Annotated in this window: 238 protein-coding genes, 2 pseudogenes and 1 riboswitch (1 of these 241 only partly in view); of the genes and pseudogenes, 153 read left to right on the top strand and 87 right to left on the bottom strand. The window is 41.3% G+C overall.

What is annotated here, in order from left to right; translation table 11 throughout:
- Positions 1 to 17 precede the first annotated feature (17 nt).
- Together ACE1TH_RS15650 and ACE1TH_RS15645 are read right to left on the bottom strand one after the other, a co-directional pair.
- The gene (locus tag ACE1TH_RS15650) at positions 18 to 1628 is read right to left on the bottom strand and encodes a hypothetical protein (protein WP_375079458.1); all 1611 of its coding nucleotides are present in this window, start codon (positions 1626 to 1628) and stop codon (positions 18 to 20) included.
- Positions 1629 to 1853: 225 nt separating this feature from the next.
- Positions 1854 to 2000, bottom strand: a complete 147-nt coding sequence (locus ACE1TH_RS15645; RefSeq protein ID WP_141556810.1) for a lmo0937 family membrane protein — start codon at positions 1998 to 2000, stop codon at positions 1854 to 1856.
- Between the two features lie 455 nt (positions 2001 to 2455).
- Between ACE1TH_RS15645 and ACE1TH_RS15640 the strand changes: the two genes are divergently transcribed.
- Together ACE1TH_RS15640 and ACE1TH_RS15635 are read left to right on the top strand one after the other, a co-directional pair.
- The gene (locus ACE1TH_RS15640; protein WP_375079457.1) at positions 2456 to 4006 is read left to right on the top strand and encodes a BCCT family transporter; all 1551 of its coding nucleotides are present in this window, start codon (positions 2456 to 2458) and stop codon (positions 4004 to 4006) included.
- 476 nt (positions 4007 to 4482) lie between these two features.
- Entirely contained in the window at positions 4483 to 6123 is a 1641-nt protein-coding gene (locus tag ACE1TH_RS15635; protein ID WP_099304112.1) for a BCCT family transporter, read from the top strand.
- Between the two features lie 38 nt (positions 6124 to 6161).
- On the opposite strand, the gene ACE1TH_RS15630 is transcribed toward ACE1TH_RS15635, so the two are convergent.
- Entirely contained in the window at positions 6162 to 6341 is a 180-nt protein-coding gene (locus ACE1TH_RS15630) for a hypothetical protein (RefSeq protein WP_099304110.1), read from the bottom strand.
- Entirely contained in the window at positions 6341 to 6511 is a 171-nt protein-coding gene (locus ACE1TH_RS15625; protein ID WP_375079456.1) for a hypothetical protein, read from the bottom strand. Before ACE1TH_RS15625 ends, ACE1TH_RS15630 begins: the two co-directional genes overlap by 1 nt.
- Positions 6512 to 6757: 246 nt before the next feature.
- On the opposite strand from ACE1TH_RS15625, the gene ACE1TH_RS15620 reads away from it, so the two are divergent.
- On the top strand, positions 6758 to 7738 hold the full coding sequence (locus ACE1TH_RS15620; RefSeq protein ID WP_099304108.1) for a tRNA dihydrouridine synthase: 981 nt from the start codon (positions 6758 to 6760) through the stop codon (positions 7736 to 7738).
- Here ACE1TH_RS15620 and ACE1TH_RS15615 read toward each other — a convergent pair.
- The 4 genes from ACE1TH_RS15615 to ACE1TH_RS15600 all read right to left on the bottom strand — a co-directional run bounded on the left by ACE1TH_RS15615 (position 7735) and on the right by ACE1TH_RS15600 (position 10159).
- Positions 7735 to 8205 carry a DMT family transporter gene (locus ACE1TH_RS15615; protein WP_099304106.1) on the bottom strand — a complete coding sequence of 157 codons (471 nt, stop codon included), beginning with the start codon at positions 8203 to 8205 and terminating at the stop codon, positions 7735 to 7737. The two genes, ACE1TH_RS15620 and ACE1TH_RS15615, sit on opposite strands and share 4 nt — an antisense overlap.
- A 12-nt stretch (positions 8206 to 8217) precedes the next feature.
- A complete protein-coding gene (locus tag ACE1TH_RS15610) occupies positions 8218 to 8649 on the bottom strand; it encodes a DMT family transporter (RefSeq protein ID WP_375079455.1) in 432 nt (143 codons plus the stop codon).
- A gap of 98 nt (positions 8650 to 8747) precedes the next feature.
- A complete protein-coding gene (locus ACE1TH_RS15605) occupies positions 8748 to 9062 on the bottom strand; it encodes an ArsR/SmtB family transcription factor (protein ID WP_099304275.1) in 315 nt (104 codons plus the stop codon).
- 71 nt (positions 9063 to 9133) lie between these two features.
- The gene (locus ACE1TH_RS15600) at positions 9134 to 10159 is read right to left on the bottom strand and encodes a GTPase (protein WP_099304102.1); all 1026 of its coding nucleotides are present in this window, start codon (positions 10157 to 10159) and stop codon (positions 9134 to 9136) included.
- A 622-nt stretch (positions 10160 to 10781) separates the two neighbouring features.
- Between ACE1TH_RS15600 and ACE1TH_RS15595 the strand changes: the two genes are divergently transcribed.
- The 8 genes from ACE1TH_RS15595 (at position 10782) to ACE1TH_RS15560 (ending at position 17374) form a co-directional block, all read left to right on the top strand.
- Positions 10782 to 10937, top strand: a complete 156-nt coding sequence (locus ACE1TH_RS15595) for a hypothetical protein (RefSeq protein ID WP_375079454.1) — start codon at positions 10782 to 10784, stop codon at positions 10935 to 10937.
- Positions 10938 to 11185: 248 nt separating this feature from the next.
- Positions 11186 to 12331: an NADH:flavin oxidoreductase gene (locus tag ACE1TH_RS15590; RefSeq protein ID WP_375079671.1), complete on the top strand. Its 1146-nt coding sequence runs from the start codon at positions 11186 to 11188 to the stop codon at positions 12329 to 12331.
- 384 nt (positions 12332 to 12715) lie between these two features.
- Entirely contained in the window at positions 12716 to 13609 is an 894-nt protein-coding gene (galU, locus tag ACE1TH_RS15585) for a UTP--glucose-1-phosphate uridylyltransferase GalU (protein WP_099304096.1), read from the top strand.
- 271 nt (positions 13610 to 13880) lie between these two features.
- Positions 13881 to 14717 carry a C40 family peptidase gene (locus ACE1TH_RS15580; RefSeq protein WP_255224037.1) on the top strand — a complete coding sequence of 279 codons (837 nt, stop codon included), beginning with the start codon at positions 13881 to 13883 and terminating at the stop codon, positions 14715 to 14717.
- Between the two features lie 201 nt (positions 14718 to 14918).
- Positions 14919 to 15575 (top strand): class D sortase, encoded by a 657-nt coding sequence (locus ACE1TH_RS15575; protein WP_099304092.1) that lies wholly within the window; start codon positions 14919 to 14921, stop codon positions 15573 to 15575.
- A gap of 174 nt (positions 15576 to 15749) precedes the next feature.
- A complete protein-coding gene (locus ACE1TH_RS15570) occupies positions 15750 to 16655 on the top strand; it encodes a DUF6612 family protein (RefSeq protein WP_099304090.1) in 906 nt (301 codons plus the stop codon).
- 159 nt (positions 16656 to 16814) lie between these two features.
- A complete protein-coding gene (locus ACE1TH_RS15565; RefSeq protein ID WP_375079453.1) occupies positions 16815 to 17090 on the top strand; it encodes a GNAT family N-acetyltransferase in 276 nt (91 codons plus the stop codon).
- 50 nt (positions 17091 to 17140) lie between these two features.
- Entirely contained in the window at positions 17141 to 17374 is a 234-nt protein-coding gene (locus ACE1TH_RS15560) for a (4Fe-4S)-binding protein (RefSeq protein WP_099304080.1), read from the top strand.
- Positions 17375 to 17430: 56 nt separating this feature from the next.
- Here the strand turns inward: ACE1TH_RS15560 and ACE1TH_RS15555 are convergent, their stop codons facing one another.
- The 7 genes from ACE1TH_RS15555 to ACE1TH_RS15525 all read right to left on the bottom strand — a co-directional run bounded on the left by ACE1TH_RS15555 (position 17431) and on the right by ACE1TH_RS15525 (position 23260).
- Positions 17431 to 17730, bottom strand: a complete 300-nt coding sequence (locus ACE1TH_RS15555) for a hypothetical protein (RefSeq protein ID WP_255224033.1) — start codon at positions 17728 to 17730, stop codon at positions 17431 to 17433.
- 72 nt (positions 17731 to 17802) lie between these two features.
- Entirely contained in the window at positions 17803 to 18666 is an 864-nt protein-coding gene (locus ACE1TH_RS15550; RefSeq protein ID WP_375079452.1) for a hypothetical protein, read from the bottom strand.
- Positions 18667 to 18848: 182 nt separating this feature from the next.
- Positions 18849 to 20438 (bottom strand): solute:sodium symporter family transporter, encoded by a 1590-nt coding sequence (locus ACE1TH_RS15545; protein WP_375079451.1) that lies wholly within the window; start codon positions 20436 to 20438, stop codon positions 18849 to 18851.
- Between the two features lie 177 nt (positions 20439 to 20615).
- Positions 20616 to 20864 carry a GlsB/YeaQ/YmgE family stress response membrane protein gene (locus ACE1TH_RS15540; protein ID WP_099304273.1) on the bottom strand — a complete coding sequence of 83 codons (249 nt, stop codon included), beginning with the start codon at positions 20862 to 20864 and terminating at the stop codon, positions 20616 to 20618.
- Positions 20865 to 20914: 50 nt separating this feature from the next.
- Positions 20915 to 21154, bottom strand: a complete 240-nt coding sequence (locus ACE1TH_RS15535) for a hypothetical protein (protein ID WP_099304072.1) — start codon at positions 21152 to 21154, stop codon at positions 20915 to 20917.
- Between the two features lie 102 nt (positions 21155 to 21256).
- A complete protein-coding gene (locus ACE1TH_RS15530; protein WP_375079450.1) occupies positions 21257 to 22309 on the bottom strand; it encodes a 2,3-butanediol dehydrogenase in 1053 nt (350 codons plus the stop codon).
- Positions 22310 to 22378: 69 nt separating this feature from the next.
- Positions 22379 to 23260: a LysR family transcriptional regulator gene (locus tag ACE1TH_RS15525; protein ID WP_375079449.1), complete on the bottom strand. Its 882-nt coding sequence runs from the start codon at positions 23258 to 23260 to the stop codon at positions 22379 to 22381.
- 89 nt (positions 23261 to 23349) lie between these two features.
- Here ACE1TH_RS15525 and aroA point away from each other — a divergent pair, with 89 nt between their 5' ends.
- Both aroA and ACE1TH_RS15515 read left to right on the top strand, forming a co-directional pair.
- Positions 23350 to 24696: a 3-phosphoshikimate 1-carboxyvinyltransferase gene (gene aroA / locus ACE1TH_RS15520; protein ID WP_375079448.1), complete on the top strand. Its 1347-nt coding sequence runs from the start codon at positions 23350 to 23352 to the stop codon at positions 24694 to 24696.
- 64 nt (positions 24697 to 24760) lie between these two features.
- Entirely contained in the window at positions 24761 to 24997 is a 237-nt protein-coding gene (locus ACE1TH_RS15515) for a hypothetical protein (RefSeq protein ID WP_375079447.1), read from the top strand.
- Positions 24998 to 25001: 4 nt separating this feature from the next.
- On the opposite strand, the gene ACE1TH_RS15510 is transcribed toward ACE1TH_RS15515, so the two are convergent.
- The 3 genes from ACE1TH_RS15510 to ACE1TH_RS15500 are packed head-to-tail and all read right to left on the bottom strand — an operon-like array spanning position 25002 to position 26781.
- Positions 25002 to 25397 carry a GNAT family N-acetyltransferase gene (locus ACE1TH_RS15510; RefSeq protein WP_375079446.1) on the bottom strand — a complete coding sequence of 132 codons (396 nt, stop codon included), beginning with the start codon at positions 25395 to 25397 and terminating at the stop codon, positions 25002 to 25004.
- A gap of 13 nt (positions 25398 to 25410) precedes the next feature.
- A complete protein-coding gene (locus tag ACE1TH_RS15505; protein WP_375079445.1) occupies positions 25411 to 25920 on the bottom strand; it encodes a GNAT family N-acetyltransferase in 510 nt (169 codons plus the stop codon).
- Positions 25921 to 26781 carry a LysR family transcriptional regulator gene (locus ACE1TH_RS15500; RefSeq protein ID WP_255224025.1) on the bottom strand — a complete coding sequence of 287 codons (861 nt, stop codon included), beginning with the start codon at positions 26779 to 26781 and terminating at the stop codon, positions 25921 to 25923.
- 148 nt (positions 26782 to 26929) lie between these two features.
- Here ACE1TH_RS15500 and ACE1TH_RS15495 point away from each other — a divergent pair, with 148 nt between their 5' ends.
- The 5 genes from ACE1TH_RS15495 (at position 26930) to ACE1TH_RS15475 (ending at position 30550) form a co-directional block, all read left to right on the top strand.
- On the top strand, positions 26930 to 28093 hold the full coding sequence (locus ACE1TH_RS15495; RefSeq protein WP_375079444.1) for a YbfB/YjiJ family MFS transporter: 1164 nt from the start codon (positions 26930 to 26932) through the stop codon (positions 28091 to 28093).
- On the top strand, positions 28074 to 28283 hold the full coding sequence (locus tag ACE1TH_RS15490) for a tautomerase family protein (protein ID WP_099304056.1): 210 nt from the start codon (positions 28074 to 28076) through the stop codon (positions 28281 to 28283). The genes ACE1TH_RS15495 and ACE1TH_RS15490 overlap by 20 nt, the downstream gene beginning before the upstream one ends.
- A gap of 155 nt (positions 28284 to 28438) precedes the next feature.
- Complete coding sequence (locus tag ACE1TH_RS15485) at positions 28439 to 28768, top strand: hypothetical protein (protein WP_099304054.1); 330 nt, start codon at positions 28439 to 28441, stop codon at positions 28766 to 28768.
- A gap of 10 nt (positions 28769 to 28778) precedes the next feature.
- Positions 28779 to 29609, top strand: coding sequence for an STAS domain-containing protein (locus ACE1TH_RS15480; RefSeq protein ID WP_255224023.1), 831 nt, complete (start codon positions 28779 to 28781; stop codon positions 29607 to 29609).
- A gap of 140 nt (positions 29610 to 29749) precedes the next feature.
- A complete protein-coding gene (locus ACE1TH_RS15475; protein WP_375079443.1) occupies positions 29750 to 30550 on the top strand; it encodes a methyltransferase domain-containing protein in 801 nt (266 codons plus the stop codon).
- Positions 30551 to 30677: 127 nt separating this feature from the next.
- Here the strand turns inward: ACE1TH_RS15475 and ACE1TH_RS15470 are convergent, their stop codons facing one another.
- Positions 30678 to 31763: a response regulator aspartate phosphatase gene (locus ACE1TH_RS15470; RefSeq protein WP_099304048.1), complete on the bottom strand. Its 1086-nt coding sequence runs from the start codon at positions 31761 to 31763 to the stop codon at positions 30678 to 30680.
- 205 nt (positions 31764 to 31968) lie between these two features.
- Here ACE1TH_RS15470 and ACE1TH_RS15465 point away from each other — a divergent pair, with 205 nt between their 5' ends.
- Positions 31969 to 32853 (top strand): hypothetical protein, encoded by an 885-nt coding sequence (locus tag ACE1TH_RS15465; RefSeq protein WP_375079442.1) that lies wholly within the window; start codon positions 31969 to 31971, stop codon positions 32851 to 32853.
- On the opposite strand, the gene ACE1TH_RS15460 is transcribed toward ACE1TH_RS15465, so the two are convergent.
- Entirely contained in the window at positions 32850 to 33074 is a 225-nt protein-coding gene (locus ACE1TH_RS15460) for a hypothetical protein (protein ID WP_255224019.1), read from the bottom strand. The genes ACE1TH_RS15465 and ACE1TH_RS15460 overlap by 4 nt on opposite strands.
- A gap of 174 nt (positions 33075 to 33248) precedes the next feature.
- Here ACE1TH_RS15460 and ACE1TH_RS15455 point away from each other — a divergent pair, with 174 nt between their 5' ends.
- From ACE1TH_RS15455 to ACE1TH_RS15435, 5 genes are all read left to right on the top strand, one after another.
- Positions 33249 to 34106, top strand: a complete 858-nt coding sequence (locus ACE1TH_RS15455; RefSeq protein WP_375079441.1) for an ABC transporter ATP-binding protein — start codon at positions 33249 to 33251, stop codon at positions 34104 to 34106.
- Entirely contained in the window at positions 34103 to 34762 is a 660-nt protein-coding gene (locus ACE1TH_RS15450; RefSeq protein ID WP_375079440.1) for an ABC-2 transporter permease, read from the top strand. Before ACE1TH_RS15455 ends, ACE1TH_RS15450 begins: the two co-directional genes overlap by 4 nt.
- 111 nt (positions 34763 to 34873) lie before the next feature.
- Positions 34874 to 35635, top strand: coding sequence for a GTP pyrophosphokinase (locus ACE1TH_RS15445; RefSeq protein WP_375079439.1), 762 nt, complete (start codon positions 34874 to 34876; stop codon positions 35633 to 35635).
- Between the two features lie 111 nt (positions 35636 to 35746).
- Complete coding sequence (locus ACE1TH_RS15440; protein WP_099304037.1) at positions 35747 to 36052, top strand: hypothetical protein; 306 nt, start codon at positions 35747 to 35749, stop codon at positions 36050 to 36052.
- 196 nt (positions 36053 to 36248) lie between these two features.
- Positions 36249 to 36989 (top strand): DUF5694 domain-containing protein, encoded by a 741-nt coding sequence (locus ACE1TH_RS15435; protein ID WP_375079438.1) that lies wholly within the window; start codon positions 36249 to 36251, stop codon positions 36987 to 36989.
- Here the strand turns inward: ACE1TH_RS15435 and ACE1TH_RS15430 are convergent.
- Complete coding sequence (locus tag ACE1TH_RS15430) at positions 36986 to 38179, bottom strand: multidrug effflux MFS transporter (RefSeq protein WP_375079437.1); 1194 nt, start codon at positions 38177 to 38179, stop codon at positions 36986 to 36988. The two genes, ACE1TH_RS15435 and ACE1TH_RS15430, sit on opposite strands and share 4 nt — an antisense overlap.
- A gap of 198 nt (positions 38180 to 38377) precedes the next feature.
- Between ACE1TH_RS15430 and ACE1TH_RS15425 the strand changes: the two genes are divergently transcribed.
- Together ACE1TH_RS15425 and ACE1TH_RS15420 are read left to right on the top strand one after the other, a co-directional pair.
- Complete coding sequence (locus ACE1TH_RS15425; RefSeq protein ID WP_218014795.1) at positions 38378 to 39640, top strand: MFS transporter; 1263 nt, start codon at positions 38378 to 38380, stop codon at positions 39638 to 39640.
- On the top strand, positions 39637 to 41079 hold the full coding sequence (locus ACE1TH_RS15420) for a glycoside hydrolase family 32 protein (RefSeq protein WP_255224012.1): 1443 nt from the start codon (positions 39637 to 39639) through the stop codon (positions 41077 to 41079). Before ACE1TH_RS15425 ends, ACE1TH_RS15420 begins: the two co-directional genes overlap by 4 nt.
- Before the next feature lie 42 nt (positions 41080 to 41121).
- On the opposite strand, the gene ACE1TH_RS15415 is transcribed toward ACE1TH_RS15420, so the two are convergent.
- Positions 41122 to 42117 (bottom strand): LacI family DNA-binding transcriptional regulator, encoded by a 996-nt coding sequence (locus tag ACE1TH_RS15415; RefSeq protein WP_176554418.1) that lies wholly within the window; start codon positions 42115 to 42117, stop codon positions 41122 to 41124.
- Between the two features lie 141 nt (positions 42118 to 42258).
- Between ACE1TH_RS15415 and ACE1TH_RS15410 the strand changes: the two genes are divergently transcribed.
- Positions 42259 to 42438 (top strand): DUF4177 domain-containing protein, encoded by a 180-nt coding sequence (locus ACE1TH_RS15410; RefSeq protein ID WP_099304027.1) that lies wholly within the window; start codon positions 42259 to 42261, stop codon positions 42436 to 42438.
- Here ACE1TH_RS15410 and ACE1TH_RS15405 read toward each other — a convergent pair.
- Complete coding sequence (locus tag ACE1TH_RS15405) at positions 42435 to 42848, bottom strand: NUDIX hydrolase (RefSeq protein ID WP_099304025.1); 414 nt, start codon at positions 42846 to 42848, stop codon at positions 42435 to 42437. The genes ACE1TH_RS15410 and ACE1TH_RS15405 overlap by 4 nt on opposite strands.
- A gap of 41 nt (positions 42849 to 42889) precedes the next feature.
- Between ACE1TH_RS15405 and ACE1TH_RS15400 the strand changes: the two genes are divergently transcribed.
- A complete protein-coding gene (locus tag ACE1TH_RS15400) occupies positions 42890 to 43135 on the top strand; it encodes a hypothetical protein (protein ID WP_375079436.1) in 246 nt (81 codons plus the stop codon).
- Between the two features lie 11 nt (positions 43136 to 43146).
- Here the strand turns inward: ACE1TH_RS15400 and ACE1TH_RS15395 are convergent, their stop codons facing one another.
- Positions 43147 to 44358: an MFS transporter gene (locus ACE1TH_RS15395; RefSeq protein ID WP_375079435.1), complete on the bottom strand. Its 1212-nt coding sequence runs from the start codon at positions 44356 to 44358 to the stop codon at positions 43147 to 43149.
- 198 nt (positions 44359 to 44556) lie between these two features.
- Between ACE1TH_RS15395 and ACE1TH_RS15390 the strand changes: the two genes are divergently transcribed.
- Positions 44557 to 44862: a hypothetical protein gene (locus tag ACE1TH_RS15390; protein ID WP_099304019.1), complete on the top strand. Its 306-nt coding sequence runs from the start codon at positions 44557 to 44559 to the stop codon at positions 44860 to 44862.
- Between the two features lie 109 nt (positions 44863 to 44971).
- Positions 44972 to 45199, top strand: a complete 228-nt coding sequence (locus tag ACE1TH_RS15385; protein WP_375079434.1) for a hypothetical protein — start codon at positions 44972 to 44974, stop codon at positions 45197 to 45199.
- Between the two features lie 38 nt (positions 45200 to 45237).
- Here ACE1TH_RS15385 and ACE1TH_RS15380 read toward each other — a convergent pair whose 3' ends face one another.
- Positions 45238 to 45678 carry a MarR family winged helix-turn-helix transcriptional regulator gene (locus tag ACE1TH_RS15380; protein ID WP_099304015.1) on the bottom strand — a complete coding sequence of 147 codons (441 nt, stop codon included), beginning with the start codon at positions 45676 to 45678 and terminating at the stop codon, positions 45238 to 45240.
- Positions 45675 to 46289, bottom strand: a complete 615-nt coding sequence (locus tag ACE1TH_RS15375) for an alpha/beta hydrolase (protein WP_375079433.1) — start codon at positions 46287 to 46289, stop codon at positions 45675 to 45677. The genes ACE1TH_RS15380 and ACE1TH_RS15375 overlap by 4 nt, the downstream gene beginning before the upstream one ends.
- An 84-nt stretch (positions 46290 to 46373) precedes the next feature.
- On the opposite strand from ACE1TH_RS15375, the gene ACE1TH_RS15370 reads away from it, so the two are divergent.
- Positions 46374 to 47321: a ring-cleaving dioxygenase gene (locus ACE1TH_RS15370; RefSeq protein WP_099304011.1), complete on the top strand. Its 948-nt coding sequence runs from the start codon at positions 46374 to 46376 to the stop codon at positions 47319 to 47321.
- 56 nt (positions 47322 to 47377) lie between these two features.
- On the opposite strand, the gene ACE1TH_RS15365 is transcribed toward ACE1TH_RS15370, so the two are convergent.
- A complete protein-coding gene (locus ACE1TH_RS15365) occupies positions 47378 to 48079 on the bottom strand; it encodes a Type 1 glutamine amidotransferase-like domain-containing protein (protein WP_255224007.1) in 702 nt (233 codons plus the stop codon).
- A 419-nt stretch (positions 48080 to 48498) separates the two neighbouring features.
- Between ACE1TH_RS15365 and ACE1TH_RS15360 the strand changes: the two genes are divergently transcribed.
- The gene (locus ACE1TH_RS15360) at positions 48499 to 49689 is read left to right on the top strand and encodes an RtcB family protein (RefSeq protein ID WP_099304007.1); all 1191 of its coding nucleotides are present in this window, start codon (positions 48499 to 48501) and stop codon (positions 49687 to 49689) included.
- Positions 49690 to 49727: 38 nt separating this feature from the next.
- Here ACE1TH_RS15360 and ACE1TH_RS15355 read toward each other — a convergent pair whose 3' ends face one another.
- Complete coding sequence (locus tag ACE1TH_RS15355) at positions 49728 to 50357, bottom strand: LysE family translocator (protein WP_375079432.1); 630 nt, start codon at positions 50355 to 50357, stop codon at positions 49728 to 49730.
- A 122-nt stretch (positions 50358 to 50479) separates the two neighbouring features.
- On the opposite strand from ACE1TH_RS15355, the gene ACE1TH_RS15350 reads away from it, so the two are divergent.
- Positions 50480 to 51196, top strand: coding sequence for a 3-ketoacyl-ACP reductase (locus tag ACE1TH_RS15350; protein WP_375079431.1), 717 nt, complete (start codon positions 50480 to 50482; stop codon positions 51194 to 51196).
- A 61-nt stretch (positions 51197 to 51257) separates the two neighbouring features.
- Here the strand turns inward: ACE1TH_RS15350 and ACE1TH_RS15345 are convergent, their stop codons facing one another.
- Positions 51258 to 51791: a GNAT family N-acetyltransferase gene (locus ACE1TH_RS15345; RefSeq protein WP_375079430.1), complete on the bottom strand. Its 534-nt coding sequence runs from the start codon at positions 51789 to 51791 to the stop codon at positions 51258 to 51260.
- A gap of 168 nt (positions 51792 to 51959) precedes the next feature.
- On the opposite strand from ACE1TH_RS15345, the gene ACE1TH_RS15340 reads away from it, so the two are divergent.
- From ACE1TH_RS15340 to ACE1TH_RS15325, 4 genes are all read left to right on the top strand, one after another.
- Positions 51960 to 52328, top strand: coding sequence for a hypothetical protein (locus ACE1TH_RS15340; protein WP_375079429.1), 369 nt, complete (start codon positions 51960 to 51962; stop codon positions 52326 to 52328).
- 130 nt (positions 52329 to 52458) lie between these two features.
- Positions 52459 to 52884, top strand: a complete 426-nt coding sequence (locus ACE1TH_RS15335; protein WP_375079428.1) for a nucleoside 2-deoxyribosyltransferase — start codon at positions 52459 to 52461, stop codon at positions 52882 to 52884.
- 287 nt (positions 52885 to 53171) lie between these two features.
- Positions 53172 to 53630 carry an SMI1/KNR4 family protein gene (locus ACE1TH_RS15330; protein ID WP_099303995.1) on the top strand — a complete coding sequence of 153 codons (459 nt, stop codon included), beginning with the start codon at positions 53172 to 53174 and terminating at the stop codon, positions 53628 to 53630.
- A 49-nt stretch (positions 53631 to 53679) separates the two neighbouring features.
- Complete coding sequence (locus tag ACE1TH_RS15325; RefSeq protein WP_099303993.1) at positions 53680 to 53931, top strand: hypothetical protein; 252 nt, start codon at positions 53680 to 53682, stop codon at positions 53929 to 53931.
- Between the two features lie 38 nt (positions 53932 to 53969).
- On the opposite strand, the gene ACE1TH_RS15320 is transcribed toward ACE1TH_RS15325, so the two are convergent.
- Genes ACE1TH_RS15320 through ACE1TH_RS15305 form a run of 4 tightly spaced genes read right to left on the bottom strand, consistent with a single transcriptional unit; the run spans position 53970 to position 59840 of the window.
- Positions 53970 to 55160 carry a UDPGP type 1 family protein gene (locus tag ACE1TH_RS15320; RefSeq protein WP_375079427.1) on the bottom strand — a complete coding sequence of 397 codons (1191 nt, stop codon included), beginning with the start codon at positions 55158 to 55160 and terminating at the stop codon, positions 53970 to 53972.
- A gap of 59 nt (positions 55161 to 55219) precedes the next feature.
- The gene (locus tag ACE1TH_RS15315; protein WP_255223999.1) at positions 55220 to 56065 is read right to left on the bottom strand and encodes an aminoglycoside phosphotransferase family protein; all 846 of its coding nucleotides are present in this window, start codon (positions 56063 to 56065) and stop codon (positions 55220 to 55222) included.
- Positions 56066 to 56112: 47 nt separating this feature from the next.
- Complete coding sequence (locus ACE1TH_RS15310) at positions 56113 to 58101, bottom strand: ABC transporter ATP-binding protein (protein WP_375079426.1); 1989 nt, start codon at positions 58099 to 58101, stop codon at positions 56113 to 56115.
- Positions 58098 to 59840, bottom strand: a complete 1743-nt coding sequence (locus ACE1TH_RS15305; RefSeq protein WP_255223997.1) for an ABC transporter ATP-binding protein — start codon at positions 59838 to 59840, stop codon at positions 58098 to 58100. Before ACE1TH_RS15305 ends, ACE1TH_RS15310 begins: the two co-directional genes overlap by 4 nt.
- A gap of 388 nt (positions 59841 to 60228) precedes the next feature.
- Between ACE1TH_RS15305 and ACE1TH_RS15300 the strand changes: the two genes are divergently transcribed.
- The 8 genes and pseudogenes from ACE1TH_RS15300 to ACE1TH_RS15265 all read left to right on the top strand — a co-directional run bounded on the left by ACE1TH_RS15300 (position 60229) and on the right by ACE1TH_RS15265 (position 65151).
- Entirely contained in the window at positions 60229 to 61002 is a 774-nt protein-coding gene (locus ACE1TH_RS15300; protein WP_255223996.1) for an NUDIX domain-containing protein, read from the top strand.
- A gap of 88 nt (positions 61003 to 61090) precedes the next feature.
- On the top strand, positions 61091 to 61669 hold the full coding sequence (locus ACE1TH_RS15295; RefSeq protein ID WP_375079425.1) for a hypothetical protein: 579 nt from the start codon (positions 61091 to 61093) through the stop codon (positions 61667 to 61669).
- Between the two features lie 85 nt (positions 61670 to 61754).
- The gene (locus tag ACE1TH_RS15290; RefSeq protein ID WP_099303981.1) at positions 61755 to 62045 is read left to right on the top strand and encodes a hypothetical protein; all 291 of its coding nucleotides are present in this window, start codon (positions 61755 to 61757) and stop codon (positions 62043 to 62045) included.
- Positions 62046 to 62075: 30 nt separating this feature from the next.
- Positions 62076 to 63131: a transglutaminase-like domain-containing protein gene (locus tag ACE1TH_RS15285; RefSeq protein ID WP_375079424.1), complete on the top strand. Its 1056-nt coding sequence runs from the start codon at positions 62076 to 62078 to the stop codon at positions 63129 to 63131.
- 53 nt (positions 63132 to 63184) lie between these two features.
- Positions 63185 to 63684 (top strand): annotated as a pseudogene (locus ACE1TH_RS15280) (DNA topology modulation protein).
- Positions 63685 to 63699: 15 nt separating this feature from the next.
- Positions 63700 to 64170 (top strand): GNAT family N-acetyltransferase, encoded by a 471-nt coding sequence (locus ACE1TH_RS15275; RefSeq protein ID WP_375079423.1) that lies wholly within the window; start codon positions 63700 to 63702, stop codon positions 64168 to 64170.
- Entirely contained in the window at positions 64163 to 64759 is a 597-nt protein-coding gene (locus ACE1TH_RS15270; RefSeq protein WP_375079422.1) for a putative glycolipid-binding domain-containing protein, read from the top strand. The genes ACE1TH_RS15275 and ACE1TH_RS15270 overlap by 8 nt, the downstream gene beginning before the upstream one ends.
- Entirely contained in the window at positions 64756 to 65151 is a 396-nt protein-coding gene (locus tag ACE1TH_RS15265; RefSeq protein ID WP_375079421.1) for a GNAT family N-acetyltransferase, read from the top strand. The genes ACE1TH_RS15270 and ACE1TH_RS15265 overlap by 4 nt, the downstream gene beginning before the upstream one ends.
- On the opposite strand, the gene ACE1TH_RS15260 is transcribed toward ACE1TH_RS15265, so the two are convergent.
- The gene (locus tag ACE1TH_RS15260) at positions 65148 to 65669 is read right to left on the bottom strand and encodes a TetR/AcrR family transcriptional regulator (RefSeq protein WP_375079420.1); all 522 of its coding nucleotides are present in this window, start codon (positions 65667 to 65669) and stop codon (positions 65148 to 65150) included. The genes ACE1TH_RS15265 and ACE1TH_RS15260 overlap by 4 nt on opposite strands.
- Positions 65670 to 65818: 149 nt before the next feature.
- Between ACE1TH_RS15260 and ACE1TH_RS15255 the strand changes: the two genes are divergently transcribed.
- Positions 65819 to 66697 carry an oxidoreductase gene (locus tag ACE1TH_RS15255; protein WP_375079419.1) on the top strand — a complete coding sequence of 293 codons (879 nt, stop codon included), beginning with the start codon at positions 65819 to 65821 and terminating at the stop codon, positions 66695 to 66697.
- Positions 66698 to 66721: 24 nt separating this feature from the next.
- Here the strand turns inward: ACE1TH_RS15255 and ACE1TH_RS15250 are convergent, their stop codons facing one another.
- Positions 66722 to 67918, bottom strand: coding sequence for an MFS transporter (locus ACE1TH_RS15250; RefSeq protein ID WP_375079418.1), 1197 nt, complete (start codon positions 67916 to 67918; stop codon positions 66722 to 66724).
- A gap of 307 nt (positions 67919 to 68225) precedes the next feature.
- Between ACE1TH_RS15250 and ACE1TH_RS15245 the strand changes: the two genes are divergently transcribed.
- The 8 genes from ACE1TH_RS15245 (at position 68226) to ACE1TH_RS15210 (ending at position 74719) form a co-directional block, all read left to right on the top strand.
- Positions 68226 to 69122: a PhnD/SsuA/transferrin family substrate-binding protein gene (locus ACE1TH_RS15245; RefSeq protein ID WP_375079417.1), complete on the top strand. Its 897-nt coding sequence runs from the start codon at positions 68226 to 68228 to the stop codon at positions 69120 to 69122.
- Entirely contained in the window at positions 69122 to 69892 is a 771-nt protein-coding gene (gene phnC, locus ACE1TH_RS15240) for a phosphonate ABC transporter ATP-binding protein (protein ID WP_375079416.1), read from the top strand. The genes ACE1TH_RS15245 and phnC overlap by 1 nt, the downstream gene beginning before the upstream one ends.
- The gene (gene phnE, locus ACE1TH_RS15235) at positions 69889 to 70686 is read left to right on the top strand and encodes a phosphonate ABC transporter, permease protein PhnE (protein WP_375079415.1); all 798 of its coding nucleotides are present in this window, start codon (positions 69889 to 69891) and stop codon (positions 70684 to 70686) included. The genes phnC and phnE overlap by 4 nt, the downstream gene beginning before the upstream one ends.
- Before the next feature lie 17 nt (positions 70687 to 70703).
- Positions 70704 to 71603 carry a Ppx/GppA phosphatase family protein gene (locus ACE1TH_RS15230; RefSeq protein ID WP_375079414.1) on the top strand — a complete coding sequence of 300 codons (900 nt, stop codon included), beginning with the start codon at positions 70704 to 70706 and terminating at the stop codon, positions 71601 to 71603.
- A gap of 49 nt (positions 71604 to 71652) precedes the next feature.
- The gene (locus ACE1TH_RS15225; protein WP_375079413.1) at positions 71653 to 72462 is read left to right on the top strand and encodes a GNAT family N-acetyltransferase; all 810 of its coding nucleotides are present in this window, start codon (positions 71653 to 71655) and stop codon (positions 72460 to 72462) included.
- A gap of 202 nt (positions 72463 to 72664) precedes the next feature.
- Positions 72665 to 73414 carry a class I SAM-dependent methyltransferase gene (locus ACE1TH_RS15220; RefSeq protein WP_375079412.1) on the top strand — a complete coding sequence of 250 codons (750 nt, stop codon included), beginning with the start codon at positions 72665 to 72667 and terminating at the stop codon, positions 73412 to 73414.
- A gap of 57 nt (positions 73415 to 73471) precedes the next feature.
- The gene (locus ACE1TH_RS15215) at positions 73472 to 73879 is read left to right on the top strand and encodes a GNAT family N-acetyltransferase (protein ID WP_375079411.1); all 408 of its coding nucleotides are present in this window, start codon (positions 73472 to 73474) and stop codon (positions 73877 to 73879) included.
- A gap of 90 nt (positions 73880 to 73969) precedes the next feature.
- Entirely contained in the window at positions 73970 to 74719 is a 750-nt protein-coding gene (locus ACE1TH_RS15210) for a tubby C-terminal domain-like protein (RefSeq protein ID WP_255223981.1), read from the top strand.
- A 241-nt stretch (positions 74720 to 74960) separates the two neighbouring features.
- On the opposite strand, the gene ACE1TH_RS15205 is transcribed toward ACE1TH_RS15210, so the two are convergent.
- Positions 74961 to 76001: a choloylglycine hydrolase family protein gene (locus ACE1TH_RS15205; RefSeq protein WP_255223980.1), complete on the bottom strand. Its 1041-nt coding sequence runs from the start codon at positions 75999 to 76001 to the stop codon at positions 74961 to 74963.
- Between the two features lie 145 nt (positions 76002 to 76146).
- Here ACE1TH_RS15205 and solA point away from each other — a divergent pair, with 145 nt between their 5' ends.
- The 3 genes from solA (at position 76147) to ACE1TH_RS15190 (ending at position 78865) form a co-directional block, all read left to right on the top strand.
- On the top strand, positions 76147 to 77289 hold the full coding sequence (gene solA, locus ACE1TH_RS15200) for an N-methyl-L-tryptophan oxidase (RefSeq protein WP_375079410.1): 1143 nt from the start codon (positions 76147 to 76149) through the stop codon (positions 77287 to 77289).
- Positions 77290 to 77345: 56 nt separating this feature from the next.
- Positions 77346 to 78329: an aldo/keto reductase gene (locus ACE1TH_RS15195; RefSeq protein WP_099303948.1), complete on the top strand. Its 984-nt coding sequence runs from the start codon at positions 77346 to 77348 to the stop codon at positions 78327 to 78329.
- Between the two features lie 113 nt (positions 78330 to 78442).
- Positions 78443 to 78865, top strand: coding sequence for a YhjD family protein (locus ACE1TH_RS15190; protein WP_099303946.1), 423 nt, complete (start codon positions 78443 to 78445; stop codon positions 78863 to 78865).
- A gap of 51 nt (positions 78866 to 78916) precedes the next feature.
- Here ACE1TH_RS15190 and ACE1TH_RS15185 read toward each other — a convergent pair whose 3' ends face one another.
- Positions 78917 to 79147, bottom strand: coding sequence for a hypothetical protein (locus tag ACE1TH_RS15185; RefSeq protein ID WP_255223978.1), 231 nt, complete (start codon positions 79145 to 79147; stop codon positions 78917 to 78919).
- 207 nt (positions 79148 to 79354) lie between these two features.
- On the opposite strand from ACE1TH_RS15185, the gene amaP reads away from it, so the two are divergent.
- From amaP to ACE1TH_RS15155, 6 genes are all read left to right on the top strand, one after another.
- Positions 79355 to 79900, top strand: a complete 546-nt coding sequence (gene amaP / locus ACE1TH_RS15180; RefSeq protein ID WP_099303942.1) for an alkaline shock response membrane anchor protein AmaP — start codon at positions 79355 to 79357, stop codon at positions 79898 to 79900.
- Positions 79901 to 79911: 11 nt separating this feature from the next.
- Complete coding sequence (locus tag ACE1TH_RS15175; RefSeq protein ID WP_099303940.1) at positions 79912 to 80121, top strand: DUF2273 domain-containing protein; 210 nt, start codon at positions 79912 to 79914, stop codon at positions 80119 to 80121.
- A 26-nt stretch (positions 80122 to 80147) separates the two neighbouring features.
- Positions 80148 to 80615 carry an Asp23/Gls24 family envelope stress response protein gene (locus ACE1TH_RS15170; RefSeq protein ID WP_255223976.1) on the top strand — a complete coding sequence of 156 codons (468 nt, stop codon included), beginning with the start codon at positions 80148 to 80150 and terminating at the stop codon, positions 80613 to 80615.
- 120 nt (positions 80616 to 80735) lie between these two features.
- Entirely contained in the window at positions 80736 to 81338 is a 603-nt protein-coding gene (locus ACE1TH_RS15165) for a TetR/AcrR family transcriptional regulator (RefSeq protein ID WP_255223975.1), read from the top strand.
- A 61-nt stretch (positions 81339 to 81399) separates the two neighbouring features.
- The gene (locus ACE1TH_RS15160) at positions 81400 to 82656 is read left to right on the top strand and encodes an MFS transporter (RefSeq protein WP_375079409.1); all 1257 of its coding nucleotides are present in this window, start codon (positions 81400 to 81402) and stop codon (positions 82654 to 82656) included.
- Between the two features lie 40 nt (positions 82657 to 82696).
- On the top strand, positions 82697 to 82891 hold the full coding sequence (locus ACE1TH_RS15155; RefSeq protein ID WP_375079408.1) for a hypothetical protein: 195 nt from the start codon (positions 82697 to 82699) through the stop codon (positions 82889 to 82891).
- Positions 82892 to 82916: 25 nt separating this feature from the next.
- On the opposite strand, the gene ACE1TH_RS15150 is transcribed toward ACE1TH_RS15155, so the two are convergent.
- The gene (locus ACE1TH_RS15150) at positions 82917 to 83420 is read right to left on the bottom strand and encodes a GNAT family N-acetyltransferase (protein ID WP_375079407.1); all 504 of its coding nucleotides are present in this window, start codon (positions 83418 to 83420) and stop codon (positions 82917 to 82919) included.
- 213 nt (positions 83421 to 83633) lie between these two features.
- Between ACE1TH_RS15150 and ACE1TH_RS15145 the strand changes: the two genes are divergently transcribed.
- The 6 genes from ACE1TH_RS15145 (at position 83634) to ACE1TH_RS15120 (ending at position 88976) form a co-directional block, all read left to right on the top strand.
- Positions 83634 to 84746 carry a CAP domain-containing protein gene (locus ACE1TH_RS15145; protein ID WP_375079406.1) on the top strand — a complete coding sequence of 371 codons (1113 nt, stop codon included), beginning with the start codon at positions 83634 to 83636 and terminating at the stop codon, positions 84744 to 84746.
- Positions 84747 to 84932: 186 nt separating this feature from the next.
- The gene (locus ACE1TH_RS15140) at positions 84933 to 85907 is read left to right on the top strand and encodes an HD-GYP domain-containing protein (RefSeq protein WP_375079405.1); all 975 of its coding nucleotides are present in this window, start codon (positions 84933 to 84935) and stop codon (positions 85905 to 85907) included.
- Between the two features lie 451 nt (positions 85908 to 86358).
- The gene (locus ACE1TH_RS15135; RefSeq protein WP_099303930.1) at positions 86359 to 86733 is read left to right on the top strand and encodes a GntR family transcriptional regulator; all 375 of its coding nucleotides are present in this window, start codon (positions 86359 to 86361) and stop codon (positions 86731 to 86733) included.
- Positions 86730 to 87599 (top strand): ATP-binding cassette domain-containing protein, encoded by an 870-nt coding sequence (locus ACE1TH_RS15130; RefSeq protein ID WP_375079404.1) that lies wholly within the window; start codon positions 86730 to 86732, stop codon positions 87597 to 87599. Before ACE1TH_RS15135 ends, ACE1TH_RS15130 begins: the two co-directional genes overlap by 4 nt.
- Entirely contained in the window at positions 87596 to 88276 is a 681-nt protein-coding gene (locus tag ACE1TH_RS15125; RefSeq protein WP_375079403.1) for a hypothetical protein, read from the top strand. The genes ACE1TH_RS15130 and ACE1TH_RS15125 overlap by 4 nt, the downstream gene beginning before the upstream one ends.
- Before the next feature lie 22 nt (positions 88277 to 88298).
- On the top strand, positions 88299 to 88976 hold the full coding sequence (locus ACE1TH_RS15120; protein ID WP_375079402.1) for a hypothetical protein: 678 nt from the start codon (positions 88299 to 88301) through the stop codon (positions 88974 to 88976).
- A 45-nt stretch (positions 88977 to 89021) separates the two neighbouring features.
- On the opposite strand, the gene ACE1TH_RS15115 is transcribed toward ACE1TH_RS15120, so the two are convergent.
- Positions 89022 to 89543, bottom strand: a complete 522-nt coding sequence (locus ACE1TH_RS15115; RefSeq protein ID WP_255223965.1) for a type 1 glutamine amidotransferase domain-containing protein — start codon at positions 89541 to 89543, stop codon at positions 89022 to 89024.
- An 87-nt stretch (positions 89544 to 89630) separates the two neighbouring features.
- On the opposite strand from ACE1TH_RS15115, the gene ACE1TH_RS15110 reads away from it, so the two are divergent.
- The 3 genes from ACE1TH_RS15110 (at position 89631) to ACE1TH_RS15100 (ending at position 92070) form a co-directional block, all read left to right on the top strand.
- Positions 89631 to 90440: an SDR family NAD(P)-dependent oxidoreductase gene (locus ACE1TH_RS15110; RefSeq protein ID WP_375079401.1), complete on the top strand. Its 810-nt coding sequence runs from the start codon at positions 89631 to 89633 to the stop codon at positions 90438 to 90440.
- 154 nt (positions 90441 to 90594) lie between these two features.
- Complete coding sequence (locus ACE1TH_RS15105; protein ID WP_099303920.1) at positions 90595 to 91491, top strand: sulfurtransferase; 897 nt, start codon at positions 90595 to 90597, stop codon at positions 91489 to 91491.
- A 144-nt stretch (positions 91492 to 91635) separates the two neighbouring features.
- Positions 91636 to 92070 (top strand): hypothetical protein, encoded by a 435-nt coding sequence (locus ACE1TH_RS15100; protein WP_375079400.1) that lies wholly within the window; start codon positions 91636 to 91638, stop codon positions 92068 to 92070.
- A 458-nt stretch (positions 92071 to 92528) separates the two neighbouring features.
- Here ACE1TH_RS15100 and ACE1TH_RS15095 read toward each other — a convergent pair whose 3' ends face one another.
- A complete protein-coding gene (locus ACE1TH_RS15095; protein WP_375079399.1) occupies positions 92529 to 92816 on the bottom strand; it encodes a hypothetical protein in 288 nt (95 codons plus the stop codon).
- A 91-nt stretch (positions 92817 to 92907) separates the two neighbouring features.
- Here ACE1TH_RS15095 and ACE1TH_RS15090 point away from each other — a divergent pair, with 91 nt between their 5' ends.
- The 3 genes from ACE1TH_RS15090 to ACE1TH_RS15080 all read left to right on the top strand — a co-directional run bounded on the left by ACE1TH_RS15090 (position 92908) and on the right by ACE1TH_RS15080 (position 95192).
- Positions 92908 to 93405: a GNAT family N-acetyltransferase gene (locus ACE1TH_RS15090; protein ID WP_375079398.1), complete on the top strand. Its 498-nt coding sequence runs from the start codon at positions 92908 to 92910 to the stop codon at positions 93403 to 93405.
- Positions 93406 to 93418: 13 nt separating this feature from the next.
- Entirely contained in the window at positions 93419 to 93625 is a 207-nt protein-coding gene (locus ACE1TH_RS15085; protein ID WP_375079397.1) for a hypothetical protein, read from the top strand.
- Positions 93626 to 93977: 352 nt separating this feature from the next.
- Complete coding sequence (locus ACE1TH_RS15080) at positions 93978 to 95192, top strand: MFS transporter (protein ID WP_375079396.1); 1215 nt, start codon at positions 93978 to 93980, stop codon at positions 95190 to 95192.
- A gap of 36 nt (positions 95193 to 95228) precedes the next feature.
- Here ACE1TH_RS15080 and ACE1TH_RS15075 read toward each other — a convergent pair whose 3' ends face one another.
- Positions 95229 to 96098 carry a LysR family transcriptional regulator gene (locus ACE1TH_RS15075; RefSeq protein ID WP_375079395.1) on the bottom strand — a complete coding sequence of 290 codons (870 nt, stop codon included), beginning with the start codon at positions 96096 to 96098 and terminating at the stop codon, positions 95229 to 95231.
- Positions 96099 to 96214: 116 nt separating this feature from the next.
- On the opposite strand from ACE1TH_RS15075, the gene ACE1TH_RS15070 reads away from it, so the two are divergent.
- A complete protein-coding gene (locus ACE1TH_RS15070) occupies positions 96215 to 97297 on the top strand; it encodes a citrate/2-methylcitrate synthase (protein WP_375079394.1) in 1083 nt (360 codons plus the stop codon).
- A 48-nt stretch (positions 97298 to 97345) separates the two neighbouring features.
- On the opposite strand, the gene ACE1TH_RS15065 is transcribed toward ACE1TH_RS15070, so the two are convergent.
- Positions 97346 to 98683 carry a hypothetical protein gene (locus tag ACE1TH_RS15065; RefSeq protein ID WP_375079670.1) on the bottom strand — a complete coding sequence of 446 codons (1338 nt, stop codon included), beginning with the start codon at positions 98681 to 98683 and terminating at the stop codon, positions 97346 to 97348.
- Positions 98684 to 98939: 256 nt separating this feature from the next.
- Here ACE1TH_RS15065 and ACE1TH_RS15060 point away from each other — a divergent pair, with 256 nt between their 5' ends.
- Positions 98940 to 99341: a DUF2500 domain-containing protein gene (locus ACE1TH_RS15060; RefSeq protein ID WP_375079393.1), complete on the top strand. Its 402-nt coding sequence runs from the start codon at positions 98940 to 98942 to the stop codon at positions 99339 to 99341.
- Between the two features lie 82 nt (positions 99342 to 99423).
- Here the strand turns inward: ACE1TH_RS15060 and ACE1TH_RS15055 are convergent, their stop codons facing one another.
- On the bottom strand, positions 99424 to 101589 hold the full coding sequence (locus ACE1TH_RS15055) for an anthranilate synthase component I (protein ID WP_375079392.1): 2166 nt from the start codon (positions 101587 to 101589) through the stop codon (positions 99424 to 99426).
- Between the two features lie 369 nt (positions 101590 to 101958).
- Between ACE1TH_RS15055 and ACE1TH_RS15050 the strand changes: the two genes are divergently transcribed.
- Positions 101959 to 102732, top strand: a complete 774-nt coding sequence (locus ACE1TH_RS15050) for an SDR family NAD(P)-dependent oxidoreductase (RefSeq protein WP_375079391.1) — start codon at positions 101959 to 101961, stop codon at positions 102730 to 102732.
- A 66-nt stretch (positions 102733 to 102798) separates the two neighbouring features.
- Here ACE1TH_RS15050 and ACE1TH_RS15045 read toward each other — a convergent pair whose 3' ends face one another.
- The gene (locus ACE1TH_RS15045) at positions 102799 to 103680 is read right to left on the bottom strand and encodes a cation diffusion facilitator family transporter (protein ID WP_375079390.1); all 882 of its coding nucleotides are present in this window, start codon (positions 103678 to 103680) and stop codon (positions 102799 to 102801) included.
- A gap of 328 nt (positions 103681 to 104008) precedes the next feature.
- Here ACE1TH_RS15045 and ACE1TH_RS15040 point away from each other — a divergent pair, with 328 nt between their 5' ends.
- Entirely contained in the window at positions 104009 to 104491 is a 483-nt protein-coding gene (locus tag ACE1TH_RS15040; RefSeq protein ID WP_375079389.1) for a FixH family protein, read from the top strand.
- A 46-nt stretch (positions 104492 to 104537) separates the two neighbouring features.
- Here the strand turns inward: ACE1TH_RS15040 and ACE1TH_RS15035 are convergent, their stop codons facing one another.
- The 5 genes from ACE1TH_RS15035 to ACE1TH_RS15015 form a co-directional block, all read right to left on the bottom strand.
- Positions 104538 to 106001 carry a glycoside hydrolase family 32 protein gene (locus ACE1TH_RS15035; protein WP_375079388.1) on the bottom strand — a complete coding sequence of 488 codons (1464 nt, stop codon included), beginning with the start codon at positions 105999 to 106001 and terminating at the stop codon, positions 104538 to 104540.
- A gap of 18 nt (positions 106002 to 106019) precedes the next feature.
- A complete protein-coding gene (locus tag ACE1TH_RS15030; RefSeq protein ID WP_375079387.1) occupies positions 106020 to 107426 on the bottom strand; it encodes a sucrose-specific PTS transporter subunit IIBC in 1407 nt (468 codons plus the stop codon).
- A 30-nt stretch (positions 107427 to 107456) separates the two neighbouring features.
- Complete coding sequence (locus ACE1TH_RS15025; protein ID WP_375079386.1) at positions 107457 to 108452, bottom strand: LacI family DNA-binding transcriptional regulator; 996 nt, start codon at positions 108450 to 108452, stop codon at positions 107457 to 107459.
- 414 nt (positions 108453 to 108866) lie between these two features.
- Complete coding sequence (locus ACE1TH_RS15020; RefSeq protein WP_375079385.1) at positions 108867 to 109964, bottom strand: ethanolamine utilization protein EutH; 1098 nt, start codon at positions 109962 to 109964, stop codon at positions 108867 to 108869.
- A gap of 70 nt (positions 109965 to 110034) precedes the next feature.
- On the bottom strand, positions 110035 to 110577 hold the full coding sequence (locus ACE1TH_RS15015; protein WP_375079384.1) for a hypothetical protein: 543 nt from the start codon (positions 110575 to 110577) through the stop codon (positions 110035 to 110037).
- A gap of 453 nt (positions 110578 to 111030) precedes the next feature.
- Between ACE1TH_RS15015 and ACE1TH_RS15010 the strand changes: the two genes are divergently transcribed.
- Both ACE1TH_RS15010 and ACE1TH_RS15005 read left to right on the top strand, forming a co-directional pair.
- The gene (locus ACE1TH_RS15010) at positions 111031 to 111366 is read left to right on the top strand and encodes a DUF1904 family protein (protein ID WP_099303884.1); all 336 of its coding nucleotides are present in this window, start codon (positions 111031 to 111033) and stop codon (positions 111364 to 111366) included.
- Between the two features lie 149 nt (positions 111367 to 111515).
- Complete coding sequence (locus ACE1TH_RS15005) at positions 111516 to 112406, top strand: YitT family protein (RefSeq protein WP_375079383.1); 891 nt, start codon at positions 111516 to 111518, stop codon at positions 112404 to 112406.
- A gap of 162 nt (positions 112407 to 112568) precedes the next feature.
- On the opposite strand, the gene ACE1TH_RS15000 is transcribed toward ACE1TH_RS15005, so the two are convergent.
- Complete coding sequence (locus tag ACE1TH_RS15000; protein WP_375079382.1) at positions 112569 to 113033, bottom strand: hypothetical protein; 465 nt, start codon at positions 113031 to 113033, stop codon at positions 112569 to 112571.
- A gap of 188 nt (positions 113034 to 113221) precedes the next feature.
- Between ACE1TH_RS15000 and ACE1TH_RS14995 the strand changes: the two genes are divergently transcribed.
- Together ACE1TH_RS14995 and ACE1TH_RS14990 are read left to right on the top strand one after the other, a co-directional pair.
- Positions 113222 to 115414, top strand: a complete 2193-nt coding sequence (locus ACE1TH_RS14995; RefSeq protein WP_375079381.1) for a type IA DNA topoisomerase — start codon at positions 113222 to 113224, stop codon at positions 115412 to 115414.
- Between the two features lie 19 nt (positions 115415 to 115433).
- Positions 115434 to 115772 carry a cupin domain-containing protein gene (locus ACE1TH_RS14990; RefSeq protein WP_375079380.1) on the top strand — a complete coding sequence of 113 codons (339 nt, stop codon included), beginning with the start codon at positions 115434 to 115436 and terminating at the stop codon, positions 115770 to 115772.
- 9 nt (positions 115773 to 115781) lie between these two features.
- Here ACE1TH_RS14990 and ACE1TH_RS14985 read toward each other — a convergent pair whose 3' ends face one another.
- Positions 115782 to 116921, bottom strand: a complete 1140-nt coding sequence (locus ACE1TH_RS14985) for a hypothetical protein (protein WP_099303876.1) — start codon at positions 116919 to 116921, stop codon at positions 115782 to 115784.
- A 66-nt stretch (positions 116922 to 116987) separates the two neighbouring features.
- Positions 116988 to 117494, bottom strand: a complete 507-nt coding sequence (locus tag ACE1TH_RS14980) for a flavodoxin (RefSeq protein ID WP_375079669.1) — start codon at positions 117492 to 117494, stop codon at positions 116988 to 116990.
- A 286-nt stretch (positions 117495 to 117780) separates the two neighbouring features.
- Here ACE1TH_RS14980 and ACE1TH_RS14975 point away from each other — a divergent pair, with 286 nt between their 5' ends.
- From ACE1TH_RS14975 to ACE1TH_RS14930, 10 genes are all read left to right on the top strand, one after another.
- Complete coding sequence (locus ACE1TH_RS14975) at positions 117781 to 118713, top strand: ABC transporter substrate-binding protein (protein ID WP_375079379.1); 933 nt, start codon at positions 117781 to 117783, stop codon at positions 118711 to 118713.
- The gene (locus ACE1TH_RS14970) at positions 118706 to 119710 is read left to right on the top strand and encodes a FecCD family ABC transporter permease (protein ID WP_375079378.1); all 1005 of its coding nucleotides are present in this window, start codon (positions 118706 to 118708) and stop codon (positions 119708 to 119710) included. The genes ACE1TH_RS14975 and ACE1TH_RS14970 overlap by 8 nt, the downstream gene beginning before the upstream one ends.
- Before the next feature lie 68 nt (positions 119711 to 119778).
- Positions 119779 to 120108 (top strand): heme oxygenase, encoded by a 330-nt coding sequence (isdG, locus tag ACE1TH_RS14965; protein ID WP_375079377.1) that lies wholly within the window; start codon positions 119779 to 119781, stop codon positions 120106 to 120108.
- A gap of 34 nt (positions 120109 to 120142) precedes the next feature.
- Positions 120143 to 120829 (top strand): heme uptake protein IsdC, encoded by a 687-nt coding sequence (gene isdC, locus ACE1TH_RS14960; RefSeq protein WP_375079376.1) that lies wholly within the window; start codon positions 120143 to 120145, stop codon positions 120827 to 120829.
- A 19-nt stretch (positions 120830 to 120848) separates the two neighbouring features.
- Positions 120849 to 123185 carry an NEAT domain-containing protein gene (locus ACE1TH_RS14955; RefSeq protein WP_375079375.1) on the top strand — a complete coding sequence of 779 codons (2337 nt, stop codon included), beginning with the start codon at positions 120849 to 120851 and terminating at the stop codon, positions 123183 to 123185.
- 17 nt (positions 123186 to 123202) lie between these two features.
- Positions 123203 to 124105, top strand: a complete 903-nt coding sequence (gene isdE / locus ACE1TH_RS14950) for a heme ABC transporter substrate-binding protein IsdE (protein WP_375079667.1) — start codon at positions 123203 to 123205, stop codon at positions 124103 to 124105.
- Positions 124102 to 125085, top strand: a complete 984-nt coding sequence (locus ACE1TH_RS14945) for a FecCD family ABC transporter permease (RefSeq protein WP_375079374.1) — start codon at positions 124102 to 124104, stop codon at positions 125083 to 125085. The genes isdE and ACE1TH_RS14945 overlap by 4 nt, the downstream gene beginning before the upstream one ends.
- Positions 125072 to 125848 carry an ABC transporter ATP-binding protein gene (locus ACE1TH_RS14940; RefSeq protein ID WP_375079373.1) on the top strand — a complete coding sequence of 259 codons (777 nt, stop codon included), beginning with the start codon at positions 125072 to 125074 and terminating at the stop codon, positions 125846 to 125848. Before ACE1TH_RS14945 ends, ACE1TH_RS14940 begins: the two co-directional genes overlap by 14 nt.
- A gap of 20 nt (positions 125849 to 125868) precedes the next feature.
- The gene (gene srtB, locus ACE1TH_RS14935; RefSeq protein ID WP_375079372.1) at positions 125869 to 126612 is read left to right on the top strand and encodes a class B sortase; all 744 of its coding nucleotides are present in this window, start codon (positions 125869 to 125871) and stop codon (positions 126610 to 126612) included.
- Between the two features lie 130 nt (positions 126613 to 126742).
- Positions 126743 to 127849, top strand: a complete 1107-nt coding sequence (locus ACE1TH_RS14930) for a D-alanyl-D-alanine carboxypeptidase family protein (protein ID WP_375079371.1) — start codon at positions 126743 to 126745, stop codon at positions 127847 to 127849.
- Positions 127850 to 127886: 37 nt separating this feature from the next.
- On the opposite strand, the gene ACE1TH_RS14925 is transcribed toward ACE1TH_RS14930, so the two are convergent.
- Together ACE1TH_RS14925 and ACE1TH_RS14920 are read right to left on the bottom strand one after the other, a co-directional pair.
- On the bottom strand, positions 127887 to 128618 hold the full coding sequence (locus ACE1TH_RS14925; protein ID WP_375079370.1) for a polysaccharide deacetylase family protein: 732 nt from the start codon (positions 128616 to 128618) through the stop codon (positions 127887 to 127889).
- Between the two features lie 109 nt (positions 128619 to 128727).
- Positions 128728 to 129687, bottom strand: a complete 960-nt coding sequence (locus tag ACE1TH_RS14920) for a bile acid:sodium symporter family protein (protein ID WP_099303868.1) — start codon at positions 129685 to 129687, stop codon at positions 128728 to 128730.
- 249 nt (positions 129688 to 129936) lie between these two features.
- Between ACE1TH_RS14920 and ACE1TH_RS14915 the strand changes: the two genes are divergently transcribed.
- The 6 genes from ACE1TH_RS14915 (at position 129937) to ACE1TH_RS14890 (ending at position 135494) form a co-directional block, all read left to right on the top strand.
- Positions 129937 to 131259: an ABC transporter substrate-binding protein gene (locus ACE1TH_RS14915; RefSeq protein WP_375079369.1), complete on the top strand. Its 1323-nt coding sequence runs from the start codon at positions 129937 to 129939 to the stop codon at positions 131257 to 131259.
- Between the two features lie 61 nt (positions 131260 to 131320).
- Positions 131321 to 132226, top strand: coding sequence for a carbohydrate ABC transporter permease (locus ACE1TH_RS14910; protein ID WP_099303866.1), 906 nt, complete (start codon positions 131321 to 131323; stop codon positions 132224 to 132226).
- Between the two features lie 154 nt (positions 132227 to 132380).
- Entirely contained in the window at positions 132381 to 133124 is a 744-nt protein-coding gene (locus ACE1TH_RS14905) for a carbohydrate ABC transporter permease (RefSeq protein WP_255225408.1), read from the top strand.
- A gap of 8 nt (positions 133125 to 133132) precedes the next feature.
- Positions 133133 to 134221 carry an ABC transporter ATP-binding protein gene (locus ACE1TH_RS14900; RefSeq protein ID WP_375079368.1) on the top strand — a complete coding sequence of 363 codons (1089 nt, stop codon included), beginning with the start codon at positions 133133 to 133135 and terminating at the stop codon, positions 134219 to 134221.
- 4 nt (positions 134222 to 134225) lie between these two features.
- Positions 134226 to 134903, top strand: a complete 678-nt coding sequence (locus tag ACE1TH_RS14895; protein WP_099303862.1) for a hypothetical protein — start codon at positions 134226 to 134228, stop codon at positions 134901 to 134903.
- A gap of 135 nt (positions 134904 to 135038) precedes the next feature.
- A complete protein-coding gene (locus tag ACE1TH_RS14890) occupies positions 135039 to 135494 on the top strand; it encodes a GNAT family N-acetyltransferase (RefSeq protein ID WP_375079367.1) in 456 nt (151 codons plus the stop codon).
- Positions 135495 to 135508: 14 nt separating this feature from the next.
- On the opposite strand, the gene ACE1TH_RS14885 is transcribed toward ACE1TH_RS14890, so the two are convergent.
- Together ACE1TH_RS14885 and ACE1TH_RS14880 are read right to left on the bottom strand one after the other, a co-directional pair.
- Positions 135509 to 136408, bottom strand: a complete 900-nt coding sequence (locus tag ACE1TH_RS14885) for an EamA family transporter (protein ID WP_375079366.1) — start codon at positions 136406 to 136408, stop codon at positions 135509 to 135511.
- Positions 136409 to 136658: 250 nt separating this feature from the next.
- Entirely contained in the window at positions 136659 to 136883 is a 225-nt protein-coding gene (locus ACE1TH_RS14880) for a hypothetical protein (protein WP_099303856.1), read from the bottom strand.
- A gap of 387 nt (positions 136884 to 137270) precedes the next feature.
- Here ACE1TH_RS14880 and ACE1TH_RS14875 point away from each other — a divergent pair, with 387 nt between their 5' ends.
- The 6 genes from ACE1TH_RS14875 (at position 137271) to ACE1TH_RS14850 (ending at position 142078) form a co-directional block, all read left to right on the top strand.
- Positions 137271 to 138167: a DUF2268 domain-containing putative Zn-dependent protease gene (locus tag ACE1TH_RS14875; protein ID WP_375079365.1), complete on the top strand. Its 897-nt coding sequence runs from the start codon at positions 137271 to 137273 to the stop codon at positions 138165 to 138167.
- A gap of 73 nt (positions 138168 to 138240) precedes the next feature.
- Positions 138241 to 138813 (top strand): DUF2087 domain-containing protein, encoded by a 573-nt coding sequence (locus ACE1TH_RS14870; RefSeq protein WP_099303852.1) that lies wholly within the window; start codon positions 138241 to 138243, stop codon positions 138811 to 138813.
- Positions 138814 to 138874: 61 nt separating this feature from the next.
- The gene (locus ACE1TH_RS14865) at positions 138875 to 140101 is read left to right on the top strand and encodes an MFS transporter (RefSeq protein ID WP_099303850.1); all 1227 of its coding nucleotides are present in this window, start codon (positions 138875 to 138877) and stop codon (positions 140099 to 140101) included.
- Positions 140102 to 140179: 78 nt separating this feature from the next.
- Entirely contained in the window at positions 140180 to 141166 is a 987-nt protein-coding gene (locus ACE1TH_RS14860) for a phosphotransferase family protein (RefSeq protein WP_375079364.1), read from the top strand.
- Positions 141167 to 141577 carry an NUDIX hydrolase gene (locus ACE1TH_RS14855; RefSeq protein WP_375079363.1) on the top strand — a complete coding sequence of 137 codons (411 nt, stop codon included), beginning with the start codon at positions 141167 to 141169 and terminating at the stop codon, positions 141575 to 141577.
- Positions 141578 to 141595: 18 nt separating this feature from the next.
- Positions 141596 to 142078 carry a GNAT family N-acetyltransferase gene (locus tag ACE1TH_RS14850; RefSeq protein ID WP_099303844.1) on the top strand — a complete coding sequence of 161 codons (483 nt, stop codon included), beginning with the start codon at positions 141596 to 141598 and terminating at the stop codon, positions 142076 to 142078.
- A 66-nt stretch (positions 142079 to 142144) separates the two neighbouring features.
- On the opposite strand, the gene ACE1TH_RS14845 is transcribed toward ACE1TH_RS14850, so the two are convergent.
- From ACE1TH_RS14845 to ACE1TH_RS14830, 4 genes are all read right to left on the bottom strand, one after another.
- Entirely contained in the window at positions 142145 to 142906 is a 762-nt protein-coding gene (locus ACE1TH_RS14845) for an SDR family oxidoreductase (protein WP_255223948.1), read from the bottom strand.
- A gap of 137 nt (positions 142907 to 143043) precedes the next feature.
- Positions 143044 to 143619: a TetR/AcrR family transcriptional regulator gene (locus ACE1TH_RS14840; protein WP_375079362.1), complete on the bottom strand. Its 576-nt coding sequence runs from the start codon at positions 143617 to 143619 to the stop codon at positions 143044 to 143046.
- 68 nt (positions 143620 to 143687) lie between these two features.
- Complete coding sequence (locus ACE1TH_RS14835) at positions 143688 to 144071, bottom strand: hypothetical protein (protein WP_099303838.1); 384 nt, start codon at positions 144069 to 144071, stop codon at positions 143688 to 143690.
- 158 nt (positions 144072 to 144229) lie between these two features.
- Positions 144230 to 145030 (bottom strand): lytic polysaccharide monooxygenase, encoded by an 801-nt coding sequence (locus ACE1TH_RS14830; protein ID WP_255223947.1) that lies wholly within the window; start codon positions 145028 to 145030, stop codon positions 144230 to 144232.
- Positions 145031 to 146120: 1090 nt separating this feature from the next.
- Here ACE1TH_RS14830 and ACE1TH_RS14825 point away from each other — a divergent pair.
- From ACE1TH_RS14825 to ACE1TH_RS14785, 9 genes and pseudogenes are all read left to right on the top strand, one after another.
- Entirely contained in the window at positions 146121 to 148877 is a 2757-nt protein-coding gene (locus ACE1TH_RS14825; RefSeq protein WP_099303836.1) for a 5'-nucleotidase C-terminal domain-containing protein, read from the top strand.
- 117 nt (positions 148878 to 148994) lie between these two features.
- Positions 148995 to 149216 carry a hypothetical protein gene (locus ACE1TH_RS14820; protein WP_099303834.1) on the top strand — a complete coding sequence of 74 codons (222 nt, stop codon included), beginning with the start codon at positions 148995 to 148997 and terminating at the stop codon, positions 149214 to 149216.
- A gap of 111 nt (positions 149217 to 149327) precedes the next feature.
- Positions 149328 to 150680 (top strand): amino acid permease, encoded by a 1353-nt coding sequence (locus ACE1TH_RS14815; protein WP_099303832.1) that lies wholly within the window; start codon positions 149328 to 149330, stop codon positions 150678 to 150680.
- Between the two features lie 91 nt (positions 150681 to 150771).
- The gene (locus tag ACE1TH_RS14810; RefSeq protein ID WP_099303830.1) at positions 150772 to 152793 is read left to right on the top strand and encodes a copper-translocating P-type ATPase; all 2022 of its coding nucleotides are present in this window, start codon (positions 150772 to 150774) and stop codon (positions 152791 to 152793) included.
- Positions 152794 to 152855: 62 nt separating this feature from the next.
- Positions 152856 to 153410, top strand: a complete 555-nt coding sequence (locus tag ACE1TH_RS14805; protein ID WP_099303828.1) for a tetratricopeptide repeat protein — start codon at positions 152856 to 152858, stop codon at positions 153408 to 153410.
- Positions 153411 to 153681: 271 nt separating this feature from the next.
- A pseudogene (locus ACE1TH_RS14800) lies at positions 153682 to 154102 on the top strand (peptidoglycan recognition protein family protein); the annotation flags it as partial.
- Between the two features lie 1038 nt (positions 154103 to 155140).
- Positions 155141 to 155767: a pentapeptide repeat-containing protein gene (locus tag ACE1TH_RS14795; protein WP_375079361.1), complete on the top strand. Its 627-nt coding sequence runs from the start codon at positions 155141 to 155143 to the stop codon at positions 155765 to 155767.
- 9 nt (positions 155768 to 155776) lie between these two features.
- The gene (locus ACE1TH_RS14790) at positions 155777 to 155914 is read left to right on the top strand and encodes a hypothetical protein (protein ID WP_375079360.1); all 138 of its coding nucleotides are present in this window, start codon (positions 155777 to 155779) and stop codon (positions 155912 to 155914) included.
- A gap of 19 nt (positions 155915 to 155933) precedes the next feature.
- Positions 155934 to 156701: a nucleotidyltransferase domain-containing protein gene (locus tag ACE1TH_RS14785; RefSeq protein ID WP_099303824.1), complete on the top strand. Its 768-nt coding sequence runs from the start codon at positions 155934 to 155936 to the stop codon at positions 156699 to 156701.
- A 44-nt stretch (positions 156702 to 156745) separates the two neighbouring features.
- Here ACE1TH_RS14785 and ACE1TH_RS14780 read toward each other — a convergent pair whose 3' ends face one another.
- On the bottom strand, positions 156746 to 156949 hold the full coding sequence (locus ACE1TH_RS14780) for a cold-shock protein (protein ID WP_035395033.1): 204 nt from the start codon (positions 156947 to 156949) through the stop codon (positions 156746 to 156748).
- A 302-nt stretch (positions 156950 to 157251) separates the two neighbouring features.
- On the opposite strand from ACE1TH_RS14780, the gene ACE1TH_RS14775 reads away from it, so the two are divergent.
- A complete protein-coding gene (locus ACE1TH_RS14775) occupies positions 157252 to 157863 on the top strand; it encodes a hypothetical protein (protein ID WP_099303822.1) in 612 nt (203 codons plus the stop codon).
- A 37-nt stretch (positions 157864 to 157900) separates the two neighbouring features.
- Here ACE1TH_RS14775 and ACE1TH_RS14770 read toward each other — a convergent pair whose 3' ends face one another.
- On the bottom strand, positions 157901 to 158047 hold the full coding sequence (locus ACE1TH_RS14770; protein WP_375079359.1) for a hypothetical protein: 147 nt from the start codon (positions 158045 to 158047) through the stop codon (positions 157901 to 157903).
- Between the two features lie 408 nt (positions 158048 to 158455).
- Here ACE1TH_RS14770 and ACE1TH_RS14765 point away from each other — a divergent pair, with 408 nt between their 5' ends.
- The gene (locus ACE1TH_RS14765; protein WP_255223944.1) at positions 158456 to 159388 is read left to right on the top strand and encodes an acetamidase/formamidase family protein; all 933 of its coding nucleotides are present in this window, start codon (positions 158456 to 158458) and stop codon (positions 159386 to 159388) included.
- A gap of 56 nt (positions 159389 to 159444) precedes the next feature.
- Complete coding sequence (locus ACE1TH_RS14760; protein WP_099303816.1) at positions 159445 to 159717, top strand: hypothetical protein; 273 nt, start codon at positions 159445 to 159447, stop codon at positions 159715 to 159717.
- 39 nt (positions 159718 to 159756) lie between these two features.
- Here the strand turns inward: ACE1TH_RS14760 and ACE1TH_RS14755 are convergent, their stop codons facing one another.
- From ACE1TH_RS14755 to ACE1TH_RS14745, 3 genes are all read right to left on the bottom strand, one after another.
- Positions 159757 to 160401, bottom strand: coding sequence for an SGNH/GDSL hydrolase family protein (locus ACE1TH_RS14755; protein WP_099303814.1), 645 nt, complete (start codon positions 160399 to 160401; stop codon positions 159757 to 159759).
- A gap of 80 nt (positions 160402 to 160481) precedes the next feature.
- A complete protein-coding gene (locus tag ACE1TH_RS14750) occupies positions 160482 to 160979 on the bottom strand; it encodes a L,D-transpeptidase family protein (RefSeq protein WP_099303812.1) in 498 nt (165 codons plus the stop codon).
- Between the two features lie 79 nt (positions 160980 to 161058).
- Positions 161059 to 161871: an MBL fold metallo-hydrolase gene (locus tag ACE1TH_RS14745; RefSeq protein WP_255223943.1), complete on the bottom strand. Its 813-nt coding sequence runs from the start codon at positions 161869 to 161871 to the stop codon at positions 161059 to 161061.
- 131 nt (positions 161872 to 162002) lie between these two features.
- Between ACE1TH_RS14745 and ACE1TH_RS14740 the strand changes: the two genes are divergently transcribed.
- The gene (locus ACE1TH_RS14740) at positions 162003 to 162719 is read left to right on the top strand and encodes a hypothetical protein (RefSeq protein WP_255223942.1); all 717 of its coding nucleotides are present in this window, start codon (positions 162003 to 162005) and stop codon (positions 162717 to 162719) included.
- Between the two features lie 324 nt (positions 162720 to 163043).
- On the opposite strand, the gene ACE1TH_RS14735 is transcribed toward ACE1TH_RS14740, so the two are convergent.
- The gene (locus tag ACE1TH_RS14735) at positions 163044 to 163448 is read right to left on the bottom strand and encodes a hypothetical protein (protein WP_375079358.1); all 405 of its coding nucleotides are present in this window, start codon (positions 163446 to 163448) and stop codon (positions 163044 to 163046) included.
- A gap of 120 nt (positions 163449 to 163568) precedes the next feature.
- Entirely contained in the window at positions 163569 to 164195 is a 627-nt protein-coding gene (safA, locus tag ACE1TH_RS14730; protein WP_099303804.1) for a SafA/ExsA family spore coat assembly protein, read from the bottom strand.
- A gap of 289 nt (positions 164196 to 164484) precedes the next feature.
- Here safA and ACE1TH_RS14725 point away from each other — a divergent pair, with 289 nt between their 5' ends.
- Positions 164485 to 164784 carry a hypothetical protein gene (locus ACE1TH_RS14725; protein WP_255223941.1) on the top strand — a complete coding sequence of 100 codons (300 nt, stop codon included), beginning with the start codon at positions 164485 to 164487 and terminating at the stop codon, positions 164782 to 164784.
- Positions 164785 to 164836: 52 nt separating this feature from the next.
- Here the strand turns inward: ACE1TH_RS14725 and ACE1TH_RS14720 are convergent, their stop codons facing one another.
- Positions 164837 to 165532, bottom strand: a complete 696-nt coding sequence (locus ACE1TH_RS14720) for a metallophosphoesterase family protein (RefSeq protein ID WP_176554409.1) — start codon at positions 165530 to 165532, stop codon at positions 164837 to 164839.
- 71 nt (positions 165533 to 165603) lie between these two features.
- Positions 165604 to 166050 carry a VanZ family protein gene (locus ACE1TH_RS14715; RefSeq protein ID WP_099303798.1) on the bottom strand — a complete coding sequence of 149 codons (447 nt, stop codon included), beginning with the start codon at positions 166048 to 166050 and terminating at the stop codon, positions 165604 to 165606.
- A 300-nt stretch (positions 166051 to 166350) separates the two neighbouring features.
- Here ACE1TH_RS14715 and ACE1TH_RS14710 point away from each other — a divergent pair, with 300 nt between their 5' ends.
- On the top strand, positions 166351 to 166740 hold the full coding sequence (locus ACE1TH_RS14710; RefSeq protein ID WP_375079357.1) for a DoxX family protein: 390 nt from the start codon (positions 166351 to 166353) through the stop codon (positions 166738 to 166740).
- Between the two features lie 6 nt (positions 166741 to 166746).
- Here the strand turns inward: ACE1TH_RS14710 and ACE1TH_RS14705 are convergent, their stop codons facing one another.
- The gene (locus ACE1TH_RS14705; protein ID WP_375079356.1) at positions 166747 to 167487 is read right to left on the bottom strand and encodes a DUF2087 domain-containing protein; all 741 of its coding nucleotides are present in this window, start codon (positions 167485 to 167487) and stop codon (positions 166747 to 166749) included.
- 215 nt (positions 167488 to 167702) lie between these two features.
- Positions 167703 to 169175, bottom strand: coding sequence for an MDR family MFS transporter (locus ACE1TH_RS14700; protein WP_375079355.1), 1473 nt, complete (start codon positions 169173 to 169175; stop codon positions 167703 to 167705).
- A gap of 167 nt (positions 169176 to 169342) precedes the next feature.
- Between ACE1TH_RS14700 and ACE1TH_RS14695 the strand changes: the two genes are divergently transcribed.
- Positions 169343 to 169966 carry a TetR/AcrR family transcriptional regulator gene (locus ACE1TH_RS14695; RefSeq protein WP_176554408.1) on the top strand — a complete coding sequence of 208 codons (624 nt, stop codon included), beginning with the start codon at positions 169343 to 169345 and terminating at the stop codon, positions 169964 to 169966.
- A gap of 144 nt (positions 169967 to 170110) precedes the next feature.
- The gene (locus ACE1TH_RS14690; protein WP_375079354.1) at positions 170111 to 173089 is read left to right on the top strand and encodes a beta strand repeat-containing protein; all 2979 of its coding nucleotides are present in this window, start codon (positions 170111 to 170113) and stop codon (positions 173087 to 173089) included.
- Between the two features lie 74 nt (positions 173090 to 173163).
- Here the strand turns inward: ACE1TH_RS14690 and ACE1TH_RS14685 are convergent, their stop codons facing one another.
- Positions 173164 to 173619: a GNAT family N-acetyltransferase gene (locus tag ACE1TH_RS14685; RefSeq protein ID WP_099303786.1), complete on the bottom strand. Its 456-nt coding sequence runs from the start codon at positions 173617 to 173619 to the stop codon at positions 173164 to 173166.
- A 106-nt stretch (positions 173620 to 173725) separates the two neighbouring features.
- On the opposite strand from ACE1TH_RS14685, the gene ACE1TH_RS14680 reads away from it, so the two are divergent.
- From ACE1TH_RS14680 to ACE1TH_RS14660, 5 genes are all read left to right on the top strand, one after another.
- The gene (locus ACE1TH_RS14680) at positions 173726 to 174772 is read left to right on the top strand and encodes a serine hydrolase domain-containing protein (RefSeq protein WP_375079353.1); all 1047 of its coding nucleotides are present in this window, start codon (positions 173726 to 173728) and stop codon (positions 174770 to 174772) included.
- A gap of 159 nt (positions 174773 to 174931) precedes the next feature.
- Positions 174932 to 175615, top strand: coding sequence for a response regulator transcription factor (locus ACE1TH_RS14675; RefSeq protein WP_255223934.1), 684 nt, complete (start codon positions 174932 to 174934; stop codon positions 175613 to 175615).
- Entirely contained in the window at positions 175615 to 176613 is a 999-nt protein-coding gene (locus tag ACE1TH_RS14670; protein WP_255223933.1) for a sensor histidine kinase, read from the top strand. The genes ACE1TH_RS14675 and ACE1TH_RS14670 overlap by 1 nt, the downstream gene beginning before the upstream one ends.
- An 82-nt stretch (positions 176614 to 176695) precedes the next feature.
- The gene (locus ACE1TH_RS14665; RefSeq protein ID WP_255223932.1) at positions 176696 to 177379 is read left to right on the top strand and encodes an ABC transporter ATP-binding protein; all 684 of its coding nucleotides are present in this window, start codon (positions 176696 to 176698) and stop codon (positions 177377 to 177379) included.
- Entirely contained in the window at positions 177376 to 179976 is a 2601-nt protein-coding gene (locus ACE1TH_RS14660; RefSeq protein ID WP_375079352.1) for an ABC transporter permease, read from the top strand. The genes ACE1TH_RS14665 and ACE1TH_RS14660 overlap by 4 nt, the downstream gene beginning before the upstream one ends.
- Before the next feature lie 44 nt (positions 179977 to 180020).
- Here ACE1TH_RS14660 and ACE1TH_RS14655 read toward each other — a convergent pair whose 3' ends face one another.
- The 6 genes from ACE1TH_RS14655 to ACE1TH_RS14630 all read right to left on the bottom strand — a co-directional run bounded on the left by ACE1TH_RS14655 (position 180021) and on the right by ACE1TH_RS14630 (position 186292).
- Positions 180021 to 181181: a GerAB/ArcD/ProY family transporter gene (locus ACE1TH_RS14655; RefSeq protein ID WP_375079351.1), complete on the bottom strand. Its 1161-nt coding sequence runs from the start codon at positions 181179 to 181181 to the stop codon at positions 180021 to 180023.
- A gap of 13 nt (positions 181182 to 181194) precedes the next feature.
- On the bottom strand, positions 181195 to 182325 hold the full coding sequence (locus ACE1TH_RS14650) for a GerAB/ArcD/ProY family transporter (protein ID WP_255223929.1): 1131 nt from the start codon (positions 182323 to 182325) through the stop codon (positions 181195 to 181197).
- A complete protein-coding gene (locus ACE1TH_RS14645; protein WP_255223928.1) occupies positions 182322 to 182543 on the bottom strand; it encodes a hypothetical protein in 222 nt (73 codons plus the stop codon). Before ACE1TH_RS14645 ends, ACE1TH_RS14650 begins: the two co-directional genes overlap by 4 nt.
- Positions 182543 to 183742: a Ger(x)C family spore germination protein gene (locus tag ACE1TH_RS14640; RefSeq protein WP_255223927.1), complete on the bottom strand. Its 1200-nt coding sequence runs from the start codon at positions 183740 to 183742 to the stop codon at positions 182543 to 182545. The genes ACE1TH_RS14645 and ACE1TH_RS14640 overlap by 1 nt, the downstream gene beginning before the upstream one ends.
- Positions 183743 to 183763: 21 nt before the next feature.
- Complete coding sequence (locus ACE1TH_RS14635) at positions 183764 to 185335, bottom strand: spore germination protein (protein ID WP_099303766.1); 1572 nt, start codon at positions 185333 to 185335, stop codon at positions 183764 to 183766.
- 123 nt (positions 185336 to 185458) lie between these two features.
- The gene (locus ACE1TH_RS14630) at positions 185459 to 186292 is read right to left on the bottom strand and encodes a class II fructose-bisphosphate aldolase (RefSeq protein ID WP_375079350.1); all 834 of its coding nucleotides are present in this window, start codon (positions 186290 to 186292) and stop codon (positions 185459 to 185461) included.
- A gap of 160 nt (positions 186293 to 186452) precedes the next feature.
- On the opposite strand from ACE1TH_RS14630, the gene ACE1TH_RS14625 reads away from it, so the two are divergent.
- The 4 genes from ACE1TH_RS14625 to ACE1TH_RS14610 all read left to right on the top strand — a co-directional run bounded on the left by ACE1TH_RS14625 (position 186453) and on the right by ACE1TH_RS14610 (position 191136).
- A complete protein-coding gene (locus tag ACE1TH_RS14625) occupies positions 186453 to 187298 on the top strand; it encodes a MurR/RpiR family transcriptional regulator (protein ID WP_099303762.1) in 846 nt (281 codons plus the stop codon).
- A 49-nt stretch (positions 187299 to 187347) separates the two neighbouring features.
- Positions 187348 to 188712, top strand: a complete 1365-nt coding sequence (locus ACE1TH_RS14620) for a GntP family permease (protein WP_375079349.1) — start codon at positions 187348 to 187350, stop codon at positions 188710 to 188712.
- Positions 188713 to 188785: 73 nt separating this feature from the next.
- Positions 188786 to 189706, top strand: coding sequence for a 2-hydroxy-3-oxopropionate reductase (gene garR / locus ACE1TH_RS14615; protein WP_375079666.1), 921 nt, complete (start codon positions 188786 to 188788; stop codon positions 189704 to 189706).
- Positions 189706 to 191136: a four-carbon acid sugar kinase family protein gene (locus ACE1TH_RS14610; RefSeq protein WP_375079348.1), complete on the top strand. Its 1431-nt coding sequence runs from the start codon at positions 189706 to 189708 to the stop codon at positions 191134 to 191136. Before garR ends, ACE1TH_RS14610 begins: the two co-directional genes overlap by 1 nt.
- 43 nt (positions 191137 to 191179) lie before the next feature.
- Here ACE1TH_RS14610 and ACE1TH_RS14605 read toward each other — a convergent pair whose 3' ends face one another.
- From ACE1TH_RS14605 to ACE1TH_RS14590, 4 genes are read right to left on the bottom strand one after another with little or no spacing between them, the layout of a single operon-like run.
- The gene (locus tag ACE1TH_RS14605; RefSeq protein WP_375079347.1) at positions 191180 to 192106 is read right to left on the bottom strand and encodes a ketopantoate reductase family protein; all 927 of its coding nucleotides are present in this window, start codon (positions 192104 to 192106) and stop codon (positions 191180 to 191182) included.
- Positions 192107 to 192150: 44 nt separating this feature from the next.
- The gene (locus tag ACE1TH_RS14600; RefSeq protein WP_375079346.1) at positions 192151 to 193476 is read right to left on the bottom strand and encodes an MFS transporter; all 1326 of its coding nucleotides are present in this window, start codon (positions 193474 to 193476) and stop codon (positions 192151 to 192153) included.
- Positions 193477 to 193489: 13 nt separating this feature from the next.
- Positions 193490 to 194668: a hypothetical protein gene (locus ACE1TH_RS14595; RefSeq protein ID WP_375079345.1), complete on the bottom strand. Its 1179-nt coding sequence runs from the start codon at positions 194666 to 194668 to the stop codon at positions 193490 to 193492.
- A 2-nt stretch (positions 194669 to 194670) separates the two neighbouring features.
- Positions 194671 to 195129 carry an RNA polymerase sigma factor gene (locus ACE1TH_RS14590; RefSeq protein WP_375079344.1) on the bottom strand — a complete coding sequence of 153 codons (459 nt, stop codon included), beginning with the start codon at positions 195127 to 195129 and terminating at the stop codon, positions 194671 to 194673.
- Positions 195130 to 195284: 155 nt separating this feature from the next.
- Here ACE1TH_RS14590 and ACE1TH_RS14585 point away from each other — a divergent pair, with 155 nt between their 5' ends.
- From ACE1TH_RS14585 to ACE1TH_RS14565, 5 genes are all read left to right on the top strand, one after another.
- On the top strand, positions 195285 to 196946 hold the full coding sequence (locus ACE1TH_RS14585) for an FAD-binding dehydrogenase (protein WP_255223917.1): 1662 nt from the start codon (positions 195285 to 195287) through the stop codon (positions 196944 to 196946).
- 16 nt (positions 196947 to 196962) lie between these two features.
- On the top strand, positions 196963 to 197619 hold the full coding sequence (locus tag ACE1TH_RS14580; protein WP_255223916.1) for an MOSC domain-containing protein: 657 nt from the start codon (positions 196963 to 196965) through the stop codon (positions 197617 to 197619).
- A gap of 16 nt (positions 197620 to 197635) precedes the next feature.
- Positions 197636 to 198577 carry an NAD(P)-dependent oxidoreductase gene (locus tag ACE1TH_RS14575; RefSeq protein WP_255223915.1) on the top strand — a complete coding sequence of 314 codons (942 nt, stop codon included), beginning with the start codon at positions 197636 to 197638 and terminating at the stop codon, positions 198575 to 198577.
- A gap of 184 nt (positions 198578 to 198761) precedes the next feature.
- Positions 198762 to 199826: a dual-specificity RNA methyltransferase RlmN gene (gene rlmN, locus ACE1TH_RS14570; RefSeq protein WP_099303738.1), complete on the top strand. Its 1065-nt coding sequence runs from the start codon at positions 198762 to 198764 to the stop codon at positions 199824 to 199826.
- Positions 199827 to 200041: 215 nt separating this feature from the next.
- Entirely contained in the window at positions 200042 to 201694 is a 1653-nt protein-coding gene (locus tag ACE1TH_RS14565) for a BCCT family transporter (RefSeq protein WP_375079343.1), read from the top strand.
- Between the two features lie 58 nt (positions 201695 to 201752).
- On the opposite strand, the gene ACE1TH_RS14560 is transcribed toward ACE1TH_RS14565, so the two are convergent.
- The 4 genes from ACE1TH_RS14560 to ACE1TH_RS14545 form a co-directional block, all read right to left on the bottom strand.
- Positions 201753 to 201923: a hypothetical protein gene (locus ACE1TH_RS14560; RefSeq protein WP_255223913.1), complete on the bottom strand. Its 171-nt coding sequence runs from the start codon at positions 201921 to 201923 to the stop codon at positions 201753 to 201755.
- Positions 201920 to 203011: a response regulator aspartate phosphatase gene (locus tag ACE1TH_RS14555; protein WP_255223912.1), complete on the bottom strand. Its 1092-nt coding sequence runs from the start codon at positions 203009 to 203011 to the stop codon at positions 201920 to 201922. Before ACE1TH_RS14555 ends, ACE1TH_RS14560 begins: the two co-directional genes overlap by 4 nt.
- A 126-nt stretch (positions 203012 to 203137) precedes the next feature.
- A complete protein-coding gene (locus ACE1TH_RS14550; protein ID WP_099303729.1) occupies positions 203138 to 203950 on the bottom strand; it encodes a sugar phosphate isomerase/epimerase family protein in 813 nt (270 codons plus the stop codon).
- A 17-nt stretch (positions 203951 to 203967) separates the two neighbouring features.
- Positions 203968 to 205722, bottom strand: coding sequence for a thiamine pyrophosphate-binding protein (locus tag ACE1TH_RS14545; protein WP_375079342.1), 1755 nt, complete (start codon positions 205720 to 205722; stop codon positions 203968 to 203970).
- 223 nt (positions 205723 to 205945) lie between these two features.
- On the opposite strand from ACE1TH_RS14545, the gene ACE1TH_RS14540 reads away from it, so the two are divergent.
- The 17 genes from ACE1TH_RS14540 (at position 205946) to tenA (ending at position 226036) form a co-directional block, all read left to right on the top strand.
- A complete protein-coding gene (locus ACE1TH_RS14540) occupies positions 205946 to 207850 on the top strand; it encodes a sigma-54-dependent Fis family transcriptional regulator (protein ID WP_255223910.1) in 1905 nt (634 codons plus the stop codon).
- Positions 207851 to 207987: 137 nt separating this feature from the next.
- Positions 207988 to 208764: an enoyl-CoA hydratase/isomerase family protein gene (locus ACE1TH_RS14535; RefSeq protein WP_255223909.1), complete on the top strand. Its 777-nt coding sequence runs from the start codon at positions 207988 to 207990 to the stop codon at positions 208762 to 208764.
- A 9-nt stretch (positions 208765 to 208773) separates the two neighbouring features.
- Positions 208774 to 210204 (top strand): aldehyde dehydrogenase family protein, encoded by a 1431-nt coding sequence (locus tag ACE1TH_RS14530; protein WP_255223908.1) that lies wholly within the window; start codon positions 208774 to 208776, stop codon positions 210202 to 210204.
- A 4-nt stretch (positions 210205 to 210208) separates the two neighbouring features.
- A complete protein-coding gene (locus ACE1TH_RS14525; RefSeq protein WP_375079341.1) occupies positions 210209 to 210598 on the top strand; it encodes a PaaI family thioesterase in 390 nt (129 codons plus the stop codon).
- Between the two features lie 150 nt (positions 210599 to 210748).
- Positions 210749 to 211843, top strand: coding sequence for an LLM class flavin-dependent oxidoreductase (locus ACE1TH_RS14520; RefSeq protein WP_375079340.1), 1095 nt, complete (start codon positions 210749 to 210751; stop codon positions 211841 to 211843).
- Positions 211844 to 211869: 26 nt separating this feature from the next.
- On the top strand, positions 211870 to 212433 hold the full coding sequence (locus ACE1TH_RS14515; protein WP_099303719.1) for an NADPH-dependent FMN reductase: 564 nt from the start codon (positions 211870 to 211872) through the stop codon (positions 212431 to 212433).
- A gap of 93 nt (positions 212434 to 212526) precedes the next feature.
- On the top strand, positions 212527 to 213846 hold the full coding sequence (locus ACE1TH_RS14510; RefSeq protein WP_255223905.1) for an MFS transporter: 1320 nt from the start codon (positions 212527 to 212529) through the stop codon (positions 213844 to 213846).
- Between the two features lie 15 nt (positions 213847 to 213861).
- Complete coding sequence (locus ACE1TH_RS14505; RefSeq protein WP_375079339.1) at positions 213862 to 215184, top strand: MmgE/PrpD family protein; 1323 nt, start codon at positions 213862 to 213864, stop codon at positions 215182 to 215184.
- The gene (locus tag ACE1TH_RS14500; protein WP_375079338.1) at positions 215181 to 216203 is read left to right on the top strand and encodes a zinc-dependent alcohol dehydrogenase; all 1023 of its coding nucleotides are present in this window, start codon (positions 215181 to 215183) and stop codon (positions 216201 to 216203) included. The genes ACE1TH_RS14505 and ACE1TH_RS14500 overlap by 4 nt, the downstream gene beginning before the upstream one ends.
- A 17-nt stretch (positions 216204 to 216220) precedes the next feature.
- Positions 216221 to 217666, top strand: a complete 1446-nt coding sequence (locus tag ACE1TH_RS14495) for an NAD-dependent succinate-semialdehyde dehydrogenase (protein ID WP_375079337.1) — start codon at positions 216221 to 216223, stop codon at positions 217664 to 217666.
- On the top strand, positions 217663 to 218715 hold the full coding sequence (locus ACE1TH_RS14490) for a Gfo/Idh/MocA family protein (RefSeq protein ID WP_375079336.1): 1053 nt from the start codon (positions 217663 to 217665) through the stop codon (positions 218713 to 218715). Before ACE1TH_RS14495 ends, ACE1TH_RS14490 begins: the two co-directional genes overlap by 4 nt.
- Before the next feature lie 178 nt (positions 218716 to 218893).
- Positions 218894 to 220072, top strand: coding sequence for an acyl-CoA dehydrogenase family protein (locus tag ACE1TH_RS14485; protein WP_375079335.1), 1179 nt, complete (start codon positions 218894 to 218896; stop codon positions 220070 to 220072).
- A complete protein-coding gene (locus ACE1TH_RS14480; RefSeq protein ID WP_099303707.1) occupies positions 220062 to 222179 on the top strand; it encodes an acetate--CoA ligase family protein in 2118 nt (705 codons plus the stop codon). The genes ACE1TH_RS14485 and ACE1TH_RS14480 overlap by 11 nt, the downstream gene beginning before the upstream one ends.
- Complete coding sequence (locus tag ACE1TH_RS14475; RefSeq protein ID WP_375079334.1) at positions 222176 to 223027, top strand: 3-hydroxyacyl-CoA dehydrogenase family protein; 852 nt, start codon at positions 222176 to 222178, stop codon at positions 223025 to 223027. The genes ACE1TH_RS14480 and ACE1TH_RS14475 overlap by 4 nt, the downstream gene beginning before the upstream one ends.
- Positions 223014 to 224219, top strand: coding sequence for a thiolase family protein (locus ACE1TH_RS14470; RefSeq protein ID WP_099303703.1), 1206 nt, complete (start codon positions 223014 to 223016; stop codon positions 224217 to 224219). The genes ACE1TH_RS14475 and ACE1TH_RS14470 overlap by 14 nt, the downstream gene beginning before the upstream one ends.
- A gap of 108 nt (positions 224220 to 224327) precedes the next feature.
- Entirely contained in the window at positions 224328 to 225107 is a 780-nt protein-coding gene (locus ACE1TH_RS14465; RefSeq protein WP_099303701.1) for an SDR family NAD(P)-dependent oxidoreductase, read from the top strand.
- An 81-nt stretch (positions 225108 to 225188) separates the two neighbouring features.
- Positions 225189 to 225291: riboswitch (TPP riboswitch) on the top strand.
- A gap of 73 nt (positions 225292 to 225364) precedes the next feature.
- Positions 225365 to 226036: a thiaminase II gene (gene tenA / locus ACE1TH_RS14460; protein ID WP_099303699.1), complete on the top strand. Its 672-nt coding sequence runs from the start codon at positions 225365 to 225367 to the stop codon at positions 226034 to 226036.
- A gap of 30 nt (positions 226037 to 226066) precedes the next feature.
- Here the strand turns inward: tenA and ACE1TH_RS14455 are convergent, their stop codons facing one another.
- Positions 226067 to 226551, bottom strand: partial view of an acyltransferase family protein gene (locus ACE1TH_RS14455; RefSeq protein WP_255223898.1) — the end only. 571 nt of this gene lie beyond the right edge of the window; only the last 485 of its 1056 coding nucleotides appear in the window; the start codon falls outside the window, past its right edge; the stop codon is at positions 226067 to 226069.

Raw genomic sequence — 226551 nt, 5'->3', positions numbered from 1 at the left:
CATTAGAAAAGAGTCGTTTATTGATATTTAGAGCGAAGGCGTGTTGATAAGCGGAGCACGAAGCCAAGTGTAGCTAACGCCATTCCACCGAATAAGTAGGGAATGTAATTCGTCGCTGTATTTGGGAGTCTTCCACCTTCTTCAACGTCTTTAGTGTCGTCTTTCTTCATATTATCTTTATCATTTTTAGGTGTAGGCGTACCTGATTTGTCATCCTGATCTTCATTATCTTTTTTGTCTTCTTTATCTTCTTTATCTTCTTTATCTTCTTGATCCTCTTTATCACCGCTTTCGCCAGAATCAGGTTTTGGCTCTTCGGTATGGTCTTCATCATCGTTTCCATCGTCAGGAGAACCGTCATCAGTAGGCTTGCCAGAATCAAAATCGATGAGAAGCTCATTTGGTTGATTGTCTAATTGTGCAAGATCAATCATTCCATCTGTATAAGCGGTTTTTATCACATGTGTTCCCGTTACGCTATCATGAGGATAGTTAAATTGAATTGAATGAGTATGGAGATACGCTTCATCAGAGAACTGATAACCGAGGAGGTCCACCCATTCTTGTAAATGAACATGTATACTATTTGTCACATGATCTAAATAGACAAATTCATTTGATATTGGAGGATCTTCCATCTCATAAAAGATTAAATCGGAGTCTTCACCAACAAGTGGCACATCAAATAAACCAAATAAACCATGTACCCTGAACTCCTCAGATTTCAAGAGATGCCCTAGCTCGTCAGGCAGTTGTAATGTGTACGTAAGGTTATCGATCTGACTCGTATTAATTGTAACGGGCTCCGAAATTGAGCTATTAAGTGAAAGGCTACCTAAATTCCCTGTATAAAAGACTTCATATTGGGTCTGCCAGTCCAACAAACTTCTGTTTTGAAGAGATGGTGGATCAATATCGTCTTCATCAGGTGCCGATTGATCGTCGTTAGGATCTGGTGTATCGTCTTCATTCCCAACAAGGGTTAACGTATGCGAACCTGTACTGTATACATGATCTAAATTTTTCGGATAGCCAAGGGATAGAGCGGATTGAATAAAGTGTTCCCCTTCATTGCCTTCAACCGGGACTGGAAACCTTGTCGTGATATCGACACGATGGCTTGTCCCTTCTAATTGTAGGTCATGAGATTCTAAATACTGTGTAAGATTAAAAGAGAATGAATGGTTCGTTTCATTGTATGTAAGGTCTGAAGCAGATACTGCTGGGTAACTGCTAACTAACTCTCCGTCTTCATTAAGTAAGGTAAGGTTTGGCGTTAGTTGGAAATTTTCATTAAACACATCTGTTCCAAATAAATGAGTCATGTCACTAGGTAACTGGACAGTGAAAATCAACTCATCAGTCATGTTGTCAGGTGGAACAGTGAGATTTCCGGCTAAACGTATTTCAACATCCATGATGCTGTTGTCATTGCTGTAAGGATATAAGATAACTGGATGAACTTCAGGTTCAACAATACTTCCTGTTGCTGTTTCCGCTTTCGCAACTTGTGTGAATCCGCTATCATGATTCGAGATAGAATAAAGAGGTACGGCCATAATTACTGCTGCCGCTGTTAATACACTTGCGCGTTTCATTTTAAATTTGCCTAACTGCATTTGCTTCATAGGTCACCTTCTCTTTACTAATTTTTACATAATTCAAGTTAAGTTTACCATATTGGAAAACATTTACCAAGCGTGTTCTTTCTTTATTCACTAAATTAAGAATTTTATTTTTAATTTGGTGAAAAGAGGTTTTGTTTCAATTGATTAAGGGAAACAATAAGCGTTCTAGAAAACAAAAATTTGATAAACAAGAAAAAAGCAAGGCACAATGCCTTGCTCGTTAAGCTACGGTCTTCGGCGACCAGAAATAAGTTGGAATATGAGAACAACGAGTGCGATAACTAATAAAATATGTACAAGGTTCCCGCCGATTTCCCCAATGAAACCAAGCAACCATAAGACTAATAAGACGACTAAGACTGTCCAAAGCATGTTGCATTCCTCCCTTCCTAACAGAGTTACGTATCTTTTCCCTTTGTGGAAAAGATGAAACTGAGAAGAACCTCCTCATTTAATCCCTTTTAAATGTAAAAGATCTAGTCAGCACAGCTTGTGTAGCGGTTAGCTGCATTGTTATATAGGTATTCTTCTGGACGAAGATTAGAACAACGGATCTGTCAGCCTAACGGCATTATTGGATGCAGAAGGCAACGTTATGATTGATAAAGCAGCGGCTGATGCTTAAATGAGGAAACAGTCTCCAATGGGGGCTGTTTTGTTTGTCGCTTTCAAACTTGTAACGTAAATGTAATAATCCTTGTTTTTCAGCGTCTAGATAAGGATTTTTATTTGCTTTTGGCAAATTTGATTCTAACCTCTGTCCAAACTGTCTCTGTTTTTTGCTAAAGTAAGGTCTTATTGTTTTGGGAACACGAGAGGGGAAGAAAATGGATAAAGGTCCGCATCATGCGTTAAAGACCGTAAATTGGCCAGTATTTTTAATCAGCGGAGGGTTTTTGCTGCTGTTTGTTGTGATGGCTTTTACAAATATGGAGATGACGTCATCTCTTGTTGATAAAGGATTTTCATTTGCGATTACGTACTTCGGTGGGTACTGGCAAGTGCTTTTACTTGCGACTTTTTTGGTGGGAGCTGTTTTAGCTGTATCAAAATTAGGCGCTGTTCGTTTAGGGAAATTAGAGAAACCGGAAATGGGGTTCTTTAAGTATGTAGCGATTGTCGTGACGACTGGTCTTGGTGCTGGAGGCGTCTTTTGGGCAGCGGCTGAGCCGATGTATTATTTTATGGATGTTCCACCTACCTATAGTGGACTAGTGGAAACGACAAGTGACGCTGTGCGAGTTGCATTAGCCCAAAGTTTCGTATCATGGGGATTTGGTGCATGGGCAGTTTACGGTGCAATCTGTTCCATTGTCATGATTTATGCACACAATCATAAAGGAATGCCGTTGAAACCCCGGACGATTCTCTATCCGCTTTTAGGAGATCGTATCAAGGATAGTAAATGGGGCGTAGCGGTTGATGTGTTTTGTATTATTGGAGCAGCTGCAGGTACAATCGGACCGATTGGCTTTCTTGGGTTACAAGTAAGTTATGGCGTGAATGCGCTTTTTGGTTGGCCAGATACGTATGTGACGCAAGTTCTAATCATTCTTTTTCTCACATCAATTGTGATTATTTCCACGCTGACAGGACTTGAAAAAGGGATTCAATGGTTAAGTAAATTAAATGTGAATACAGCTTTATTTATTGGGGCATTCCTCGTTTTATTTGGTCCAGGGATCTTTTTAATTGATGCTCATATTGCATCAACAGGGACGTATGTATCAAACTTTATAGAAATGAGTACATTTCGAGGCGATAACGATTGGTCTGGAGCATGGATGCTGTTCTTCTTTGGCTGGTTTATCGGTTTTGGACCGATGGTGGCGTTGTTAGTTGCGCGAATTTCTCGAGGGCGTACAATCCGAGAGCTGTTTCTCGTTGTGGCAATTATTACCCCACTCATCACGAATCTGTGGTTCACGATCTTAGGTGGATCCGGTATCTTTTATGAAATCAATACGCCGGGGTCCGTGAGCGAACCACTGACAGAAAATGGACTACCTGCTGCAATTATTGCGATTGCGAGTCAGATGCCACTTGGTTCGATCATGCCGTTTGTTTTCTTATTACTCACTGTATTATTTGTGGTAACGACGGTGGATACGATGTCTTATTCGCTTGCGATGAGCGTGACAGGAGAAGGGAATCCACCAAAAGCGGTACGGTTTTTCTGGGCAATCATTATGGCACTCATTGCAGTGATCCTTATTAATTTTGGAAATGGAGGCGTCAATGCGCTTCAATCCTTTGTTGTGATTGCGGCGGTGCCGGTTTCGCTTGTGCTTTTGCCGTTATTATGGGGAGCACCAAAAATTGCAATGACGTTAGCAAGAGAGCAAGGAATCTTACCAAATAAGCAAAAAGAAAAATAAAAAATTCATGGCGCTGTTCGTGTTCATGGATCGTGTTAAAAAGAGAATCTTTATGAGTGAAGTAGCATTCGTAAAGGTTCTTTTTTATGATTCCTGTTTACTTTTGCTTTACGTAAAAAAGGGCATCAGACAAGGGTTATATACTCGGTAACGAAGTAGTTTAGGAGAAACTTTTACGTTTACCATTTTCTTCAATGATTTAAATGGATAAAGAAAGGGTAAGGATAAAGGTTTTGCGAGAATTTATGTGAAAGGGGTTCCACAAAATACAACAATGTTTGACAAGATTCACATTTCAATTTAGAATCAACAATTGTTTTAGATGGATGTGTGTTGGAAGAGAACGGATTCTTATTCAAAACGATGCATGTCTACATAAATTCCTAGGGATACTAATGTGAATAAGAGTCGACAGCACGAAATTTTTAAAAATGAGGGGTGTGAGCTCTTAGGTTACGTGTAACTGAGGAGACATTATGAAAAAAAGTAATTTATCAATCGTTTTTTGGGCTTCGTTAGCCATCGCAAGTTTATTTATTCTTTGGGGTGTATTCTTCCCGGCGAATGTAGAATCAGTTTTAGGGACTATTGATAGCTTCTTAGCCAATTATTTTGGTTGGGTCTATATTATTGCGACAACATTGTTTGTTGTATTAGCTATATTTTTGATCTTTGGTCCATTTGGTCGGATTCGATTAGGGAAGCCTGATGAAAGACCAGAGTATAGTTATTTTACGTGGTTTGCGTTTTTATTTACAGCTGGTATGGGTGTAGGGCTCGTGTTCTTCGGTGTTGCTGAACCGCTTACCCACTATTATAATCCACCATCAGCCGAGCCTTTAACGACCGCGGCTGCTGAAGAGTCAGCACTTTATACATTATTTCACTGGGGTTTCCACCCATGGGCAACGTATGCCATTGTCGCTTTAACGTTGGCGTATTTTAAATTTAGACACCAAGCACCAGCTTTACTTAGTTCTGCGTTAACGCCGATTTTCGGTCATAAACATACGAATGGTGTGTTAGGAAATAGTATCGATGTTCTTGCTGTTTTTGTAACGATCTTCGGGATCGCCACTTCACTTGGACTAGGTGCATCTCAGGTGACAGCTGGTTTAAATTATACGTTAGGCATTTCGGACGGAATTGTGACAACATTAATCGTCATTGCCGTGTTTACCGTTATTTTCTTGGCATCAGCTGTCAGCGGAATTGATAAAGGGATTCGTTACTTAAGCTGGTCCAATATTATTATTGCCGTTGTGCTTATGCTCTTTATCTTTGTCTTAAGTTCACCGGTGCGTATTTTTGAAAGTTTCACGACAACGCTCGGGAACTATATTCAAAACTTACCAAGCATGACGCTGGGTATGAATGCTTTTACAGGTGAAAGAGAATTCTTGAACGACTGGACGTTGTTCTACTGGTCTTGGTGGATCGGTTGGTCTACATTCGTTGGTACATTCATTGCGCGTGTGTCTAGAGGGCGTACGATCCGTGAATTTGTCCTTGGCGTAATGGCTGTTCCGGTTGTGTTCAGTGCACTATGGTTCTCTGTTTTCGGTATTGCCGGGATTGAACTGGACCAAGCATCAATGGGTGCGCTTTGGGAGCTAATTTCTGAACAAGGAAATGAAGTAGCGTTATTTGCTTTCTTAGAACAATTCCCGTTTGCACCAGTGATTCTTGGAATCGCGATTATCTTAATTTCCTCGTTCTTTATTACGTCTGCCGATGCGGCCACTGTCGTGTTAGGGATGTTATCAACAGGGGGACGATTAAATCCATCTACGAATGTAAAAGTCATTTGGGGCTTAATCCTATCTGGTACAGCTTCAGTCCTACTTATTTCAGGTGGACTACAAGCACTTGAGATGGCCATGCTGATCGCTGCATTTCCATTTACAATTGTCGTCATTCTGATGATGGTTTCACTCTTGAAAGCTCTAAGCAGCGAATATGACATTCTGCGACTTGAACATAAGCAAAAAGAATGGAAAAAATCGTATCAAGAGGAATCTAAAGAAGAGCTAAAAGAAATGAAAGAAGAATTCGAGCAAAGTATGCCAGATGAAGTGTACGATGAAGAACTCGAAGAAGGAAATAAACAAGATTAATACACAGCAGCCGTCCAAATGAAAGGGCGGCTGTTTGTTTATTTGCGGGCGTCCATGAAACGTATGATGCCACCCATCATCAGTCCTAGCAAAAAGTACAAAATCGCCCAGGTGATGGAAAATGTATCCTGGTAATCAAATACATAAACAAGCAACGTATAGGCGACGACCATCATTAGTCCTGCGAAAAGGAGAAAAGGAACAGGTTTTTCAAGCATTAGGCGTTCTCGTTTGAACGATGTCGAATGGTAAGAACAAGGGCTGTTAGTAAGAACACTGCGGCAATTCCGAAAGAAATGTAGATAAATGTGAAAGGACCGTCTAGCCATTGAAGGATGCCGAGGATGGAAAAGCTGAGCACGCCAGCATAAGCGGTTTTTGTTTTCATTCGATCACCTCTATGTATCGTTTTAATTAGTATAGCGATTTATTAGAGGGAGAGAAAGTCATTTTTGATGGCATCCATGGTACTGGTTTTATAGCTGTGACCATATTTCCAATGAAAATATACTTGCTACTGTGGCCCAACTTTCGGTAAAATCGAATGCAGGGTCTTTTTTTGTATGATGATATGGAAACGAATCATGAACGCATAGATTAAGGAAGTAATGGAAGAAAGGAACGAAACATCATTATGACAGCTAATTTTTGGCGTGACTTGCCACGGCCATTTTTTATACTTGCACCAATGGAAGACGTGACGGATGTGGTATTTCGCCATGTGGTGAGCCACGCGGCACGACCGGACGTCTTTTTTACGGAGTTTACAAATTCAGAGAGCTATTGTCATCCAGACGGAAAGCAGAGTGTGCGTGGTCGCTTGACGTTTACAGAAGATGAACAGCCGATGGTTGCTCATATTTGGGGGGACAAGCCTGAGTTGTTTAGGCAAATGAGTATCGGGATGGCGGAAGAAGGGTTTAAAGGGATTGACTTGAATATGGGCTGTCCCGTGCAAAATGTTGCGGGGAACGGAAAGGGCAGTGGCTTGATCCGCCGTCCAGAGGTTGCAGCGGAACTGATTCAAGCTGCCAAAGCAGGCGGCTTGCCGGTAAGTGTCAAAACCCGTCTTGGCTATACGTATGTAGAAGAGTGGTTTGAGTGGTTGAAGCACGTGTTGCAACAAGATATTGCGAACTTGTCAATTCATTTACGCACGAAGAAAGAAATGAGTAAAGTGGATGCCCACTGGGAGCTGATCCCTGAGATTAAAAAGCTTCGTGATGAGATTGCACCTGATACGCTTTTAACGATTAACGGGGATATTCCAAATCGGCAAGTTGGGTTAGAACTTGTTGAGAAATATGGGGTAGACGGTGTGATGATTGGTCGCGGAATCTTTACCAATCCATTTGCGTTTGAAGAAGAGCCACGTGAACATACGAGTGAAGAACTGCTTGGTCTCTTGCGCTTACAGCTTGATCTTCATGATCAATACCATGAAATGGAATCTCGAGCATTCAAGCCGCTTCATCGTTTCTTCAAAATTTATGTGCGTGATTTCCGTGGTGCCAGTGAACTGCGAAATCAACTAATGAATTCGAAATCAACAGATGAAGTGCGCGCGCTCCTTGACGCGTTTCAAGCAGAACAAGAAGAAACAGCTTCCCATTAAGAAGGGGAGCTGTTTTTTGCAGGTGTTTTCTTTGGTCCTTTGAAGATGAAGTATACCGCGGTGATGAGTAATGCGACACCAATCATTCGCTGCAGATCAAATGGAATCTGTACGGTACCAAATAAACCGAAGTGATCAATGGTTACACTAGCAAGAAGTTGACCGATTATGACCATGATCATCGCGTTCGTTACGCCAATTCGTGGTGCAACAAAGGGCATGATCGATAGAAATAGGACGCCAAATACCGCAGCGAGAAGCTCAGAAAAAGGCGCATGGACGACTTCAAGAATATTCCCTTGTCCGAAGAAAATGACGACGATCGTTAATAAAATGGCTCCAGTGAAAAAGGTAAGAAATGCACTTTCTAGTGAACCGATTTTTCCGCCGAGAGTACCGTTTACGGCTGATTGAATACTCAGACCCATTCCGGCTATTAGGGGAAAGAGTAAGTAGATGAGATCCATTGTTGTGCCCTCCTAAAAAATAAAAAATAGAGCGAGTACGAGTAACCCGACTGCAAATAGTCTATTTTTATCGATTTTAATTTGTTTTGATCCAAGCCAACCGAAGTGATCAATAATGACACTCGCAACAAGCTGGCCAATAATAACGACCGTAATTGAAAGGCCTACTCCCACAAGTGATACGCTTATGATGAGGAGTGATAGGTACGTGGCGCCAAGTATGCCGCCGGTTAAGTTCCATTTAGGGACGTCGAACATTGCACCAAGATTTCCTTTTCCGAAGAATAAAACCCCAATAAATAAACTTAGCGCACCGACGATAAAGATGTAATAGGTGCTTTCAAGCTTGCCGATGTTCTGTCCTAAGGCGCCACCAAGTGCAGCTTCAATGCTTAAAGATATGCCTGCGATTAGTCCAAGTACATAAAGCGATAAAACGCGCATGTTGCTCACTCCTTTATATTTATATATTTAGAATTACCGATATACAAATATACAGCAAAGAAAAAACGTGGTCAATAGAAGATATTGAACCACATTTTTTATAAGTCGATTTTAATGTACTCGGCTAAAGCAGCAATGGTTGTCTCATTCCTTCTATAATACGTCCATTGTTCATAGCGCTCAGACTCTAATAAACCAGCTTTCTGCAACGTCGCCAAGTATTGAGAAACCGTAGACTGAGATAAGTTCACCTTTGCGTGAATATCGCCAACGCAAACGCCTCCTTTAATATTAACCTCCTTCGGTAAATGCGCTTGCTGCACCGGGAAATTTTTCTCAGGTTCTTTCAACCATCTTACTATATTGATTCTTGTTTCATTTGAGAGTGCTTTAAAAACGGTAATAGGTTCCATACTGTTATCGTATATTGGAATATCGCGATAAGTCAAGGCTTTGCGATTTTCATAAACAAAGAAAAACGCCATCATGAGGATGGCGTTTTTGTGGATTCTTTTTTAGCAGCATCACGCTCTGCTTTATATTTTTTCGTGTAGTGCACGAGGGTTTCAACGTTTAAATCCAAGCCTTTTTCGTAAATCTTTTTAATGGCTTTTCCGAGCGACCACGTCAATGACCCGGCAACACCAGCGCTAATGGCTGAGCCCCAGCCTGGAACAAATTTAGATAGCTGGCGGAAAGCCGTTCGGCCAATGTTGCTCACGAGATTGGTGACAATGAGTTCTTTAGCTCGATCCTTCGTAATTGTCTTATCGTACAGTTTCGCTAGTTTGATCATCAATCCAACTTGCACCGCGGTAATCGGTACAATATCTGAGCCTGGAACAGGGATGGCACCAGCAGACGCGGCCGCAAGAGAGGAGCGGTTGATCCATTTGTTCGCAATCCGTGATTTGTCACTTAAGGCTTTCGCAAACTGTAATTCTTTATTTTTTTTTTGAAGAATGTCCGCTATGTTGTCTTCCAATTCCCCGATATTAAAGCCTGTTTTTGAAGAGAGGGGAATAACGTTAAAGCGAAAGTTCGTTTTTTCCTGAATATAATGAAGTAAGCTTGGGACATCGTCGGCAATGTCGACTTTATTTAACACAATCAGAATATCTTTATTGATTTTGGCTAATTTCTCAAGCTCTTTTGCTTCTGTATCAGATAGAACGGTCCCGGCCGCATTTAAAAAGAAAAGCACAACATCCGCTTCTTTATAGAAATCCGTCGTTTCGTTGGAATGTGCTTGAACAATATCATTTAAGCCTGGTGTATCAACAAACTTAATATGTTTTTTATAGGAATATTTCTTAATTTGAACTGTTTTTCCTGGTAATCCAGATGTAGGAGCAACGTCCGCGCCAAATAAAGCGTTAATCGTCGTTGATTTCCCTGTATTAATATCGCCAATTAAGGCAAACAGCACATCTTGTTCTAACGATTGATTCATTTTCTCCATTTGTTCATCAAACGTCTGACTAAATGCTGCATCGAATTCCGAAGCCATCTACATAACCTCCGTCTTCATCCTAATATGTGTCTCTTCTCATTATACTACGAGTCGCTTCATTCGTCACAGAATGAAGCACGAGATGAAGAGGAGGAGCATCCGTTTATCCGTAAATCAAGATGTGCCACATTTCGGGCCGGCTTTAACTCTGGTGAAATTACCGATCTAATAAGAATGCTATAACAAAGAGTAACGCAAGCACGCCGAAATAGGAGGGAATGGCGATAATGTTAACGTGCGAAGTGATCATTCGTGGAAAGTTATTGCTATTTTAGAATAGTATTTTTCGGATTCTTTTTTTAACCGATTGCTCTTGATTTTACTCGAATTTATTAAAAAAAGTCTGATTTCGGGATTTTTAATAGGTTTATAGACCTAAAAAAGATAATAAATTTAATGACGGTACATTAAGTCTTTATAACCATTTGTTATTTAGGTTATTTCTTCCAATATAGCTTAAATGATTCGTTTATAGCTTTGTTAGAGCAAATGTCGAATAAAGTTCTATTATGCTGAAAAATAAATATATTTGTGATATCAGAAATATATATTGATATTCCCTCGTAATTAGTAAATAATTAGGATGTAAGTCCTTATTATATTTTATGGGGGAAATATCATGGGGTATTCACATATGGAGAAAAACTGGAAGCGTACAATTCGCCCGTTATCTATTATTGGAGCAAAGTATTATTATGATGAAGAAAACAATCTGTATCGACGAACGGGACATCGATTAGTCTTGGTGAGGCGAGCTAGGAAATGGCAACATTAAACATACTAGGAATTGTAATGGCTTACAATGATATAAGGAAGCTATCGTATAGATCGAAATTGACTGTAGAGTTCCGATGATAACAGGAGGCTTGCGTCTTTTAACAAATTGCTTTTTTCTTAAGGAGTTGCCTGTTAGGCGCTCCTTTTTTGCGGTATCTGGTCGTGAGCTTGTTATTTCCCAACTAGCGATCAAGTCGTATCTTTTTCCTTCGTGACACAAAAGATTTAAAATGGCTTATGAAATCAATGGTTGGAAATGGAAAAGGAGAGACGATACAGATGGAAAAATCATTAGCACCGACATTATTTGAAAACACCCCTTTTGGTAAAGGTGAGCTTCAAAGCAAAATTGTCATGGCACCAATGACGAGAGTTTTTTCTCCTGACGGTGTACCGACAAAAGAGGTTGCGGCTTATTATAAAAGAAGAGCAGCGCATGGTGTAGGGTTGATTGTGACAGAAGGAACGGCAATTAATCATCCTGCAGCCGTTATGCATAAGGATATTCCTCGTTTTTATGGGGAAGAAGCTTTGGCTGGTTGGAAGCAAGTAGTCGATGAGGTGCATGAAGCTGGTGGAAAAATTATTCCGCAACTTTGGCACATTGGTTCTGCAAGGAAGCAAGGAAATGGGCCGAACGAAGAGGCGCCGCCAGTCAGTCCATCAGGTTTAGCTGTAGATGGAAGTGAAAACGGGGTTGCTCTATCGAAAGAAGAAATCCATCAAATGATTCAAGCTTTCGCACAAGCGGCAGCGGATGCGGAACAACTTGGCTTTGATGGGATTGAGATCCATGGTGCCCATGGCTACTTGATTGATCAGTTTCTATGGGAGAGAACGAACCAGCGTCACGATGAATATGGCGGTGATTTAGAAGGTCGAACCCGTTTTGCTGTTGAGGTGGTAAAGGCATGTCGTGAAAACGTTAGCGCTGATTTTCCAATTGTCTTTCGATTTTCGCAATGGAAGGGCGGCGTATATGATGCCAAGCTTGCGCGCACACCAGCTGAATTAAAACAACTTCTGTTGCCGCTTGCTGAAGCTGGGGTAGATGTTTTTCATTGCTCCACTCGTCGAATTTGGGAAGCTGAATTTGAAGGGGAAGAACCATTAAATTTAGCTGCTTGGACGAAACAATTGACTGGAAAGCCTGTCATTTCTGTTGGTTCCCTCGGAGTCGATTATGCCTTCTTAAGCAAAAAAGGAAATGATGAGCAGTCCATTGATGAGAACCTGCGTCTTGTTGATGAGAAAGTACGTGCTGAAGAGTTTGATTATGTAGCGGTTGGCAGAGCGCTGCTGGCTGATCCAGAATGGGCGGAAAAAGTTCGGGAAGGAAAGCAAGACGAAGCGATTTTGTATACAAAAGAAGCGGAAAAAACGCTTTATTAATGCGTTCAACCCCCCTCCATGCTTAGAAGCTGGAGGGGGTTATTTTTCATGTTGGCGAATTGTTTAATTCTAATGGAAACTTGCTATTTTCGTGTAAAGTTATGTATTGCTATTCTCAAATTCGCCTCTATCGCTATAATAAAATGAATTAGGAAAGCATTTCGGGAGCGTAGCAAAAGAGACTAATCTGCACTAGGTCTTTTTACTTAGTAGACTTCAAGGAAATTCAAACAAGGGATGCAAATTTACATGAATTAAGCTATACTAATAACACCTTTTAAAAACTAATTTGTTCTTAAGGTTTTAATTTAAGATGAGTCGGGTATTATTAAGAGCATTATTCCATACTATTCACATTCAGACTAATGAATAAGGAGTTTTTATATGTCTAAAGTAAAAAAAGCCATTATACCAGCAGCTGGTATGGGAACAAGATTTTTACCAGCTACTAAAGCAATGCCAAAAGAAATGTTGCCAATTGTAGACAAGCCTACGATTCAATATATCGTAGAAGAAGCGGTTGAAGCAGGGATTGAAGATATCATTATTGTGACAGGAAAAGGGAAGCGTGCAATTGAAGATCATTTTGACCATTCATTTGAACTAGAGCAAAACCTTTTCAACAAAGGAAAGCTAGAAATGCTTGAAAAAGTTCAAGCATCAGCAAAAGTAGAAATTCACTATATCCGTCAAAAAGAACCTAAAGGTCTTGGACACGCTGTTCATTGTGCGCGCAAATTCATTGGCAATGAGCCATTTGCAGTTCTTTTAGGTGATGATATTGTACAAGCAGAAACACCTTGCTTGAAACAGCTAATGAATCAGTATGATGAAACCGAGCGTTCTGTGATCGGCGTACAAACGGTTCCAAGTGATGAGACACATCGCTACGGAATTATTGACCCAGAATCAAATAATGATCGTTTGTATCGCGTGTCTCAGTTTGTAGAGAAGCCAGAGCAAGGGACGGCACCTTCAAACTTAGCGATCATGGGTCGTTATATTCTCACACCAGAAATCTTTGATTTTCTAGAGAAACAAGATACTGGCGCAGGTGGCGAAATTCAATTAACGGATGCGATCCAGGCATTAAATGAATTCCAGAGTGTCTATGCATATGACTTTGAAGGAAGACGTTATGATGTTGGTGAGAAATTAGGATTTGTATTAACGCAAATTGAATTTGCCTTGCAGAATAATGAAATTCGCGATGATCTTCTTAAGAAAATGAAGTTTTATCTTGAAGAACTTGAAGTTGGTCAAGGGTCAAGAAATTAATAGAAATCGAAAAAGTGCTACCTCCGCGTAGTGCTTTTTTTTCGGTTTGTGCTCTTATTTCGCAAAAATCTATTAAATTTGATAGAATGAGATAAATCAATTGTAAAAGAGTGTGGGACGAAAAAAGTCGTATATTGTAGGACTTACAAGAAAATAATGGGGAATGTTTGGCAACAATTTGTAATTTTGTCAACGGATTGTAACCTAATTGAAATGGAAATTCTGCGAAACAGATGTTACATTAATGGTCGACTATTACTAGGAGGTCATTATGAAAACTTTAAAATCAACAGGTAGCAAATTAGTTCTATCAACTTCGTTTGTCGTAGGTCTTCTTTTCGTATCAAATAATAACGAGGCGTCAGCATTCGCGGACCCTTCTGAATATAGCCCACAACCAGATCAATCTGAAACAACAACAATTCAAGCGGATGTACTTCGTGTGGATGACCGAGGACAAGACGTAAGGAACTTACAGCAAGATTTAATTTATGCAGGATATACAGTATCCGATGACGGTATTTATGGTTCTGAAACAGAAAATGCAGTAACATCATTCCAACAAGACCATGGTCTTCAAGTTGACGGAATCGCTGGACCTGCAACTCAAGGTGCATTAGGAAATGTTGATGCATCAACGCCAAGACAAGAGTCTGACATTGAAGTAACAGAGACAAGCTCTGAGTCTTCTGAGCCAACTGTGACGACTACAGACAATAGCACGTCTTCTAACCTAAGCCAATCAATTGCTGACACAGCAACAAGTGTATTAGGGACACCATATGCATGGGGCGGTTCGTCTACTGCAGGTATGGATAGCAGTGGTTTCGTAAACTATGTATTCCAAAACAATGGTATTTCCGTTGAACGTACACATGCTGGCATGTGGGCAAACACGGGTGTTCATGTAAGTCTAAGCGATCTTCAAATTGGCGATGTTCTTTTCTATGAAGGCACATACAATACACAAGGTGCTTCTCATAGCGGTGTTTATGTAGGTAATGGCCAAATGATCCACTCTGGTGGTGGAAGCGAAGGCGTTTCTTACGCAGACATCAATAATTCTTACTGGCAACAACACTTTATTGGTGTAAAACGATTCTATTAATCTATAACCCATTTTAAGAGATTTAAAACGTAAATTCACTAGGCTTCTTCTAACCAATATGGTAGGGAAGCCTTTTGATTGTTTTTTTATTTTGTCATGTCTGTTATCATGATTACAAGAAACGATGGATAGGTAAATAAATGTAAGTAATCATACGGGTGAAGAAGTAAGAATAATGATTTTTTTCGGAAAGGAGATTCCATGAACAAGCTTTTTAATTCTTTTATTGTAGTTGGATTGGCGATAGCGGCTTTCTTTTTTTACCAATGGTGGAATGGGACTCAATCTACTGAACATATTCCGTCTGAGGATATGGTTGCTGCAGAAGAAGTGGACACGCCTTCAGTTGAGGAAGAAACAAGTGCTGTTGCCGATATAAGTGAATCCATTCAATCCCATGTTAAGAAATCGGAACCTGTTACCAATGACCAGCTTGATCTTTTTGATGCTGGCGATTCCGTTGGGCGCCTTTACATACCGAGATTGGAAACGGCTTATGAAACTTACTGGGGCACAGATGATCAGACATTAAATCAAGGTGTTGGCATGTACGTGAGTCAATGGACCACAACACCAGATGAAGGTGGGCACACTGTATTAAGCGGACATCGGGATACGGTGTTTTCAGAACTAGGTGAGCTAGAAGATGGCGATCGGATGTTTGTTGACTATCGTGGGATGAAATACGAGTATGAAATTAATAAGATTTGGATTACCGATGCGGATGATTTGACGGTCATTGTTAAAAAAGATGAACCAACATTAACATTAACAACCTGTTACCCGTTTCAATATCTAGGAGATGCGCCAGACCGCTATATTATTGAAACTACGCTCGTCCATAGTGAAGCGATTTAACCATGAGAGACTCCCATCTTCATGGTTTTTTTGAAGTTTTTTCAAGAAAAGCGGTTTCATTTGATTTGGACAGGGTAACTACTTCTACATATAGGAAATGCAGGAGACGAACATGAGTATCAAGCAGCCTAGACAATGCTGTTCTTCCTAAAACTTAAATTTAGGAGTGTACATATGAAAAAATTAACATCAGTTACGGTAGCAAGTTTTTTTGTTGTAGCGGTTACAGGAAATGCTTTAGCAAATGAAGAGAGTGCCGCTGACATTATTCACCAGTCAAATGAAGCGATGCTCGAACTTGATAGTTATTCTAGCGAAACGATGATGGACATGACGATGCCAGATCCTATGTCTGGTGAAGAGGTAACCCTGTCGGTACATACGATGGAAGATGTCATTATGGATCCATTTGCGATGCACCAAGTATCAACGATTAGCACACCGGATGGGGACATGGAATCCACGCTTTATTGGACAGAAGATGGCATGTACGAGCAGGGGCCGGACGGGGAATGGTACGTTTTTGAGGGAATGAGCAGTGATGAGATGATGGAACTGCTTCAAGCGACGTCAACACGTGAACAAGCGGACATGCTTGGTGAAGATATGAGCGTTAGCGATGAGGGAGATGCGTACGTTCTCACTTACGAAGGGAACGGCGAAGACTTAAATGACATGATTAATGACCTTCTTGGTGAATTAATGATGGAAGAAGAGATGCAAGGCGGAGAAGCGTTGCTGGAGACTTTTGAAATTAGTGACTTGAACTACGAGATGACAATTGAAAAAGATACGTACTATATGACCGATATGATGATGGATATGACAATGATGATTGACGATGGCGAAGAAAGTATGGAGATGCATATTGCCATGGAGCAAACCGTCAGTAACTTTAATGGTGTTGATTCGATTGTTGTTCCTGACGAAGTGAAGGAAAACGCTGAGCCAATTGATGCTGGTGGTGCAATGCCAGACACGGCAAGCAATCATCTTCTTTATGCAATGGGTGGCTTGACTCTTGCGGCAGGTGGATTCGGTTTATCTGCGTTGTATCGTCGAAGAGTTCGTACGACTTAATTAAGAAGAGAAGGAAGGATCGTCACCGTATACGTGAGACGATCCTTTTTTGGCTATTTAGATGATGGTGATGGGTTTCTTAATGGCTTCAATGCTTGACAAGAATCGCGCTATTGCAAATGGTGACACAAAATAAATCGTATGGATTGGAGAAAGCTGATGATTGTAGAAGAAGAAAAAAGACATGTGTATAAAGGGGAAAGCGGGAATGTATTAGGTGAAATTACATTTGTTCCAGTTGGGAAAACCAAGATTATTATTGATCACACTCATGTATTGGAAGAAGAAAAAGGAAAGGGAATTGCGAAAGAACTTGTTTATTCGGTCGTAAAACGTATGGAGCAAGAGAATAAGCTTATTTTACCGCTTTGTCCATTTGCTAAGTTAGAATTTGAGAAAAATCCAGACTATCAAAAGCTATTGGCACAAAAATAATTGTGTAACAGATAAACGTTTTTCATCAAAAAAGAAAGAGGTGATTTGCAATGAAACAAGAGTTAGAGGAGCAAGGGTACAGACGTTATTACGGGGAAGCAATTGATGTATATTTTAATAAGGATGTTTGTATTCACGCGGCGAAATGTGTGCAGAACTTAAATGAAGTGTTTGATACCGAGAAAAGGCCATGGATTCAACCAGATCAAGCAAAAGCTTCAGATGTGGAGGCCACTGTTAAGCTATGCCCGAGTGGCGCATTACAGTATAAACGAGATGAGTAAACGGTTCATTTGTTTAATCAATTCAGTAGCGTTTCGTTTGACCGAGCGCAAAAGCATTACGAGCCCCTTTTGCGTACGATCCCTACAATGATGCCGATGAAAATCATGACAAAGGCTGCGGGGATCGCAACCATCCCCGAATAAACCGCACCAAACATAGGACCGGCACCTTCATTGTGCTCAAACAGTCTTAGGGAAATTCCGGTTATCACATAAACGAGAATCCCAGAACTAAACAGGATGGCTCCACAAATGTAAAAGGCGATGGTTTTACGGTTGATAATCAAAAAAATGGTCAATCCAATCGTTAATAAAATTGGAATTCCTGTGAAGAACTCATAAAATCCTGTAGTCATAAGACTGTCACCCTTTTTGAAAGAATAAAAAGAGCTCCGCTAGCTATGAGAGAAGCTCTTTCATTGAAACCATTAGCCGATCGTGTCGCTTATCTCGCCATCTGTTACGTCCATGTCATCAGGCGCTTGAAAAAGCGACTCGTCAAATTCTGGATTTAATTCATAGTCGATGACGTCATCTTCTGCTTGGAAACCGCCATCGAGGGTTGTATCCATGTCGTCGTCTCCACCTATAATTTCATCCCGAACCGAAAAATACGTGTCTTGGTCGAAATAGAACGCCATCGTTTCGCCATCCATTTCTGCTTCAACGTGATACGTTTGATAGCCATTTACTTCTTCTTCTCCTACAAGCGTCAGTTCATCTGCATTGTCTAGTAAGTCTTCATAGCGCTGTGCCATGTGTGAGAAGTCAAAGTCAAGATCACGTTCAATGCGGATGGCTTCATCGTCGCCTTCATCGTACATAATCGCATAAGCAGGATCATCGTAGTCTGTAAAGCTATATGAAACCGTTTCTTCAGTGTTTGCATCACTGTCTGTTTCTACATCCATGATCATTTCTTGTTCGGAACGATCGTAGAAGTCATCCCCATCAACGAACGTCCATTGGCGGATGTTCATTTCTAAACCAAGCTCAGCTGAATTCGCTTCTTCATCAATTTCATCTTCTATGTCTTCTTCGTCTATACTAAAGTCGATGTCTCCTTCACCAACCGTCTCCATGTATAGACCTTCTAACCCATCGTAAAGTGCAATCGCTTCTTGGAGAATGTCTTCAGCCGTTAACTCATCGTCTTCTGCAGCTTGATCGGTTGTCTCTTCTGTCTCGCCATTGCCGTTAGCGTTCTCTTCTGTGTTTTCGTCTTCTCCATCCGTACAAGCAGCTAAAAGGACGGTTGTGCTGCATAACGCAACTAGCCATGTCTTTTTCATCGACTCACCCTATCTTAAAGAATTTTCTATCTACTGCTTCTTTTACCTTAAAAAGGAAGTTCGAAACGTCAAATCAACATAAATAAGGATTACGTTAAAAAAAAGAACCTGTACGAATGATGGAATCTCATTCATACAAGTTCCTTATGAAAATATGCACGTAAAGGGGAGTGCGTCATGAATTAATTGGCAATGCCCATTGGCGAGAAGAACCAGTACATAGCTACAACCATAATAAGGATCATGGCACTCACCCATTTTCTGTGCTTCCATGGCGTTAAATCAACTTTTGCTTCTGTTTTTGGAAATTCAAATGGTTTTGCATTTGGTCCAAAACGACTGATCGCCCAAATTAAGAAGATGTCGACGAATAAAATAACGCTAAAGACATAAAGGTAGTGGATGTCCGTAAAGAGTTGGGACGAACCATACACAATAATATGGAAAACAAACGTAACTTTTGCTGCAAAAGGTGTCGCATATTTTGAATAAAAGCCTAAAAGAATTAAAGCAAGAAGTGGCATACTGTATAGACCGTTAAACTGTTGAACGACATGGAATAATCCCGCAGGCGCGAATGATATAAATGGCGCTATTAGTGCAGAAATTAATCCGATTGTAACAGTGAAAATTTTGCCCATTCGACTTACTTGCTTATCCGTTACATTTTTCTTTAACGGTTTATAAAAATCGAGTGTTAGTAACGTTGTTGTCGCATTTAATGCTCCGACAAAGGAACTTAGAATCGCTCCGAAAATGACGGCTGCAAAAATACCGAATGCCCATTCAGGTAAGACTGCTGTTACAAGCATTGGATAGGCATTGTCTGCTGGTTCAATTGAATCGCCTAACATATTGTAGGCGATAATTCCTGGAAATACTAAAAACAAAGCGCCGAAAATCTTGAAGATTCCTACATATAAAGCGCCTTTTTGACCTTCTTTCAAGTCTCGACCGGCTAAGGCTTTTTGTACGATCATTTGGTTGGTACACCAAAAGAATAAGTTGTTGAAAAGTAACCCCAAAAACAATGTTGGCCATGGAACCATGTCTGAATCGACAGCACCAAACGAGTTTAGCTTTTCTGGTGTATTCGTACGAATCGTTTCAAATCCACCTAATATTCCGCCATCGCCTAATAAGTATAGCCCGAGAATGGGGATGGAAAGACCGGCAACAAGCAAACCGATTCCATATACGGTATCGCTAAACGCGCTTAAACGTAATCCGCCTAATAATAAGTACAGCAAGCCGATAATTCCTGCGATTCCGGATATAAGCGCAATCGCTACAAGCGGATCGACGCCAAGCATTTCATCAATGGAAAAGATTTGATTAAACACAAGTGAACCTGAATATAAAACAACGGGTAAGAAAGAAACAACGTATGTAAAAATAAAAAGGATCGATGTGATTCGTTTTGTCGTTGTGTCAAAACGAATTTCAATAAAATCGGTCACGGTATCCACACCGTACTTTAAGTATTTTGGTAAGAAAATGAGTGCAAGGGCGACGATGGCGACGGCAGCCGTTACTTCCCAACCCATCACTTCCATTCCAGATGCGTAACTTTGGCCGTTTTGCCCAACAATTTGCTCAGTAGAAAGATTCGTCATGACGATGGAACCGGCAATGGTGATGCCTGTTAAACTTCGTCCTCCTAAAAATAGCCCTTCAGAGCTATCAAGATTAACTTTTCTACTTCTTGCGTATGCATAGATCGCTACTCCAGCGACAATAAAAATAAAGATTGCAATTGACATGAATCCCATATAGACTTCTCTTCTTTCTTCGTTAAGTTCGATCGTAAAATAAAAACATTTTCTATAGTTTCCCGCTCTCAATAGAATAAAACCTGTTTCAGCACGATTTTTTTAGCGGAAATAAAAGAGAGCGCTGTCATTTTTTATAAAAAAAAAGACGCCCGTTTGATAGGCGTCTTGCTTTACTTAAGATTTAAATGCTCGTAGCACAAGGCTGACAATTAAGACTAAAATAATGGCACCAATAAGAGCAGGGAAAATCGCAAATCCACCGATGCTAGGACCCATATCTCCTAGAAGCCATGTTCCGATGTTCGCACCGATAAAACCTGCAATAATATTCCCGATAATGCCGAATGGGACACCTTTACCAGTGATTGCACCTGCAGCCCACCCAATTAAGCCACCAATAATTAAACTCCAAATAAAACTCATCATGATTGTTTTCCTCCTCGTTTGTTCCTCGTTTTATGTGTTAAGGTCGATTAAAAGCTAAACAGTACAAAAACGCCTGTAGCAAGTAAGAGCAACATAAGACCGTTATAGACGATACCGATAATACCCGTAACTTTACCGCCCATCGCCATGCCTGTATTTACGCCTGATGCCATCACAACAGCGACAATGCCAAGGATTAGTCCGATATATGGGATAAGTAAAGATAAAATACCAAAGACAAGGGACCCAGTTCCAGTTGATTGTTTCTTTTGTTGTGTTGATTCCATCGTTTATCGCCTCCTATTGACCCTCTTTACCTTTTTTGGTAAGACGATAAACATAGATTGTGAAAAAAACTAGGTGACGTGCACCCAGTTCGCTTGAAGATTTTACGATTCGCCACTTAATTTCACGAGAATTTTCGCTTGTGATTTGTCTTCTGATAAACGTTCAAAGCCGTCTGTGACAATGGCTTCAAGTTCAATGTGATCGGTGATAACGCCTTTGACGTCAAGGGCACCAGCAGCAATCGAGTCAATCGTACGCTGAAAGACCTCTGGCTCGTAAGCAAGAGAAGACGTAATTTTCACTCCGGATACAGTCAGGTCCATTGGTTTGATTTCTACACCTTTTGTAAAAATCGAAACGATCACAACGGTTCCGCGAGATTTAGCTGTGTGAATCGCTTGGTTTAGCGTAACGCCAACACCTGCTACTTCAAAACTGGCATCAACACCCTCCGGTTCAATCTTTTTAACCTCTTCAACAGGGTCAACATTTCCAGAATTGAATACATGGGTGGCGCCTACTTCGGTTGCTTTTTTTAATCGTTCCTCTGACAAATCAAAGACAATGATTTTGCTTGCTCCAGCAGCTTTTGCAGCAATAATTGTACATAAGCCGATTGGGCCAGCTCCAAAAACTGTGCACGTTTGGCCAAATTTAAAATCTGCTTCTTTTAATGCTTGGACCGTAACCGCCATTGGCTCAACAAGCGCACCTTCTTCAAGGGTCATCCCTTCTGGAACCTTGTGAACCATAGACTCAGGGATGACGCAGTAGTCGGCGAAACCGCCATCGCTTGCCAAACCTGCAAAGGCAAATCCATCGTAAAGGTCGAGGGTAGGTGGCTTTACTCCATGTGTATACAGTGGATTTACAACGACTCTGTCGCCTTTTTTAAAGTCGGAGACGTCGCTGCCAACTTCATCAATAACACCTGCGAACTCATGACCCATTACAATTGGAGCCGTGTCACCAGTTAATGCATCAGGTGCATTCGCTGGAATGACGATAGGCCCGTGTAAGTATTCGTGTAAATCGCTTCCGCAAATACCTGCCCACGCCACTTTAATCTTAACGTCCGTTTTTGTGACTTCTTTTACTTCCCAGTTTTCTTCTACACGTACATCTTTTGCGTTATGCCATACAGCTGCGCGCATGTGAACACTCCTTTTAATTGAAAAATTTCTTTGTTAGGTTGCCCGAAAAGTTGAAGATCATATGTGCTTTTATTGAGATTGGTTAAGTTTTTCTAAAAACCTGTTTGCCGCATGGCTGAGTTGTGCTTGATTACGAGTGACGATTCCGATTTGACGGGGGTTTAGAGGTTCATCTAGCAGAACTTCATGCAAAGCGTGCTCGTCGAGTTCTTGTTGAACAAATTCTTTCGTAACAAACGCCACACCCATTCCAATGCGAGCACATTCAAGTAAGATGTCCATCGCGCCGACTTCAACCTCTGGTGTGACGAGGAGGTCTTGTTTAGCGAAGAGTTCATTTAAATAGTGCCTCGCATGACTCTGTTGCGAAAAGCTCAAAATAGGGTAATGAGCCAAGTCTGCGATGGATTGAGGTTCACGCGCTAATGACTGGTAGCGTTCGCCAACTACAAATGTGCTATGAATCGTAAAGACGCTATGGACGGTATAAGTTTGTTCGTTAATTGGCATGTGGACAAGCGCCAAATCAATGGTCCCTTGATCTAATTTCTCGATTAGTTGTGGAGTTGAGCCATGTTGGAGTTTCAGTTGTATTTCTGGAAACTGTCGTTGGAATGACTGAACGATTGGTAATAAAAGGTGCTTGCACGTTGAATCACTTGCACCGATTGCGACAGACCCTTGCTTTAAATAACGTCTTTCATTTAGATTTGTTTCTGCTTGCTGAATGAGTTGGAAGGCAGGTTCCAGTTGTTGAAACAACAGCTGTCCTTCATTTGTAAGGGATACGCCTTTAGAATGACGTTGAAAAAGCTTGGTTTGAAGTCGATCTTCTAATTGTGCGATGCTTTGACTAATGTTAGGTTGCGTCACAAATAATCGTTTGGCAGCTTTACTGAAATTTTGCTCAATTGCGGTGATATAGAAAAGATAGTAGGCATCCATTTTCATGTTATAAACCTCACTTATGTATGATGGCAATAGAATTTATTTAACTTATAACATAAAGGGAAGTAGAATGGAACAAAGGAGATGATTCCATGAAGAAGGGTCATGTTGATCAACGAGCGAGAAGTCCGTGGACACCTTTAAAAGGGGTTCATAGCGTCACCGTCGCACCCGGAGAGCGTGTGATTGACGGAGAAGTAACGATTCCGGGGAGCAAAAGTTTAACGAATCGAGCATTTATCATGAGTGCGCTGGCAGAAGGGACGTCTACATTAAAAGGATTTTTGCGTAGCGATGATGCGTATTGGTGTATTGATGCACTAAGAAAATTAGGTGTCGCCATTGATGTACATGAAGATGAGGCGAGGGTTCATGGTACAGGCCAAAACTGGAAAAGCGATTCCCTTTATATTGGCGCTGCTGGAACCGTTGCCCGCTTTTTACCGGGAAGTCTGGTAACTGCGGCGCAAGGAGAATGGACGATTGAAGCGAGTGAAAGCATGACGAAGCGTCCGGTTGCGCCTTTAATTGATGCGCTAAGAGCGCTTGGTGGGGAAATTACGCACCTTGAAAAAGAGGGGCACTATCCGCTAAAGATTAAAGGGAAACCGCTTCAAGGCGGAACCGTAGACTTGTCTGGAAAGATTTCAAGTCAATACATTAGTGGCTTGCTGATCGCAGGGCCTTATTTTCAGACGCCGCTACAAATCACGATTACCGACCATATTGTCCAGCATGCGTATGTACGCTTGACCCTCGATTTAATGGAAGCGTTCGGGGCAACGGTTTCGTACGACGATGCTTTACAAACGATGAACGTATCGCCATCTGTGTACAAACCTCAAGCACTCACTCTGGAAGCAGACGCATCTACCGCTTGTTATTTCTTTGGACTAGCGGCATTAAATGAAGGTCGTGTACGCGTAACAAATGTGACTGCTGAAACGAAACAGCCTGATATTGGATTTTTAACGATTTTAGAAAAAATGGGCTGCACCGTTATAAGAGGGGAATCGTACGTTGAAGTGCAGGGGCCGAAGCAGCTAAAAGGTGGCTTCGACGTCTCCATGCGTGAAATGTCCGACCAAACGTTAACCCTTGCTGCGCTTGCGCCGTTTGCGGATGGACCAATTACGATTTCAGAAGTGGAGCACATTCGCTACCACGAATCGAATCGTATAAAAGTCATCGCAGATTCGCTAACAAAATTAGGGATTCAAGTGGAAGAGTACAATGATGGATTAAAAGTATTTCCAGGAACGCCGAAAGCGGCAAAACTGGATACGTACGACGACCATCGTGTGGCCATGTCCCTTGCCTTGATTGGGACAAAAGTTGCGGGCATTGAATTAACCGATCCTGGATGCGTCTCGAAAACTTGCCCGTCATTCTTTGAACTGCTTGCTTCATTTGGTGTTGAAGTCGAAGAAAAAGTATAAAAAGAGGGGAGATCCCCTCTTTTTTTGTTTGTGTTTATTGCCCTCTTTAAAGAAGGAGAACGACATGATACGCTTTATGAAAGAGTTGGGAGGTGCCGGTATGCAAGTGAAGGAAGTACCTAAAAATCGGTTGTTTCATTATGGAATGAACGTATTTAACACAATGTTTGTGGCGAATTTACTTGGACATCTGATCTACGACCACGCAACTGCCGTCGAACGGCTGCCGCATATGGTGTTTGTCTCGACGCTTATTGCCCTTTTTTTTACGTTTGGTGGCGTGAAAGTGAAAGAGGAATAGCTTTTTACAAAGAAGGCTTTGAGACGGTAAAGATCGTGCCTTCTTTTTGGTAACCAAGTGTTTCATAATAGGTATCAACATCCGACATAACGAAAACAACATGCGACGGGTACAGTTTATAAAAACGAGTCATTAGTTTATTACCAACATTATGTCCGCGTGCTTGCTGGTGGACGAGTAAATCACAGATATAGAGATGAAAAGCGCCATCAACAATGGCCCGTGCATAGCCGATAAGCTCGCCCTCTTTATAAGCAACGAGTGTTATTGAGCTTGCTAACGTTTGAATATATTTTTCTTTCCCACCGTTATACAAATACTCGTGCCACTCTTCGCCCTCAGAAGCAATTAAAGCAAAAAGGTCTTGTTCCATCGTTGGTGTGTACGTATGTATATCCATAGTCGATCTCTCCTTATGTAAGAACTCGTCGATAACGACAGCTTTTATACTCATCTTGCTGGTCGTTTCCGTGTGCAGCTTGTTCATATTGGAAGCGAAAGCCTCGCGCTTCATAAAACGGGATGCCTTTATCATTGTTTTTTGCAACAGATACCCACTGTTCAGTCGCACCAAACGAGCGCTGTTGTTCTGTAATCGCTGCTAGAAGTTTTGAGCCAATCCCTTCATTTCGTCGATTCGGTAACAAGTAAAGAACAAATAACTCGGCTTGAACATCATTAAGTAAGCCGCCTCCTGCTGAACCAACGACTTCCTCTCCATCTAACGCAACGACATAGCCACCCCAATGTTTGCTCTGTTCCTGAACTTCTTTCGTAACCCGTGCCTCATTGTAAAATTCTTCGCAAACCCGTTCAATATAGTCATCTGACAAAAGTCCTTGATAGGTGGCCCAGTATCCTTTTTGGCAGACAGAAATAATTCCGTTCACGTGGGTGATGTTAGCTTGTTGGATGGTAATCATTTAATCGTCCTCCTTATGGGAATAGTGTTTGAAAAAAGAAAAGGTTGGATGTTCTTCGTGCTCTCGATAAAGAAAATGCGTATCGATCTGTTGAAAAGAAGCGGGTAACGGGATGCTCGAGACAGAAGGATGATGGCCAACGACAGATTGAGGTAACATGGACACACCCATGTTATTGGCGACACAACCAAGAATGGCGTCGAGGGAACCAAGCTCCATTTTTCTTTGTGGAACAAATTGAAGCGAATCAAAAAAGCGCTCTAGATGCTTTCGATACGCGCATCCGCTGCGGAATGTAATGATATCTTGCGTATCCAGTTGTTGATAGGACGCATCAAGTTGCTTTGCTAAAGCGTTGCTCGTGACGAGCATCATCGTCTCACGAAACAAGGGGACACTGTTTAGCCCACTTCGTTTAATCGGACCAGCAATAAAAGCAGCGTCGATATCATAGCGGAGTACACGATCAATCAACTCATCTGTTGGACCTGTTTTAAGGTGTATCGAGACATGTGGGTAGGTTTCTTTTAATTGAGCAAGCATCGTTGGGAGGTGAACGGCTGCTGTTGTTTCCATCGAACCGATTGTGATTGAACCAGTTGCTTCACCATCTCGTAACCGTGTGTTTGTTTCCTCCCAAAGCCGAAGAATTTGGTTTGTTTGTTCAAGTAATACATGTCCTTTTGTTGTGAGTTGTACCCCTTGGGCTGTTCGATAAAAAAGCGATGTGTCAAAATAAGCTTCTAGTCGTTTGATTTTCATCGTCATATTGGATTGTCCATAATTAAGCTTAGCGGCTGCTTTTGAAATATTTTGTAGGCGCGCCACTTCAGCAAATGCTTGTAAATCATCGAATTTCATTGATTCTCCACCCTTATAAATCTGTTAGTCTGAGTTAACATTCACTCAGGTGTCAAAAAAATAAATAGCTTGCATCAAATAATTGCATTTTTATAAATAGTCCTTTCATAGTACGCTAGAAAGAGAGCGTTTGCAAGGTGGGGATGGGATGGACAATAAGCAGCATCTGCGCTTGATTATTGGTGGGTTCTTAAGTTTGGCTGTTGTGATGGGGATTGGTCGTTTTGCCTACACACCTTTGTTACCGTATATGGAGGAAGCGACAGGTCTTTCTTCGTTCTCATCAGGGCTTCTGGCAACTTGGAATTATATTGGATACTTTTTAGGAGCGCTTTTAGCAGGACGTGGAACGTTCCGCGTAAGATGGTTTTATATTTTCTTATTCGTCAGCGCAATGACTACGTATAGTATGGGCGTGACAGAATCCATGTTGATATGGTCGGCATTGCGTTTGCTTTCAGGCGTTGCTAGCGGTTTTGTGTTTGTTTTTATGTCCGAATGGATCATCCGACGTTTGGCAGAGGATGGCGGCGCAAAAGGTGTCGGTTTGTTATACAGCGGCGTTGGGTTCGGCATTCTTTTTACAGGGATCGTGCTTCCCCTTATATTACCGTTAACTACGTGGCAAATGGGTTGGGTTTTCTTAGGAGTCGTAAGCATTGGTTTAATCGTTGGTATTTATCAATCAACGAAGCACGTAACGCCGACTTCACTTCCGACGCGAACAATAAGCGTTGGAAAAAAACAGCCACTACTATCAATAAACGTATTGCTCATCTCTTATTTCCTTGAAGGGTTTGGCTACATTATTTATGCGACGTTTATCACGAGTGTTCTGGCGACTGTTGCATCTTTTTCGTTTGATGTTGTATGGATTTGGGCAATTGTAGGGATGGGCGCCATGCCATCTTGCTTTTTTTGGGCTTGGTTGGGTCGAGTGCTTAAAAAGGAAACTGCACTAATTCTTGCCTATCTGATTCAAGTTGTGAGTCTCATTCTTCCAACTGGATCGACGAATGCCTTGCTTGTTTTTCTCTCTGCATTCGGATTTGGTGCAACGTTTATGGGAATTACGGTTTTAACAATAGCGCTTGCGAAAGAACAGCAAACTATGAAACCGGTTGTGAGTCAACTGACAGCGGCTTATGCGATTGGTCAACTGTTAGGGCCTGTTGTTGCGGGCATGCTGCTTATGATACATGGCGAAACAGTTGCATTTGTTGTTTCGGCAGGAGCTGTAGCGCTAGCATTGGTGTTCTTGTGTTTATCTTATATGAAAAGGGGTCAGCAACATGCCGTACGTCAATATTAAAGTAACGAAAGAACAGGGTGGTTTAACGAAAGATCAGAAGGCGACGTTAATTAACGGGGTGACAAGATTGCTTCAGGATACGTTGAACAAAAATCCTGCTTCTACCGTTGTCGTAATCGATGAAATTGATATGGATAACTATGGACTCGGTGCAGAACAAATATCTGAACGTCGTAAACGAGGCGAATAACGTAGGAATAAAATCACATGGGGGAAGATACCACGTGATTTTTTTTCGTTCAGAGCGATAGGTGGTGCATTCTTAGTCACCCTCCAGTATTAGGAAAGAATTTTAACAGCGTATGAATAGTCATAAAGTCACAAGTAAGGTAAGATGGATTAAGAATGATTAAAGAAAGAAAGGTGATTATGCTCACATATACACATTTTCAAATGGATTGCCCAACACCCTTCAAACATAAATATACCTTCCAATTTACATTTAATGAGGATCGAACATCGGAAGAAGATATGCATACACAGATGTGTACGCACATACAGCAATACTTGCCCTTAATCATTCAAAACCGCTGTATTTCCGAAGAGTATCGCCAATTTGTATTATTGGATCATGATTTTAATGAAGTTGGTCTATTGAAAGTAAACATCATTAATGACTTTGCAAGCAGAAAAATTGTTTGTCATGTTGATTCTCTTTATGAAAGCATAAAGTAGGAGGTCTAGAATGGAAAAGACGTATTCCGTCTATGCGTTTATGAAATCACGTACATGGGCGTTAACAGAACGTTGGTACGAGAATTTAAATAAAGACCGAGAAGGTGTGTACGGCACAACCGACGAAGATGCTGTGACGCTATTGAAAAACCAAAATCATGATTTTCACCTTTTGTTTTGCGAGTTGTTTAGAGAAGATCAGCCGGACGTAGAAGAGACATTTAAAAGCTGGATTCAAACGATGGCAGAAGATCAAGCGCATTTGAAGACGCCACTGCCAGACATGATTGAAGAGTTTTTAAATGTTAAAGAACAATATATTGAGCTTCTAGAAGAGTATGCGCTCCACCACGCCGAAGCTGTAACGTTAGCGGAATTTAACAGTTGGCACAAACAATTAGCGTTAGCATTAAAACGAATCATGGTGACCTTTACGGAAAATTATTTATCTCATACAGCTGAACAGTTGCGTTCTAGACAAGAGATGATTGCATTGTTAAGTGCGCCGATTATGAAAGTGCGGGAAGGGATTGCTCTTCTGCCATTAGTCGGTGAACTCGATTATGACCGGGCAATGATTATTTTCACTCAGACGTTAGAAAAGTGTTCGGATCTACAAGTGCGAACATTATTAATTGATATATCTGGCGTTTCTGAAATAGACAAGCGTGTCGCAGACCAACTTTACTCGCTTATTAGTGGACTTCGTTTAATAGGCATGCAGGTATTTTTATCTGGCGTGCGGCCAGAGATTGCGCGGACATCCATTAAGTTAGGGGTTCAGTTTAAAGACGTCAAAGTGTATTCTTCCATTGAAAAGGCAATGGTCACGTTAATATAAAGAGAAAGGGATTTCTTGACACGCAAGAAGTCCCTTTTTGTGATCGGAAAAACAAATCGTCAACGATTCAGTTTCCGTATTATCCAGCATGTTGCTGTCGCTTTATAATAAAGGTAAGACAGGAAAGGGAGGAATGGACAATGGCCATTGATTTTCATCATGAACAAAATCGCTTTAGCTATACAAATAGGGAAGTGGATTCGTCATGGCTGGAAGAAATGAACACGATTTTAGAGGCGTATGCACCTCAGCATGTAGTCGATCTTGGTTGTGGCGGTGGCATTTACTCAAGAGTACTCGCTGAAAGGGGTGTTTCGAATGTAACAGGAGTAGACAGTTCAAAAACGATGATTCAAACAGCAGAGGAAGAAGCGAGTTCCAGCAAGGCGGTCACTTATCAAGTGGGATCGGCAACGGAGATGAATTTGAGCAGTAATGCAGCAGATATGGTGTTCGCTCGAGCGCTCATCCATCATTTGAAAGACCTTGCACCTGCTTTTGAAGAAGGGAACCGTGTGCTTAAGCGAGACGGTCTATACCTTATTCAAACGCGTACGCCAGAGGATTGCTTTTTACCCGGAAGCGCTGAGCATCTTCGTGGGTATTTCTTTCATTGTTATCCACACTTAAAAGAAATCGAAACGAGACGGCGTCATCCGGTTAAGGGCATTCACTCAGCGCTTCAAGGGGCAGGGTTTCAAATTGAAAAAACGTGGCATCTTTGGGAGACAAGAGCGGAACATGAAACGAAGCAACAGTTTCTGGACGACATCCGATTGCGCAAAGGGCGAAGCTTGCTTCACGAGCTGTCGGATCAGCAGTTGGAGATACTTGTTGCTTATTTGGATCGGTCCATTCAAGGTGAAAAACGCATTGTCGAAAAAGATCGCTGGACCCTTATTCTCGCAAAAAAACAATATAAATCCCTTACGCAAAGGTAAGGGAAGAGTGGTTAACCGACTATTTCAGTTTTTCCTAGAGGTGAGAAAGTAGGTTCACTATCAGCATTGGCTACGAGGCTTGTTGAGGATACAGCCAAAACAATAATAAATGCAGCAATCAATTTTTTCATACTTGATCAGCTCCTAATCGATTTTGATTTGCTTTTGCTTGATAAGCAATGCGGTAATACTTAAGTGCGGTCGACTCATCGCCTCGTTGATCCGCGAGGTCAACCATTTCTTCAGCAAGTTCACACACTTCAAACAGTAAGCTGTGACTCGTTAATTGCGCTAAAGATTCATCGATTAACGCAACGTCCTTTGCAAGATAAAGTCCGTCTAAAAACAAACAACGGGCTTTATATTCTTTATTGTTGTAGTCCGCTGCTTCTGCTTGTGCTTTCTTAAAAAGGATAAGTGCTTCTTCTTGCTCACCAAGTTTGAATAAAGTATTGGAAAGATCGTACCTTGTTTTCATTCCAATTTGATGGTTCTGGTGTTCTTCATATTCAAGCGCTTGGTAGAAAAAGTGTTTCGCTGCTTCAAAGTCTTTTTGTCTAAATTTACTTAAGCCTAAGGTCCGAAGAATAAGAGCAGATGTCCGTGGAAATGTTGATTCTTTATAAGCTTCTTGTAGAATCGCGTCCCCTGTTTCGAACTCATGCAGCTCGGAACGAATGGCGCCTAACACTTGTCGACAGTTTAAGGCACGTTCGTAATAATTTAAACGGTTAAAAATCGTTGCCGCTTGTTCAAGGTACGAACTGGCAATCAAATATTGGTTAAGACGGTAGTACACAAGGCCAATGTACAAATAAAACTCTGATTCCTCAGCGTCATCATTAACGTGCTCAAGCAACCGCTCTGCTTTTCGGAACAACTTAATCGCTGAACGATAACGCTCCTGTGTGTACTCGTATTGACCGCTAACAAAATAGTACAAGTACTTAAGATAGCGATCAACTTCTGTTTCCACGAAATGAAACGTATCACCTAATTCATGCTTCTTATTAAATTCGTCAACAAACATGTTGTGTCTAAATTCTACAAGTGAATAATAGGCTAAGATCTTATCATTTTTCTCCATATGAACAAGGTACTGACGAGCTTCTTCCTTCAAGAGAACCGCTTGTTCGTACGAAGCCGAAATAATACAGCTGTACCATTCAACGATCTTTGCACCTACTTCTTCAGGCGTTAATGTTTCCTGCACGTTGATTCACCTTCTTGTTCAAGTATATGCTTATTCGTCATTGTAGCAGATATTTCAATGAATTGTATGAAAAATTAATTTTCCCAACTTTTGATGGAGATTTTTTATTTTGGATTGATTGGTGGGGGGGATGAAATCGGGAATTCAGTTTGGACTATAAAGATAGAATACATGGATAAGCAATGCAAATGTTAGGAGGAAGAAAATGCAGCAAACCATTCGTGTTTATACAGAAGAAAAGAAAATAGAGGTCGAGCAACTTCTTTGTGAGTATGGTGAAGAACGTATTTACCTTCGTCGTTTACAGGTGAAGGGAGAGTATCAAACTCAACTTGCGTATGCAGAAGAAGAACTTATCGGTGTCTGTTTTTTGTGGGAGAATGCGTTTCATCCCTATTGCACGTATATGAAAATTGTCATGAAAGTAAATCGTGAAACGTGTTCATTAATAGAGAACTGGATGAAACAAATTCAAGTTCAAGCAAAGGAGAATCCCATCCAAACCATGTTATCGGATAAAGATGAAGCGATGCGAAATCTCTTGAAAAGCCTAGGGTTTCAAGAAATTCGACGGACGTATGTCCCGATCTACTCTGTAAAGGATTTTCAAGCAACAGATGTTTTAGCAAATGATGTTTGTACGCTAAAAGCGATACGGAAAAATTTAGTTGAGGTGAAGCAACTAATAGCTTTTGTGAAAGCCACTTATTCGAGCACGCACCAAGCTAACCCGGTTGCGACATTAAGCGATGAAACGTGGCAATCTCTTATTTATGCTGAAGATTTGGTAATGGAAGCGAGTTATGTGTATCAATCGAAATCTACTCAAGCTATCCTTGCATACTCGTTTTTACATAAAGGAGACGATCCATCTCATTATGAATTCGGCTGGTGTGGAGTGAAGGATGACAGTTGCTTCGAACAGTTGCAACTGCTTATAGATGCGCAAATTAAATGGCTAAACCAACAAGGCGCCAAGCACGTCTCTGGAGAATTTGATACAACAAATAAAGCAGCAATGTCGATATATCACAGGCATACTCCTCCAGCCAACACGCGTTGTTTAGTGACCCTTAGGAAAGAGAGTTAAGGTGAAAATACGTCTTCTATTTTCTCATAAATGAACGTGGTCAGAAGGAAAGAAGCGACGATCAGAAGTGGCAACAGGAGAATATTGACAGAGAACGTGACGCCTCGGCTACTGTTTGCAAATAAATAGTCCATGAGTGGTGAAATCAGCCAAAACATGAGGATAAAGCTACCCACAAATAAAACAAGCTGGATGAACAAACGAGTCACTCTTTTTGTCATTTGAATCAGCCTCTTTCCATACGTTATACCGGTTTCCATACCCATCACACGAATGTAATTAAACGTTTGATTAAATCGACCTTTTCCAATTATGAGGTTTAGCCTAGTTATAAAGTTGGTATATATTGGATAGTTAAACATATTTGAGGATGAAGACGACTGGAGGAGAGTGGAGTGGCGGAAATTCTAGACGTAAAAGATCTATCTAAGCGTTACGATGGAAATGGCTTTGCTTTAAAGCATGTATCTTTTTCAATCCCAGCAGGTTCAATTGTTGGTTTTATTGGCGAAAATGGTGCGGGAAAATCAACGACGATGGGCTCGATTATCGGGACGTTGCAAAAAGATGATGGAGATATCCATATCTTCGGTGATCCCATGGATGCAAAAGATTCGGCGATTAAAGAAGACATTGGTGTTGTGTTCGATGATATGAATTTGCCTTATGACTTAACCATTTATCAACTAGGAAAAGTATTTAAGAAGCTTTATACACGCTGGGAAACCGATACGTTTACTTATTACATTGATCTATTTTCTTTACCTCGTGATAAGAAAGTTGGCACCTTCTCAAGAGGAATGTCGATGAAGATTTCCGTCGCCATCGCGTTATCCCATCAAGCACGCTTACTCATTTTAGATGAAGCTACCGCAGGTCTCGATCCATCAGGACGAGAAGAATTACTGGAAGTGTTGCAAGAGTTCGTGAAGGACGGGCAGCGGGGAATTTTACTATCCAGTCATATTACAAGTGACATCGAGAAGATAGCCGACTCGCTTATTTTTATTAAAAATGGTCAAATTATTTTGAAAGTGGAGAAAGAGGATTTACTGCAGAACTATGCGATTTTTCATTGTACAGATGAGGAATGTGCACAAATTGAAGACGACATGCTCGTCACTTATAAACGACAAAATGAGGGAATGGAAGTACTGGTATCTAATAAAGAAAAAGTTCCAAATCATGTAGAGGAGCAGAAATTTACGATCGATGATATTGCACTACTGCTTATGCGAGGTGAAAAGGGATGAGTGGATTATTGCTAACTAATTATTATATGGTGAGCCGTAGCTTTTGGGGTTATTTAGCATTAAGTGTGTTCCTTTCCGCTTTATTTATTGCATTAGGAAACGATTTTCTTTTATCATTTGCGCTGTTTATCCCCATTATTTTTATGGTCTCACCTGCTTTAGAAGTGCTAAAGCACGAAGCGAAATCAGGCTGGGGCAAATTTGTTTTAACAACGCCTGTTAATCGAGGAAACGTTGTTCAAAGTCATTACCTCCTGTTCTTATTGTTTATGCTTGTTGGAATGGTCGTAGCGACAGTTGTTTTTGTAGTTGGCGATTTTATTAATGGAGGCCTTCTTACCTGGGAAACACTTTATACCTTTCTCGGAGGAATTGCAGTTGCTTTGTTGCTGGCAGTAATTGCGTTTCCACTCACATATTTCCTAGGAACCGAAAAGTCAGATATGGTGCTCATTATGAGTGTCTTTGCTGCATTAGCACTATTTTTCCTTTCGAGCTGGGCATTTGAAGAAGCCTATGCAAGAGGTTGGATGGAGCCGTTTTCTAGCTGGGATTCAGGTCTTGTTTTTAGTGGTGGTATGCTTGCGGTGACGCTTGTCTTATTTGTCATCTCGTTTTTCGTCGCGATGGGTATATATAAGCGCAAAGAATTCTAATATGTGTTTCACACTAACCCACAAGTTTACATGGGAACACCTTTTGACATACTGATAGAGAGGTGCAATGATAGATGTAGACTTTGAGCAGTGAGAAAGGATTTCGCGCATATGAGTAATCAAGGAAACGCCATTACGATGCATCAATTAAAAGAGGCAAAAAAAGAACTCACACGGTTTATGATGAAGTATAAGTTTGCCTTAGACGAAATGACAACAAAAATTGAAATTCTAGAAGAAGAATTTAGTTATGTTCATGACTACAATCCGATTGAAAGCATCTCATCTCGATTAAAAACACCAGAGAGCTTACTGCAGAAGTTGAAACGTAAACAGATCCCGTTGAACATAAACGTCATTGAAAAAAATATAAAAGATATTGCAGGGGTACGAATTAATTGCTCGTTTCAAAAAGATATTTTTGCGATCAAAGAGATGCTAGAGTCACATGATGATTTAAAAGTGATTGATGTAAAAGATTATATTTCAAAACCGAAACCAAACGGCTATCGCAGCATGCACATGATTGTAGAAGTACCTGTCTACTTATCAAATTGTCGCGAGCATATTCCGGTCGAAATTCAAATCCGTACGGTAGCGATGGATTTTTGGGCTAGTTTAGAGCATAAGATCTTTTACAAATTTGAGGCAGCTGTTCCTTCGCAAATGTTAGACGAACTGAAAAAAGTAGCCGATCAATCTGCGGCACTTGATAAGCAAATGGAGGCCCTCCATAATCAATCGTTACGCTTTACAACCAAAAGTGATGAAGGCGATTTGTTTAACGCATTGAGTATTGATCAAGAGCAATTTAAACTACCGAATGAATTGTTGCAATCACTGTCCTCGTTTCAGCAAAACGAGGAGAAGTGATGAGCGCCTCCCTCTTAAACGTGAGGGAGATTTTTTAATTGAAAATATTGTAAAAAAAGGTTTCTTCCTCCTTTAATACGTGTATATATAGAGCAAGAGAGGAGGAAACATATGTCGTTTTTACGAAGTCTTATGTCAGGAGCGTTGACGTTAGGTGTGGTGTTTGTCGTTTTCTTTTTACTTGATCTAGCGGGGTTTAATCCGAATTTACAAGGTAGTGCGGAAAGTGGATCAAACGGATTGTACTTATTTGGCTTATTACCTGAAACGATGTTCACCCAACAATTTGCGCCGTTTGATCATCTTATCTCAAACGCTATCCTTTTTTGGATGATTGTGCTTTTCGTTTTGACGCTAATCATTGAATTGTTTTCGTTTCTTGTACGTCAGGCATCTCCTAGGAGATCAAGAGGGTAAGAGAGGATTTGCGTTAACCTTGTCTACGTTACCTTGTGTTTTTCTATTTTTACTAGCGACGTTCTTTCACTTCTAGCCTTCGCTTTAGGAAAGAACGTTTTTTGGTTTTAGAATGAGAGCGAAGAGAGGTTGAAATGAGTGACGGGCATATCCCTCAGTTTATCCATTTATCAGTTTTATAAGTAGGAGGTAGCGTGTGAAGCCAATCATTTTACTTGTTGGTGTTGATCACTTTGATAAGTCAAATTTGGATGACGTATTGAAAGGAAATGAATTTGACGTTCTTGAAGTAGGTCGACAGCATGAAATCAAGCAATTCGTCAATCAGCTTGCCTCCTTTTCACCAACAAAAATCTGCGTAGAGATTGTAAAAGATAAGCAAGAGCAGCTTACTCGAAACTATCAAGATTATCTTTCTGGAGAGCAAGAATTACGTAAAGGTGAAATCGATCAAATTGGATTTCGGTTGGCAAAACAAATGAATCTTTCAACGATTGAAGCGGTGGACTGGCAAGGTGAGATTCATGCTGATCCTTTCCATTACGGTACAACCTATCAAGTAGATCAATTTCAAGAAATTCTTGATGGTTTTAAAAGATCGGAAGACGAGCTGGGAGCCTATTTATCCAATCTGCCCATTGGCGATTATCTACATAAATTAAATGAGCTTCAGCGGCTAAAAGCGATGCATCGAGGGCACTTACGTCTTACTTCCATCGGTTCAGATGAAGATCCCGTTGGAATCGAGTGGCTTACCCATTATTGGATGTATCGCAACTTACGAATCTATCAACATCTTCTTGATGTGGCTAGAGAAGATGAACGTCTATTAGTTTTATATGGAGCGAGTCATATTTATCCGCTCAAACAGTTATTCGTAGATGGTAACCTCGTGAATGTTCAAATGCTAGAAGATTTAAAAAGGCAGCCAAATTAAGCTGCCTTTTTGACATGTCGCTTTCTCTCTTTAACAATGACGAGTGTTGCGAAAAGACAGGCACTTCCTGCTAGAAAAGTGATGATAGCTAAGGGAAGGGGTGTACCAGATGCAAACAGACTGAGTAGAGAAGATCCAAGCATGCCTCCTCCATATTGGGCAAACCCTAACAGTGCAGAAGCTGAACCTGTACCAGTCTGAACCGCTGCTAGGCCTCCAGAAATGGAGTTGGCAACGATAAAGCCACTTGAAGATACAAACAAAAACAGCAAGAGTGCGAAAGCGAACAGACTGGCATATCCAGTTATTGTGATTATCACTAGTAAACCACCTACGATAGTGGCACAGCTCGCACCTATTAAAAGGAGGCGGTCTCCTCCGTAAGTAGGAATGAGTCTGCGATTAAGCATATTGACCGCCATAATTCCTAATGAATTGACTGCAAATAGAATCCCGTAAACAGTTGGAGATACGTTGTAATAACTAATGTAGGCAAAAGGGGAACCAGCGACAAACGCAAAGATACCAGCATTTAAGGTAGCGCATGCCAACGCATAAGAAAGAAACAGGCGATTTGTGCATAAAAGCCAATAGTGTTTCAGAGTAGATAGAAGGAAGATTTGTTCACGTGAAGATGATGGCAGTGTTTCAGGAATCACTTTTGGCAAAGAGGCCAATGTGGCAAGACCAATGCACGCTAACAAAATAAAAATAATAGGCCACGATGAGATTGATAATAGTTGTGCACCGATAATTGGTCCGAGCATCGGGGCAATAATCATAATTGCAGTGAGTGTAGACAAGACTCGAGCTGCTTCTTCGCGTTGAAAAAGATCCCGTATCATCGCTCGAGCTAGCACAACGCTTGCGCTTGCTCCTAAGGCTTGAACCGTTCGACCAACAATCAAATGCCACACGTCAGTGGAAAAGGCGCATCCTACAGAACCAATGACGAAAAAAACGAGCCCGCCCGCGAGAGGGAGCTTTCGTCCATAGCGATCGCTTAAAGGGCCCCAAAAGAGCTGACCGACTGCAAAACCTAGAAGATAGGTAGAGACGGTAATTTCTAATGCACCTTGCGTCGTGCCAAGAGCAGCACTCATTTCTGGAAGTGCAGGCAAATAAAGATCTGTTGAGATTGAAGCGTACGCTAATAAAAGCGCAAGTGTGTAGAAGAAAGGCTTTGTCATCTGTACTTGATGAGCAGGAGTTGGCTGATTAATGTCGCATCACACCTTTATCATTGGTATGTAAAAGGTATCACCCTTGAGTAACTCCAAGTCAAGAAATAGAATGAATTGAAATAGGATTGACAAATTTCAGTCAAGTGATCATAATAAAGAAAACGTTTACGTAAACGTTTACCTTATAGAAAGAAGGAGTGAAGGTTGAACGTATTTAGAAATCAAAAGTATTGGTTTTCATCAGGTTATATGTTTTTATTTTTTATTACGTGGTCAATTTGGTGGTCATTTTATGCGATATGGTTGAATCATTCGCTTGAATTATCTGGGACTCAGGTAGGGACCATTTATTCGTTTAACTCTGCCGGTGCTTTATTATTTATGCTGTTTTATGGCGTTATTCAAGACAAGCTGGGCGTTAAGAAACATTTGCTTTGGTTTCAGAGCGTGATACTCGTCTTTATTGGGCCGTTTTTAATCTACGTATACGAACCTTTATTAGTCAACCACTTTTACATTGGTGTTGTTCTGGGAGCCGTCTATTTAGGAGCGGGTTTTGTTGCTGGAGCCGGGTTCCTTGAGTCGTATACGGAAAAAATAAGTCGTGCGTTCAATTTTGAGTTTGGTAAAGCGCGAATGTGGGGATCGTTAGGTTATGCTGTGGCGGCGCTTGGCGCAGGAACGCTTATGAGCATAAACCCACACCTAAATTTTTGGTTAGCATCTGCTGCTGGTGTCGCATTTTTTATTTTGAACATGAGGTTTAAGGTCAATGAAGCTGTCGTAAAAGAAGAAAAAGAGGAGAAACAGATTACAAAACATGATTTGCTATCCATTTTTAAAAGTCGAACTTTTCTGTTCTTGTTAGTTTACCTTTTTGGAACAGTTTGTGTGTATACCGTCTATGATCAACAATTATTTCCGGTTTATTTTGTGGAACAATTTAATGATCAATCGGTAGGCAATCAAGTTTATGGATATTTAAATTCCGTTCAAGTTTTTCTGGAAGCGCTATTTTTGTTTCTTGCCCCTTTTATTGTTCATAAAATCGGTGTGAAGCAAGCTTTAATTCTAGCAGGAACAGTCATGGGGTTTCGAATTATTGGTTCTGCAATTGTAACAAGTGGAGTCGGTATTTCTTTCATGAAAATGCTTCATGCTGTGGAGCTACCAATTTTACTCATTGCAGTATTTAAGTACATTTCACTTAACTTTGATGCGAGGCTGTCAGCCACAATCTACTTAATTGGATTTAAAGTGTCGAGTGAGATTGGTGTTATCATTTTTTCAGCCCTTGTGGGTTCGATTTATGATCGGACGAATTACGAAACGACTTTTTATATTCTTGGAAGTATTGTTATGGCGTTCGTTATTTTTGCAGCGTTTACATTGAAGCGTGATACATCTTTACCAATGAAGGGGAATTATTTTAGAGAAGGAAGTAGAAAGGATGAGAGACGAGCATGAGAGACCATCTAAATGAAATTAAGAAGGCGAATGACTACATACAAGAAAAACAAAAAGAGGTGGTAAATCGGGCGTTTGAACCTGTTTATCATTTTACACCACCAGTAGGATGGCTAAACGATCCAAACGGGTTGATTCAACATAACGGAACGTACCATCTTTTTTATCAATTTCATCCGTATTCAAAAGATTGGGGACCAATGCACTGGGGGCATGCGACAAGTGAAAATTTAGTAGATTGGAAGAATGAATCCGTAGCTCTAGCACCTTCTGAGCCTTATGAAGTAGGAGAACGAAAAGAGGGATATGGTTGCTTCTCAGGTAGTGCCGTCGTTTATGAAGACAAGCTTACACTAATTTATACTGGCCATGTTGACTCCAATACGCCGAAAGAAGTACAGTGCATCGCAACATCAAACGATGGCATGATGTTTGTTAAGTCAGAATATAATCCAGTTATCCCAAGTCCTCCTCCATCATTAAGCGCGGATTTCCGTGATCCAAAGGTTTGGTCCTATGAAGATAAGTGGTATATGGTCGTTGGAACTAGTGAAAATGGCCATGGAGGAGCAGCATTGTTTCGTTCTGAGAATCTAACAAACTGGGATTATCTTGGCTTGGCTGCAAAGAGTAATGGTGAGTTTGGCGATATGTGGGAATGTCCTGACTTATTCCCGCTTCATAATAAACATGCGCTCGTTTTCTCTCCTATGAATATGGAAGAGGGAAAAAACCTGATTATGATCGGCGACATGGATTATTCAAGTGGACGATTTACTCATGATCATTTTGAAGAAATGGATGATGGTCTTGACTTTTATGCTGCCCAAACATTTCTGGATGAAAAAGGAAGGCGAATTTTGATTGCATGGATGGATCAGTGGGGTACAGATTTCCCATCAAAACAAGAAGGATGGGCAGGTGCGATGACAATCCCGCGCGTGGTGAGTCTCACAGCGGACAATGCGGTTCGGTTTGAGCCAGTAGAAGAATTACAAGCACTGCGAAGAGAAATGGAACAGGTAAGCGGCTTTACAATGAGTGGTACTTGGAGTCCTGTAACCAAAGGACAAGCGATTGAAATGAACGTGCAGGTTAATGTGAAGAATCAAGAAACCCCTTTTTGTATACATGTGTTGAAATCTGATGATGGAAAAGAATACACAGAAATTATTGTTGATCCAAATAAGAATCAGGTTCGCATGGATATAAATCAATCAGGTGATGTCTCTGGTGTGACAACCACGCAGTTAGCGGAGAGTCATACGTTAACACTTCATCTTTTCATCGATAGGTGCTCGGTTGAATTGTTTATCAACAATGGAGAGAGAGTCATGACAAATCGAGTTTATCCAAAACAAACTAGTGAACGAATAGAGTTCATTTCTACAGAATTGATACAAGTAGATCACTTGAAAATTTGGACATTAGCTAGATAATAAACATGCGCTCCATTCACGTGAATGAGGGCGCATGTTTTGTTAACAAGAATTACGCCAAATAATCGTTGGATTAATGTCAATGTGCATTGCTTTCGAATCAGGGTGTTCAATGCGGTTAAGAAAACACGTTGCTGCTTCAACGCCTAACTGAAAGGCTGGCTGTTCAATTACTGTAATCGTTGGAGAATGGATTCTTGTCCATTCCGTATTATCAAATACAATGAGAGCAAGTTGCTCAGGAATTTGAATTTGGTGGGTGGAGAGGTAGTGAAGCACCCCCGTTGCCAATATGTTGCTTGAAAAAAAGACAGCATCTACATCGCTGTTTAAGAGGTGTTTTGCTAGATTATATCCTTCCTCGTAAGTAGGATCCCGCAAAAAAATGCGATTGGGGGAAAATGGATCATCGAGGGTAGCGCGTTGGAATGCATGCATGCGTTCGCGTGTTGTACTTACAGTATGGGTAGATCCAACAAAACCAATTTTTTTATACCCTCTTTTCTTTAAACCGTTAATAGCTTCTATTGTGACATCGTATGTATTCACTCTGACAAAGTCGTTCGTATATCCTTCTGGTACACGATCAATTAATACGCAAGGATGATCATCTTTTAGATAGGGCTTTAATTGATCAAGGGCTTCACAAGTTGAAGCTAGAATAATGCCATCTGTGACGTGCGTATCAAGTAACTGAAGTTGTTCCACTTCGTTTTTGACGTTTTCTTTTGAGTTGCTCATAATGACATGAAACCCTTTAGGACGTAACGTTTCTTCAATGCCTTCAGCAATTGTCATGAAAAAAGAACGAGATGTGTCTCCTGGATGGACAGGGATAATGAGCCCTACTCGACTCGTCTTTGTGCTACGTAAGCTTCGAGCAGCGTGATTTGGTCGGTATTTTAATTCGTTCATTGCATAAAGAACTTTATTTGTTGTCTTTTCCGATACGTAGCGCGTCTTATTAATTACGTGAGACACAGTAGCGATGGACACCCCTGCAAGAGCTGCTACGTCATGAATATTCTTTGTTGTCATACATTTAACCACCTTTAAATAAAGGTTCTCACTCTTAGTATACATTACGCTACAAGGTTGTTCACGCTTTCTTTTCGTGTGAGCCAACGTTTATGGATCTTTTTTCCAGGGTAAGTGTGAAGAAAAAGGACTGAATCCCTTATGACCTATAAAGCTGTTGAACTTTCGCCTTCCGGGCTGACGAAGAAAAAGAAACAAAGCCAGCTAGAAATGACGCTCAACGAGTACGAAAAAGACGGTTGGAAGCTTGATCAGTTAACGGCCAAGACATTCTTTGGCATGACGAGTTCCTATTTAGCGATCTTCATTCGTACCCATTAAAACGAAATGACGAATGGTTGTTTTGTTGGGTCAAGGCAATATTCAATTCGTTCTCGGAAGTTGGTGTATGTCACCATTTCAAACGCTTTTTCAATAGAGAAGAAGCCAATTTCCAAGCTTTCTGGGGTTGTGGTCATTTCACCACCAACAATGTTCGCTAAATAGAGGGTGTTGCAAATTGATGCACGCGTGTTCTGAAAGATTCCACAAAATTTAGTGATTTCCACGTCTAACCCGGTTTCTTCTTTTGTCTCGCGAATGGCGGCATCGGTTAAAGATTCTCCTTCTTCCACCTGTCCGCCTGGAAATTCCCAGCCTCGTTTAGGCCCTTTAATTAGAAGGATGTCGTTTTTTTCATTTAGGATGATGGTTGCGGCGGAAATAATATGTTTAGGTATGTGATTTGGCATGGTTTGCTCCTTTTATTATAAAAATCGGAGGGATTTTGCTTATGGTTAAAGCACTTGTTGGTTCAGGACTTATGATTGCTGCTGCGATTTTATTTGTTGGGCACTATCTAATCGCGGCGGTGTTAGCAGGTGGCTATGGTAATGAAGTGCCGGCAGCTTACGAATTTGGAACAATTCTTAGCGGAGAGACAGTTTATTCTTCTGCCATTTTCAATACCTCAGTCATTGTAGGTATCGTTGGTATTCTCTTTTCCATCTGGGGCATTATTGAACAAAGGAGAGTATAGCACTCTCCTTTTTAGTTTGAAACAACTTTTTCAAGCGGTTGCAGTTCATGAAGCCGTACACCAGCGTGACGATAGCGGAGTAAGAGAAAGGCTGGAACGATCAACATGAGGCTACCAAATCCTAGAGCGACTAGGGAATTCAATTCCGTTAATAATCCGGATAAAACAGTTGCAAGCATGGAGACAACCCCTCCCATTACATAGGTTGTGCTTCGTACTCGTGCAAGCAATGAATCTGGGGTAATACCTTGATGCACAGCAACTTGAACGACAAATCCCATGGAAAGGGCGCCATCAAACAGAATCATACCAAAGCACATGAGCCAAAGTGAGCTAGTGAGCAGTAGCATAACGCCGAGAGCTGAAAGTACCAACAATACGACTAATAAATAGAGCCAGTTGGTTTGTTTAAATTGGTTCATAATTAATACGCCGATGATATTTCCCAGACCTGCGCTTGATAACAGCAACCCAATAGCTTGTTCGGAAAACTCGAGCGTGTTAGAAGCATGGAAGATTAACGTTAGCGTAATAAAAACGGTTGAAAACCCTAATGTTGTGAGTGCCAATATGGATGCTCGCTGTGCCGAATTTCCGAATAAAAAGATCAAGCCTTCAACAGATTCGGTTGCAAACATGCGAAGACGTGCTTTGACAGGCTCTTTTTTTCTAAATGCAGGTTTCGCATAATCATAGCGTATAGAGATTAAAAATACCGAGGCTGTTAAAAGAATCCCTCCACAGATTGCTAGTGTCGCGCTTGCACCATAGGTCGCTAAAAGATAGCCTCCTAAAGCAGGACCTAGTAACGTAACAATGGCATCGGCCGTTTCAAGTAAGGTGTGTGCACGTAATAATCGCTGCCGACCAACGATTTTAGGAACCATTATATGAAAGGCAGTTGAATGAAACAGGCTGACAATGCCTAATGCACATAATAAAAAGCTGATGACGATCGCATTTGTTTGGTCTAAACTTACAGCATACGCAAGCCCAAACATAAACAAACCTGTTAAGATTGAACCGCAAGAAGAGACAATGACTGGGTTTCGTCGTTCCACCCATGTTCCAATTGGAATGGAAAACAAGATTGTGCCCACTTGTTGAGATAATAAGACTAGTGCTGTCACAAGTGGTGATTGTGTTAAAGCTAGCGTAACAAGGGGAAGGGCCAGTTCTTTAAAGCGATCATGAAAAATGCGCAAGAAAGTATGGATCCACATCTTTGAAAAATCAATATTGATAAAAAAACGACTCACGTTCATTCAGCTCACATTCTCGTTTTGATTTATACCACCTTCCTTTTTTTAATCTAGTTTTCAATTAATCCTCGCTTACGATGAACATCATGCATCATCCTTTCGTCATAGAGTACTTCGCTTTTTTTACGAAATATCCTTTCAACGTAAGGGAGTGAAACCATGCAAAAACCCGTTTGTCCAATGTGTAACGCTGAATTGAGTGGCTTCGCTTGGCTACAAACGAAGGCATTTCGTATCACATGCCCTCATTGTAAGAAACAAATCTCATTAACGAGACGTTCGAAACAACGCTTTGTCAGTGGGGCCATAGGAGCTTTATTGTTTACCTTCTTGCTAGTCGTTATGAGCTCAACGGTTTGGCACTATAGCGTTAGCGCCATTTTTCTTGCTGTGAGCATGATGTTTTATTTTCAATGGGCGCTCGAATTGAGCAGGTTTTGCCGCAATGAAAAAATGATACGATGATTTAAAAAGCTAGTGGAGGTATGCAACGTGGATCGAGCAAGCAGAACCGTCACATAGATTTTTTTCGAAACGACTCTCATCTTGGGTTCGTATAGAGGGGGGGACAATCATGAAACAGTATTTACTATTTATTGCTGTGTTTATCGGACTACTTTATTTATTACAAATTCTTTCCGGATACGTGTTGACCATACTTTATGTGCAAGGCTGGATTACTATTGGTGAAACAGGCACGGCGCATTATCCGATTGCTGGATACATAACTGCTGTTGTAGCTGCAACAATGGCTTACGGTGTATCGTTAGCCGTATTCAAAAAGAAAAAGACTACGGGTTAACGACGGAAAAAAGAGCAGGACAGTTGTCCTGCTCCTATTTACGTTTCTTGTGGTTCGCCTACTTTTTTTAGCAATTCATGGAGTTGTTTTAACTCTTCGCCATCTAATCGATCGAAATAGGCGGCTTGGTGTTGTTCCTGTTGCGGGACAATTTCGTTATATAGGTCTTGTCCTTTTGGCGCTAGCGAAAGGTATTTGGACTTTTTTTCTTTTTCCCGTAAAATCCAGCCGTTTTCTTCCATTTTCGTAAGCAACTTTGTTATGTTTCCTTTCGTGACAAGCAGGGTATTGGCTAAATCAAGTTGTGATAATCGTTTATGCGTGCCAACTTGGACGAGTACGTCGAACTGTGCAACTGTAAGGCCCCACTTTTTTAAAAAAGTGTTTGAACGTTTTAGACTTTGATGGTACGTTCGTGACAACCGAAACCAGACGAGGAGTGCGAGCACTTCTTCTTTTGTTTTATCATTTTGTTTCATGATGAGCTTCCTTGAACGGTTTTCCACCAGTTTGTTGCTTCCTCGATGTCAGCAGTTGTAAGGGCGTGACCATAATCGGTTAAGGCGAGCTTGGTTTGCGCACCATAAGATTGTAGTTGTGCTTCAAGTGCGAAGGCATCTCCAGGTGAAACGAGTGTATCTGTTGCACCAGCGGAAATGAAAATCGTTTTACCATCTAGGTCAATGTCACGTACATCACGAAACAGGTGACTTGGATGGAACAACACGGCGCTTGTATAGGCTTCTGGATACCGTCGCATTAAATTTGTGGCAACATTCGCTCCATTGGAGTATCCAATCAAATGAAGGCGCGCATCCATCGAGCCGTTCTTTTTTAGAAGATCTTTAATGGTATTGTGAATGTCTTCCGTACGAGCGTTGATATCATCATAATCAAACGCTCCGTTCGTTGGACGAGAAAAATAACGAAAGCCTTTTTCATCCTGGACGTCTCCTCGTAAGCCGATGACGGAGAAAGAGACATCTAAATCACCTGCGATTTCAAGTAAATCGGATTCTCTTCCAGCACTTCCGTGAAGCAAAATGAATGTATCTGTTGTCGTTTGACTACGATGATAGAAATAACGCATGAAAAACCCTCCCTTAAAATTGACTCTTATTCAGTTTACCTGTAAACTATAAATAAATCAAGATTAGAAAAAGGAGTGACACCGATGAAACTTAAAGGCCATCACCATGTATCTTCTCTAACGGCAAATGCAGAACGTAATTTAGCTTTCTACAGAAACATTCTCGGTATGCGATTAGTAAAAAAAACAGTGAATCAAGATAACACGTCAAATTATCATTTGTTTTACGCAGATTCGAAAGGTTCTCCAGGCACCGAGGTTACATTTTTTGAAATTCCATTACTCGCTCAAAAGCGGGAGGGAACAAACCGTATTTATGAAATTGGGTTGCTCGTTCCATCTAATGAAGCGCTTCAATTCTGGTCTGAGCGGTTCAATAAGTTTCAAGTTGAGCACGAAGAGATTCACGAGCGAAATGGTGTGCTTGTTTTACCATTCCAAGATCCTGACGGTCATCGAATGAGCCTTGTTGTAGATCAGGACGCATCGCCTGTTCTTGAAAACGGGACAGACGAAGTGTCTGGAGAACATGCGATTATCGGCCTTGGCCCAGCGACTTTACAAGTTCGTTATGCGGAACCAACAATTCAAGTATTGACTGATGTGCTAGGTTTTACTAAAACAGGGCAATATACCAATGGAGATTATACAGTCCATGTTTTTGCACTAGATGAAAACGGACTCTCAAGTGAAATTCATGTAGAAGAAAACAAAGATCTTCCTAAAGCGCGGGAAGGTAGAGGCAGTGTGCATCATATTGCGTTCCGTGTTGAGACGGAAGAAGAGCTTCGTCAGTGGGTCGATCATATTGAAAAAGAAGGCTTTACCACGTCTGGCTTTGTGGATCGGTACTATTTTAAATCACTTTATTTTAGAGAGCCAAATGGTATCTTGTATGAGTTAGCAACAGATGGACCAGGCTTTGATATCGACGAAAAGCTAGAAGATTTAGGCAAGGAGCTGTCGTTGCCGCCATTTCTTGAGCCAAAGCGTAAAGAAATTGAAGCAAAATTAAAGCCATTACGTACGTAATAGAGGTGAAACCAATCTTCATGAGTGATGAATCATCATTCATGAAGATTTTTTGTTTAGACATCACCTAAATAGATACTTTTTAAGCGTGTTTCTTTTACTGCGCCATGAACGACTTCGACGCGATGGGCATGTGCATTCTTGCGAGACTTGATGATTGCGGCTAATGATCCATTTTTATAGTGGAGACCGACGCCATCATCTGCGGCAATGCCGGCTTGAATTCTCGTTTCGCTAATCAATCGCTGAAACGTTGGTCGCCGCTCGTGCTCCCCATCGTAATGAGGCGCGTGACTTCCTGATAAAAGTCCTAATCCGCTAATGGGTTCCAATCCAGCTCCATAAGAATCAGTTATTCCTTCTTCAAACCAACAAATGGAGCCAGCGCTTAATCCAGTAAGGATCGTGCCCTGTTCATAGGCTTCTTCAAGAATCTTGTCCAGTCCCCAATGCTTCCAAAGCAAAAGCATATTCACCGTGTTCCCTCCACCAACGTATACAACATCTTTTTCGAGAATGAATGATCGTAAATCTCGGGTAGGAGGTTTGAATAAGGATAAATGACTGCTCGTGCATGGTTTTGATTCAAAAGCGTTGTAAAAACGTTCAATATAACCAGCTGAATCGCCACTTGCTGTTGGCAGGAAACAGATTTTGGGATTTGGTGTATCTGCTTGCTGCAAGATGTAGTCGTCAAGGAACGGATGTTCAGGTTCCATTGAGAACCCGCCGCCCCCTAATGCGATAATTTGTTTCATTGAGTAAGCCTCCTAAGCGTATTGGGAAACCAAGTCCAAAGTAGTGTTTCATGCAAAAATTAGGATCATAATCAGTTATTATCTCATTAAGGAATACAGGTCATTACATTGTCGTGTGCGATGATGGAAAGGGGTGGGGCGTTGTCTTCCTATGAAGCATTAAATCTTATAATTGCAGTTGGTGCGACTGTCTCCTCGTTTGTGATTTCGCTACTCATGCTCGTCATCTCGATTGTGCTGTTGAAAAAAGGGAAATAAATAAAGCGATTTGACACGACCTCGACCTGTAGCCCTCGTTCTCATAAGAATGAGGGTTTTTGCTTATTTTAAAAGGAATGGTAGATCACCGTCAATGAATTGTAAAAACATTCTCGATTTATTCAATTGTCGCATATAATAAGAGAAAGGAGCTGAATCAAATGATTGAAGCAAAAGGAAGCTATAATACTGCAAAAATCTTCACAAATACCATTGATCCATCTGCAATGGATCAAATCGTGGAGTTATGTAATCAATCGTTTGTTGAAGGTTCAACCATTCGAATCATGCCTGATACCCATGCAGGAGCGGGGTGTACAATTGGCACGACGATGACGATCACAGATAAAATTGTCCCAAACCTTGTCGGTGTGGATATCGGATGTGGGCTAGAAGTTGCGATTCTACATAAACCAGAAAAAGGCGTAAACTTTGATCAGTTGGATGAGGTCATTCGCAAGCATATCCCTCATGGCTTTCAAATTAGGGCACAGAACAAACGCCATCAATATGCAAAAGAAGTGGATTTTGCATCGATTCGCGCGCCCTTTAAGCTAGATCGTGCGTTGAGCAGCATTGGGACCCTTGGTGGAGGCAATCATTTTGTCGAGTTAAATGAGTACGGTGATAAAATCGCCCTTGTCATTCATTCAGGATCAAGAAATTTGGGTAAGCAAATTGCGGAGCACTATCAAAATCGGGCGTATGATGAGCTAATGGCGTATAAACAAGAAAGAGACGCACTGATTGCTGAATTGAAAAAGGAAAACCGAAATCATGAAATTGAAGAAGCCCTTTCTAGCTATAAGCATCCGGGGATAAAAAAAGAATTAGCATTCCTTGAAGGTGAGGGATTTGCTGACTATATGAACGATATGGGGATTGCTCAACATTATGCGTTGCTAAACAGGAAAGCAATGGTAAATGAGATTGTGGAAAAGTTGGGTTGGAAAATCTCAGATTCTTTTACAACGATTCATAATTACATTGATCTACACAATAAGATCTTACGAAAAGGGGCCATTTCAGCGAAAAAAGCAGAGCGTGTCATCATCCCCATTAATATGCGAGATGGTAGCATTCTTGCGACAGGAAAAGGGAACCCGGATTGGAACTACTCTGGTCCTCACGGAGCAGGTCGATTGATGAGTCGAAGAAAAGCAAAAAAACTGTTCAATTTAAATGAGTTTCAAGAAACGATGAGGGGGATATGGACGACGTCTTTATCAGAAGAAACCATTGATGAAGCGCCGATGGTCTACAAACCAATGAAAGAAATTCTTGAGCAAATTGATGCGACAGTTGAAGTGAATCAGATTATGAAGCCACTTTATAATTTTAAAGCAAAATAGAAAAAGACCTTTTGGTTGATCCGAAAGGTCTTTCTGAATTATAAAAACAGTTGAATGCCGTGTATCGCAAAGTATACCCCAAATGCGACAAGGGATAGACCTGACAAAAGCGCAATAAGCTTTAAGGTTGCTGGTGTGAGGAAGCGTCTCCCTCCACTTGTTATTAAAGCAACAAAGAGATCCCAAATGGTTAAACCGATGAAAATCATCAGTGTATAAACGAGCAACTGTTGATTGGTCGCAGTCTCGGCTGTTTTCACCATAATCGATCCATAAATTCCAAGCCAAAACATCATCGACATGGGGTTCGATACTGAGAGTAGAAGGCCGTTAAAAAAACAGTGAATGAGGCTATCTTTATTGCGATTTTCAATAATGGAAAATCGATTTGATCGCATCATCCCTTCAATTCCGGAATAAAGCAACACAAATGCACCAAAGAGCCAGAGGAATGATTGGATAAATGGCGTTTCTATAAAGTGATGAAGTCCTAGATATACGCAAGACATGAAAATGCCATCAGCCATTAGACTTCCGAAGCCGACCATCCATGAATGAGCGAATCCATTTTGAATTCCTTTTTCAATTCTCGCGGCGTTGACTGGACCGATCGGCGCACCTAAACTTAAACCGAGAATTAGAAAGCTAACCATGACACTCACGACCATTTATACTCACCTCCTTGTCCACTATATGAAGCGGGCTGGACAATCATGAGTAAATTATTCAGTTTTGCGTTCCGATTTTAGATAGGCTAGAATAGAACAATCTCATTTATAGGAGTGAAAAAATGGAATCAATTAGTGGAAAAGTCGCGTTAATTACAGGAGCGGGTCGAGGAATTGGACGCGCTACCGCTATCGCGTTTGCGAAAGAAGGCATGCACGTTGGTCTTGTTGGTCGTACCCTTGAAAACTTGCAAAATGTAGCAGAAGAGTTAAAAGCGTACGATGTCAACGTTGCCATTGCCGCAGCAAGCATTGAGGACTTGGAATCTATTACAAGCGCCGTTGAAAGCATTCGCACCGAATTAGGACCGATTGATGTATTAATCAACAATGCGGGTATTTCAAAATTTGGTGGTTTCATGGATTTAACACCAGACGAGTGGACAAACATTATTGATGTCAACGTAAAAGGTGTTTATTATACGACTCGCGCAGTATTGCCAGAAATGGTCGAGCGCCAAACAGGAGACATCATTAACATTGCTTCAACCGCCGGTCAAAAAGGCGCACCAGCTACTAGCGCCTACACGGCTTCAAAAGCTGCTTTGATCGGGATGACTGAATCGCTTATGATGGAAGTGCGCAAGCAGAATGTACGTGTTACGGCTCTTACGCCAAGTACAGTGGCAACCGATATGGCGAAAGACTTAAATCTAACAGACGGAAATCCTGAAAAAGTGATGCAACCAGAAGACATGGCCGATCTCATGGTCGCCCAGTTAAAGCTGCATCCACGTGTTGTTCTTAAACATGCTGGCTTATGGTCAAACAACCCATAATAAAAAAATCACGGCTCAACTAGAGTCGTGACTTTTTTTGCTAAAGACGTTTCTGTAAAATCTACTCCGTAAACGGTTTAGAGTATTGAACAACTCCTGTTACTTGATCGAGCGCATGAGGGGTTAATTCAAGTGCCATAAATGCTTCATCTGGAACATCAAAGGGTGCTTTAATATTAAACGTACTCGCTCTTTTGAATCCGAACTTAGGATAGTAGGCATCGTGGCCAAGGACGATCACAGATTCGTAACCAAGATCTTTGGCTTGTTGTAGGGCAGTGTGAATTAATTGACTGCCTATGCCTTTATTTTGATAAGAAGGTATAACGGACACAGGAGCGAGCGCTAAAGAATCAACGGCACTTTCTCCATTCACAATCGTAATGTGTGAAAGCAGGATGTGCCCAACAATCTCTTCATCCTCATGGACTGCCACCAGTGAAAGTTGAGGAATAAACGCATCCGATTTGCGGATTTTCCCTACTAGTAAGTGCTCCTGATGATCACTCTGTTCTTCGTTTTTAAAAGCCTCTTCAATCACTGTTTCCGTTATAGGGTAGTCTAATTCGGTTTCTTGTCTAATCGTAATCGTCATCCATGATTCTCCTTTTTACTAAACAAATGCTCTGTTTACATCGTACCCTTTATTTTAAGCGTTCATGTCGGAATATCTAGGATAATTTTTCATGAGCGCATTTATGTTTTATGAAAGTATTGAAGTTGGAGATGCTATGTCTAATTAAATGAAAAAGAGGGCATCTAAATGTTGAAACCATTCTTACAGTCCGTTTTTCTTGTTGTCTTTATCCTCTCTGCTCCGGAAATGGTGCATGCAGAGGCGAGTACTCAAAGGGATCAAGAGCAAATCATTGAATCGTTATTATTTGTGTATATCTCAAATGAATTAAAAATGCGATTTAATCAACCTATGGAATTTCGTTGCGTAAGCAGTCATTCGTTTAAACAAACAATTGAAGGAGAACGGTTTCTTGTAGACATAGTGGCCTATAATCAAAAGCATGCTTTCAACGTGAAAATGATGTTTACTAATGAAGGAACGGCTTATGGGGACTGGGAAATAACGAAATTTCAAAAGACAGCATTAGATCGTTCCCATTTTTCTTGTACGTAAACCCACTGTCAACATTGTGCGGTGCGTTTAGTTTCTTTTGTACTTTGAAGAGTTTTATAAATGAACACCTTTATCCGTTCTAGCATATACTCCATAACATCGCACATTTTTAATGGAGGGGTTGTTCGATGTGACAGTACGTGTGTATCTCGCATCTGGTTTCTTCAATGATCAGCAGCTTCAAAAGGTAGAAAAGACGGAAGGAATTCTTCGTGCTAAAGGGTTGCTTGTGTTTAGTCCGCGTGAGCATCAAAATGAATCCTTGCCTTTTGGTTCGCGGGAGTGGAGAGCTGAAACGTTTAGGGACGATCGTGCGGCGATTCTACAATCAGATGTGGTTGTTGCTATTTATGATGAGCAAGATGCAGGTACGATGTGGGAAATAGGGTTTGCGTATGCGAACCAAAAACCAATTGTGATCCTTCATATCAATGAAGAGCCCGTCAATATTATGATTACGGAAAGTTTACATGCTTACGTTGATTCATTTAGGCAATTGGATGAATATTCGTTTTATCGTTTACGAAAGATTCCTTATGAAGGAGACGTGACGTAAGGCGCTATAAAGACGTAAAAGAACCTTTATGAATGAACCAATGTCATTTATAAGGGTTCTTTTTTGTATGAAAGGATAAAGCATTACTTTTTAAAGCCTGCCGCAAACGCAGGATCATATAACGTCATCGTGGTAAGGATTTGCGCCATTTCTTTAGGCGTTTTTATTGCATGAATGTGAAACTACATCAAAGCTAAAGCAATTCTTTAAAATTATTTACCAAAATAGATTGCCTTTCACTATAATAAAAGGAATTAGAACGTTTAAAAAGCTAGGGTGAATGTGTGATGAAATCAATTTGGTCAGAAGACAATGGTGGAACAGTGCTACCTCGTGTTACAGAAAAGATGATTGTGGAGGCTGAGAAACACTTTGGTGTGGCATTACCAAGTGCATATATAGAGCAAGTAAACATTCAAAATGGTGGCTGGATAACAGCAAATGCGGTGCCAAGCCCCTCAAAAGAAATTCAAGAAACGTTCCTTGAAATTGACGAGATCTTTGGAATTGGTGAGGATGGTGGCATTCTGGATTCCGACAAGCTTATCAACGAATGGGAATTACCGAGAGGCATTGTTTTATTTGGTGGAACGGGTCATACATGGTTTGGATTTGATTATCGGCAGACTAAGGTGGAGCCTCCGGTCGTGTATGTTGAAACATACGTGGAAACGGTGGAATATCGGCTTGCTGACAACTTTCAAGCATTCCTTTCCATGTTATACGTTGATGGTGGAGAAGAATAACATAAGGGATAGGCTCCTATAAATTAAACTGAAGAGAGGCGGAGTGTATTTGAAAAAAGAACACTTACTATTCGGCTATGTGTTTTTAGGGTTAGGGGTTTTACTATTTGGATTGATGCATCTTGCTATTGCTGTGTATTCACCTGTATTTGTGAATTGGGAATCTGTTACCCACAGTAAATTTGCCGCAATCTTATCTGAAATTAACGGCTGGTTTCCTTACATTATGAGTATTGTTTTTATGATTATTGGATTCATTGTTACACTCTATTACGTCTTCACACAATGGATAAAAATATAGAAAAGAAGCCAAGAGGAGACGTTCTCTTGGCTATCTTTCTAGTTAAACCGTTCTTTAGCTTCTTCTAAGCTGTCCTTGCCCGTTTTGTTTTTAACTGGTAAGAATTCGTTTGCTCGGTCTACTTGAAAAATGGACATCTTTGAGGCATAAGGGAAGACGTCAAAATAAAATTTTTCGAGTTTATAGCCGTTTGGTTCTGCAGGGTGCACCGCAACTCCTTGTTCATCAATTGTTGCAATCTTTTTATGTGCAAAATGATATGGAAGTACACGGTTCGCTGTTTGTTCGAGAAAGTCTACTTTAAAAAGGTGGATGCCGATATTGGCATCTTGAAGTTCAGGCTGCTGGCGTTGCTCTTCAGTCAGCTCTGAATATTCAATAACAGAAGGCTTACCATTTCGTTGACCCAGAACGCCCACTTTTTCACCTGGCTCTGCTTTTTTCACAGATTTACTTGAAATGTCCGCTCCTTGTTGATCGGCATAGCCAATAAAGAGGGGATCAGCCACTTGAACAAGGGCATTGTCAATGTTATTGAAAAAGATCCATTTGATGTTCGTGCTCTGGAGCTTTGCTAGAATACCAGCTTTTTGCATCGATGCAAAGACGCCGCCGTTGCCATTTGGAGCTTGAAAGACAGTCGCTTTATCTGCGAGCATCACCTTGCCATCAGGTGTAAGAGCGGGGCTAACTTCCTGTTGGAAAAAGGTGACTTGATCACGGTTGAGACCGAAGTACTGATTGTCATGAAAAAAAGCTTTTGTCGCATCATCATTAATGGGACTTGTCATGATGTACCAAGACAGGGTCGTGTTCATTTCATGTTGTAACGCTTGAATGCGCTTAGCTTGCAATGCAAATAAGGAAGTTTCAGGGGATCCGTCCATATTGACAGTTCCTTTTGGACCGTCGTGTCCTAACCGCGTTCCTTGGCCGCCTGCAAGCAGGACGATTGCGACCTTTCCGTCTGCGATTAAGGAACAACCGTGTTCGCGCATTTTTGTTAATTCTTCTGGCGAAAACATCTCAGTCGTATGGCTCGGCAATGCGGTAATGCGCGCATTCTCTTCATCCTTTTGATTCGCTGTTTCTAACTGGTCAAAATCAATTTGTTCAATTTGGTTAAGCAAATCGCGTTGTTCTTCTTCATTTAATTGCTCATAAAAATGGAGTAATTGTTCTTGTTTATTGGTTTCTAGCTTTTGTTTAATGGTTTCATAGGTCGCCATTGTTGGACCTCCTCTTATCAAATCATCCTTTCTTATCCTAGCATATTCATGCGCATCTCTCACCTTCCATACGCTTTCCATTGAAGCCAGCTCGTTTGATAAGCCGAAAAATCTTCAGGGTGATGACGCATAGACGTGGCCATTCGTAGATAGAGACATATGAGAACAAAAGGATCTAAATAGTCATCGACTGCCGACCCGTCTAATGTACGTGCAGCATGGAGAATGGTCGATCGTGATAGATCAAGTGGATACGAGCAAAATGCGTAAAGCAGATCGAATAAAGGTGGACCGTAAACAGGATCTGGGTCAATAACACCTGTTAGATCGTCCTCTCTAGTCATGACGTTATGGATCCCGCAATCTCCATGTAGCAAAAATGGTTTCGTTAACGGCATTCGTTCCGTTACTCTTTGAATGGCTTCCGTCACGAGCAGATGGTCGTCTTTTGCTAAAAAAGGCGCGAGGATTGGTTTGGTTTCCGCCACTTCCTGTTGTAGAAACTGGGACCAAGATTCGACAGGTGCTCCTGCCCAGCCCCAACCGCTCTCTACAGCTTTGTATCTAGAAAAAAGCTCTTCCACAAGAGTAGTGAGGAAACGTGCCTTGCTGATCGTTCTGTTGTTACAACTTCCTTTTAGATAAGGATAGATCGCAAAGTCAAATGAAGGCTCGACATAAATAGGCGTAGGGAGGATGTCTAATCCTTCATACATTTGAAAAAAACGTGCTTCCGCTTTTATTTGGTCAGGGAAATGTTTTTTTAAAACGAATGTTTCTTTTGCGTCAATGTCTAATTGGTAGACTTCACTAACTGTTCCCCCACTTAGTTTTTGAATAGTCATTTCCTCATTAGGGAGAATGCTTAGCTGTTGTAAGGCGTGTACGTAATCTGCGATGTTCATATTTCGACTCCTTTAAAAATCCCTCTGACTTTTGCCAGAGGGGACGTTTAGCTCACTTGGCCTTGCTGGAGTTTATACAGATGTGCATAGTGTCCGTTTTTTCTCAACAGGTCGTTGTGAGTTCCTTGCTCTAGGATGATTCCCTTATCAAGAACGATAATATGGCTCGCGTCTTGAATCGTTGAAAGCCGGTGAGCGATCATAAATGTGGTCCGGTTTTGTTTGAGCGTTTGCAACCCGGTTTGAATGATTCGTTCTGTTTCTGTATCAACGCTCGATGTTGCTTCATCAAGAACGAGAATGGCTGGATTGGCAAGTAGAGCGCGGGCAAATGAAATCAGTTGGCGTTGTCCGCTGGAAAGGGTACTTCCTTTTTCTGTGACGATTTCATCTAGTCCATTTTTGAATAGATGGCTGCCACCAACGAGGCGAATCGCTTCTTCAATTTCTTGTTTTGAGGCGTCAGGTTTGCCATACGCGATATTAGACGCGATCGTCCCTGAGAACAAGTGCGGCTCTTGCAACACAATCCCCATATGAGCGCGCAATGCTTGCGGGCTATAGTTTTTTGTATTCACACCATCAATTGTAATACGGCCATTTGTTGGATCATAAAAGCGGAACAATAGATTCATTATGGAGCTTTTTCCTGATCCAGTGTGTCCAACTAAAGCAATGGTTTCACCTGGTTTGGCTTGAAAGGAAATGTTCTGTAAAACAGGCTCTCCTTCCACATAGGAAAAGGAAACAGTATGAAACACGACCTCACCAGTTGGACGAGGGGTGCTTGTGTCATCAACGTCAGCACCGTCTTCATCTAAAAGTTCAAACACACGAGAACCCGCTGCTCTTGCTTGTTCTAGATTGGCAAGTTGATTCATGACTTGATTAACTGGTTCAAATAGACGATTTACATAGTCAACAAATGCGTATAGCACACCTAAAGTGACAAGGCCTGCGGTTCCACCGCTTATCCACCAAATAAGCGCAACAAAGACGATGTTTTTTAACACAAATGTTAAGTTATGTCCGGTTAAAGAATTGACGTTAAGTAGGTTCGCTTGAGCGCGATAATGTTCATTATTTAGCTGATCAAATGAATTCATTTGCTGTTCCTCTTGATTAAAAGCTTGAATCATCGACATACCTTGGACATTTTCATTAAGAGAAGCGTTAATGTCGGCATTTTTTGCTCGAATGGTTCGGTTTAAACGAGCTGCAAATTTGCGGTAAAGCTTAAACCAAATAAACAAGAGTGGGAGAACAGCGAGCGTCATTACCGCTAGTCGCACATCTAAAAGGAAAAGCGCGAAATAAATGCCGATAATATAGACGAAGCTTGAGAAAAATGTTGCTAGTACGGTCATGTAAAGTTCCCGAACGGCTTCAGTGTCGTTTGTGATGCGGGCGACAATTTTTCCGGCAGGTTGATGATCGAAATAGCGCACTGGTACTTTAGATAAATGATTAAACACATCAACCCGCATGCGCTGAACAATTTTATGGGCAGCTTTTTGTAAGTAGAAATTCTTCCCATAATGAAAACATGCAGCGATGGTGACAAGGCTTAAATAGAGTAGCAACCAGCGAACGATAAAGCCAATTTCCGGTTCGTAAAACGAAAGTACTTCTTGTGCGGTTAGCGTATCTGCGGCAGAAGTATACGTTACGTCTTCTTGTTGAATCGATAAGACGCCGTTTTCAAAGGTTCGCTCGCCTTCAGTAGGTAAAGGTTCTCTTGTGAAATAAAATCCTGTGCCAATTTGTAAAATTTGCACCTCGTCACCGCGCCATGCATGTTCTGGTAAGTAAGCCTCTCGGGTGTAGGCGTTTCCATCAAATTGGACAGAATGCTCATTTGTTTCACTCTCATACCAGGGTTGTTCGATGCCGGAAATATGGCGATCGATAATCGTTTTTGCAATGAAAGGTCCTGTTAACTCAGCGGAAACAGCGATCGAAAGCATGATGAGTGCAAATAAAATGGTGCCTTTACTCGTAAGGGCATAACGAGCGAGTCGTTTTTCCGTGCTCATAACGTCACCTCATTGTTAGGACTCGTCTGGGTACGAACTTGTTCGGCATACCATCCCTTTTGCTGTAAAAGCGCTTGGTGGGTACCGCGCTCGGAGATTTCACCATTGTTCATGACGATAATTTCATCGGCGTGCTCAACTGCAGACATGCGGTGGCTCGTAATAATTGTTGTTTGTTGGGCTCGTTCCTGCTGAATAGCAGCGACGATCCGCGCTTCAGTTTTTGCATCAACGGCTGATAAAGAGTCATCCAATATGAGAAGTTCGGGATGAGTAATGAGGGCGCGAGCTATCGAAATTCGTTGTTTTTGACCACCAGATAACGAAACGCCGTTTTCGCCTACACGTGTCTGAAGCCCGTCAGGTAAGAAAGCGAGATCTTGATCAAATGCTGCAAGATGAATCGCTTGTTGCACCTCTTGCTCACTTGCATCTTTTGCTGCTAGTGTAATGTTCTCTTTCACAGACTTTGATAAGAGAGTATGATCTTGTGGAACGTACCCAATTATCGTGCGCAGCTCTTGCTGACTCAAATCTTTAGCTAAATAGTCCCCGTAAGAAAGTTGACCATCGCCGCATGGGTAATAGTTGATAAGCTGCTTAATGAACGTCGTTTTTCCACTCCCTGTTTTTCCAACGATGCCGAGAGTTGTGCCTTTGTTAATTGTTACGTCTATGTTTTTCAACTGGTTTGTCGTTGTTCCTGGATAGGAGAACATATAGTTACGAAATTGTATAGGAAATGTTGGACTCTTGCTGCTTGATGGATTTTGGACACTTTTTTGAACAGAAAGGGTCTCATTTACTCGCTCGTATGAAGCGCTACCTCTCTGCATAATATTAACGAGCTGACCAATCGCAAACATTGGCCAGATTAACATGCCGAGATAAAGATTAAACGTGACAATTTGTCCGAGGGTTACTTGCTGGTTGAAAACGAGATAAGCGCCATACCCGAGACCGATCACATAGCTTAATCCGACGACGACTGTCACAATGGGATCAAAGAATGATTCAATTCGAGCGACTTGAATATAACGGTTGTAAACGTCGCGGCTTTTATTCTCAAACGCTGCTTCATCCCGGCGTTCGCTGCGAAATGCTCGTATCACACGCATACCAGCAACGGATTCGAGCACACGATCATTCAAGTCCCCAAATGCTGCTTGCGCTTTGGAAAATCTCGAATGAATCATTTTTCCAAGAATGGTGACGCTAATCGCGATAATCGGAAGCGGGGCTACGGCTGCGAGCGTCAGACGCCAATCAATGAGGATCATCATGGCAACGAGTATGATAATTAAAAACACAATCGCATCAATGAACGTTAAAATACCAAACCCAGCCGTCATGGAAATTGCCTTCATATCATTCGTCCCGCGGGCTAACAAATCACCGGTTTTACGTTGTTCATAAAAAGGCGGGTCCATTTGAAATAAATGCTTCATAAATCGAGACCGTAGTTGTTTCTCTAATAAAAGAGCACCACCAAACAATTGCCGCATCCAAATGTAGCTTAATAGATAGCTAATCGCAACGACGGCGATCATCAAAACTATCATAGAAATGGCGTAGCTTGTCGACATTGCCCCACGTTGAAAGGTATCTATAGCTCTACCAATCAAAAAAGCAGGCGTTAACTCAAAAATGCTCACGAGTAAAAGTAAGGAAATTGCGATAATATAGCGCTTTTTCTGTTGTTTAAAAAACCAGCTCAATTGGCTTAATACTCGAAACATAGGGGTTCACTTCTTTCTACAGGTAGTCCGACCAGATCCTAGTCATCATGCCAGCTCTCCAGGATCACATACCAGTACCATAGAAATCTCCTCCTTATTAGAAACTTTTTGGCATAAAAAAACGTACGGTTACGCCGCACGTGTTAATAACTTATGCAATCGGCACTCATGGCGAGTCCGAGAAAAAGGAGCATGATTAATCGTGCAATCTCATTCGACGAGACTCGAAGGCTATGAAGTTATGGTTTTTCCAGACTAGATGTAACAAACGCATCGAACTCATCTCCTTTTTGAACAGTGTAATGGTCTTATCTTACTCGAAAAGTTATTAGATATGCAAGAAAATTTTAAAAACATATGATAATGTAACAGGAGAGGGGGAGATGGTGTGATTTATAGACGAAAAACGTATAAAATGGACCCTGAAAAAGTAGAAGCATTTACTGCTTTCTTTCATACTTATTTATACCCGAACCAAATACGTCATGGGGCAAAACTTATTGGCCGATGGGTTAATGAAACTCAAACTGAAATTACAGCGATTTGGGCGTACCCGAGTAAGGAAGTCTATCAACAAATAGAAGAACAAATACGTACGAGTGCGCTGCACAAAGAGGCTCAACAAAAACGACGTGAGCTTGAGCCGTTATACTTAGAAAAGGAAGAAACTTTTTTAACAAGTACAGTCAAAAATGATCCGCCTAAACACATTCTTTCTGTGAGTGGGTATATTACAAATCAGGATGGAGACGTGTTGCTTGTTCGAAATCATCATCGCTACGACACGTATGAAATGCCTGGTGGTCAAGTTGAAGAGGGAGAAACCCTTGAAGAAGCGATACATCGTGAAGTGAAAGAGGAAACAGGAGTCGAGATTACGTTAGGCGGAATAACAGGAATCTATCAGAACAGAACGCTTGGTGTGACCTGTGTTGTGTTTCGAGGAAAATTAAAGTCTGGTGTTCCGAGACCAGCGCCAGGAGAAACGGCAGAAGTATTTTTTACGGCATTAAATGAAGAGAAAATTCATGCACTTATTACACGTGAAGCCTTTAGGACAAGAGTATTTGATGCGATGAAAGGAAAGTATCTACCCTATGAAACCTATTTTGTGAAGCCATATGAGCTTTTAAGTCGCTTCGATCCTGAAGAAGAGGCGTAACGCATCTCGATTCCAGAGGTGCTTTTTGTTGTGTCTATTGTAGACATAAAATATACTTAATGAGACTCGTAATAAAGTAGGTGATCGTATGAATTCTTTAATGGTTGCAAAAATCATTCGTGTGGCAACGATCGCGCCTTTAATGGCGTTCGTTTCTCTGTTGCTTCTGTTTATCTTTGAGCCAGCGGTGTATGGAGGATGGTTTCAATTTAGCTTTGCCCTTCTTTTTCTAGTTGTGCTACCAGTAGTGGCTTATCCTCTTCAGCCTATTGTGCCAGGTTTTCGGGATAAAGGAAGGGAAGGACAGCGTAATTTCGCCATTCTTATGGGGGTCTTAGGGTATGTTTTTGGTATCCTATTTGCTTATGTGACAAACGCCCCAGAAGGAATCACCATGATTTATTGGATTTATTTCATCTCTGGTATAGGCATTGTCGTTTTTAATAAAGTGCTTCGCATTCGTGCAAGTGGTCATGCATGTGGGGTCGTCGGACCGATCAGTTTCTTAATCTATTTTCTTGGTCCTATTGCTTTCATCGGTTTGCTACTCATTGCCCTTGTCTACTGGGCATCGTTAAAAATGAAGCGACACACGCTTGCAGAGTTAATTTGGGGTAGCGCGATCTCATTCATAGCAGTGATCGGCATCATTTTAGTGTTTCGATAAGAAAAAGGGTGCTACTTAATGTGGCACCCTTTTTTTTATGCTATATTTTAACTAATGACTAAATTAAGAAAGGAGATGGATCGATATGGAAGCGCGCACCTATACATGGCGGTCGTACGGACTAGTGGGGCTCAGCGTCCTCGTCACACTAACAATGATTCTCTTAGACCCGATTGCCTCTGCAACAAGCGAAGCAGCAAGCTTTCCGATGATGCTCTTTATTTTTATTGGAACAGTTGTAACCGTTATCGGAATTCTGCTCGTGTTAATTTCTAAGAACGAACCATCAAGAATTGCGCTCATTGCGCTAGTAATTACCCTCATAAACTGCGGCGTAATTGGGTTCTTCTTTTTTGTTGGGTTAATGCATACATAAAACGATCTTATCAAAAAAGGAGGTGTTTGCTTGAAAAAAATCAACATTCTAGAATCGAACAACCACCTGCCGCTATCAAACCTTACGTATCTTCGAACAAATGAAGAAGAGTTAGATCAGCTGCGAGAATATGTGTATCGACATCTTAACGTCGATTCAACGGACGAATGGGGCGTCTTCCTGACAGTTATGAACTGGGTCCACCAACGCTTTGATCATGATGGGATCAATAGTGGCCAGTATCTCTCATCTCTAGATATTTTAAAAGAAGCGGGGACGGGAAAATCCTTTCGATGTGCAGAATACGCGAAAGTAACGAGCGATATCCTGCTCGGTTTAGGGTACGTCGCTCGTGTTGTTCGCGTGTTTAGTGAAGCAGCAGATTATGGTGGAATTGGCCAGTCCCATGTTGTGGTAGAAGTATGGTCTGTTCATTTAAAAAAATGGCTCTTTTTAGATCCACAATTCAACAGCTATGCCTCAGTGAAAGACATCCCGTTAAATTACGAGGAATTTTCTCGTTCCTTCCAAGATGCATCCATCCATTTCTTATCTATGGATGGTCCATCGGTCAAACAGTATGAAGGTTTTATCAAATCTTATTTTGGCTATGTAAGCACCTCTATTTTGCTGAATCAACAAGTTGTCGACCTATTTTTACATGTAAGAAGTGAGCGTCAGCTTCTAGCATTCCAATTTATGCAGCTGTCACATGCTCTTTTTACAAATGATACAGAACGGTTTTATGCCGATCCCACGCAAACAACTATCCTTTTTAATTATAAAGATCCAGTGATTCCCGAAGACATTATTACAACTTATGGGTTGAAGGAGCATAAAGATTTTGAGAACAACATGCACTTGTTTGCTGTGGAACCTCACTTTACGTTGACGTTCCACACCATTCATCCTGGTCATGAAACATTTGAAGTGCGTTTGAATGAGAGTGAACCTGTTCAAATTTCAGGCAATTCAGTTGATTGGAATGCGTCAGAAGGGTTGAACCAAGTGGAGGTGGTATCCATAAATCAAAAAGGGATTAAAGGATCGGAAACGAAAATACGTATAGGCTATTCGGGTGATTGAAGTCAATTTATTTAGCATAGTAAGAAAATAGTTGGTCATTTTGGGGAGGTCCTATGAAAAAAATCGTGCTTATTGGTTCGGGAGGAGCTGGAAAATCGACACTTGCTAGACAATTGAGTGAGAAATTGAACATTGAAGTCTTTCATCTCGATGCTCTCCACTGGAAGCCGAATTGGGAAATGACTTCTCGAGAAGAGCAGGAAGAGACGCAACATTCACTGGTCGAAAAAGATGAGTGGATTATTGATGGGCACTACGGTGGAACGTTGCCGATTCGATTACAAGCATGCGACACGATTATCTATTTAGATATGCCAAGAAGTGTCTGTGTCTATCGAGCCATCAAAAGATATCGGATGTATCGCAACAAAACCAGGCCGGATATGCATGAAGGGTGCGAAGAAAAATTAGACCCAGCATTTTTAAAATGGATTTGGGATTTCCCGAAAAAGAAGCGACCAGCTATTTTAGAGATGATTAACGCTATTCAGAAGGAAAGCAGGTCTTTATTCTAAAATCGAAGCGAGAAGTCGAGGCATTTATGGCGAAGTGAAGGGGGAAGGTTGCTATGATACGACTTGCTACAGGAGCAGATATTTCTCGTCTTGTAACGATGCGTTGGGATTTTACAATTGAGGATGACCCAGCGAAGGGCGAAGCATCGTTTCTTGAGTTTGAAGAGGAATGTACAACATTTTTAAAAGATGCTTTAACCAATAATCGTTGGTTTATCTGGGTAGCAGAAAAGGAGGGGAGAATTGTCTCCCATATCTATACTGAACTTGTACATAAAGTACCGCGACCAGGAAGAGTGACACATCCTTTCCTTTTTATGACGAATGTGTACACCTCACCTGAAGTTCGAAATGAGGGAATTGGAAGCCAGTTACTTCAATCCATTCATCAGTGGATCAAGGACAATCAGTTTGAATTTGCAATTGTTTGGCCAAGTGATGAAGCCATGCCTTTCTACAAGCGTAATGGCTATCAAAGTTGTGCCGAACCACTTGAATTTCTTTCCGGGAAAGCGAATGAATAATATGAAGACGAAGCGTGTTTGGAAAAACATTGAGTACACCGGTCTAGAAACTGCTCATATTGAAAGGGGAGAAGCGGGGATAAAGGTGTGCAGTACGGTGATGACTCTTGAGAATCATTCGCCAACCTGTATAGAGTATACGCTACGTTTGAACCAGAACTGGGAAGTCGAAAATTTGGAAGTGAGCAAAAAAGGACAAGATGGTGGATTATTCTTATCAGTGGATAAGGCAGGGAACTGGTTTTTAAATGATGGAACAAATATTCCAGATTTAACTGGAGCCGTTGATGTCGATTTGTCATGTACACCACTAACAAATTCACTACCAATTAAACGAATGGATTGGGAACAACAGGTAGAACCAGCGCAAATCGATGTTGTCTATATTGATCATGAGAACTTAACGTATAAAAAAGTAAAGCAATCTTACAAAAGGATTCATAAAAGAGAGGATACACAAACGTTCCATTATAAAAGCGGACAGTTTGAAACCGTGTTTACAGTTGATCATGAAGGTTTTGTATTAGCGTATCCGACTTATTTCAACCAAGTGTATCCACATAAAACAAGAGAGGAAGACCACCAATGATTACATTGAAAACTGGACAGACCATCACACCGGAGCAACTTGCGGAGGTGTTTAAAGCGTCAGCGATTAATCGTCCAACAGAAGATTTACAGAGATTGGAGACGATGCTTCAGCACAGCAATTTGCTGGTGACGGCTTGGGATAAAGATCGATTAGTTGGTGTGGCGAGAAGCTTAACGGATTTTAGTTATTGCTGTTATTTATCTGATTTAGCTGTTGATCGAGACTATCAAGCCCAGGGAATTGGCCGGAAGTTAATTGAAAAAACGAAAGAAGAGATTGGTGAAAGAAGTGCATTAATCTTACGAGCATCAGAAGAAGCGATGGCGTACTATCCGAAACTTGGGTTTGATCATGTGGACAATTGTTTCGTCATTCCAAGATCATTTTAATCTGAAGGAATTGACTTGATGATGTGTCTGGTTAGTTCTTCAGGCGAAAGGTCCATCCCTTCTTGAATCCAGTTAAGCTTTACGGAAAACATGCCGCCGACGAAAAATTGCTGCTCATAAGAAGACATGGTCTTATGCTGGAACATCAGATGCGCCAATGATTTTAAATAATGGCTAATGTCTACAATGGTACGATCACCATGTTTATAAAGGGTTAACACAAGGATGCGGTGGTCTGCCCAAAACTGAAAATACGCTAAGAGGACATCATCTATGCGCATGTCCTTTTTTTCATTAATCGATGTTAGAAATTGCTCGCACAGCTCATCAAAATAGCTTTGGATGACGTCTTCTTTTCCATCAAAATGGCGGTAAAATGATTGTCTCGAAACGGCTGCTTTATCCACAATTTCGCTAACGGTGATCTCTTTAAAGGCGTGTTTGTCCATTAATGTTAAAAGCGCTTGTATGAGGGCGTAGCGTGTTTTTTTGTATGTGCGATTGCGGTTTGAGAGCATCTAAACTCGTCCTTTCTGTTACATCTAAATGGATTTGTCACAGTTCCTTTTCGTTCGTTGACTGCTGGTAGACTAGTTGGTACGATAATTGCACAGTAATGTTACAACTGTCACAACTTTATTTTATCATAAAGGGAGTTCGGATGGATATGAAGACAATTGTTATCACCGGTGCAAACAGCGGCATTGGTTATGAGACAGCGAAGCACTTTCTTGCTGAAGGTTACCGTGTCGTGATGGCAGTGAGAAATTTGGATAAAGGAAAGGCTGCGAAAGAAGCATTCATGCAGCTTTATCCGAACGGACAAATTGAACTTAGGGAGCTAGATTTATCAAAGCTATCGAGTGTGCACGCGTTTAGTGAAGGAATGCTGCGAGACGATGTGGCAATTGATATCCTTGTAAATAACGCAGGGGTGATGATGCCGCCACATGAAATTACGGAAGATGGATTTGAACTACAGTTTGCGAGTAATCATCTTGGTCATTTTGCATTAACGGCACAACTTCTCCCTCTATTAGAAAAAAGCGAGGGCGCACGGGTGGTGTCTTTAAGCTCCATTGCTTATCGATTTGGTGAAATCAACTTTGATAATCTAGATGGAAAGAAAGGGTATAGCGCACAAAAATTTTACGGACAAAGTAAATTGGCGAACTTACTATTTGCGAAGGAACTCGATCGACGTTTAAAAGAAAATAAGTATAAAACGATTAGTACTGTGGCTCACCCGGGTTTTTCCGCAACGAACTTGTTCCAGTTTGGTAAAGGTAAGACACCTTGGTACGTTCGTTCCGCCATGAAATTTTTCACGCAGCCTGCTCAGATGGGGAGTCTCCCTACGATTTATGCGGCGACGGAGGAATCATTGAACGGCGGGGAATTTATTGGTCCCGATGGAAAAGGAGAGCGGAAAGGAAATCCGACCATTGTTACACCTAAGAACGGATACGTTGAAGAAGATGTGATGAAGAGACTTTGGGAGGTTTCGGAACAGTTAACCGGTGTGCGTTATCCTTTTCAAAAATAAAAACACCAACAATTGGCCTTTATCTTAAGCCGGTTGCTGGTGCTTTTTTATGATTGTAACGCGAAAAGCGGAGAGGAAGGACAAGACGGCTAACGCGGCAATCATGGCAACGATGCCCGACCAGCCGACTGCGTAAAAAAGGGTTCCTGACAGCGTACCCACCACACTGCCGCCAAAATAATAGGCGAATAGGTAAATAGAGGTAGCTTGTGTGTTATTCTCGTTTCCATAGTTGCTGACCCAACTACTACAAATGGAATGAGCACCAAAGAATCCAAACGTAAAGATCGCAATGCCAAGGACGATTAACCATAAATTTGGGTGAAGGGTGAGCGCACCGCCGATAAACAAAATACTGATGGAAAGCTTGAGAATTCTTCCTTTTCCGTATTTGTCAGAAAGCATGCCCATCCACGTTGAGCTAAAGGTTCCAACTAGATAGACGACGAAGATAAAGCCGACTAATGTTTGACTTAAATAATAGGGCGGATCCATTAGAACAAAGCCAATATAGTTATATAATGAAACAAACCCGGCGCTCAACAAGAACCCGTTTAGAAAGAGATAAGGTAAGCCAGGCACTTTGAAAGAAGAGAGAAAGGAACGAATCATGCCAGTTTGTTTTTGAGTAGGTACGACTTTCTTTTCAACTTTTGGAAGCAGGTACCAAAATAATGCGGTAGCTAGCAAACTAATAAGGCCGACGCCCATTACAGCTACATTCCAACTAAAGTAATCCGTTAAAAACCCACTAACAATCCTTCCTGTCATGCCTCCTATGGAGCTACCGCTAATGTAAAGCCCCATTGAAAATCCAAGACTCTTGCCTTCAATGGCATTTGCTAAATAAGCCATTGCCACAGCAGGAATACCGGCTAATGTAATACCCTGTAAAATTCGGAAAGCGATTAGCAATCCGAAACTTGATAAAAAGCCAGAGAAAATTACGAGAATCGATGAAACGACAAGAGAAGTCGTCATTAAATGTTTTTGGTCAAATTTATGCGCAAATGCGCCAATGATAAGCAACGTAATGGCAAGTGATAACGTTGTTGAAGATTGAACGAGGCTTGATAAGGCAGGGCTTACGCTAAATTCTTCTGCAATTTCAGGAAGTAATGATTGCATGCCCCAAAGAATGGCGAACGTGCAAAAGCCTCCAATAAAAAGAGCAGCATTGATCTTCTTAAATGCTGTTGTACCACGGTGTATGTCCGTCATTTGATCTGCTCCTGCGTATTAAATTTACTAGTAACTGTGAAAATAAGGTTCTCTTTAATCATACGCTTTCCGTCAACCACGCTCTAATGACTTTTTTGCATAAGATCGATGCAAGAAAGTTATTAATTAAAAACGATCGTTCGTTGCATTCCCTTTTAAAAGCAATGATAAAAATGAATTCAGTAGCTTCATTTACAAACTACATAGTATTTTTACAAATTTTATGATTATTTAATGCCAGCCTCATAGTCGCTTCATATTTTCCCTGTATTGTTAGAGCTAACAACATACATAGGGAGTGAGTGGGATGAAAAAGTATTTCCTTTTGGCGGGTTTGTCGTTTTTGTTAGTCGGGTGTGGAGAAGCTGCAAGTGAGGTAACGGCTGAAGAAAATGAAAACGAAACGGATGAAAAGCAAGATTGGCCGGAGACATTACGATTTGCGGATACGGGTTTGGAAGGTCTTGAAGAATTACAGCGTGAGTTTGGTCCTTTTAAAGATGCGCTTGAAGAGGTGCTTGATCTCGAAATAGAATTTTTTGCGGTGAATGATCGTATCATTGGCGCAACGGCACTAGAGTATGATCAAGTGGATGTCTTGCTTGCAGGTCCGTCGGAATATGCACAAATTAAATCGGTTGTTCCTGATGCAGAGCCAATTGTTGGAATTGAACGAGCTGATTATCACGCGGCGATTATTGTCCATGAGGATAGTGAGTACGAAACGCTAGATGATATAAAAGGTGCTTCGATTGCGATGAAAGATGCAGGTTCAACAAGTGGTCACATCGGGCCTAGTCAAATCTTAATCGAAGCTGGATTTGATCTTGATCAAGATGTGTCGATTCAACTTCTAGATGGTGCACGAATTGAAGCGTTTAAGAATCACGATGTGGATGTTTTAGCAACTGGAATAAAAGATTATCAACAGATGGTAGAAGAGGATGGAGAAGGGAAATATCGCTTACTTGCTGAAGGAGAGCCTCTTCCGAATGATGTGTTTGTTGCTTCCCCGGCGCTAGATGATGCTTTCGTGGAAGAATTAACAGCAGCCATTCTTGAAAATCAAGATGTTATCCTATCAAGCATTCTTGAGACGGGTGAGAATGATAAATACATGGAAGGTCAGTTTGTTGACGCGGAGGACAGCGACTATGATTCTATGCGTGAAGCGTACCGCGTTCTTGGAATGGAGCTTGACTAATGAGTGCGATGATTGAGGTGAGGGGTCTAACAAAAACGTATGATAACGGTGTGACTGCCCTAAAGTCTGTTGATTTTAACGTCCAACAAGGAGAAAAAGTTGTCCTTCTTGGCCATAATGGATCGGGAAAATCGACGTTATTCCGCTGCGTAAGTCAATTTGAAAAACCAACTCAAGGACATGTGTATGTGAACGGTGCAGACTTGCCAACGTTGAGCAAAAAAACGGTACGAGGGTACAGAAAGCAAATGGGAATTGTGTTTCAACATTTTAATCTTGTGTACAACGTCTCGGTCTTACAAAATGTTTTATTTGGTGCGATGGGGCGAACAACAACGTTTATTCACGTTCTAGCTCCGTTTGCCGCAAACTCTTTAAGGGAAGAAGCGATGGATTGCTTAGAACAAGTTGGACTTGCTTCTTTAGCCGGTCGTCGAGCAGATGCTTTATCTGGCGGTCAGAAACAACGAGTTGCAATCGCAAGAATGTTGATGCAGCGACCTTCAATCATACTTGCCGATGAACCGATCGCAAGCCTTGACCCAAAAGCAGGAAAAGAAATCATGGGTCTGCTTACGAAGATTGCCTCAAAAAAAGGAATGACGATGATTTGTATTCTTCACCAGCTTGAGGCTGCTCTAGAGTTTGGTGACCGAATTATTGCGTTGAAAAATGGAAAGAAAGTGTTAGATGCTTCGGTCCAGAAAATGGATCAACGCCAACTCTCATGGCTCTATGACGTTGAGGAGAAGGAGGAAGAGGTATCATGAGCGAGATGACCAACAGCCATATGCCTCCTCGCTTTAAGCGTCCTTCTCTTCTTACTTGGTTGGGGTGGCTGGTATTTTTAACATTATTTATAATGGGCATTCAGCACGGTGGTGTTTCCATTGATCGTTTAAGTACGGGCTTTGTCAACATGGTTCATTTTATCTCAACGGCTTTTCCGCCTGATCCATCACGGTTTTCTTCTATATCTGCGGCGATGTATGAGACGTTTCAAATTGCCTTAGTCGGCACGGTTTTCGGTGTTATCATCAGTTTGCCTGTCGCACTACTAGCATCAAGGAACACAACGATTCACCCGGTTGTTGGTTATGCAACAAAAGGGATTGTATCTGTGTTGCGTACGATACCAGACTTAGTTTGGGCCTTAATCTTTGTGATTTCGATTGGTCTTGGTCCGTTAGCAGGGATATTGACCATTACCGTTGATACAATCGGTTTCTGCGCCCGGTTTTTCTCGGAGCGAATTGAAGAAATTGAAAAGGGTCCTTCTGAAGCGCTCGAATCAACAGGTGGCTCGAAGTTAGGTGTCATGTCAGGTTCGATTCTACCAATTGGGTTTGCTTCTTTTGTTGGCACAAGTCTTTTTAGTGTAGAGAAGGCAGTTCGCTCCGCTGTAATCCTTGGTCTAGTAGGTGCTGGCGGGATTGGTGTAGAGCTGTCGACTTCGATGACGCTCAGACGGTTTGATGAAGCGTTGATGATCATCATCTTGATCCTGGTCGTTGTCATAGTAGTTGAGCAAGTCTCACAACGCATTCGCAAGCGACTAATTTAGTAGAGGAGGAGCATTTTATGCACTATGTATCCATGATTGAGATCGGCTCCAACTCTATGAAATGTACGATTTGCAAACGAGATAAAGGGCTATGGTGTATTGTGACGAAAAAGAAGGCTCAAGTTCATCTCGCCAAGCATTTAACGAAAGATCGAATCTTAAAAGAGCAAGCAGTAAAAAAAATCATATGGGCGCTCCAGCAGTTTAAAAAGGTTGAAGAAGCTTATGTGTGTCGTGGGTCGTTCGTGTTTGCAACTGGTGCTTTACGAATGGCGAGGAATCAAGGGGATGTGCTACATGCAATTAAAAGCCAAATTCATTCGAGTATTCAAATTTTGACTGGACGAGTGGAAGCTTTGCTCGGATACCTTGCCTTAAAGGAGCGGGTTTGTCTCGAAACAGGGATCGTGCTAGATACTGGTGGCGCAAGTACGGAGTTAACAATGGTATCAAAATCGAGCGCAACCTACTTTCAAAGCTACCCTTTTGGAGCGCTGACGTTAAGCAATGATTTTTTCTGTGCAGAAACAGCCGACTGGCGTCAGTTTGTCGGACAGCTAAAAGAACATCTTGCAAAGGATCAAGTTTTCCATACTGCGCCCATGCGTTCCCTTATTACGATTGGTGGCGCTCATCATTTTTTAAAAGAGCACGTGCAAACCGACTCATTTTCGACGGATGTGCTTAAACAGCAGCTCTATGAGCTTCTCGAAAAAGCCGAAGAAGAGTTTGTGCAGCTAAAGTGGATTCCAAAGCATCGCATTGCCTCGTTTAAAGGTGGACTGCTTCCGTTGCTCGCAGTCATTGATGTCTTTCCGGTTTCTGAAATAACGTTTCATCGCTTAACCATTACAGAGGGATTAATCGCGGCATTAAACGCTAGTCACAAAAGATCAACACCCTTGCTACACGTATAGGGTGTTTTTCGTTATAGTAGAACGAAAGGATGAAAAGGTGGGATAAGCAGTGTCCGTTAATCGAAAGCTTAATTTAGATGTAATTGATGATGTGGCAAAAAAGGTTAAAAAAGAGGAGAACTTCTTGTTTTACATGTATGTGACCGTCCGCAAAAAGGAAGCAACATTCTATGGTCAATATGAGGACGAAGAGCTAATAGGGGTACTTGCTTATACAGATCAACTACCTTTTCCTGCGTTTTCTTTCTTACCGATTAATAGAGATGTAGTAGATTTTCGTTCCTTACTAGCGTTTGCAACAGTTGACCTAGATCTTAATCCTGGTGAAATTGGCGGTACCATTCTAACAGGGAAAGATAAGGAGTTGCTTGGGCAACAGCTTGAATTAACGGGTCAGCCAATTGATTTCATCACAATGAGGCACGTAGATAAATCAAAGCTCATTTCGGCGACAGACATTGAGCGAGTTAAAGAAATTGACTATGATGCCTGTGCAACATTTATCAAAAAGAATGGAATGAATTATTTTCTTGCTGCGGAACTAGAAACAAATCCGTTTTGTGCGATCAAGCAAGAGGGGGAGTTTGTCTCTGTTGGTGGGTTTCATTTCTTTGACAAACAACTTGTGGAGCTTGGAAACATTATGACATGTCCATCAAACCGTGGAAAAGGGTACGCAAAAGCTGTGACGAGTGAGTTAGTTCGAATTGGATTACATTGCTCGCCAAACGTGTATTTGTCGGTACTTGCTCATAATAAAGCAGCCGTTCGTCTTTATGAAACACTTGGGTTTGACGTGTTCGTTCAAGCCTATATGATTGAGTTTCCTATAGGGAAAGAACGTTTGAGTTTATCGTGAAAATATTCTTTCTATTAAAACGATTTGTAGTATACTAGTTGTAATCTTTCAAAGGAGTGAGCGTAACATGTTGGTTTATTTTGTTCGATTTATTTCCTGTTCGGGCTAGAAAAAACGCGTACTAGCCACCAAGGAAGAAGTCTGTCTTTTTTTGAACAATGATCCAAGCGCTTACGTTACGTGTTGAAAGGTGGAAACAAAAATGACGAGTGAAAAATTACATCAATTTTACAATCGAATTGGAAAAGAAATAGGCTGGGATTTCAGTCAAGTAAATACAACGTTAACAGGTGTGAAATGGAATTTTTATGAACGAGTAAAGCAACTGTCAAAGCCAACAGACACAATACTAGACTTAGGAACCGGTGGAGGAGAAAACATTTTAAAGCTGGCCCCAGCCGTGGCTCATATTGATGCCGTTGATCAATCGCCAACAATGATACAAACAGCGCGAAGCAATCAACAGCGTTTAGCAGTTGAAAATGTTACGTTTCACGAGATGGCGTCTGAAGAAGTAGAGGTTTTAAAACAATCGTATGAAATGGTCTCCTGCTGTCATGCTCCCTTTTCTGCAAATGTAGTAGAGTGTGTAGTAAGTGAGAACGGGATTTTTCTTACTCAACAAGTTAGTGAAGGCGATAAGGTTAATCTAAAAGAGTGCTTTGGCAGAGGGCAGGCATTTGGTGTCAAAGATGGAACGTTAAAAGAAACGTATATCGACGCATTGAAGGCAGCAGGATTTAAAGAGGTTTTCGCCCAAGACTATAACGCAGTTGAGTACTATAAATCAGATGAAGATTTACGCTTTTTGCTGACACATACACCAATTATCGATCATTTCGGCAAGGAGGAAGATGATGAAAAGCATTTTCAAACCTATCTTGCTCGTTATCAAACAGAAAATGGGATCGAAACAAATTCAAAACGATTTATGATCATAGCCAGAAGGTGAAACGAGAGGGAATCTTCTTTATGGAGATTCCTTTTTAATTGATAAGGGGGGAAAAGAATGATTTATCAAACTACGCTAGACGGTATATCAGCAGAGATGTTAACAGGCTTTTTTCAGGATTGGGGGCACAAACACCCTACACCCGAAAAACATAGGACGCTTCTAGAAAAAAGTAGCTATATCGTTCTAGCGATAGACGAAAAGAAGAATCGTGTAGTTGGGTATACGACAGCGATCAGCGATGGCGTCCTTGCCGCCTACATCCCGTTTTTAGAAGTGCTGCCAGCATATAAGAACAAGGGGATTGGCAAGAGTTTAGTCTCGCAGATGCTGGATCAATTAAGCGATCACTATATGGTCGATTTATGTTGTGATGATGATTTAGTTGGTTATTACGAGCAGTTTGACATGAAAAAGAGTAATGGCATGATTGTAAGGCATTACAGCAATCAATCAGGTATATAAAGGCAAGACCTTCTCTAAATAAAATGTTTACAAAAAAGATTGATGGAAATGGGCAGGTGATAGGACCTATTTAGAGAAGAGGGTGAGTATGTGCTTACAACGATTTTGGTTTCGGTATTTGCAACAGTCTATCTCTTGATCCAAAGTGGTTTATACATGTTTGCGGATCAACCATTCTCAGATCAATCTGTTTGGATCGCTGTACTACTTGCAGTTGCTCTGACGTTTATGATTATACGACTGAGCTATACGTTTACCACTAGGAAGCGCACGAACGAGCGATTTGAGCAAGAAGAGCAAAATGGATCTGTACAAAAGGCAGATGTACAAGACGAGGCGAGTGAATGGCATTATCAAGAACCGATCTATTTACTTAATGATATGCCCATTCGTATTTTTGACGAGAATGAGAATCACCGCGCAACGTTACGCGTCACATTTACAAACCGATTTGAACGGATTTCATCAATAATCGGACTGTTTGATTACAGAAATATTTATATTGAAGATGAGGCAACTGGTGACAGCATCTATTTTAAAAAATATAAAGTGCGAGAGTCGTTTATACGTCCAAAATGGAATGTCTATATGAATGAAGAGAAGGTTGGTTTGTTAGCGTTACCTAAGATAACAAAAGAACAAATAAAAAATCAGGCAGTCTATGAATATACGTCTGATCGTACAAACGAAACGTTTAAAGTCCAGCACCGATACATGGATCTAAGTACTCGAATTTTTAATGAAGGAGGTGAGCAGGAACTCTTTCACGCCAAACGTTCGTTTTTCGGATGGAAAAGCCGGAAAAGATCAATCCCGGGGAATGAAGCATCAAGTGAATGATCAAGACAACAGCAATGAATTAAATTTCCTTGAAAAAGTCGGTGTCTACCAGCAAACGTTAATGCAAAATACCCGATGAAGCTGTGTCGATAAGGAGGAGGGAGAGCATGTGAACACGGTGTTTATCTTCTTCTCGATAACAGGTTTCATGCAAATTCAATCCCTTAATTAAACGTTTGATTAACGGTGATATAAATTAAAATTGTTCGAAAAATAAATGAATAAGCCGGCAATAGCCGACTTATTCATCGTATTCATCTTTATGTTTTTCTTCCTCCCGCTCTCTGGGATTCTGATAATGAATGGATTGTTTGATGTTCACTGGAAATGTTATTTTCTCTTGCCCAGATAAATCTTCATGAAAAAGATTGACGGCGTTTATTCGGTTGTTCGTATAAGTATAATAATAATAGTAACCCGTCTCAGCACACATCGCACTAGTGTATAAGGTGTAAGAAGCATCACCATCCTCAATATCTGCTCCTTTAGCGACACTGCAATAATCGAGAGTTCGAATGCAGTTGAGTAAGCCATCTGCTTCTGTCTCGGCTTCTTCAATATGATTACGGAGGAAGGCAGCTCGAACAAATCGAGAGGGAGACGTGTAATCGCCGGGAATGCCGAAATTACCGCTTAATAATTCAGGTGACTGCACGAGGGGGTAGTCTCCCCAGACAACTTCTTGACTCGGTTGAATGGATGAGAGTGTGGCATATTGGTTTAAATTAATGAGGTGCCAGCGAAAATCAGGGCTGTTGGCGAAAGCACCGACTTTGTTATCGTATACCTTCACACCGTCTTTCGTACTCTCAATGACAATGGTCTTCTTGGCGCTGTCCGTAAAAGTCCAGTGGATTGGAGGAGGACCGTCTGTTAGTTCTAAATCCCGTTCCATTAAATTTAAATCGCCAAGATAACGAACGATTTCATCAGTGGATTGGAATTGTGTAAGTGCAAATAAGATGAAGTCAAGAGCAGCAAGGTTAATCTTATCTCTGCGTCGTTGCGTTTCAAATTGAGCAAATCCTTCTAAGTAATGGGTTACGCCCATCAACCCTTTTTCGTTAAATCCATCAAAAAGGCCGAACTGGTCATCCGCTCGTACCCCCATTCCTACAACCGCATACCGACTTGTAATAGTCCGGTTATCTTGTTTATTAAGCCACCTATACTTTCTCGGTAAGACCGTTACTTCATAAGGTACAGGCAACTCATAGAAATCAAAATTTCTTGCTAAAAAATGATGGTCGTCTTTTGTGTTTATCGTTACCGATGTACACATCCGTCATTTCCCCCCTCTATTTAGAACAAATCCATACAGTATATGGCTGAGGGAGAAGAGTATGCGTTTGACGTGATCCTCTTTCGCTCTTCATCTAATTATCGTATACTAGTACGAAAATTCATGCAATGAAGGTGGAGAGCAGATGCAGTATGATGTTTTGGTTGTTGGTGCCGGCTCAATGGGGATGGCGGCAGGCTATTTTTTGGCGAAGAGTGGCAAACGAGTGTTGTTACTTGATTCGTCTCATCCACCTCATCAAAGGGGAAGTCACCATGGAGAGACACGAATCATTCGTCATGCCTACGCAGAAGGATCGCTCTATGTTCCATTTGTGCTGAGAGCGCAAGAATTGTGGACGTCACTTGAAAGAGAGAGCGGAAAATCGTTGTTTTTAAAAACAGGTGTATTAAGTGTGGGGAAAGAAGAAAGTAAGTTGGTTCAAGGAACGTTGAAAAGTGCCGAGGCGTATCAACTTCCATTAGAAGTTTTAAATGCAAACGATATTCATCATCGGTACCCAGGTGTCAACGTACAGCCAGGCTATGTTGGTTGTTTTGAACCAAACTCGGGTGTGTTGAGGTGCGAGGAGAGTATTGATGCGTACCGTACGTTAGCGGAATCATACGGAGCCACCATAATCGGAGATACGAGCGTTCAAGATGTAGAGATACACAAAGATTCTGTGACTGTTTTTACAAAAACAGATACCTATAATGCCCATTCGCTCGTCGTTACCTCAGGAGCATGGGCGCAGGAAATGTTAGCGAAGCTTGATTTGACGGTTCCTCTGACTCCTCTTCGGAAGACTTTTGCATGGTACGATGCCGATGAACGACACTACGGTTCAGAACAATTTCCAGCTTTTGCGTTTGAAACAGAGAATGGTTTGTACTATGGCTTCCCTAGTATTGACGGCGCTGGTTTAAAAGTCGGACGTCACGATGGAGGCGTGCCCGTAAACCCTAATCATGATTTGCAGCCTTTTGGGGCAAGGAAAGAGGATGAAGAGGATTTACATACATTTTTACGCCATTCCTTGCCTAAAGTAGGGAATCTGACATATGGAAAGACATGCCTTTATACCATGACACCAGATGATCGCTTTATTATTGATCGGCATCCGCGGCATGAACATGTTGCAATCGCGGCGGGCTTTTCTGGTCACGGGTTTAAATTTAGTAGTGCGGTGGGTCAAGCATTAAGTCAGCTAATTATTTCTGGAAACACTGACATCGACTTGTCAGCATTTTCTTGCCGGCGTTTTAATCTAAACGAGTACTATTAATTTGCGTTGGAGTTTAGTCTAGAGGGTAAACTAGGAGGAAAAGGAGGCTTATCGTAATGGACTATGTTAAATTCGGCAACACAGGAATGGACGTTTCGCGACTTTGTTTAGGTGCGATGGGTTTCGGGGACCCGAATAATTGGATTCATAAATGGATCTTAAATGAAGAGAAAAGTCGCCCGGTTATTAAAAAGGCTCTTGATCTTGGCATTAATTTCTTTGACACGGCGAACATTTATTCAATGGGTGAAAGTGAGCGAGTTTTAGGAAAAGCGCTAAATGACTACGCAAACCGAGATGACATTGTTGTGGCAACAAAAGTGTTTATGCCGATGCGACCTGACAGACCGAACAGTGGGGGACTTTCTCGGAAAGAAATTTTAACGGAAATTGACCATAGTTTAGAACGGCTAGGAATGGATTATGTTGACTTATACATTACTCATCGCTGGGACTACGACACGCCTATTGAAGAGACGATGGAAGCCTTGCATGATGTGGTGAAAGCAGGAAAGGCGCGGCATATTGGGGCGAGCGCCATGTTTACATGGCAATTTCAAAAGGCGCAGCACATAGCAAAGGAAAATGGATGGACGCCATTTGTATCGATGCAAAACCACTATAATATGATCTATCGGGAAGAAGAGCGAGAAATGATGCCATATTGCAGTGATCAACAAATTGCGGTCACGCCCTATAGCCCACTAGCAGCAGGTCGTTTAACGCGGGATCCGTCTGAATCCACCCCACGCTCTGAAACTGACCAAACACAAAAATCAAAGTATGACCCCATGCAGGATGTGGATCGAGGAATTATAGAGCGTGTAGGAGAAATTGCCGATCAACATGGGGTTTCACGTGATAAAGTGGCACTGGCTTGGTTGCTGAACAAGGATCCAGTCGTGGCTCCCATCATAGGTGCTCAAAAAGAAAAACATTTGGAAAGCGCAGTAGGGGCGTTGGATGTCAAGCTCACATCTCAAGAAATGCACTATCTAGAAGAACGTTACGTCCCGCATCCAGTTGTAGGTGCAAGATAAACAGGATTATGAAAAAGTCTGGCAATAAATCAATTGTTGTCAGCTTTTCTTTTTACTTGAATACCGAACGTATATTCGTATATAATAAACGAGAAAGAAAGGTGGCGAGCGAAATGAATACACGAGTAGATCAAGAGCTAGACTTTGCTCACTTGCTTACCGTAAAAACAGAGCCTATACTCATTTTCCGTACATATATTTTTATCGCGCTTGCTAAAAAAATTCTGATTTCAGAGCAACAATCGTTTTTAAAACGAAACATCCAAGTGACTTTTCCTGAAGCTTACGTGAAAGTGATTCAGCAAGCACTCATTTTTTTGGAGAGGGATTTGCTTCAGACTCAAGCTGTAATGGCGAAGCGAAACATGCGAGTGAATTTACGTCCAAAGATCAAAGCAGATCGAACGTACACGTATGCGTGCTGGTTAAACGGAAAAATTCTTTATACAGGAGGGGCTTCTAATCGACTTAAGACAGAAGTCATGCGCTACGTCCAATTTTATTTGAATGGCGGGAAAGGGGCAGGTGCACAATAAAAAAGCTTATCGATCAGTTCGATAAGCTGGAAAAGAATAGTCTGTTTCTTTTTAGAAATGTTCCATTGGTCTTTTATGTAATAAGGCTTCTTCAAGCGTATAGTATAGGCAATCACGCTTAATATCTTCAATATATGTATAAATAAATTCACGTTCATAGCCGAATTCGTATAGCACTTCCTCTAAATTAATACCCTCTCGCAAAACCGTTTCCAGCCTCATATTTGTACCATATAACTTTGTCTCACCAGAATTCATTTTTAGCTCATACACATTACGCAAAAAATCACTCCTTGAAAAGTTTGTGTATAGCTCCTTTGTACCCGATTTTTAAGAAGATTAACCTAGTTTCTGAATTTCCTAAAAAAGAAAAGTGACCTAGTTATAAAGTTGCAGAAAAGAGGGTTTAGCTTTTTGCAGTGGGGGTAAAAAAATAGCGAGTCTAATCTTGCAAGATAGATGTCAAGTTTTTTTGAAGGAGGTGAGAGAATGAATGGCGTTCTGCGATTTTTTATGGCACTGTTTGCTTTATTAACACTTGTTGTTTCTGTAGGATTCATTCTGCAAATAACAAATGTGTACAATGTGTTTGACGAGATCCTTGCCCTTGGTGAACCGTACTTTTGGGTCTTGATCGGTGTCTTCGCCTTTCTGATTTTGCTATCCTTGATTTTGTTTTTTGCTAGTTTCAGAAGAAGTGAAAGTGAAATTCATTCCTATCACGTCTCTACTGAGGTAGGGGAAATTGGAATTTCAAAGCAGTCAATTGAATCAACTGCATTAAAAAGCGCACGGTCCCTTGATGGGATGCGTTCGTTAGAAATCCATTCAAGGATCTCTAGAGATTCCAATCAAGTAGCATTGGAAATTACGTATACGCCTTTTGGGCCAAACCCTGTCCAACAAAACGCAAAAAAATTACAGGACCGGGTAAAGCAAGATCTTGAATCATGGTTAGAAGTAGCTGTTTCTGAAGTGAAAGTATTTGTGAAACAGAATCAACCGAATCAAAATAAGCGGCAACGTGTTATTTAAGGAGGGTGCGCATGAATCCAGAAACTGTAAAGCGTTATCGCGGACGGATTGTAGGTCTTCTGATTGCAGCGGTGTTCAGTGTTCTCTTTTTTACGATTGGCTTTTGGTACACCGTTGCCGTTGGACTATTCATTACAATTGGTTTCTTAGTTGGTAAATGGGCTGATGGAGATTTAAATGCCTCTGGCTATCTAGATGCTCTATTTAGTAAAAGACAATAAATTACACGAATTAGGAGATGATGAAAATGAATAACGTAAAATCAACGACAAAAACAGATGAAACGTACATGAAAGAAAAAAGAGAGCAAGAAGAAAAGAATCAAAATCGCGACAAATTAACATATGACACAGAAGTCATAAAAAAAATTACGGCCATTGCGACGATGAAAGCAGAAGGAATTTTAGGAATGAGTGGTTCATTCTTCTCAAGTATTAAAGAAACGTTTGGCGGCGACGAAGATATTACAAAAGGCATTAGTGCCGATGTTGGTGAAAAACAAGCGGCAATTGATTTAGAAGTTTACGTAGAATACGGAAAAGAAATCCCATCCATCTATCAGTCGATTAAAAGAGAAGTAGCAGAAAATATTAAAACAATGACAGGGTTAGAGCTAGTTGAGTTTAATATGAATGTTGCGGATGTCTTCACGAGAGAAGAATTTAACGATGGAAATGGAACAAAAAATCGCACGAACAGTGATCGTGTTGAATAATCGTTTAACAGGCTGCCTTGTTTGGCAGTCTTTTTTTGTTTACATAAAATAAAAAATCCTTTATACTTCTTTTAACAATTGATTAATCAATCATTCATTCATTAAGAAGGAGAGATTAGCATGCCTTTATCAGAAGCGCAGCGAGAGAACATGAAAAAAAAGCGCACCCTGATTCTCGATGTAGCGACAGAATTATTTGCGACACTTGGCTATGAAGGCACAACCATCAAAAAAGTATCTGAGTCTGCTGAAATTAGTTTTGGTAGTGTATTTACTTACTTTAAAGATAAAGAAGCTTTGTTTTATGCCGTCGTTGTTGAACCAATAGAGGCATTCAAAAACGATGTATTGTCATTTAATGCGGAATCAGAAGAACCGCTAAGTGAATTGAAAACAATGATTGATCGGCATTTGACGATTTACGCTAATTTACAAAATTATTTAATGATTGTTGTGCAAATTATTGGGCAGCACAACAAATATCCAGAAGCATTCGCTGAATTGGATGCCTTTCACGATCAATTTCGAGAAAAGGTTAAACGATTAGTAGAAAACGGTCAGAACAAGCAGGTACTGATAGACCAGGATACGATGACTGTAGCGACAATGTATACGAGTTTGCTAACAGGCATACGTATAAACTCAGTCGATTCAAGGTACAGTGCTTTCTGGGAATCTTTTAACAAAACGACAATGCAATTATTTGGACCTATAAACCAATAGGTCCAAAAAAATAATTTAATAATGATTGATTAATCAATCATTAAAAGGAGATCATGATAAGATGTCTTTTCGATCTTTTTCACGTACGATTCAGATTCGTTTAGGGTTGATGTCTCTTTCGAAGCTAACAACTATGATGGTTATACCTTACCTCATTATTTATTTTTCTGCGGAGCTTGGGGTGGTACGGAGTGGTCTGATGTTTATTGGCGTCATGCTTTCTAGCGTTGCTGGATCGGTGATTGGCGGAGGTCGTTCTGATAAAGTTGGGCGAAAGAAGCTCATTCTTCTCTTCGAAGCAGGGACGGTTTTGGCATACATTGGAGCTGCATTTGCCAATGGTCCGTGGGGGGATTCTGCGCTGATTACTTTTTTCTTTTTTATACTTGCTCAATTTTGTATGGGAGCCGTTAACCCAATTTATCAGGCGCTTATTCTGGATTGTAGCCACCCAAAGGAGCGTAAGGATATTTATACATATTCATATTGGTTGGGAAATTTAGGCGTAGCAATTGGGAGTGTAATCGGTGCTTTTTTCTTTTTCGAGTACTTATTTTTCCTGTTGCTCACTGTAGCCTGCGCAAGTTTAGTAACGATTCTTGTCACTTATTTCTTTATAGCAGAAACGTATACGCCTAAACAACAAGTGCTTTTAAGTTTGGCGAAAGAGAGACGTCCAATGATGTTTCTTTTAAGTCAACGGGTGTTTCTCGTATTTAGCTCTGCTAGTTTACTTTTGGTAGCAATGGAAGAACAATTAACTACGTATATAGGTGTTCGATTATCGACGGAGATACAAGCTGGTGAAGCGATTCTTTCTTTCTTCTCTCAAGAAGCAGGAGGCGTTGAAATGCTTGGATTACTGAAAGTTGAAAACACCGTCCTTGTTCTTTTTCTGACGCTTGGCATCGCGACACTGACAAGGAAATGGCCTCCTCGTGTGACGCTTATAGGAGGTGTGTTGCTTTTTTTCAGTGGCTACGTAGTACTTAGTATTAGTACGACACCTATTATTCTTATAGGTGCAATGTTTATCGCATCCGTAGGAGAAGTACTTCACATCCCTGTAAAACAAGCAATGCTTGCAACACTTATTCCAGATGAGAAGCGAAGTACGTATATGGGCTGGTATCATGTGGCGTTGTTACTTGGTGTGAGTAGCGCCGGTATTGTGATGATTGTCAGTCACTGGTTGTCCCCGTTCATAATGACAGTTATATTTAGTGTAATGGGTTTCGTAAGTATAGGGTTGTTTTCGCAAGTCTTTCACGAAAATAAAGAGAGAGAACGTCATGTGGAGTTAAAAGAACAGGTTTAGTTTCTCTCCTAATGGGAATGGTAGTAAAAACTCGAGAGGGATGAAGCAAGTGAAGCATGCATATAAGGTGATTGGAACGCTACTCTTTTGTGTGATCATGGCTTATCTATTTTCTCTATTTGCGGCACGAACAGGTAGTTTGTTGATGTTAATGATCTTATCTCTATCTGGTGTGGCGGTTGGATGCTTCGTATTGTTACAGCTTATAAAGGACCATATTGATACTGAAGCTTAGGGGCATCCGTCAAGGAAGCTCTTTTTTATATCTTTTTTCCGTAGATCACATACGTCGTTGCGCTGTTCTGAGGAATGAAAGAATCACTTATTAACGTCCAACCCTCATGCTCATAAAGCATGCGAGCGGGCATATTTTCCTGTTGTGTCGTTAAGAGGGCTGTTTGATTAGGTGCTTTATTTAGGAGTTGATGGAGTAATGTGGTGGCGATGCCTCTTTGTCTATAAGTAGGGTGAACAAGCAATTCAACGACTTCAAAACAGTTAGACAGCCATTCAAGGTAGGTTGCATGATCCATGTGGTTGGCTAGTAAATCATGATAGTATTGTCCTTTTTGAGAAGTATAGCCATAAATAAAGCCAATCATTTGCTCATTGATCATCATTGCGGACGAGTGAAAATGCGGATAAGTGGCATGTTTTTGAAATCGTGCCAAGCATTCCTCCTGATCTTCTTGCCATACATCGGTATAAAGCGTTGCTGCTTGAGCTAGTTGTTCCTTCGTTAAAGTAGAAAGTCGTTGCATCATTTGCTCCTTTCTTTTTGTCTCAGGTTAGAAGTAGTGTACCATAGCAAACACGATTTCCTCACACATTGTTCTATTATTTTCCTTTTGATTGCGCAAGACCCTCTCTTTTATAATAGAGAGACAAGAGATGTCTGACGTTAGATTTAGTTTGAAGTTGTTCTAGATTGGCTATCTTGATTAATAGAATAGAATGACTGGTATATAAGGGCGTGAATGATGAAACGATTACTTGCAATTCTTGTTGTCGTAATCTTTGCATATAGTACAAGAGAGTTTTGGGTGGAGCCAACGAGAAACGCCGTTGCTTCATCGGTAGAATCTGTTCAGACATGGAGCGAGGAGACAACTTTTGATTTGTCTTTTGAGTTTTTCGATGACTTCTTGCGAGCAGTTTTACCAATGGAAGATATGGAGATAAGTGAGGCAGAAGAAGCTGTTCCTGTTGAAGCGGTGGAACTTGACCAACCTAAAGAACAAATTTTTTCAATCCATAATATTGAGTTAGGTGATCGCCGAGAAGATGTTGAGCAAGAAGCTGGTGAGCCAGAACGAGTGTCTATGAATGAGTATGGACAAGAGTGGCACGCATACCATACAGATTACCAAAATTTTATCATGGTGTTTTTTGATGATGAAGATGTGGTTAGAGGACTCTATACGAATCAAGATTTGATTTCCTCCGACATTGGCATTGGCTATGGAACAGACCAGAGCGAGGTTCGTGATGCGTTTGAGGAGCCGATTGACGTTCTTCGTAAAGGGGCGTTTTCTTATAAATTAAATGAAGAAGAAGCTTATGATATGTTTGAATTAGACGATAGCTATGTGACGGTCTTTTATGATGAGCATCAAGACCTCATGGTGACGGGTATGCAGATCGTTGACCATGGAGTGGAGCAGAGCAAACGCTCGCTTTACACAGAGCCAACGGATGACATGCGTGATGGTTTTGAATACCAGCTATTTGACTTAACGAATGCTGAGCGTGTTGCGCATGACTTGCCTATTCTCGAATGGCATGAAGATGTCCGTTATACAGCGAGAGATCATAGCGCGGATATGGCTGAAAACCAATACTTTAGTCATACGAATTTAGAGGGGCAATCGCCTTATGACCGAATGAGCGAAGATGGGATTCGCTTTAGAAGCGCGGGAGAAAACTTAGCAATGGGTCAGTTTAGTAGTATTTATGCCCATGAAGGGTTAATGAATTCTAAGGGACATCGAGATGTGATTCTTAGGGAAGAGTTTCGCCATTTAGGAGTAGGCGTTGATTTTGGTGAAAATGGAGAACCTTTCTTTACTGAAAAATATGTAAGGCGTTGAAGTAACTAAAAAGCGGCTATGGCAGGATGAACCCTGTTGTAGGCGCTTTTTTTTGTTCTCTTATCAGTTTATTTTTAAAAAGTTGAAAGGATCGGTTCGTTTAGATAGTCAATCGGGAGGTTTTAGTTTATTATGGAAACATAAAGAGGCTTTAATCCTAGTTATTTAGAAGTGGAGGATAGGGATGTGAGAATCACCAATATAAAAAGTGATCATGTAATCCCAGGAATGGTGTTAGGCGATGTGGTGCATTCACAAAATGGGCATTTTCTTCTAAGAAAGGGAACGGTATTAAACCATCGGCTCATTATGCGGTTAAAAAATTTTGGTATCTACCAGCTTCCGATTGATGATAAGCTACAAGAAGAAGAACGAGAAAAAGTAGAGACGATTATGCCTGTCGTTATTCAATCGTTTAATTGGCTTTTAGTGGATCTTGAAAATGAAAAAAAAGCCGTGTTGGCTTCTATTCAGCAACTAGTTGAGTTCACGGCCATCAATTCGTGGCTTCATAAATTAAAGACTGAAGATAATCATTTATTCGAACATTCCATTAAGGTAAGCGTATTATCGGCTTATGTAGGAAAAAAATTAAAATATGATGAGCAGAAGTTAACGACTTTGATTCTAGCTGCGTTGCTACATGGCATAGAGGATGGAAGGCGGGGGCTGGATTGGGCTGATTTTGCCCCATATCGAGAAGCTGAATGGTTACGAGAAGTGCGTTTCATTACGAAAAGCGTCGCGAAGGAACAAGCGTATCGTTTGCCGGAGATCCATTTATCGCAAAGTCATCTTCAAGAAGCGGGCCAGATTATTGCAATTGCTAACCAGTATGATGAGTTATTGCATCAAAGTCGATCACACGTTAAACGACGTCCGATCGAAGCAATTGAGTACATTTTTGGAATTACCATGAAATATGACTGGCATATTATGATTGTCTTCCTGCACTCCATTGCGCTTTATCCAGTTGGTAGTCATGTCCGTTTATCAAATAAGCAGACAGGTGTTGTGACAGCACAAAATATAGGGATTCCTCATCGACCTTTTGTGCGAACGCTTCCAACGCATCAAGTAGGGTACGGGAGTGAGTCAGAAATCATTAATTTAGTTAAGGAGCCAACGTTATTTATTCATGATATTCTCAATTTGCCTTAAAGAATTGCAGGAAAAGTTGAGGCTAAACTTGAAGAGGTTTGAACGACATTTGAGATTTGTCACAACGTTATTGAAAGGCGTGATTGCATCAGCTTCATCGAACCCAGTGCCCGTAAACGACTAAAGCGATACAATAAGATTGTCATTCCGACTCTTATTATAGGATTGCTCATTATTTTTATTACTCCACCACAATGGAACTTTGTGGCTTTGCTATTACTTATGGCAAGTCATGGGTGTGTCTATTATTTAGAAAGAAAAGACCAAAAGCAAGAAGAATCAAAACAAGGCGACTGAAGCCTTGTTTTTTTAAATGAAAACAGACAAAGGTCAATTCAAAAAATACCCTTTTGACTAATTTTAATTTTATTCAGTTTATTTCGTTGACAATCTTGTTTATCCGTTATATGGTTAGTTACATAAGTAATGAACCGTGGAGGTTATGCAATTTATGGTGTTCTCATTTTCCAGTGATCAACCGATTTTCAGACAGATTACGGTTCGGATTGCCAATGACATCGTCAATGGAGAATTAAAAGAAGGCGATCAAGTGCCTTCAACAAATGAATTTGCGAAACTTTTGCAAATTAACCCTGCAACCGCAGCAAAGGGCATTAATTTATTAGTTGATCAAGAAATTTTATATAAAAAACGTGGAATTGGCATGTTCGTTTCGGAGGGAGCAAGGGCGAAACTCATTAAAGAACGTCAAGTTTCGTTTAGAGAAACGTATATTGCCCCCATGTTAAAGGAAGCCAATCAAATCGAATTAAGTGATGAACAAATTAAGCAGTTAATTGATGAGGAGAGGGGTAAACGAAAGTGAATATTACACTAAAACAAGTCTCGAAAGAAATCAAAGGTCAGCCTGTGTTAAATAACATCGATTTAACAATTGATGAGGTAGGTATTTATGCAGTGCTTGGACCGAATGGTGCAGGGAAAACGACGATGATGCACATTCTTGCTGGGTTATCGAATTGGGATCGTGGCATGGTTGAGATTGATGGCAAGAATCCATTTGATCATAGCGAAACGTTAAATAAGATTAGCTTCATTCAAGAAAGTGATAATTTTAAGCCGACGTTAAGAGTAAAAGATGTCCTTCAGCATGTAAAAGCATTTTATCCTCAATTAAACGAAGAGTTATTAACTCGCTTAGTGTCGGAGTATCGCTTACCGTTAAACAAACGTTTGAATGAACTTTCAAAGGGGATGAATTCCGCTTTAAATATGAGTATTGGTCTAGCTAGTAGAGCTCCATTAACGATTTTTGATGAACCATACATTGGCATGGATGCAACAGCGAGAAAGAAACTGTACAAAGAAATTATTGAGGACTATGTTGAGCACCCGCGCGTCATTCTGTTCTCGACTCATTTTATTGAAGAAACGGAAGCGATCTTCGAACATACCATCATTGTGAATGACGGGAAAATCCTGCTGCAAGAACCAGTAGAAGATCTAGCAGAACGAGCGTTACGTATAAGCGGACCGAAAGACGCTCTGGCTAATTTAGATCTGACTGGGCAACACGTGCTAGCAAGAGAATCGCTCTTATCAGAAGCGACAGTAGCTGTTTTATGTAATAAAGGGGACGTGCCAGTCATTCCAAGCGGTTGCAGCGTTCAGCCTTTATCCCTACAAGAGTTTTTTATCGACTATACATCAAAGGAGCCGTTGCCTCAATGAGTAAAGTTTTTGAAATAAAAAGATTAATTTTATCAGATATGTTAAAAGCATTTACGATGTTTTGGCTTACCTTAACTGGCTTTTTGTTCATTGGTTATGTAATCGCATCATTTATGGGGACGTCGATTGTTTTGCTTGTCTGGCCCATTTTTCTTGTGTGGTTGTGCGCGAATAGTTTTCTGATAACGAAAAATAATCTAAACTATGCGCTTAAACTGGGAGCGACACGCACACAATTTTTTGCGGGAAGTGTATTGATTTTACTAATTGCGGTTCTCGTTGGCCAGCTGATCCATCGCGTGTATTTGTTTGTCCTACCAAATGTAGCAGCAGCTTTATCGATTGAGAATGTCACGCTCATTGGATTTCAAGAAGTTTTGCCAGAACTGTCTACATTATATGCCTTTGGTTATGATCTAACATTTGCATTCTTTTTATTAGGAATTTTTTATCTTATTGGTGTGATTCGTTATCAATATGGCATTGTGCCTGTTTACGTTCTCGCTGGTTCTCTCGGCTTACTCTTTCTGCTACCGATGACGAGAGATGGGGTGACAAGTTGGCTACGGATGCTTTATCAGGGCGAGGCGCTTGGGACGTTTTTCTTATTAGCAATCATTGGTGTGGTCGCTTGCCTAGCTAGTCAACCTGTGTTGAGGAAAATGACCTTACGATGATGAAGAGATGGAGGATCAATAAATGAAAATAGGTTCTATTTTTCAATCAATGTTTCCAGAGTTGGCAAAACTGTTTACGATCTTCTGGCTCATTCTTACGGGAATTCTCATGAGTGGCTATGTCATTACAACGTTGACTTCTACGCAAGTGTTCTTATTTGTTTGGCCAATCTTTCTTTTTTGGATAGGGTCAGTTAGTTTTAACATCATCAAACATGACTTTCATTACGCACTAAAATTAGGGGCAACACGAAAACAGTTTATGCTTGCTAGTATGCTGCTTGTGTTGGTTTTTATTGGGATGGGTGCTGTCGTTCATCACAGTTTAATCCAGCTTTTGCCTTGGGTTGCTTCAATCGTTGGTATGGAGCAGGTTCTCTTACTCGGGTTTGCAGAATTCTTGCCAGCCTTGTCATTATCATTTGTACTCGTGTACGAACTGATCGCGGTTCTTTTTGTTGCTATTCTTCTATTCTTTATTGCTAGTGTCCGACAGTGCTTCGGAACAAAAGCCGTTTATTTCTTCTTAGCTGGAGTGGGCGTTCTCTTTCTTATTCCATTTGTTCAAGAAGCAATGATCACTTATGTCACAACCTTGCATCAAGGTGAAGCATTATTCACGATTTATTGGTTTATTCTGCCGATAATGGGCTTACTCGCAGCAAGTCATTCCCTTTTAAAACGAACGAGCCTCAGGTAAAAAAAGACCGCTAAGTCCATTCGACTTGGCGGTCTAGTTTCGTCACTATGCTCTTTCAAGAACGTTTAAACATTCTCGGTTAAAAGCAGGTAAATCATCAGGTGTACGGCTTGTTACTAAGTTGTTTTGACAAACCACGACTTCTTGATCAACAAAACGCGCACCTGCGTTGACGAGATCTGGCACGATAGGTTTCACACCCGTTACAGTTCGTCCAACTAACGCATCCGCATTAATAAGAAGCTGTGGTCCATGGCAGATAGCCATAATAGGCTTGCCTTTATCGGCAAAGTCTTTTGTAAAGGCGACAAATCGATCATCCCCGCGCAGTTTATCTGGAGAGAAGCCTCCTGGTAAAAGCAGGGCATCAAACGACTCAGGCGTTACATCATCAATGCCTTTATCAATGGTTACAGTTGCTTGTTCTTTTTTTCCTGTTACACGATTACCGGCTTTTTTCTCGATGGTAACGAGTGTATGGCCGGCTTCTTCAAGTTTTTCTTTCGGATTTGTGTATTCAATGTCTTCGAATAAATCGGTGATTAAAACGGCAATACGCTTGCCCATGGTGAAACATCCTTTCAAATTAGTGTTCTTACGTAAATTTCCCGATTTTTATATGAGTAAACATATAAGGGGAGGAGCAGGAGATGTGTGAATCAACAAGAATTAAAGAACAGTAAAGGAGGGGTGAAATTGATTGAGCTCAACTATGTAGGGAAGACGGTTGTGATCGTTGGTGGAGGTTCTGGAATTGGAGAGGCGCTGGCTCGAAGGTTTAGTGAGGCAGGCGCGCGCGTCGTCCTTGCGGGGAGGACATTGGAAAAGTTAAAAGGTGTATCGCATTCAATTTCTGAAAAAGGAGGGGAAGCCCATGCTTATCAAGTGGATATACGCTCGAGTCATGCAGTGAAAACCTTTTTTGAAACAATTGTAGCTCAATTTGGCCGGATCGATGTTGCTTGTAACAGCGCTGGAACTGTTGCGGACTTGGTGAAGCTAACAGATGTAACGGAGGAAGATTTTGATCAAGTGGTTGACACCAATTTAAAAGGAACTTGGCTGTGCATGAAATACGAATTACTACATATGAAAAAAGAAGGCTCCGGCGTTATTTTAAATGTCTCCTCGATTAATGGCATTGGAGGAACGCCGCGTATCTCTATTTATGCCGCTTCAAAAGCAGCTATCAATCATTTAACGAAAACCGCCGCGCTTGAACATGCACACGATCAAATTAGGATTAATGCTTTATGCCCCGGTCCTGTTGAGGCGCCACTATTGGAAGAAGTCTTTCGTCAAACCGGCTTAGCAAAGAAAGATTATCAGGCTGTGATTCCACAAGGTAGAATCGCTTCCACTCAAGAGATTGCAAATACAGCTTTATGGATTTGTTCTGACTACAGTTCGTATATGACTGGGCAAATCATTTCTGTAGATGGAGGAATAACTGCACGAAGCTAATTAAGGTTTTGTTCCGGAACTCCAACGTTCAGTAGGGGAATCTTGGAATGAAAGGAAACAATAAAATGAGAACATGCAAATCGTTTTCCTTTTTTATTCCCGTTTAAAATGATAGGATTAATATAGTTTCGAAACATTAAGGAGGATGTCCATCATGACAACGATTTCACCTTTAGTATCCACTGAGTGGCTTGCTGAGCATTTAAACGATAAAGAGATTCGCCTATTAGATGCCACAACGTTTTTAAAATTGCCTGATGGTGATGGTTTATATTCGATTAATAGTGGATTTGACGCCTATAAAGAAGAACATATTCCTGGAGCTGTTCATGCCGATGTCTTGCATGAATTAGCTGATCCTGATGATAAAAAAGCTTTTACTTTACCGAGTAGAGAGCGCTTTGTTGAAAAAATTCAACAGCTAGGCGTAGATGACCAAACCCATGTCGTCATTTATGATCGAATTGCGGAAGTAGGATCTACCAATTCTGCTTCAGATTGGGCATCCCGCGTATGGTGGCAGCTTCGTTATGAAGGATTTGACAACATCTCCATTCTAGAAGGTGGCTTTCGGAAGTGGAAAGCAGAAGGAAGACCGACGAAAAGTGGCGAAGAGTCGTACCCTCAAGGAACGTTTACGAAAACACGTCGACCAGAATTAGTAGCAACAAAAGAAGATGTACTTGCTGCTACAAAAGATACAGACACGATTTTACTGAACTGCTTATCTCCTGAAGTATTTAGTGGGGAAAAGAACACGTATGGTCGTCCAGGTCATATTCCAAGTAGCGAAAATGTTTATTTTGCTACTCTCTCAGATGACGAAACGTTAAAAGTGAAAGATGAAGAAACATTGCGCAGTATATTTGAACCAACTGGTGCGTTTGATTCTTCTAAGCGTGTTGTTGCTTATTGCGGTGGCGGTATTGCAGCAACGTGGAATGCATTTATTCTCTACCTTTTAGGTAGAAAAGACGTTGCCGTGTATGATGGCTCGATGACAGAATGGGTTCAGGATGAACAAGCTCCACTAGCAACGTCAAACGAATAGAGCTTCTAGACAAATTCCTATGGGAACGGGTGAACCTCTGTTCCTATAGGGATTTTTGCTTATCATAAAACATTTTGTATGTTGTTCTTAATTATCTGATAGGTTTTTATAAACAGTATGAAGGTAAAACAGGGAGAAAGAAGAATGTCTAATGAGGTGACGAAGATGATTAATAAAATGGAAGTAGAAGATTTTTTTAAATTATATGAGAAACAGCTAAATGAAGTATTGGCGGGAGAAAAATCGGTAACCCAGTTTGCGGACTTTTATGCTGCTGCGTTCATTGGAACCGATTCAGCTCAAATGAAAGTAGCAAAAAACGATCAGACGTTAGTTGATATGATACATGCAAACTTTGACTATTATCGCTCAATTGGGGCTAAGAAGATGATTGCAACGGCTGTTTCGGTTCAGGAGTTAGACGACTATCATGCCCTAGCTAAAGTGGAGTGGGAAGGTGTATACATGAAAGCAGAGCAAGGAAGCCATGTCTCATTTGCCGTTCAGTATCTTGTGAAACAGCAAGAAGCGAATCTCGTTATCTTTGGCTCGATAACAGGTGATGAAACCTCCACATAAAAGGAACGTGGCATGATGGAGTAAAAAAAGAGAAATATAAATCGGCTAGACAAACCAAAAGGCGCGCTATCGAAACGATGTCAGCCTTTGAACCTTGTCACTCATTCACTGATTTTGCTGGGTTTCCTGGTTGGGAAGCCTTTCATATCGGTGAGGGAGCAAGGAAACATTAAGGATGAAGATGCAAGCATGTAGGGGTCATTACGCTTCTTGCTGTAAAATTAATTGAAGGTCGCTTATATGTGTGATGTGAGCATGTGGTAAAGAGGACAAGACGGGTGATTGTGTTTGGTTTTTAACGTTTCAAGATAATCAATTTCACGCTGGAATAATTGCAGTTCTTCGTTTTCTAGCATAAAAACACTCCTGTAGCACTTTGATGATACTACCTTACCCTTTTTTCATTCTTTTTAAAACGAAAAAACGAAATAGAAAAAGAGAGTCGCATCAGGACCCTCCTAGAGATTAAGGAAATATTCGATGAATGCAGTGGCAACGGGAATAAAGAAAAAAAGAGCGACTAATCCAAGCGTAGATAAAACTAATGCAGCTCCGCTCGGTCGTTTAAGTTGAAACACAGTTGATACGATCGTTAAAATTGAAAAGAAGATTAGTAAAGTCAGCCAAATGCTTTGGGAAGGGACTGCATACATATTGCTAGGGTTGTAAAGTGCCGTTAAGCCAATGACAAGAGCCATTATCAAAACGATACTATGAAGAACAAGTGTGGTAAGACGAAACGCCATGGGTATACCTCCAATAAACTAGTCTATTTATTGTAAGCGAGGAAAGATAATTTTTCAATTTCATATGTTTTGGGAAAGGAGCGGTGCTTGAGTGGAGATTCGACCTATAGAATTAAAAGACGCAGAACACTATTTATTATTGAATAAGAGAATCGATGAATCTGGTTTTATGTTACATGAGCCCGGTGAAAAACAACTAACTGTCACGCAACAGCAAGCGTTTATTGAGCGAGTAATACAAACGAAAAGTACTGCATTGTTTGTGGCAGATGATGGTGAGGATTTGGTTGGTTTTATTTTAGCAATTGGTGGCACAGTAAGGCGAAATCGTCATTCTGCGTACATTGTTGTGGGCATAGATGAAGCATATCGAGGGCAGGGGTTAGCGACGAAGCTTTTTGAAGAGATTTTTGTTTGGGCAAGAGATATGAAAATCAGCCGACTTGAATTAACCGTGATAAAGGAAAACAAGAAAGCATATGACTTATATCGGCAACTTGGGTTTTCGGTAGAAGGTGAAAAAATTCATTCGCTCATGGTGGATGGGCGTCCAATTAATGAATACTACATGTACAAATTTGTAGAGTAGTAGGGGGGCTTGTATGATTCCAATTGTTTATGATCAAGTGAATGGATTTGGAAAAGACGATCAATTTTTCCTCGACTTATTAGAGACTTTATCTGTGCGGACGATTGCAGACTTAGGGTGTGGAACTGGGCGATTAACCGCTCATTTTATTGAAAAAGGCTACCACTATTTTTCATGCTGTAAAATAATCTCTTTACTTTATTTTGAAATTTTTCTATAATGGGAAAACAATAAAAGCGACGAAGAGAAGAGTACGTGCACTTAAGCATAGCAGAGAACTCCTGATGGTGGGAATGGAGGATGTAATTGCGCACGGAAACAAGCCTCTGAGCTGTACAAAGGATCTTTCCAAGGAAAGTGATGGTGTACCGGGTTCTCCCGTTACCGAGATAGGGTATAACTACATCTAAAAAGTTGTGGCGTACTTGAAAAGGTTGTTGTAGCGATACAGCGACAAACTGGGGTGGCACCGCGAAACTTCTAACAATCCGAAGTCTCGCCCCCAAGGTTAAGAACCTTGGGAGGTGAGACTTTTTTTCGTTGTTCAAAAAATCGGTTAGGAGTGGTGCTACATGAATTGGAAAGCCCCTTTGCTTTTACTTGTTGGTGTTGGAATTTCAAATATTGGTGCGTGGGTTTACCTCCTCGCCTTGAATTTAACGGTGTTTTCAATGACAGGATCGCCTTTCGCCGTGTCGGTTTTATATATGCTCATTCCGATATCAACGCTCGTTACCGACGTCTGGGTGGGGTCATTCATTGATCGGTTAAACAAACGAACGCTGATGATAACGTTAGATATCGTGCGAGCGTGCCTGATCTTCTGTTTACCATTTTTGGATTCATTGTTTTTCATTTATGCCCTTGTCTTGTTGATTAATATGGGCAGCTCGATCTTTGAATCAACCTCAATCGTCTATATGACGAAATTGGTACCGAAAGAAAACCGGCAGCGCTTCAACGCATTGCGTAATTTCATTCAGTCCAGTGGGTTTATTCTCGGACCATCAATTGCGGGTGTTCTCTTTATCGTCAGTTCACCAAATATGGCGATTTTCGTAAATGCTTTGGCCTTACTGTTATCGGCATTTGTCATTATGTTGCTGCCAAATCTTGATCTTAAAGACGAAGAAGCTGTTTACGAAAGAGTGACGTTTGCGGTTGTGAAAAAAGATTGGAAACTGGTTGTTACGTTCGGGCGCAAAAATGCCCATGTAACATGGGTGTATCTGTTATTTGGTGGCTTTGTCGTCTTTCTAGCAGGAATTGACTCGATTGAAGCGGCATTTGCAAGAAAAGTGCTGCTTTTCTCAGAAAGCACGTATGGGTTTCTAGTCGGAATTGCTGGCTTTGGAATGGTCGCAAGCTCACTCTTGAACGCTTGGTTTGCGAAAGTGCTAAAAATCAATTTGTTAATCGGTGTTGGCGCAATCATTACGCCGATCGGCTACTTGGTTTTCGCCTTCTCTCAGTCATTTCTAACTGCTTCCATTGGCGTATTCATCATGACATTTGCGATTACGTTTGCCCATGTCGGCTTCCTTACGTTTTATCAAAATCATATTCCTGTTGCGATCATGGGTCGATTTACGAATTTGGTTGGAATGGTTGAAGCAGGACTGACGATCGTCATGGTTGCGTTGATTGGTGTTTTTGCCGATTGGATTGCGATTCGTCCCGTGTATATGTTTAGTTCAGCGGTGTTCCTGCTGCTGGGAATTTATATTTTCAAGGTTGTGATGAACAAGGAGAAAAAAGTTTTTTATCGCGATCCAATGCCTGAATGATGTAAAAAGAGGGACGGCCAGCGTGCTGTTCCTCTATTAAGTGATTTTTTCAATGCAAGACCGAAAGGCACGAGCTTCTTCAGAATGCTTTCTTTCGATAAAGTAAGTTGAGACGACAGGTGGATGTAGTAATTGGCTATCGACCTCCAGCATTCTTCCTTCAGTTAATTCTCTTCTAACGGCGGAACGGGGCAAAATCGAGCAGCCGATTCCTTCTTCAATAAATCGCTTTGTCACATGAATATGTGAAACTTTCATTTCGCGCATGCGAGGTTGAATCGCGCGACAGGCAAGCAAAAGGTTCTTCCAGTAGTCGGGATGATTGTACGTGAGCATTGTATAAGTGCCTAGTGCATTTTCCAGTGAAATAGGTGGACTTGATTCCGCATCTCCACCGTCATGAGGCACCACAAAGCAAAGTGGTTCACTTTGTAGAACTGCTATGTGTTGCGACTGCGACAAAGGTTGTTGTCTTGTAAGTCCAACATCGGCTTCGTGTTGATTAATTTTTTGTTCAATGAACGTAGAATCTACAACATCAACGACGACTTCTATTGATGGGTATTGCTTCACAAATGTCCGTATCCAATAAGGGAGATAGGTCGTTGCAATTAACGGTGAAACGGCCAAACGAAGAAGGCGGTTGTATCCTTGCCTTTTCTTATCCATTTCAATATAGCTTTGCCGCATTCTATTTTGGATGTCGATTGCATGAGGAAGAAACGCTCTTCCATAATCGGTTAAATAAATATTCCGACCTTCACGAGAGAATAGGGGTATACCAAGGCTTTGCTCCAATTGCTTAATATGCACGGTTACCGTTGGTTGTGAGACATAAAGTATTTCAGCTGTTTGATAAAAATTTTCGACTTGCGCAGCAACAATAAACGTGCGAATCCAGTTCATATTCATATTGACACCTCGAATGATTAAGATAAGTAATCAATTTAATAGGAATAATTTAATTATTTTTATAACAAGTATACGGTAAGATGAAGTCAAAGAACAGAGGAGGTAATGAGATGATACAAAAAGGCTTAGCAGGCGTTGTTGTAGCGGAATCAGCTATTAGTCAGGTTGATGGGGAAAGTGGCGAATGTATTTATAGAGGAAAGCGAGTGAGAGAACTTACGGACTTTACGTTTGAAGAAGTCGCATTTTTTCTATTAAATGGGGAATTTCCGTCAGATAAAGAAAAAGCATTTGTGATGAATATCTTTAAACAACAGCGTATTCTTCCAGATGAGATTGATGCAATGATCACCCAACTTCCAGCGGAGCTAGATTTAATGAGCGTTTTACGTACATGTATTTCGGCTATGGAAGAAAAAGAAGCGTCGCAAGAAGAAGCGATGAAACTAACGGCAACCATGCCAACAATCATAGCAAAACGGCTTCGATTCATTCAAGGAAAAGATGCAATTGAGCCTCGATCCGATTTAAGTCATGTGGAGAATTATGTATACATGCTGACAGGCGAAATGCCGACAAATGTAGTGGTTCAAGCTTTAACAACATATATGATCTTAACAATGGAACATGGCATGAACGCATCCACTTTTACCGCACGGGTTATCGCTTCAACGGAAGCAGATTATATTTCTGTTATTACAGGTGCGATTGGTGCCATGAAAGGTCCTCTTCATGGCGGAGCACCAACAGGTGTATTGGAGATGTTGAGAGCGGTCCAAACAGATGAAGAGATTGAACCGTTTATTGAAGAGAAGTTAAAAAACGGTGAAAAGCTTATGGGCTTCGGCCATCGTGTGTACAAAACAAAAGATCCGCGAGCACAAGCGTTAAAAGGGGTTTTGGAAAGGCTTGGACAGTCCAATGATACAATGAATCGTGCCGTACAATTTGAACGATTGGCTACCAAAATGTTAGCAACGTATAAACCAGGTAGAGATCTTTATGTGAATGTGGAATTTTATGCAGCCGCTTTAATGGATGCTTTAGCGCTAGATGAACAACTATTTACACCTACGTTCACAATGAGCAGGATTATTGGCTGGAGTGCGCACATGATGGAACAACGAAATGATAATCGAATTTATCGTCCTTCTCATCGTTATATTGGGGAGATGCCAGCGCAATCTGTTTGAAATTGAGAAACCACGGCAAAACGCCGTGGTTCTTTTTTGTGAATAACGTTAGAAGAACCATAATGCAAAGAGTGTTGATAACAGTAAACCAATCATAACGGGTATAAAACAGACCCGAACAATTTCTTGAGCTGGAACTTTTGAGACACCTGCAACTGCCACAAGTGAAGACCAAGCAATTAGTGTCCCGCCTCCAACCCAAATCGCGCCCATCTGCCCAATCGCAGCTAACGTCACAGGATCAATGCCTGAAACAGGACCGAGGGCACCTGCTAATGCGCCAGTAAGGGGAAGTCCTGAAAAGCCTGAGCCATCAAGGCCTGTGACCATACCAATAAGCAGAATACCGAATGCTGTCCATCCGCCCGATTCAGGAATAAAGTGCTGTCCTGCTGTGACAAGCTCAAACAAAAACGCTGGAGATGTATCTGTTTGCAGGATTGCGGAAGAAAAGTCACTGCTTCCTAAGAAGAAAAAACCAGCAATCGGGATAACTGGACCCATGGCACGAAAAGCAAATAAAAATCCATCAACCAGGTGATCGCTAACCGAATCAAAAACGTTTTTCGGTTGATAAACGAAACTGGTCAGGAGGAGTAATAGCAAGGCGAGCCCACCAACTAAAGCAGCTCCAGCGCCACCTTCCAGTGCTAAGTCTGTAAAAAACGCTGTGTAAAGCATATAGCTAACAACGGCGAAAAAACAGAGGGGAACAAGGATCGCAAAAAGTTTTGATTTCCAAGTGGTGATGACTTCTTTTGCTTCTTGTTGACGTCCTTTCATCCATTTTTCGAGGTGATGATCGTCTTTTGGTTTAATTTGCCGCCGAAAGAATAGATAAGCCAATAAAAGGGCGGTGATACCTGTAATGAGGGATAAAATAAGCGCTTGGTCTGCAACGGCTTGCACATCTACACCTGCAGCAGTTGCGCTAAGCATGGGCGCAATTTGAATCATATAGTCTGAAGACAAGGCCATCCCTTGCCCAGCAAGAACAATTGCAGCTGCACCAGCAAGAGGTGGAAGCCCTGCTCGAATGGCAACTGGTAAGAGGAGGGCGCCGACTAGAGGAACAGCTGGAGTTGGCCAAAAGAATAAAGAGATCATATAGGTAACGAGTGCAATAATAAGATACGAAATCGGGCCGTTAACCATGACTTTTCCAATTGGCTGAATCATTTGTTTGTTCGCTCCAATTGATTCGAGCCCTTGTAGAAGAGCAGACATCACAGCGATAATGAGAAAAATACTAAAAAGCTCTCCAGCAGCAACGAGGCTTGCGGTAAAGACGGTTTGGACACCTGTAGTTAAAGAACCTGTATAAGCAAGACCTAGTAGAAAGGTCATAAGAATGGCTGGTACCACAACATTTTTTCGAATAAGCATCGTGCCAATAATGAGTAACACACCTATGAGATAAAGCCAGTGAGGAAGCGTCAACACCCTTCATCAGAGTCCTTTCTAAAATAAAGTTGATGCTGTAGCGTATGCGCTTGCCCAGGGAAGGGTGCGGAGACAAAAGGGAGAAAGCGTCGGTTCATAAAAGAGAGAGATGGGACTGGATTCAAGAGGCGAGGTTGTGTCTTTTTGAATCTCTTTCCACAATTCATACGTATGCTTATAAAAAAAGCGAGGGATTCGTATGTATGAAGTTTATGAATCTGAAGGAGATTGGTTTTTTACTGTATTTCCTGTCTTATTCTTTATCGTTTTTGCCATCATTTTAATGGTTTTTATCGGTGTAGCCTTCAAAGGGTTACGAGAATGGAATCACAACAATCAATCACCCAATTTACGAGTATTAGCGACACTAACGTCCAAGCGTACAGATGTTAGTCGACACACTTCCCATCATCATGATCATCCTACGAGCCACTCATCAACTACGTACTATGCTACGTTTGAATTTGATAGCGGGGAGCGAATGGAGTTTACGGTTCCAAATAAAACATATGGATTATTAACTGAAGGGGATGTTGGAGAACTGAATTTTCAAGGTTCAAGGTTTTTGGCGTTTGAAAGATATCGTAAAGAGAATGGATAGGGAGCACAGCTTGTCGTTTTTCTACTTGAGCTAGGAAGGAAAAAAGAGGCCTAATCGTATCTAGGATTAGGCCTCTTTTTCCCTATACTCGAAGTCTTGCCATCACATTTTGAATGAGCTGCAAGCCAACTTCTCCTGATTTGCTTAAAATTGATTCTGGGTGGAACTGAACCCCTGATATTGGTAAGTGTTTGTGCTGAACGGCCATTGGAACGTAATCGTCTGTTTCTGCTTCTAAGCGTAAACAGTCAGGCAATTCTTTGGCGTAAATGGAATGATACCGACCAACATTAATGGCTGCAGGGAGGCTTGTAAACATCCCGTCTCTTTGATGAACCGTTACTTCCGACTGCTCCCCATGGCATGGTGTATCAAGCAAGCCAAGCTCACCTTCAAAGTACTCTACGATCCCTTGAAAGCCGAGGCATACCCCGAAAATAGGAATTTGCTTTTCTACACAAGAAGCAATCGTTTCGCTTAGTTTAAAGCGCTCTGGGGTACCAGGGCCTGGTGATAGCACAACGAGATCATAGTGATACTTTTCTAGAAAATCGAGGGCGTGTACGGATCGCGTCGTGGAAACCGTTGCGCCTGTTTGTTTGAAATAGCTTCCTAACGTATGAACGAAGGAATCCTCATGGTCCACAATGAGGACATGTTTCTGACTTCCTGGCTGTTGTGCGACATAAGGAGTTTTTGGTGTTTGGTTTTGTGGCGATACAGCCTCGGCTAACGCTGAAACTTTTACGAGTGTTTCTTCTTCTTCCTCTTCTGGGTCGGATGTGTGAAGAAGGGTTGCACCGACTCGCAGTGTAGCGGTGTTGTGTTTGATCGACGTTGTTCGTAGCGTTAAACCGGTATTTAAATCGCCGTTAAACGCGTACCAACCGACTGCGCCTCCATACCAACCTCGAGGCGTTTCTTCATTTTTTTCAATCCAGCGGAGGGCTTCAATCTTAGGCGCACCTGTAACGGTTACTGCCCACATATGCGTCATGAACGCATCTAAGGCATCGTATTCTTCCCGCATCTCGCCGATAATATGGTCAACAGTGTGGAATAGTCGGGCATATGTCTCCACTTGTCTACGACCAATCACTTGTATTGAACCAGGCAGACAAATCCGCGCTTTATCGTTTCGGTCAACATCTGTGCACATTGTTAATTCGGTTTCATCTTTTTTTGAGTTTAGAAGCGTTTTGATATTTTGTGCATCTTCTAGAGGGTCTTTGCCTCTTCGGATTGTTCCAGAAATAGGGCAAGTTTCGACCTGCTGCCCGTTCACACGCACGAACATTTCTGGTGAAGCACCAACAAGATGCTCGTCTCCAAGGTTAATAATAAAGCCGTATGGACTTGGGTTAATTTCTCGAAGCTGTTTGAAAATGTCTGTCGGTGCTAAGGAAAGTGGTTTTTGCAGCACTTGTGTAGGCACGACTTCAAACAAATCACCTGCATGAAAAGAAGGAATGGCTTTGCGGACTAAATCTGCGTAATATCCTTTCTTATAAGGTGATTCTTTGCCTACTACATTCATATTATAGGGGGTTTCTGCCCCGGTTCGCTCTAGGGATGCTGTGGACGCTTGTTTTGTTTGAAATTCATACGACAATGTGTAGGCAATGGCTAAATGATGGTCAACAACCGTTATTTCGTCTGGTATATATAAAACGATATCCTGTTGATCCTCAGGTCGTTCTTTTGCTTTAGCAAGTTGTTCAAATTGATAAATTAGGTCAAAGCCGAATGCACCATACAAGCCGAGAAATTGATCCTCTTCAGAAGAAAACAATTCTTTTATCGCTCGAATCACTTGAAAGATCGAAGGTTGTTTTGTACGGTCTTCTTCATTTTGAATGGATTCTCCTAGTGGAATGGAGCCTTCTATAGAACGTTCTTGATTCGTAAAATGTTGAATATAAGGAATGTCACTTTTGGAAAAATGTGTACGAATTTCATTTAAAAGAACGGCGCCACGCTCATTGAGTGCGCGGATCGTATAACGGTCATTGGAATACGTTAGTTCCAGTGGTGGGCGTAGAAATGCAATGTCCCATCTCGAATAGCGACCAGTAAATTCAAAGCTACTCGAAAAAATCGCACCCTTTGTGGTGTCCAAGTGGGGTAGGATATCTACTTCTATTTTCGATGGAGACACAGCTTGAATGTGTCTTGTCACACGAAGTTTCCCTTCAGTAAGGTATTGCTTCGATTTCTCTTTTGTTTTAAGTGTGGCAAGAATACTCACAACAAAAAACCTCCTTTGTATACTTGGGTATACAGAGAAAGCATCAGCAAATAAAAGGGACTAGTACCCTTTGTCTTCATTTTTTTGCTCTACTCATCTCTGCTCATCTATCTACACTCTGCTCAACTCAACAACACGAGCTATCCCGTGCTTGTTACACATTTTATTACAGCTTATAAAGAAATACAAGGAATGTTTTCCATACGTAAAAAAGTCCCTTTGCACGAGCAGAGGGATGAATCCTCAAAGAGAGGAAAAAAGGGGATACATCCAATTTAAGGCAGAAGTCATGTGGTCGTCAATTGGGAAAATAAAAATGTACAAAATCGGACAATCTAATCTGTAGGTTAAATGAAAGGGGCAAAACGAATGAGTCATTTTACAGGGAAGACGGTACTGATTACAGGTGGAGCAGGTGGAATTGGCCTGGCTACGGCTAAAGTGTTTAAAGAACATGGCGCCAATATTGCTCTTGTTGATTTAAAAGAAGACGTTTTAAAAAAAGAAGCCGAACAAGCAGGTTTGTCTGACGCATTATTGGTAAGCGCAGATGTCACAAAAGAAGATGAGGTAGAGGCGTTTGTGACGAAAACAGTTGAGGTATATGGCCAGATTGATGTATTTGTTAATAACGCAGGCATTAACGGTGATTTTAAGACGATAGCAGAAGGAACCGTTGAAAACTTGATGAATGTACTAAATGTGAATGTAGCAGGTGTGTTTCTTGGCTTGAAACATGTGATGAAACAGATGATGGAGAAAAAATCTGGTGTCATTGTCAATATTGCTTCAAACGGTGGCTTGCTTGGAGCACCTGGCATGAGCGCTTATGTGGCGTCAAAGCATGCGGTTATTGCTTTGAATAAAACAGCGGCACTTGAAGGAGCACCACATAACATTCGTTCGGTAGCGGTCTGTCCATCTGGTGTTGATACGCAAATGATGAAATCGATTGAAACGAACAGTATGCCTGGCAGTGAGGCTGACGCAAGAAAACAATTTGAAGCATCTGTGCCTCTTAATCGCTATGCGAAACCTACTGAAATTGCAAATTTAATTAAATTTCTTTCGTCTGATGAAGCCTCGTTTATTACAGGGTCTTATTATCGAATTGATGGTGGGCAAGGGGCTACATCTGTATAAATAGGCTAGAGATCTAAAAAACTCTTTCTGGATGAGAAACGATCATTCAGAAAGAGTTTTTCTTATTCAATGATTGGTTTTGCCTTCAGGTTCTACGTGAACATGCACATCTATGGTACGGTGCTTTTCTTTAATTTGATTTTCAACGGTGGTGGAAACATCATGTGCGTCTGTAAAAGAAAGGGAAGGGTCTAATTGAATGACGAGATCTACAATTAAATTACTTCCATAATAGCGGGCTTTTACGTCTTTGACTTGATTCACTTTGGAAACCGATAAAGCAGTTGCTTTTAAATCATCAAGTGCTTGGTCATCGACTCCATCTGTTAGCGATAAAGATGATTTTGAAAAGATGCCCCATGCGGTATGACAAATAATAAATCCGACGACAAGTGCTAGGAGTGGATCGAGCCAAGGCAAACCAAATTGAGATCCGATAATCCCGAGTGTTGCTCCGGCACTGACTAACGCATCTGATAAATTATCTTTTGCCACTGAATCAACGGCGTGACTATTGATTCGTTTTGCAAGTTTTTTATTGTATGAATAGACGCCAAGCATCACAAAAAAACCAAATGCTCCGACCCATGCTGCAATCGTATCAGGAGGCTCGGATGTACCGCTAAAAAACGATGTGAAGGCATCGATGATTACTTGTATCCCAACGACCATGATGATGAAGGATGCGACGAGGGCGGCAACCGTTTCTGCTTTCCAATGGCCGTAAGGGTGATCTTTATCTGGTGGCTTTTGCGATACTCTTAATCCAATAAGTACCGCGATCGATACAACAATATCGGTCACGTTGTTCAACCCATCGGCTCGTAAAGCAACAGAACCTGCATAAATACCGACCGTTAGTTTTAAAATAGCTAAAATCACGTACGCAACTAAACTAACTTTAGCACCACGCTCTCCTTGCTTTAGTTCACTGTATCTTTCCTCCATACTTCGCCTCCTACAAAACAGTAGTATGACTATACCAAGTGGCTTCCATGTGGGTCTACAGAAATCTTTTTTGGCTTTCCTAAAGTTATTGCCTTATCGGAATAAAATTGCCCATGGGCAAGTCGTTGATCTAGCAAGCTTTTTTAATGTTTTTCATTTGATTTTCAGTGGAGAGACAGAACATTTTTGCGAAAAAATATTTTTTTATTTAACTGTTCAAGCATGTCATGATAGATTGAACCACGATCATTTCACGAAAACTTCATGCGAACTACACATTTTTTTAGTAGAATAAAAAGAAGAGATCGAATAAGAGAGGAAGATCAAGGTGAAAGTGAAATCGCTTTTATTGGGATTGGTGCTTGTTCCTTTGTTACTCAGTGCGTGTGGTCAAGACGAGCAAGGGCAATGGGACGTGCCTGATCTTGTGGATGTTGATATACAGGTTGAAGAGCATATACCAGCCCATTCTGAAACGGAATTACGTGCATATGTATCTCAAGGTGAAGAAGATGTAGACAACGCAGAAGAGGTTGTTTTTGAAGTTTGGCGCAATCAGGAAAGAGAGAACGGGGATTTAATCGAGGGAACGTTAGATGCAAATGGGGTCTATACGATTCCTTATACATTTGGCGATGATGGAATTTACATTGTGCAAACCCATGTTACAGCAAGAGACTTGCATGTGATGCCGACCCAAACGGTGATTGTAGGGGATGTACCTGAAGATGAGATTGAAGCGTTTCATAATGCTGGTCATTCAGATACAGACGATGAAGAAAGTCAATTTGAACACGATGAGAATGAATAATAAACGACCCCTCTTTAGCCTTTGGAGCTTAAAAGAGGGGTTCGTTTTAGCTAATTGTCCAATGTGTACCTGTAACGTTTACGGTACCTTGGTTTGCAAACGTTTGAAATCCAGTCGATTCATCTTGAGGAAAAATCCTGCTTGTAAAGACGACTTGGCCATTGTTGGCAAAGATTTCAACCGAAGAAGTATCAACAAAAAGCTGTAAAGAAGTGAGTTTTTCTCCATGTAATGAAACTGATCGAGTTGTGCCATATGCTTGCGCAGGAACCTCTCCGGATTTGCTTCGGTCAAAGGTAAGCATGTTGTCTGTTTGATCAAACGTAAGCGTCGTTTGTTCGGTCTCGCTTGTTCGAAGACGAATGCCATAATTTAGCGATTCAATCGAGCTAAATTCGAGCTTGATCTCATAGGTGGTTCCTGCATCAATCGATGTTTCGCCGGTCGAGTGCTGGAAGGGGGTGCCCTTTCCTCGACGGTTTTCTAATTCTTGAACAGGCTTTTGAATAAGCTTTCCGTCTGCTAGTGTGACTTCACGAGGCAACGTTAAACAGTGGGCCCAGTCGTAACGATCGGATGGGTACTCAATATCAGGCAAGCCCATCCAGCCGATGACAATTCTTCTACCGTCTTTTGCTTCAGTTGATTGTGGTGCATAAAAATCAAAGCCGGCATCGAGTTCATGGAAAGTGCCATGTTGGAATTCACCTGTTTTTAAATCGAGCGGACTACCAATTAAATAGCCGGTTTGATAAATATTTTGATAATGTGTTTCCTCTGCTTCCACGCCTTGAGGGGAGAAGACAAGAATGCCTTTGCCATCTAGCTCGAAATAGTCTGGGCATTCCCACATATAACCGAAATCTGTTAAGGTTGTGCGTATTTCACCAACGAGCTCCCAGTTGAGAACATCACTCGATTTATAGAGCAACGCACATCCTGTAAGCGAGTCTCTTTGAGCGCCAATCACAAAATAAAAAGTATCTCCATCTTTCCATACTTTTGGATCACGGAAATGTTCTGTATATCCTTCAGGTGAGTCAGCAATAAGAGGCAAAGGTCGCTTTTCAATTGACCAATCTGCATTCATAATGGCCAAAGCTTGATTCGGTACGCGCTCCCACTCGTCCGTTCGCTGGTTGCCAGTGTAAAGGAGGTGGAGTTTGTTATCGTGCACAAATCCACTCCCAGAGTAAGCGCCATGACTTTCATGAGGAAGATCAGGTTCAATTGCTAAGCCCTGCTCTGTCCAAGTAGCTAAATCTTTCGAGACGACGTGATACCAATGCTTTAACCCATGAACTGCTCCATATGGAAACCACTGATAAAATAAATGATACATGCCATCGTAATAACTAAAGCCATTCGGATCATTTAACAGACCGATAGGCGGCTGGATATGAAAGGTTTGTCGCCAAGGTGAATGTGCAACGGTTTCCCTTAACGCGGTCTTTTCCTCCTCAGTCATCTTACTATAAGGGCGATAGCGTGCTTCTTTAGTCCATTCCATACAAGATCAGCCTCCCGATTATGCGTTTTCGATTTCCGCTTTCTTTTTGTCACTATAGCCAAAGAACCATGTTAGTCCAAAGGCAACTCCTGCTGCAATTAAGTTGGTAAGAATGTAAAGCAACAGTTGACCATCAAGGTAAAGAAGGGTTCCTGGAATAACGGTAATGGCCATTCCTGTACCTGCCAGCCCGACCAATGATGCGAAAAATCCACCAGCGCCTCCGCCGATTAACCCCATAACAAAAGGTTTTCCATAGCGTAAATTCACACCAAAAATGGCTGGCTCTGTAATGCCTAAAAAGGCAGAGAATGATGAAGGTAACGCAAGGGCCTTAAGTTTTTTATGACGTGTTTTTAAGCCGACGGCAAGTGCTGCGCCTGCTTGTGCAGCAATAGCAGCAGTGATGATCGCGTTGAATGGATTTGCGCCAAGCTGATCCAATAGTTGTACTTCTAAGAAGTTAAAGATATGGTGTACGCCTGTAATAACAATGAGCTGGTGGAAGAAGCCAATCACTAACCCGCTAATTCCAAACGGTACTTCAAGTAAGAAAAGTACACCACTCATGACGATGCTTTCAACAGCACCGAACACAGGACCAATGACAAAGAGTGCAAGAGTAATCATAATTAGTAACGTGAAAAATGGTGTCATTATTAAATCTAGAGCTTCTGGAACCCGTTTACGAATCGCTTTTTCAAGCTTAGCACCAAGGAAACCAGCAATAAACGCTGGTAATACGGAAGCTTGATAGCCCGACACATCAATAAAGCCAAAGAATGTGATCGGATCAGCTGAGCCATCCCCGACCGCCCATGCATTTGGGAGCGCTGGATTGACAAGCATAAGTCCTAACACAATTCCAATATTGGGGCTTCCTCCGAATACCCTAAACGCTGACCATGCAATGAGTGCGGGTAAGAAGGCAAACGCTGTATCTGTTAAAATTTCAGTGAAAAGAAGGAAATTGTCTGGAATCGTTTCAGGTGTTAAGCCAACCAAGCTTAGTATTTGCTCTTGCATGAGTAAACCTCGAAGCCCCATAAATAGACCTGTAGCAACAAGAACAGGGATAATGGGAACGAAGACATCACCAAATGTTCGAATCATTCGTTGAAACCAGTTACCTTGATTTTTGGTTTCTTGTTTTTGATCTTCTTTAGAAGAACCAGTCACACCGATCTTTTCAATTTGCTCGTAGATTTGATTAACGGTTCCTGTTCCAAGGATAATTTGATATTGTCCAGAGTTGAAATAAGCCCCTTTCACTTTATCAATATCTTCCACTTTTTCTTTCTCAATTTTCTCCTCATCATAAACCATGACCCGAAGACGAGTTGCGCAATGTGCAATCGATTTTATATTATCTGATCCCCCAACGGCGGCAATAATTTCTTCTGCAATCTTACGGTTATTCTTCAAAGCAAAACACTCCTTCGTAATAAAAAATCACTATGCATGCGAGGCACGACAAACCAACTCAGTCTCGAACCGAAACGCTTTCTGTCGTGGCTGTCCAGCATGAATTTGTTCTAATAATTCTTGTGCGGCCGTTGTACCAATTTGTTCAACAGGTTGTTTAATAACGGTAAGGGGAGGAGACGTAATTTCTGCCCATTTATAGTCATCAAAACCGATGAAAGCCATATCGTGTGGAATCGAATACTGAAAGGATTTCAAATAAGTCATCGCCCCAATACTCATTAAGTTGTTTGTAACAAAAAGTGCAGTTATGCCGGTGGTTTGAAGCAAGTGTTCACACCCCATATAGCCACTCTCAAATTTTGAATCACCATTAAACACGAGCGCTTCCTTGTAGGGAATTTGATGATGGGCTAAAGCTGCTTTATAGCCTGCTGCCCGTTCCTTTGTTGTACTTAATGTATCAATTCCTGTAATCAAACCGATTTCTCGGTGGCCACCTTTAATTAGTTTTTCTACCGCTTCTTGCACGCCTTTTTCATTATCCACAACAATTGAACTTCTCGGCGTGTCTTGTGGAAGGCGATCAATTAATACAACCGGCATATCTGCTGGAATATCATCTGAAATTTCATTATAGTTTTCCGCACTTGAAGCAATAATCAACCCGGATACTTGTTGAGAGATAAAGGCCTGAATTTTTTTTCGTTCAATGTCAAGGGATTCATCGGTGTTTCCAACTAAAAGCTGATAGGCGTGTTGCCCGAGTACAGCTTCAATTTCTTTCACAACCGAAGTGAAAAAATGATTTCCTATATCAGGGACGATTAATCCAATCGTAGACGTTTTTTGACTACGTAGTGTTTTGGCGGCGAAATTTGGCGTATAGCCCAGATGTTTCATTGCTTCCTGGACGCGTTTTGTTGTAGACTCCGCAACAAAACGTGTACCGTTCAACACATGGGACACGGTTGCAGTGGAAACGTTTGCTTTTTGAGCCACATCTTTAATACTGACACGGGCCATGCTGGTCATCTCCTTTATCTATTTATGACGTAATCGTTTACGTAACCGTTTACGTGTATACTATAACGAAAGTCAACAGCTTGTCAAAGGGTTCATTAAAAATCAGAGTTTACAGACAAATAAATTTCATAATAGGTAGTAGTAATATTTTTTACGAATGATAATAGCTAGATTGTTTGTAACATTCCTTTTATTAAGTGGCGACGACTCCCACGAGAACAGCACGTGTCCGAAGACAATGGAGCGTTTTTGCGGAAATGGCTGAGGCCGTGCCCGGGGAAAGCGTTCGCCATATTACATCTAACTCGAATTATTGAATTGACTCAGACATTATCTGAATAAAAAAACTGCCCCAAGAAATCTGGGACAGCTATTTATTACTGTTTGTACAAACAGTAGAAGAGGTGGCAATCCTCATTCCTTACCAGCTGAGCTGAAGGAGTCATCACGCTCTACAATGAGTGCAATGATCACAGCTAAGATCCCGGCTACAAGCTTCCCAACCATCATTGGAACAACCATGTGTTGCTCAATACTCGCAACAAAGCCAAGGTGACCACCGAGGACGAACGCGCCTGAAACCATGAAAGATGTCGCAACCACCTTGCTTCGAATCGTCATATCTTTAAGTAATAAGAAAGCTGGTATGGCATGGGCGAGGGAGGTCACAATGGCAGTAATCGCATAACCATCGACATTTAACCATCGAGCAATCGTGACAAAAAAGGGCTGCATCCCTTTTTTTAATACTGCCACTAGCGGGAATGCTCCGGCTAACACCACTGCAATGGTGCCGACAATCATTAAGCCGTCTTCAAGCGGTGCTAGTTGAGTAAAAGCGCCAATTTCAGTAATGTGTGTGATGCCTGCTAAAGCTAAGCCGATAACACCAATGATTTGGATTCCTTTCCCAAACAGAAGAAATGTTTTAATCGAACGTTTTGGCTGAAAACGTAGTGCGAGAATGACGATGATTGAAAACAGAGTAGGAATAATAAGATTGCGAACCATCATCTCTGGGTTAAAACCTGCGATAAAGCCACCTAGAAAACAGCCGATCGGAATCGTGCTCAAGCCTATAAGCATTCCTTTCGCTAATGCAGGTTGGTCACCACTTTCAACCATCCGCAAGGCAATCGGAATCGTAAAAACAATTGTTGGTCCAAGCATAGTGCCTAAGAAGACCCAGGAAAACAAACTGGCTTCAGCGTTTATACCCATCTCTTGTGCAAGCGCATAGCCACCCATATCAAGTGCTAAGATCGTATTCGCAAAAGAGGCAGGGTCGGCACCAAGAAATGTATAGAGCGGGGCAATCACAGGCGTAAGCCACTGCGCAGCAAGTGGCGCAAGTGTGATAATGCCGACCATTGCAAGTGCAACTCTTCCCATACTCATAATGCCGTTTTCAAATTCTGCCCCTAGCCCGAATCGATTGCCGATGCACCAATCGAATGCACCAACGGCAAGAAAGAAAGCGAGTAGAATCATTATCCATTCATTTATTGTCATGTGTGTGGTCCAATCTCTTTTTCTCTAAACATACCAATTTAAAAAAGGTTAGACAACTCTGTTTCTAGTGTTATGTCTCGATAATTTCAATGGTGTAATAAAGAACGATTGAACCGACTGTTTCTTCATGTTCATCAAGCCACTCAAGATGAATTTGATGGAGGTATTCTCCCGGTGTTGATGTGTTGTGAAGATCATCTATATTGATATGAGTTGTAGAGAGGGATGTTGCTGCATAATAATTTCCACGATGACGATAGCTAATGGAATGATCGGAGTCAAACTGGTTGAGCAAATCTTGGTCTTCATTTTGAACGGTTATGGTATCACCCGGAGACATCTCAATTGAAGGAAGATCCTCTACCGCTTCTGTTGCACTCATTTCATGAGTCACATCGTCTCTGCATGACGTTCCCCAGCATAGAAGCTCATACTGAAAATCCGACTGTGCTTCCCCGTTTACGAGTAACGAAACTTCTGGCGGCTCGTCAGGTAATCCTTCTACTAGAGGCGATTCGTACGTCTGCTCAAAAACAATATCATCTTCAACGCAGCTTGCTAAGAGAAATGTTAAGGTTATAAAAGAAGAAATGAACAAAATCGTTTTATACATGGCGGAACGTCCTTTCTAAATGAAAACATCTGGCAGGTAATAGAGTGCTAACTTTCCAATTAATATGTTGTGAACCTTATCATGGAGACCCTGCTCATTTTTACTTTTCCGTACCCGATTTAATCAACGATTACACTTTTTTACAATTGGTGCCAGCGTTGCTCAAAAAAGCTGGTGACTTGTTAAGAAACCAATTCAAGATTAAAAAAATTTTTTTGCGAAAAAGGTTTGAACAAGGAGAGAATCGGATATTTAATTTACAACAGATCATAGGCATGCCTAAGATTTGTTTCTCCCCCCTTCCTTGATGAATATACACACTGAACCGCACTTCCCCCTTGAGTGCGGTTTGCTTTATGTCTTGATGTAAGCGTGCATGTTAGACGCACTTTTATTGCAATTTAAAAACGAGACAAGTACACTTATGCAGTAGAAACTAGAAGAAATGAAGTGATGGGGTTGCCATATTTACGCTTTACCGGTTTTTCAACGGAAACATTACAAGCGCTTGCACCAGCAATTATAGATGTGTTTACTGGCATCGTGGATATGTCAAAAGAAAAGGTGAAAATTGAGCGGGTCATGTCTGAACCGATTGCAAACGTTCCTCTCACACTTGAGATTCGGATGTTTCCTAGAGACCAGGATGTTCACGATGACATTGCAGAAACCTTTACAACTTTTTTCCGAGAAGAAGGGTACGATTCTGTACATATCTACTTTCTTCTGTTGTCACCAGAACGCTATTACAAAAATGGAAAGCCGATAAAGCGATCCATTAAACAATAATGACGAAGAAAAAAGTGGTCCTGCACCACTTTTTTTTGTTTCGTTGACTAATATTCTATAAAGCGGGTATGTTGCTAGTACAACGAAAAAGATCGAATAGCTGTATATGTCACAGCGCACACTTTAGACAGAGAGAAGGGAAGTGGCGTATGAAAGACTATGGATTTATGGTGTTAGGTACGTTTTTCTTTGCGCTTTCAGTTGCCATTTTTGCGATGCCGAATGGCTTAGCTGAAGGTGGTATTCCAGGACTTGCGCTTTTGCTTTATTTTGGTCTTGGTTGGTCACCCGCAATTGTTACGCTAGCGGCAAATGGACTTGTTTTGCTACTAGGGTATCGGTATTTACCGCGTCCGATGATTGTAAAATCGATTATTACCATTCCGCTCTTTTCATTGTTTTTATTCTTACTTGAAGACGTAGCGGGGCCGGTCAATGATCCATTACTAGCTGCTTTGTATACAGGAGTGTTTACTGGAATTGGGTTTGGCTTTATTTTTCGCTCAGGAAGCACAACTGGCGGCTCCTCGACGATTGCGCGGATGCTGAATTACAAGTTTGGCTGGGAATTAACAGGTACGAATTTTATTTTAGATGCGGCCATCGTCGTGGCAGGTGTATTTGTCATCGGTCCTGTGCTGACGTTGTATACCGTTGTTGCGCTTTTTATTGGAAAAAAGGTGACGGATTATGTGCTTGAAGGATTTGAGTCTAAAAAAGTCGTGCATATTTTTTCGGATCACTATCAAAACGTTGCAAAAAGCATACGAAAAAATTTAGGCGCCCATACGACTATACTTCAAGGGAAGAATGATGAAAGCGGTATTGATGAGAATTTGATCTACGTTTCCGTTTCCAAGCAACAGCTATTTTATTTGAAAAAACTTGTTCGTGATATTGATGAGGACGCATTTACAGTTGTTCATACGGTTAAAGATGTTAGTGGTGGTTCGTTTTCAAAAGCGCATTATCCAACGCAAAAAACGTTTAGTAGTCCGAAAAAGGAGAAGCAATACTACAAAAACCAAGCAGAGGAGTAATCGATATGGAACGAAAATCAAGAAGAGAACGCTGGAGACAGCATCGTCAGTTAATGAGCAGAGTTAAACGGTTATGTGACTGGAGACTAGAAGAAGAGACTCGTGTAAAGCGATAATAGGTTAGAGCACACCTCAGAATGGAGGTTGTGCTCTCTTTTTTTGTTAATCATAGCCTCCGACTGCATCCGGTAATAGCTGATACGCCTCTGAAGGATTGAGCATGTTCTCATAGACGTTCCCCATAAATTGTTCCCATTGGTCAATGGCGTCAGTCGAGCATTCTGAATCCCATTTCAGTCTATACGCTTCACCTTGAACAACGAAATGTAGGTCGTACTGTCTGTAAGGAATCGTGCAGGGGGCGCGGGCGCTTTCACTCTCGCTAGGAAGTTGAAGTACATGGTTGTCGCGAAACTGATTATAAAAAGTGGCCATTTGCTCGTTGGTCCATTCAAATGATATGGTTTCCGTACCTGCTTGCACCAGATCTTTTGTAAATGTCTGATCAAATGTATTGATTTCGTTTGTAGGCGTTTCGCCGAAACCGTATGTTAGGTGAAATTGAAAATCGTCTGGTTGCTCCTCTGGTAATGAAGGGTGCTGCGAGCAAGCAACTAAAAAGGTCATTATAAGCAAGGTAAACAAGTACTTCCATATTGACTCATATAAATACCTAATAAAAATCCTTCCCTTCATCGTGTTTGATTGTATTGTACACTAGGTGGTAGAACAATAGAATGTTCGTTAAAGCATCTTTTATCAAATATTCTCATAAATAAACCGATCAACCTCAAAAGGTAGACAGGAGGGGAACCATGACAACCGTAATTTTAGCGGAAAAGCCTGATCAGGCAAGAAGTTATGCAACTGTTTTTAAACAAACGACGAAACAAAAAGGGTATATTACGATAAATGATTCCCGCTTTTTTAAAGGGGAAGCGATTATGACTTGGGGCATTGGCCATTTAGTAGAGCTCTGTTTACCCGGTCACTATAAAAAGGAATGGAAACGCTGGAACTTAGCGAATCTCCCTATTTTACCGACAGAGGTCGAATTTCAAGTGCCAGCAAGCAAGCAAGAACAGTTTCGAATTGTGAAAAGTTGGCTGAAGAAAGCGACACTCATTATTATCGCGACCGATCCGGATCGAGAAGGAGAAAATATCGCTCGCTCTATCATTAAGCAGGCCGGCGTTATGAGTCATGTACCAATTAAGCGGTTATGGATTAACTCCCAAGAAAATGATGTCGTACGGGAAGGGTTTCTGCACTTGCAGCCAGGTGAAAAATTTGAGCCTATGTACGAAGAAGCAAAAGCTAGACAAGTAGCGGATTGGCTTGTCGGGATGAATGCAAGTCCCCTTTATTCGCTTTTATTGCGAACGAAAGGCATTCAAGACACGTTTTCAGTTGGACGTGTTCAAACACCAACACTCTATTTAATCTATTTACGGCAAAAAGAAATTGAAGCATTTGTTTCAGAACCCTTTTTTGAATTAAAGGCAAATATTGAAGCGGAAACAGGCTCATTTCAAGCAACGTATAAACACCGTTTGAAAACAAAGGAAGACGTGAGCAGACTTTTGGACAAGCACGGGATAAAAGGGAAGACTGCGAGTACGATAGCGGAATTAAGCAAGAAAAATAAAGAGATCCCATCGCCGTTGCTCCACAGTTTGGCAACATTACAAGCGAGCGCCAACCGAAAATGGAAATACAGCCCGTCAAAAGTATTAAGTGTGGTACAAAAACTTTACGAAAAGAAGTGGTTAACGTACCCACGAACAGAATCGAACCATATTACAAATGCAGAGTTTTCGTATCTTCGTAAGCAAGTTAACCAGTACCAGCAGCTAATTGAACAGCAATTTGAACCGACGTTTCTATTTCCAAGAAAACGCTATGTGGACGATGCAAAAGTGCAGGAACACTATGCGATTATCCCAACAAAAAAAGTTCCTACCTCGCTGCAAGTAGAAAAGTTAAAGCCAGACGAAAAAAATCTGTATCTTGAAGTACTGCGAACAACTTTGGCCATGTTCGCACCAACGTATAAGTACGAAGAAACGAAGGTGACGGTTGATGTTCAAGGCTTGCCGTTTCAAACGACAGGTAAGGTGGAGCAAGACATAGGATGGAAAGTGCTATTTCCTTACGCTCCAGCCAAAAATAAAAAAAGCGATGAGCCACCGGTCCTGCCACCGTTGCAACAAGGTGAAGAAGTCATGGCTACCGTTAAAGCAAAAGAAGGCAAGACGCAGCCACCACCTTTGTATACAGAAGGACAGTTAATTCCATTAATGAAAACCGCAGGAAAGTTTGTAGAAGATGAAGAAGAACAAGCTGTTTTAAACGAAGTGACGGGAATTGGGACAGGCGCTACGAGAGCAAATATTATTGAGACGCTTAAGAACCGCGAGTATATTACGATTAAACAAAACAAAGTTCATGTAACGGAAAAAGGGCGAATTTTATGCCAAGCTGTAGAAGGCAATCTTCTTAGTAAAGCAGACATGACGGCACAATGGGAGCTTTTTTTACGGAAAATTGGACAAGGAGAGAAAGATGGTGCCACGTTTATTGGCAACATTCACGCGTATATTCATCGCTTATTAAAGGATGCGCCTGATCATTTACAAACGATGTCCATCGACGCATCGACAATAACGGAGTCGGATCAGTCAGGTGTTGGACCATGTCCCCTTTGTGGCGGAGCAGTCCTAAGTCGAGGGCCGGTCTATGCATGTTCGAAAGCGAAGGAAAACAGCTGCAAGTTTGTGATCGTCAAAACGCTTGCCAAGAAGAAGCTAACCGACGCTACCGTTAAGCGTTTGCTCACTAAAGGGGAAACCGCACCACTAAGAGGTTTTAAAAGTAAGCAGGGCAAATCATTCTCAGCAGCACTTGCGTTAAAAGAAGGCAAGATTGAATTTGATTTCTCAAAAAAGCCAACCTATCGAAAAACGAACGGAAAACGTCCAGCAAGAAAACGTTCGTCAACAAAATAAAAACGGAGGACAAAAAGCCATGAAGAAGACACACCAGACAGCCCCCCACTACAAATGGGGGGAGGACTGCGATGGATGGCGACTGGTGGATCAGGCAGAACTTAGTGTGATTTCGGAACGGATGCCACCTCTAACAGAAGAAGTTCGTCACTATCATCAATATGCTAGACAGTTCTTCTATGTGTTAAAAGGCACCCTTACGATCGCCATAGAAGGACAAGTCACGAATCTCTTAGAAGGTGAAGGCTATGAAGTCGCGCCGACGATCTTACATCAAGTGCAGAACCGTTCGAATGAGCATGTCCATTTTCTCGTTACATCACAGCCGTCAACAAAAGGAGATCGAGTGGAAGGATGAAAGAGGAAACTAAAACGTTAGGATCGTTAATTGATTATCTTGTTTCATCTGGACAGTTGGAAGTAATGCTGAAAGCGGCGCATTCGTCCTTACTTCTAGCTGCTGTAATTGATGGCTGTCGTAGTATGTAGCTAAAATAGGCTCTCGAAATTCATGTTTTTCCGTACCAAGGGAAGCTGTTAAGAATGTTTGATAAAGCCATTGATTATGATTAATGATGGTATTCATCGGATCGAATGTTAAGACAGAAATATCTCCTTTTAAAACATAGTGTATGCCTGAACGTGAGTGAAAATCGTTGATTGCTCGTTCTTTTTTTTGTAGCGTCCATTGATAGACCTTCTCAGCTATGATTTCTACTTGTTTGGACAGGTGAATGACTGGTTGTTTAGCACTTAAAGCATGTGCTTGTAATTGTTCATAAAGCGTGCTACTGTGCGAAAAATGATTTTCTTTCCACTGCTTAAACACGCGATCAAGAAGGCATGTTAAATAGAACCCTGAGTAATAACAGCTTCTTCGAAAAGAAAGCGTTGAATCAAAAGGATCAATCATTTGTTCAGCCCAGTTTTCTTGTAGCGCCTCTTTTTTAAATGAAGCGTGATATTCAACATAGAGAGCTGGCCCTTCCAGTGTCTCAACTTTTTCCTCGTATTGCACACCAGCAGAATAAGAGTGACGACGCGTTTCTCTCGTTGTAAAAAATGTTTGCAAATGATGCTGAAGGTCGTGGTAATTTGTTGATCGATAAGCGTTTATAAGGGCGACTCGTTCAGTCATCCGTAAAGCGATAAAGTTAGGAGTAAAGTTAACTTTCAAACCTACTAGTTCATCGGGGATACGGCTCTCTGCCTGATAGTATTGATGAAGGTGAAACAATTCATGACAGAGGACGGTATATACATCGTCCTCGTTTTTGAAAAGTGTGCAATCAATGATAACGGTAGGGTGACCTTGATACAAAATAAGCGTACAACCATTAAATTCAGCTGTTCGTGGAAATGTTTTAGAACCAAGGCTTGGATGATAAAAGAGATAAACGTTTTCTTTATCGTAAAGAGCAAAACACCCATGGGTAAACCCAGGCCAACATGTTTGCAGTTTATCATCTACTAGTCGTTTATTAACGCTCGTAGCTAAGGTCAACATTAATGAACTCCTTTCAACAAAGATCGTTTTTAAAATTTACGTAAATCGTTGAAAAAAGTTCCCGCCTTAAACCCTTTGCCTCAACGTAGAGGAAAACTGTTGGGCAAAGCGACGACATGCCTCTTCTTCCTCTTCGTTTTTAGGTTCAAATTCATTTTTTAAACTGTCACAGATTAGTATTGCGCCTGCTTTTTGTAAAGTCTCTTCAAGCAAATTCACCGCTTCACAGTATGCGGGGTAATTACGATCTCCTGAACCGAATACTGCTGACGGCATCGAACCTAAATCGAGTGTAGCAAGTTCTTCTTCAAACTCCTCAGCCTCATAAGGCAAATCCCCGTCTCCCCATGTATAGCTACCGAGAATAACTCCATTAAAGTCGACCAATTGGTCGGCAGAATACCCATCCATTTCTTCTAGTATGACCTCAATTCCTTCTTTCTCAAGCTCTTGTTTTATTAAAACAGCCATATCTTCGGTGTTTCCAGACATGGAAGCAAAGACTAAACAAATTCGCACCGCGTTCACTCCTTTATCGTAATATGTATGATCATAAATGATATTGAGAATCATTTTCAATTAATTTTTTTTTAAAATTTCATTTTTTGAATTGAAAGGCTTAACATGTACATTTATTTTTACGGCTAATTTGACACTAATACGAGGAAGGTTAATGTGGCGATTCGTCTAGCTTATAGCGCTCAATGAACGAAAGAAAAGGCTCAAGACTAATGTGTGAACAAATAGATTCATTGAAAAAAGTTGTAAAAATCTCAAAGAAATAATTGACAATGAGATTCATTCTCAATAATATTAAGCTAAATGAAATTGATTCTCATTATCGTTAGGGGTTTTAAGCGTGAAAAATCAATCGTTCTTATTGGGGTTATGTGGGCTAATGTTGGCTGGCTGTCAAGCAACTGGTGCAGACACTGAGGAGAAAAGCCATGTCGTAACTGATTTTGCAGAGCGAGAGGTTGCTTTCAATGATGAGCCTGAGCGTATTGCAGTATTAGGTAATGGTGAGTTAGATATTGTGTACGCGTTAGGAAAAGACGTTATTGGAAGACCATCTAGTCAGGATGTTCCTGTTGTACCAGAAGCGGTAGAAGCCGAACAAGTTGGTTCCTATCATGAAGTCGATATAGAGCGCTTAACGCTTGCACAACCTGATATTGTCTTCGCAAATGAGCCTATGAATCAAAAAGATCTCTCCGCTATTGAAGGTACAGGAGCAGAGGTTGTGTTAACAAATGCTAATGCGATAGAAGACATTAAAGACCAAATCTCACTAATTGGCGAAGTCGTTCAGGAAGAAGCGTCTGCAAGTCAATTGATTGAAGAAATAGAGTTGGTTGAAATGGATATGAAAGATGAGCCTTTACATAAAGAAACGAAAGCCTTGCTCATATACGGTGCTCCAGGCTCAAATCTAGTTGCTCTACCAAATTCATTGTCGGGTGATATTTTAGAGGCGGCAGGAGGATTAAATATCGCGGCGGACTTTGATCAGCTACAGGATTATCCTCAATATGCCGCGTTATCACCCGAGCGTATTATTCAAGCTGATCCAGACGTTGTTTTCTTTATGGCACATGGTGATCCGTCAGCTGTAGAGGAAAGTTTCGTACAAGAAATGGCGCAACATGCTGGTTGGGCGCAATTACCTGCTGTAAAAAAAGGAAACATGGACGTATTGCCCGCTGATTTATTTGGCACAAATCCAGGGAGTCGTATTACGGATGCTATCTCCTATATGCGTGATCGTTTGGAAGAGGTTCAAAGTGAGTGAATTAACGATCCTTGTACGAAATCGAAGGAGAAAGTTATTAGCAATCATCCTGCCAATTTTTTTAATCGCTTCAATGATTGGGGGTATCTTTTTTGGAGCAGTGCAGTTTACGTTTTCTGACTTAACGAGCGCATTTCAACAAAATGACGAAGCAAATGCGCTAATTTTGTTTAACGTTCGGCTGCCACGACTTCTCGTTGCCGCTATGGCTGGTTCATGCTTAGCTGCGGCAGGAGCGATCTTGCAAGGTGTAATGAAAAATCCACTCGCCGATCCGAGTATTATTGGTGTGACGGCAGGGGCGGGATTAGCTGCCAGTGTGGCGATGGTTGCACTACCTCAATTTGGTTATTTAACACCAGTTTTTGCTTTCATTGGAGCCTTTGTTGCGGTGCTTTGTATTTACGGGCTTTCGTGGGAAAAAGGTGCATCCCCATTGAAAATAATTCTTGCTGGAGTCGCAATTAATGCACTATGTGGCGCACTGCAAAGCGGAATTATGATTCTTTACAGTGATCGCGTTCAAGCGATTTTGCCGTGGCTAGCAGGAGGATTTCAAGGGAGAGGGTGGTATCATGTTGAATTTGTTTGGCCTTATGTTGTAGGAGGGCTTTTCCTAACGTTGTTCGCCATTCGCCCTCTTAATCTACTATTATTAGGCGACAATACGGCGAAACTTCTCGGTGCACCTGTTGAACGCATTCGTTTTCTACTCATTTTGCTTGCAGCGCTCTTAGCTGGAGCAGCTGTAAGTGTAGCGGGACTTCTTGGATTTGTTGGCCTTGTTGTTCCGCACATGATTCGTTTACTTATCGGCAGTGATTCTCGGTATCTCGTTCCATTTTCGATTGTCGGTGGAGCGGCACTGGTTGTCTTCACAGACTCATTAGCAAGAACCGTCTTTGATCCGATTGAACTGCCAGTAGGGATTTTGCTCGCTTGTCTGGGAGCGCCATTTTTTCTCTATCTTTTAAAGAGAAATAGCATTCGATTGTAAGTGTATTAATTAAAGGAGGTGACATTATAAACAAACACGATTTAAAAAAACTTTGAGGAGGAATTTTAATGATTATTGTTGCGAACAAAACACTGATTCGTAAGGGAGAAGGTCATAAGCTTGTTGAACGTTTCGACAAGATTGGCAAGATTGAGTATGCACAAGGATTCTTAGGTCTTGAAGTATTAGTGAACTCAAAAGAAAAAGAACATGACGAAGTTACAATTAGTACGCGTTGGGAAGAGAAAGCCGATTTTCACACATGGACAAAAAGTGCAGCATTTCGTGAAGCCCATTCTGGGAAAAATGCCCGTCCCGATTACATCGTAGGAAATGAAATTGAATTTTATCAAGTTGAAATTGTCCGTATGCCAATGCCAAGAAGTCAAGAAGCATAATAGAAAAACTATATAAAGAGAAGGAAGAGATGCAATGAATGGTAAATGGAAAAAGGTATGTCTTCTTTTAGGAGCTACCTTTTTATTTCTGTATATAGTCTATCCATCAGTCAGTAAAGCAGAATTAGCGGACGGTACGTACACAATTGATTATACCGTCATGCACGGTAGTGACCCATCAGCGTCTATCGCAAATGACTACTGGGAAAAGCCTGCAACGTTAACAGTTGAGAATGGTGAGATGACGACACAACTTACGTTGAACAATAGCTCGTGGATTGTGGAGTATCAATCGCAAGCAAATGGACGTTTCTCGAATGTCACGGTCGTTTTGGAAAATACAGGGGCAGATACACGTGTTGTGAAATTTCCAATTGATGGGATTAGCGAGATGACTGAAGCTCAAATCCATGTCATCGTTCCTGATATTGAATACGATCATGATTATACGGTTCGCCTTGATTTTCATGAGAACACATTAACAGCTCTAGAGACTGCTACAGCTGAAGAAACGGAACAAGTTGATGAAATAAAAGAAGACGAAGAGCCGCTGGGGGCAGCTCAATCGTCTAGTGACAACGACAGCAAAAGTGAACAGGGAAATAAAGCAGAGAGGGAGGACAATCCACAAACAAATGATGGTGCACCCATTGCTTTACTTCTCAGTTTAGTCATTGTCAGTGCTATTGTACTCCTTCGCAGACGAGTAAAACAAGCGTGAATTTAGGAGGAGTACTATAGTGAGAATTCATAACCGGATTGTGAATAGCGTCTTAGCATTTTTGTTAATTTTCAGCCTTGTATCCCCATCAGTTAGCTATGCAGCTACGGCAGGAAATGCATTAGCGAATGGGGTGTACGATGTACCGTTTACAGTATTAAAAGAGGGTTCGTCTGAGCCGTCCGTGATGGATGACTATACGAAAAAGCCAGCAAGAGTCACGGTAAAGAATGGAAGCTACCAAGTAGATTTCACCATTACAAATAGTAACTGGTATAAAGACTTTACTGTTGAAGGAAAGAAACCGGAAGTCATTTCGGATACTCCTGAAACTGGAGAGCGGACGGTACGTTTTACAACAAATGAAGAAACCGTAAAGGCTTGGGTTCATATAGTTGTTACAGGTATCCCTGGCTTTAATTATGATAACAGTTATAACGTAGACATAGCGTTTGACTATGAGGATGCAACAGTTATTGAGCTCGATGAAACCGAGCAGCCAGAAGAAGAACAACCTGAGCAGCCAGAAACCGAGCAGCCAGAAGAAGAACAACCAGAACAACCAGAAACCGAGCAGCCGGAAGAAGAACAGCCTGAGCAACCAGAAACCGAGCAGCCGGAAGAAGAACAGCCTGAGCAACCAGAAACCGAGCAGCCGGAAGAAGAACAACCTGAGCAACCAGAAGAACAGCAACCTTCAAAACCAGATTGGAGTTTACTGGAAACTGGAACGTACAATGTACCGTTTGCAGCGAAACATGCAACGGAGGACCGTGATTCTGCGATGAGCCGTTACCTTGTTAATCCAGCACACGTTGTCATTGATGGAACGGAAAGCACGTTAGCGTTAACCGTAAAAGAAAGCCATCAGATTACGGATCTTGTATTGTCAAGTGGTGAAGTAGTAGAAGCTTCTTCAGTTGAAGACAATGAAGAAGAAAATACGAGAACCTATACATTTAGCCAAAAAGAATTGCACAATCCAACTGCAGCAAAAGTTTCCATGCGTGTAGAAATGCCAAACGGGATGGTGTATGAAAACACACAAGATTTCCGAATGGTGTTTGATTTAAATAAAGCAGAAAAAGTAGCGGAAGTACCTGGGACACCAAATCCTGAAGTGCCAGAAGAACCAGAAGTGCCAAAACCAGAAACGCCAAATCCTGAAGTGCCAACGCCAGAACAGCCGCAGCAGCCTGAGGAACCCGCTTATGATGAGCTTGTAGATGGTCAATATACAATTGATTTCAGCATGCTAAAAGCTGGGTCTACTGATGTCTCTGTGATGGATAGCTATACGGAAAAACCAGCAACCGTTTATGTGAAGGATGGTATGTATACAGTTGATTTAACGTTACTTAATCAGAGTTGGTATCGTGATCTAACAATGAATGGTGACCAGCCAGAGGTTGTTCGTCTAAATGAAGAGGAAGACAAGCGCGTTGTGCGTTTTCATGTCTCAAGTTTAGAAGATATCGCTGATGTATGGGTTCATATTCGTGTAGACAGTATTCCTGGTTTTAATTATGACAATCAGTATGATGCAGATCTTGTATTTGACTATGACTCTCTTACACTCATTGAAAAAGATCAGCTTCCGGGTCCAATTGATGAGGATGGAAAAGAAAATCCTGATGGTGATGGTGGAGAACTGCCTAAGGAAGAAGAAAAACCAAAAGAAGATGACAATGGAAATAAACCAAACGATCCCAAGCCGATTAATGAAGATGAGCTCGTAAATGGCGAATATACAATTGATTTTTCTGTCTTTAAAAAAGGGACTTCTGAGCTTTCGGTTATGGATGGCTATACGAAAAAGCCGGCAAACGTCTTCTTAAAAGATGGTCGTTATACAATTGATCTTACATTAACCAATAGTAACTGGTATGAAGACCTAACCATTAATGGAGCTCGTCCCGAAGTTGTTTACGATGATCTAGAAAAACAAGAAAAAACGGTTCGCTTTGAAACCGACCAACTGTCAGAAGCAGTAGATGCATGGGTTCATATTATCGTGACGGGAATTCCAGGGTTTGAGTACGACAATCAATATGAGGTCGACATCCAGTTTTCTCCAGAGAGTGTAACACTCGTAAAAGCGGAAGAGACGCCGACGGTCACAGATAATGACAGTAATAATGGAGATGGCGCTGCAGGAAACAACGATACGACGAATTTAACCTATGATCGCGTTCAGCATAACGGAGATACTGGAAACAGTACTGCGGTTCAACAGCAAAATCCACAAACATCTGATCATTCACTAGTGAGTATGTATGTGGCTATGCTTCTCCTTTCACTATCGTTCTTTGTATGGAAATGGCAGCGATCGAAGCGAATGACGATAAACCACTAATAGAAAGAGGGATTGTCATGCAGAAGGCACTTTTTGGCGTCATGCTTATATGCGTTTTTCTCATAGGAGCGTGTCAACCAGCTAGTGAGTCAATTGAAGGGGGAAATTCCCCTTCTTCTGCTTCTGATCAAGCAGATCGAATTGTCGCAACAACGGTCTCAGCTACGGAGCTTGCTGATGCGTTAGACTTGGAGCTTGTTGGAATTCCTAGTAGTTATAAGGCTTTACCAGAACGCTATGATGATGTCACGGAATTAGGGAATCCTATGAGTCCTGATGCTGAACAGATTCGACAGCTTCAAGCAGATGTTGTCTGGAGCGTGACGACGCTACAAGGGGATCTAGAAGAGTCGTTTACAACGGCTGGAATTGAAGCAGAATTTTTGAATTTTCAAAGTGTAGAAGAAATGAGTCATGAGATTGAGCGAATTGGTAAACGCTATGATCGTGAAAAAGAGGCGTCAGCATTGGTCGAAACCTTCGATCGTCGATTAAGTGAACTTGAGCAAAAGAACGCGGATCGAAACGAGCCATCGGTACTCATTTTAATGGGTGTTCCTGGGAGCTATTTAGTGGCAACAGAGCACTCATACATTGGTGATTTAGTGGAATTAGCAGGTGGGACGTTAGCTGTTGAAGCAGATGAGAATGTCGAGTACTTGGCATCAAATACAGAATATTTACAGCAAGCGAACCCAGATCTTATTTTACGTGCGGCTCATGGGATGCCAGAAGAGGTGATTGAAATGTTTGATGAGGAATTCAAAAGTAATGATGTGTGGAAACATTTCCAAGCAGTAGAAAAAGGCCGCGTTTATGATTTAGAAGAGTCATTATTCGGCACAACGGGCAACATCGCGGTTCTTGAAGCGTTGGATGCCCTTGAGGAAATGCTCTATCCGGAGGAAGACGAAGGGTGAAAAACACAATCATCTTTACAGTTTTAAGTGTTACCTTTCTGCTTCTTTTGTATGTGTCCGTTATGAGTGGAAGCATCCGCGTTCCTTTTCCTCAGCTAGTGGAGGGTGTGTGGACAAAAACGGACGAAGAAGTGAACGTCATTTATGATTTGCGCTTTCCGCGTATTATTATTGCGAGTTTAGCAGGTGCGGCGCTTGCCATTTCAGGCGCACTTATGCAAGCGGTTATGAGAAATCCAATTGCAGATCCGAGTATTATAGGGATCTCATCAGGTGCAAGTTTTACAGCTTTACTTTTTGTGACGATTTATCCTCAACTCTACTTTTTTATGCCGCTGTTTGCTTTCTTAGGTGGACTCGTTGCATTTATCCTAGTTTACACCTTTGCGTATCGAGGTGGCTTGAATCCATTAAAACTCATCTTAATTGGAATCGCGGTTCACGCCACGTTTACAGGATTGTCCGAAGTGTTCAACTATCGTGGGAGTTACTCGGTTACGAGCATTTCTTCCGCAACAACGTCGACCCTTTCTCTGAAAACGTGGACGGATGCAAATAGTATGATCTTCTTTGGGGGTGTAGCGATCCTGTTATCCTTGTTTCTATATGGTGCATGCAACCGTCTATTGTTGAGCGATAAGACTGCCCTAAGTATTGGCATGAAGGTAACGACAACGCGCATCCTTGTTTCTGTTGTCGCCGTTGTATTAGCTTCGATCGCCACTGCAGTAGCAGGGGTCATCGCCTTTTTAGGGTTGCTCATCCCACATATTGGTCGACAGCTCGTTGGCTCTGATTATCGTTTACTTATCCCATTTTGCGCAGTGGCTGGTGCGTCCATCCTGTTGCTTGCGGATACATTAGGTCGGCTCGTTTTAGCACCGAATGAAATCCCTGCATCAATCTTTATGTCTATTATCGGTGGACCATTTTTAATCTTTTTACTTGTAAGGGGGCGGATGCATCATGAACATACATAATGTGTCTTTTTCCCACGTGAAAAATCAACCATTTATCAACCAATTCAATGCAGCTGTTCAAGTTGGCAACATCACGTCCATTGTAGGACCGAATGGTAGTGGAAAATCAACAGTGCTGTCTCTTTTGGCAAGGCAGTTGAAAGCAAATCAAGGAGAGATTAGCCTGTATGAACAAGCGGTTCACACATTTTCGATCAAAAAATGGGCGCGTCAATTGGCGATCGTGTATCAACAAAATGAAATCCCTCAAAATCTTAGTGTTCGCAGTCTTGTCGCATACGGGCGGTTTCCACATCGGAATCGGTTAACATCATGGTCAAAAAAAGACGAGGAAGCTGTATCTGAAGCGCTTGCGGTGACCGGATTAATGGATATGGCAGATCGACTGTTGGTGCATTTGTCAGGAGGAGAACGGCAAAGAGTCTGGCTGGCGTTGTCCCTTGCTCAACAAACGCCTTTTTTATTATTAGATGAACCAACGACTTATTTGGATTTGTATCATCAGTATGAATTGCTCGATTTAATTCAAACGTTAAAAGAAGAGCAGGGAAAAACAATTGTAATGGTAATTCATGATTTAAACCAAGCTTTACAATATAGCGATGACATTTGGGTCATGAGAGAAGGAGAACTTGTCACTGCAGGGGACGTGCGGACGGTAATGACTCCTTCATTAATTGAAGAGGTGTTTCGCGTAAAAGCGAGAATTGTTGAAGATCAGGAAACACGAAAACCGCTGCTCATTCCAACAGGTAAAGTGTGAAAAAAAGAGGAGTGTGAACGATGAAACCGATTATGAATAGAAGCATTACCGTTTGTTTTGCGCTTATTTTTCTTTACGCCAGTGGGCATTTGCTATGGATTGGCTATGACTCTTATCAAAACAAGCAAACGCTGCTAGATGCGAAAGAGCTGTATAGTCAGCCTCGAGAAGCTAGGCAGAGTGAAGCAGAGGTGGTTGATGAAGATCCTTTTGATTCTCTTCACGCAGTGAACGAGCAGATCGTTGGTTGGTTATCAATTGCTGGTACTGCGATTGAATATCCTGTTATGCAAGCGAATGATAATGACTTCTATTTAAATCGTAATTATAAAAATGAACGAACAAGAGCGGGCAGTATCTTTATGGATTATCGCAATCACGCCACTGAAGAGACTCAGCATACTATTTTGTATGGGCATCATATGCGTGACGGAACGATGTTTCATGATTTAGAACAATTTGCGGACGAGGCTTTTTTTTCACAAACGCAAGACCATTATTTTGACACAGCGGAAACGCAATACAACGTTGAAATTTTTTCAGCTTATTATACTACGACAGACTTCTACTACATTGAAACCGATTTTGCAAATAACGAAGCGTACGGTAGCTTTTTAGACGACATTAAGGGGCGATCGATCCACGAGCCTTCTATCAACGTCACAGATAACGATCGTATCATTACATTTTCTACTTGTGATGACGGTACAGGTCAGGACGGTCGATTTGTCGTCCACGGCAAGCTCGTGGAAGTCAATGGTTAAAAGGGCGTGCAAACGAACTATTTTAAAAAGATGAAACAAAATTGTTATCTTGTTGTCACATTCCTTTGATCTTCTTCTGCTTTAATATAAGTTGGGGAATTTGTAGAATGAAGTCGAAGGGGAAATCGTCATGGGGAACAAACTACTTGGTGCGTGTTGTGGAATGATGGTCACCGTCATGCTTGCTACACCAACAACTTTAGCTCACGCTGAATCAAATGATGAGCCAAATCTACATAGTCAATCAGCTGTATTAATGAGTGCTAAATCAGGGGAAATTCTTTACGACAAACAAGCAAATGAACAAATGTATCCAGCAAGCATTACCAAAATCATAACTGGAATTATGGCGATTGAATACGGCAATCTTGATGATGTCGTGACAGTCAGTGAAGAGGCTGTCGATGTTGTTGGCACGTCAGTTTTTTTACTTGAAGATGAAGAAATGGCGTTAAAACAGCTTGTTCAAGGTTTATTAATTAATTCGGGAAATGATGCTGGTACGGCGATTGCGGAGCATATGGCTGGAAGTGAAGAGGCATTTGCAGAAGACATGAACACATTCGTGAAAGAAAAGATTGGTGTGAACGATTCACATTTTACGAATCCACATGGTCTCTACGATGACGATCATTACACAACAGCGTCTGATATGGCAGAGATTACAAGATATGCGATGCAAAACGAGACGTTTCGAGACATTGTTGCGACAGAAGAGTTAGACTGGGAAGGGGAAGGATGGGAAACCACCCTTTATAATCATCATCAACTTGTTCGAGATCATGAAGAAGTTACAGGTGTGAAAAATGGATTTGTCTCACAGTCTGGTTTTACATTAGTGACGACGTATGAGACGGAGGAAGATGAATTAATTGCTGTTAATCTTAATGCGCCAACGAATGCAGATATTTATAATGATACAAAACGTTTGCTTGAATACGGCGTTAATACGTTTGATACAAAAACGATGGAAGAAGGCAGGCATTTTGAAGATCTAAACGGGAAAGAATATATTCTTGAGCGTGCCACATCCGTAACGTATGAAAAAGATGCAGACTTGCAGTTTGATATCCGCAATGGTGCGCTCATTATTGAAGACGACGATCACATCATTCGTTCGGAGCCGCTAAAAGAAGTTGGAGAAGAGAAAGCGGAGAAGGAAGCTGAACGTCCTGAAGAAAAGGAAGACGAGCTCACATTTGTTGACCGTCTGCTACAATTTTTTCATTTGAAATAAGAAAGCAAGGTCTCCCCTTAGGAGGCCTTGCTTTTTTCTATTCCATCAATGGATTTGGCTGAAGGAGTTCTGATGCTGTAACGAAGTGATAGCCTTGGTGCTTTAAAATCGGAATGACTAACTTAACCGCTCGTAGTGTCTCCTGCCGATCCCCGCCACCATCATGAAGCAAAACGACATCACCTGCTTGCGCATGTTCAATAATATGGCTCACAATTTTTTTAGTCGGCGTGCCTGCCCAATCTCGAGGGTCTTGGTGCCACGACCATAGCAACACATTCTGATCTAAGTCGAGGGCTGCTTCAATGATAGCATCTGTATAGTAGCCACCAACAGGACGAAAATAGGTTGGGCGAATGCCGACAGTCTCTGACAATATTTGATTCGTATGATCAATTTCCTCCATTAAAACATCTTTTGTCACCGCTTCATCGTAGTTATGAGAATAGGTGTGATTTGCGACTTCGTGTCCTTCATCAATCATTCGCTGTACAATCTCGGGGTATTCTTCAGCCCACTTTCCAACGACAAAGAAGGTTGCTTTTACATGATACGCTTTAAGGATATCAAGGAGTTCAGGTGTGTTGGCAGGGTGAGGCCCATCATCGAATGTTAACGCAATGTTGGCTTCTTCAGTATTGGCTTCCCAAAACACTTTGCCTGTCTGCTCATACTCATGGCGTTCTTTTACAGAAGCGATACTGATCGGTGAGCAAGTGAAAATCAATCCAATCACAATCGACATGACTAGTACGATCTTTCGTTTCATTCTCTAGCCCTCCTCATTCATGTATGTAGTATGTGAGGAAAATTCATCCTTATTCATTGTGTTAAAAGAAACATGAAAAAGCGAGCCTATTGATAGGCCCGCTTTATCTTTATGCACTTTTCTTAACAGAGTCATTCTTCTTGTTTAATTGTTTACGTGACCAATACGTTGCCATAATGGTTCCAGTGAAATTATGCCAAGCAGCTCCGATAACGCTTGGAATGGCGGCGAGAGGTGAAAGATGTGCTGTCGCAAGCGTTGCGCCTAGACCAGTGTTCTGCATGCCAATCTCGATTGAAACAGCTCTTCGTTGGCTAGGTGTTAGACGAAAGGCGGCAGCTGCACCATAACCAAGTGCTAGACCAGACGCATTGTGTAGCATGACGGCTATGAATGCCGCAGGTCCTGTTGAAGCGAGAGTCTCATTATTTGCGGCAACAACAGCCGATAAAATGGCAAGAACGGCTAAAACAGAAACAAGAGGCATCGCTTTTTCTGTTTGTCGCGCAACTAGCGGCAAAAATCGTTTAATGGTGACTCCGAGTGCCACAGGTACAATAATGACTTGTACGATCATCGTAAACATGTCCCAAAACTGCACAGGCATCCATTGATTGGCAAGGACATAAAGAATCGCTGGCGTTGCGATTGGCGCGACGAGTGTTGAAATAGAAGTCATGGTAATCGACAAAGGTAAATCGCCTTTTGCGAGATATACCATGACGTTGGAAGACGTTCCTCCTGGTACGGAACCCAGCAAAACGAGGCCTGCTGCCAGCTCTGCCGGAAGGTTTAATAAAAATGCAATCGCAAAAGCGGTTAACGGCATAATCGTAAATTGCGCAATGAGTCCAAGCATAACGGGGAGTGGGTGTTTTGCTACCATTTTAAAGTCAACTGGTTTAATGGTCATGCCCATCCCAAACATAATAATTCCTAAAAGAATCGGGACATAGCTATTTATAGGTAAGAATGGTTCAGGTACGAGGAACGCAAGAATGCTTGCTCCAATAACGAAAAAAACAAAATATTTTCCTGCGAACGAACTAATGGTTTCTACATACTTCATGACTTTCACCCCAAGTAGTTTCTTTTGAGAATACTTTTGTTCTCTCTGTGTGTACAACATTATACAGATAGTTAGGTTGACCGTCATCATTTTTTTAAAATAGTAATCGGTTCATTCAACTCGATAACATTATATTGTTTCCGTTTAAAATGGTATGTACGCAAAGTGTGAGACATACACTTTACTATCTACGTTTAAAAGGAGGGGCAAAATAGCGGGCTTGCTTTAGATGAAAAGGGGGAGAAAAAAGTGAAAAATTTGCTCGGAGGTTCGGTGTTTACTGGGATGATGCTTGTCGCACTAACGGCATGCGGCGGGGATGATGCGGAGAAGCAAGATGTTGTGAAAGTGTGGACGTACCCTGTTCACGGTGAGTATGAAGGAGAGCTAAAAGAGTCAATTGAAGAGTTTGAGAAAGAAAATCCTTCGATTAAAGTCGAATATGAAATCTTATCTTGGGCAGAAGGCTTGCAAAAGTTTGATATTGCGTTAAATTCAGGCAGTCCACCTGATTTATATTTTGGTCGACCACTTGGGAAATACAAGGAGACCGGTCTATTAGTTCCTTTAGATGATAAACTATCGATCGATTTAAACGATTATGATGACATTGCGCTTGACCATATGACGTTAGAAGGCTCGATGTATGGGTTACCGCTTTATCAGTACTTGCATGTATGGGGTGGAAATAAAGCGCTGCTTGAAGAATACGGCGTTGATTATGAGAAAATTCAGTCAGAAGGCTGGACGTGGGATGAGTTTTATGAACTCGCATCGATTGGCGAACAAGAAAACGATCAAGGTGATCCGCAATATGGATTTGTGTTTCAAGGTGTAGATGAAGAATTATTGGATCATCTCGCTCGGAATAATGGCATCCCTTATCGCATGACCGAAAAAGGCGTACAGTGGGATGATGAAAAGATTTTAGAGGCGATGGAGTTCATCGTGAAGTTAAGAGATGACGGCATTATGCCAGCTGAAACGGCTGCGATTGATGCTGCCAAACGACAAGAAATGTATTACAACTACCAAGCTCTTTTTTACGGTCGGGCCATTCCTTATGCAGATGCGATGGTGCAACTACGTAATCAAGAAATTCAAGATGGCGTAACGGAAGGGGAAGAATTAGATTTTGTCTTACTGCCAATTCCTCATCAGGAAGGGCAAGAAGAAGTAGCACAAGGTGGCGCTGAAGGATACTTATTATTTAAGCAAAACAACGCGGATGATGCGCATGTAGAGAATAGTGTGAAGGTGCTTGAACATCTAGCAGGAGAAGATGCGATCGGAAAAACGTCTTCAGCTCTGGCTCTACCGATCATTCATAAAGGTGCTGCGGATAACTATGAACTGCCGTTATCTCCAGAAAATACAGTAGCTGCTGAAAGGCTTGCGAGCAGTGTCTTGCCACCAAACTCAATCTCTAGTGAACTTGCAGCGAAAGACGATATGTTCAAGACACAAGTTGTTGTGCCGACATTCCAAGGGTTGATTAGTGGTGAATTATCACCTGAAGAAGCGTTAGATAAGTTTAAATCAGAAGCAGAATCTGCAAACTATCAACCGTAATCAACAGGAAGAGTAGAGGATGTTCGCACCTCCTCTACTTTTTTATAAAGGAGTGCTTCTTATGGCAGAAACCGTACAGGCACCATCCAAATTAACGTTATTTTTAAGGGATTATGGCTGGTGCTACGTCTTTATTCTCGTTCCAATTCTCGTGTTTTTACTGTTTACGTTTATTCCAGTCATTTACGCATTTATTATGAGTTTCCAACAGTACCACGTAATGGGTTCTACGTTTATTGGCTTAGAAAACTATCAAACCATGGTTCAAGACGATATATTTTGGCGCTCTATGCGCAATACCTTTATTTTTACAGTGGCCACTGTTCCTGTGAGCGTGGGCATTACGCTTGTACTAGCGGTTCTCATTTTCCCTAGAGGAAAAAAGGTGCAGACCTTTTTCAAAGCGTCTTTATATTTGCCAACAGTTGCTTCAGGGGTAACGATGGCGTTGGTTTGGTTTTGGATTTATGACCCTACCAATATGGGGCTTTTAAATATGATTCTGGGCTCTATTGGTCTTGATAATCAGATGTGGCTAGGAAGTTCAAGTACCGCTCTGTTCTCACTTATCCTTATGAGTTGGTTAACCGGCCATGGCGCAGGGATTATCTTGTATTTAGCAGCGCTTGGAGGCATCCCGAAATCATTGTACGAGGCAGCAGATATTGATCATGCCAGTGCGTGGTCACAGTTTCGTAATATTACGATGCCGTTATTAAAACCGACAACCTTGTATCTATTAGTAATGGGGGTAATTGGATCGTTTCAGGTGTTTATGAGTATTTACTTAATGACACAAGGGGGTCCGAACTTTGCGACAACCACAATTGCGTATTTAATTTATGTACATGCATTTGAATACTACCAGTTTGGATTAGCAGCAGCGGAATCTTTTGCTTTAGGAATTGTGATCATCTTAGCGTCGGTTTTTCAGTTTAAATTGATGTCGAGCGACGTAGAATTTTAAAAAAAGGGGGCGTGTCGATAAGATGGATCAGCCTACTTTTCATCAAAAAAACGCAGCGCAAAAGCGAACGGATGTTAAGCGGATAAGTGCACGATTGGTCAGCTATGCGGTTCTTATTTTTTGGATTGTCATCACACTTATTCCGCTTTATTGGATGCTCGTCATGTCGTTTAAAGATACAGCTGTCAGTGCTTCTTTCTCGCCTGAGTGGTTTCCTCGAAGCCCATCGGTTGCTACATACATCCGATTTTTTACTGAAACAGATGCAATGAGATGGCTCGGCAATAGCTTGTTCATTTCATCCGTTCTTACATTTACGAATGTGTTGTTCTGTTCTCTAGCAGGTTATGCGTTTGCAAAACTACGGTTTCCAGGTAGAAATACAATTTTCTGGATGTTGCTTGGTACGATGATGATTCCAGCTCAAGTGACGCTCATACCTGTTTACATTATCGTCGTGAACACCCTGCAATTAGGAAATACGTATACAGCGATTATGCTGCCGATGTTTGCGACGGTAGGAAACATCTTTCTAATGAAACAGTACATGTCAACATTGCCATCAACGCTTATCCAAGCAGCCCGTATCGATGGCTGTAGTGAGTGGCGCATTTTCTATAAAATTATTTTACCAATCTCGAAGCCAGGTCTTGCGGTTCTAGCAATTTTTACATTTGTCGCAACATGGAATGAATTCTTTTGGCCGTTTCTCGTCACACAAACAAGTTCCATGAGAACCATTCAAATTGGGCTAGCAAGCTTTAAATTTGCGGAAGCGACCGATTTTGGCGCGATGATGGCTGGCTCAGTTATTGCAGCACTGCCAATGTTCATCTTGTTCTTCTCCTTACAAAAGTATTTCTTACAAGGCATTACGATTGGTGCAGTGAAAGGGTAGGTGGGAAAATGGCGACAATTGTGTTCGATCATATCACAAAAACGTTTTCTGACTCGAAAAAAGGGGGGTTGTTTACAGCTGTTGATCAAGCCTCATTTGAAATTAAAGATAAAGAGTTCTTAGTGTTTGTTGGTCCTTCAGGTTGTGGGAAAACGACTTCTTTACGCATGATTGCCGGTCTTGAAAAACAAACAGAAGGCAATATCTATATTGATGGGCAAGTTGTGAATCATGTTCATCCAAAAGATCGAGATATTGCCATGGTCTTTCAAGATTATGCGCTTTATCCGCATATGTCGATTGAGCAAAATTTAAGCTTTGGACTTAAAAATATGAAAATCGATAAATCGGTCATTGATGAAAAGGTGGCGTATGCATCAAAAATTCTTGGGCTTGAGCAACTGTTAGAACGAAAGCCTAGAGAGCTGTCTGGTGGGCAACGTCAAAGGGTCGCATTAGGGCGAGCGATTGTGCGAGACCCGAAAGTGTTTCTGTTTGATGAGCCTTTATCCAATTTGGATGCTAAATTACGTGTGCAGATGCGGATTGAACTAGCTGAGCTGCATCAGCGTTTAGGGGCAACGATTGTATATGTCACCCACGATCAAGTCGAAGCAATGACTCTTGGAGAGAGGATTGTTGTCATGAATGAAGGGAAGGTTCAACAGATTGCTTCCCCTCAAGAACTTTATGCACGTCCACAAAATATGTTCGTTGCCGGATTTATCGGCTCGCCTGCAATGAACTTCATTCCAGCCTACGTACGTTCTGAGAGTGAATTAAAGATAGGCGAAGCGATTTTTTCCATTCCAGAGGATCGACGGGACTACGTTCGAGCTTATGTTGATCGTGAAGTGATGTTTGGTATTCGACCGGAACATATGGTGATTGATGAACATAATGATGTTGATGTGACGGTTAACGTATTTGAACATTTAGGCGCTGAAAATTTGCTCTATTTTTCGTTTAACAACTGCTCTGTTATTGCCAAAACATCGGGAGAAAATTTTGTGAAAGCAGGAGAGCGTGTGAAGATGACGCTACAAATGCAGAAAATGCATCTGTTTGATATAGACACGAGACAAAGAATAGGGTGATGAAATGTTTTCAGTAACGTCGATATTACGAATTACGGCTAAAGACATGTACCATCATATTATTTCAATCATCTCCATTAGCCTTCTCGTTTCTCTTTTATGCGTACCGTTTATTTTGTTTTTACCTTGGCAATTCGCGATTGGGTTTATTCTCTTTATCGGTGGACCAGTATGGTTAGCAGCAGCCGCGACTATGGAAGCTGTACTATCAAACAACAATGTGAAGCTCATCCGTACTTTTCTACGAGCATTAAGAAAATCATACTTTAAAGGACTAGGACTCTCGTTTCTATTTGGAGGATTTACCTTCATTCTAGTCGCTTCATGGTGGCATTGGTCCGTGGAACAAACGTATATGGCGTTTGCAATTGCCTGTTTTCAAACTTATTTTGCCGGAATGGTGCTGTTAAGCCAGCTATATACCGTTTCTCTTCTTATCAAATATAACGTCCGCTTAGCGAAAGCAATGGGCATGAGCCTTAAATTATTGTTGAAATATCCATTGTATACAATGGGATGTTTTCTCCAACTTGTGTTGTTTGCAGGTTTACTTGCGTTTACAATTATCGGGAATGCCCTGTTGCTACCAGGTGTGATTGCCGTTTTCTTAAGCCGAATGACGAGCGCGGTGATCAGTAAAACCGATCTCTTTGACAATAACGAGCTGAAAGAGGCAGTGTAAAAGGTAAAACCATTTTAGATAGAACCTTCATGAGTGAACCATTCATGGAGGTTTTTTTGATTGTCCCTTTTCTTGTAAAATCGTAATCCATCAAATAAAGTAGAAAGAAGAATCTTAAAAACAAGGAGCAGTCACATGTACATACGACCGTTTGAAAAGAAAGACACAGAGAAACTCCTGGGCGTGTCAAGTCGTTTCTTGGATTTTGATTTATTGCAGCATCGAGATAAGCTGGCAATGGAGAAGAAACAAAATGAACTATTAGAAGATGCGATTCAACATCGTGCGCACCAGCTATTTGTGGCAGAAGAAGATGACCAATTTTTAGGCTATCTCGAGGTTGATTTACAACAAGATTTTTTTATGAAAGAACAGCAGGTGTATATAGCGGGCATCGCGACAACTTCTGAAGCTCAAGGAAGAGGCGTAGGAAAGGAATTGATGACAAAAGCGGAGCAGTGGGCAAGAGAACAAGGTGTGAAAACAATCGTTTTAGATGTGTTTAAAGCAAATGAGCATGCCGTTCGTTTCTATGAATATGCAGGCTACCAACAGGAAATTGTGAAAATGACAAAGACGATTGAAGACTAAAAAAGTACGCAAGGTTAGTCCCTTGCGTACGCGTAACGCACTTTTTTGCGCTCAATATTGCCATAGAAGATCCCCGCGAAAATAATCGCGACACCGACCCACTGCATCGGTAAAATGGTCTCTCCTAGTAACGCGATTGATAAAATGAGCGCTACAGGTAATTCTGCGGTTGAAAGGATCGCTCCAAGTCCTGAACCAATCTTCGGCATTCCAATCGAGAACATAAGAGGGGGCAACACAATGCCAAATAAGCCAAGTAAAAAGGCAATCCCAATGAAGCCTGATTCAATTCCAGCAAATGAGAGTGTCTCGGCGGTAGGAACTAGAATAAGAGCCGATAAAAGAAACCCACCGATTGAGATGATAAATCCCTTCTGAACAACTGGAACCTCTGTCCCGACAACCCCTGTTACATACATGAATAATGCTGAACAAAACGCACTCAATAATGCCCAGAACGCGCCTACCCAATCAAATTGCACAGCCGTTTGTAAGACGCCAGCTGCCAAAATTGACCCACCAATTAAAATAACAATCGATAGTAATCTTCTTTTTGAAGGAACTTTTTTTGCGAATATAAATTCATAAAAGGAACCGATCCAAACAAACTGAAATAAAAAGATCACGGCGAGTGACGCATCCAATGTTTGCAACGAATGGTAGTAGAAAATACCAGTAAGCCCCGTTGGGATCCCGCAGGCTAGTAACGCCAATACTGTTTTCAGCGGGATTCTTTTACGAGTAGAAAAAGCGAGCAAAACTGCTAAAATAATAAAGCCAAAAAAGAATTGTGTCATGACTACATGGACAAGGTCAGCCCCTTGTGCATAGCCAATTTTTACGAAAGTGGAGAGAATGCCGAAGCAAGCACCACCGATTAATACGGCTAATGAATAAAGCCAAGTTGATTTCATAATTCCCCTCCTTTGATACATAGAAAAAGCCACACCAGGCAAGAAAGCCCAGTGTGGCGGAAAAAGAGCGAATATCGCTCTGAAAAGGTCCACAAAGTTTATAAAAAACTTTTATTCGTTGTATAAGGTTTAACCGTTTTTGATTGTACACGATCTCATTGAAAAAGACAACTGTAAAACAGACGCTCGTAAAAAGCTCATCAACATCGTCGATGAGCGCAAGGTACAATCTTCTATTTTTATTTAAGTATTAGGAGCAATGAGATTGGCTGCTTATTTGAGGGGTCCAGCACGCCATGATTGTTGCTTCCTTATAGTCGCTATCAATCACATGAATGGCTTGAGGATTGTCCGTCACTAAGCGCAAGATATCAGCTGCCATCTTTTGGTCGTCATCAGCTGGTCGAGCGGCCAATTCTTTTAAGGCATGTATAAATTGTTGATTTAGAAGATCATAAACAATGGCTTGTTCCATTCCTATCACCCTTTCGCCTTTCATTCTAGTGTGTACCTGTTTTCACATCATCGCAAACCTTTTGCTTACGCGAAGATTTACCTTATCTTCATCTTAGGCAATTGAACGTCAATTCATGCCTGTTTAAGCAAAAAAGATGGTTTCTTTTGTATTCGCTTTTTTTACGTTTATTTCCTTTAGCGAACCAATAGGGTTTTTGTTGATTTTAATTGTAAGATGATCCGAATCATATAAATTAATTATTTAGATAATTAACCTCGTCATAAGGAGTGTTTTTACTATAGCAAAAGCGTATAAAAAAGTAAAACAAATTTATTCAGACAACCTAATGTGCTTGTTGACCTTGACGTTACGTAAGCCATTATGGTGGAGAAAGGAGGGGAAAGCATGTTTATAAATGTATTAAATACTGTTCAACAATATGAAGAATTGATGCATATAGAGACAGTCGAGCAAAGGCAACATTATTTTCGATATACGATGATGAAGTCATTAAAACCAATGTGGGACTATTTACAGGTTCCAATAAAGGCTAAGCAAGAAAATGGTTATGACGTTGTGTTTGCGGCCAATATGCTGGGCTTCGCATCAGTAGATGATCCCGACATATTAGAAGAAGGATTAAAGCGATTAAAGAAGATGAATGCGCATGTACGTGGAGAAAAGGCTTTAAAGCACATTGTAAACGTCGCCGCAGATCAAAAGTTAGAAGTGAATGCTAAAGCCATTGAATTAGGCATTTATATAGCTGATGCTGAAAAACTAAGTCATCACGATGCCTACACAGGTTTCGGTGGGATACCAGGTTATATAATGGTTCACCTTTTTCCAAACGAGCGAAATACCCGCCGTTTTGAGGGGTTGCTTGCTCATGAGTTCCATCATAATATTCGTTTCTCTTATTTTGACTGGAGTCATGGTGATGTAACGGTGGGCGAGTATCTTGTTATTGAAGGCTTGGCAGACGTTTTTGCTGAAGAACTTTATGGTAGCGATCAACTAGGTCCTTGGGCAATTGGTTTAGAAGAGGAGGATTTAGCTTATTCAATTTCCGTGATGAAAGATGCATTGCATGTAAAAGGATTTGCGGAAGTCAGTAGCTACATGTTTGGTGATCAATATGCGAGAGAAAAAGGATATCAACCAGTAGGTCTGTCATTTGCGGCTGGATATGCGGTTGGCTATGTCGTCGTCAAAGCTTTTTTAAAGCAAACAGGCATGACCATTTTTGAAGCGACAAAACGCTCAAGTGATGAAATTCTTGCAGGTTCAAAAATTTTTTAGAGGAACAAGTTTCACGTTCCTCTTTTCTTTTTTATCTAATTAGATTATTATCTAATTAGATGGAGGTGTAAACATGCAGTTAAGTCGAATGGTTCATTTTCATAAGACCGTCGGGGATAAGACGAGAATTCAAATTATTAGCATGCTAAAAACAGGTCCTCTTCATAACGGCGCTATTGCTGGAAAGCTAGGTTTAACCCCACCAACGATCTCGCACCATTTAACGAAGCTCAAAGAAATTGACGTGATTTATCAGCGAAGAGAGAAAAATACGATTTATTTTCACTTAAATGAAACAAAATTAAAGCAAATGGCTGAAGCAATTATACGTATTGGTGGAGATAATCGGTTTGAATACTTTGACGTTTCCAATGAAGATAAAGCATTTGTACGAAAACATTTCTTTAATCGAGATGGAGCGTTGATGCAATTACCTGCCCAGCGAAAAAAGCGACTTATCATTCTAGAAGTGTTGGCACAACAATTTGATGAGGGAAGACAGTATGAGGAGACAGAGGTGAACGAAATTCTTAAAGGGTTTCACGAGGACTTTGCAACGATAAGACGAGAGCTCATTATGTCCCACTTTATGTACCGTCATGATCAGCTGTATGAATTAAATCCGAAAGAGATGTGGCCTGTTTAAGCAGGCTCTCTTTTTTGTTATCTATTTTGATATTTATCTAATTAGGTGGAGGTAGATACTCATGAATGTGCTAAAGAAAGAAAAGAAGTATTCGTTTTTATTTTGGAGTTTGTTTTTTATTGAGATAGGGCATCGGTTTGCTCAAGTCGCTTCTTTTGCACTTGTCTTTCATTTAACAGGGTCAGGATTTGCGCTAGGCATATTGCTGTCGCTACAAGTGTTGCCAACTATCTTGATCGCACCAATTAGTGGTATGTTGGCAGACCGTTATCATAAAATGAAGCTCTTATATTGGTCATCAATGATCCGATCACCTTTTGCTCTCCTTCCTTTAGTCGCTGTTTATTTCGATGAAGTGATGTGGTTGTATATCAGTACATTACTCATTGCCATTGGAAACGCGATTTATAAACCTGTACGTTATGCAGCCATTCCAGATCTAGTGCGAAGAAAAAACCTCTTGAACGTGAACGGGATGGAACAAAATTTAGTCGGCTATACCCTCGTAATTGGTTCTTTAATTGGCGGCATCCTTGCTTTTTGGCTTGAAACATCAGTTTTGTTTGCAATACATACAGGTTGTTTGCTCGTATCAGCTCTAGTATTAAAACCAATCTTACATACAAAAACGGATCGACAACGGCCTTTGGCAAAAGACGATTTTTCTTTCTTTCATACGATAAGATGGTTTACACGTATTCGTGCGCTGCAAGTCTTTTTTCTGATTATGCTTCTTATGCCGCTAGCGAATGGCATAGATAATGTCATTATGAATATGATTGCTTTGGATGAATTTGAGCAGGGTGAACTTGGCGTTGGCTTGATGTATGCGGCGCTTGGTTTAGGCTTTGTACTCAGTTCGAAGGTGACGAAATGGCTTAGAAGTTATTTATCTATCGGAGTGATGATGATTGCTCTGGAAGGGATCGGTCATCTCTTACTAAGCCAGTCTTCTTTCTTTTTTCAAGCAATTCTTTTAGCAATCAGCATTACATTTGTAGGTGGCATCAGTAACATTTGTTTTGATACGGTCGTCATGAAAATCTTGCCTCCATCAAAAAGAGGTGTACTCTCAGGTACGTTATCGATGGTCCAAACGAGTGCAATTGGGCTTGCGATGGTAGCTGGTGGTTTTCTGTCAGAACACTTTACTGCTTTTCAACTCTCATTTGTGATTGGGCTTGTATACGTCGGATTTTCGCTGTTTTTTTTCGTGCTGGTGTATGGCTTAAATATCAAAACGTCTATGCGTCAGCTAAGAGGGATGGAGCAAAGTCATAAGAGATAATGGCGCGTCATTTTTTCAAAGGAATTTATGTATTTGTGTAGAATACAATCGTCTGGCATGAAAAAGGACGTGATTCAGTTGACTGCAAATCTCTTATTTACATCAATAACGATTGGACTTCCAACAGAAATGAATATCAATCAATTACTCGCCACCCATCATTTAGGAACGCTTCTTCAAGTTAATGAAACAAAAGAAGGTGCGATGAAGCAGACGCTTTCGGTTTCATCCACGAAAGGAAATTGGATCTTCAAAGGAAACCCGGTTTATGAAGGGCAACTGGAGGAAGAAAAGTTTTTCATTGATGCTCTAGCGGAAAAAACAACGGTAAATCTACCAATTCCATATCGAATTCACCCTGATGCGGAACCACTCGGCTTCGCTTGTAGCATCATGCCAACTTTACCTGGAAAGCACCTACATGATCTAGAAAACGAGCTTACCCATCAAGATCGGATGAGCATAGCAGGAAAGTTAGCGACGCTATTAAAAGAACTGCATGCTTGGCAGGGTGAAACGTATGGTCAGTTAGATCCTATTAAACATACCATCGTACCGTTCGAATCTAGCTATAAAGACTGGCTCTTTAACCGAATTGTCTATTGGTTTCATGACGCCAAACAATATTCAACCTTAATGGAAGCAGATGAGAATTGGATGAAGAACGAACTCCACAATGCGGAAGAAACCTTCACAAAAGCAAGGGACCCGCGCTTTATTATGGGCGACTTCAAACCAGGGAATTTTTTACTAGAAGAGAAGAATGGCGATTGGGCAGTTAGTGGCCTCTTTGATTTTACCAATAGCTATTTTGCTGATCCACTAACCGATTTAACGAAGATGATTCTCTACTACGATCGACATGAGCAGGTCGAGATTGGCAAATTTTTTATTTCACAATATGTAACGAACGACCAACTAAATGTTCAAGAACGCTTACGAATTCATCTTTTGCATCAGCTCGTCCTAGATTGGGGGTTCTTTCATGCGATGGGGAACCCCGTAAACGTCTCTTTTGAAAAATGGGTCAAGACGCGATTGGCTCGCTTTGGGTTAGACGAGTAGATGGTCGAAAAAGTGTATGCGTATGTGACGAGGGATCAAGATGGAGTGAAACAGGTTCTTGTGTTCCGTCATTCGAACCCAGAAGCAGGGGTTCAAGTCCCAAAAGGAACAGTGGAGCGTAATGAAAAGTTGGATGATGCGATAAAAAGAGAAGTTACCGAGGAGACAGGATTACGGCATTTTAAATCGGTAAAACGAATCGCGGAAGACGAGTGGGAAAATGAAGACGGGCACGTTCAGCGTCGCATTTTTTATCATGTCCATGTGGATCAACCGTTGAGGGATGAATGGTCCTACGCTCCAACAGGGGGCGGAGCCGAGGACCAAGTTTGCTTTCATTATTACTGGATTGATCCATATGATTCAAATGACTTAATCCGAGGGCATGGGGATTATTTGCATGATCTTTAATTTAAAGGAAGGTATCAGATGAAGGTTCAATTAATAAAAGCAGAGGCAGAACAACAACAAGTTCTCTCAAACTTAGTTCAATTTTATTTGCATGATTTTTCTTCCTATATTGATATTGAAGTGGAGTCGAATGGTCGTTACGCAGATTACCCGTTGCTTGATTACTGGACAAAACCGAAGCATGATCCATATTTTATTGTGGTGGATGATTGTTATGCGGGTTTCGTCCTCGTTAAACAAATTCAGCTAAGGCAACAGCCATATCATTCAATCGCTGAATTTTTTGTAATGAGAAGGTATCGCCGTCAAGGTTTAGGTAGGTTGGTTGCGAGACAGGTTTTCCAAGATTATGAGGGCAGGTGGCATGTCGCTCAATTAAAAGAAAACAAGCCAGCGCAAGCATTTTGGCGGAGCGTCATCAATGAATGGACAGATGGTCAATATAGGGAGCAAGTAAGTTTTAAAAAAGTGACGCAATACTTTACGCAGGAAAACAATTAATGGGCTGGTTCTAACTAAAAAAAGATCTTCATACAGGATGCGCATGAAGATCTTTCGGGGAGTTCTTTAGAAGGCAGATGTCCAGCCTGCATCGGCTGTTACCACAGTTCCGTTTACAAAGCTTGAATCGTCAGAAGCTAGGAATAAAGCTACTTTTGCAATTTCCTGCGCTTGACCAACACGAGGCATAACAGAACGAGGAGCTTGTAAACGTGCGCCGCCAAACTCACTTGCATTGGATAAGGATGACGCAATATTTGTTTGAACGCCTCCAGGTGCGATCGCATTACAGCGAATGCCTTTTTCTGCATACATATAACCGGTGTTTTTCGTTATACCAACTACGGCATGCTTAGACGCCGTATAGGACACACCAGCATGAGCGCCGTTTAGACCACCAGATGAGGCAATATTTACAATCACGCCGGCTTCTTTTTCAAGGAAGTAAGGAAGCGCTTTCCTTGTTGTGCGCATAACACTTTTCGTATTTACATCAAAAACGAAGTCCCATTTTTCATCGGTAATTTCGCCAGCTGGTTCAAATCCGTCCATAATTCCTGCGTTGTTTACAAGGATATCGAGTGAACCAAATGTATCTACTGCCGTTTGAATCATGTTGTCGATCTCGTCTATGTTCGTTACATTTACTTTAACAGCAATTGCTTTTCCACCTTGTTCTTCGATTGACGAAGCTACGGCATTTGCGCCTTCTTCATTTAAGTCAGCGACAACGACGCTTGCACCTTCTTGTGCGTAAAGTTTTGCGATTGCTTCTCCCATACCTGAAGCTGCACCAGTAACGACGGCGACTTTTTTTGCTAGTTTCATGTGTCTTCACCCTTTTTTCTTTAGACTGTTCTGTTTCCCTTTTATCCTAGCTTTTATCAATCGATTAGACAATTGACAATTCGTGCTTATTTGTAAGCAAAACAACAGATTTGTAAAAAGTGTAAATGAACGTTATCTCATGAAGGATTGCTACGAAATGGATTAAGGATGATTAGCTGTTTCGCTAGTACTTCAGGACTATGGGGCATGTTATGTTCAAGCCACATTGAAATGGTACCTAATAGTGCAGAAGAAGCGTACCATCTTGCAATATCTGTTGGGGTTTGTACGGTATAAAAAGTCTCCGCCTCAGCTGGTTGTAAGATGAGCGAATGAAGCAAGTCGTTCAGCTTTTTTGTAAACCCAGGAAGACGTTTGTCTACAAGAAGCATAGAATAGACGTTTTGGTTGCTTGCAATATATTCTAATAGTCGTGTAAGTGATGCTAGCGCTTGTTGATCTTGTGAGGCGTCCGATTTTTCGATCATTAAAGCAGAACGAATATCCGCAAGCTGATCTGAAATGTAATGATCAGCGAGATCATAAATATCGTGATAGTGGGCATAAAACGTTACGCGATTAATCTCAGCGCGGTTTGCTAACGTATTTACAGATATTTTTTCGAGTGAAGTTTCGTAAAGAAGTTGTGTAAAGGCTGATTTAATAGCCCGGCGTGTTCGCATAACCCGTAAATCGGGGTATGAATGGCTCATAACGTGTGCACCTCCATCTAAGAATCAGTATACCTGAGTAGATGAAAGAAAACACGAAGCTTCGCGGATCATTTTCTGGAAAACAACGCCATAAACGTGAACAGTGTGATGATCATAAGGCTTGATAACGTTGTTAGCCACTGTGTAACGGACCAATTTACTACATTTGATTCAGTTAAAATGAGAGCGATGGCGATGTAAATGAGAGTGAGGATGATTGACCAAAAGCTCGCTTTCCCACGAATGGCTTTTAAGTCTGCCTTTTCGTTTGTTGATTGCGACACCACATAGGCGAGGCAAAGAAGCATCCATCCCATAGCCAGAGGAGTCAGGCTGTAGCTACTAAAACCACCTTCTGTAGAAAGTTGAAGTACAATTAAAAAAAGACCTAATACAGTAAAAAGGACACCAGCTAGAATATAGACAGTTTGTAATGTTCGACGATTCTCCATATAGGGCTCTCCTCCTTTCAATCTATTTCCAGTATAAAGGAGAATTTGTTTCGCTGTAAATCCACACATGTCAAAAGAATGATGCAAAAAAAGAAGCAGATCAGTAGGAATTTACTCCTAATGATCTGCTTTCATATAGAGGGGTAAGTAGAAAAAGCTTAGCGGATTGGTTCCCAGACGTCAGCACGACCTGGTGTTTCACCACGCGTCCACCATTTTGCACGGTATACTTGACCGTTGTGTGTGACATAATCGCCACCAACATACGTTGCGGTTGAATTCCAAGCAGGATGCGCAGGTGGTTGTTCTGGGTTACCTGGATCAGGGTTCGTTGGAGGCGTAGGATTACTTCCACCGCTGAACTGAGCATCAATAACTTGATAGAAGGCGTTTGCTGTATCGGCAACATCCCAAACACCTAAAATAACATGATATCCAGAACGTTGAGGGACAGTTAATTCATGACTTACTTTTTGACCTGGGCGTGCGCCACCGTCAAACTTTTCATAGAATGGGACGAGCTCAAGTTGATTTCTTGTAAGTGGTTGATTGGGGTTCCAGTTAGGTTTTGTAATGTAGTAATGCCATTTTGCAGTGGAGTGCATTGCTGTAAGGTGCCATGTGAAGGTTTGTCGACCGCTGTTCATGTTTACTTTTGTCCAACGGTTTGATGTTTGTGCATCTAGCTGTGGGAAGACGCCGCCTGCTGAAGCAATTTGACCATCTGGAATACTCGTTCCAGGAAATCCTTTTGGCGCTTCAAGGCTCTGTGGTTCATAAACGACACCACCACAATCTGTGTTTACTCGTTCTGAACAAAGTAAGGCTCTAGACTTAGGGGATTCAATGTAGCCGTGTGCACTTGCCGATTCTGCGTTGGCAAAAACAAATAGTGCAGAGGCGAGAACAGTGAAACCGATTGACTGAAGAAACGTGTGACTTTTCCTTTTAGCAATCAAACGAACTCCTCCTTTTTGTTCGCAAGTAGAGCTTGCGTACCTACATTGTAACGGGGACTGTAGAAAAATAAATTGGGAAAAAGAAGGCTAGTTTTTAAGAAAATCCGCTTGTTTAGACGTAGATAGCTGCATAATTGATCATTAAAGTGTAGCGTTCGTCAAAGGGGGAAGTAAAGAGAAATACGAACAAAGGATTGAAAAATCTGAATATTTATCAAGAAATGGAATCTAAGGATAGTGATACGTGAAGAGATTAAGTCGTTTCTGATAAAAATAAACGTTCGGATTTAGAGGATATCCTTTAATTTTCTAGAAACGATTCTCGTGTGTAGAAGGGGTTGGGAAAATCGGTTTAAAAACGTGCTGTTTTTGCTGAAATTCGCACTTCATTTATTTTTTCATTGGAAAAATAAATAAAAACAAGACTTTAATGACCGATTTTTATAAAATCACAAAAAAGTAAAGCGTTTACATTTAAGGTTAGAGAGACTTCCCATTTTTTTAACCATGTTTCCCAATACGATTGTTTCGTTTCAAACAGTATTTCGACATGAGGTCGATCTGATTCGACAAAATCACTTTGAAATAGAAGGTGTGTTGAAAAAGTGGTTTAATAGACTAAAGTGAAAAAGCGTTGTAAGTTTATCTATTCGTTAAAATTATCCCAATACGAACTTGAAACAGCTTATGCTATGATAAATCTAACGAAAAACTAATGCGAGATGTTTTTCGAATGAACGGATCATTTGTCATCCCCCCTTATTGAAATGCTCTGGACATACCAGAGTATTTTTTATGTGCCATCCCTCTCTCTTTTTAGGCAATACTAATTCAACCTCCCAAAACAAACCTTGCTTTGCAATAGCTGATGCAACTTTTTCTTTTTGCCATTCTACTGTAGGACTATCAATGGAGTTTTCTCCCGATTTTTACATAGTGGACGACGAAATTTTAGAACTTTTTTACCTTATTACAAGATTTACAAAAATATTAGTGATTTCGACAAAATTAGCTCTCTTTATTTGCTACGCTAGAACTGTCTGATAGACATGCGTAATGAAGAGAATGGGTTGAGGAGGATTCATAAGGGATGGAGAAATGGAAAAAGTGGGTAGGTGCGAGTCTTGTTGCACTTACGCTACCAATTGGTTTTAGTGGAGAAGCACATGCGCAAGAAAAGACGTTGAATATCTTTCATACGAATGATATCCATGCATCTTTTGAAGAGTACGGGAAAGTATCAGCTTACGTAAACCAACAGCGCGAAGCCCTTGATCATGTGTTGTTTCTTGATGCAGGTGATTTTGCAAGTGGAAATCCTGTCGTTGATTTAAATTTTGGGAAACCGATGATTGATGTGTTTAATCTTGCTGGGTTAGATGGATTTGTTATTGGCAATCATGAATTTGATTATGGGCAAACGCATTTACAAGAGAACATTGAAGATTCTTCTTTTCCGTGGCTTGGTGCCAATATGGACAGTGGGGACACAAGTGTAGACAACCCTGATCCATATGTCGTCATTGATGTTGATGGGGTTGATGTTGGAATCCTTGGAATTACTCAAGCCCCACCTGCTACAGCGCCAGCGAATGTCGTTGGGATGACGTTTGATCAAGATTACGCAGCGACAGCGTTGGCTTATCAGGATGAGCTAGAAGAGCAGGCGGATGTCATTGTGGCGTTAACTCATATCGGTCACGACCAGGACAGACGATTAGCAGAAGCAGTTGATTACTTTGATGTCATTATTGGGGGGCATTCACATACAACGTTAAGCCAGCCTGCTGTTGTTAACGGGACACCTATCGTGCAAACAGGTGCAAACTTAGCAAATCTAGGTGAACTTACGCTTGTATATGATGAAGAAACGGATGAAGTCAATCGTGTAACAGGCGGATTAACTGCGGTTTCTTCTCTTACTGACGTTGATGAAGATGTGCAAGCCGTGATCGACGGATATGTAGAAGAAATGGAAGATGTACTAGGAAAAGTGGTTGGCTATAGCGATACAGGCTTAACGCGGGACGGTCGTTATAACGGTGATGCGCCATTAGGGAATTTTTGGACAGATGCGATGCGTGATTTTGCTGAGGCAGATGTTGCGTTAACGAATAATGGCGGCTTGCGCGATAGCATTTCTCCTGGCGATATTACTTTGAATGATCTTTATACAGTTGAACCATTTGCAAATGAAATTATGGTCATTGAGATGACAGGTGCAGCGATTGAAGACGTAATCGAATTCTCTTATACAAGAGGTGACCGAAGTCAAATTGACTTGCAAACATCAGGCTTACATTATGAAATTACAACAGGTACGACAGGGAATTATTTAGGTGTAGACCTGACAATTGATGGTGAACCTGTACAAGAAGAGGAAACGTATGCAGTTGCTGTTGCCGATTATATCGGGACAGGTGGTTCAGGCTATCAGTTCGAAGGAGAAGTCATCCATGAAACGGTCGGATTAATGACGACAGCAATGGAACAGTATGCTTTACAGTTAACAGATGCAGGAGAGCCGATCAATTATTATCAAGAGGGACGGATTTCAGTTAAAGTCGATCCAAGTGGACCAAATCCAGGAGAGATTGTTGGATCAACTGAAACAGGGTTATATTCTGCAAATAAAAATAGGCAAGATGTAGGCTTAGGTAATTTATATACTGATGCTATTAAAGCGAAAACAGGCAGTGAGATTGCGTTATTGAACGGGTCATCGGTAACGGGAGAAATTCCTCCAGGCTCTATTACAGATCGTCAAATTGAAGCACTTGATTCGTTTGGAAATGCAATTGTAGTTGCGGAAACAACAGGGGCGCGTTTAAAAGAAGTGATTGAAGAGCAATCACGCTATCATAATGGTGTTGACTTACAAGCTTCAGGATTAACATATACACTTGTACCAATTGGAAATGGGTACGATTTAGCAAATATCGAAGTTCAAGGTGAAGCCATTGACGATAACGCAGTTTATACTGTGGCTTACAATGACTACATGCACGGAAATAGCTTTTATCAATTAGGTGAAGCTGTTGAGGATCAGATTGGGCCGGTATGGCAAGCAGTCGTAGACTATGTTTCCGAGCAAACAGAGCCGATTAATTACGAAGAGGGTACGCGTATCCAAATTGAAGGGGAAGAAGATCCAGGTGATCCGAGCGGCACACGGTCCGTTGCAGAAGCAATTGCGAACAATAGTGGTGTGTATCCGGTCCAAGGATATATTGTTGGATCCATTGTGAATCAGCAACCAGTGATTGGCGAAGGAACCCATGCACCTTCAAACCTCTTATTAGCGGATTCACCAGATGAAACAGACCGAAACAAAATGTTGCCCGTTCAGCTTGTAAACGGGACAGCCGTTCGAAATGGATTAAATTTGGTGCAACATCCTGATCATTTAGGACAACCTGTAAGGATTACCGGGTCATTAGAAGCCTATTTCTCTACACCTGGGATGCGGGCGCCAAGTGATTACCAGTGGGTAGACATTGGGGAACCGGAAGAACCTGAAGTACCAGCTTGCTCATTTGATGAATGGAAAGCCGATCAAGTATACACAGCAGGAGATCAAGTCGCGTATAACGGCGAGTTTTATGAAGCGAAATGGTGGACACAAGGGGAACATCCAAGTAAGTCTGGACAGTGGGATGTTTGGAAGAAAGTCGCTGATTGTTATGACACCCCAGAAGGCCCACAAGAGTGGAACAGCGAACAAATTTATGTGGCTGGAGATCAAGTCACGGTAGAAGGAAAATTATATGAAGCGAAATGGTGGACGCAAGGCGAAGATCCACGAAATTCGGGTCAATGGGACGTTTGGAAGAAGATTGAAGAATAAAAAACAGCAAGGAGATGTGGGGGACCACATCTCTTTTTATTTTTTGAAAAAACAGGGATTGAAAAGGAGAAAACCGTGGAATACCAATAAAAACACTTTTAAAGGAGGCGGCTTTTAATGCCGAAAAAAGAAGTTGAAGAAAAAATAATTGAAGAGCTAAGGAAAGTAGATACTGTATCAAGCGTAAAGTTTGAAAAAAGCTTAGATGGCTTTAACGGTTACCCCGCTCATTCCATCGGCACGGTTATGTTGGAATTAAAGCAAAAAGGCGTCATTGAAAAAGTAGGAACACTAGGCATTCAAGATGATGAAATTAAGTTAAACGAACAATACAAATAAGTGTCGACTGCAGTTGGGCATCATGTCCAACTGCAGTTTTTTTGTTCCTTGACAGAGGTTCTGGATAAGTAACCGTTCTTTGCCACACAATAACGAAAAAAAGGAGCGGTTATGTCTAAACAAAAGCGTCTAAAAACAAAAGGAGCGTTAGCTTGGTGGCAACTCTCTTTACTTGGGATTGGCTGCACCATTGGCACAGGTTACTTTTTAGGGTCGAGTATTGGGATTTCACTTGCAGGGCCAGCGGTTGTTTTATCGTTTTTAATTGCTGCCATTGGGACCTATCTTGTGTTCATTGCCCTTGCGCAAATGACAGCGAACGACCCGCAAGAGGGATCGTTTAGTGTATATGCAGAGAAGGCGTTCGGAGCAAAACTAGGATTTGCTTCTGGTTGGAATTATTGGATGTCGAATATTTTAATTATCGGAAGTCAACTTACTGCTCTATCCATCCTATCTCAATTTTGGTTTGAAACAACACCTCTTTGGGTGTTTGCGGCGGTCTACTCATGCTTAGCCATTTTTGTTGTTATTCTTGGCACAAAAGGCTTTGACAGAGTGGAAAATATTCTCTCCGTTATTAAAATTGCTGCAATCTTAATGTTCATTGTGCTCGGAATATTGGCGGTATTCCATGTGATTGACCATACAGGGCAAGAACCTGCTTTACCGAGTAGTCTAAGTGAATTTTTTCCACGGGGCATTACGGGGTTTTGGGGCTCGCTTATCTACGCCTTTTATGCCTTCGGTGGCATTGAAGTAATTGGTTTAATGGCCATGCAGTTAAAGAAAAAAGAAGAAGCACCTAAAGCTGGTAAAGTCTTGTTAATTGGTGTCACCATTTTTTATACACTTTCGTTAGGCTTTGCAGTGAGTCTAGTTCCATTTACTGCGTTTAACGATTCCGAAAGTCCTTTCGTTACAGCTCTGTCTGCATATGGACTCTCCTTTTTTCCACATGTTTTTAATGGAGCTATTATTGTTGCTGGCTTTTCTGCTATGACGGCTTCTCTTTTCGGTGTGACTACGCTATTGGCACAGCTTGCTAAGCGAAAACACGCTCCAGCTTTCTTTAAAAAGAAACTATCGTTCCATGACTTGCCCTTGGCGTCACTACTACTTGCAGTATGTGGCTTAATTCTTGCTGTTGTCGCAGCGCTTGTTTTACCTGGACGCTTGTTTGAATACATTACAACCGCAGCTGGGATTTTAATCTTAGTGAACTGGATGGTCATTTTGCTTTCAAACTGGCGACTTATACAAACATCGATATGGAGAAAACTTGGACATGTTATCGGAATATTGCTCATGGTAGCGGCAATCTCGGGCATTGCACTAGAAGATACAGGACGACCAGGTCTTTATGTCAGCTTGATTTTTCTCGGATTGATTACACTTATGGCACTTATTTTTAAAAAGAAACATGTAAAACCAAAAACATGGAACGGCTATCCACGAAAATAAAACGCTCTTGAATTTATCGATATTTAAATTTCAAATAAAAATGTTTTACCATACCCCTGTTGGGTATATAGAGGAGTGAGGAGGGGTTAATATGAACCATGATACACATAGCAATCATACGCACGATCATCACAATAATAATCATCATGACCATCATGGTCATAACGGGCATGAAGGAATGATCGCAGATTTCAAGAAACGATTTTTTGTAACGGTCATCCTTGCGATTCCTATTATTATTTTGTCAGACATGATTCAAATGTTTTTTAATTATACGGTGGCTTTCCCTGGAGCGACAGCAATTGAAGTCATCCTTGCAACAATTGTGTTCTTCTACGGTGGGTGGCCATTTATTATAGGGATGGTCTCTGAATTAAAACAAAAATCTCCAGGAATGATGACGCTAATTGGATTCGCTATTAGTGTTGCGTATTTGTATAGTATGGCAACGGTGTTTTGGGTCAATGAAATGGACTTTTTCTGGGAATTAGCTACGTTAATTGCGATTATGTTGCTCGGGCATTGGATTGAAATGAAATCGATAATGAAAGCTTCAGACTCCCTTGAATCTCTTGTTGATCTAATGCCGCAAGAAGCAAATCTTGTAACTGCTGAAGGCAATGTACAAACCATTTCTGTAAAGGAAGTAGAAGTAGGAAGTTACCTCCTTATTAAACCAGGAGAAAAAATACCCCTAGATGGCATTGTGGAAAAAGGATCATCCTCTGTAAATGAATCAATGCTTACGGGTGAATCGGTACCAGTTGAGAAGAATAGTGGAGATGAAGTAATTGGTGGCGCCATTAACTCATCTGGATCATTAACGATTCGAGTCAATAAATTAAGTGAAGATGGCTATCTTTCACAAGTAGTTGAACTTGTAAAAGAAGCACAACAAAGTAAGTCGAAAACGCAAATGCTCTCAGATCGGGCTGCGAAACTTCTCTTTTACGTAGCCGTTGTGGCAGGATTGCTAACGTTTATTATTTGGATGGCTTTAGGCTATTCAATTGGAACGGCTATGACAAGGATGGTCACGGTACTCGTCATTTCGTGTCCACATGCATTAGGATTAGCGATTCCTTTGGTCGTTGCGCGATCAACTGCTCTCTCTGCGCAAAAGGGGCTTTTTATAAAAGATCGGCTTGCTTTTGAGGAAGCACGTAATTTAGATACCGTTGTCTTTGATAAAACAGGGACTTTAACAGAAGGAACATTTGGCGTAACAGACGTCATTTCTTATTCTGATCTATCGGAAAAACAAATTATCGAACGTGTTGCATCGCTCGAGACGGAATCTGAGCATCCGATTGCAGCTGGTATCGTGGCCCATGCAAAACAAAAAGGCTATGCCATAAATTCAGTCGATGCCTTCGATTCAATTACTGGCTCAGGGATTAAAGGAACAATTGATGGAGAAACGTATTATGTTGTTAGCCCTGGTTACGTGAAAAGAGAGTCGATTCAATTTGATGAAACAGAAATTGAATCACTATCGGCAGTAGGAAAAACAGTTATTCTATTAGTGAAAGACGAAATTGTTCTTGGTGCGATTGCATTAGCGGACCAAGTAAAAGAAACGGCGAAAGATGCGGTCACTCGTTTAAAAGATTTAGGTATTAGCCCACAAATGCTAACAGGAGACAATCGACGAGTAGCAGAAACGGTGAGCAAACAAATCGGGATCGACCATGTGATTGCTGAAGTGCTGCCTCATCAAAAGTCAGAGCAGATTAAACGATTGCAGCAAGAAGGGAAGAAGGTCGGGATGACAGGTGATGGGGTGAACGATGCTCCAGCTCTTGCCAATGCCGACCTTGGTGTTGCGGTTGGTGCAGGAACGGACGTTGCAATGGATACAGCAGATGTTGTTCTCATAAATAGTCATCCAAGTGATGTCGTTTCCATTATTGATCTTTCTCGAATCACGTATCGAAAAATGATTCAAAACCTTTGGTGGGCTGCTGGTTACAATATTGCTGCAATTCCGCTAGCAGCAGGTGTGCTAGCGCCATGGGGAATTATTCTTGACCCAGCTGTTGGCGCGATCTTCATGTCTTTAAGCACCATTATTGTGGCTATCAACGCGCAGTCATTGAAAATGAAATCGTAACGGAAGAAGGCTTTTAGCATTTATGCTAGAAGTCTTTTTTATAAGGATGTGGAGGGATTTAGATGAAGGGTAGGGTCGTGGAAGAAGCAATCGCAACGATCAAATTTGATGAGAGTCATTTTTTACGCGAACGATCCGATGAGCCTGAAAAGCTGATTCAAGCAATCGCGGTATTACATGCGCATAAATCTGATGACCAAGAAGAGGTGTATCGCATTCAATCTATGCTTGGCTACTTGTATAGGGTAATAGGTGATTCAGAAAGTGCACTTACCTGTTATCATACTTGCCATTCGATCGTAGTAAAACAAAAAAAGAAACACGCCATCATTGCCACACTTATTCGCATAGGAGAAACATTAAAATATGCGGAACGACATGATGAGGCATTACGAATGTTCGAACAAGCAAAGGACTATGCCGTTAAACATCAGACCCTACAATATGATGATTTCATTTTGCAACATAAGGGGAAATGCTTATGGGAAATGAATCAATTAAAAGAAGCGAATGCATGTTTTGAAGCAGCTTACCAGTTACGGTTAGAAAAAAATGATAAAGCGCTAATTTCGTCAACAAAACAAGCGCTTACGCTCGTGAAAACAGATTACTGCTGATACATAAGGTTTTTTTATCTGGTGCTTCAAACGTTAAGATAAATTGGTGCTGAAGTCTAACACAGCGAATTCTAAGGTGGCTCAAGCGTTCCTCCACGGAAAAATTGCGCCAATTGTCAGCAACCATTTGAATCAATATTGTCTCAAAGATTGATTGTTATCGAAAAAAAAGATAGTCAATCATACAAAACGTTTGATTTTCAGCGTATGCGGATCTCTTTTTAGATTTAGGTGAATAAAGTATTAAATAACATGAAGAAAGGAGAAAATTATGAACATTATCCAAGACTTTATTCCTGCATCTAATGGGAATCGACCAGGTTACAATTTAAATCCAATATATATTACGATTCATGAAACGGCCAACACAAGTGCTGGCGCTGACGCAGAGATGCATGCTCGGTATGTTAAAAATCCTAGCACGGCGGCAAGTTGGCATTTTACCGTAGACGATGGGCAAACGATTTATCAACACCTACCTTTAAATGAAAATGGCTGGCATGCAGGTGATGGTGGTAGCGGTACAGGCAACCGTCAATCAATCGGTATTGAAATTTGTGTAAACCGTGATGGAGATTTTCAGCAAGCCATGCGTAATGCTGCACAATTAACTCGACAATTAATGGATCAATTTAATATCCCAGTCGATCGTGTCGTTCCACACCAACGTTGGAGTGGCAAACGTTGTCCAGCGAATATCATTAACGCCGGGGGGATTGAAGCATTTCACGCGTTGATTCCAAATGCAACGGACATTCCAATTGAAGAGGAAGAGAATACACCTGCACCAACGCCACCAACTACAGCTCCTACACCACCATCAGGTGGAGGGAATCAAACAACGGGAAGCATTGTGACGTATTTAAATAGTATTGGTGTCGATTCAAGCTTTGAGAATCGGACTAAATTAGCTGTACAAAACGGTATTCGTAATTATACAGGAACAGCTGCTCAAAATACGAGGTTACTTGAGATTCTTCGAAGTGGACAAGAGTCTAATGACAATGTCTCGCCAACACCAGCTCCGCCTTCAAGTGGAGGAAATCAAACAACGGGAAGCATTGTGACGTATTTAAATAGTATTGGAGAAGATTCAAGTTTTCAAAACCGAGCTCGTTTAGCAGTGCAGTATGGAGTCACGAATTACCGTGGGACAGCTGAACAGAACACGCAACTGCTTTCACTACTACGAGATCGTGATCAATCATCAAATCGACCACCTACAGGCGGTGGAAATCAGACGACTGGAAGTATCGTGACGTATTTAAATAGTATTGGAGTTGATTCTAGTTACGACAACCGAGCACGCTTAGCGAGAGAAAATGGCATTCGTAACTACACAGGAACGGCTGCTCAGAATACACAATTGCTGCAACTACTCAGAAGTGGTGGCCCAACTAAACCGAACACGAGACCACGACCACGTCAAGGTGAAGGGATTGTGGATTATTTAAACCGAATTGGTGTGAATTCTTCTTATTCACATCGTTCCCGTTTAGCGGCGCAATATGGCATTCGTAACTACACAGGAACCGCAGCGCAGAATTCGGAATTATTAAATCGCGTTTCAAGATAATTAATGCTGAGGCTTAAGAAGTCATTTGACTTTACTTAAGCCTTTTTTTGATGTAAAGCTTCATTGATTTTAACAGTTAAAAAGATAGCAGTGTTATAATAAGGAAATTAGTTGTTTATATCATATAGAAAGGTTGTGCAAAGTGGAAAGGGAGTTGTCATCTGATTGTAGTCGATGCTTAGGTTTATGTTGTGTAGCCTTGCCTTACGGTGAATCAGCTGATTTTCCAAAGGACAAACCAAGCGGTGTTCCTTGTGAAAATTTATCAATAAACAATGACTGTCAAATTCATGATCAGCTAAGAAATTGCGGCTTTAAAGGTTGCGTAACATATGAGTGCTTTGGGGCAGGACAATATGTTTCGCAAGTCATTTACATTGGTGAAAGCTGGCGTGAGAATAAGGATTTAGCTGATGATATGTTTACAGTTTTTCCAATTGTACAGCAAATACATGAAATGCTTTTTTATTTATCCCAAGCATTGGAAGTGGCAGAGGACAAGCATAAACATTCGCTCTCATTCTTACAGGATGAGTTGCTTGAACAGACAAGGAATTTAACATTAATTCGAACCTTTAACGTATCAGATTATCGTGGTCGTGTGGGAACGCTGCTAGAAGAAGTAAGTCGTACTTATCGAAAAGCGTATATTCAAAAACAGTTGAAATCGAATTATATTGGCGTGCGTATAAGTGGCTCTTTAGCGGGACAGTCGCTCCGTGGGAAGTTACTTATTGGTGCGAACGGGAATCATGCAAACTTTCAGCGAGTTGATTTCTAAGGCGCAGATATGCGAGGGACACAATTAAAAAGAGCTAATCTCTCAGGTGCACTTTTTTTAACACAATCTCAATTAAATGCTGCAATAGGTGATAAAGAAACGATTGTGCCAAGCTATTTGGTCAAACCGAATCACTGGGTAGAGTAAAGGAAGAAGGAGGGGTTATATGGAGAGACAAGAGACGGCTGTAAATACGATTACGGAAAGTCTTAAAGCCGATAAGCGAGTAGAGGCGGTCTTTTTAAAAGGTTCAATGGGAAGAAATGAGCATGATGTACATTCTGATGTTGATTTATATGTCCTTGTTCGAGAAGAAGATCAAACCGCATTTATGGAAGATCGGTTAAACCATTTGTCGGCCTATAGAGAGTTGCTCTTTCATGAAGACCTCTTTATTATCGCTCCACAGATCATAGCGGTTTATGATGATCTCTTGCATGTGGATTTTTACACTGTAACAGAACAATCATTTGTGGCGAAAGATTTTTTTACGGTTGTCTATGATCCGAATGATCTTATTGAAACATTTAAGGATCGCCAAACATTAGTCTTAACGGAACAAGAATTCTATGATGAAGCGTATGATGTTGCTTGGTTCTTGTTTCAATATTATAAAGCGATTCAAAGAGGGAGTCATGCTTGGGCTGCCCACTTGCTCAGCTATGTGCATGCGCGATTAGCAAAAGTGTTGCTTCATCATTATGCGCCAGAACGAGGTCAGCTTGGTATAAAAGCTTTAGAAGGGGATGCACCAGTCACGATCGTAAAACCTTTTATTGAAGCGATGGACTGTTCTACACCAGAAGACCATCAAAAAGCGGTGGTTGTTATTTTGTCGATCATGGAGCAAGAACTGTCTTGGCTACGTAAAGAAATTGGATCGTCCAGTCAAGTTATTCGTTTTTGGGAGCGAATGATTCAGGAATTAGCATAAAAAAACAGACTCGGTAGACCGAGTCTGTTTTTATGAAAAGAAGATTAACCTTCTTTAACTACGTTAGCAGCTTGAGGGCCACGTGCGCCGTCTTCGATTTCGAAAGAAACTCTTTGACCTTCTTCTAACGTCTTGAAGCCTTCGCCAGTGATCGCTGAGAAGTGAACGAATACATCGTCGTTACCTTCGCGCTCGATGAAGCCGAATCCTTTTTCTGCGTTGAACCACTTAACTGTACCTGTTTCCATTGTTGTTGCCTCCTAGTGCGCTATCGCACAATTGTATTCCTATCCTTGCTCAAAGCGAAACTCAAGACGAAAGACTTAAGCTATTACACGAACAAAAATAAGCAATCTTAATCTTACCAGATAGGTCTTAGATTTGCAAGTGCTTTCGGATTTTTCTTAGAAGTTGGAAGGAGTTGCATAAAAAAATGGGTTCATTATGATCACGTTACAGTTCAGTTAAAATTCGATTGTGTTGCTTCTCATTGCGATTTTACCTATGGTAGGATCGTGTGTGTGTAGGACAACCGATGGAGGTAGACGAGATGAATAAAATTGGCTTATATGGAATGCTTGCTGGGTTCTTATTTGTTACAGCTTGTAGCGACACGACAGAGTCGGATCCTCAATCGAACGCTGAGCAAGACACCGAGACAAGTGAAGAGGGATCTTCTGAATCAATGGAAGTAATGGAAGAAACGGAAACGGAAGAAGGGACATTTTCCATTTACGAGCGCTATCAAGATCTCACCTCTTATGAAGAAGGTTCAATGAACATTCGCGTGAACCAAGTTGATTTAGGTTCTGCTGAACTGGTCGGTTTCGTTTCAGCAACGACTGGAGAAGAGCAGATTGATTATGTGGAAGTCGAAATGGAGATTGAAAATACTTCTGGAGACGCTGTCTATTTTCCATATGGCGAGACGAGTGTTGAAACAAACACAGGCGAATCGATTGACACACCGAGTATTGTATTAAGCGATGAAATTGACCCTGATTTTGCTGCTGGTGATGTAAAAACTGTTCAACTTCTCTTTCCTGTTGAGTCGGTACAAAACTTAAATGAAGTTGTCGTAACGATGAATGGCCCTAGTACAGAAGTTGGTGGCGATCAAGTGGGAGAAGATCTTCAATTTACAGTGGAATTAGCAAGTTAGAAGACATGTAGACGGACAGAGTGATGTCCGTCTTTTCTTATGAATCGTGGGAGTTAACAGGCGTTTCAATCATTTCTAAGGTGTTGCCATCTGGATCTTTTAACGTAAAAGATAGTTCTCCTAATTGATTAATGGCTAATTTGCCAATCGATTTTAATTGTTTGAGAGAACAATCTTTTGGCATATGTTCGTGAATATTCGATACAAAAAAGCCGCAATACATAGGTGCGTGGATATGCATTTTATATAACCTTAAGTAAACCTGACCTTTTTGAAGAACAAGAAAGGTTTCTGTTCTCCTTATTACTTTAAAACCAAACTGCTCTTCATAAAATAGAAGGCTGAGTGAAAGGTCAGTTATGGGTAAACTAGGTACAGCTTGTATCAATTCTTTCTCCCTCGCTTATCGTCGCTTTTACAGGCGTGTAAAGTTATTCTATATATCGGAATATGGAGCGTGTTTATGAAGCGAAAAACCAGAAAATAAACCTGAATTTTTATAGAGTGAAACGTAAGAGGGGATCGTTCTAGTTGTTTTGTTCGGAAAATTCTACTAATATAAAAAGAAAGTGAGAGTCGAGGGGATTATTTTATGAAGCTAAACACAAACAATTACCTATATGCTTTTTCAGATGAAGCCCATATAGCGGCATCCATTCATTCAGGAGAAACGATCATAATTGAAACACTCGATGCGTTTTCCAATCAGATTCAAGATCGTGATTCTGTTTTTCAAGAAATTGATATGAATGCTGTGAACCCAGCAACTGGTGCGATTTATGTGCATGAAGCTGAGGCTGGAGATACGCTAAAAGTCGACGTGCTCACAATAGAACTAGCGCAACAAGGCGTTATGGCTGTAGCCCCTAATCTAGGTGTCGTTGGAGATGAGGTCGAGGCATTTGTATCAAAATTAATGAAAGTAACGGAGCAAGGCGTCATCTTTAATGATTCGATTACCTTGCCACTTCGTAAAATGATTGGGGTAATTGGTGTGGCGCCAGAGGGAGAAGCGATCCCTTGTGGGACACCTGGTGCTCATGGTGGAAATATGGATAATACAATGGTGACAGAAGGTGCTACGCTGTATCTGCCTGTTTCTTGTAAAGGAGCTCGATTCGCGTTAGGCGATGTTCATGCAGCGATGGGGGACGGGGAAGTATGTGTAACAGGTGTGGAAATCCCAGCAGAAGTGACGGTCCGACTTTCCGTTGTGAAGAATACGATTAAGTCCCCTTGGTTAGAGAATAGGGAGAGTATCCAAGTCATCGCTTCTGCCAAGACTTTAGAAGCAGCGATTCACGATGCCACGAAAACTTGGGCGGATGACCTCGTTACGAAAACGACGCTGTCTTTTGATGAGAGTATGATGCTCTTAAGTGCTTGTGCCGATGTTCAAATCTGTCAAGTCGTGAATCCGTTAAAAACAGTGAGGGTAGTCATGAGGAAAGAAATCCTTGTACAAGCAGGCTATCTAGAAGTGGACGATGCAAGCTGGACGGTGGACCCCAAGCGAGTTGTTTAGCCAATTCAATCTAAGGGAACATGTAAGAACAAAAGCACGCATAAAGGAGTGTTACCATGAACCATTACAGTGAAGCATTACGAAATAAACTTCATGAGATTATTGGTGCACAGAAAATCCGCGCTCAAGAAGATGTGGTTGATCGTGCCGTTGCAAATGGTTTTGAAGATGAGACCGTCCGTTACGCACTCGCGGATTTGTTTAAAGAAGGCGCTCTTATTGAACGACCAGTTGAATTGGGTGTCGGAAAAGTACACGATTTCGAAGTGGATGAAGATAAACTGGAAAAAATTCTATTCGGTGTAAATGAAGGCATAGAGAAAAGTTGAAGCGGCTTCTCAGAAGCGAGCTTCAACTTTTTTATTTGTTTACCATGAATAGCCTAGGTGAGTTAAGACGGTTCTAGCGATCGCCATATGACCAACAGATGTTGGATGAATGCGATCTTGAGCGATTTCAACATCATCTAAGCCCTGCATCAATAGGTCGAAGGTGTGTGTTTGAATGTCGATAAACGTAGCTCCTGTTGATGCTGCAACTGCTTTTGTAAGGCTGCCGTATTGGTCCATCATTTGCCGCATAGGGTCGTCTACATTACTTTGAACATGAAATGGCGATAACAAGACAGTTTGCTTTGCGTTAGATCGTGCAATAAGATCTTCGTACGTTTCTTTAAATTCGTCAGGATACACATGGAGGGAAGACTTTTCTGAATGGTCAAATTGACGCCATACGTCATTAATTCCAATCATAATGACTAGCATGTCAGGTTTTAAATCAATAACGTCTTCTTGCCAGCGTTCACCGAGATCACGAATGGTATGACCATTGATGCCTTTATTTATGATATGATACGTTTTTTCGGGATAGGTGGCCTGGAGTAAAGCGTGAATATATGAAACATAGCCATTTCCAAGTTTGTCAGGATCATCTTCTCTCTCTAGGCGATTGCGGTTACAATCTGTAATCGAATCACCAATAAAAAGAATACGGTCATAATCAAGTACTGACATACGCTTCCCCTCATTTCGTTTTAACATTATTTTAATCGAACGAATATGAAATCTCAATGGATGGAAGCGAATCTACACGCTTATGGTTCAATGGTCACAGGGGTGCCGATGGGTACAGTCGCTGCAAGTTGCTCGACATCGTGATTGAACATTCTTATACAGCCGTGTGAGACAGAATGACCGATAGAAGACGGATCATTCGTTCCGTGTATACCGTAATGCTGTTTAGACAGAGACATCCACATTGTACCGAAAGGACCTCCAGGGTTAGGTGCTTTATTAATAATGACATAGCTGCCAACTGGTGTTTGCGTCAGCATTTTTCCAACTGCAATGGGGTATTGCTGAATTTGTTGACCATTATGATAGAGGGTTAGTTGATGTCGAGAGAGCGAAATGTGAATAGCGTATGGAATCGTTTGAGGGTCTGGTAAAGTTGGGATTCGTAATGATTGACCGACTATTAACTGGCTCGTAGGATGTAGATAATTGGCTTGAACGAGCTGAGCAAAAGGGATCCGGAAATCGCTGGAGACGCTATAAAGCGTTTCTCCTGGTTGGACAATGTGGGTATACATAACATCACCTTCATATTCTTTTTACCTATAGCTATGTGTGAAAATGAGGAAGCAATACAGAAAAAAGAAGAACCTTCATTTATCGTGAAGGCTCCTTTAAAATAGACGTAATAATATGCTTTGAATTCCACTGTCCGAAAGAAAAAAGGGTAATCGGATATTTACGTGGAAACAAGGTTTTTTGAATATCGCGAACAGGTTTGCCTTGCATATGTAGGGAGTTCACAAGGTCGGTGAGCTCATATAGATAGTCAAGTTTATTCTGAAGCTGCTTTTTTCCTTTAGGAAGATGGCCTGCGTGACAACAAAACACATCGTCAAATTCGTACTGCAGAACATGTTCGAGCGAGCGAATGATTTCCGGGATTGACTCACTTCGCATCATAACTTTCGTTTTGGTTTGGACGTAGAGATCTCCAGAAAAAAGCTGTCCTGTTGTTTCATTAAGAAGGGCAGAATGATCATAAGAATGCCCTGGTGTGTAAATACTTTTCCATGAAGATGTACGGCTCTGAAACTGTGCTGGCATAGGGTGAGGGCGAAATGGTTTGCGATTTCCCCAATATAAGCGACGATAAATCGGGTATGAGCCTGGTTGATGGGCTTCTTTATGTGAACGATTATTTAGAAAAACGGGCACCTTTCGGGTCTGTTGGAACCAGTTCGCGCAGCCTGTATGGTCTTCATGAATATGTGTACAGTAGAGCGCATCTGTTGCGTGTTTTTGCCAAAAAGGTGCAAAAAGGGAATGCAAAGAAGCACTTGCTGCATCGATTATAATGCCATCCGTTGCAAAGCTAATGGTGTTTAATTGAACGTTTCGGAATTTAATTTTTCCATTCGCCATATGGACGTTATGCGTGGAGTGCTCGGTTACTGTTTTTTTAAACATGATTAGACAAGCCTCTCTTTTAGAAAAAATGAATAGTCGTTCATTTTATTAAGTATAGCCCAATAGGTTTAAATTAACAATGTTTGTCTCTTGCGAATGAACATGTATGTAGAGAAGGAAGGACTAAAACGATGTCGTATCAATTTGAGAAAGAAAAGAAAGATTTTAGTGATTTTGCTAGTGGACGAGTGCTATACAACGCTCCAGGTTCTACAGCTTTTCCAGTGCGACTAACGAGTGAAGTTTTTCAACTAAGTCAGTCGTATTTAAATAAAAAGACGGACTTATCGATCTATGACCCTTGCTGTGGAGGCGCGCATATGTTGACCGCAATCGGCTTCCTACATGGGTCAGCCATTCGGGCGATCTATGGATCAGATATTAATACCGATATTGTAAAAATTGGACAAAAGAACCTTGATTTACTCACGTATCGAGGCTTACTAGAGCGGGAAGAAAAGCTCACATCCGATTATTTAGCTTATCACAAAGAAGCACATAGTGACGCGCTCGAAAGCGTACAGCGATTAAAGACTACTTTGCACGAAGTGGGTGAAAAAGATGGTAAGATTTTTCCGTTTGATAGTGCAGGAAGAGAAGCGCCCCCGTTGTCTAACATTAATCTTGTTATAACCGATTTGCCTTATGGAGATTTGGTTCAATGGGTGAGTGAAGAAGAAACACCGGTTAAGCAATTGTTAACGAATGTATATGAAAGGTTAGATCAATCAAATGCGATTGTTGCGATTGTTAGTGAGAAGTCAGTAGTTGTAGACCATCCACAATATCAACGAAAAAAGATGGTCAAACATGGAAAGCGTAAAATTACAATCCTTCAACCAATATAAAAGGAAGCGAAGGCGGTTCGCTTCCTCTTTAGGAGGTCCTTTAACATGAGTTTGCAAGATGGGTAGCATGGACAAAAGATCTTACATAACATAAAAGCGAGAAAGAATCTTTTTCTGTAAAAAGAGGGGAATACATTCAGGCTCTTATGATAAGAAGGTCTTTCATTACGCTGGCAGTTTTGTTCATCCGGGTGAGCCCTAAGTCAAGCTCACATTAGCACTATATGAACGTAAGTGACGTTTTGAACGACCAAACACCTACTATTTCGAAAAATGAGACAAGCGCCTACTGAAAATAGGCGCTTTTTAACAAGTGATGACATGCTAGGGCGTGGATGGCTCATAATGAATCGTATCAAATAAATCATGAGCAGAACGATCAATCGTAAAAAAAACAGATTGACCTTGTTGATTGATTAACATAACCGAACTAGGGTTATCTGCTTCGTAAACAAATACTGCTTGGGTCACAGTAGCATCAAACCAATAATTATGAACATGGTAGGGTTCGGAAAAATGAATTTTCACTAAGAAACCGCTTGGCGGTAACGGATTTATCTTTGTAACTAAGCCATCAATTGATGTCAGTAACTCTTTTGCAACATCTTCTGCCTTTGCTGTAGACGCTGTTTGAAATACAACCTTTTCCTCGTCGAGTGAAAATACCTCAATAGGAGAAGAGGCGAATGCGTCTTGGTGAATGAAGAGTGATGTACATAATAAGAGCATGCAAACAATTATTTTATAATAACGCACAGAACCACCTCTTTATTACGATCTCCTATTGAAGCTAGTCTATACGTGTGCAGGCAAAAAGCGCGAATCACGAATGATCCACGCTTTTCCAAATTATCGACTTATAAACATTTGTGTCCAGTAGTGACCGTACGATCCTCCTTGTGCATAGCCAATGCCAATCTCTGTATAGTTAGATGAGAGAATATTTTGACGATGGCCGGTGCTATTCATCCACGCGTTAAAAACTGCTTGAGCACTCGTTTGACCGGCTGCGATATTTTCACCTGAAGCGCGATAGTTAATGCCGAAATCGCGAATCATTTGATGAGGACTGCCATATGTAGGGGATGTGTGGTTAAAATAGTTGCGATCACGCATCTCATCTGATTTGAATCGTGCCACACGAGAAAGCTCCCAGTTTTCTTTTAATGGTTGAAGACCGTGTTTCGCTCGTTCTGCATTGACGAGTTGAACCACTTCTTGTTCCATAGAAAGATTTTGCGTGTTTTGACCAGGTAATTGAATCGTTTGGCCTGGATAAATCACGTTAGGGTTTGAAAGCTGTGGATTCGCATCAATAATATCGGAAACGCCGACTTGATAACGAACAGCAATTTTCCACATTGTATCACCAGATTGAACGGTGTGCGACGAAGCAGCTTTCGCATCTGATGAAAAGCCATAGACAAAAGTGACGGACAATAAAAGTGTGGTGAAAAAAGTAAGTAATGTTTTCATAGGTTTTACTATAATGCCGAATAAAAGGAAAAAAAAGAGGAGAGAGTTGGGTGAATTTGTAAGAATGCGTAAAAATGGAGAAGAAAGGATGTTTCATTTCAGTTTCTTTACAACAGTGTAACATATGAATTAAATAATTACGATTCTCACACGTAATTTCCGATTAATTCCAGATATGAAGATAAAGGCGCAATTTTTTGATAAATAGGTCCTTGTTAAAGCGATTTGGTCGATGACGTCATAGTCTACTTTGTACAACTTCATATCTTGTGTTGAAAGGAGAGTACGAATGGCTATAATTATTCCGGTACCGGGTCTTGGATCTGTAAATGTGTTAACTGGAAGTGAGGATGTTGTGCGGACCACATGCCGATCAGCTTCTCTGCTTGGTCCAGAGGTTATCGTCGTGCAAGACGGTACGCTTTTAGCCGCAGCATGTGGAACGAGAAGAGTGGCGCTTGTTGCGTATTTAGCTGATTTGAATAACTTAAGTTTAGTGCAGATTATTGCAGCACTTCTTTCATTAAGTTTGGAATCGGTCGAACTTCAAGCCCAAGAGACTATTTTTATTGCCCCATTTCAAGGATAAACGAAACAGCCTGGGAGGACGCTTATTTGCTACGGTCTCTCAGGCTTCTGTATTATTCAGCTAATTTGCTTTGTTCAAACCACGTAAACGAACCTTGCGAATTAATACGTAAGGCGAAAAGTTTTCCACCAAACACAAGACCTCCATCCATGCCAATTTTCGTTTCACATTCAGAATACCAAGGCGTTGCTTGTGGCTCTGAGTGAAGCATTTGCACAGGGGTATGCCCGAAAATAATCGTTTTGTTCGTTGGATTCGTTTGTTGATGAAATTCATCACGAATCCATAAGAAATCGTGAGACGTATTTTCTTTCCAATCGGTACGTTCCGGGTTAATCCCGGCATGAACGAAAAGGTAGTTGCCCCACTCATAATAGATAGGAAGCTGTTTTAAGAAATGAATAATTTGTGGAAACGTTTCTGCAATCGCTCTTCGTTCGTCGATTTCGTCTGACGTTCCTAAAAAAGAATGGATGGTTTCTTTTCCACCATTTCGAATAAAGCGCTCTGTCTGCCATTCGTTTAACCAATTCATAAACATATCTTCATGATTACCCTTCAATGCAATTGCCCCGTGTTCGTGAACAAGACGTTGAACCAACTCCACGACTTTGCGAGAATCTTTTCCTCTATCAATGTAATCTCCAAGAAAAATGAGCTGATCATGATTTTTATCCCAATGCTGTAGCAATTCGATGAGTTCTTCATAGCAACCGTGAATATCGCCTACAACAAATACATTATCCAAATGGAACCCGTCCTTTTTTCTTTTTATTATAGCAAAAAATGTACGATTGGTAACAGATGGAACCGCAATAATTATTGATTCGTTCGCTGAGTAAAGCGGACAGATAGTAGCCAGTAAAAGGCGATACCTGCTGTAGCACCTATGCTATCAATAAGTACATCTGATAGTTGGCCACTTCGCCCAGGAATGTAAAGTTGATGGATTTCATCAGAAATCGCATAAAGTACACAAATAATAAAAGCAATAAACAACTGTCGCTTTCCTGCTAGTGGCGTCGTATGCAAACCAAACATAACGAGTACGCCTAAAATAAAATATGAGCCGATATGAGCCCCTTTTCTAAGCAGTGTGTGAATCCATTCATGTTCCGTGAGGTTGAAAAAAGGAACAAATGAATCAATGAAATCAAGAATTCCGCCACTAAGAGAAGATGAATCTCCTCCTGGTTGATGAGATAAGTAAAAGATGACACCCATCCATAAAAGAACGGAGCCCCAAGCAATAATCGTACGTATCATAGTAAGTCCTTTCACACGCTTAAACGACAAACTCGACAAGCGTTCGTGTCGTTTTGTTTACTAATTTTAAAGAAGGAAAAGGTTCGACGGTATTCCCCAGGAAATAATTGAGAAATTTCTCTCAATGTGAAGAAATCGTCAACGGTTGATGGAAGAGTAACGTTAAATTCGACAATCTTATAATCTACATTAGTAGGCTTTTCGATAAAGCACAAGGATTTTGGTTTTCTTTTTTGTCGAAAATGTTTGATTTTTCAAAAGGTGGGAAAAGGTAGATAGTCGTTTTTTAGGAGGGATGGAATGAAAGGACTTCGAATTATGTTTTCCGTTATGTTGACTGTAATTGGTATTCTTCATTTTACACATGAAAAAGTTTTTAGAAGAATTATTCCGCCTGCGCTACCTTTTAGGAAAGCGGCAGTATTGATCACAGGTGTAGCGGAGCTTCTTTTTGCCGTCTTACTTTGGGTTCAAAAGGGCCAAACAGTCGTTGGGAAATTATTAGCGCTCTTTATGATTCTCGTGTTTCCAGCGAATATTTATTCGACGTACAAAGATAATTTGAGAATTGGCGACAAAAAAGTACCTCAGTGGGCGTTGTGGGCGCGATTGCCAATGCAGGTTCCATTAATTTATGGCGCGATAAAGTTAACGCATTCACATGACGTACATAAAGAAGAAAACCGCTAATGCACATTAGCGGTTTTTCCAGTATTGAGATCCTTCTGTGTCTCTTTTCATAAACCCATACTCGATTAAATAGCGTCTGAGAGTAACGAAGTCATCGTATGTGCGTTGCAAGATTTGATTCACTTCTTTTTCAGAATAGTTGCGGTCAAATTCAAAATCATTCATCAAGTAGCGCAAAATCACAAGCTTCTTTTTTTCTTTCCTAGGAAAGACGGTCATCTTTCCATCGATAATATAGGTTTCTAATACTTGGCTTTCTTCTTTTGCAGTTATGGCATACCGTTCATCCATCATCCTCGCTCCTTCATGGAAATGTATAAATGACTCTTTTTGAGGGTCTCGTGTTAATGCCATTAAAGCTAAAAATACCTTCGCTTGCTTTTCTTTCTCCTTAAGCTTAAATCGATAATTTCGTATGGTTGAGGGACTTCCTCCAACGATTTCTGCGATTTTCTTGTCATCGAGCCCATCATAAAAATACTTAAGAATATCCCGCTGTTGTTCAGATATGCCAGTATACTTTTTATCCATCTGTATAAGCTGGTTAAAAGGCGATTCGTGTTGCGTTCGAATATGGAGTTCAATGGCTTTTTGGGCTTCAAGTAAAAGCTCATGATAGGGATAGATCACCCCTTTAGAGAATGTTTGCTCACAAAAAAGGCATTGGTACTCCTCGTGCTGTTTGTTATAACGGAACCCAACTTGAAGTTCTGCTATAGTTGCATCCCAACGTGCGTTTTTAGTCATTTTATAAACATTTCTCCTTTTTGTTTACTCATTTATAAACATAATATAATAAAGTTTTGAATTAGACAATACCAGATGGAGCTTCTTAATTTGGACCATTTGGGCAATTTCCCACTCTGCGTTAACGATTATCTCTTCACACCGTTCATATAAAAAAATCTACAGGGATCATATGCGATCAATCCTGTAGATTCTTTCGAAGAATGTTGTTCCTTCTATTGTTTTCTCGTCTGAGACGTTCGTTTTACGAGTAAAGCAAGAACGACAGCAGCAAGTGCAATATAAAACCCAGTGGAGAAGCTTTGTTGCGAGCCGTACGTTAAGGCATCCATCATTTGTGAGTCAGTTGCTTCACTTGGTGAGATACCTTGGTCGCTTAAATAACTTTGCTGACCTGTCTCCATTACGGAAATAAACAGTGCTGCGCCAATAGCGCCTGACACTTGCATGAGTGTGTTCATGATAGCAGTACCGTGTGGATAAAGTTTTTCTGGAATCTGATTCAATCCGTTTGTTTGCGCCGGCATCATAATCATTGCCACAGCAACCATGAGTACCGCCTGTTGAACGATGACAATCCAAACAGGTATGCCTGGAACTGTGTACCGATAAGAAAAGACAACAGCGGCAAGAATAATTGTTCCTGGTATTAACAATGGTCGTGGACCAAATTTATCAAACAATCGTCCCATAATAGGTGACATAGCCCCGTTTAATAGACCACCAGGAAGCATCACAAGACCTGCGACGATTGGTGTGAAGAGCAACGCGCCTTGCATATAGATTGGCATGACAAGCATCATCGCAAACATCGTCATCATAACCATCATCGCCATCACAAGTCCGAGAGCAAACATAGGGTAACGGAAAACGCGAATATCTAATAATGGGGAGTCTAGTTTGAGTTGACGGTAGACGAATAAGCCGAGTGAAACGAAACCGACAACGAGAAAAATAAAGACAGACGGATCGGCAAAGCTTGCGTCGCCTTTTCCTGCCGCACTAAATCCGTATACAATCCCCCCAAAACCAAGTGTTGAGAGTAAGAAAGAGAGAATATCTAGCTTTGGCTTTGACACTTCTGCCAAATTGGTTAACACTTTCATTCCAAACAAAAGGGAGCCTAGCGCAATTGGTAAAATGATAAAGAATAACCAGCGCCATGATAAATTTTCTACAATGAGACCGGACACTGTTGGCCCAATTGCAGGAGCGAACATAATTACAAGTCCAACCATTCCCATTGCGGCTCCACGCTTTTCGACAGGGATGACAGCTAAAATAATATTAATTAGTAACGGAATCATAATGGCCGTACCGACTGCTTGGGTTAAACGACCAATAAGTAGGACCGAAAAGACTGGGCTAAACCCTGAGATTAGCGTTCCGATAGAAAATAATGCCATCGCGGTTATAAATAATTGCCTCGTTGTAAAACGCTGCATAAAGTATGCAGAAACAGGAATAAGTGTCCCAATTACAAGCATATAGCCTGTTACGAGCCATTGCGCTGTACTCGATTGAACACCAAAGTCAGCCATAATTGCATTTAAAGCGACGTTAAGAATAGTCTCGCTTAAAATCGCTACAAATGCACCGGAGAGTAGAACGGCAATGACTGGTATTGGATTTAATTCTGGTTTGTTTGTTTCTTTGGCGGCACCACTGCCTTCAGCAACAATTGCCATATATATAAAACCCCCTTATGATCTAAAAAATAACGAAACGCCTTCGTATAGCTAAACTATCTTATCACCATGAATTACGAAACGCAATAGGTTCGTAATTAATTGTCAGCGGAAAAAGGGAGTGCTACACTAATAAAAAAGGTTAAATGTTAGGAGGGAAGGCAGAATTGAGCACTGAACAACATGAACAAGAGGATGTAAAGAGAGGCAGACCTTTAGATTTAAGTCGCAATCAAGTGATTTTAGAATCAACGTTAAATGTTTTAGCTGAAGTTGGTTACGATGGATTAACAATCGAAGCTGTTGCCGCAAGAGCAAAAGTTGGAAAAGCGACGATCTATAGACGCTGGCCGTCTAAAGTTGCGCTTATTATTGATGCTTCTGCCTCGGTTAGTCCGTTTGAGACATTAAGCGAAAAACTTAATACGGAACAAAGTTTGCGTGAGCAACTAGTCGACTTACTCAGTCTTGTGTTTCAAGGAGAGCACGATCACCATCAAAAGGCGCTCACTGCCATAGGTTCAGCTATACCGCACCATAAAGAATTGGAAAAAGGGCTTCACAATGATTTCTACCAGCGCCATAGGCAAACGATTGAATCCATTGTAAAACCCTTTTTAAAAGATGGTCATTTAAAGCATGCGGATTTAGATTTACTAGCGGATATCGGTCCAGCGCTCATAACGTACCGAGTATTTTTGATCGGGAAGCCGTTCGACCGTGCTTATGTTGAACGAATTGTTGATACGTTGCTTATTCCGATGTTAACTCCGTTTATGCGGAGCAAATAGCCTTTTAAACTTGTCGAATGTGATCGGCAAGTTTTTTTGTGCGTTTTGCTTATTTTCCTGTTTATTAGGGTGCATCACCATACCATTTTATTCGTTCTGCATAGGTTAATAGAACGAATATGTAGAATGGAGGTGTGTGTCGACATGGTGTTAGTGGTGAATGAAACAGAATTACGTAATGCAATTGCTGCTCAGCAAACTCCGTTGGAGATAGGGGCAAGTTTCTTCATTTCGAGTCAGCTAACGATCAATTATAATGTCGTTATTATTAGTGCAGGAGCTATACAAACATTAACAAAAATACCTGGGTTCCCTTTGCCAGGGTACATGTTTTCCATTACGAATGGGGCAACAGTCACATTTCAAAATATAACCCTTGATGGCAATCTTAATGGTGGAAATCCAGTTGGTAGCTTAAATAATCGTAGTTTAGTAAGTCCTCAAGGAGGATTTGTTACGCTAGGGAGGGGAACGACGTTACAAAATAATTATTCTTATCAAGAAGGCGGAGGGTTTTATTTACGTGGGCTTGTTGCTTCTCCGAGCGGTTTAGTCATGAATGGAGATGCGCGAATTGTTGGTTGTGCATCGCGCACAAGTGGTGGGGGTGTGATGATTGCACGCCGGAATGCAGGTGATTCGGTTTCGATATCAGACAACGTCTTTATTAGCGGGAATACGGCCAATCAAGGTGGAGGCATATTTTCGAATGTTTATGTCGATGGGATAGGTGGCGATTTACCTATTTCCGGAAATGTACAGATCATCAGCAATGCTGCTGGTGGAAATGGTGGCGGTGTGCACGTAACCAACAGTAGTGGTTCTGCACCAAATCCAGGACCCGTGTCTTTAACGATTTCGGATGCAGTGAACATATCGTTTAATCTTTCATCAAGTGGCGCAGGCGTATATTTTTTAGCAACAAACCCTAACGATGCGTTAACCATTACAGGTGCAACAACATATGCCAGGAACCAAGCTCGATTGAATGGTGGCGGTGTTTATGCGGTTATAGCGAATACAAGCCAAGCGAATGTGTCTGTTACGGGAGCAACGTTTACAAATAATACGGCCGACATTAATGGTGGGCTTGGTGTGTTAACCGCTGGAGGAGCAGTCACAGTCAATGATACAATCTTTACGTCAAATGTAGCGTTGAATGGTGCTGGTGGCGGAATTTTAGTGAATAATACGTCCGTATTAAATGGGCTAACGCTAAATGTCGACAATGTAACTGCTACACAAAACCAAGCTGGAAGTAACGGTGGAGGGATACTGATCTCTGGAAGTGAAGCACCATTGACGGCAAGCATCATCAATTCAGTGTTTACGGAAAATTCAGCTGATGAAAGCGGTGGCGGTGTAACATTTACGAATGTAGCAAGTTCATCTGTAACAATTGCTAATGATACGTTTACCGGAAACCAAGCAGGATCGTTTGGAGGCGGATTCTTTTTTGCTTCAAACTTAGGTGGGAACAATGATCTCAATCTTATCGATTCAGTTTTCAATTTAAATACTTCTGGTAATGAAGGCGGTGGCATGCGGTTAAGCGGAGGTCCTGGTATTTTAGCAGCCTCTATTACAAACAGTATCGTTGATGCGAACCAGTCAGAAGGAAATGGCGGTGGTGTTTGGTATACAGGTGACAATAGTACGCTTCTTGTAAATGGCGCAACTGTTATTCAAAATAATCGTAGCGCCACGGGCAGTGGCGGCGGTATTTACTTTAATACGGCTACTGGAACAGTAACTTTAACCGATAACGTCACAATCACTGGAAATCAAGCTGGGTTTGTTGGCGCAATAATTAGCAGCAACGGCGGTGGTGTCGACGTTACCACTGGTAGCTCCGTCATAAGTGGCAATGTGTTAATCGCAAATAACACCGCTGGTCGAAATGGTGGCGGGGTTTACTATAATGGTGTTGGAACGAATCTGATAAATGGCGGAACGATTGATGAAAATTTAGCTGGAATTAATGGTGGAGGCCTTTATCAATCAGGTGAGACGACCCTTACCGTAACGGGAGGCATTGTTCAAACTAATACAGCGACGGTTAATGGAGGCGGTTTATATGTAACTGAAAATGCAGTGGGTACGTTAAGTGGCGGAACGATCCAAGCAAATACTGCGCAACGAGGTGGAGCAGCCTATATTAGTACTACCGGTACCTTGACTGTTACAGATGCTAGTACGATTACAGGCAATACGGCAATAGTTGCTGGTCCAGGTGTTTATAATGCTGGAACAATTAACCTTTCTGGGGTGAGGGATATTACAAATGGCCTCTATCTTCTCGCTGCGCCAAATGTTGCCCAAATCATTGGCCCCCTTGCTGGTTCGACCATCCAACTTAATAATACGCCTTACGTAACGCCAAATGAGCAAGGGACACCGATCGTCGTTGCCGTAGCGACACCAGCGTACCCGACACTCACACCTGCAGATGCCGCTGCATTTGTTAAACCACCTGTAGGTTTTGATGGCTGGGAAGTACGGCTAGAAGGAACGACACAAGTGGTGATCGCGCCAATTACGTATACGATTACGTATTTAGGTTTGTTCCCTGGCCAAGTTAATCCCAACCCAACCACGTACAATGTGACACAGCTTCCTATCGTGTTGCAAGACCCTTCTCCAATTCCTGGTCAAACCTTTGATGGCTGGTTTAATGATGCGGGGGAGCAAGTTACGGTGATTCCAGAAGGAACAACTGGAAATCTGGTTTTAACGGCAAGGTTTTCACCAGTTGTTAATGTGGGGACGGTCACGTTTTTTGCAAATGATGCAGGAGGTCCACCAGCGACAAATATTCCTGATCCTATTCAGTTCATAATAGGAGATGATGTCACGATTCCATTGCAAATTCCGATTCGCCCTGGTTTCCGCTTTGGTGGTTGGAATACAAGTCCAGATGGAACAGGCATCACGTATCAGCCTGGTCAAACGGTCGGAAATCTTCAAGATGATCTTGATCTATTTGCGATTTGGATACCAGGCCCACCTACACCGCCTCGTCCGAATCCGCCCGCATATATCGTAAAAGCACGTTACTGTCGACTTCTAAAGAAAAAAGGGGTCATTGGTTGTCGAAAAAACAATAAAAAAAGCGAGTGCTAAACTCGCTTTTTTGTCTTGGAAAACGTGTAAAATATGAAAAAGAAGGTATACAAGTGACATGGACGATTTTCTAGCTATCTTTTTAACATCCCTTCATATATACCAGGGCTAGAATCTTGGATGAGTGTCGCACCGACTGTTTTCTCATAAAACGTTGCTGGTCCAACACCACCGATAATGCCATACCCGTAGCCAGACTCTTTCATCCCATGAAGAGCGCGTAGCAACAGTGCTTTCCCTGCGCCAAGTCCTCTTGATGCTTCTTGGACACCTGTAGGGCCAAAGAAATTTTTTAGTGTTGCGTCATAACATGCAAAACCAATTAATTCTTCTTTTTGAATCGCAAGGTAACAAGAAATCGGTTCGCGACTAAAAGCAACATCACATTCATCTGCCCAACCCTTGCCAAAATGCTTACCAATCCAATCCAAGACAATTGATTTTTCAGGAGCAAGCGCACGTCGAATCGAAAAATTTGCTGATGATTCTTCTTTTGGTAATGCATACAAAGCGACAAGCATATCACTCATAAAAATCCCACCTTTCTTTAAGCTATATTCGGTATGAACAGATTGATTCCTTCAATCATGCTGAATAGAGAACACATACATTTTAATCGGAAGAGGAGTGTAACGTATGCAAGAAATCCAAGATTATCTCCAAAAAGAAGTTGCCAACAAGTCAATTCCCGGAGCAGTACTAAGTGTTTCTAAAAAAGGTAAGACTGTTTTTCGTGAGTCGGTTGGATATGCTTCTGTCTACCCAGAAAAAAAACGAATGACGACTGAAACCATTTTTGATTTAGCATCACTGACAAAGGTAGTTGTAACTTTACCGCTGACGTTAATGTTGCTCGATAAACAGTTTCTTTCCCTCGATACAAAGGTAAGTCGATTTGTTCCATCTTTCCAGAAAGAAGGGAAAGAAGCGATCACAATTCGCCATTTATTGACGCACACGTCTGGTTTGAAAGCACACCACCCATTTTATAAAGAAGAACGCACAAGCAACATACCAGATAAGATTGCATCGATGCCTCTGCTGGCGTTCCCTGGAAAGCGTGTCATCTACAGTGATTTAAACTTTATTCTCTTGCATCATATAATCGAAAACGTAACCAAAACAGACTTACCTACTTTTGCGAACGAGCAACTTTTTACGCCTTTAAATATGAAACAAACGTCCTTTTCGCCTACAACAGGATCTTATGCTTCTACAGAATGGGATGAGAGCACGCAACAGTATCTACATGGTATCGTGCATGATGAAAACGCAAGGTACTTTGGTGGCGTAAGTGGTCACGCAGGACTGTTTTCAACAGTGGAAGACTTAGAATCTTTTTCAGAAATGGTCGAGCAAAATGGTTTTTACAAAGGGAAACAACTTATAAGTGAATCAATAATGAAACAGTCGAAACAAAGCGCAACAGAAGGGTTAAATGAACGACGAGGCTTAGGGTGGGTAATAAATAATCCTGGTTATTCCTCATGCGGCGAGCGGTTTACATCTTTTTCCTATGGGCATACCGGCTTTACTGGAACGAGTATGTGGTTGGACCCAATGGACGAGTTGAGGGTCATCTTTCTAACGAACCGCGTTCATTTTGGAAGAGAGAATAAAGAGATTATTCGAATACGTGCGGAGCTGCACGACTTAATTAAGCGAAAAACTGAAAGGATATAGATGGTATTCTTTCAGTTTTTTTGTCGTTCGGAGACGAGGAATAGACGTTTGCTAAATAATCATTGTAGAAATGTGTAAGCTGTAATACGATACAATATGTAAAGAAATGAGAAGTAAGAGTATTTAGAATAAAATTTTTGCAAAAAGGACGCGTTCGTTTTGACACTATTACTAGTAGAAGATGATGAGATTATCGTTTCTGGTTTGGAATATACACTTCAGCAAGAAGGGTATGATGTTCTTGTTGCCAATACTGTTGAAGAGGCGAAAGAAATCATTCACAATCAGCTTCAGCACATAAATGTATGTTTGTTTGATTTGAATCTACCTGACGGCAATGGTTATCAACTTTGTTCTCTTGTGAAACAAAAGCGAGATATCCCTGTTTTGTTTTTAACAGCGATTGATGATGAAGGCAATGTTGTCAAAGGCCTTGATATGGGAGCAGATGATTATATTACGAAGCCGTTTCGCGTCAAAGAGCTGTTAAGTAGAATTCGCATGGTCTTAAGAAGATATGTACGCCAAACAAAGGCGAAGGACACAGTGTACTTTGGTTCTATCTCGATTCATTCACTTGAAGGGAAAGTATTTAAACATCATGAAGAGCTCCATTTAACCGCGTTAGAGTATCGATTATTAATGATCTTTGCTAAACATCGTGGGCAAATATTAACACGAGAACAGTTACTTAATTTGATTTGGGACTCTGCAGGTGATTTTGTTAATGACAATACATTAACGGTTTATATCAAACGATTAAGGGAGAAAATTGAAGATGATCCCCAGTCACCGACATTCATTCAAACGGTTCGAGGTTTAGGATACAGGGTGGGAGAATAATGTTTCGAAATAAAAAACTAAGACATAGCACGGCGTGGATGATCGGCCTAGGCATTGTCTTAATTGTGATTGCAAGCTTCCAATCGTTATGGTTGGTAGGGAGCACAGCATTAGTCGTCATGGCTATGGTATCTGTCCACCTTTATTATTCATATAATCGATACAACGAAATGGAAGATCTCTCTATTTATTTGCGGAGAATAAGTAGTGGGTCGTTTTCACTTGATGTACGTGACAATGATGAAGGGGAAATTAGTATCTTAAAAAATGAAATATATAAAATGACTCAACTTTTATCGGAGCAAAAAAGTCAAGCTGACGATAGCAAAATTAAACTGGCAGAAGCACTCGCAGACATTTCTCATCAGTTGAAAACACCATTAACATCAATGACGGTTATGACGGATTTGCTCGCGCAAGATCAGTTGCCAAAAGAGAAACGAGACGAGTTTCTTGGACATATATCCAGCCAATTAAGCCGCATGGAATGGCTTGTTACGTCTTTGCTTAAATTATCAAAGATTGATGCTGGAACGATTACATTTGCAAAGGAGGAAAGTAGTGTCGAGCGCTTAATCCATGAGACAGTGTCTCCTTTAACGATTCCAATGAAAGATAAGCAGATTCATTTCGAGACAGTTGGGGATTTGGACGCGTTCATTGCTGCTGATTTCCGTTGGACAAAGGAAGCTCTTAGTAATATTCTCAAAAATGCAGTGGAGCACACGAATAGTGGAGGTAAGGTGACAATGACAGTTACCGAAAACGTGCTGTTTACAGAGCTGACGGTTCATAATACAGGCGAGCCGATCACGCCCAAAGACTTACCACACATTTTCAAACGTTTTTACCAAGGCAATCACGCCCACAAGCAAAGTGTAGGAATTGGACTTGCTTTAACGTATCATATTGTGACAAAACAAAATGGTGCCATACATGTTGAATCGACCAAAAGAGATGGGACCAGTTTTAGTGTTCGATTTTACAAAGGAACATGACAAAACTGTCACTTAACAAGTCACGAACCCGTCACTTTAGACAACTATACTAAATGGAACAAAGTCATATGGGGGCGAAACAATGGAAATGTTAAACGTTCAAAACTTGTCTAAAGTGTACGGTAAAGGTGATACCGCGGTGAAAGCGTTAGACAATATATCGTTTTCGGTGAAGAAAGGGCAATTTGTTGCGATTATCGGACCGTCAGGGTCTGGAAAGTCGACATTGCTTCATTTGTTAGGCGGAGTTGACCGGCCAACAAGTGGCCACGTATCGGTTGACCAGACAGATATGTATCAACTCAACGAAACCCAACTGGCGATTTTCAGGAGACGTCAAATTGGGCTCATCTATCAATTTTACAATCTGATTCCGATCTTAACGGTTGAAGAAAATATTACGTTGCCTATGTTGCTTGATGGACATAAAGTCGATGACACAAAACTAACAAATATGCTAGAACGTCTCGGTTTAGAAAAGCGATCACAATATTTACCGAATCAGCTATCCGGTGGGCAGCAGCAACGGGTGTCAATAGGGCGTGCGTTGATAAGTAACCCCGCCATTATGCTTGCTGATGAACCTACAGGGAATTTAGATAGTAAGAACAGTAAAGAAATCATAGATTTATTAAAGTATTTTAACCGTTCATTGAAGCAAACGTTAATTGTGATCACTCATGATGAGCGGATTGCTCTTCAAGCAGATCGAATTATCACAATTGAAGATGGGAAGGTTGCCAGTGATGAGGTGACTGGTCGATGACTATTATCAACAAGTTAACCATTCGCAACTTGCGGGAAAATAAAAAACGTACGATGGTGACATTATTTGGCACCATCGTTTCTGTGGCAATGATCTTTGCTGTTGCGACAATTGGTACATCATTAATGGATTTGCTTCAGCGAAATGCAGCTTCTAATAGTGGCGAATGGCATGTGTCATATAGTGATGTTAGTGGTCCGGAGGTAGAGGAGCTACGTTCGTTCGACAGGACAGGGGATTTAATCCTGCACAATCGCTTAGGTTTTGTAGAAGAGCAAGCTTTTTTAGAAGAGACGGGAAAACCGTTTTTGTTTATTAATGAATTTAATGAAGAAGGTTTTTCGTATTTCCCATTAGAGTTAGAATCAGGTCGTCTACCTGAATCTGAAAAAGAACTGGTGTTATCCACCGCAGTTCGTGGTGTTCTTGATGAATATGAACTTGGTGAAACCGTGGTCCTTGAATATGGCAATCGGGTGCTTGAAGATGGAAGCTATTTAGATGAACATCAGTTCGTCGAATCTGTTTATGATGAAGAAACCAATGAGTACATTGATTCAGAAGAAGTGTTTGAAGTGGTGGGGGAGCGAACATTTACAGTTGTCGGCTTTGTTGAACCCCCTTCATGGGAACCAGCTTGGGGGCCAGTCCATACGGCAATTACGTTTTACGATGAGAAGCAGCTAGTCTCCGAAACGGTTACAGATGCACGGATTGTGGCTGATCGTGTGAATCGATCCCTGTTTGACGACGTCGAGCCATTAAATGAAATGCTAGGACAAGATGCAGTCTTTAACGATGATATTTTGCGTTACCATGGATTAACACCAAACGATACGTTGCAAACAACGCTTTATTCCATTGTTGGTATTATTATGATCATTATTGTGATTGGATCGGTTTCCCTAATTTTTAATGCCTTTGCGATATCGGTATCAGAACGATCAAAACAACTAGGCATGCTTTCAAGTGTAGGCGCAACAAAAAGACAAAAGCGAAACTCTGTTTATTTTGAAGGGCTCATTATCGGTCTTATTAGTATTCCAATTGGACTTGTAGCAGGTTTTGTAGGTTTGGCTATTACCTTTTACTTTATTAATGATGTGTTTCAAACAACAATGGGCATTTCAGAAGAATTATATGTTGTCATTAAGCCAATGGCGGTCTTGATTGCTGTTGCAGTTTCATCATTAACCATCTTTTTCTCCTCTTATATTCCAGCGCGACGAGCCTCGCGTATTTCAGCCATTGATGCCATTCGTCAATCAAATGATGTGAAGTTAACAAAGAAAACGATTAAAACATCGCGATTCACCACGTGGCTTTTCGGCATGGAAGCAGAACTTGCACTTAAGAATCTTAAACGAAATAAGAAGCGATACTACATCACGGTATTTTCCCTTATTATTAGCATTGTTTTATTCTTGTCTGTGACGTTCTTTACATCTACAATGACGCAATCGATTACGCTGACACAACAAGATCCGCAGTACGATTTATCGGTCTATTCGTCGGAAGGAACGAGCGACTATGAGCAGCTGTTAAATGATGAAGACGTCATGGACTCCGTTCGTGATACGCAAATTGCTCGGGAACTATCATTAATTGGTCAACCTAGAGTAGAACAGATTCCAGAACGTATGAATGAACAATTTCAGGAACTAGAGGCAACCGCTGAATCATTTACCTTTAACGTTCGTGCCATTGGATTAGATGAAGCATCTTATACGGACATGATTGAGAACGCGAAACAAACTGGGGAGCAACGTTTGCCTGATCATACTCCAGCAATCGTGGTGGAAACAATACAATATCCTGATGACGAAGCGGGTCAGTATGTAGAAGCAACGGCAATTGATACAGAAATTGGAGACACGCTATCTTTAGAAGTCTATGATTGGGAGAAAGAAGAAGAAGTGAGCATTGATTCTGTTGAGGTAGTGGGCTTAACAGATGAATTGCCTTTAAATGTAGGGAATTTATATCTTGGAGATGTCGTGCTCATTATAGAACAGGAGCGCTTAAATCAATTGTTAACAGGAACGAATGAGTTTGAGCCAGACGATGGAACCTTGTATTTAAAAAGTGAGCACCCTAATGAAACGGAGGCTGCAATTGATAGCATTGGAAACGAACGATTAGGCATTTGGAATCAATATGAACGGGTTGAAAGCGACCTGCAAATGGTGTTCGTCCTAAGTGTATTTACGTATGGTTTCATCGCGTTGATTACACTCATATCCGTCGCAAATATTTTTAATACCATTTCGACTGGAGTTGGATTGCGCAAAAAAGAACTGGCAATGTATCGTTCAATCGGAATGACGCCACGATCGTTTCGAAAAATGATCCGATTTGAAAGCTTGTTTTATGGCATCAATGCATTGGCTATCGGGTTGCCCGTAAGTTTTGGCGTGATGTACTTGATGTATCGGACCATGCTTGGAAGTTTTTATTATCCATTTACGGTTCCATGGGTTGCCCTTGGCTCCGTTATCATCGCCGTGTTTATTATCGTGACCCTTGCCATGACGTATGCGGTTTCAAAAATAAAAAAAGAAAGCATTATTGATGGCTTAAAACAAGAGAATATGTAATTGGTAAACCGGGGACTCCTTTCTAAATCGTCTCCGGTTTTTTATTACGTACTGGATGTGGAAGAAAGGCTGTTGCTTCCTTTTGATTGATGCTTTGGATACAAAGGAAGATGGTTCTTTTTTCGGCGAATGGCGCCAATTAAAACTAAAAGAGCTGGAAAGACAAACCCGACTAGAATGGACTGAGGAATGCTCACAAAGCGATAAAATTCTCGTTCTTGCACAACGCTGTCAAACATCGTCAAGCTAACAAACAAAAGGAGCATCCCAACTGGTAGGAGTAGAGCTTTGCTATCTTTCAGTTTAAACAAGTGTGAAATGCCTTCCATAATCGCAAACAAATAAAGCAGTAAGTTAAAGTAAATGGAGATAAACCAAATTATCGTAATGGTCGCTTCAATTCGTTCTAGAAACTCTCCAAGCTCAATTCGTTGTGCCAGAGATAGAGCCGGATAAAAATCTCTGCCCGTTACTTGTGGAGATAAGACCGTAATACAAAGAAACGTGAGTATGGTCAAAATGGTACAGCCAATCAAATAGCCAATCCAAAGAGCGCGTTCTCCAGATTTTTTAGAATTGAGGTACCGGGGGAAAACCGCCAATTGAATGACGACATTGCAGACCACATTCCCCATAAAAAAGGCGAGTGCGTTCGCGCCATCTGATACACTCATTCTCATCATAGGCTCCAACATCTTAACGTCTACATCAGCCGTATTCAGACCAATTAACAAAATTAGTGGAGGTATAAAAAAAATACTAATAAGTGTTGCCGTCCGAGCGATGGGCTCGATCCCGCAATATACCCCGTACATAATCGTCAACATACAGAGTAAAAAAAGAACAAAAAGAGGCGTACCAGGTAATAAGAAATTCGCCATAAATCCGACGTTATAAGAAATAATTGCTGGGAAGTGAAACAGCGGGAAGAGGAGAAACAGAGCAGAAGCAACTGTGCCAAAAGCTTTCCCTAGAATCATATCATTCATTTGAAAAATCGTACCGTTAGGCATCCAGCGAGCAAGTACGGTATAAGAAAAGATAATCGGAATTCCAATTAAACTGCCAATTATCGGAAAGAGCCAAGCGTCTTGAGCAACGAAATAAGCCATAGAAGCAGGGATGCCTAGAAGCGCTGTACTACAAGTGGCATAAATCACCATAAATGTATAAGAAACACCGGTAAAAGTTTGATTTGATTCCATTCTTACACCTCCCTTATCCACTATTAGATGGATCTTTTGAAACAGATACTTGTTTTGACCGGGCTCTTTTTATACTACCGATCAAGAACAATAACAACGGAATGAGCCCTCCTATTCCGAGCGACAGCCACATCGCTGGACCAATGTAGAACTCATAATCTGCCGCAGAGTCGTCGAATGCCTGTAGCGGAATAAAGACGAAAAATAAGGCAAGTGGTACGGTTAGAGGGCGAGGATTTTTGAGAGAAAAGACATTTCCAATCCCACTTACGACGACGTATAAATAAAGAGTGATTTTGAAGTAAATCGTGATAAACCAGATAATGGTTAGCAATGCTTCCACACGCTCCGCGAAATCACCAAAAGACACGCGCTGTGACAATGAAAATAAAGGATAATACGAACTCGTCATTAACTCTGGTCCGAGTACAGAGATACATAACAATGTTACGAGAAACAAGGTCAAGCAAGCAGCTAAGTGCCCTTCAAAAAAAGCTCTTGATGCTTTTTTCTTGTCTTGTACATATTTTGGAAAAAAACTCAGAATTAAAAAGTTATTACATGCGGTAATAGCGAAATAAAACAGAAAAGCAGAGATGTATTGATTGTCTTCTCCACGAAAAAACGGTTGTACAAATTCAATCGACACCTCGGTTATTTTAAAAATAAACAGCATAATTAAAGGTACAAAAAAGAAAATGCTTAATAATTCTGCTGTCCGTCCTAGGGTGGTAATGCCCAGGTACGCGCCCATAGCGACAATTGACATACAAATGCCGACAACGATTACGATGGGGGTTTCAGGTAAGAGATGATTGTCAATGAACGTAAGCGAATAGTGTAGCTTCGTTGAAACAGTTAAAAATGGAAGTGCGGTAATCAACACGACATTGACCGTGCCGAACGTTTTACCAAGAATCGATTTACTAACTTCAAAAATATCTTTATCGGGGTACCATCGAGCGATGATTGTAAATAACCAGATAAAAGGTAAGCCAGCAATCGTTCCGATGAGAACAATCCACCATGCATCCCGACCAACCATGGTGCCGATGATTAAAGGGAGGCTTAGTAACGATGTGCTGCAAGTACTAAACAAAACAAGAAATCGAAATTGGTTCGTTGTTAATTTTTCACGAATCATGTCTCGACACCTTGAATCGCTTTGACAAGCCTCGTCAGTCCATTGGCGAAGCTTGGTAGATCAATCTGCAACACATAGGCAGAACCGTATACGAGTCCAATTCCTAAAATCGTAAAGAAAAGGATGCTCATTTTCCGATCGCCTTTTAATTTCTTTTTCTGACTGACATAAATGAGATACGCGATACCGAGCAACACGATCATTTGAAAGATAAGCATTACGTATCTCCTTTCTTCAGAAATGAATTAATAATACTTCCGCTATCAGTAATGTGAAGGTTGATGTCAATCTCCACGTCGACTTGAGGATATAAGGTATCCCATTGGTCCCGATTCGCTTCCCAGTAATCGGGATGGTTGCGATAGACGTCTTGTCCAATTCCGAGAACGTCTGTCTTTAACTCCTTTGTTTTATCAATTGTGCTATAGAGCGTTTTCGTAAATTCTTCGCTAGCAAATTCCTCTACTTTTTGATAGGAAGAGGGGAGCGCAAGATCAAGGCTTTCGCAATCTACTTCGGAAATGGTGCCATCTACTTCAAATTTGTATGTCGCTTTAGGTACGTCGTGAATGATTTCAGTCTGTAACTCTCGGTGGACATCCCGAACTTCTATAGCAATTTCTCCTCCACCAGGACACGTAAAGCTGCCGACACTGTCGCTGACATCTTGCGTTAAATAATCTAGTCCTTTACTGTCAGTTGAATTGAGCCAACCAATCAGTTTGTTTTGCTTGAACAACGCAATTTCATCAATTCGCAACATGGCGGCGGGACTGTTCACCTCAGCATTGGCTTTCGTTTTTCCTTTTTCTAAATCGCCGGAGACTTTAATTCCCATAATAGAAGGTTCAATGCCTTCAGCCATCATTTCCTGGTAGAGCTCATCAAGGGTCATCGCTTTCGTACCGCCATAAGAACGGAGTGAAAAGCTAATGGAATCAAAAATATTTTGTGATGGTAGTGTTTCAAGTGGCGTGATGATATCTAACACATCGTGGGCACGTTCTCCTTGCGAAACAACAATATAGAAATCGGATCGAGATTCATGATCGCGATAAAAGAAATCAAGTACATGTTCCAAACCATCTTTCGCAACGTCTTCACTAATCACAAGTACTTTTAATTGCGAAATAAATGAGCGTCGTGGCGACTTTTGTACCATTCTTCGTAATGATTCATGAATCGTTTTTGAACGCTCCTGTACATTCATCGCTTGGGCATATCCACGCCCTGTTTCTTGTGAGGCGATCTCAGCAGGATTCATCGCTTGCATCGTCAGAATGTATTCATCCTCGTCTTTATCAATCGCCATTCCAACAATTAGAGACAGTTCGTTTAGTTCCCAACGATCCCAGCATCCGGATAAAGAAAGGCATAACACAAGAAATAAAATCATTAATTTTGTGTTCTTCATCATCGTGTTACCCCCCTAAATCTATTAGTTGTCTGGACTTGGACGTTTACTTTGATCGCGAATTAGGTCATTTTGATCGCCAGGTTTTGGTCGTTCCTTCATCATCCATTTAGGTGCGCGAAAAATCATATCTTGTTGATTTTTACGGACAAATGGTGTGAACCCTTCCATATAAGGAACGCCGAATGATTTCAAACTAGAAAGATGAAGGAGCATAGCGGTAAAGCCGATACAGATCCCGACTAACCCAAAGGAAGCAGACAGCCCCATAAAGCCGAAACGTAAAATTCGAATCGGGATGCCAATGTTGTAACTTGGAAACACAAAGCTTGAGATTGCTGTAATGGAAACGACGATTACGACTGCAGCGGACACAATTCCGGCTTGCACAGCGGCTTGTCCAATGACAATGGCGCCAACGATGGAAACCGCTTGACCAACTGGCTGAGGCATGCGAATTCCGGCTTCACGCAAAATTTCAAACGTAATTTCCATAATGAGTGTTTCAATAAATGTAGGAAAAGGGGTGCCTTCTCGCTGGGCAGCTAGGTTTCCTAATAAACCAGTTGGGATGAGTTCTTGATGAAACGTCGTCACAGCGATATATAAAGATGGACCGAGTAACGCGATTAAAATACAACCAAAGCGTAGGATCCGAATCAATGTACTTATATCAGAACGCTGCGTGTAGTCTTCGGTATTGTGAAAAAAATGTACGAATAATGCCGGTACAATCATGACCATTGGTGAGCCATCAACGATAATCGCGATTTTTCCTTCAAGTAGGTGAGAAACCGTCGTATCAGGACGTTCCGTCGTATAAACCGTTGGAAACGGCGTATAAAAAGAATCTTGGATAAGCTCTTCAACGCTGCCATCTTCTAAGATGCTGTCAGTATCAATTCGCTCCAACCGCTCATAAAGTTCTGTAACTAAGTCTTTATCCACAATGCCGTTAACATAAGCAATTGAAATGGATGTTTTAGAACGTTTTCCTAATTTCATCGAATCAATCCAAAGGTTTTCATCTGCGAGGCGCCTTCGGATGAGGGACGTATTCACACGCATATTTTCAACAAATCCTTCGCGTGGTCCGCGCACGACTGTTTCGGTGGTAGGTTCAGCTACTTGTCGTTCAGAAAATTGAGGAATGGCTACGGTAATACAGGTCGAAAAACCTTCCATTAAGCAAATACAGCTTCCTTTTAGTAATTTTTCTAATAGCGTTTCGTACTCAAGTGCGATTTCTGTATGCCCGATTTCTTCAAGACTTAGTTGAATCGTCGATAAGGTCTCACCTTGTGAAAGATCAAGGTTCTTGGCGCCACCGATCATTTTTTGCAATGCTCGGTCATCCACGAGGCCATCTATATAAACCATGGAAGCCTTTATTTTCGTTTCTTGACCAAATGAAAAGGGTCGAAAAACCAAGTCGTCACTTTTGCCGATAATTTGTTGAATGTATGTAAGTTTCTCATCAAGTGTCTTTGCTGGTTGTACGTAAATCGTTGAGGAATTGCCTTTTTTGTCCACGGTAATTGCCCCTTTTTTCCCTGAATGATCGTTATTATGTGAAGTGGAGTGAAAAACATACATAAATGAATCTTATTGCGAAAAATTGTTATGAAACACACACGTGCATACATGGTGTCCTTTGCCACAGAAGAAAAAAGCGAATGATCCAAGGATCATTCGCTCGCTAGTTTATGTTCTGTTGCTTTAGCTTTTATAAAGTTTAATAACATTCTCCATATGGCTGATCATTGCGTTTTGTGCGTTCTCCATCACTACACTAAGATGTGTTTTTGGTTTTGTAGATAACGTTTCCGCCATATTCGCAACGGCTGTTAATGAGATTTCCGTATTGACATTGATTTTGCGAATGCCTTTTTGGATCGCTTGCAATACTTCTTTTTCTGGTGTTCCAGATCCTCCATGAAGAACAAGCGGTGTATCCATTCGTTCTTTCAGTGCATCCAGCAAATCTAAACGAATTTCAGGGTCACCGTCATACATGCCGTGAACAGTTCCGATCGACGCGGCAAGAAAATCAACATTTGTTTTCTTAACAAAATCCGCTGCTTCATCAGGATCTGTTAACCGACCATCGCCAGCTTCTTCATCAGAAAATGCGCCTTTTTGCATGGAGCCGATTTCTGCTTCCACGTGTACGCCGTGCTTATGGGCAAAATCAACGACTTCCTTCGTCTGTTTAATATTTTCTTCTAATGATAGTGCCGAACCATCAAACATCACGGACGTAAAGCCGGCATGAACGGCGCGACGAATCGTATCAAATTCATAACTATGGTCAAGGTGCAGGGCGACATCAACTGTAGCGTTTTCAGCAATCGCTTTCGTAAATGCAGCAAAAGCTTCTAAATTCATATACTCTTTATAGCGCTCGCCGTAAGCAATAATTACGGGCTGATTTTGGTTTTCTGCCGCTTTGACAGCCGCTTGTATCGTCTCTGCATTATAGCAGTTAAAGGCTGCAATTGCGGTACTAGTGTTCTCAGCAAATGCGAGGACTTCTTTTGTTGTAGTAAACATTCTTAATTCCTCCTGTTTTGTAGTTAAAACTACAGCATATGCACATAATAAGCCTCTATTTTCTACAAATCAAGTCGAATTATGTAGAAAAACAAAATATTCCTGTTGTGTAAGCGTTATATATGTAGTAATATTACTACAGAAATGAGGAGGGAAGAAAATGCTTCGGTTTGATGAACGCATTGAATTAAAAAAGAAATCGCTTACGGCGACAGAAGAAAAAATCATTCACCAGTTAAAAGTTCAAGATAAACCCTTCCTATTATCAATGGGTGAACTGGCGGTGCTTAGCCAAGTAAGTGAACCAAGTGTCGTTCGTTTATATAAGAAACTAGAATATCAATCGTATCAAGAGCTCAAGGTAGCGCTGGCCCAAGAAATGGCTGATATGAAACCGTCTTCTTTAGAGATTATTGATATTACAAAAGATGATTCAGCCGACGTAATTTTTGAGAAGATGGGCGATCAACTGTTTCAAGCAATGGCGCTAACCAAAGAAAAACTTGCTAACGATGCGTTCGAATACGCTGTCCAAAAGCTTATTCAAGCCAAACGACTATACTTTTTCGGACAAGGCCTTTCCGCAACAATGGCTGAAGACGGTGCGCACAAATTTATGCGCTTAGGTGGAAACGTTTTAGCAGTGAAAGACCCTCATTACCAAGCCATCTATGCCAGTCATATGAATGAACACGATGTGGTCATTGCCATTTCGCATTCAGGTGAAACGACGAATATTTATGAAGTTCTAAAGATGGCAAAAGCGAGTGGTGCTTATACACTTGCTATTACGGCAAATGAATCGTCAAGTATTGCAAGCGTTGCCGATGATGTTTTGCTTACGCAAGCTCATGAAACAAAGCAACGATCGGATGCAATGATTTCAAGACTCGTTCAACTCGTATTAATGGATACGCTTTATACAAGGGTTGCTGCTGAAGCAGGCGATGATGGGAAAAAGAAAATTAACCAAGCACGCTTAGCCGTAACACGCATGAAAAAATAAACTTTTACGAACGATAACGATAGATGAAAAAACTTACTGAGGTGACCTTATGCTAACAGGCAATGGCTTAATTATCGGCTTTCTAGTCGCTCTTATTATTCTATTTGTACTTATTATTAAATTTAAATGGGATGCATTTATTTCGTTACTATTAATTGCTGTTGGACTTGGCCTTGTGTCGGCCATACCAACAAGAGATGTCCCGAACGTTGTTGCCGAAGGATTTGGCGCAACGCTTACTGGTGTCGGGATTTTAATCGGTTTAGGGATTATCTTCGGACAATTCCTGGCAGCATCTGGCGCAATAGAAAAAATCGCTAGTTCAATGTTACGAGCATTTGGAATCAAAAATTCGCCATATGCACTCGCGGCTACATCAACAACGGTAGCGATTCCGGTTTTCTTTGACGCTGCATTCATTATTTTAAATAAACTTGTACAAAGCTTATCCATTAAAACAAAAATTTCGCTTGCGACGTTTGTAGCGATTCTTGCAATCGGTTTAATCGTTTCGCATAGTTTGATTATCCCTACACCAGGCCCACTTGTTGTAGCAGACCAAATGGGAACAGATATCGGAATCTTTTTCATCTACGGTCTCCTTGTAGCAATTCCGGCTACGTTAGTTGGTGGTGTCCTTTACGGGAAATTTATCGGAAAGCGCATCCCAACTGGTAATCGTTTGGATGACGCAATTGAAGATATAGAAAACGTTGACACAGCGGTTTCGAGTGAAATTCCGACTTGGCTTGCTTATGCCATGCTTGCTTTACCAATCGTATTAATTTTATCAAATACATTAATGAATAATGTTGTATTTGCTGATGCGCAAGATCAGTGGCTGCCTACTTTATTCGCTACTGTTGGTGACAAAAACATGGCACTTTTAATTAGTGTCATTGTGGCAATGTTTGTTTTGCCGAAGTATATAAAAGAATCCACATCAACTGTGTTCCGTCAAGCTTTTGAAGCATCTGGTATGGTTGTCCTAATTACAGGTGCTGGTGGTGCGTTCGGCCGAGTGGTACAAGAAACAGGACTTGGTGATTTACTGATTAATCTTATGCAAGGATTAAACATGCCAGCATTACTACTAGGATTCTTATTCGCACAAATTCTAAGAGCGTCACTAGGAAGCGCTACCGTTGCTCTTGTCACAACGGCAAGTATCTTGGGGCCGATGGCAATTGATTTAGGTGTATCACCAGTTCTTCTTGGACTTGCTATTTGTGCCGGCGGTATTGGACTTTCTTTACCGAACGATTCCGGATTCTGGGTCGTATCAAAATTTGGTCGCTTAACGGTTTCTGAAACATTACGAGTATGGAGTTTAGGTGGTTTTGTTGCAGGTGTGACAGCGCTTGTATTCATCTTCTTACTAAGTGCAATCTCTGGTTTCTTACCAGGACTATAAAATAAAATGGAAAAAACCGACTACAATAGTTGGTTTTTTCCAGGTTTCCTAATAGAGAAAAAGTAGAATAACGATAAGGTGGAGAAAAATCATGAAAAAACGCGTAGGATTTATTGGATTAGGCATTATGGGGATGCCGATGACTCGTAATTTAATTAAAGCAGGTTTTCAAGTAACGGCTTTTGATTTGAATCAAGATGCAGTGAATTTGATTGCTTCTGAAGGAGCGACAGCAGCATCTTCAGGAAAAGAAGTGGCGCAAAATAGCGATGTTATCATTACTATGCTTCCTAAAGGTGAGCATGTCCGTGCGGCTTTGTTTGGCGTAAATGGTGTGATTGAAGGCGCAGAAGAAGGGTTAATTATTGTTGATATGAGTTCTGTATCACCGGTTGATTCGAAGCAAATGGCAACACATGCAGCTGAAAAAGGGGTTCACTTCTTAGATGCTCCTGTAAGCGGTGGAGAACCTAAAGCAATTGACGGTACACTTGCTATTATGGTTGGTGGTGAAGAATCAGTATTTGCTCAAGCAAAACCAGTTCTTGAAGCGATGGGAACCGACATTGTACTTGTAGGCGACGCTGGTTGTGGAACAACAGCAAAACTCGCGAATCAAATTATTGTGAACCTGAATATTGCCGCTGTATCCGAAGCACTTGTGTTAGCGTCAAAAGCGGGCATTGATATTGAAAAAATGTATCAAGCGATTCGTGGTGGACTCGCTGGAAGTACTGTAATGGATGCAAAAATTCCGATGATCCTGGACCGTAACTTTGTTGCAGGTGGGCGCATTGATATTAATATGAAAGATTTAACGAATGTCATGAACACAGCGCATGAGATGCATGTGCCACTTCCGCTTTCAAGCCAACTTTTAGAAATCTTCCATTCCTTAAGTGCTGATGGAAAACAGGCAATTGATCATGGCGGCATCGTGCAACATTATGAAAAATTGGCGAATGTGATTGTTCAGCGTAAGGAGGACCAATAATGAAACATTTACAAGCAGCGGAAACATTTGCAGGCATTAAAGCGATTGACCGAGAAAAGGTGCAATCATTGTTGAAAAAAGAGCTTGAAGGTTCACCGTACAAGATTGTTGTGCTAGACGATGATCCGACCGGCATTCAAACCGTTCACGGTGTATCGGTTTTTACAGATTGGACGAAAGCGTCGATTCAAACTGGATTTGAAGAAGACAAGTCTATGTTCTTTATTTTAACAAATTCACGTGGTTTCACAGAAACAGAAACAAAAGCAGCGCACGAAGAAATTGCACAGCGCGTACAGGAAGTTGCAGATGAGCAAAACACACCGTATGTACTCATTAGCCGTGGTGATTCGACGTTACGAGGCCATTTTCCATTAGAAACGGAAACGTTAAAAACGACGATTGAAGCAATGGGACAAAAGCGCTTTGACGGCGAAATTATTATGCCGTTTTTTAAAGAAGGTGGGCGCTTTACAATTGATAACGTTCATTATGTACAAAATGGAGAAGAACTCATTCCAGCAGGGGAAACCGAATTTGCAAACGACCGTACATTTGGTTTTGCTTCATCTCACTTAGGTGAATACATTGAAGAGAAAACAGAAGGTCGTTTTACGAAAGAGAACACCATTTATATTTCACTAGAAGATTTAAGAAATAATGAGATTGATAAAATCACTGCGCAAATCCTTGAAGCAAAAGATTTTCAAAAGATTGTTGTCAATGCAGTAGGCTACGAAGATGTAGAAGTGTTTACGATTGCTTTTATGAGAGCTTTAAAACAAGGCAAACACTATATGGCCCGTAGTGCAGCGGCATTTACAAAAGTCATTGGTGGCATTGCGGATAAACCACTTTTAAAAAGAGATGATATGGTAACAAAAGGAACTCATGGTGGCTTAATTGCAGTAGGTTCGCATGTAAAGAAAACAACGGAGCAACTGCAACACCTTTTAAACAGTGGTCTTGTAAAAGGAATCGAGTTTGATGTGCATCTTGTTCAAGATGATGAGAAGTTTGCCCATGAAACAAAGCGTGTCCGTTTAGCTTGTGAAGAAGCCATTAAAAATGGGGAGTCTGTTGTATACTACACGCGTCGTGAGCGCCTAGATCTAGGTGACAATATGCAAGAGGAAGAGTTAAAGCAATCGGTGAAAATTTCGGATGCGGTAACAAGTATCGTTCGCGATTTAGAAGTAGAGCCAAGCTATATCGTTGCCAAAGGTGGCATTACATCAAGCAGTATTGGAACCGTTGGTTTACATGTTTCTCGAGCTGAAGTGGCTGGACAAATTAAACCGGGCATCCCTGTTTGGAAAACGGGACAAGAAAGTAAATTTCCTGGAAAAGCGTATGTAATTTTCCCAGGAAACGTCGGGCAGCCAGAAACATTAAAAGAAGCTGTTGCGATTTTAGAAGGAAAAGAATAACAACGATGTTCATCATAAGCGTCCTTTAAGGACGCTTATTTCATTATGGTTGGCTTAACAATCGTTGATTCTCATATAAGCGAAGATTTGTAAAAACTGCTAATAAGGAAGGTGGTTCAATGTCGTGTTTCAGGCCTTTTTCGACCAAATAACCTTGAAGATGATGGGCTTCCGTTGTGGACTGACGCTCCATGTCGCGAAGCATCGATGATTTCATACCAAAACCTACGGATTCAAAGGTGTGCATATGGTCTGAAATAATAGTCGGCGACAATGGTGCACCTTCCGCTTTCATAATGGCTGTACACTCAGTCAAAAGTTTGCGAATGAACGTTTTTCCCTCTTCTAATTCGCGAATGGGGCCAATGCTTGAGCGGAAAAGTGTGGTAATACCTGAAGCAACGGTAATAAAGAGGTATTTATGCCAAATTTCCTGTTCTACGTTAGCGGAGAGTGTAAATTCTGCTTTTGTACCAGAAAGGTGTGCATGAAGTTGCTCTACCGCTTGTTCTTGCTTTTCTGTTCTGCTTCCATAAACAAGTCGATGTACTTGGCTTGTCTGTAAAATGGTATCGTCAGAATCGACAGCGCTTTCAATAAAGCAAAGTCCACCAATCACGTTATGTTTAAATGCTTGATCAAGTATTTCGTAATGGGCAACGCCGTTTAACAAAGGTAAGAGTAATGTATGTTCGCCTACAAATGGATGAACATCTTCAATGGCTTGCTGCAATTGATACGATTTCGTTGTAAATAAAATAAGGTCAAATGGTTCTGCATACTCACTTGTCGTAAGTAATGAGGGGGTAAGTTCGATGTTGCCATGAATACTTTCAACCTTTAACCCGGTTTCTAAAAGACGTGCTTTTTTTTTCTCTCGTACTAGAAACGTGACGTCTTCCCCTTTTTCAGCAAGTCTTGCGCCGAAATAACCACCAACGCCACCTGCTCCAACTGTTAAAATTCGCATATGCTCACTCCTTTCTATTTCAGTATAAAACAAACCCACAATAATTACCTTATCTGTTGCGGATGTGAAGGGGATTTTGACGTCTTTTTTATTTTAAAAATGAGCGGAAGAATCATGCTGACGATTAAAAAGAGCCCGGATAAGCCAAACATCACTTGAACGCCTAGCATGGAAGTGAGAAAACCACCAGCAAGTGGGGCGATAATAATAACAAGGCTGGATAAGGATTGGGAAATGCCTGCAATCGTGGCAACGTCATCGTCAGCAGGAATGGTTTGAATCGCATAATTGATTGTTGTAATCGAAATGCCCGTTCCGATGCCGCAAATAAACCCTAGCCCTAAAAAGAGAACGGTCGAGCTTTCTGGGTGAAGAAAGCTAAAACCAATAAATGAAAAGGCAATTAGCGCTTGTGCGGCGCTTATCCATGCAAGAAAATGACCCATTTGTTTAAACTTGTTTAAGATGACAATGATCGTAACCGCCCCAATGCCAATAGTCGAAATGACCCACGTTAGTAGTTGAGGTTCGTTAGGTGCTAATTCTCTAAAGAGGATTGGAAACTGTGAGTCCACAAATTGTACGCAAAAGAGGCCAACAACTAAAAGACTAAACAAGACGATTAAAACAGGGTGCGAGAATAACGTCTTCCAGCCAGCCCGAAGTTCTTTAAAAATCGGTTTTGTTGATGGAGAGAGCGTTTGTAAGGAATGGTCGTTAAAAAGATGTTGAATGGAAAAAAGTATGCAAGCAGAAACGAGAAAAGCGACAGCATTAAGTAACAGCAAGGTTTGTGGAGCGACGATCGTGAGAAACAACCCACCAACAAACGGGACGATAATTTTTGCGCCTTGGCTGACTAATCCATTCCGTGTTACTGCTTTTAAACGTAAGGATTCTGGGACTAGCTGTCGAACTAATTCTTGTTGAATTGGAAAGTGCACCACATTGACCGTGCTACGCAATGCTAGAAACAATAAGGCAAACCAAGGATGTGGCGAGAAAAAAAGGCCAATGGTAAAGCAAGCGGTCAGAATGTCAGCGAACGCCATTATACGTAATTTATTGAATTTACGGGTTAACGGCGCAACCAATTGTGAAAAAAGGACTTGTGGCAAAGCTAAGGCAAAAGGGATGAAGCCAAGAAAAATCGGACTTGATTGCCAAATATAAGCAAAGATGACCATGATGGCGATGGAATCAAACCACTGTCCAGTAACGGAAATACTATACGATGTAAAAAGGGACCGGTAGCCACGAATTTGCCAAATAGAGTGTGGTTGGTTTGACGCTTTTACGCGTTTTGCCAAGGTATGCGTATGTGCATCTTGACGTAATCGCTTAATATGGTCATGGGGAGGAGGATGCATTGATATTCCCCCTCTAGAGACTTAACTCTGCGTAGTTTGTATTCTCTTGAGCGTCTGTCCCACATTTAATTCTTCCTTTGTTTTCAGCGAGTGCTTCTTGGATGACCGTTTTTGTTTCCTGGTCTTGAACAGAGATGTCGCCTAATAAAATAATAGAGTGATCTAGCGTGTGTTGGTAATCAATAGGATCTTCAATGGTTAAGTGCTGATTGACAAGAATGGTAGTTGGTAATTTTAGCTGCGAGAATCGTTCTTGATGCCATGTGTCTTTTTCGATAAACAAAAATTGATCAGAATAGGTATAGACATCAGTTTCAAAACGATTAAGCTTCTCATAGATTAAATCCTCCACATCTTCGTGACAAAAGATAAAAGAATGAGAGTGAATCGACGTAAACGCTTGATCTAGTGAATCTCTTGTCACGTCCTTTTCAAAAATTAGAGGGGATGCCGTGTAAACCTTTGCTTGCTTAAATCGTTTAATGGATCGATTAGAAAGGTGAAACGTCTTTTCTAAGCGTTTAAAGTTAGTCGGAATCGTGTGCGTTGTTCCATTTACAGTTGCGTTTGCGAGTAAAGTTGATACATGATGTTCATATAATTCTATTTTTCCGTTAACAAAGAGTGCATCTAGTTTTTCGCGACAGACATCTAGATCCAGATTTTCATCTACCATTACTTTTCCGTTACATAATAAAGTGGTTTGATCTGGCAAACCTTTCACGAATTCAGTCGTTAAATGTGTGGTGCCTGACATGATTTTCGGTTCTGGTCCATTGAATCCTAAGGTGGTACCTGATTGTTTAGTAATAAGTGGTGCAACGGCTCCTTTTAACGAAGTAGGTGCGTAAACGACGCCATTAACGATAAACGCACAAGTTGATTTCTTAATTGTTCCGAATTGAATATCGTCTTTAAATACAAGCAATCCATTCACGATCACAACTTGATTCACTTTTGTATGTTCGAGATACTGATTATCTACTGTTAGGTAGCCATTTATAACTTGCATATTTTCTTTAATTTTAAGTGATTGCGCAAGGTTCCCGATGGAGAGCTTCGGCACAAGTGCGGCGGTTTCAGCTGTGTAAAGCAAGAGTGCAACGTTTTTAATATGAGTAATTGAAGCAATACTTTCCTCTGTAGCCTCTGTAAGATCAAGCAATGCCACATTTCCTATTGTTCTTCCCATTATTATTCCTCCTTTAAAAGGTCTCTTAGTCGTTGAACGGCTTTTGTTAATTGATAGCGCACGGTACTAGCAGGAATTTCTAACTCTTTTCCAATCTCGCTGCTTGTGAATCCGAGCCAATAGCGTTTGAATACAATGTCTTTTTGAGTTGGAGACAGATCGTCTAGAAGATCCATTATTTCGAACGTATGAAATTCTGTTGGTAAAAACACAGGTTCATCACCTTCACTTAGTGCTGCTTGTCGTTTATCTTTTCGGCGTATATCAATGAGTTGATTTTTCATCACGCGATAAAACCAAGCTTTTTGTTTGTGATAAGGCCAATCAGATAAATCCATAACGTGGAGTGATTTTTCCCAGGCGTACTGCATTAAATCACTTGCTTCATGAACGTTTGCTGCTATAGATAAAGCAAACCGACGGATATCTTGTTCTAATAACTGATGGTGGATTTCAAACATCGCTGCCTCCTCTCGTCGCGGTTTTCATAAAGATAACGTTTGACTAAACGGAATTGTTGGGGATTTGTTCACTTTTTTGAAAAAAAGCTGATTACGCTTTATTTTACAGGAGTTTTATTTCCTAATGGAGTATTGAATGAGAGAGGTGAAAAGTAATGGAATATGATGCGGTTGTTGTTGGGGCTGGTTTGTCCGGTTTAGTCGTGGCGACGGAATTAGCTGATAAAGGAAAGCTCGTTCTAATCGTTGATCAAGAACCAGAAACTTCGTTAGGCGGACAAGCATGGTGGTCATTTGGTGGTTTATTTCTCGTGAATTCGCCTGAGCAGAAAAGGTTAGGTATTCGAGATTCTTACGACTTGGCTTGGCAAGACTGGCAAGGATCAGCTGGGTTTGACCGATTAGGGTCGATCCAAAGTGAAGATTATTGGGGCCGGAAATGGGCGGAGGCGTACGTGCGATTTGCAACGTATGAAAAAAGACAGTGGTTAAAAACATTAGGCATTCGATTTTTTCCCGTTGTTGGTTGGGCAGAGCGTGGAGGCAGTCTTGCGACAGGACATGGAAATTCGGTACCTCGGTTTCATATTGTTTGGGGAACGGGACCGGGTATTCTTGCTCCATTCTTAGAAAAATTCGTTCATTATAGAAAAAAACAGCAGATCCACTACGCGCCTCGACATCGGGTGGACCAACTATTGCGAGAAGGGAAAAGGGTCGTAGGAGTAGCTGGTCATATTTTACAGTCATCGACGGCTAATCGAGGAGAAGCAAGTAATCGTGAAGAATTGGAGCCATTTGAATTCTTTGCTCGAACAACCGTTGTGGCGAGCGGTGGAATTGGCGCGAATCTTGATCGAATCAGACAATACTGGCCAAGTCGGTTAGGGGAACCACCAACAAACATGATTCATGGAGTTCCTGCTCATGTTGATGGCAGGATGCTCGATATTACTGAAAAAGCTGGTGGGCGACTCGTCAATCGAGATCGAATGTGGCATTATACAGAGGGAATACAAAATGTTGAACCTGTCTGGCATAAGCATGGCATCCGCATTTTACCTGGCCCTTCATCCATTTGGCTTGACGCAAATGGGAATCGCTTTCCTGCGCATGATTTTCCAGGTTATGATACGCTTTCAACAATGGAAGCAATTCAAAAAACAGGGTATTCCTATTCATGGTTTATTCTCACAAAAAAGATTATTGAAAAAGAATTCGCGTTATCAGGATCAGAACAAAATCCAGATCTGACTGAGAAAAGTGTAAAAAAGGTGCTCAAGCGCCTTTTACCAGGACCTCCAGCTCCTGTCCAAACGTTTATTGATAAAGGAGCAGATTTTATTACTGCTCATTCCATTCAAAGTCTTGTGCACAAAATGAATCAACTGGGAGAAGGGCCTTTTCTAGATGAACATCATATTTATCAACAAATTTATGCACGGGATCTAGGGTTGCGCCATTCTACTTCTAAAGACGCACAAATCATGGGAATCCGCCATGCGCGTCGTTCAATCGGAGATAAGCTTGTCCGTGTAGCAAAGCCTCACGAAATTCTTGATCCTAAAAATGGGCCGTTAATTGCGGTGAAACTCCATTTGTTAAGCCGAAAAACATTGGGAGGTCTGCAAACAAATGATTCGGCTCAAGTGTTAAGTGAAGACGGTGAACGAATAGAAGGACTATACGCAGTTGGCGAAGCGACAGGTTTTGGCGGTGGAGGCGTTCATGGCTACCGAGCGCTTGAAGGGACTTTTTTAGGAGGATGTTTATTTACTGGAAAAATTGCCGCAGAAGCGATTTTAACACAAGAATAAAAGGGGTTGAATTATAATGGAGAGAACAATTTTTTCATTGTCCACAGGCTTACCGCAAGAAATGCAACAAGCAGCCATGAAAAAACCGCTTGTGACGGGAATAAAAAAAGCCAAAATTGAGCGTGTTTACTTAACAAAGGATGGCTTTATAGGCGATGGCGTTGGAGACAAAAAGAATCATGGCGGACTTGATCGAGCAGTCTGCTTTTATCCACAAGAACATTATCCACAATGGGAAGAAGAGCTTGGTCGAATGCTTCCGAACGCAGCGTTTGGAGAAAATCTAACCGTAGCAAATATGTTGGAAGAGGCCGTCTTCATCGGAGATATTTATAAGGTTGGAGAAGCGGTAATTCAAATTACTCAAGGTCGTATCCCGTGTAGCACGATTGACAACTATACGCAGGCAAATACGCTGCTAAAGCGAACGATCGAAACAGGATTCACTGGGTATTTAGCGCGTGTACTAGAAGAAGGCAATATTTCATCAACATCGTCCATCGAATTATTAGAAGAACACCCTAAAAAAATGTCAGTCCTCTCATGCAATCAAGTCTATTTTGCAAATGAAGATTGGCATGCAATGGAAGACATTGCGTCGATTGAACCGCTTGCGGCGGACTGGAAAAGACGTTTAGCTAAACGCATTGATCGATTAAAACAACAACGATAAGAGAGTAGGGCGCATCATGACAGAGATTTTTATTTCAGGTGAGATACCGACTGTTGGATACAAAACTTTACAAGCGTATACAGTTGACGTATACCATGACGAAAACGTTATTAGTGAAAAAGAATTAATCAATGGTGTAAAAGAAGCAACAGCATTGCTTTGTCCACTGTCCACAAAAGTAACAAGAAAAGTGATCGAGTCCGCGCCGAAGCTGAAAATTATTGCCAATTATGGTGCGGGGTTTGACAACATTGATCTTGAAGCAGCAAAAGAAAAAGGAATCGTTGTAACGAATACGCCAAAGGTATCTACTGATGCCACTGCTGAATTAGCATTAGGATTAATGCTCAGCTTAATGCGGCGAATTCCAGAAGGCGATCAGCTCTGTCGCACAGAAGGATTCAATGGCTGGGCCCCGCTCTTTTTCTTAGGAAGAGAATTAAAAGGGAAAACGCTAGGCATTGTAGGTTTTGGCAAAATTGGACAAGCGGTTGCTGAGAGAGCGCGAGCATTCGGAATGAATATCCTTTACACCGCTCGTACGGAAAAAGAAAATACGCTCGGCGCTCAGTATCGCTCGTTTGATCAATTAGTAGAGGAAGCAGATATTTTATCGATACATACATCCTACACGAAAGACACACATCATTTATTTAATGAAACCACTTTTAAAAGCATGAAAAAACAAGCGGTCTTGTTAAATCTAGCAAGGGGTCCTGTGGTTCATGAAGAAGCGTTAGTACAAGCACTTAAAACGAAGGAAATTGCAGGTGCCGCTCTTGATGTATTTGAATTTGAACCAATGATTCATGAAGAGTTAAAGAAGGTAACAAACGTCGTGTTAACTCCTCATATCGGGAATGCGACAGTCGAAACTCGAGATGAAATGGCGAAACTCGCCGCGGGAAATATTGTTTCCTATTTAGAAAAAGGGGAAGCGTTAACGCCTGTTATCTAAGAGAAGCAATTTCGTGCATGAATACGAATCTTGATGAGTCTACCCTCATCAAGATTTTTTGTGTGACCCCTCTTTTCTTTTTAATGATAAGTGTGATAGAATAAAGGATTGTAGAACGTATTTAATTTACCGAGTTTTTGGATTCATATATATGTAAAAAAGAAATTTAGAAAAGAGGGATCATATGCAAAAGCAATCAATCTATGGTCTGACAATAGAGAAATTATCTGCCTGGTTTGTTGAGCAGGGCCATAAAAAATTTAGAGCGACCCAAGTGTGGGACTGGCTCTATCGGAAACGTGTAACAAGTTTTGAAGAGATGTCGAATTTAAATAAAGAGACGGTTTCTTTATTAGAAGAGCATTTTGTGTTCGGTTCACTAAAAGAGCATATCCGTCAAGAATCAAAAGATGGTACGGTGAAATTTTTATTCCAGCTTAATGATGGGAATTTAATTGAGACCGTCTTAATGACGCATAAGTACGGATTTTCTGTATGTGTGACGACACAAGTGGGCTGTAATATTGGCTGTAGTTTCTGTGCGAGCGGACTCTTGAAAAAGAATCGAGATCTTACAAGTGGGGAAATTGTCGAGCAAATTATGAACGTGCAGCTTTTCCTTGACGAACGGAAAAATGAAGAGCGCGTGAGCCATATTGTCGTGATGGGAATCGGTGAACCGTTTGATAACTTCGATAATACAGTGGACTTTTTAGACATTGTAAAAGATCATAAAGGTCTTTCCATTGGAGCCCGTCATATCACTGTTTCAACGAGTGGACTTGCTCATAAAATTAAAGAGTTTGCGGATCTTAAGAGCCAAGTGAATTTAGCGGTTTCGCTTCATGCACCAAACAATGAATTACGCTCTAAAATCATGAAAATTAACAAAGCGTTCCCAATCGAGAAGTTAATGGATTCGGTAAACTACTATTTGGATAAAACCAATCGTCGTGTGACGTATGAATATATTCTGATCAAAGATGTAAACGACCATAAAGAAGAGGCCCTTGAATTGGCAGAGTTAATTGGGGAGAAGCGTCACCTTTCATATGTGAATCTCATTCCTTATAACCCAGTTGACGAGCATGGTCAATATCAGCGTAGTGAACCTGAAGCGATTCAAGAATTTTTCCAAACGCTTAAGAAAAAAGGGATAAACTGTGGAGTTCGCTTAGAACAAGGAACTGATATTGATGCAGCATGTGGACAACTACGAAGCAAACAAGAGAAAAAGCGTGTAGGGTAAAACGATGTAACAACAAGCTTGTCGAGGAAATTCGACAAGCTTTTTTCTTGTTTATACATTTAGGTTGACTAGTGGGAGTTCCTTTAGAATTTTGAATAAAAAATGACGGAATTGCAGAAAAATATGTTTAAATTTCGAAAAATGAGGAAAAGGTAACTATGTCTATTAAGAATTTTGTCGATTCAGTAAGACGAAATACCTAAGGAGGAGTATAGTTGAAGAAAAGTTCATTAACGTTAGTGTTCTGGGTTTCATTGGCGATATCCAGTGTTTTTATTTTGTGGGGCGTGTTCTTTCCAGGAAATGTTGAAAGCGTATTAGGAGTAGTGGATGGCTTTATTTCTACAAATTTTGGCTGGGTTTACATAATTGCAACAACCGCTTTTGTTCTTTTAGCGATTTTTTTAATCTTTGGTCCATTCGGGAAGATTAAGCTTGGGAAACCCGATGAAAAACCGGAATATAGTTATTTTACATGGTTTGCGTTTTTATTTACCGCTGGAATGGGTGTAGGGCTCGTGTTTTTCGGAGTAACGGAACCGTTAACCCATTTTTATAGTCCGCCAAATGCGGAGGGTGGAACCATTCAAGCAGCTGAACAATCGATGATGTATACATTGTTTCACTGGGGCTTTCATCCGTGGGCTACATATGCAGTTGTAGCACTAACACTTGCTTATTTTAAATTTAGACATCAAGCTCCCGCTTTAATCTCTTCGGCGTTTACACCGTTAATTGGGAAGCATGCTCAAGGTGGAATTGGTCATAGTATTGATGTTTTAGCTGTATTTGCGACCGTTTTTGGTATCGCCACTTCACTTGGGCTTGGGGCTTCCCAAATTACTGCTGGTTTAAGCTTTAGTTTTGAAGGAATTGATAATACAACGACAGTGAATTTAATTGTCATTGCTGTTGTAACGGTTTTATTTTTAATCTCGTCTATTACTGGATTAGACAAAGGAATTCGGTACTTAAGTTGGACAAATATCGTTGTTGCCATTGCTTTAATGACATTTGTATTTGTGTTAGGATCAACGGTTCAAATGATTGAATCGTTCACAACAACCCTAGGAAATTACGTTCAAAATTTGCCTAGTATGACGCTCGGTATGAATGCTTTTACGGGTGAACGAGAGTTTCTAGATGCTTGGACGTTATTTTATTGGGCTTGGTGGATTGGTTGGGCACCTTTTGTAGGGACATTTATTGCGAGGGTCTCGCGCGGTCGAACCATTCGTGAATTTGTTTTAGGTGTGACAGCTGTCCCTGTTTTATTTAGCGCACTTTGGTTTTCAATCTTTGGTGTAGCTGGAATGGAAATGGACGCGGACCTTGGTGGACAGATTTACAATTTAATGAATGAACAAGGAAATGAAGTAGCTTTATTTGCCTTTTTAGAATCGTATCCAATGGCACCGGTTGTAATGGGGATTGCTATTCTACTAATTTCTTCATTTTTTATTACTTCAGCAGACTCTGCCACATTTGTACTAGGCATGCTGACATCTGGCGGTCGTTTAAATCCGACTTTAAAGGTGAAATTGATTTGGGGTCTTATTCTGGCAGGAACCGCTGCAGCACTTCTATTATCAGGAGGGTTACAAGCTTTAGAAATGGCTATGTTAATCGCCGCTTTCCCATTTGTGTTTATCGTCATCTTAATGTGTGTTTCGCTCTTAAAAGCGTTAAGCAGTGAATACGATATTCTGAAACTAGAAAGCAAACATAGAGAGTGGGACCCAGAATATCAAGAAGAATCTCATCAAGAACTAGAAGAAATGAAAGAAGAATTCGATAAAACGATGCCCGAGGAACAAGACTTTGCTGGTGAGGAAGAAGAGGGGAATACAGAGAACGAGAAGAAGTGACAATGTTTTAGCTATACAGAAGAAAAGACGTATCTCTAAATTAGAGATACGTCTTTTTTTATCTGCCGTCAGCTTTGTCTAATGGTGTAACGGATCGTCCGTCAGCCTTGTCATGAGCTGGGACAGAGCGCCCATCAGCTTTATCTGCTGATTCGTTTGCATCTAAATTAAAGCTACCGATGGATACTGCTATACCTAAAGCGATAATACCTAATAGTTTCTTTTTCATTCCTGTTCAACTCCTATACAAGATTGATGAATGCGCATTCGATGTGCCATTCTCATGTAATGCAACGCAGTTTCAAATTCCCCTTTTTCAGCATAAACATCTACAACTTCTTCAGCTAATTCAGAGGCTTCAAAATAAAGTTCTTGCCTTTCTAATTCTTCTAACCCCTTATTCACTTGTTCAAGGTCTTCTAGAACATAAAGTCCCAAGCTTACTTTGCAACGAATTATATATTCAGTCATTTTTAGTGAAGCAACTTTTTCCGCAATTTCTTCTAAACGTACATGATTTTCCTTGTTAGAAGGTTCTTTTTTTAACTTAACATTGATTAAGTTATACTCCGTTTTAGCACCGATTACGGATTGCCTATGTTCATTCATTTTTAACGCTTCTTCAAAATAATAAATGGCTTGGTCTGGTTGATGTTGTTTCACACGATTTAAACCTAGTATGCGTAAGAGTAAAGCCTTTGTCACTGGATACTCATTCGCATGCTTGAGGGCGTTTTGCAGTACGTTCTCTGCTTCTTCAAATTTATAGAGTTCTGTACTGATGCCGCCTAAAAAAATATAGATATTCAGAACAATTTCTTCGTACTCTGAATTTTTCTCGAAAATTTCAAGTGCTTGCTCAAAATAGGAGACGGCAAAAATGTACTGGTCAACGCGGTAATAGCTAATCGCTGAGCGATAATAAAACTCTGCCTTTTCGATTTGGTCAGGTACTTGCTCTAAAAGTCTTTCTGCTATTTTATATGAGCGAACAGCTGATTTATACCTGCCATTATGAAATTCGTTTTGGCCATACATAAAGTAGTACATGAACTGCATGTATTCATCTGTTGCTTTGTCCGCTAATTCAAGGTCAGCAAATTGTTTCTGCTCCCCGTCAGCTTCTATAAAGAGTTCGTGGCGGAAGTTAACGAGCTCAAAATAAGCGATCACTTTATCATCATGATTCATTCGGTTCATCATCCGTTGAACGTCGTGTTTTAGCAAAATGGCTTGTTCACGATCGTACGTAATAATGCAGCTATACCATTCTACAATTTTAGCTCCAACTTCTGGTGCGGCTACGGACGGTGACATGTGGTCAAACTCCCTTCCTATTCGGTTGGTTTTTGTTAGTATACCGTTAAAGATCTACAATGAATAGAGTAGACAGATATTTCCCAACATTTCGGATAAAAAAGACTGGTCTTTTGACCAGTCGGTTTACGATAGTTCGTTGAAAAGTTGATGGGCTGACTCTAAGCATTGTTTTACATATAATTCAGCCCCTAACTCATGCATTCGCTCTTTATTTGGGATTTCTAAGGAATAAGGAATGTCAGGTAATGATTGTATGATCTTCTGGAGAGGAATGTCCCCGTCCCCTAGAAAAAGTCGGTCTTCTCGAGCAGTATAAATTAGATCTTCTTTCGACGGTGGAATCGGATCTTTTGCGTCACATAGGTGGGCATAATGAAACCATTCTTTTGGTAGGGAGGCGAGATGATCATAATTTGTGTGTGATCGATGAAAGTGAAGTGTATCAATAAGGAGTCCGCACTTTTCGTGATTCACTTTTCGAATAATGGATTCTGCCTGAGTGAGCGTTCCTAATTCATACCACGTGATAAATTCAACATCTAAAGTTAAGTTAAAAGGTTTTGCCAATTCACATAGTGCGTGCAACGTTTCAACAGCAAGATTCTCATCTGTCGTTTGAACAGTCGTTAATACGTGGTTACAGCCTAGTTCTGCTGCGGCTTCGAACGCCGGTAAATAGTGCGTAACATCCACGCCTTCATAAATTCGAACCATTTCAATATCAAGTAATTTTAATCCAGTCGATTGAAGGGCTTGTTTTGTATCGTTAAACAAGGTTCGATCGGTTGCAAGTGGGTAGACGGGTTCGTTTTTAGTACCTAATGCAATCGGTCTTAAACTAACATAATCAAAGCCAGCTCGTGCAGCCAATTCAATCATCTTTGGTGGTGAATAGTGTAAGACGGTTAAATGGGCAAGTGAAAAACGTGGTTTCATTTCCTCGATTCCTCCTTCTATAGAGCGCTATGACTTTTCTTTTCTCCAGGCGAATAAATGTCCATAATGTCCCAGTGACCAGATGTTGGAGTAGGGATATTCATGGTTGAGACATCAATAAGAAACGGGACTTGTTTTGCGATCGCTTCTGTTAAAGCAGGTTTAAATTCCTCTGCTGATTGAATTTTACAGCCTTCAACCCCGTAACTATTTGCCAGCGCAACAAAATCAGGTGAGTAGGGCTCGCCATTTTTTTCAAACATTGTACCGTGTGTAGTATTGAAATGAGCTTTTTGTAAGCCAGCAATGACTCCGTACGATTGATTGTTCATCACAATCCAGATAATCGGAATGTTTTCTTGAGCTGCAGTTGCTAAACACGATGGGTTTTGTCCAAATCCGCCATCACCGACTAATGAAACGACGACTCGCTCTGGATGGGCAATTTTAATTCCAAGGGCGGCGGGAGAGCCAAATCCCATTGTGGCAAAACCTCCTGGTGTTAAGACAGTTCCTGGAATATAAATAGGGAACTGTTGGCCAACGCCGTTTTTGTTCCAACCAACATCCGTTGTAATAAATCCGTCTTTAGGTAAACAGTGACGAACTTCTGCCAAGATTCTTTGTGGGCGCATGGGAAAATCATCGCTCATAAGGTGTTCGGTATTTTCTTCATAAAACCGCTCTTTTTCGTGCGAAATAAACGTGATTTCCTGATGTGAAGGCTCGAATTCACTTGGTTGATTGTTTGCGAGCTCCACGATTTGCTTGAGTGATTCTTTAATATCTGCAACGCCACCGATATGAACAGGATAATTACGTCCTAACTCCTGTGAATCGATGTCGATCTGGATAAGTTTTGTTTTGGAAAAATTAAACGTGACGCCTTCTTTCCACGAGCTTGAATCGGCCTCTTTAAAGCGCGTTCCTAACGCGAAAATGACGTCTGCTTCAAGGCACATTGCATTCACAAAAGGCGGTGCCCAAAATCCCGTTAACCCTGCAGATAATGGATGGTCATCAGGTAAGCTACCTTTGCCCATTGCGCTATGGACAACGGGAATATTCAAGTGTTCGGCAAGCGCTTTCAACTCATTGGTGGCTTGAGCAGCAATGACGCCTCCTCCAGCGAATAGTAATGGTTTTTTTGCTGCTTTTAACGTTGTAAGAATCTCTTGTGCGGTTGATGTGGACAAGCTAGGTTTTGCTGGAGATGAACCTGGCGTATGGTGAGTAGCGAATAGATCTTCCGACATCGGCGCAGAGAAGATATCCATCGGAACGGAAACGAGGACGGGTCCTGGTTTTCCAGAGTGAGCAAGTTGGTAAGCTTTTGCAAGTATGGCAGGTAGTTGTTCTGGCTTTTCGACTCGCCATGTTCGTTTAACAAACGGTCGGAAAATTTCATGTTGAGAAGCATCTTGATGCAAATTAATTTCTTGGTGTGGATTTTTTCCATAGAAATGACTGGGAATATCGCCTGAAAGAACGAGAAGTGGTGTCGAATCTAACGCTGCAGTGGCCACTGCTGTTGCTGCATTTGTTAACCCAGGCCCGACGTGAGTAAGAACGACACCAATTTGATGAGAGGATCGAGCGTACCCATCAGCCATATGTGCCGCTATTTGTTCATGTGTCGTGCTAATGAAACGAATGGAAGAATGTTCAAGTGCGGCAAGAACAGCAATATTTGTATGGCCACATAACCCAAAGATGTGGGATACCCCTCTTTTCTCTAAATCACTAACTAAACACTGTGCAACGTTTTGCATTGGTAACCCCTCCATAGGTAAGATGATTTTATGAATGCAATGTTCGTGCCAACAAATTAGCCTACAGATAGAGAATCATTTGTTCATATTCCAGTTACAAACCGTTCATGTTGTTTAAAAAACAAACGACGTTTTCTAAAATATAGCAAAAAACGATGAAAAGTTTGATTATTTGCGTTAATCTTAACTTATTAAAGGTTCAATAAGTGAGGTGGGTATGCAAATGAATGAATCTAGAATGATTATGACGTCGGGTTATCCAGAAATGACGGAAATGATTCACCGGCTTGCTAAAGAATTACAATACAACGTAACGGTCGTGGAAGGCGTATTAGATGAAGCGGTAGAGCCCGTACAAGAATTGTTGGCGAACGGAAGTTATGATGTGGTAATTAGTCGTGCTGGTACGGCAAAAATGTTAGCAAACGTTGTAAACGTCCCGCTTATTTATAGTGAATCCAGTGATTTTGACTTAATTCAATCGTTTCTTCAAGCAAAAAAAGAAGGCGAAAACATTTGCTATATTAATTTTGAAGAGCCGGGGTTTCAATTCAACTTTGAGAAGATTGAAGCGATGATTGGATTCAACGTCACCTTGCTTCCGTATACTACGCAGGAAACGTTGCTTGCGCAAATTGAAGTCGCGAAAGAAATGGGCATGGATGTCATTGTTGGTGGTGGCATTCGTGTGAAGCAACTTGCTAGTGATTATGGCATGAAGAGTATGCACATTATTACCAGTGAACGAACCATTCGTCGTTCTTTTTTACGAGCCAAACAAGCTGCAGAGAATTCTTACACCATAAAAGAAAACACCGAACGCTTAAATGCAGTCGTACATGTGTCAGAAGAGGGGATTTTCTATTTAAATAAACAAAAGGAAATCGAGGTATGCAACCCAGCTGCGGAGCGAATCTTTGGTGTGAAAGCACACTTACTTCTTAAAAAACAGCCTCAGCAAATTACGTGTAAGCCACTACGCACACTTTTAGAAAAAGAAGATTTGTACATTGGTCAAGGAAGAATGACGTTCGAGAAATTACTCGTCCAACATGAAGCGGTTTTTGTAAATGGTCTACGTGTTGGAACAGTGGTCACATGCCAAGAAATACATCAAATTCAAGAACTCGAAAGCAAAATCCGTCGTGATCTACATAAAAAAGGGCTTGTAGCGAAAGTATCTTTGGCAGATATTCAGTACAAAGGGGAGAAAATGAACGATATTGTCCAACTGGCGGAGCAATATGCTGCAGCGAATTCTACGGTCTTAATTTATGGTGAGAGCGGCACTGGGAAGGAGTTAGTAGCGCAAGGGATTCACAATGCAAGCTCAAGAAAAGATGGACCGTTTGTGGCCATTAATTGTGCCGCTTTACCTGAAACATTACTCGAAAGTGAATTGTTTGGCTATGTCGAGGGAGCATTTACAGGAGCAAAAAAAGGGGGAAGACAAGGTGTATTTGAGCTTGCTCATAAAGGAACCATTTTTTTAGATGAAATTGGGGAAATGGAACCAAATTTACAGGCTCGACTCTTAAGAGTCCTACAAGAAAAAGAGGTGATGCGATTAGGTGGAGATCGGATGGTGCCAGTCGATATTCGTGTTGTGGCAGCAACGAATAAAAATCTTTGGGAATTGGTTAATGAAGGTGCATTTCGTTCTGATCTCTATTTTCGGATTGGTGTTCTCCGCCTGGAACTACCTGCCCTTCGAGAGAGGCAAGAAGACATACCGGTACTAGTGGATTACCTGCTCCAACAGCGACAAGAGCGCATTACTTGGAAGCATTTATCAAAACAACTGCAAGAATTTTTGCAGTCGTATCATTGGCCGGGGAATATTCGGCAGCTTGAGAATGTCTTGGAACGATTAGCAATCCGTTTAAAATATTCTACGAATGAGTCTGCTTTTATGAAGGATGTTTTAAATGAAACAGGGGGAGAAAGCGAACAGGAAAACCGTCAACAAGGCGATGTGGTGTTAGACGAAGGGTCAATGGATCAAATGGAACGACAGATTATTGATTGGATGCTTAGTAAATATAAACAAAACCGAACCGTTGTGGCTGAAAAGCTAAAGATAAGCCGAACAACTTTATGGAAAAAATTGAATGAACCACATGAATAAAGCGAGAGTGTTCAGAGATTTAACGGTTGTGGTTAAAAACGAAACATCTTATGAAGTGCAGGTGCATAGGTACGTGCATTTTTCTTTGGCACAAAACTTGCATTTCCAATCAAGAGACGCTTGTAAAGGAGGTTCCTATGAGTAAAAGAATCATTGTAGAGAAAAGTGATGGCATAGGGTTTATCCAATTAAATGATCCGAGTCGAAGAAATGCATTGACGCTGGAATTAAAGCAAGAACTTCAAGAAGCGCTTTTAGATTTGAAAACGTGTGAAGAAACTCGAGTCGTTGTTTTGTCTGGAAATGGGAAGGGGTTTTGTGCTGGAGGAGACGTCAAAGCGATGGAAGCTCCGTATAGCGAAAAAGGAATCAACGAAAATATGAATCAATCAATAGCAATCATTAATTTCATTCAGTCATTAGAAAAGCCAGTGATTGCTTTGGTGCACGGGCCCGTTGCAGGTGCAGGCGTTAGCCTTGCATTGGCGTGTGATTTAGTGGTAGCAGAAAAGAGCACGACCTTTCACTTTTCCTTTAAACAAGTAGGGCTCGTAGCTGATCTAGGGCTACATTATCATTTATGCCAGCAAGTAGGTCCGTGGAAAGCGAAAGAGATATTGTGGGGCAATCGATCATGGTCTGCCGAGGCGTTTTCACAACTTGGGATGATCAATGAGCTAGTGGAGGATGGGTCAGGGGAACAGGTGACGTATGAATTGGCGAAAGCACTTGTTGAAGGACCGAGAGACGTGTTTGCCCAATCAAAACTCATCATGAACCAACTACATCAAGAAGCATTTGCACAAATAATGGAGCAAGAAAAAAAGGCGCACGTCATGCTAAGAAACACAACGGATCATCTAGAAGGTGTTCAAGCTTTTAAAGAAAAACGATTTCCGGTCTTTAATCGATAGGGAGAGAAAATGATGAACTTGTACTCGTTTATTGCAGGCAAATGGCGCACAGATTCAAAAGGGAAATGTGTGGAACAACTGAATCCATACACAGGTGAACGAACGTCAAATTTTTATTATGCAAGTCGAGAGGATGTAGAGCTCGCACTAACAACACTACTGAATGCACAAGGGGAAGTCGCTAGTCTCCCAACTTATGAACGCTATCGGATTTTAATGGAGGTAGCTCGTTTATTAAATGAGAATCAATCGTCATTAGCAGAAATTATTACAATGGAGACGGGCAAGGCGCTTAAAAACAGTATGGATGAAGTAAGCCGTTCGGTTGAAACGTTTCGTTTATCCGCTGAAGAAGCCAATCGACTTGTTGGAGAAACCATGGCTGGAGATGTCTCGACGAGAGGCGAACAACGCTATGTATCCACGTATCCAGTACCGGTTGGAACAATTGCTGCGATTACCCCGTTTAATGCGCCGCTTAATTTAGCTTGCCATAAAATCGGTCCTGCTTTTGCAGCGGGAAATACAATTGTTTATAAGCCAGCTGAACAAACACCTCGTATCGCAAAAGAACTGATTGCTATCCTTCTTGAGGCGGGGTTTCCTAAAAATGGAGTCGCTCTTTTATTTGGCGACGCTCAAGTAGGAGAACAGATTGTCAAAAGCGATAAAGTAGCATTAATTTCCTTTACAGGTGGTGTTCCGGCTAGTGAAGCAATTTGTAAAGTTGCAGGTATAAAGAAAGTTCTTCTTGAGCTTGGTGGAAATGCAGCGACGATTGTGCATGATGATGCACCTATTGAAAAAGCTGCAAAACAATGCGTGCGCACAGGATTTAGTAACGCTGGCCAAAGCTGTATATCAGTGCAGCGTATCTATGTTCACGAAAACGTGAAGGACGTCTTTTTAACAGAGATCGAAAAAGAAATTCGTACGCTTCAAGTCGGAGATCCGATGGATGCAAAAACAGACGTAGGAACGCTAATTTCTCCAGCATCAGCAGAACGGATCTTAACATGGATTCATGAAGCACAAGACGGTGGCGCGACGCTTCTATCTGGCGGTGAAGCGAGTGGGGCACAAGTGAAGCCGACTGTACTCATTGATCCCCCTCTTGATAGTCGCGTTGTTTGTGAAGAGGTCTTTGGACCGGTCATTTGTTTGTTAACGTACACCGATATTCACGATGTGATTGAACAAGTAAATGCATCCCCTTATGGTTTGCAGGCGGGGCTTTTTACAAATCAATTAGCGCTTGCGCACCGAGTATCGCTTGCATTACATGTTGGCGGTGTGCAAATTAATAGTACATCGAATTACCGTTTAGATCACCTTCCTTACGGTGGTGTGAAAAAGAGTGGGATTGGAAAAGAAGGCCCGCGTTATGCGATCCAAGAAATGGTGGACTACAAAATGATTGTGTATCATGCAGAGGAGTAACGCCATGAGAAAAACAGAAAAAGGAATGAGTCCATTTTGGGATTATCTTGGAATGGAAGAAAAACAAATCGGAGACGGAAAAGCTGTACTTGAGCTGCCCTTAAAAGGTGAGCTTCTGCAACGGCGTGGATCTGCTCATGGTGGTGTATTGGCAACATTAATTGATGCGGCAGTCGGTTCAGCCATTCGCTCGACCTTGTCAGAAGAGCAAGCGGCGGCGACCGTTGACCTTGACGTCTCGTATTTAAAACCTGGAAAAGGGACGCATCTCATTGCAAAAGGCAGTCTCATTCATAAGAGCCGCTCAATGGCTTTTGGAACAGCAGAAATTTATGATGAAACAGGGCAAATGGTTGTATACGGAAAAGCCACCTATAAGTTATTGGGAACATGAAGTTAATATTTTGTACAGTAAATTATGTAAGCGTTTTAATAATGGACGCTTACTCAATCTATGACTCCCTTAAATAAGGCGATCATGGTTTGGCATAAGTCTTGCAAGAAGATACGTAATTCGGTGTGAGATAAGAAGGAGGACGCGAAAATGAAAGTAGGATTATTTTTAATGCCAACAGTAGATCCAGAAGCAACACTGTATGAAGCGACAGAAACGGTGCTTGATATGATTAAAGTTGCGGATCAATTAGGATACGAAGAAGCTTGGATTGGTGAGCATTATACAGCGAAATGGGAGCCGATTCCTTCTCCTGACCTTGTTATTGCACAAGCGCTAATGCAAACAAATCAAATTAAATTAGCCGCAGGTGCTCACTTATTGCCGTATCATCATCCGGTTGAACTAGCGCAGCGTTTAGCGTATTTAGATCATTTAGCGAAAGGGCGATTAATGGTAGGGGTAGCACCAGGTGCGGTCCCAACGGATTGGCAAATGTTCAATGTGGACGGCAAAGCTGGTGAACATCGGGAAATGATGGCAGAAGCCCTTGAAATTATGTTTAAAATTTGGATGGAGGAAAAGCCTTTTAGTTATAAAGGTAAGTATTGGGGAGCAAGTCGACCTGAACCTGCTTTAAACGGACTACTTGACCTGCATATTAAACCTTACCAAACTCCTCATCCGCCGATTGGGGTTGCAGGATCTAGTGCAAATTCAAGTACGTTAAAACTTGCGGGACAATACGGCTTTTTGCCAATGAGCTTAAACGTCACGCCACGAAGCATCGCGTCTCACTGGGAATCGGTTGAAGAAGGAGCGGCGTCAAGTGGTAAAACAGCTAATCGAGACGATTGGAAAGTGGCTCATCATGTTCTTGTAGCTGATACAGATGAAGAGGCAAAAGATTTAGCGCTAAACGGGATGATGGGTCGTTCATTTAATGAATATTTCTATTATTTGTATCAAAAAGGAAGAATGCTGTCTAAGTTTAAACACGATGACAGTGTTGCTGATGAAGACGTAACAGCAGAATATTTAATTGACCATTATTGGTATGTAGGTTCACCTGAAACCGTCGCAAAGAAGCTAGATACATTGTATGAAGCTTCAGGAGGGTTTGGTACGTTGCTTGTTACTGGTTATGATTATGGACCTGATCGGGCTAAATTTAATCACTCTCTTCGTCTACTGAAAGAAGAAGTGGTTCCACGAATGAAGCATCAGCGTAAAGTGACGATTTAATCTGTAAAAAAGGGAGAGGCGCAATCATGAAGCTTTTGGCGATATCGGGCACGATAACAGGATCAAAAACATTAGCGATGATAAAGAAAACAGTGGAGCGAATCCAAGCGGAACATCCAGAAGTAGAAGCAGAGATCCTGAATCTGAAAGACTATCAACTTGATTTTTGCGATGGCCGAGATCCTAGTACGTATGAAGGCGACACAAAAGACGTTATTCAACGTATATGTTCAGCAGATTTCTTCCTAATTGGCACACCTATTTTTCAAGGATCGATGACTGGCGCACTTAAGAATCTGTTTGACTTAGCGCCTGTATCAGCGTTTCGCTATAAAGTGATGGGGTTCATTGCGACTGCAGGAACGTATCAACACTATTTGGTCATTGAAAATCAATTAAAACCAATCGCAGGTTACTTTCGTGCATTCACAGCACCAAGCTATATTTATGCAAATAGTGAACATTTTGATGAGATGAATCAAGTAATCGATCCAGACGTATTAAAGCGCATTGAGCGATTAGCTGAAGAGCTCGTTTTTATGCAATCTACTATTGGGGAAAATCGTCAGTCGTCTCTGTTGCAAGCGTAATCGTTTCTAGAGCTCTCGTATCGACGAGAGTTCTAGAAAATAATGAAGATGTGTAAAATTTGTAAGCGCTAACAAGGCGTAGGGGGAAGCGTAGTGAAACGAAAATTTGCTTACCGGAAAATTATGATGAGTGTCATGGTTTTTATTATTGCTGTTAACTACATTGATCGTGGTGCGCTTGCTTACGCTGCAGAACCGATTATGAATGCATTTAATCTGTCTGCGTCTGACTGGGGCTATGTCTTAGGTTTTTTTGGTTATGGCTATATCGTCGGGACGTTTTTAGGTGGTGCCCTAGCTGACAAGAAAGGACCAAAGTTTGTTTGGATTTTTGCTTGTACGGCTTGGTCGCTACTTGCAATCGCAACAGCCTTTGCCGGAGAAATTGGGGTATGGCTATTTGGTTCAGCAGTAGCTGGGTTTGCACTTTGTCGAGTGTTGTTTGGTCTAGCAGAGGGACCCGTGTATGCCAATATGAACCGAACAATTGCAAACTGGATTCCAACAAAAGATCGTACCTTCTACGTAGGAGTTGGGTTAATCGGAACCCCATTAGGTGCAATGTTAACAGCCCCAGTTGCGGTTGGATTATTATCTATTGCAGATTGGCGCTGGATGTTTATCTCGCTAGGTGTGATCGGGTTGATTTGGGTTGTGGTTTGGAACAAATTGTTCACGGATATGCCGGAAGATAATCGCTTTGTGACAAAAGAAGAGCTAGCGATTATTCGAAAAGATCAGGTGGAGGATGAGCCTGAAGACGTTCAAAAAGGGCAGACAGCTTGGTTTGAATTTTTTAAGCACCCTTCTCTTGTTCTAAATGCGGCTTCTTTTTTTGGCTTTAACTACATTAATTTTCTTATCTTAACGTGGACTCCACTCTATCTTCAGCAAATGTATGGTTTTGAGCTTCGTTCATTATGGTATGTCGGCATGATCCCGTGGGTAGGTGCCGTCTTTACAGTCTTCTTAGGTGGAAAGCTATCCCAGTATTTATTGCAAAAAACAGGTAGTTTCAAAATTGCGAAGCCTGGTGTCATTATCACAAGTATGCTTTTAACGGCCATTTGCTTTGTTTTTATTCCATTTGCACCAAATGCATGGGTAGTGTTGGCGCTCATGTCGATTGGAAACGCGATAAACTCATTGCCGCAAGCTGTATATTGGTCAATCGTTCTGGATGCTTCTTCTAAACGAACCGTTGGCACATTTAGTGGATTAACACATGGCATTATCACATCTGCCAGCATTATTGCACCGACAGCCACAGGTATTTTAGTCGCTTTATATGGGTACAATTCAATGTTTTTTGTCGCAGCTGGCATCGCTTTTATCGGAATGTTCTTAATGTTCTTCGTCAGACCGCCTGCCAATTGGAAAGCAGAACAGGAACGGATGCAAAAAACGAGTTAGAAAGGATTCGATCAAATGGGTTTTGCGAAACAATTAGCAAATCAGATAAGCAACATCTGTCGTGAGAATCATTCAAAGGAAATGAGGGAGCAGATTAATCGTGTTGTTCTGGATTATTATGCGGCACTTATCCCCGGATTAAATACAGATGTCGTACAGCAAGTCCAACAATATTACAAAACAAGCGGCGTATTAGGAGGATGTGAGCTTGTGGGCTCAGACTTGACGCTCCCTCCTAGTGAAGCTGCGTTTGTTTATGGAACTGCTGCTCATGCGTTGGATTTAGATGATGGTCATACAAAGGGTTCGGTTCATCCAGGGGCGCCTGTTCTTTCTGCTCTGTTGGCAGTTGCTTCTCAAGAAGACGTGTCAGTGGAGCGCTTTCAAAGCGCTATTATCGCTGGATACCAAACGTGCATTCTGGTAGCAGAAACCATTCATCCATCGTCGAGAAAAAAGGGCTATCACAATACGTCGGTTGCTGGTCTGTTTGGGGCTTGTGCAGCAGTCGGTGTCTTACAGTCATACAACGCGGAAGAGTTAGAGCATGCGCTGACCATTGCGATTAGTTTTGCTGGTGGGACATTCGCTTTTTTAGGGAGTGGAACCGAGGTCAAACGTATCCATGCTGGTCAAGCTGCCCGCGATGGCATTGTGGCTGCTGGTTTAGCGAGAGCTGGACTGACGGGGCCGAAGACTGGATTTGAAAATGAGAACGGGTTTTTCCATGTGTTTGGAAATGGAAATCAGCGAACGATGGCCGAAACAGACGGGTGGAAGATCCATGAAGTCTATTTTAAACCGTATCCGTGCTGTCGCCATCTGCATTCAGCGATCGACGCTGTCTTTGAACTGAAAAAGAGAGAAGCTTTCTCGATCGATCAGATTCGTTCGATGGAAATAGGGGTTTATGAAATTGCCAGCTATCACGATCATACTACTTGTACAACGCTGTTAGATGCGCAAATGAGCTTACCTTTCGTGGTCGCAGCGGCTTGTGAATCATCGACCATTACGGTAGAGGCGTTAACACCGGCCAATCAATCAGCTGATGTAAAACAACTTATGAAAAACATTTCCGTGTTTGTGGATCAAGAAGCGCAAGCCACTTATCCGAAAGAACGCGGAGCGATTGTGAAGATTCAATTGAATAATGGAAAACGTCTGGAACGTCGTGTCAGGCAACCATTAGGAGAGCCGAGTAACCCGCTCTCGACAACGGAACTAGAAGAAAAACTACGGATTCAATGTGAGCCAAGTCTTGGATTGGAACGAGTGCATCAACTCATTGCACAAATTTCAAAAGGAAATTATCAGCTTGAAGGAGTGATGAAATGAAGACAGAAATGGATGCTGCTTTATTTACTGGAAAGGAAATCACTAAACAATCGATATCAAGCCCTGTTATTGGCAAAGGTGAAGTGCTCATCAAGGTTTTGCATGCAGGTCTTTGTGGAACGGATTTAGCGATTTATCTTGGGAAAATGGCTCATCGTATAAAACCGCCTCTCGTAATGGGGCATGAATTTTGCGGAGTGATCGTAGAGAAAGACCCGAGTCTTTCTATTAATATTGGTCAGAAAGTTATTATTCAACCAATGTTAGGTTGTGGAACATGTCCGCTATGCATGAAAGGGGAGACGCAAGTTTGTTTGTCTTCAAGAGTCATAGGAATTGAACAAAACGGTGGATTTGCAGAGTATGCGGTTGCGCCAATCGAAGCCGTTTATCCGGTTCCGCAAGAAATGCCTAGTGATGAAGCCGCTTTAATGGAGCCTGTCGCTGTAGCCGTTCGAGGCGTAAAACAAGCGAATGTCGCACAAGGGGATGTTGTCGTTGTGCTTGGTGGCGGTCCAATAGGATTGCTACTAGCAATGGCGGCAAGGCAAGCTGGTGCTGAAAAGGTGTATGTATCAGAAATTAATGACTATCGTTTAAAAGTAGCGAACGATCTTGGCTTTCTTACCATTGACGCTAAGCAAAGAGATGTTGAAGAAGCAATTCTAGCGGATACAAACGGATTTGGTGCGGATGTTGTATTTGAGGCTGCTGGAACGGTTCATACAGCAAAGCAAATGACACGAATTATCAAACGGCAAGGAACGATACTTGTCATTAGTTTATATAAAGAACCTGCTCCGGTTGATTTATTGGCGATGCAAAACCGAGAGTTAACGATTAAAAGTACGAGAGCGTACACCCATCAAGATTTCAAAGAGGCCATTGAGCTAGTCGCGCAAAAACAATTTGATCTGGCTCCGCTTATTACAGATCGACTCCCATTGGAGCAACTGGCTGAAGGGTTTCAGCGCATGCAAGTATCGCCTACAACATTAAAAGTCCAAATTGAATTTTAAATAGAAGGAGCGAGACCATGTTTATAAACGGCGATTGGATTGAAACGAAACAAACGTTAGATGTACGCAATCCTGGAAGTGGTGAAGTCTACCGCACGGTTGGTTTAGTAGGAAAAGAAGAAACGCTTATGGCAATTGACGCAGCCGAAACAGCGTTTGCGATGTGGTCAAAAAGACCAGCGGTTGAGCGTGCACAGTTTTTAGAGCGGGTTGCAGTAAGTATTGAAGAACGAAAGGAAATGCTTGCGCAAGTGATTTGTAGTGAGATGGGCAAGCCAATAGCTAATGCCAGAGGGGAAGTTGCGAAATCAGCCACTTTTTTCAAGTGGTTTGCTGAAGAAGCGAGACGGGTGTATGGCGAGACAATCCCATCGGCAGAAGCAGGGAAGCGCCTGCATGTAATTAAGCAACCACTCGGAGTTGTTGGTGCCATTACGCCTTGGAATTTCCCACTTTCAATGATTGCTAGAAAACTAGCTCCTGCTCTTGCAGCGGGATGTACCGTTGTCTTGCGCCCTTCCTCTCAAGCTCCGTGTAGTGCGATTGAGCTACTGAAAATTATAGCTGAAGTCGGTGTGCCAAAAGGTGTCGTTAACTTAATCATTGGTCCAGCAAGTGAACTTTCAAACACGATGATGGAAAGTCGTACGATCAAAAAAATATCATTCACTGGCTCAACAGAGGTTGGCAAAAAGTTGATTCGAGATTCTGCTCAAACTGTAAAACGCTTATCAATGGAGCTAGGAGGCCATGCTCCTTTTATTGTATTTAATGATGCAGATCTCGAATTAGCTGTAAAAGGGGCATTGACCATAAAATTTAACTCCTCTGGGCAACAATGTGTGTGCGCAAACCGAATTTACATTCAAGACGATATTTATGATGCGTTTGAAACGCGCTTTTTAGAAGAAGTCAAAGCTTTGAAAGTAGGCAATGGTTTTGAGGAAGGCAGCCGCATTGGTCCACTTATTAACCATGATGCTGTTCAAAAGGTTGATGAACAAGTACAGGATGCACGAAAAAAAGGAGCGACCGTTAAAATCGGAGGTCGGAAATTAACAGAAGGAAAGTACGCAAATGGTGCTTATTATGAGCCGACTGTCCTAACAGATGTAAAAGAAGGAATGGATATTTTAGTTCACGAGACATTTGGTCCTGTCGCACCCCTGATGCGTTTTTCAACAGAAGAAGAAGTGATCGCCAAAGCGAATCATCTTGAATTCGGTCTTGCCTCATACGCTTATACAAACGACTTATCTCGAATGTACCGACTTTCAGAACAACTTGAATATGGCATTGTTGGTATTAATGATCCCACACCATCGACTGTTGAAGCTCCTTTTGGAGGATTGAAGGAGAGTGGGTTAGGCCGAGAAGGTGGTCACGGCATTGACGAGTATGTAGAAGAAAAATTTATTTCTGTGGCGATAAAAGTCTATTCAAGTGATGGTGATCAACAATGATGCGAGTCGCTGTTCTTGGATTAAATCACGGCTATAAGTTTGCTAGTCAAATGGTTCAATCAGACCGGGTGAAGCTCGTGGCGGTAGCTGGCAACGATGAGCAATCGATTCAGAGATCTAATGAGCTTGGGGTGCCGATCTATTCAGACTATAAGCAGCTTCTACAAACAAATCAGCTCGATGGTGCAATTATTACATTGCCAAATCAGCTCCATCTTGAAGCAGTTGATGCGTGTGCAAAGCTCGGTATTCATGTGCTTGTTGAAAAACCTATTGCTCCAACGATAGAAGAGGGAAGGGCGATGATCGATCTATGCAAGAGTCATCACGTTCATTTGCTCGTCGGTCACCATCGTCGCTTAGCTAAAAATGTTCTTGAAATGCGCAGATTGATAAGAGATGGAGCAATTGGAGAACTTGTGGCTGTGACGATGACGTGTGCGTTATGCAAAGATAAAGCGTACTTCAATGAGTCGTGGCGAGTCGAAAAGGGTGGTGGACCGCTATTAATTAACAGCATTCATGATATCGATACGCTCCGTTTTGTTACTGGAAAAGAAGTGACGAATGTGTATGCTGCTAGTCGCAATCGGATTAGAGGCAATCAAGTTGAGGATTCAGCCTCCATCTTACTGGAACTTGAAGACGGAGCAACTGTGACCTATTTTATTACAGATGGAATTCCGGCTCCTTGGGCGTACGATCTCAATTTGAACGAAAATGATCGCTTTTACCATCACGAAGCTGACTGTTACGCGTTTTTCGGCACAGAAGGAAGCATTTCTTTTCCAAGCATGGAACACTATTCGTATAGTGAGGATGCATATGGGTGGGCCCATCCATTACAAAAACAGACGCATTCCGTTAAGAAAAATGATCCCTTCTTTGCGGAGTGGAATCATTTCTTAGACGTGATTGAAAACGACGTCCAGCCGATCATAACAGGTGAAGATGCGTTAGCAACATTGGAGGTCTTGCTGACGATTCAGCAATCTGCTGCGTTAAAACAAACCATAGCGTTGAAAAATAAAACATATGTTCAAGAATAGAACACCTCATCTGCCGTTAAAACATGGAGTTCGAAAGTTAAACGATTCGTTAATAAAATGAACAAATGGTTGCTTTTGCACTTTGAAAAGAGTTGATGAACTGCTTTACATCAGGTTGGCATACTTCTTGCTTCTAATTAGACATAACGAAAATTTGTGAGTAGAAGGAGCGAGTAAGATGGATTTTAAATTAACAGAAGATCAAATGGAATTGCAAAAATGGGCGAAAAACTTTGCAAAAGAGAAGTTTGCTGAAAAAGCGTATACGTGGGTACACAATCATGAAGTCCCTTGGGAAAATGCTAAGGCACTAGCCGATCACGGCTTAATGGGCATGAATTTACCTGTTGAAGAAGGTGGTCAAGGCATGGGCTTAATGGAGTCAATCATTGTGATGGAAGAAGTGGCGAAAGTATGCCCAAGCACTGCTGATATGTTGCAAGTTGGAAATTTTGGAGCGATTAAACAGTTGGCTGCGTATGGGTCGCCGGAATTAAAAAAACGAGTGTTGCCTGGCATTTTGGCTGGTGAGAAACTCATTTCTGTTGCGATGTCAGAACCGAATGCAGGCTCAGCTACAACGGATCTACAAACAAAAGCAGAAGTAAAAGGGGATAAAGTTATCATCAATGGTTCAAAAGTGTTTAATACCCACGGTCCACATAATAGCTATTATGTTGTATGGGTGCGCTTTGGGGATGATGTAAAAAGTTCTGGTGCTATTCTAGTTGAGCGGGATGCCCCTGGTTTCACTGTAGGTAAAACGGAAACGCATATGTCTGGAGAGGAGCACTGTGCGCTGTATTTTGAAGACTGTGAAGTCGATGTTGACAATATTTTAATTCCAGACAATGGTTTTAAACGTTTGTTTTCAACCTTTAATATCGAACGAATGGGCAATACTGCTCGCTCGCTCGCATTAGCGCAAGCGGCGTTTGACTTAGCAGTTGAACATGCGAAAGAGCGAAAGCAGTTTGGACGTCCACTTGCTGAATTTCAAGGGATTCAGTGGAAAGTGGCTGAAATGAAAATGAAGCTTGAGGCGGGGCGTTTGCTTTTATATCGTGCAGCGACAAATGCTGATGAAGGAGAGGTTAGTCCTCTTGACGCTTCAATGGCAAAATCGTTCATTAACACATCGGCTTTTGAAGTCGCTCATGAAGCGGTACAAATTTTTGGAGGGTATGGCTATTCAACAGACTATCCACTTGAGTATATTTTCCGTCGGGTACGTGGCTGGATGATTGCGGGTGGTACACCAGAAATGCTGAAAAATAAAATTGCTGAAGAAGTGTTTGGCATGCGCTTCAGTCAACGAAATAAGCAATCTGGAGGTGAGAAAGTCGGTGCCAAATAAGGAAATGATTGATACAAGTAAAAGCAGTGGATTTTTAACGGAGTTTGAAGGAGGGCAATTGTTAAGGGAGTATGGGTTTCCACTCCCTTCTTCTGTTTTAGCAAAGACCTCTTCAGAGGCAGTCCAAGCAGGAAATGAAATTGGCTACCCACTTGTACTGAAAGGGATGTCTAGAGAGATTACGCATAAAACAGAAGCAGGAATTGTGAAAGTGGGTGTTCAAAATTCAACTCAACTCCATGAAGCGTATAAGCAGATTGAGCTTAATGCGAAGACATATGATGCAAACGTAGTTCTTGATGGTGTACTGATCCAAGCACTTGCACAAGGGGAAATCGAATTATTAATTGGTGTGAAGCAGGATCCTGTTTTTGGTCATCAATTAATGATTGGTATGGGGGGCACCCTCGTTGAATTATTAAAAGACTATTCCATGCGGATGTTGCCTGTTACGGAAGAAGAGGTTGACGACATGGTGCAAGAGTTAAAGGGCTATGAATTGTTAGCTGGTTATCGACAACAAGCGGGCATTCCATTTCAGCAGTTAAAGAACATTTGTTTAGCGATTAATCGGCTCGTAGCGGATTATCCAAACTTAGAAGAATTGGATTTGAATCCCGTAAAGTTTACAGCACATAAGGGTACAATTTGTGATGTTCGCATTCGCTTTGGGGCCAAACTAGATGTTCAACATGTACCGCAGTCTCGCGATGGTGTACAACAAATGCTTAATCCTCAATCAATTGCAGTGATCGGTGCTTCAACAGATGAAAAGAAAAATGGAGGACGATTATTCCGCTACATTGTGGAAAATGGATATAAAGGTGAACTTTATCCAGTGAACCCGAAAGCAGACTCAATTAAAGGGTATAAAGCCTATCCATCATTAACGGCAATTCATGAACAAGTTGATTTAGCTTGTATCATTGTTGCAGCCTCGTTTGTACCAGACGTTATGAGACAATGTATTGAAAAAAAGATAAAAGCAGCGATTATTTATTCTTCTGGTTTTGCAGAGATAGGGGAAAAAGGCGAGCAGCTGCAAGAAGAGGTTCTTGCTCTTGCTAGACAGGGAGGCATCCGTCTACTCGGGCCTAATTCAATTGGCATTGCAAGTCCTGATCTTCACGTCTACACAGCTTTTGGTGCTGCATTGGAATCAAATGTAAAGCGTGGGGGAAGTGTCGCCTTTATATCGCAAAGTGGGGCGATGGGGAGTGCATTGTTAAGCCGTGCTTGGGAGCAAGGGGCAGGGTTTAGTCGATGGATTAGTGTTGCGAATGAAGCCGATTTGTCTATAGCCGATTTTATTGAAGAATTAGCAGAGGATGAACAAACTTCAGTCATTACGGCTTTTATGGAAGGATTGAAAAATCGACCTGCGTTTGAAGAAGCTGCTAAGAAGGCGGCCGATGCCAACAAACCAGTATTAATCTACAAAACGGGGAAATCGGACGTAGGGAAACGGGCAGTGCAATCTCATACTGGTTCGATTGCTGGAGATGACGATGTGTATGACTCCTTTTTTAAGAAGCATGGCATTCTTCGTGTGCAGCAAATTGATGATTTGATCGATGTGTCTCGTGCGCTTGCTATTCAGCCTCTAGCGAAAGGGAATCGAATTGGCATTATGACCGCTTCTGGTGGGGCATGTAGCGTGATTGCGGATTTATGTGCGCAAAAGCATCTAGAAGTACCGACCTTAAGCCAATCAATGGAAGAAATTCGTTCGTTAATCCCTGTTTTCGGGTCTCCGCAAAATCCAGTTGATGTGACTGCTGAGGTCATTGCGAAACCAGAGATGTTTAAACAAGTATTGAAAGCGCTAGCGGAAGATCCTGACATTGATGCCGTGATTGTGATGTTAACAACGAATGCCGATCCAGGTGCAACCGTCATTGCACAAGCCATCCTAGATGTATTTGAATCAACCAATAAACCGATTGTCGTTGGCCGACTGGGTGCAGACATGATCGCCCCTCAGGCAATGGCGCTTTATCAAAAACATCAATTTCCCGTTTATCCCACACCAGAGCGAGTTGTAAACGTAATGCGCTATGTCGTAGAACGTGGCTTGGTTGAAGAGAAACGGAGGAATAGCAAATGAAACAAGTAACAATTGTTGGTGCAGGTGTTATGGGCAGAAGTATTGCTTATACTGCCGTTCAACATGGATTTCCCGTTATTATCACAGATCAATCAGAACAAGCGTTGACGAATGCGGAACAATTTATCGCGACTGAAGCGGAGAAAGCCTTGCGGCGAGGGAAGATTGTAGAAGACGATGTACATCGAATCACCCAGCGTGTCACATATACGGTATCGTTAGAAGACGCATGCAAGAATGCCGATCTCGTGATTGAAGCCGTTCTTGAAGATATCGCATTAAAAATAAAGCTCTTTCAACAATTTGATCGATTATGCAAACAAGATGCGATTCTTGCAACAAATACTTCAACGATGAGCCCAACAGAAATAGCCGCACAAACCGAGCGTCCAGAAAAATGCATTGCCATGCACTTCTTTAATCCTGCTCACAAAATGAAACTCGTCGAAATTATACGAGGTCTGGATACATCAGACGAGACGTTTGAGCAAGTGAAACAAGTGGCAGAAACGCTAAACAAAGAAACGGTTGAAGTGAATGAATTTCCAGGTTTTGTGACGAGTCGAATGAATGGACTAATCGGAAACGAAGCAATGAATCTTGTCATGGAAGGCGTTGCGTCTGTTGAAGATGTGGATAAAGCGATGAAATTCGGGTTAAACCACCCAATGGGACCATTAGAATTAGCGGATCTAGTCGGACTCGATACACGCTTGCGGAATATGACTTATTTATATGAAACACTTGGGGAAACGTATCGTCCCTGTCCTCTTCTCGTCAAGTACGTGAAAGCAGGAAGGCTTGGCCGAAAGTCTGGAAGGGGGTTTTATACGTATGACGAAAGGTAATGACGTCTACATTGTCGAAGCTGTTCGAACCCCTATTGGAAAAATAGGCGGTTCACTAGCCCAGCATTATGATGATCAACTGTTGGCCCACGCGCTTGAATCGCTCGTAAAAAGAGTCGATGGAAAGGTAGATGCCGTCGATGAAGTCATTGTCGGTCAAGGAAAACAAAGTACTGATTCGCCGAATGTAGCAAGGATAGGGCTGTTAAAGGCAGGTTGGTCAGAAGCCATTCCTGCTTATACGATTCACAGGCAGTGTGGGTCGGGGCTTCAAGCAGTAAATAGTGGGGCCCAGCAAATTATGAGTCAGCTTGCAGATGTTGTTGTTGCTGGTGGGGTTGAAAGTATGAGTACAGCTCCATACTATCTGCGTGGTGCTCGTTTCGGGTTAGGAGCAGGCAATGGTGTATTGCTCGATCCAAACACGGAGAGTCAACCACGTTCACAACCGAAAGAGCAATACGGTGAATTTACGATGGGCTTTACTGCAGAAACCTTAGCAGAAAAATATAAAATTAGCCGTGAGGATCAGGACCGGTTTGCGTATTCTAGTCAAAAAAAAGCAGCCCATGCGATTGAAGAAGAACGGTTTCAGTCTCAGATTGCGCCTGTTGAAGTAAAGCAAAAGAAACACACACTTCTTTTTTCAGACGATGAACATCCTCGCCTAGCACCGATTGAGAAATTGGCAACCTTACAGCCTGTTTTCAAAACAGGTGGCACAGTAACGGCTGGGAATAGCTCAGGTCGTAACGATGGAGCTGCTGCGATTTTGTTAACTTCACAGACAGGGTTAACGCAATTATCAGTCAAGCCAAGAGCGAAAATTATCGCACAAGCGGCGGCTGGCGTCTCTCCAAAAGAGATGGGACTTGGTCCTGTTCCAGCAACAGCTAAAGCCTTGAAGCAGGTAGGCTTAACGTTTAAAGACATAGATGTAATCGAATTAAATGAAGCATTTTCAGCGCAAGCCCTTGCTGTTTTACAAGAGTGGGGAATGGATATGGATGATGAGCGATTAAACCCAAATGGGGGAGCCATTGCTTTAGGTCATCCAATTGGAGCTTCGGGGGCAATTTTGTTAACAAAAGCTCTATATGAATTAGAGAGAAGACAAGGGACTTATGCGCTCATTACCCTCTGTATCGCTGGAGGGCTAGGAATAAGCACCATTATCGAGAGAGTTTCCTAATCGTTGGGAACTCTTTTTTTGTTAGGAGGTTTCCAGATGAAATTCACTCGTTTAATAAGAAGCTGAAACGGTTATTAAAGAACAAAAGATGAATCGAGGAGTGACACAATGGTTTTTGCAAATGACGCGTTACAGGACAAACACATCTTGGTGACAGGAGCCACTGGTGGTATTGGTGCAGCTACGGCTAAAACACTGACTAAACTAGGCGCTAAAGTAACAGTTACCGGGCGAAACGAAGAGAAATTAAACGCACTACAAAAAGAATATCAAGACATTTTAATCGTTCCAGCAGATTTAAATGTGGAAGATGAGCGAAATCAACTCGTTGAAAAAGCGATTGAGAAACATGGCCCGATTTTTGGACTGGTGAATTCTGCTGGAATGAGCGGTGGAGCGATTGTGGAAGAGTTGGACGAAGAGACGATGACAAGCATCATGCATACAAACTTCACCTCTCTTATTCTTTTAACCCAGAAAGTGTATCAATCGATGAAACAAGAGCAAGAAGGAGCGGTTGTGAATGTATCGTCGTTGTCTGGTTTAAGAGGAACGTATGGAAATTCCGCTTATGCAGGTAGTAAATTTGCCTTAATTGGGTTCACGCAATCATTTGCCTTAGAAGCGATTGAAAATCAAGTGCGCGTCAATGCGGTTTGTCCAGGTTTTGTTAATACAGAGATGGGCAAAGGTGCAATTGAACGAAAAGCGAAGCAAAACAAGCGCTCCTATGAGGAACAATTAAATGAAGTTGAACAAAATTTGCCGTCTGGTCGAATTACAGAACCTGAAGAAGTAGCCAATACGATTGTTTATCTCTTAACCGATGCAGCCAAAAATATCGTAGGGGAGTCTGTGAAAATTTCTGGCGGGAGCGTTATGCGCTAAGCTTGTTTTTTGCTAGGGAGAACGATCCGCGTCTTTCTTGCACAAATATTGCCGTTCATCTATGATAGGAGAAAGAGAATAAAAGACCACTAGGGGTGCCATTTTGGCTGAGAGAGGCAGTAGACCTTAACCCTTATCACCTGATCTAGTTTGAACTAGCGTAGGGAAGTGTATGCCAGCTCGTCCATCAATGACGTGAAGCCACTTTCCTAATCAAAGAAAGTGGTTTTTTAAATGGAGCTTAAAGGAGCGATTTTATGTCATTTACGCAACGAATTCGTAAACACGCGGATGCTGTATGGACGGCTAGCCATAACCATCCTTTCGTCCAAGGAATTGGTCACGGTACATTGCCCAAAGAAGCGTTTCAACATTGGTTGAAACAAGATTATAAGTATTTAATTGAGTATGCGAAAGTCATGGCGATGGGTACGGTGCTAGCCCCTGATCTAAAGACCATGTCCGGTTTTGCAACCGCATTAGATGAAACGCTGAATACGGAAATGGAACTACACCGTTCATATGCTGAGCGACTTGGCGTTAGTCGCGAGGAGCTAGAAGCTACAGTTCCTGGACCTGTTACATTAGCATATAGCAGCGCGATGCTAGCTGAAGCCCAAAAAGGATCGTTAGCAGAGCTGATTGCCTCTATCTTACCTTGCGCGTGGAGTTATTACGAAATCGGTCTTGAGCTGGCAAAAATTCCAGGCGCCTTAGATCATGAATATTATGGAGAATGGGTGCGCATGTATTCTTCGGATGAATTTGGTCAAATTGCAGACTGGCTTATTGAGACACTAGACGCCCTTGCTGAGTCTAAGTCAGAAGAAGAGCTTAATCGCTTAGAAGCAATCTTTATGAATACAAGTCGCTATGAGTATATGTTTTGGGAGATGGCGTATAAACAAGAGAGTTGGCCAGTTGAATAAAGAAATGGAAAACATGGAGCCGTACCTTGATTAAGGTACGGCTTTTTCGTGAAAAGAAACCCTTGGAGACGGTCGCTTCTCTTTTTTAGCTTTAGGCTGTTTTTTACCGAGAAACCATGGATGGTTATTAAAGAAATAAATAAACGGGATGGTTAAGGCAAGTGTTAAGCCTGTAAATAGAAACGTCCAAGGCAATGTGTTTGCAGTATCTAGATTTACACCAAAGCCGTAGTGCATCAAAGCACGAACCGTATTCAGTAGAGGCATATGCACGAGTAAGATGACGATCGAATTAGAACCTAAAAATAATAACCACCTTGAGTGCTGCACCTTTTGGATAAAGAATAGAAAGGCAATCATCCCTAGTAGTGCGGCTGGGTAAAACACGTATGGTTCACCAAGTATATTCCCGCGCATATCAATTCGCTCATTAACAGATTGAATGAAGTACATAAGTGTAAACAGGGCAGAGGATAGTGGGATTACCACTTTCCAAGAAAAAGTTTTCCACAAGT

Origin of the sequence: Shouchella sp. JSM 1781072 (assembly GCF_041949915.1) — a bacterium.
Taxonomy (GTDB): domain Bacteria; phylum Bacillota; class Bacilli; order Bacillales; family Bacillaceae_D; genus Shouchella.
Note: the sequence above shows the minus strand (reverse complement) of the source record. Positions and strands in the feature narration are given on the sequence as shown.

What these genes read in the sequence shown, in the direction of transcription:
- ACE1TH_RS15650 (WP_375079458.1), bottom strand. Translation starts at nt 1,628, where the DNA reads ATGAAGCAAATGCAGTTAGGCAAATTTAAAATGAAACGCGCAAGTGTA.
- ACE1TH_RS15645 (WP_141556810.1), bottom strand. Translation starts at nt 2,000, where the DNA reads ATGCTTTGGACAGTCTTAGTCGTCTTATTAGTCTTATGGTTGCTTGGT.
- ACE1TH_RS15640 (WP_375079457.1), top strand. Translation starts at nt 2,456, where the DNA reads ATGGATAAAGGTCCGCATCATGCGTTAAAGACCGTAAATTGGCCAGTA.
- ACE1TH_RS15635 (WP_099304112.1), top strand. Translation starts at nt 4,483, where the DNA reads ATGAAAAAAAGTAATTTATCAATCGTTTTTTGGGCTTCGTTAGCCATC.
- ACE1TH_RS15630 (WP_099304110.1), bottom strand. Translation starts at nt 6,341, where the DNA reads ATGCTTGAAAAACCTGTTCCTTTTCTCCTTTTCGCAGGACTAATGATG.
- ACE1TH_RS15625 (WP_375079456.1), bottom strand. Translation starts at nt 6,511, where the DNA reads ATGAAAACAAAAACCGCTTATGCTGGCGTGCTCAGCTTTTCCATCCTC.
- ACE1TH_RS15620 (WP_099304108.1), top strand. Translation starts at nt 6,758, where the DNA reads ATGACAGCTAATTTTTGGCGTGACTTGCCACGGCCATTTTTTATACTT.
- ACE1TH_RS15615 (WP_099304106.1), bottom strand. Translation starts at nt 8,205, where the DNA reads ATGGATCTCATCTACTTACTCTTTCCCCTAATAGCCGGAATGGGTCTG.
- ACE1TH_RS15610 (WP_375079455.1), bottom strand. Translation starts at nt 8,649, where the DNA reads ATGCGCGTTTTATCGCTTTATGTACTTGGACTAATCGCAGGCATATCT.
- ACE1TH_RS15605 (WP_099304275.1), bottom strand. Translation starts at nt 9,062, where the DNA reads ATGGAACCTATTACCGTTTTTAAAGCACTCTCAAATGAAACAAGAATC.
- ACE1TH_RS15600 (WP_099304102.1), bottom strand. Translation starts at nt 10,159, where the DNA reads ATGGCTTCGGAATTCGATGCAGCATTTAGTCAGACGTTTGATGAACAA.
- ACE1TH_RS15595 (WP_375079454.1), top strand. Translation starts at nt 10,782, where the DNA reads ATGGGGTATTCACATATGGAGAAAAACTGGAAGCGTACAATTCGCCCG.
- ACE1TH_RS15590 (WP_375079671.1), top strand. Translation starts at nt 11,186, where the DNA reads ATGGTTGGAAATGGAAAAGGAGAGACGATACAGATGGAAAAATCATTA.
- galU (WP_099304096.1), top strand. Translation starts at nt 12,716, where the DNA reads ATGTCTAAAGTAAAAAAAGCCATTATACCAGCAGCTGGTATGGGAACA.
- ACE1TH_RS15580 (WP_255224037.1), top strand. Translation starts at nt 13,881, where the DNA reads ATGAAAACTTTAAAATCAACAGGTAGCAAATTAGTTCTATCAACTTCG.
- ACE1TH_RS15575 (WP_099304092.1), top strand. Translation starts at nt 14,919, where the DNA reads ATGAACAAGCTTTTTAATTCTTTTATTGTAGTTGGATTGGCGATAGCG.
- ACE1TH_RS15570 (WP_099304090.1), top strand. Translation starts at nt 15,750, where the DNA reads ATGAAAAAATTAACATCAGTTACGGTAGCAAGTTTTTTTGTTGTAGCG.
- ACE1TH_RS15565 (WP_375079453.1), top strand. Translation starts at nt 16,815, where the DNA reads ATGATTGTAGAAGAAGAAAAAAGACATGTGTATAAAGGGGAAAGCGGG.
- ACE1TH_RS15560 (WP_099304080.1), top strand. Translation starts at nt 17,141, where the DNA reads ATGAAACAAGAGTTAGAGGAGCAAGGGTACAGACGTTATTACGGGGAA.
- ACE1TH_RS15555 (WP_255224033.1), bottom strand. Translation starts at nt 17,730, where the DNA reads ATGACTACAGGATTTTATGAGTTCTTCACAGGAATTCCAATTTTATTA.
- ACE1TH_RS15550 (WP_375079452.1), bottom strand. Translation starts at nt 18,666, where the DNA reads ATGAAAAAGACATGGCTAGTTGCGTTATGCAGCACAACCGTCCTTTTA.
- ACE1TH_RS15545 (WP_375079451.1), bottom strand. Translation starts at nt 20,438, where the DNA reads ATGGGATTCATGTCAATTGCAATCTTTATTTTTATTGTCGCTGGAGTA.
- ACE1TH_RS15540 (WP_099304273.1), bottom strand. Translation starts at nt 20,864, where the DNA reads ATGAGTTTTATTTGGAGTTTAATTATTGGTGGCTTAATTGGGTGGGCT.
- ACE1TH_RS15535 (WP_099304072.1), bottom strand. Translation starts at nt 21,154, where the DNA reads ATGGAATCAACACAACAAAAGAAACAATCAACTGGAACTGGGTCCCTT.
- ACE1TH_RS15530 (WP_375079450.1), bottom strand. Translation starts at nt 22,309, where the DNA reads ATGCGCGCAGCTGTATGGCATAACGCAAAAGATGTACGTGTAGAAGAA.
- ACE1TH_RS15525 (WP_375079449.1), bottom strand. Translation starts at nt 23,260, where the DNA reads ATGAAAATGGATGCCTACTATCTTTTCTATATCACCGCAATTGAGCAA.
- aroA (WP_375079448.1), top strand. Translation starts at nt 23,350, where the DNA reads ATGAAGAAGGGTCATGTTGATCAACGAGCGAGAAGTCCGTGGACACCT.
- ACE1TH_RS15515 (WP_375079447.1), top strand. Translation starts at nt 24,761, where the DNA reads ATGATACGCTTTATGAAAGAGTTGGGAGGTGCCGGTATGCAAGTGAAG.
- ACE1TH_RS15510 (WP_375079446.1), bottom strand. Translation starts at nt 25,397, where the DNA reads ATGGATATACATACGTACACACCAACGATGGAACAAGACCTTTTTGCT.
- ACE1TH_RS15505 (WP_375079445.1), bottom strand. Translation starts at nt 25,920, where the DNA reads ATGATTACCATCCAACAAGCTAACATCACCCACGTGAACGGAATTATT.
- ACE1TH_RS15500 (WP_255224025.1), bottom strand. Translation starts at nt 26,781, where the DNA reads ATGAAATTCGATGATTTACAAGCATTTGCTGAAGTGGCGCGCCTACAA.
- ACE1TH_RS15495 (WP_375079444.1), top strand. Translation starts at nt 26,930, where the DNA reads ATGGACAATAAGCAGCATCTGCGCTTGATTATTGGTGGGTTCTTAAGT.
- ACE1TH_RS15490 (WP_099304056.1), top strand. Translation starts at nt 28,074, where the DNA reads ATGCCGTACGTCAATATTAAAGTAACGAAAGAACAGGGTGGTTTAACG.
- ACE1TH_RS15485 (WP_099304054.1), top strand. Translation starts at nt 28,439, where the DNA reads ATGATTAAAGAAAGAAAGGTGATTATGCTCACATATACACATTTTCAA.
- ACE1TH_RS15480 (WP_255224023.1), top strand. Translation starts at nt 28,779, where the DNA reads ATGGAAAAGACGTATTCCGTCTATGCGTTTATGAAATCACGTACATGG.
- ACE1TH_RS15475 (WP_375079443.1), top strand. Translation starts at nt 29,750, where the DNA reads ATGGCCATTGATTTTCATCATGAACAAAATCGCTTTAGCTATACAAAT.
- ACE1TH_RS15465 (WP_375079442.1), top strand. Translation starts at nt 31,969, where the DNA reads ATGCAGCAAACCATTCGTGTTTATACAGAAGAAAAGAAAATAGAGGTC.
- ACE1TH_RS15460 (WP_255224019.1), bottom strand. Translation starts at nt 33,074, where the DNA reads ATGACAAAAAGAGTGACTCGTTTGTTCATCCAGCTTGTTTTATTTGTG.
- ACE1TH_RS15450 (WP_375079440.1), top strand. Translation starts at nt 34,103, where the DNA reads ATGAGTGGATTATTGCTAACTAATTATTATATGGTGAGCCGTAGCTTT.
- ACE1TH_RS15445 (WP_375079439.1), top strand. Translation starts at nt 34,874, where the DNA reads ATGAGTAATCAAGGAAACGCCATTACGATGCATCAATTAAAAGAGGCA.
- ACE1TH_RS15440 (WP_099304037.1), top strand. Translation starts at nt 35,747, where the DNA reads ATGTCGTTTTTACGAAGTCTTATGTCAGGAGCGTTGACGTTAGGTGTG.
- ACE1TH_RS15430 (WP_375079437.1), bottom strand. Translation starts at nt 38,179, where the DNA reads ATGACAAAGCCTTTCTTCTACACACTTGCGCTTTTATTAGCGTACGCT.
- ACE1TH_RS15420 (WP_255224012.1), top strand. Translation starts at nt 39,637, where the DNA reads ATGAGAGACCATCTAAATGAAATTAAGAAGGCGAATGACTACATACAA.
- ACE1TH_RS15415 (WP_176554418.1), bottom strand. Translation starts at nt 42,117, where the DNA reads ATGACAACAAAGAATATTCATGACGTAGCAGCTCTTGCAGGGGTGTCC.
- ACE1TH_RS15410 (WP_099304027.1), top strand. Translation starts at nt 42,259, where the DNA reads ATGACCTATAAAGCTGTTGAACTTTCGCCTTCCGGGCTGACGAAGAAA.
- ACE1TH_RS15405 (WP_099304025.1), bottom strand. Translation starts at nt 42,848, where the DNA reads ATGCCAAATCACATACCTAAACATATTATTTCCGCCGCAACCATCATC.
- ACE1TH_RS15400 (WP_375079436.1), top strand. Translation starts at nt 42,890, where the DNA reads ATGGTTAAAGCACTTGTTGGTTCAGGACTTATGATTGCTGCTGCGATT.
- ACE1TH_RS15395 (WP_375079435.1), bottom strand. Translation starts at nt 44,358, where the DNA reads ATGTGGATCCATACTTTCTTGCGCATTTTTCATGATCGCTTTAAAGAA.
- ACE1TH_RS15390 (WP_099304019.1), top strand. Translation starts at nt 44,557, where the DNA reads ATGCAAAAACCCGTTTGTCCAATGTGTAACGCTGAATTGAGTGGCTTC.
- ACE1TH_RS15385 (WP_375079434.1), top strand. Translation starts at nt 44,972, where the DNA reads ATGAAACAGTATTTACTATTTATTGCTGTGTTTATCGGACTACTTTAT.
- ACE1TH_RS15380 (WP_099304015.1), bottom strand. Translation starts at nt 45,678, where the DNA reads ATGAAACAAAATGATAAAACAAAAGAAGAAGTGCTCGCACTCCTCGTC.
- ACE1TH_RS15375 (WP_375079433.1), bottom strand. Translation starts at nt 46,289, where the DNA reads ATGCGTTATTTCTATCATCGTAGTCAAACGACAACAGATACATTCATT.
- ACE1TH_RS15370 (WP_099304011.1), top strand. Translation starts at nt 46,374, where the DNA reads ATGAAACTTAAAGGCCATCACCATGTATCTTCTCTAACGGCAAATGCA.
- ACE1TH_RS15365 (WP_255224007.1), bottom strand. Translation starts at nt 48,079, where the DNA reads ATGAAACAAATTATCGCATTAGGGGGCGGCGGGTTCTCAATGGAACCT.
- ACE1TH_RS15360 (WP_099304007.1), top strand. Translation starts at nt 48,499, where the DNA reads ATGATTGAAGCAAAAGGAAGCTATAATACTGCAAAAATCTTCACAAAT.
- ACE1TH_RS15355 (WP_375079432.1), bottom strand. Translation starts at nt 50,357, where the DNA reads ATGGTCGTGAGTGTCATGGTTAGCTTTCTAATTCTCGGTTTAAGTTTA.
- ACE1TH_RS15350 (WP_375079431.1), top strand. Translation starts at nt 50,480, where the DNA reads ATGGAATCAATTAGTGGAAAAGTCGCGTTAATTACAGGAGCGGGTCGA.
- ACE1TH_RS15345 (WP_375079430.1), bottom strand. Translation starts at nt 51,791, where the DNA reads ATGACGATTACGATTAGACAAGAAACCGAATTAGACTACCCTATAACG.
- ACE1TH_RS15340 (WP_375079429.1), top strand. Translation starts at nt 51,960, where the DNA reads ATGTTGAAACCATTCTTACAGTCCGTTTTTCTTGTTGTCTTTATCCTC.
- ACE1TH_RS15330 (WP_099303995.1), top strand. Translation starts at nt 53,172, where the DNA reads ATGAAATCAATTTGGTCAGAAGACAATGGTGGAACAGTGCTACCTCGT.
- ACE1TH_RS15320 (WP_375079427.1), bottom strand. Translation starts at nt 55,160, where the DNA reads ATGGCGACCTATGAAACCATTAAACAAAAGCTAGAAACCAATAAACAA.
- ACE1TH_RS15315 (WP_255223999.1), bottom strand. Translation starts at nt 56,065, where the DNA reads ATGAACATCGCAGATTACGTACACGCCTTACAACAGCTAAGCATTCTC.
- ACE1TH_RS15310 (WP_375079426.1), bottom strand. Translation starts at nt 58,101, where the DNA reads ATGAGCACGGAAAAACGACTCGCTCGTTATGCCCTTACGAGTAAAGGC.
- ACE1TH_RS15305 (WP_255223997.1), bottom strand. Translation starts at nt 59,840, where the DNA reads ATGTTTCGAGTATTAAGCCAATTGAGCTGGTTTTTTAAACAACAGAAA.
- ACE1TH_RS15295 (WP_375079425.1), top strand. Translation starts at nt 61,091, where the DNA reads ATGAATTCTTTAATGGTTGCAAAAATCATTCGTGTGGCAACGATCGCG.
- ACE1TH_RS15290 (WP_099303981.1), top strand. Translation starts at nt 61,755, where the DNA reads ATGGAAGCGCGCACCTATACATGGCGGTCGTACGGACTAGTGGGGCTC.
- ACE1TH_RS15275 (WP_375079423.1), top strand. Translation starts at nt 63,700, where the DNA reads ATGATACGACTTGCTACAGGAGCAGATATTTCTCGTCTTGTAACGATG.
- ACE1TH_RS15270 (WP_375079422.1), top strand. Translation starts at nt 64,163, where the DNA reads ATGAATAATATGAAGACGAAGCGTGTTTGGAAAAACATTGAGTACACC.
- ACE1TH_RS15265 (WP_375079421.1), top strand. Translation starts at nt 64,756, where the DNA reads ATGATTACATTGAAAACTGGACAGACCATCACACCGGAGCAACTTGCG.
- ACE1TH_RS15260 (WP_375079420.1), bottom strand. Translation starts at nt 65,669, where the DNA reads ATGCTCTCAAACCGCAATCGCACATACAAAAAAACACGCTACGCCCTC.
- ACE1TH_RS15255 (WP_375079419.1), top strand. Translation starts at nt 65,819, where the DNA reads ATGAAGACAATTGTTATCACCGGTGCAAACAGCGGCATTGGTTATGAG.
- ACE1TH_RS15250 (WP_375079418.1), bottom strand. Translation starts at nt 67,918, where the DNA reads ATGACGGACATACACCGTGGTACAACAGCATTTAAGAAGATCAATGCT.
- ACE1TH_RS15245 (WP_375079417.1), top strand. Translation starts at nt 68,226, where the DNA reads ATGAAAAAGTATTTCCTTTTGGCGGGTTTGTCGTTTTTGTTAGTCGGG.
- phnC (WP_375079416.1), top strand. Translation starts at nt 69,122, where the DNA reads ATGAGTGCGATGATTGAGGTGAGGGGTCTAACAAAAACGTATGATAAC.
- phnE (WP_375079415.1), top strand. Translation starts at nt 69,889, where the DNA reads ATGAGCGAGATGACCAACAGCCATATGCCTCCTCGCTTTAAGCGTCCT.
- ACE1TH_RS15230 (WP_375079414.1), top strand. Translation starts at nt 70,704, where the DNA reads ATGCACTATGTATCCATGATTGAGATCGGCTCCAACTCTATGAAATGT.
- ACE1TH_RS15220 (WP_375079412.1), top strand. Translation starts at nt 72,665, where the DNA reads ATGACGAGTGAAAAATTACATCAATTTTACAATCGAATTGGAAAAGAA.
- ACE1TH_RS15215 (WP_375079411.1), top strand. Translation starts at nt 73,472, where the DNA reads ATGATTTATCAAACTACGCTAGACGGTATATCAGCAGAGATGTTAACA.
- ACE1TH_RS15205 (WP_255223980.1), bottom strand. Translation starts at nt 76,001, where the DNA reads ATGTGTACATCGGTAACGATAAACACAAAAGACGACCATCATTTTTTA.
- solA (WP_375079410.1), top strand. Translation starts at nt 76,147, where the DNA reads ATGCAGTATGATGTTTTGGTTGTTGGTGCCGGCTCAATGGGGATGGCG.
- ACE1TH_RS15195 (WP_099303948.1), top strand. Translation starts at nt 77,346, where the DNA reads ATGGACTATGTTAAATTCGGCAACACAGGAATGGACGTTTCGCGACTT.
- ACE1TH_RS15190 (WP_099303946.1), top strand. Translation starts at nt 78,443, where the DNA reads ATGAATACACGAGTAGATCAAGAGCTAGACTTTGCTCACTTGCTTACC.
- amaP (WP_099303942.1), top strand. Translation starts at nt 79,355, where the DNA reads ATGAATGGCGTTCTGCGATTTTTTATGGCACTGTTTGCTTTATTAACA.
- ACE1TH_RS15175 (WP_099303940.1), top strand. Translation starts at nt 79,912, where the DNA reads ATGAATCCAGAAACTGTAAAGCGTTATCGCGGACGGATTGTAGGTCTT.
- ACE1TH_RS15170 (WP_255223976.1), top strand. Translation starts at nt 80,148, where the DNA reads ATGAATAACGTAAAATCAACGACAAAAACAGATGAAACGTACATGAAA.
- ACE1TH_RS15165 (WP_255223975.1), top strand. Translation starts at nt 80,736, where the DNA reads ATGCCTTTATCAGAAGCGCAGCGAGAGAACATGAAAAAAAAGCGCACC.
- ACE1TH_RS15160 (WP_375079409.1), top strand. Translation starts at nt 81,400, where the DNA reads ATGTCTTTTCGATCTTTTTCACGTACGATTCAGATTCGTTTAGGGTTG.
- ACE1TH_RS15155 (WP_375079408.1), top strand. Translation starts at nt 82,697, where the DNA reads ATGAAGCAAGTGAAGCATGCATATAAGGTGATTGGAACGCTACTCTTT.
- ACE1TH_RS15150 (WP_375079407.1), bottom strand. Translation starts at nt 83,420, where the DNA reads ATGATGCAACGACTTTCTACTTTAACGAAGGAACAACTAGCTCAAGCA.
- ACE1TH_RS15145 (WP_375079406.1), top strand. Translation starts at nt 83,634, where the DNA reads ATGATGAAACGATTACTTGCAATTCTTGTTGTCGTAATCTTTGCATAT.
- ACE1TH_RS15135 (WP_099303930.1), top strand. Translation starts at nt 86,359, where the DNA reads ATGGTGTTCTCATTTTCCAGTGATCAACCGATTTTCAGACAGATTACG.
- ACE1TH_RS15125 (WP_375079403.1), top strand. Translation starts at nt 87,596, where the DNA reads ATGAGTAAAGTTTTTGAAATAAAAAGATTAATTTTATCAGATATGTTA.
- ACE1TH_RS15120 (WP_375079402.1), top strand. Translation starts at nt 88,299, where the DNA reads ATGAAAATAGGTTCTATTTTTCAATCAATGTTTCCAGAGTTGGCAAAA.
- ACE1TH_RS15115 (WP_255223965.1), bottom strand. Translation starts at nt 89,543, where the DNA reads ATGGGCAAGCGTATTGCCGTTTTAATCACCGATTTATTCGAAGACATT.
- ACE1TH_RS15105 (WP_099303920.1), top strand. Translation starts at nt 90,595, where the DNA reads ATGACAACGATTTCACCTTTAGTATCCACTGAGTGGCTTGCTGAGCAT.
- ACE1TH_RS15100 (WP_375079400.1), top strand. Translation starts at nt 91,636, where the DNA reads ATGTCTAATGAGGTGACGAAGATGATTAATAAAATGGAAGTAGAAGAT.
- ACE1TH_RS15095 (WP_375079399.1), bottom strand. Translation starts at nt 92,816, where the DNA reads ATGGCGTTTCGTCTTACCACACTTGTTCTTCATAGTATCGTTTTGATA.
- ACE1TH_RS15085 (WP_375079397.1), top strand. Translation starts at nt 93,419, where the DNA reads ATGATTCCAATTGTTTATGATCAAGTGAATGGATTTGGAAAAGACGAT.
- ACE1TH_RS15080 (WP_375079396.1), top strand. Translation starts at nt 93,978, where the DNA reads ATGAATTGGAAAGCCCCTTTGCTTTTACTTGTTGGTGTTGGAATTTCA.
- ACE1TH_RS15075 (WP_375079395.1), bottom strand. Translation starts at nt 96,098, where the DNA reads ATGAACTGGATTCGCACGTTTATTGTTGCTGCGCAAGTCGAAAATTTT.
- ACE1TH_RS15070 (WP_375079394.1), top strand. Translation starts at nt 96,215, where the DNA reads ATGATACAAAAAGGCTTAGCAGGCGTTGTTGTAGCGGAATCAGCTATT.
- ACE1TH_RS15065 (WP_375079670.1), bottom strand. Translation starts at nt 98,683, where the DNA reads ATGCTTATTCGAAAAAATGTTGTGGTACCAGCCATTCTTATGACCTTT.
- ACE1TH_RS15060 (WP_375079393.1), top strand. Translation starts at nt 98,940, where the DNA reads ATGTATGAAGTTTATGAATCTGAAGGAGATTGGTTTTTTACTGTATTT.
- ACE1TH_RS15050 (WP_375079391.1), top strand. Translation starts at nt 101,959, where the DNA reads ATGAGTCATTTTACAGGGAAGACGGTACTGATTACAGGTGGAGCAGGT.
- ACE1TH_RS15045 (WP_375079390.1), bottom strand. Translation starts at nt 103,680, where the DNA reads ATGGAGGAAAGATACAGTGAACTAAAGCAAGGAGAGCGTGGTGCTAAA.
- ACE1TH_RS15035 (WP_375079388.1), bottom strand. Translation starts at nt 106,001, where the DNA reads ATGGAATGGACTAAAGAAGCACGCTATCGCCCTTATAGTAAGATGACT.
- ACE1TH_RS15025 (WP_375079386.1), bottom strand. Translation starts at nt 108,452, where the DNA reads ATGGCCCGTGTCAGTATTAAAGATGTGGCTCAAAAAGCAAACGTTTCC.
- ACE1TH_RS15020 (WP_375079385.1), bottom strand. Translation starts at nt 109,964, where the DNA reads ATGACAATAAATGAATGGATAATGATTCTACTCGCTTTCTTTCTTGCC.
- ACE1TH_RS15015 (WP_375079384.1), bottom strand. Translation starts at nt 110,577, where the DNA reads ATGTATAAAACGATTTTGTTCATTTCTTCTTTTATAACCTTAACATTT.
- ACE1TH_RS15010 (WP_099303884.1), top strand. Translation starts at nt 111,031, where the DNA reads ATGGGGTTGCCATATTTACGCTTTACCGGTTTTTCAACGGAAACATTA.
- ACE1TH_RS15005 (WP_375079383.1), top strand. Translation starts at nt 111,516, where the DNA reads ATGAAAGACTATGGATTTATGGTGTTAGGTACGTTTTTCTTTGCGCTT.
- ACE1TH_RS15000 (WP_375079382.1), bottom strand. Translation starts at nt 113,033, where the DNA reads ATGACCTTTTTAGTTGCTTGCTCGCAGCACCCTTCATTACCAGAGGAG.
- ACE1TH_RS14995 (WP_375079381.1), top strand. Translation starts at nt 113,222, where the DNA reads ATGACAACCGTAATTTTAGCGGAAAAGCCTGATCAGGCAAGAAGTTAT.
- ACE1TH_RS14990 (WP_375079380.1), top strand. Translation starts at nt 115,434, where the DNA reads ATGAAGAAGACACACCAGACAGCCCCCCACTACAAATGGGGGGAGGAC.
- ACE1TH_RS14985 (WP_099303876.1), bottom strand. Translation starts at nt 116,921, where the DNA reads ATGTTGACCTTAGCTACGAGCGTTAATAAACGACTAGTAGATGATAAA.
- ACE1TH_RS14980 (WP_375079669.1), bottom strand. Translation starts at nt 117,494, where the DNA reads ATGATTCTCAATATCATTTATGATCATACATATTACGATAAAGGAGTG.
- isdG (WP_375079377.1), top strand. Translation starts at nt 119,779, where the DNA reads ATGATTATTGTTGCGAACAAAACACTGATTCGTAAGGGAGAAGGTCAT.
- isdC (WP_375079376.1), top strand. Translation starts at nt 120,143, where the DNA reads ATGAATGGTAAATGGAAAAAGGTATGTCTTCTTTTAGGAGCTACCTTT.
- isdE (WP_375079667.1), top strand. Translation starts at nt 123,203, where the DNA reads ATGCAGAAGGCACTTTTTGGCGTCATGCTTATATGCGTTTTTCTCATA.
- ACE1TH_RS14940 (WP_375079373.1), top strand. Translation starts at nt 125,072, where the DNA reads ATGAACATACATAATGTGTCTTTTTCCCACGTGAAAAATCAACCATTT.
- srtB (WP_375079372.1), top strand. Translation starts at nt 125,869, where the DNA reads ATGAAACCGATTATGAATAGAAGCATTACCGTTTGTTTTGCGCTTATT.
- ACE1TH_RS14930 (WP_375079371.1), top strand. Translation starts at nt 126,743, where the DNA reads ATGGGGAACAAACTACTTGGTGCGTGTTGTGGAATGATGGTCACCGTC.
- ACE1TH_RS14925 (WP_375079370.1), bottom strand. Translation starts at nt 128,618, where the DNA reads ATGAAACGAAAGATCGTACTAGTCATGTCGATTGTGATTGGATTGATT.
- ACE1TH_RS14920 (WP_099303868.1), bottom strand. Translation starts at nt 129,687, where the DNA reads ATGAAGTATGTAGAAACCATTAGTTCGTTCGCAGGAAAATATTTTGTT.
- ACE1TH_RS14910 (WP_099303866.1), top strand. Translation starts at nt 131,321, where the DNA reads ATGGCAGAAACCGTACAGGCACCATCCAAATTAACGTTATTTTTAAGG.
- ACE1TH_RS14905 (WP_255225408.1), top strand. Translation starts at nt 132,381, where the DNA reads ATGCTCGTCATGTCGTTTAAAGATACAGCTGTCAGTGCTTCTTTCTCG.
- ACE1TH_RS14900 (WP_375079368.1), top strand. Translation starts at nt 133,133, where the DNA reads ATGGCGACAATTGTGTTCGATCATATCACAAAAACGTTTTCTGACTCG.
- ACE1TH_RS14895 (WP_099303862.1), top strand. Translation starts at nt 134,226, where the DNA reads ATGTTTTCAGTAACGTCGATATTACGAATTACGGCTAAAGACATGTAC.
- ACE1TH_RS14890 (WP_375079367.1), top strand. Translation starts at nt 135,039, where the DNA reads ATGTACATACGACCGTTTGAAAAGAAAGACACAGAGAAACTCCTGGGC.
- ACE1TH_RS14885 (WP_375079366.1), bottom strand. Translation starts at nt 136,408, where the DNA reads ATGAAATCAACTTGGCTTTATTCATTAGCCGTATTAATCGGTGGTGCT.
- ACE1TH_RS14880 (WP_099303856.1), bottom strand. Translation starts at nt 136,883, where the DNA reads ATGGAACAAGCCATTGTTTATGATCTTCTAAATCAACAATTTATACAT.
- ACE1TH_RS14875 (WP_375079365.1), top strand. Translation starts at nt 137,271, where the DNA reads ATGTTTATAAATGTATTAAATACTGTTCAACAATATGAAGAATTGATG.
- ACE1TH_RS14870 (WP_099303852.1), top strand. Translation starts at nt 138,241, where the DNA reads ATGCAGTTAAGTCGAATGGTTCATTTTCATAAGACCGTCGGGGATAAG.
- ACE1TH_RS14865 (WP_099303850.1), top strand. Translation starts at nt 138,875, where the DNA reads ATGAATGTGCTAAAGAAAGAAAAGAAGTATTCGTTTTTATTTTGGAGT.
- ACE1TH_RS14855 (WP_375079363.1), top strand. Translation starts at nt 141,167, where the DNA reads ATGGTCGAAAAAGTGTATGCGTATGTGACGAGGGATCAAGATGGAGTG.
- ACE1TH_RS14850 (WP_099303844.1), top strand. Translation starts at nt 141,596, where the DNA reads ATGAAGGTTCAATTAATAAAAGCAGAGGCAGAACAACAACAAGTTCTC.
- ACE1TH_RS14845 (WP_255223948.1), bottom strand. Translation starts at nt 142,906, where the DNA reads ATGAAACTAGCAAAAAAAGTCGCCGTCGTTACTGGTGCAGCTTCAGGT.
- ACE1TH_RS14840 (WP_375079362.1), bottom strand. Translation starts at nt 143,619, where the DNA reads ATGAGCCATTCATACCCCGATTTACGGGTTATGCGAACACGCCGGGCT.
- ACE1TH_RS14835 (WP_099303838.1), bottom strand. Translation starts at nt 144,071, where the DNA reads ATGGAGAATCGTCGAACATTACAAACTGTCTATATTCTAGCTGGTGTC.
- ACE1TH_RS14825 (WP_099303836.1), top strand. Translation starts at nt 146,121, where the DNA reads ATGGAGAAATGGAAAAAGTGGGTAGGTGCGAGTCTTGTTGCACTTACG.
- ACE1TH_RS14820 (WP_099303834.1), top strand. Translation starts at nt 148,995, where the DNA reads ATGCCGAAAAAAGAAGTTGAAGAAAAAATAATTGAAGAGCTAAGGAAA.
- ACE1TH_RS14815 (WP_099303832.1), top strand. Translation starts at nt 149,328, where the DNA reads ATGTCTAAACAAAAGCGTCTAAAAACAAAAGGAGCGTTAGCTTGGTGG.
- ACE1TH_RS14810 (WP_099303830.1), top strand. Translation starts at nt 150,772, where the DNA reads ATGAACCATGATACACATAGCAATCATACGCACGATCATCACAATAAT.
- ACE1TH_RS14805 (WP_099303828.1), top strand. Translation starts at nt 152,856, where the DNA reads ATGAAGGGTAGGGTCGTGGAAGAAGCAATCGCAACGATCAAATTTGAT.
- ACE1TH_RS14790 (WP_375079360.1), top strand. Translation starts at nt 155,777, where the DNA reads ATGCGAGGGACACAATTAAAAAGAGCTAATCTCTCAGGTGCACTTTTT.
- ACE1TH_RS14785 (WP_099303824.1), top strand. Translation starts at nt 155,934, where the DNA reads ATGGAGAGACAAGAGACGGCTGTAAATACGATTACGGAAAGTCTTAAA.
- ACE1TH_RS14780 (WP_035395033.1), bottom strand. Translation starts at nt 156,949, where the DNA reads ATGGAAACAGGTACAGTTAAGTGGTTCAACGCAGAAAAAGGATTCGGC.
- ACE1TH_RS14775 (WP_099303822.1), top strand. Translation starts at nt 157,252, where the DNA reads ATGAATAAAATTGGCTTATATGGAATGCTTGCTGGGTTCTTATTTGTT.
- ACE1TH_RS14770 (WP_375079359.1), bottom strand. Translation starts at nt 158,047, where the DNA reads ATGCCAAAAGATTGTTCTCTCAAACAATTAAAATCGATTGGCAAATTA.
- ACE1TH_RS14765 (WP_255223944.1), top strand. Translation starts at nt 158,456, where the DNA reads ATGAAGCTAAACACAAACAATTACCTATATGCTTTTTCAGATGAAGCC.
- ACE1TH_RS14760 (WP_099303816.1), top strand. Translation starts at nt 159,445, where the DNA reads ATGAACCATTACAGTGAAGCATTACGAAATAAACTTCATGAGATTATT.
- ACE1TH_RS14755 (WP_099303814.1), bottom strand. Translation starts at nt 160,401, where the DNA reads ATGTCAGTACTTGATTATGACCGTATTCTTTTTATTGGTGATTCGATT.
- ACE1TH_RS14750 (WP_099303812.1), bottom strand. Translation starts at nt 160,979, where the DNA reads ATGTATACCCACATTGTCCAACCAGGAGAAACGCTTTATAGCGTCTCC.
- ACE1TH_RS14745 (WP_255223943.1), bottom strand. Translation starts at nt 161,871, where the DNA reads ATGTTTAAAAAAACAGTAACCGAGCACTCCACGCATAACGTCCATATG.
- ACE1TH_RS14740 (WP_255223942.1), top strand. Translation starts at nt 162,003, where the DNA reads ATGTCGTATCAATTTGAGAAAGAAAAGAAAGATTTTAGTGATTTTGCT.
- ACE1TH_RS14735 (WP_375079358.1), bottom strand. Translation starts at nt 163,448, where the DNA reads ATGCTCTTATTATGTACATCACTCTTCATTCACCAAGACGCATTCGCC.
- safA (WP_099303804.1), bottom strand. Translation starts at nt 164,195, where the DNA reads ATGAAAACATTACTTACTTTTTTCACCACACTTTTATTGTCCGTCACT.
- ACE1TH_RS14725 (WP_255223941.1), top strand. Translation starts at nt 164,485, where the DNA reads ATGGCTATAATTATTCCGGTACCGGGTCTTGGATCTGTAAATGTGTTA.
- ACE1TH_RS14715 (WP_099303798.1), bottom strand. Translation starts at nt 166,050, where the DNA reads ATGATACGTACGATTATTGCTTGGGGCTCCGTTCTTTTATGGATGGGT.
- ACE1TH_RS14710 (WP_375079357.1), top strand. Translation starts at nt 166,351, where the DNA reads ATGAAAGGACTTCGAATTATGTTTTCCGTTATGTTGACTGTAATTGGT.
- ACE1TH_RS14705 (WP_375079356.1), bottom strand. Translation starts at nt 167,487, where the DNA reads ATGACTAAAAACGCACGTTGGGATGCAACTATAGCAGAACTTCAAGTT.
- ACE1TH_RS14700 (WP_375079355.1), bottom strand. Translation starts at nt 169,175, where the DNA reads ATGGCAATTGTTGCTGAAGGCAGTGGTGCCGCCAAAGAAACAAACAAA.
- ACE1TH_RS14690 (WP_375079354.1), top strand. Translation starts at nt 170,111, where the DNA reads ATGGTGTTAGTGGTGAATGAAACAGAATTACGTAATGCAATTGCTGCT.
- ACE1TH_RS14685 (WP_099303786.1), bottom strand. Translation starts at nt 173,619, where the DNA reads ATGAGTGATATGCTTGTCGCTTTGTATGCATTACCAAAAGAAGAATCA.
- ACE1TH_RS14680 (WP_375079353.1), top strand. Translation starts at nt 173,726, where the DNA reads ATGCAAGAAATCCAAGATTATCTCCAAAAAGAAGTTGCCAACAAGTCA.
- ACE1TH_RS14670 (WP_255223933.1), top strand. Translation starts at nt 175,615, where the DNA reads ATGTTTCGAAATAAAAAACTAAGACATAGCACGGCGTGGATGATCGGC.
- ACE1TH_RS14665 (WP_255223932.1), top strand. Translation starts at nt 176,696, where the DNA reads ATGGAAATGTTAAACGTTCAAAACTTGTCTAAAGTGTACGGTAAAGGT.
- ACE1TH_RS14660 (WP_375079352.1), top strand. Translation starts at nt 177,376, where the DNA reads ATGACTATTATCAACAAGTTAACCATTCGCAACTTGCGGGAAAATAAA.
- ACE1TH_RS14655 (WP_375079351.1), bottom strand. Translation starts at nt 181,181, where the DNA reads ATGGAATCAAATCAAACTTTTACCGGTGTTTCTTATACATTTATGGTG.
- ACE1TH_RS14650 (WP_255223929.1), bottom strand. Translation starts at nt 182,325, where the DNA reads ATGATTCGTGAAAAATTAACAACGAACCAATTTCGATTTCTTGTTTTG.
- ACE1TH_RS14645 (WP_255223928.1), bottom strand. Translation starts at nt 182,543, where the DNA reads ATGCTTATCTTTCAAATGATCGTGTTGCTCGGTATCGCGTATCTCATT.
- ACE1TH_RS14640 (WP_255223927.1), bottom strand. Translation starts at nt 183,742, where the DNA reads ATGATGAAGAACACAAAATTAATGATTTTATTTCTTGTGTTATGCCTT.
- ACE1TH_RS14635 (WP_099303766.1), bottom strand. Translation starts at nt 185,335, where the DNA reads ATGTATGTTTTTCACTCCACTTCACATAATAACGATCATTCAGGGAAA.
- ACE1TH_RS14630 (WP_375079350.1), bottom strand. Translation starts at nt 186,292, where the DNA reads ATGTTTACTACAACAAAAGAAGTCCTCGCATTTGCTGAGAACACTAGT.
- ACE1TH_RS14625 (WP_099303762.1), top strand. Translation starts at nt 186,453, where the DNA reads ATGCTTCGGTTTGATGAACGCATTGAATTAAAAAAGAAATCGCTTACG.
- ACE1TH_RS14620 (WP_375079349.1), top strand. Translation starts at nt 187,348, where the DNA reads ATGCTAACAGGCAATGGCTTAATTATCGGCTTTCTAGTCGCTCTTATT.
- ACE1TH_RS14610 (WP_375079348.1), top strand. Translation starts at nt 189,706, where the DNA reads ATGAAACATTTACAAGCAGCGGAAACATTTGCAGGCATTAAAGCGATT.
- ACE1TH_RS14605 (WP_375079347.1), bottom strand. Translation starts at nt 192,106, where the DNA reads ATGCGAATTTTAACAGTTGGAGCAGGTGGCGTTGGTGGTTATTTCGGC.
- ACE1TH_RS14600 (WP_375079346.1), bottom strand. Translation starts at nt 193,476, where the DNA reads ATGCATCCTCCTCCCCATGACCATATTAAGCGATTACGTCAAGATGCA.
- ACE1TH_RS14595 (WP_375079345.1), bottom strand. Translation starts at nt 194,668, where the DNA reads ATGGGAAGAACAATAGGAAATGTGGCATTGCTTGATCTTACAGAGGCT.
- ACE1TH_RS14590 (WP_375079344.1), bottom strand. Translation starts at nt 195,129, where the DNA reads ATGTTTGAAATCCACCATCAGTTATTAGAACAAGATATCCGTCGGTTT.
- ACE1TH_RS14585 (WP_255223917.1), top strand. Translation starts at nt 195,285, where the DNA reads ATGGAATATGATGCGGTTGTTGTTGGGGCTGGTTTGTCCGGTTTAGTC.
- ACE1TH_RS14580 (WP_255223916.1), top strand. Translation starts at nt 196,963, where the DNA reads ATGGAGAGAACAATTTTTTCATTGTCCACAGGCTTACCGCAAGAAATG.
- ACE1TH_RS14575 (WP_255223915.1), top strand. Translation starts at nt 197,636, where the DNA reads ATGACAGAGATTTTTATTTCAGGTGAGATACCGACTGTTGGATACAAA.
- rlmN (WP_099303738.1), top strand. Translation starts at nt 198,762, where the DNA reads ATGCAAAAGCAATCAATCTATGGTCTGACAATAGAGAAATTATCTGCC.
- ACE1TH_RS14560 (WP_255223913.1), bottom strand. Translation starts at nt 201,923, where the DNA reads ATGAAAAAGAAACTATTAGGTATTATCGCTTTAGGTATAGCAGTATCC.
- ACE1TH_RS14555 (WP_255223912.1), bottom strand. Translation starts at nt 203,011, where the DNA reads ATGTCACCGTCCGTAGCCGCACCAGAAGTTGGAGCTAAAATTGTAGAA.
- ACE1TH_RS14550 (WP_099303729.1), bottom strand. Translation starts at nt 203,950, where the DNA reads ATGAAACCACGTTTTTCACTTGCCCATTTAACCGTCTTACACTATTCA.
- ACE1TH_RS14545 (WP_375079342.1), bottom strand. Translation starts at nt 205,722, where the DNA reads ATGCAAAACGTTGCACAGTGTTTAGTTAGTGATTTAGAGAAAAGAGGG.
- ACE1TH_RS14540 (WP_255223910.1), top strand. Translation starts at nt 205,946, where the DNA reads ATGAATGAATCTAGAATGATTATGACGTCGGGTTATCCAGAAATGACG.
- ACE1TH_RS14535 (WP_255223909.1), top strand. Translation starts at nt 207,988, where the DNA reads ATGAGTAAAAGAATCATTGTAGAGAAAAGTGATGGCATAGGGTTTATC.
- ACE1TH_RS14530 (WP_255223908.1), top strand. Translation starts at nt 208,774, where the DNA reads ATGATGAACTTGTACTCGTTTATTGCAGGCAAATGGCGCACAGATTCA.
- ACE1TH_RS14525 (WP_375079341.1), top strand. Translation starts at nt 210,209, where the DNA reads ATGAGAAAAACAGAAAAAGGAATGAGTCCATTTTGGGATTATCTTGGA.
- ACE1TH_RS14520 (WP_375079340.1), top strand. Translation starts at nt 210,749, where the DNA reads ATGAAAGTAGGATTATTTTTAATGCCAACAGTAGATCCAGAAGCAACA.
- ACE1TH_RS14515 (WP_099303719.1), top strand. Translation starts at nt 211,870, where the DNA reads ATGAAGCTTTTGGCGATATCGGGCACGATAACAGGATCAAAAACATTA.
- ACE1TH_RS14505 (WP_375079339.1), top strand. Translation starts at nt 213,862, where the DNA reads ATGGGTTTTGCGAAACAATTAGCAAATCAGATAAGCAACATCTGTCGT.
- ACE1TH_RS14500 (WP_375079338.1), top strand. Translation starts at nt 215,181, where the DNA reads ATGAAGACAGAAATGGATGCTGCTTTATTTACTGGAAAGGAAATCACT.
- ACE1TH_RS14495 (WP_375079337.1), top strand. Translation starts at nt 216,221, where the DNA reads ATGTTTATAAACGGCGATTGGATTGAAACGAAACAAACGTTAGATGTA.
- ACE1TH_RS14490 (WP_375079336.1), top strand. Translation starts at nt 217,663, where the DNA reads ATGATGCGAGTCGCTGTTCTTGGATTAAATCACGGCTATAAGTTTGCT.
- ACE1TH_RS14485 (WP_375079335.1), top strand. Translation starts at nt 218,894, where the DNA reads ATGGATTTTAAATTAACAGAAGATCAAATGGAATTGCAAAAATGGGCG.
- ACE1TH_RS14475 (WP_375079334.1), top strand. Translation starts at nt 222,176, where the DNA reads ATGAAACAAGTAACAATTGTTGGTGCAGGTGTTATGGGCAGAAGTATT.
- ACE1TH_RS14470 (WP_099303703.1), top strand. Translation starts at nt 223,014, where the DNA reads ATGACGAAAGGTAATGACGTCTACATTGTCGAAGCTGTTCGAACCCCT.
- ACE1TH_RS14465 (WP_099303701.1), top strand. Translation starts at nt 224,328, where the DNA reads ATGGTTTTTGCAAATGACGCGTTACAGGACAAACACATCTTGGTGACA.
- tenA (WP_099303699.1), top strand. Translation starts at nt 225,365, where the DNA reads ATGTCATTTACGCAACGAATTCGTAAACACGCGGATGCTGTATGGACG.